Source organism: Pseudomonas sp. WAC2, assembly GCF_030403525.1.
Lineage (GTDB): Bacteria > Pseudomonadota > Gammaproteobacteria > Pseudomonadales > Pseudomonadaceae > Chryseomonas > Chryseomonas luteola.
On sequence record NZ_JAUEPD010000003.1, the window covers coordinates 57518 to 285201 of the forward strand.

Sequence of the window (227684 nt, forward strand, 5' to 3'; positions counted from 1 at the left end):
TACATTGACCTTCAGTTCGCGCTCACCGCCCACCCGGCGAAACGTACCGTCGGACAAAAACCGCAGCAACTTGGCCTGAAGATACGGGGACATCTCCCCAATTTCGTCGAGAAACACCGTGCCCTTGTCGGCCAGCTCGAGAAGACCGGGCTTGCCGCCGCGCTGGGCACCGGTGAACGCGCCCGGCGCATAGCCAAACAGCTCGCTTTCCGCGAGGCTTTCCGGCAGAGCCGCACAGTTGAGTGCTAGAAATGGCGCATTGCGACGAGGGCTGACCGTATGACAGGCCCGCGCTACCAGCTCCTTACCAGTCCCTGTCTCACCCTGAATCAGCAGCGGTGCATCCAGCGCCGCGACTCGCTGGGCGCGGGCCTTGAGCGCACGTATCGGTGCCGAGTCGCCCAGGATCGATTCGAAGCCTTCAGCCGGGTCATGGCGCAGCGCTGAAAGACGGGCTCCGATCCGGCTGGGGGCGTAAAGCGTCAGCAGACCACCGGCCAGCCGCTGGGCGTTGCCTTCGGCAGCCTCGCTGATTGGAGTCGAATCCAGCAGGAGTGCCTGCCCGCGCAAGGTGACCTCGCGCATGGGAATCCGAAAGGCCTGCTCCAGCAGTTCCCGCTGCAGGGCTGGATCATCGAACAGCGTAGCCACCGTCGCGCCTTGGGGCGACGGGTCGTCCACCATGGCGGCAAAGGCCGGGTTGGCCAACAGAATGCTACCTTCGCGGTCCACGGCCAGAACCGGGTCGGCCATGGCGGCAAGCAAGGCATCCAGATGCAGCGTACGGCGCTGCCCTGGCAGGATATCCACCACTCGGACAGCCTGTACCCCACGCACCGTGAGCAGTGCACCACGCAGCTCTTCCAGTACCTCGGCACTCAGAGTCGGCGCATCGATGTAGACATTGGGCGGCACCATCTCGACTGCATCGAGGTTGAGGTTGCGCGCCCCCAGAAGCGCCAGCACTTCCTGGGTAATGCCGACACGGTCGATAAAACTGACGTGGATTCGCATGGGGTAGGCGGGGTCTCGAACAGGTATAGCCAAGGGCAAGCCCGTATCGTACCGGATGCCACTTCCCCATGGGCACCCAACCCCAGAATTCCTTGTATTTATTGTTGCTCCGCCTGGCGAAGCGTCTACGCTAGAATGATGGCTCTTTTTTATTAGCCGGGCCGTCCTGCGAGACCTCCATCCTATGAAAGACGAAGACCGTTTGAAACTTGATCAGCAGCTCTGCTTTGCCCTGTATTCCACCTCCCTCGCCATGACGAAGGTCTACAAGCCGCTCCTGGAAGCCGTCGGCCTGACCTATCCACAATACCTGATGATGCTGGTGCTCTGGGAAAGCGACGGTCTCACGCTCAAGGAGTTGGCCAAACGCCTGCATCAGGACTCCGGCGCGCTGACACCAGTACTCAAGCGGCTCGAAGCGGAAGGCTATGTCACCCGCAAGCGCAGCCTTCAAGACGAACGCAACCTCTCGATCGAGCTGACGGCTGCCGGGAAGACCTTGCGTAAGAAAGCCGAAGAAATCAACGGCTCAGTACAACTGGCCTGTGGCCTGGGTAATGATGACATGGGGCAGCTTCGGTCCAGCCTGATTAAGCTACGCGACAGCCTGAATCAATAGAGGCATGCCTAAGCGGCCGCAGCACTGACGCTCCCTCCAACCCATGGAATAACCGTTCGTCGGACTCATAAATAAATAGTTTGCGCGATAATCAATATCGGAATAACTTAATTCCTGTAGACAACGCGGTAACGAGCAACGACTTCCACGTCGTTTTTTAAAGACCAAATGATTATCGCAATAATCAAATTAATCCGAGGACGATGCACATGAACATTCTGTACAAGACTTCCGCAACCAGCACCGGTGGCCGTGACGGTCGTTCCATCAGCGCCGACGGTATTCTCGATGTAAAACTGGCTACCCCAAAAGCGCTGGGCGGACAAGGCGGCGAAGCAACCAACCCTGAGCAGCTGTTTGCAGCGGGTTACTCGGCCTGCTTTATCGGCGCCATGAAGTTTGTAGCGGCCAAGGAAAAAGTGGCGCTGCCCAGTGATCTCAGCGTGACGGCAGAAGTCGGTATCGGTCCGATCCCCACCGGCTTTGCCCTGGACATCGAACTGCGCGTCAGCGTGCCGGGCCTGGATCGTGCCAAAGCCCAGGACATCATCGAGAAGGCCCATCAGGTCTGCCCATACTCAAATGCCACCCGCGGCAACGTGGATGTACGCCTGACCCTCGTCTAAGCCTGACGCGGGACGCCCCAGCGCGGCGTCCTTGGAGAACCGGATCATGAAAATGCTTGCTCAGCTGTTCACTGTTTCTGCCCTTTCCCTGGTCGTTGGTCATGCCCTGGCCGCAGATGACGCCGGCCTTGAACGTACCACCCAAGGTTTTCTGAACACCTTGAACCAGAGCGGGGGTAAGCCTCTCGAGCAACTTTCGCCCAAGGATGCCCGTGCTGTCCTGACGGGTGCCCAATCAGGCGTGAAGGTCGATCTGTCCAACGTAGAGGTGAGCGAGAAGACTATTACCGCTGATGGGCAGAGGATTTCGCTGACCATCGTCCGACCTGCCGGTGTCACCAAGGCACTGCCGGCGTTCATGTTCTTCCACGGTGGCGGCTGGGTGCTGGGTGACTTCCCCACTCACCAGCGTCTGGTGCGGGATCTGGTGGTCGATTCGGGAGCAGTGGCCGTCTTTGTGAACTACACGCCTTCGCCTGAGGCGCATTATCCGGTAGCCATCAATCAGGCCTATGCCGCTACCCGCTGGGTCGCCGAGCATGGCAAAGAAATCAACGTAGATGGCTCTCGCCTGGCTGTCGCAGGCAACAGCGTAGGCGGCAACATGGCGGCAGTTGTCAGCTTGATGGCGAAAGAGCAAGGCACGCCCAAGCTCCGCTATCAGGTGCTGCTCTGGCCTGTCACCGATGCCAACTTCGACACCGGCTCGTATGACACCTATGCCGAAGGGCACTTCCTGACCCGCAACATGATGAGGTGGTTCTGGGATAACTACACCACCGATCCCAAGCAGCGCCAGGAAATTCACGCCTCGCCGCTGCAGGCCACGACTGAGCAGCTCAAAGGCTTGCCGCCCGCACTGGTCCAAACTGCAGAGTACGATGTACTGCGCGATGAGGGTGAGGCATACGCCCGCAAGCTTAATGCAGCCGGTGTGGATGTGGTGCAGGTCCGCTACAACGGCCTTATCCATGACTACGGCTTACTCAACGTCTTCCACGACGTTCCTGCGGTACAAAGCGCCATCACCCAGGCGGGTGATGAATTGCGCAAGCATCTGAAGTAACAGACAGGCCCCTGGTTCGGAATGACTCCAGGGGCTCTGCTCTTTTTTATTATTGCCAACAAGATGCTCAGGAAAAGCAGTATTCACCAATTTCCGCTGAGAACCTATGCTTAGGTGTCGCAAATACCCTTTCCAACCTTATCTTTAGCAACCTAACATCAGCACTACTCTCCTAGGATAAGCGTATCGCCCTTCTGTGGATGTTCGCGCATGTCCTCTTCTTCGCTCACGACAGGTTCATCGGTTGCCGACACCGAAGCGTCCGCTTTCTCCAACCGGCGTGCCGCCGAAATTTCGGCACGCATCGACCGGCTACCCGCCACGGCAACGCTCTGGCGACTAATCGCCCTGCTTTCCATCGGCGGTTTCTTCGAACTGTACGACCTGTTCCAGACCGCCTATATCAGCCCTGGCTTGATACGCGCCGGGCTGTTTGCCACTGGCAGCGCCGGTGTATTCGGTATCGCTGACCAGGCCGCGTTCGCTTCGGCAACCTTTCTGGGCCTGTTCGTAGGGGCAAGTCTGCTGAGTCCCATCGCAGACCGTTTCGGCCGCCGGCGCATCTTTACCTTTGCGCTTATCTGGTACACCGCGGCTACGGTGCTCATGGGTCTGCAAAGCACAGCACTAGGCATTATCGTGATGCGGTTCTTCGTCGGTATCGGGCTGGGAATCGAGCTGGTCACTATTGACGCCTATCTATCCGAACTGGTGCCCAAGCGCATCCGTACGTCAGCCTTCGCCTTTGCCTTTTTCGTCCAGTTCCTGTCCGTACCCGCGGTCGCCCTGATGTCGGCCTGGCTGGTACCGCAGGACCCCTTCGGGATTTCCGGCTGGCGCTGGGTTGTACTGGCCAGTGCAGTATTCGCCTTGTTTATCTGGTGGCTGCGCTCACGCTTGCCCGAGTCGCCCCGCTGGCTCGCGCAACGTGGCCGTCTGGACGAGGCGGATCAGGTTTTGTCGACCCTGGAAGCCCGTTGTGCCAGGGACATCAAGGCCCCACTTCCCGAGCCGCACGTCGAAGCGGTTACGTTCGAGACCCAGGGGCGCTTCACCGAAATCTGGCAGCCGCCCTACCGCCGCCGCGCCCTTATGCTGATCGTCTTCAACATCTTCCAGGCCATTGGATTCTTCGGTTTTGGCAACTGGCTTCCAGCCTTGCTGTCTGGCCAGGGCGTCAGCGTTACCCACAGTCTGACCTATGCCTTCGTGATCAGTCTGGCCTACCCGTTGGGGCCTTTGTTGTTCGTAAAGATCGCCAACCGTTTCGAGAACAAATGGCAGATCGTGGGTTCATCAATCGGCACCATGCTGTTCGGCACCCTGTTCGCGTTTCAAAGCTCAGCCACTGGTCTGATCGCATGTGGGGCGATGATCACCCTGTGCAACGCCTGGCTGACCTTTAGCTTCCACTCCTACCAGAGCGAGCTGTTTCCCACGCCCATTCGTGCCCGAGCTGTCGGGTTCTGCTATTCCTTCAGTCGCCTTTCCACGGTCTTCAGCAGTGTACTGATCGGCCTCTTTCTCCAACACTTCGGTACGCCGGGCGTGATCACGTTTATCGTAACCAGCATGCTGATCGTGATGATCACCATTGGCGGCTTCGGACCCAAGACTCGCAACCTGGCACTGGAAGATATCGCGCACTAACAAAAACGCCGTACAGGATCGCTGTACGGCGTTTTCAAGAGCGCAGGCCTGATCAGGACTGCATGGCGTCGCGGATATCCCGAGCCAGCTCACGTACGCGGGACTCCTGAGTGTCCCAGGAACACATGAAACGGGCACCACCGCTGCCGATAAAGGTATAGAAGCGCCAGCCACGGGCACGCAACAGCTCCAGTGCCGGCTCGGAAAGCTGCAGGAACACCGAGTTGGCCTGCACCGGAAACATCAGGCTCAGCCCGGGCACGTCTTTCACCAGATCAGCCAGGAGCTGGGCGCAGTGGTTGGCGTGTTCGGCATAACGCAGCCAGGCATTGTTTTCGAGGATGCCCACCCACGGCGCGGAGAGAAAACGCATCTTCGAGGCCAGCTGGCCAGCTTGCTTGCAGCGGTACTCAAAGTCTTCGGCCAAGTCACGGTTGAAGAACAGGATTGCCTCGCCCACCGCCATGCCGTTTTTGGTTCCACCAAAGCAGAGTACGTCAACGCCGGCCTTCCACGTCACCTCGGCCGGTGTGCAGCCAAGGCTTGCCACCGCGTTGGAAAAGCGCGAGCCGTCCATATGCAGACGCAAGCCGAGGTCGCGGCAGGTATCGGCTACTGCATTCAGCTCGTCGAGGCTATACAGCGTGCCGACTTCTGTGACCTGGGTAATGCTGACCGCTCGGGGCTTGGGAAAATGAATATCCTTGCGCTTGGTGGCAATCTGGCGAATGGCATCAGGCGTCAGCTTGCCTTGGGTGGTCGGGGCCAACAGGAGTTTGGAGCCGTTGGAAAAGAACTCCGGGGCACCGCATTCGTCCGTCTCTACGTGGGCCGTCTCGGCGCAGATCACGCTGTGATAGGACTGGCACAGGGCCGCCAGGGCCAGGGAGTTTGCAGCAGTACCGTTGAAGGCAAAGAAGACTTCGCAATCGGTTTCGAACAATTCGCGGAAATGATCTGCGGCGCGGGCCGTCCAGGCATCATTACCATAGGCGGTATCGTGCCCGTGATTGGCTTCGGCCATGGCCGCCCAAGCTTCCGGGCAGATCCCTGAATAGTTGTCGCTGGCGAATTGCTGACTATGGTCGTTCATGGGTATTCCTTGAGAACCACCCGAGGAAGCCCGCTTGTGGCCGACTTCCATGGCGGTAAATAAACGGACGCTTATAGCGGCCGGGTTCGAGTGTCCAACCAATCGCGCGCCGCACCGCTGACCAGCGGACGGACACGCTCACGCACCTCGGCGTGGTAGGCGTTCAGCCAGGCGATCTCATCTTCACGCATGAGCGTACGGTCGATACAACGGGTATCGATCGGGCACAGCGTCAAGGTTTCGAAACGCATGAACTGGCCGAACTCGGTTTCAGGCTCGGCCACGTTGAGCAGCAGGTTCTCAATGCGCACGCCCCATTGCCCGGGCCGGTAGATACCGGGTTCGTTGGACGTGATCATACCTTCCCGCATGGCACTGTTGGGGGATGGTTGACCATAGAACGTGATGGATTGCGGCCCCTCGTGTACGTTCAGGAAGTATCCTACCCCATGCCCGGTTCCATGACCGTAATCGATGCCCGCTTCCCAGATGGGCGCACGGGCAATCGCATCGAGCATCTGCGACGCGATGCCTGCCGGAAAACGCGCTCTGGACAACGCGATCATGCCCTTGAGTACACGAGTAAAGTCACGCTTCTGCTCGTCGTTGGGCGTGCCAATGGGCACAACGCGGGTGATATCCGTCGTGCCTCCCAGGTACTGACCGCCGGAGTCGATCAGCAGGAGGCCGTCGCCCTCGATAACAGAATGTGCCTCTTCTGTTGCATGGTAATGGGGCAGCGCGCCCCCTGCGTTATAGCCTGCAATAGTAGAGAAACTCAGGGAGACAAAATTGGGACGGCGTGCACGGGCAGCGGTCAGCCATTCATCCACCGTCAGCTCGGTCACCCGCTCTCCCGCCTCAAGTGCCGCCTCGAACTGGGCGAAGAATTCGCACAAAGCCGCGCCATCCTGTTCCATGGCCTCACGCACATGCTGTGCTTCGGCTGCCGTCTTGCGGGACTTGAGCAGAGTGGATGGATTAATCGCTTCGATGCGCTTGACGCTGGAGGGCACGCCTTCCACCAGGCCGTAGGTGACGCGCGCCGGATCGACCAGCAGACTTGACCCGGCAGGCAGCGTCGCCAGAGCATCATGGGCCGCGTCATAGGCGGCCAGCTGGATACCGGCTTCGTTCAGTGTGCGCTCAAGAGCCGTCGGAATTTTCCCGGCACCGACGAACAGCTGCACCTGACCCGGCCCGATCAACGCATGGGCCAGAAAGACCGGGTTGTAAGACACATCGGCACCCCGCAGGTTGAACAGCCAGGCAATATCATCCAGGCTGGAAATGAAATGCCAGTCAGCCCCTTGCCCGGCCATCGCCTTGCGTACCTGCTCCAGCTTTTCAGTGCGGGATACCGGTGCGTATGGCGCCTCGTGAGCGTATACCGGCGCCGCAGGCAATGCGGGCCGCTCGGGCCAGATACGGTCGATCAGGTCGATAGTGGTGCGTAGCGAAATGTTCTTATCGGCAAAAGCCTTGCGCAGCGCCTCGGCGGCACCCAGCGACAGCACAGCCCCATCCACCGCTACGGTACCACCCGTTGGTACATGCTCGGCCATCCAGTCGATGTGGGCCTGCATGCCGCCAGCCACCAGCTTCATCAGTTCCACGCCCGAACCTGCCAGCTCAGCCTGGGCCTGTTCCCAGTAGCGGCTGTCCGTCCAGACGCCAGCAAAATCCTTTGCCACGATCAGCGTACCGGCCGAGCCCGTGAAACCCGATAGCCATGACCGCCCTTGCCAACGCTCGGGCAGGTACTCCGACAAATGCGGATCGGCGGACGGAATCAGGCAGGCATCGACGCCCTCTTCATGCATAACCTGACGCAAGGCGGCCAGACGATCAGGAATGGAAACGAGGTCTTGATGGGACATGTACTCTCCGGTAGGCAAGGGATGCAGTTGAAGCAGTCCTGCAATAAATACCGCAGATATAAAAAAGCCGCATCAAGGGATGCGGCTAAAACATGAAAAACCAAAGGAGCAGAATGGTTTTTCCTTGAGAACCTGCGCTATCGACAAGCAGTTGCGTCACGCCTGAAGGCAATGGAGATGCACATCCTCACACCGTGAGCATGGTCCATAAGGGGGGAAACTTCTGGCAGTGGCGGAAACGCTCCGAAAACGAGCAGGTCCTGAAGACGACGTTTGGCGCGGCGGGCGCCTGGGCCAAACGGGATTAACGCTGGGAAACCTGCTGGTCTTGCTGGGCTTTCTGAGTCTGTTGCGCCTGCTGGAAGCGCTCCATGACAGCGTGGTTCTGGTTGACGAGCTTGTAGTTCTGCTCGTAGGAATCACGGGCAAAGCTCACCTGGGTAAAAGCAACAGCAGATACAGCAAGAATCGAGGCAGTAAACAAACGTAACATGATGAACTCCTGACACCCTTGGATTGGGTTCATCACTAGGATAACGCGTAACAATTATTGAAAAATATCGCCTGGGTACATAGAGATTTACCAATTGCGCAAGTATTCCAGGCGAGGCAGGCTCAGATGGCCCAGTAGGAATGCATGGCTACGATGTCATCGTCGTTGCTAAACCGTCTGGGTAGCTCTTCCTTGAGGATATCCACCCACGCCTTGATCTTGGCATCCAGGAAGCGTCGGGACGGATACAGCGCATAGACACTGCGCTCACGCAGGCGATACTCGGGCAATACCCGCACGAGTCCGCCTTCCCGCAAGGCCGGTGCAGCAATAAAGCTGGGCAACAGGCACAGGCCGAGTCCGGCCTTGGCCGTATTGGCCAGTGCATCCGCAACGTTTACCTGATAGATCGAGCGGGGCTTAATCGACGTTTCTTCGTCCGGCTTGGTAAATACCCACTCCTCGGGAAATGTCGGGTCCTGAAGCAACAGGCACGTGTGCTGGTCCAGATCGCGCGGATGATGGGGCGTGCCCCATTTGGCCAAGTAATCGGGCGAGGCACAGACGACGCTATAGACCTCACCAAGCCGTTGGGCGACCAGTTCGGAGTCAGGCAGATGCCGATCCATGGTAATCGCAACGTCGTAGCCTTCTTCGATCAGGTCAGGACGATTCTGGGACAGGGTGAAATCCAGCGTGACATCTGGATAGCGCTCGGCATAGAGCGCCGCCAGAGGCGCCAGGTGTTCGGTTCCCAGGCCAGTCAGGGAGTGCACGCGCAACCGGCCGGAAGGCTTAAGGTGTGCACCACTGGCCTCAGCCTCAGCTTCGGCTACCGAATCGAGAATGCCCCGGCAGCGCTCCAGATAGCGCTCCCCAGCCTCCGTTAGCGCCAGCCGGCGGGTAGTACGGTGTAACAACCGTGTTTGTAGATGCGTCTCCAGGTCAGAAATCACCCGGGAAACCTGCGCCGTCGATAAGTCCAGCAAGGCCGCAGCGGCCGTAAAACTGCCCGCGTCGACCACCCGGGTAAAAATCCGCATGCCTTGTAACGTATCCATTATTGTTGCCTGCTCCGTAACGCTGTTTCGCTTAGCAGCCTATTTATTTCCAGATGTTACGCTTTTATTCTTGTCCATGTGAGCTGCAGTACTGCCGGTGCTCTTCTCGTTAGCCCTGACGAGAATCTTTTAGCACTGGGTTTCTCCCTCCCGTACCCTGCTGCAGCTCCGGAGATAGCTCCTTGTGGCATGCTGGAACCGCCCGACCCCTCCGGGGCGGTTCAGCTGCCGTTTTTTCCTTCTTTTCTCATTGCGCTTTGCTTGGTTCGCGGATGCGATACCAGGTCACGTATAGCGCTGGCAGGAACAGCAGCGTGAGCAGGGTTGCTGCCACAATGCCACCGATCATCGCATAGGCCATCGGCCCCCAGAAGACCTCCCGGGCGATGGGAATCATGCCCAGGCTGGCGGCAGCGGCTGTCAGCAGAATCGGCCGACGTCGATGATTGGTCGCCTCGATGACCGCATCCCAGGGATGACGACCATCCTGCTCGAACTCATCGATCTGGGTTACCAGGATGACCGAGTTGCGGATGATGATCCCAATCAACGCCAGCACCCCCAGAATGGCCACGAAGCCCAGCGGCGTTCCCGTGGGCACCAGCGCCAGTACGACCCCGATCAGCCCCAGCGGCGCCACACTGGCAACCAAGAACATCTTCTGAACGCTTTGGAGCTGGATCATCAGGAACGTGGCCATCAGGAACAGCATGAGCGGGATCACGCTTGCAATAGGCTTTTGCGCCTTGCCGCTTTCCTCTACGGTACCGCCTACGTTGACCTGATAGTTGAGTGGCAGGTTACCTTTGAACTCATCGATCTTGGGCTGAAGAGCCTTGATCAGATCCGGCGCCTGGATGGAGCCTTCAATCGTGGCTTTCAGCGTAATGGTCGGCTGCCGGTTACGCCGCCATACCAGCGGCTGCTCCATCTCGTACCCCACCGTGGCAAAGGATTTGAGCGGAATCGAGGTGCCCGAGGGCGTCACGATCTGCAGGTTTTCCACGGTCTCGATAGAGCTGCGCTCGGCATCTTCAGAGCGCCCTACCACGTTGACGAGGTAGATGCTGTCACGCACCTGGGTAATAGGCGTACCACTCACCACGCCGTTCATGATCTGGGCCACGTCCTGGGACGATAGCCCCAACTGGCGGGCACGGTCCTGGTTCACATCGATTTTCAGCATCCGCCCCGGCTCGTTCCAGTCGAAAAGGATATCGCTGATATGCGGGTTGGCACTGATGGCGCTGGCCAATGCCAGTGCCTGCTTACGCACCTCGGAAATGCTTGGACCACTGACGCGATACTGGATCGGCCGTCCTACTGGCGGCCCCATCTCCAGAGGCTGAACATACCCATCAAGCCCCACGAATTCGTTCTTGAGCCGCTCCTTGAGCTTAGGAATGAGTCGATTACGGGCCTCCAGGTCCTTGCTGACAATAACGACCTGTCCATAAAACGGGTTATTGAGCTGCTGATCCAACGGCAGGTAGAAGCGCACCGCACCCTGTCCTACATACGAACTCCACCGGGCAATGTCTGGGTCTCCCTTGAGGGATGCCTCGAAACGATCCATTTGCGCACGGGTTTCCAGCACGGAGCTGTTCTGCGGCAGGTTCAAGTCCACCAGAATTTCCGGCCGATCCGAGGACGGGAAGAACTGGTTCTGCACGAAACGCATGCAGAACAGCGCGGCCGCAAAGAGCAACACCGTCATGATGATGGTCAGCCAGCGGTGCCGCATGGACCAGACCAGCGAACTCTGGGACCAGCGCGCCAGCCGTCCCGGGCCTTTTTCCTTTTTATGCTTGAGCGACTTGGGTAGCAGATGCACCCCCATCACCGGCGAGAACAGCACTGCCACGATCCACGACAGGATCAGCGCTACGGCAATCACGGCAAACAACGTAAAGGTGTATTGCCCCGCGGTACTCTTGTTGAGGCCGATAGGCACGAATCCCGCCACGGTGACCAGCGTGCCGGTCAGCATCGGAAAGGCCGTGTGGTCATAGGCGTAGGTGGCCGCCTTGTGGAGCGAGTCGCCCTCTTCCAGCCGGGTCACCATCATCTCGACGGTGATCATGGCGTCATCCACCAGAAGGCCCAGGGCAATGATCAAGGCGCCCAGGGAGATCCGCTGCATGGTGATACCGCTGTATTCCATGAACAGAAACACCATGGCGAGCACGAGAGGGATTGAGCAGGCTACCACCAGCCCGGCACGCAGACCCAGGCTGATAAAGCTCACCACCAACACGATGATGACCGCCTCGAACAGCGCATGGGTAAAGCTACTGGACGCCTTCTCCACCACCTCGGCCTGGTTGGACACCTGATGCACGCCCACCCCGACCGGTAGCTCACCGGTAATCGCCTTCATCCGTTCGGACAGCGCCGCACCAAAGGTCTGCACGTTGCCGCCCTTGCGCATGGCAATTGCCAGGCCCAGGGCCGGCTCGCCGTTGAAGCGGAACAGGGATGTAGGCGGATCGGCGTAATCACGGTGGATGGTGGCCAGATCAGCCAGACGGTAGAAGCGGTCATTGATCCGAAGGTTGACAGCCTCCAGGTCTTTCTCTGACTTGAATTCACCGGAGGTACGTACCGAAACGCGCTCCGGACCGGCCTCGATTACGCCGGAGGGCGTCACGGCATTCTGTGCCTGCAGGCTCTGCATGATCTGTCGCTGATCGAGCCCCAGTGCGGCCAGTTTTCGCGTCGAGAAATCCAGGTAGATGACCTCGTTCTGCGCACCCATGAGTTCAACCTTGCCCAGGTCCGGCACTGCGCGGATGTCCAGGCGCACCCGCTCTACGTAATCGCGCAGCTGCCGGTACGAGATACCGTCGCCAGTAAAGGCATAAATGCTGCCGAATACATCGCCGAACTCGTCATTGAAGGCCGGTCCCTGTATCCCTTGCGGAAACTGCCCCTGGATATCAGAAATCTTCTTACGGACCTGATACCAGATATTGGGAATTTCCTTGTCGCTGGTGGTATCGCGCAGGTACACAAACACCGTGCTCAAGCCCGGCCGGGTAAAGCTCTTGGTGTAATCCAGCGAATCCAGCTCTTCGAGTTTCTTTTCGATCCGGTCGGTGACCTGCTCCAGGGTTTCCTGGGTGGTCGCGCCCGGCCACTGGGTCTGGATCACCATGGTCTTGATGGTAAACGAGGGGTCCTCTTCGCGGCCAAGGTTGAAGTAGGAATAGGTTCCCATCAACAGCGCGACAAACATGATGTACCAGATAAAGGACTGGTGACGCAGCGCCCAGTCAGAAAGGTTGAAGGATTTCATCAGCGCTGTTCCACATCCATTTTTACGTCTTGTCCAGGTTTGAGGCTGTGTACGCCGGCCGTCACGACCCGCTCGCCCGCGTTCAGGCCGTTATCGACCGTAATGCTCCGCTCATCTCGGGTCAGCACATGGACCTCGCGCAGTGAAACGGTTTTGGTGTCAGGGTCGACGATCCAGACGCACGTTTTGCCATCCCGCTCGAGCAATGCACTGGCCGGCAGCTCGGTAAGCTCACGGGGCGCATCATTGGTCAGCGTTACCGTTACCAGCGAGCCCAGGCGGAACGTTGGGGGCAGTTCGGCCAGCGTGAGTCGTACCCTCCGGGTTCGCGTCATGGCGTCGGCCTGAGGCGCCAGCTCACGGATGCGGCCGGTGGTAGAGACCGAAGGCTCCAACTGCGAGGTGATGGTAAACGTCGTGTCGGCCGGCAGTGTCTCTGCCAGCGCTGCCGGCAGGTCTACAACCGCCTCCTTTACTTCGGGACGCGCCAGGGTGACTACCTGCTGACCAGGGGATACCACCTGCCCGGTTTCGGCATGCCAGGCCGTGATCACACCATCGAAATCGGTATACAGCTCACTGTATGAGAGCTGGTTGCGGGCCTGATCCCGGGCGGCCTGGGCACGATCACGTGCAGCGCGAGCCGTATGCAACTGGGCCATGACCTGATCCAGCTGCGCCTTGGACCCGACACCCTTGGCATACAAGGCCTGCTGCCGCTTGGCATCGGCCTCGGCGTCCATCCACTGTGCCTGAGCCTGGGCCAGATCACCCTCGCTGCTGCGGTAAGCATTCTGCTGATCGGTCGGGTCCAGCGCAGCCAGCAAGGTGCCTTTCTTCACCACATCGCCCACATCAGCCTTGCGCTGGGCAATGCGCCCGCCTACGCGAAAGCTCAAGGTTGATTCATACCGTGCCTGAATATTCCCAGTAAAGGCACCGAGCGCGCGTGCCTGCTGGGGTTTGGCCTCAACGAACAGTACCGGGCGGACCGGAGGCGGTGGCTCCTGCTTGTCGGAGCACGCGGCCAGCAGCGCCACGAGGCCCAGTAGAAGAACACGTACCCTGCTCATGACGACGCTCCCTGTTGAGCCTTAGCGTTATCACCAGGGTGGATGGCAGCAGGCTGAACAGGGGGTACATGATCCGTGACCTCGACGACTTCGACCTTGAGTCCGTCATAAAGCAGCTGACCACCAGCCGTCACGACGCGGTCATCAGGTGCCAATCCATCATCGATCATGACCTGCCCGGTGATGTACCGGGCAACTGTCACCGGTTTGAGGTGGGCGCGGTTGTCAGCGTCCAGTACCCACACGGCGGGCTTTTCCACGGTGCCATTGAGCGCTGTCCAGGGCAGCACAACGCGCTGCTTGCCTGGCGTACCCAACGACGCCGTAACGGTTGTCCCCAGCGCCATTTGCGGCGGGACCTTGTCGAGCAGCACCTTCACACGCACGGTGCCGCTCTGCTGGGAAATGACCGGCGAAACCTCGCGTACCTGGCCGGTAGTACGCACCGTCGGATCATTCAACAGGGCGACCTCGATAGGCTGGTTGCCCGGATCGCGGGCAAGTAACGATTCCTGCACATTGAAGACGGCATCGCGGTCGCCCTCCTGCGCCAGGGTAAAGATCGGCATGGATGCCTGAACGACCTGCCCGACCTCGGCCTGCCGCTCGGTGATTACGCCGCTGGCGGCCGATACCAGATTGGCATAACTGAGCTGCTTGCGTGCATCGTCCAGCTGAGCACGCGCAGCACTCAAGGCACTTTCTGCGCCCTTCAGGGCAGCCAGGGCCTCGTCATATTGGCTTTGGGTGGTGTAGCCCTTGGGCATCAACGCCTTTTGCCGTTCGAACTGCACGCGGGCAAGATTCGCCCTGGACTGCTGGGAAAACACCTGCGCTTCGGCGGCGGCTACGTTGTTGCGCTGATCCTGCGGATCGAGACGGGCAAGGACCTGCCCCTGCTTGACGTGATCACCCACATCGACCAGACGCTCATTGATCTTGCCGTTGATACGAAATGACAGTGTGGTCTGGATACGCGCCTGCACATCGCCTGTCAGGGTGGTGGTAGTCGCTACCTCTTCCAGGGCTACACGCTGGACTCTTACGTGAGGAGGATTGGGGGCCGGTTGTGAATCGTCCGAGCAGCCTGCCATACCGGTCAGGGCCGTCCCTAGCAGAAACAACGCGGAAGTGCGCTGAAACAGGGGTCTAGCGCGCCGCGAAAAGAAAAGCATTGCCAATTAACCTCCCTCACAGTCCATATGCATGCCAGCAGTCGACGTGGCGATTTACCCGCGAGTCGTCCATCAAGGTCTGCTGCGCAGGGGTTGTTCTGGTTATAGGCGACTGACTTTAAGCCTCAGGCAAGGTTCCGGCAATTCAATAGAAGCCCGGGCACGGTGCTGAAAAACGCGCACGCAGGAAAATCCGGCAAGGCAAGAGGCCGGCTAAATAGAGAGGAAAGAGAAGAAAAACGCGGGAGGGATGTCATGGGAGCCGCTATCGATGACGGCTCCCGACAGGTCTTGCCGGTTATGGTGTGCGTAACCGTAACACTTAACGCCAGAACGGCTTGTGCAGTTCTTCGTAACGCTGGGCTTCAGTGATACCGGCGTCGGCCAGCATACGGGCATCCAGGCGGGCCAGCTCGTTGCGGCTGACGATACGACGATGCCAGACCGACAGCGTTGTCAGAACGCGCAGCACCAGCGAAGTATCGGATTTAGAAGCGTTTGAAGCGGTAAATGAGTTGGAACGTAGGGTGTGTTCCATGATGCTTTCCTTCCTGCTTATGACAGGTAGCTAACTATTTAAGATGCGCACATTGTCGTGCCGCGGAAGTGTTACCGCCATAAACAGTCAGGAAGAATTGTGCAGGAGCAGAAGCAAAAAAATGGAAACTGTTATGGTCCAAATTGGGTCAATCTGTAACGCAACGCACCATAAATGGGCATTTTTGCGTTACCGATGGAAACAAGACTTGCGTTTTCATAACAGCATGGCGCGTTTGGCGCCGAGAGATAATCCTTTTTTACCCAAGCGCCGCAGAAATGTCTACCTTTTTGCCGCTTCGTCTCAGAAAAAAGCCCTGAAACGGTGCGTAGCTCTTTCTGACAGGACTTGCCACTATGCCGAGAGCAACAGAACAGATCAGGCAGTCTCGCACGGTATAAATCAGACGTGCCGGCGTTACAAAAAGGGAGTAGCTATTAATGAAGAAATCCAGAAGGAAAGACCGGTAACGAGCCCTCGTTACCGGTCCTGGAGGATTAACGGCTTTGCGAGGCCGTCATCAGGGTAGCGTTGCTACGATCCCTGGCGCCTAGCCAGGAACCGATGGCAACCACAACCAAGGCCAGCAGGCCGGTGGCCAGGATTTCCATGCGGTGCGCTTCTGTCATTAGCATGATACCCAGCGCCATGATGATGAAGCCGATCACCAGCCAGGTCAGCCAAGGGAACAACCACATGCGGCACTCGATGGGCTGACCACTTGCGTTCAGCTTGCGACGCATGCGCAGCTGCGACACGGCAATCACCAGATAAACCAGCAGGGCCACTGCACCAGAGGTTGCCAACAGGAAGCTGAACACGGCCTCCGGCATGGTGAAGTTGGCGATCGTCGTTGCAAAGCCCACAGCAGTGCTCGCCAGAACGGCGGCACGCGGCACGCCGCCGGCAGCCGTCCGACCAAAGGCAGCCGGTGCATCACCCCGGCGGCTCAGGGAGAACAGCATGCGCGATGCCGTATAAAGCGCCGAGTTCAGGCAGCTCGCCACTGCGACCAGCACCACCAGATCAACGATCAGCTTGGCGTGGGGAATAGACAGAAACTCCAGCGCACGCTGGTAGGAGCCTACTACCGGAAGCTGTGGGTCCTGCCAGGGCACGATGGAGATGACCAGGAAGATCGAGACGATATAGAACAGACCGATACGCCAGATGACCGAGTTGGTCGCCTTGCCGATCTGCTTGGAAGGGTTTTTCGACTCGGCCGCAGCAATGGTTACGATCTCGGTCCCCATGAAGCTGAACATGGTGGTCAACAGTGCCCCGATGACGGCATTGAAGCCGTTGGGCATGAAGCCGCCATGGGCAGCCATCAGCGTACCCAGACCGCTGACTTCGCGCCCTGGCAGTGCTCCGACCATGGCCACTGCGCCCAGTACGATGAACGCGATGATCGCGAGTACCTTGAGCAGCGCGAACCAGAATTCAAACTCACCATACTTGGCGACGCTGAAGAGGTTGGTCACCGTCAGAAAGGCTGTAATCGCCAGCGCGAACTGCCAGGTGGCAATTGCCGGAAACCAGGCATTGAGGATGGCCGCAGCCGCCACTGCTTCGAGCGGAATCACCAATACCCAGAACCACCAGTACAACCAGCCGATGGTAAAGCCGGCCCAGCGTCCGATGGCCTGATGGGCATAGGACGAAAAGGAGCCGGTATCTGGCGAGGCCACGGCCATTTCACCGAGCATTCGCATCACCAGCACCACAAGGGTTCCAGCCAAGGCATAGGCCAGCAGCACGGCAGGCCCTGCCGCGGCAATGGCATGACCTGAGCCCACAAAGAGCCCGGCACCGATAACACCGGCAATGGAAAGCATGGTGACGTGGCGCGGTTTCAGCGCCGGGGAAAGGGAGGTTCCATCCGAAGAAGACTGTTTCGTTATTGTCATAATAATGCCTGTCACTTGCTGAAATGATTTAGCGCAAGGCTAAGTAACCCTGCCATATCAGCGATACTTGGACGGCTTTTCAACTCTATAAACGACGTTTCCCTGGCTCTGGCGAGGAATCAGTCACAAAAATGTCGCATATATGACTTATTCAACAGGCCTGCGACACCATGAAGCATTGTCTTCAGGTGCAACCCGAGCCACGTGGCAGGTTCTAATGAAGCACCGTCCATGAAACATCGCCATGAGTCCGCTTCCTGCCCATACGGCTACTGATCATCGCCTGCAGGCCATGCACGAACAGGGTTTCGTCTTGCTGCATGGTGTGCTGAGTCCCGCTCTGGTCGACGAAGTCCGCGCGGCCATCAATCAGCTGGAGCCCATCCACTGGGACTACACCGGTCTCGTTGACCATTACAAATGCGTTTTCAATCGCGATCCCGTATGGCTGCCTTACCTGGATCTACCCGGCGTGATCGAACTGGCCGAAGCGTCCCTAGGCGAAGATTGCCATATCATTGGGCAGACAGCCTGGCGCTGCCATCCTGGCTTTATCGGCGCAGACCTGCACGTGGACTACCTGGCGATGACACTGCCCCGGTCCCTGCTGGCAGACCCGACATTTGAACTGCCCATGCAGATCTGTACCGCCCAGGTCTATCTGGATGAGATCACCGAGGACCTGTGCCCGACGCTGGTCATTCCAGGCAGCCACCGCGCAGGTCGTAAACCATTGGAAGGCGAGACAAACTGGCAAGGCCGGGAGGCGCAGCCGGTGCTCTGCCAGCCGGGCGACGTGCTGTTTCTGCGCAGCGAGCTGTGGCATGCCGGCAGCCGCAACCGCACCCGTGACCGGACCCGCTATCTTCTCCAGATTCATTATGGTCGGCGCATGGTGGTTCAGAAGTTCTCACCTTACCTCGCCTGGCAGTTCAATCCGGCGGTGCTGGATGCCTGTACGCCCCGACAGCGACGTCTGCTCGGCGAGCATGAACCGGCAGAATACGACTGAGTTGACATCGAAATATTCTGTTACACGAATCGTTGATGTGCTTTTGACCGATTTTTGACCTGCTCCCCTGCACCTTAGGGCCAGTGAAGTGCCATCCATGCGCTCAGCTTTCTCTCCCCCATCGAGCCCTTGAGCAGGGAACAACAATGAACAAACTTCCACAGATTACCCTTGCATTCTGGGTCATGAAAATCTGCGCCACGACATTGGGCGAGACGGCCGGTGACCTGCTGTCAATGACCCTGGATGTAGGCTATGCCTTGAGCTCGCTGATTCTGATCAGTGCGTTTGTGGTCACCTTAGTTGCTCAGCTATCAGTCAAACGCTATATCCCCCCGCTGTACTGGGCGGTGATCCTGTCGACCAGCACGGCGGGCACAACCATGTCCGACTTCATGGATCGAACCCTGGAGCTGGGCTACGCCACCGGTTCGGCCGTGCTGATCATGATCCTAATCGCAATTTTCGTGCTGTGGCGCCTGAGCGGTACATCGTTCTCGGTCGACAAGATCCATACCTTCAAGGCCGAGCTGTTCTACTGGGTTACGATTCTGTTCTCTAACACGCTGGGTACCGCCCTGGGTGATTACCTGGCCGACGACTCGGGCCTGGGTTTTGCGGGCGGCGCGCTGCTGATCGGCAGCATTATCGGTGTGATCGTACTGGCCCACTTTTTCACTCGCCTCTCGACTGTTCTACTGTTCTGGATGGCGTTTATCCTCACCCGTCCGTTTGGCGCCACGCTGGGCGACTTCCTGACCAAGGCGCATGACAAGGGTGGTCTGGATTTGGGTACGGTCGGCTCCTCCGCCATCCTGGGTGCCATTCTGGTCATACTCGTAATCGGTGCTTGCGTGGCGCAAAACCTTCGTGCCCGTCAGAGCGCTTTACCGACTGCCCTTTAGCGCAGCGCGCCTTGAGTCTGCACAAAGGCTCGAGGCTTGCTGGTTCACGCTTTTGCGATATCGCCCCGTGGACGAGGAGTAGAAGAGACCAATGACCGGTCCCACCTGTATCGTGATATATCGCCGACCGGAGCCTTTTCATGTTGTTATCTGCCTACCGCACTTGCGCTCGCCTGTTGATCGGCGCCTTGTTTCTACTGGGTCTTGCAGCCTGTAGCACCCTGGGCCAGCGTGATCCGCTGCGAATTGCCGTGGCAGGCATCGAGCCGCTGCCAGGGCAAGGGTTGGAAATGCGTTTCAATGTGAAACTGCGTGTACAGAACCCGAACGATACAGCTATCGACTACAACGGCCTGGCGCTGGACATGGACATCAATGGCCAGCCGCTGGCCAGCGGTGTCAGCAGCCAGAGCGGCAGCGTACCCCGGTATGGCGAGACGGTACTGACCATTCCGGTTACCGTCTCGGCTTTCTCGGCCGTACGCCAGTTCTGGGGCTTTGCCGAGCATACTCCTACCAAGAGCGTGCCCTATACCATCCACGGCAAGCTGGCAGGGGGCCTTTTGGGAACGGTACGGTTCAAAGACAAGGGCGAGTTGACGCTGCCTGAATCGACAGGGGCCGGCACCTGGTAGGTATAGATAACTCCACCGGAGGGTTTGCTGGGAAACGGGTCGGTCAAGACCAGACCGGCCTCGCCACAAACGAAACGGAACCAGGTTCCGTCGCTGAACACCTGGAGTTGTCGTTCTGCCAGACCGCGGCTAGGCTCAGGCTCTCCTTCAAGGCGAGCCGTACCGATGAACATCGATACAGAGTCTGGCGCTGCAGTCTATTCTCCCTTGACCCTGGCCCTGTATGACGTCTGGGTGCTGGGGATTTCCAACCGCTTTGCCTGGCAATGCAGCACACGGAGCGTCTTATTACCGTTTTTCAATCGCCATGTCGGTACGCAGCATCTGGACGTTGGCGTGGGGACCGGCTTTTATCTGGCAAAGGCAGATCTGCCAAACACCGCTGATATCACGCTGATGGACCTCAATACCAGCAGCCTTACCGCTGCCAAGCGCAGGGTGGACCGCGCGGCGACACAAATCGTGCGGCACGACGTCATGCAGCCCTGGCCTAATCCGGCTCGGTTCGATTCCATTTCGCTTTTCTATTTATTGCATTGCCTTCCAGGCACCCTGACTGACAAGGCGCGCGTTTTCGCCAACCTGAAGCCACACCTGAAGCCTGAGGGCGTCTTGTTTGGAGCAACCATCCTGGGCGACCGAGCCGGGCATAACGGGTTCGGACGCACACTGATGGATATCTATAACCGCAAGGGCATCTTTTCCAACCGTCATGACGACGTGCCAGGATTGAAAAGCGCTTTAAGCGCTCATTTCGAGCAGGTGGATATCACTGTAGAAGGCAAGGTGGCGTTGTTTACCGCTCGCCGCCCCGTCAGCTGACAGGCCTTACGAGGCGGCCTAGGCAGATGGATGCTCATGGCGCTCGGCCGCCGGACTGTGGTCAAAGTAACGTTTGTACTCGCGGCTGAACTGGGATGCGCTCTGATAGCCAACCTGAAGTGCTACTTGGGCCACATTAAGCCGCTGGGCCACGAGCAGTTGCTGTGCCTTGATAAGCCGCAGCCGCTTCAAGTACTGCACAGGTGACACCAGGGTGCTGCGTTTGAAGTGCTCATGAAACGCCGACGTGCTCATGTTGGCGCAGCGGGCCAGCTGATCGACGTTCAGCGGCTCGGCGTAGTGGTGATGCAGATACGTCAACGAGGCCGCGATCCGGGCAAACTGCCCCCGCTGCTCGACCAGTGCTTTCAGTGCCCCGCCCTGCGGCCCTCGCAGCGCCACGAACAAGACCTCGCGCAGGCGCATCGCGCCCAAGATCCGGCATTCCAGCGGATCGTGAAGGCACCGCAGCAGCCGCTCCACCGCCTCCCGCATGGCGGTGTCGAGTGGGGAAGACACCATGGACTCTGGCGTCTGCACACGGGCCGGCTGAACCTCTTCCGGTCCCATCGCCAGCACCAGCTCCCCCAATACGCTTCGGTCAATGCCAATGGACACTCCCAATAAGGGAGCCTCAGGTGTTGCGAACGTCTCACACTCGAACGGCACGGGCAGCGCCTGGACGAGGTAATGGCCTGCACCGTACTCCAGGGTTCGCTCGCCGAGATAGGCCAGCTTGCTGCCTTGCGCCACCACCATCAGGCTGGGCTCGTAGATCTGAGGCGATCGCGACACATTGCTGCACGCCGTCACGATTCGGACCTGCTCCATGGACGTTGGTAAAAACCCTTCGCGCGTGGCAAGTGGCTGAATCAGGGAAACCAAGGTGGCATTGGCATCAAGATGGCGGGTCAACTGCATGGAAACGGCACCAGTAGGAGAAACAGGCACAGCCATAATCGCAAAAACAAGGAAATAATAAGCCTATAACTATCAAATGCTGGAGGAATAGGCATAACGTCAGGAGGAATCGTCATGACCTGTTCTCCACACTTCCTCACAATAGGCTTATCCCTTTTTCGATGAGTCTGCTGCGGCTCCGTCATCGCCCTACGGCAGTGTGCTCTTGCATTGGCGAAGCGGCAGCCGGACTCCAAACGTTGTCCTTTGTATTGTGAGGTTTTGCATGACTAACGCATTCGGCTATGCCGCCCTGTCGCCCACGACGCCTCTCGTTCCCCATTCCTTTGTGCGCCGCTCGCCACGTAAAGACGATGTGGCTATCGAAATCCTGTACTGCGGCGTGTGCCACTCAGATATTCACCAGGCCCGTAACGAGTGGGGTATTGCTGTTTATCCGCTGATGCCTGGCCACGAAATCGTAGGCAGAGTGACCGCGGTAGGTGCCGATGTCAGCCGCTACAAGGTGGGCGATCTGGTTGGCGTAGGCTGTATGGTGGACTCCTGCCGTCATTGCGAAGCGTGCCAGAAGGATCTTGAGCAGTACTGCCTGGAAGGCCCCACCATGACCTACGCCTCCCCGGATCGCGTGGATGGCAGCAACACCATGGGTGGCTACTCCGACAGCATCGTGGTCAGCGATCGCTTCGTTGTCAGCATTCCTGAAAAGCTGGATCTGGCTTCCGCAGCACCCATCCTGTGCGCCGGTATCACCACCTATTCGCCGCTCAAGCACTACGGTGTAAAGGCAGGCGACAAGGTAGGCGTGCTGGGCATGGGTGGCCTGGGCCACATGGGCATCAAGTTCGCCAAGGCCATGGGCGCGGAAGTCACCGTGTTTACCCGTTCGCTATCCAAGGTGGATGAGGCCAAGCGTCAGGGTGCGGACCATGTAATCGTTTCTACCGACGAGGCCCAGATGAAGGCCGCAGCCGGTCGTTTCGACTTCCTGCTCGACACCATTCCGGTGCAGCATGACCTGAACCCCTACCTCGAAACCCTGCGCTTTGACGGTGTGCATATCCTGGTCGGCCTGATCGAGCCCATCGAGCCCGCCGTTCATGCAGGCAACCTTGTCATGAAGCGTCGTATCATTGCCGGCTCGCTCATCGGCGGAATGGCGGAAACCCAGGAAGTGCTGGATTTCTGCGCCGAGCATGGCATTACTTGCGATATCGAGATACTGGATATCCGCAACATCAACGACGCCTACGAACGCATGATCAAGGGCGACGTGAAATACCGCTTCGTCATCGACATGGCGACACTGAAGGCGACACAGGCCTGATGCTGAGGCGGGGCAGCCCAGGCTGCTCCGCTACTGCTCAAACCTTAATCGCACAATCCGCTTTCACACCTGCCAATTCAGCCTACACTCTGGGCACGTCTTCTGATGCAGAACACGCATGCCTACAACAATACGCACACTGTCTTTCACCGCGCTGGCCATGCTGGCCTTTGCGGGCAACTCCCTGCTTTGCCGTCTGGCGCTCAAGCACGCTGAAATCGACCCGACCAGTTTTACAACGCTACGCATTTTTTCAGGCGCACTCGTGCTGTGGCTTCTACTACGCCAGCAGAACGGCAAACCGGCCGGCAACTGGCCTTCGGCAATCTATCTCTTTATCTACGCGGCGGCCTTTTCCTTTGCCTATACGCACCTGGAAGCAGGTACGGGTGCACTGCTGCTCTTTGGGGCAGTGCAGGTCACCATGATCAGCCACGGGCTGCTACGCGGTGAGCGGCTGAACCGTTGGGCGACGGCAGGGCTGCTTCTTGCGTTGGGTGGACTAGTCGTCCTGCTCCTGCCCGGTGCGACCGCGCCTTCGTTGACGGGTGCGCTGTTGATGCTGGCATCCGGCGTAGCCTGGGGGCTCTACTCTCTCAAGGGCCGAGGGGTTACCAGCCCGCTGGCCGCCACTGCAGGCAACTTTCTGCTGGCGTCTGTTCCAGCACTGCTCATCAGCCTGGCCTCGATTGCCTATAGCCATTCGGATCTGATGGGAGTGCTCTACGCCATACTCTCGGGTGCCGTTACCTCGGGACTGGGATATGCGCTCTGGTATACCGCCCTGCGAGGGCTGGGCTCATTGCAAGCCGCTACGGTACAGCTCAGCGTACCGGTACTGACGGCCCTGGCTGGCGCGCTGCTGTTGGGCGAAGCCCTGACGTTACGCCTGTTGCTCACCGCCCTGGCTGTGCTGGGCGGTATCGCGTTGGTGCTTAATACCCGGCAGAAGCCTTGAACCTCTGCCGGAAAGTTTTACGAGCGCTTCATCAGCCTCAGCGCCATCAGTCCCAATCCTGCAATCGCCACTGATGACGCCACCGGGTGTTTAGACATTTTCACGTAATAGCTGCGTGAACGGTAGGAGCAGCCCTGATGCGTACCACGCTCATGCAACCCGTAACCCGGCTCGTACAAGGCATTGTCCTCCCGGCTGCGAGAGGGGCGATCGGCATACTGGGAGTGGTACATGATCTTATTCATCAGCTTATCGGTCAGCCGTGGCGACAGCGCCGACAGCCATGCCAGGACCTTGGCCTCGCTGCCCACGAACATGTCCCGCTTGGGATTTTCCGCAGCGAACAAAATAGCCTCGGCCACCGCCTCCGGGGGATAGATCATGCCCCGGTGTGCCGGCTGGTTGGGCATATAGCTACGGGCGTGCTCGTTATAGGGCGTATCGATTCGCGCCGGATGCACCAGCGTGACCGAGATGGGGTACTGCTTGTGTTCCAGCTCCATGCGCAGGGCATCGGTCCAACCGTGCAGGGCATGCTTGCTGGTCGAATAGGTCGACTGGACCGGCGTTGCCCGGTCACCGAAAAAGCTGCCCACATTGATGATCGCACCCGGGCCGCCGCGCTTGATGAAATAACTGGCCGCCAGACGCGAACCGTAGACGACACCCCAGAAATTAGTGTCGAACATGCGCTTCATGTCTTCGATGGTCACTTCCAGGCAATCGCCAAAAATGGAAACGCCAGCGTTATTGACCCAGGTATCGATATCGCCAAACGTCTCGATAGCCTGCTCAGCAATGCGGGAAACATCCTCTTCCTTGCCAACATCCGCCACCACATAGGCCGCCTGACCGCCCTGCTGCTGAATCTCGGCGCACAATTGCTGGAGCGCCTCTTCATTCCGCGCCGCCACAACGACCTTGGCACCAGCACGCCCAGCCATGCGGGCTGTGACCAGCCCAATGCCGCTGGACGCCCCGGTAATCACTATCACCTGTTGGCTGAGAGGCTTGAGAGGTAGCTTCGCCATGTTCATCTCCTGTCAGAAAGGTATCTATAGTCCTGACAGGAGCCTCGCAGGAGGGTTCGCCTGATTTCAAAATGCCAGACTACCGGAGCGTGTGCAGATTCAAGGTGCGCTCCACTTCACTCAATGCAGAGTCATCATCCATCAAAGGGATGGCCTTTATGGCCTTGCTAGATGAAACGGGTTGAGTTATCTGCTCATTAACGGTCTCGTGCAGAGAGGCATTATCCAGCGACATAGCAGGCTTGGGTTTGCTTGAAACATAGCCTTGAGGAATAAACTTCTGGTCGAGGCATTGCTCCCGTAGCGCTGAATTGGACAGGCTTTTGCAGCCTTTGCCATTGGACAGCCCACCCGCATTGCATGCCAATTTCTTATCTGGGTCCTGCACAGAGAGGCAATCAAGCGAACCGAAAGTCTTGCCTAGTATGGTCACCAGCGTCTCCGCAGACGCCGTAGTGGTAATACCGATTGAAAGGACAAGACCTAGCAACCTAGCAATGCAACAACGCATCGGCACCTCCTTAAGACTTTATGGATAATTTAGCAGTTACAGACCATAGCCGTTTAACGTGACGACAGCTGCTTTCCCATCGAAACCGACCGTATCCCGTAGCCCAGCTCCTCATACAGCCGCTGCGCGTCCTCATTGAAGGCCCACACGGTGAGGCGCATATCCACTGCACCTTTCTCCTGGGCCCATTGCTCGGCTAGAACCATCAACGTACGGCCAACGCCCTCTCCCCGGCGCGTTTCGTCCACACAGATCGAGCCTACGTGGGCATAACGCATCGGATTGAAAAAGGAATGCGTTTCACTGATGAGGTAAACGCTGATGAACCCGATCAGTTCACTGTCCTCTTGCGCCACAAAGGTTGTGGCATTCGCCGCCCCAATCGCGCGCCGCCAATTCGCCTCGTCACGTCGCACGTCTTCGGCCGATGCAAAGATCTGCGGCCAAGCCTGGTGGTGCATGTCATTGAGCAGCTGCCCCAGCCTGGAAATATCAGCGATGTCATCGGGTGTCGCTTCACGGTAGAGGGGCATTGGAGGTCTCGCAATCACATCTGATAAGGAAGCGGCCACCTCTAGAGGAGGCCATGAGGCATTATGTAGCCTCGCCATCAGCCTGCCGTGACGGCATTCTGATCTTGCTGTGTCGTCATAAGGGCAGCATCAATCGGGCCAAATGACCTATGCTGTACGTCATCACTCTTCACAACTGCAAGGAAGAAACATGAAACAGAACGGCTTTCTCCCGGCGCTGGCCTTTTCGACCATGCTGCTGACGGGAGCCGGCCTGTCCACTACGGTACAGGCACAAACCGCGCCTGGCGATGCACAGGGCAAGCCTACCGCGACAGAGACCTACGGTGACTGGTCGGTGATCTGCCGGAACGTTCCTGAAGAAGGCAAGGTTTGCGCCATGTCTCAGGTTATCAACAACAAGGATGGGCAGCGCATGCTGGCCATCGAGCTGCGTCCCGAAAAGGATGGTCTGGGCGGCTTCATGGTGTTGCCCTTTGGCGTTGCCGTAACCAAAGGCGTGCGCTTGCAGGTAGACGACCAGGACACCCGCACGGTGGATTTCCATACCTGTCTGCCAGTAGGCTGCATCGCCCCACTGGACTTTGACAACAACCAGCTCAAGGCCCTGCGCAAGGGCAAGGCGCTTAATGTAACGGCGGCCATCGCCACCGGCGGCGAGGCCCACGGCCCGCTGTCACTCAAAGGCTTTACCAAGGCAGCCGAGCGCACCCGTGCGCTAATGAAATAAGCTGACCGCTCTGGAAGGAAACTGTCAAAGACAGTTTCCTTCATACTCGCGTGCTTGCCTGGCGCACGCTTACCGACCTTAGAGCGACGAGCCATGCACTCAGATAGCGTTACCGCACTCGTCACACAGCTCTTTGGCGCAGACGTACTGGTGCCCGTCGATGCACTGATCATCATGGGCAGCCCGCACCATATCGATGAGATTGCACAGGCAGCGAACATCATCATCCAGATAACCAAACCCAGCGTCATCATTCCGAGTGGTTATCAGGGCGAAGCCGAGGCCTTGGCCCATGCCTGCATCAAGCGCGGTGCCCCTGCTGAGCGTTTCGTACTAGAACAGCAGGCGCGTCACACAGAAGAAAATGTCAGGTACTCATTGGCGCTTGTAAATAACCTCCCTGGCAAACAACGCGTAGGCTATGTTTGCAAGAACTACGCAAGCCTCCGATGTCGACTTACCTTCGAGCGTTACCGCAACGGCCATGAGTGCTACGGTTTTACCGTCAATCTATTCGAAGAAGCGCTGGAAGATTTTCAGCGTAACCCTCTTTTTAAGCAAAAACTGGCTGGCGAGCTGAAAAAGGTACTCAATTATTCAGCGCGAGGCTGGATAGCCCCGATCCCGCCAAATGCACCTTATACACGAGCAGATATCGAACAGCTCTATGTTGCGCTGGCGGCCTCCCAAGAAGCTTTACCTATAGCGCTCCGCTAACGTTCAGCGCCAGCGGAAACCGCTAAAACCCTATATAATGTCAGGTTTTTATCGCCCACCAAGGAAGTCCAGTGAGCACATTGCCGCCCTGCCCTCAATGCAACTCCGAATTCACCTACGAAGACGGCACCCAGCTCGTTTGCCCAGAGTGCGGACACGAGTGGTCTGCCACCGAAACTGCGGCAGCCTCCGAGGGCGGTAAGGTCATCAAGGATTCAGTGGGCAATACGCTGCAGGACGGCGATACCGTTACGGTCATCAAAGACTTGAAAGTGAAAGGCTCATCCCTGGTCGTGAAGGTCGGTACCAAGGTCAAGAATATTCGTCTGGTTGAAGGCGATCACGATATCGACTGCAAGATCGACGGCATTGGCGCGATGAAGCTCAAGTCGGAATTCGTGAGAAAGGTCTGATGCCTCGCTGATCCTGACGCCCTTGGTTAGCGTGCCCTGTAAATAGACAGGGCACATCAGGCCAAGCCACGCTGCATTACTGAACCGGCAGGAAGTTCATGAATAGCAGGCTTTGTGCGTAGCTCACCCCCAAGCGCCGATAACGCTCGTCCAGCACCTCGCTGATAAGATCGAGCCGCGCCACAATCTTGCCAAACTCCACCGCAAAGCTCAGGTTGCGTCCATCCTTGGACAACTGATTGGCCAGCAGTAAACGCTTACCCTGCAAGTCCTTGCGTTGCCCCAGCATCCAGGTTGCCTTTTCGATATTGCGGGCAGCATTGTTGATAAACTCGGCGCTGATCGTATCGGTGATATAGAACTCCATCCGACCGCCGTGGGCGGTAATCAGCATAGTGCCGATGGCATAGATGAACGCACCGGCCCGGTCACCCTGAAACTCGGGACTCAAGGCATAGCTGAGCGCCTGAATATCCCTCAGGCCATTGAGCGAAGGCAGGTCACGGTTCTGCTCGATAGCCGTCTGGATGAACTTTTCTGCCGCCTCGATCGTTGGCTGACCCGTCTTGCGCCACTCGGCCGGATTGCGGCGGTACAGCTTATCCAGCAGTCGATAGAGGCTGTTGAGGTTGTCACGCATCGCCAGAGTGGCCATACGATCTACATTGGTCTGGAAGAACTCGCCGGCATCAGCCGAATCATCCTTATTCATGATGTCGGAATGGCTGAGCTGCCCGCAGCCCCCCAGCGTGAAGAGCAGGGAAACCACCAGCAGCATTGTGTAGCAAGGACGGTACAGCCGTACGCGTCGGATCAGCGCAGCGAGCGGAAAAAAACGGGGAAACACAGAGATCATCGGCTTTCGTCAATTACTGCCCGGACGCTTAGTCCCGCGCAAGGTAGGCCAGTTCAGCCGGACAGTAAAAACGATGCGCTCACCTAATGCTGTGCGATACCCCTAGGAAATAAAGATCGGTCCTTAAAAGTGCTGATTCGCAAATGCTGCGTTTAATCGACGCACGGTTTTCAACTCAAACAATTAGCAAAAAATGTCAATTACGACACAACTGAGCAAAATCTGTCGCAATTAGGCAGTCCAGCAGTAGCGAAAAACCGCCAACCAGCGACATTAGTGGCGGATTACCGCCAACGTTTAGCAAAAGCTCTGCCGCCTCGTTAAGAGGGCTAGACCGATGGTACCCAAGAGACTTCCAGGCGGTGCTCTAGAGCGCCTGTCTTGAAATCATTGTGACATGGTATTGCACACCAGCGATCCCTACCGTTTCTCGGCATATTGCTTGCCCTATGATTTGTAGAGGCGAACTCTGCATGTGCTGTCTAAGGTCGTTAATGATTAACGAATTCTGATATACATGCTGCCCTCACTGCCTCACCAATAATCACAAGAAAGGAACACAGGTATGTTCAAGATGACCCTCAAGGCGTTGGCCTGCGCCCTCGCGCTTGGTGCTGCTGGACTGGCCCACGCGGCAGATCCCATCGTAATCAAGTTCTCCCATGTCGTAGCCGAGCACACACCCAAAGGGCAAGGCGCTATTCTGTTCAAGAAGCTGGCGGAAGAGCGGCTGCCCGGCAAGGTCAAGGTCGAGGTCTACCCGAACTCGTCTCTGTTCGGCGATGGCAAGGAAATGGAAGCGCTGTTGCTGGGTGATGTGCAGATCATTGCGCCGTCACTGGCCAAGTTCGAGCATTACACCAAGCAGATACAGGTATTTGACCTGCCCTTCCTGTTCAATGACATGGCCGCCGTGGACCGCTTCCAGCAGAGCCCCGCGGGGCAGAACCTACTCAAGTCCATGGAAGACAAGAACATCACCGGGCTGGGGTACTGGCATAACGGGCTGAAGCAGCTGTCTGCCAACAAGCCTTTACGCGAACCCAAGGATGCCCGTGGATTGAAGTTCCGTGTCCAGGCGTCTGCCGTGCTTGAAGAGCAGTTCAAGGCAGTGCGCGCTAACCCGCGCAAGATGAGCTTTGCCGAGGTGTATCAGGGCCTGCAGACCGGTGTGGTCAATGGTGCTGAAAACCCTTACTCCAACATCTACAGCCAGAAGATGTATGAAGTGCAGAAGTACATCACCGAGTCCAACCACGGTCTTCTGGACTACATGCTGATCACCAATACCAAGTTCTGGAATGGCCTGCCTGCCGATGTGCGCAGCGAGCTGGACAAGATCGTTGTGGAAGTCACGGCTGAAGTGAACAAGCAGGCTGATGCCCTGAACCAGGGCGACAAGCAGCGCATTCTGGATGCCAAGACCACCGAGATCATCACCCTGACGCCTGAAGAGCGGGCCAAGTGGCGCGATGCCATGAAGCCGGTTTGGCAGAAGTTCGAAGGCGAGATCGGTGCTGACTTGATCAAGGCCGCTGACGCGTCCAACCAGATCTAAGCACACCCCTGTAGCGCAGGCGAGCCCAGTGCCGCCTGCGCAGTGACAGATGGGCGGCCCTCGGCTGGCCCGTCTCACGTCTGCCCTGCTTGGCGGGAGATCAATCGATGAGCGCCCTACGACGTATCTGGGACCACTTCGAGGAAGGTTTCATTGCCTTTCTCCTGGCGGCCATGACGCTTGTGACCTTTACCTACGTAATCCTCAATAACTTCTATACGCCTTTCTATACCCTGGGCGATTACCTGGGCGGCAACGAAACGGTGCTGGCCATTGGTGACAAAATCCTCGACATGGCGCAGTCCATGACCTGGAGCAGCGCCCTGACCAAAGCCCTGTTCGCCTGGCTGATCTTTTTCGGTCTGGCCTATGGCGTGCGCACGGCAGGCCATATTGGTGTCGACGCACTGGTCAAGCTGGCCAGCAAGCCGGTTCAGCGCATCATTGGCCTGATCGCCTGTCTGTGCTGCCTGGGTTATGCGGGCCTCATCGCCGTTGCCAGCTTCGATTGGGTCCAGACTCTGCTAGGCGCCAGCATTGGCGCAGAGGACTTGGGCCATTTCGGGATCAAACAATGGCATATCACCCTGATCGTGCCGTTCGGCTATGCCATGGTATTCATTCGCTTCCTGGAAATTCTGGTCAGGATCATACGCAACCAGCAGACCGGCCTTGGGCTGGCCGACGAGGCCGCCGATGCCTTGAAACTCAAAGAGCATGAGGGAGAGAAACCATGACCGTCATCTTTCTCTTCGTCGTGCTGTTTGCACTGATGTTTATCGGCGTTCCGATTGCCGTGTCGCTGGGTCTGGCCGGCTCGGTCACCATCATGCTGTTCAGCCCTGACTCGGTTCGTTCACTGGCGATCAAGCTGTTCGAGACGTCCGAGCATTACACCCTGCTGGCGATTCCGTTCTTCCTGCTGTCTGGCGCGTTCATGACAACGGGCGGTGTGGCAAAGCGGCTGATCGATTTCGCTAACGCCTGCGTAGGCCACATCCGCGGCGGTCTGGCCATCTCGGCCGTACTGGCGTGCATGCTGTTTGCGGCCCTGTCCGGCTCGTCTCCGGCCACGGTGGCGGCGGTAGGTTCCATTGCCATTGCCGGCATGGTCCGCTCCGGCTACCCACAGGCTTTTGGTGCGGGAATCGTTTGTAATGCGGGCACCCTGGGCATTCTGATTCCACCGTCCATTGTGATGGTGGTCTATGCGGCGGCTACCGAGCAGTCGGTGGGCAAACTGTTCATGGCCGGCGTGATCCCCGGTCTGCTGCTGGGCGTGGTGTTGATGGTGGCGATCTATATCGTCGCCCGAAAGATGAACCTGCCCGCCTTGCCTCGTGCGTCGCTGCGTGAGCTTCTTACCACGGCGCGCAAGGCGATCTGGGGCTTGCTGCTGATGGTGATCATCCTCGGCGGGATCTATTCGGGTATGTTCACCCCGACTGAGGCCGCGGCCGTCGCGGCGGTCTATGCCGGATTCGTGGCCCTGTTCGTGTACAAGGACATGACCTTCCGCGACTGCCCAAAGGTGCTGCTGGAGTCCGGCAAGCTGAGCATCATGCTGATGTTCATCATTGCCAACGCCATGCTGTTCGCCCATGTATTGACCACAGAGCAGATTCCTCAGCAGATCACCGCCTGGGTGGTTGAAATGGGCCTGCAACCCTGGCAGTTCCTGCTGGTGGTCAATATCCTGCTGCTGGTTGCCGGTGCGTTCATGGAGCCGTCGGCCATCATCCTGATCCTGGCGCCGATCTTGTTCCCCATTGCCATGCAGTTGGGGATAGATCCGATCCACTTGGGCATCATCATGGTCGTAAACATGGAGATCGGCCTGATCACACCGCCGGTAGGGTTGAACCTGTTCGTAACATCCGCCGTGACAGGCATGCCGCTGGCCAACGTCATCCGCGCGGCCATGCCGTGGCTGATGCTGCTGATCAGCTTCCTTCTGATCATCACCTACATCCCGGCGATCTCGCTGGCGTTGCCCAACTGGCTGGGCATGAGCTGATCGCTTACTGTGCCCACTCTTGCAGCCCGGCTTTTATGCCGGGCTGTTTCATTTCGTTTAAAAGAAGAGAGGCACGCGGTCAAACAGATGCAAGCGGTGGAAAAATAGCTCATCTGCCCACAACGCCTGATGCAGCAGCACGATGATCCAGAAGACGGCCTGATAGCTCACCTTGCGGGTCTTGTGGCGAAAGACCTGTTGCGCCACAAGACCACCCGGCCAACCGCCGGCCAGCTCAAGCATGTGCAGGGTTTTCTCAGGGATACGCCGCTGCGCCTTCAGTGCGCTCTGCTTGTCATGCCAATAGAACAGGAAGGCCATCAGGCTTGCGCTGCCATACAGGGCCAGCGGGAAGAGGCTGTATCGTGTAGACAGAACATGCAAACTTCCCCAAACAGGCAACACGCAAAGTACCGCGAAGAGGGCGAGCTTGACCGGCAGGTCCTGGACACCGTCATGGCGCTGTTGACGTGGACGTGGTGCCTGAGCAGGCCGGGAAGCCGTTCTGGCAGGCGTGGATCGTTGACGGATGGACGGTTTGTCCAGCGTCATGCCTGCATTCAGACGAATATGCTCCGCCCGCAGACGCCCTTTGCCGTCAGGCCCCGCGACATACAGGACCTCGTCACCGGCTACCGGCCGCCGATCACCCCGTACCGCTGAAATATGAGCGAACACCTCATCCCCGCCCTGCTCCGGCCGGATGAACCCAAAGCCCTTTTCGTCATTCCAGCTCTTCAACGTCCCGCGCTGTTCCATCGTCCGCTCTGCCTGGAAAAAGCAGGCATGCTACCGGAACGACAGAAGTCAGTAACAGGGCGGACAGTGGATGGGTATTGCGTGCCCCTACCCATCCGCTTACCTCTAAGTACTTCGGAAACGCATCCTCCGCTCAACCCTTTCGGCTGTCTTACTTACCCGTTCAGCTCAGGCCTCCGGCGTCAGAAATCCGATCAATGCCTGCGTTGCCTCGGGAATAGACAGGCGCGCTGTGTCGATTTCGCAATCAGCATCATAAGGTGGCTCGTAGGGACTATCGAACCCGGTAAAATTGTGGATTCTTCCCTCCCGCGCGGCGCGGTACAGCCCCTTGGGATCACGCCGTGCACACTCCTCAAATGATGTGCTGACGTACACGCAACGAAACTGGCCCGGCTCGAACAAGGCCCGCGCGGCATCACGATCGGCCTGGAACGGTGAAATCGCCGAGACGATCACCACCAATCCCGCCTCTACCATCAGCTTCGCCACCTCGGCTATTCGCCGGATATTTTCGCTCCGCTCCGCCGCCGACATCCCCAGGTCACGGCATAGCCCATTGCGCAGGTTATCGCCGTCCAGCACGTAGGCATGCAGCCCGCGCTGGTGCAGTGCCAAATCAAGACTGTTCGCCAGGGTAGACTTGCCCGCACCGGAAAGCCCGGTCAGCCACAGGCAACAAGGCTTTTGCCCCAACGCCTGTGCACGCGCCGAGGCGGGCAGGGTCAGATCATAAGGCCGGATACAGCTTCCCATCAGTGTCCTCACGCATAACCTAATAATTCGAAGTCACGTGCATACACCCGGCGAATCAGCCGCCGTGTGCGCGCCGTACAAAAGGCATGTGCAGGCCCCGCCTCCCGCTGCCGCGACGGATTGATATGTGGCAGCGTCGCCGACAGGTCCAAGATATCCGTCAGTCGAGCGAAATCTTCCTCAAGCGACTCCTGGCGCCCAATGAAATCCATTGCCAGTCGCCCCAGGGAATCTGTCAGAAAGTCGGTCTGCGGCGCGAAGTGAATCTGCCGTCGGATGTTGTCCTCATGCAGCCACTGTGCGACGAACGTATTGAAATTGTCATAACGCGACATCAACCGCCATGCAGAAAGATCGCGCGCGATGGGCTCATTTCCCCTTAAAAAGGCAAATGCCGAATACGCCCGCTCCAGCGGATGGCGCACAAAGGTAAATTTGAAACTCTGCTCGAAGGCCTCGGGAAACTGCTGCTCATACCAATACAGCGGCAGATGCCCCGGTCGCCAGCCATCGAACAAGGCCTTGCACAGGCTGCTTCCGGCGCACTTGGGCACATGGATGAACAGGCAGCCTCGGTCGGCAAATGGTTTGGGAAAGACTACCTTCCCCGACATTACCTTGTTCACCACCTGCCGATCGATCACCGAAAGGCGGCCCAATAGAAAGCTTCGCTGAGCCTTGGGAATAAGCTTCCATAGATACCGCTGCAACATACCTGTTTGTACCGCCTGAATTCTGCGCCAAGCCACCCGCAGATACGCATGGCTGATAAGGCTAAAAGGCTAGCAGAGGCCCTCGCCATTTAAGGTTTCGAGTAGGTAAAAGCCATGTAAAGGCGCTGATACAAAAGCGATCTGCCTCACACGGCTACTTTTGTTCTGAATAGGCGTACAAACCGCTCTACAGTGGGCTTTCGGCCATTTCGCCTGCTATACGGCTGTGTATCGCCTGGGTAAAGCCGGCACGACAGCTAAGAGGGCTGTGCTTAGATAGCTCAACAACACGACAAGGACCGGGTATGAAACAAGCACCCCTTCTTTCTACAACTGCACTGGCGTTGGGCCTGTTTGGCAGCGTTGCGCTGGCCGATCAGGAGCCGCCGCCCCTCGGCCAGCATGACCGTATGCCGCCGCCCGCGGCGTTTGAAGTGTGCGAAGGTAAGCCTGTCGGCGCGCCAGTCATGCTCACCCTGCCTGACGGCAAGGCACTCAAAGGCGTCTGCAAGGACTTCCAAGGCCGGCTCGCCGCCATGCCTGAGCATATGCCACCGCCCCCCAAAGACGGCGCCCCGCCCGGCTCTCCGCCAGACGCGCGATAGCCTCTATAAAAAACCGCCTCTAAGGGCGGTTTTTTATAGCTAATCCAGAGTGCGTCTAAGCGCCCCGACCTTTCCGGTACTTCTGAGGCAGGTGCGCCTCCAGCCAACGGCGCAGGGGGCCGATCAGAAAACGTTGAATCAACAGCCCTAGGCCAATAACTACGATCAGGTGAGGAATAAGGCTCCACAGGGGAATGGTGACCACATCGCCCAACACATCGCTGACGGCATCACTGATCGCGTCGCTAGCGGCCTCATGCGCCTGGGTAAAGAAGGCCAACAGATGCCGCGTCCACGGGTCGATCAGGCTGATCATGGGTGTGTGGATGGCAAAGATGCACAGCGATGCCTCACCCAGCCGCCGGGCCAGTTGTTGCAGGGAGGCACTTTCCGGTGCGCGGAAGGTAGCGCAGGCCAGCAGTAGCAAGCCTTGAAAAGGCGTCAGCAGACCATTGTGAACCAGATAGAACCAACGGCGCCCGTCCTGCTGCAAGAGCCATGCGCCAATGAAAAGACCGCTCAAGCCAACGGCAATCAGGCAGTACCGGTAGCGCTCTGCCAGTTGGGCCAGGGAAGGCTCCTGCAAGGCGCGATAAAGAATGATGCCAATCAGAAACTCCGGCAGGCGAATTACCGGGTTGCGATGGATAACGCCTACGGTCACATAGTCATAGGCATGCAGCCAGGTCGCCAGCAAGGGCACCAGCAGATAGGCGCCCCATAACGCGAGCCCTATCAGTATCCACCGGCGCGCCGCCATCAGGCGTGGTGCGAGCAAGGGGAACAGGATATAGAAGAACAGCAGGGCAGAAATGGACCAGGTCGCACCGTTGAGCCAGAGAAAGCGCGGCTCCCAGGACTGAAGCAGCAGGATCTGCATCAGGATGTGAACACCTGCCATGAGCCAGGAGATGGGCAGCAATTCCTCCAGCCCCTCGCCATCCTCCAGCGACGCGTAGGGATGCTGGTTGTAATACACGGGCACACCGTCTGCCGAGGGGGCATTCATCGCCAGTACACCCAGCGCGATGGCCAACGTCATCAGGTGGATGGGATAGAGATTGCACAATCGCCGCGCGATAAAGCCGGCCTGGCTGCCCTTCATTTTGCCCTGATCATCCAGGCAGACATGCGCCAGCAGAAAGCCGGACAACAGGAAGAAAGTGCTAGTCGCGTAAAAGCCCATGCCGACGAGCTTTTGAAAAAGCCACGGTGCGTCACCGTACAGGCCGCCCAGGTGGTAGACCACCATGTAAAGGGCCATCAGAAAACGAAGCCATTCAAGGCCGTAGTAATGCTTGGTCATAGTGAAGGCGAAACGATCAAAGCAGTCATCGAACCGTCATTATGCCAACATTGGACGCCGGCTCGTTGCAGGATGTGTTAGCGCACTGAAACACCTTGGCCACGCATCGACCGCCTTCCCTGAAACATCAATTTCCGCAATGGTCGTTATCTCTGCGCTTCATTTCTAGCATCAAGCGATTGATTCGATAATGAACGTATCGAATCTTCTTGCTGAGGCAACCATGAACACGCTTATCCAACACGGTAAGGCAGCCTTGCTGATCGCGCCCCTGTTACTGGCGGGCTGTGCAATCAGTGCCCCGTTTAACGCAGCCCCCGAAAGCAACACAGCCCAGGCACCGGCTAGAACCCAGGGCGGATCGCTGATCGTCAATCGCATCGAGCCCGCTGCCGGGCAATACGTCCTGAGCCTCGCGACAACAGCGCAGCACCCCTCCTACTCGGATTGCAGCACTGCGCTGATCACTTCCGGCACGGACCAGTTCCAGGCCGATGTCGTGCAACGCCAGCAGTACACCAAATCGGACTACAACGTCACGTACGACGTGACGCTAAGCAACGCTCAGATGCAGCATCTGGCAGGTAACGACACTTTGAACGTTCAGCTCTGCAATGTTCAGTACTCGGTGTCACACGCACAGATCAATGACCTGCAAGCCAAGTTTCTGGCCGTGACCAAACCGAGTCCTCAGGCCTGAACATACCCACCGTTGCCCAGTGTTAACGGAAAAAAAAACCGCCCTTAGAGGCGGTTTTTTGTGTCAGCGGAAAGGGTTATGGCTTTGCCTCTCAGAAGAGGCTGCCAGACGCACGCATGTCTCTGTGGAGGCTGGCTGAAAATCCGACAAACGAGACATAGCACACACTTTAAATTAAGCGTATGTTAGCGAAATCCTGCTCTCACGGATCGAGCCATGCCAAGCAAAGGAAGTGCGTCGCCTCAACAGAACCACCTCGCCGTCCTCATCGATGCCGATAACGCCCCGGCGGCCATTGTCGAAGGGCTGTTCGAAGAGATCGCCAAATACGGCGTCGCCAGTGTGCGGCGTATCTATGGTGACTGGACCGGCCCACAGCTGGGCAAGTGGAAGCAGGTCCTGCTCGACCATTCCATCCAGCCCATGCAGCAGTTCGCCTATACCAAGGGCAAGAATTCGACTGACAGCTCTCTCATCATCGACGCCATGGACCTGCTCTACACACGGCGCTTCGATGGATTCTGCCTAGTCTCCAGCGACAGCGACTTCACGCGTCTGGCCATGCGCCTACGCGAAGAGGGCCTGACGGTTTACGGTTTTGGCGAGGAAAAGACGCCCAAGCCCTTCGTCGCCGCCTGCGACAAGTTCATCTACACCGAAATTCTGCGCGCCGACGCCGAGCCCTCCCCGTCCGACAAGGCGGGTACGCCAGGGCAACCCGCAGGCGAAGAACCCAAACCTGCCGCAAAACCCAAACCGCAGAAAGTCCCGGTGGACTTTATCGCCAAGGTTATTGACGACCTTTCCGACGAAGACGGCTGGGCCAGCCTGGGCGTGCTCGGCCAGAACATCACCAAACTCCGCCCTGCCTTTGACCCGCGCTTGTACGGCTTCAAGAAACTCAGCGAGCTGCTCAAGGCCCAGCAACGCCGTTTCGAGGTACAGGAAGACGGGACCAGCAGCCGCCGGACGTTATATGTGCGGAATCGACAGGGGAAGAAAGGCCAGAAATAGGCGGCAGTGCTCGGCCCTTTCAATGAGTATCGCATGCTCAGCCTACTACTCGACCCGACCCGCCCTACAAAACGCACCGTACCGAAGATTGGCGTTGAGCGAAGCGAACACAAGCAATACTAAAATGGCTTCATACATAATTTTTAGATTATGAATTTTCGCAGAAGAAGTAGAAATGACAGTTAAAATTAAAAAACTAGAGATATATAATTTTAGATCTATTAAAAGCATTTCTTTAAAAGCTAGCGACCTATCAGTACTAGTTGGCAATAACGATGCCGGCAAGTCTAATATACTGAGAGCCTTAAACCTCTTCTTTAATGGCGAAACAAACCCTGACGAGTATCTAAGATTCACTATAGACCACAATATCCATAGTACTCACAACAGAAAAGCCAAAGAAATAAGGATTAAAATAGAGCTAGAGATCCCTGACTCCTATAAGAGTGTTAATGGGGATTATATAATTTGGGAAAAAAGATGGCGAGCATCTGGAGAAATAATTAACGACGCTGGCTATCTTGGCATAAGGGAAACCACAGGCCCTAGAGGTGGAAAAGCATTAGAGCAAGTAGAGATACCAGCACGCTCAAACTTACACACTCTACTAAGGAATATTCAATTTGTATACGTGCCTGCCATTAAAGATAAATATTATTTCTCAAGTCTGCGAGCAAAAATTTATAACGTTATCGCAGAAGTTGCCTCAGACCGTTTCTTAGAATCTAGCGGCGAATTTGAAAGCAGTATCTCAGAGCACTTAGAAGAACTTACAAAAGAAGTCTCTTCTTCAATAGGATTTAACTCTAGGCTAGCTTTACCCAGAGATTTAAGTCATATCTTTGAAAGCTTAGATTTCCTAAGTGTAGGCCATAACATATCTTTAGATGAGCGTGGTGATGGCGTAAAAACAAGACACATCCCAATAATATTAAAGTTTATGGCTGATAAAATGCATACTTTACAAGTAAGGGGAGCTCAGCCATACACGTTCATTTGGGGTTATGAAGAACCTGAAAACAATCTTGAGTTAGCCAGTACTATAAAGATGGCAGATCAGCTATGCGGCTATATTGGAAATGGCATATCGCAAGTAATACTGACAACACACTCGCCTATATTTTACAACCTCCATCGTGACAAAGTCTATGAAGATATAGATATTTCTTGCCACTATATATACAAAGAAAAAGATGAGGACGGCACAAAAGAAGCTTCTAACCCTAATGATCTAGATGACTTTATGGGCACAATGAAACTGTTCGCTCCCCGGATTATAGAGTTGACTGAAAAAATAAGAAAAGAGAGTCAGGCTCTAGCAGAAGCCAAAGAGCAACTAGAGCAGCAAAGCGCTAGATTATACGTGGAAGGAGAAAGCGACAGAATAATAATAAAAAAGGCTTTAGAAATATTCTCTCCTTCAAAAGCAAATAAAATCATTGTTACGACCAAAGAAAGTGGCGCGGGGCATAGTTATGTCCAAGATATGCTTACAGCGTGGAGACATACTCATAAGCATCACCCAGACAGACCTAAGGCTGCTGGCATTGTCGATGCAGATAAACCAGGAAAAGAAGTTAGAGTAGCATGGAACGAATTTTCTGGAAACTGCCAATCGGCCAAATGCTTTCAACTTCCTCAGCCAAAATATATAAACCCAATAAAGGCAGCCGGATTCAACATCCCTGTAGTCCTTGAAACTCTCTATCCAAGGAATATTTGGGAATCAGAATTAGAATCCAATCAATTAGAAGAAACAGACCTACTTGGCATTATAAGCGAAAGTGTAATTAGAGAGTTAATTTATAGCGGCAGCATAGAAGAAAGAATCCAGGCGGAGTGGTCCATCTACATAAAGAAAACCTTTAAAAATTCCAGAAAAATACCTATTGCAAAAAATATAGCATCTAAAGATGACGAGACCGTCAAAGAAACCCTTTCTGAATTTGAACCACTAATCAAAGAAATCGTTGACTACCTATTTAATTAAAAGGGCCAACTTTATTACAGTCGGCCCCTTTAAAAATAGCTATCTACTACTCGGAAACGCAAACTGCGCAGCTTCATGCATAGCACGCTGCGGCCAGCGTTGGGTGATGGTTTTGCGGCGGGTGTAGAAGCGTACGCCGTCCGGGCCGTAGGCGGCGAGGTCGCCGAAGATCGAGCGCTTCCAGCCGCCAAAGCTGTGGTAAGCCACCGGAACGGGTAGCGGGACGTTGATGCCGACCATGCCCACTTCGATCTCGTCGCTGAAGAGCCGTGCGGACTCGCCGTCGCGGGTAAAGATGCAGGTGCCGTTGCCGTATTCATGGGCGTTGATCAGCGCGATGGCGTCTTCCAGGCTGTTGACGCGTACCACGCATAGCACCGGGCCGAAGATCTCTTCTTTATAGATGCGCATCTCCGGCGTGACGTGATCGAACAGGCAGCCGCCGAGGAAGAAACCGTTGTTGTGGTCAGCAACCTTGAGGCTGCGACCATCAACGACCAGCTTGGCGCCCGCCGCTTCGCCGTCCTGCACATAGCCGGTGACTTTTTCCAGCGCGGCCTTGGTGACCAGTGGGCCCATGTCGAGGCCTTTGCAGGTGCCGGGGCCAACCTTGAGGCTCTGGATTTGTGGCGTCAGGCGCTCGATCAGCGCATCGGCAATCTGGTCGCCCACACACACTGCTACGGAGATGGCCATGCAGCGCTCGCCGCAGGAGCCGTAGGCAGCGCCCATCAGTGCGCTGACGGCGTTGTCCAGGTCGGCATCAGGCATCAGTACCGCATGGTTCTTCGCACCGCCCAGGGCCTGGACGCGCTTGCCGCGGGCCGCGCCTTCCTTATAGATGTATTCGGCAATCGGGGTGGAGCCGACAAAGCTCAGCGCCTTGACCTCAGGTGCCTGGATCAGCGCATCCACGGCGTCCTTGTCGCCATGTACCACGTTGAGCACACCCTTGGGCAGACCGGCTTCATATAGGAGTTCGGCAATCAGCAGCGTAGAACTGGGGTCGCGCTCGGAAGGCTTGAGGATAAAGCAGTTGCCGCAGGCAATCGCCAGCGGGTACATCCACAGCGGCACCATGGCCGGGAAGTTGAACGGCGTGATACCGGCAACCACGCCCAGCGGCTGGAAGTCGGACCAGCTGTCGATGGCGGGACCGGCGTTGCGGCTGTACTCGCCCTTGAGCAGTTCGGGCGCGGCGGTGGCGTACTCGACGTTCTCGATACCGCGCTTGAGTTCACCGGAGGCGTCTTCCAGCGTCTTGCCGTGCTCTTCGCTGATCAGCTGCACGATGCGCTGCTCGTTCTGCTCCAGCAGTTGCTTGAAGCGGAACAGGACCTGGGCGCGCTTGGCCGGCGGGGTGTTGCGCCACGCGGGGAAAGCCGCCTTGGCAGCGTCGATGGCCTTTTGCACCGTGTCGCGGCTAGCCAATGGCACCTGATGAATGACGTCGCCAGTCGAAGGGTTGTAGACATCTGCCGTGCGGCCGTTCTCGGCAAAGGCTTCGCCGTTGATGAGGTGGTTCAAGGTGGTCATATGGCTTCCTTGTAAAGGCGGCGCTTCGGGTAACGGTGGCGCGCCGCTGTACGAAAAATAATCAGGCCGTGGCGTTGAGGGCTTCGCCCACGGCATCGAACAGGCGATCCAGTTCTTCCGGCGTACTAATAAAGGGCGGGCCGAATTGCAGGGTATCGCCGCCGAAGCGGACGTAGAAACCGGCCTTCCACAGTTTCAGCGAGGCCTCGTAGGGGCGGACGATGGCATCGCCGTCACGCGGGGCGAGCTGGATCGCACCGGCCAAGCCGTAGTTACGGATATCGACGATGTGCTTGGCACCGCGCACGCCGTGGATACGCTGCTCAAAATGCGGGGCTAGTTCAGCCACACGCTGTACGAGGTTGTCCCGCTCCAGGATTTCCAGCGCAGCCAGACCTGCCGCACAGGCGACTGGATGCGCGGAGTAGGTGTAGCCGTGACCAAACTCGACGGCGTAATCCGGCGTGCCCTGGTTCATAAAGGTGTCGTGGATTTCCTTGGTCGCTACCACTGCGCCCATGGGGATCACGCCGTTGGTGATCTGCTTGGCAAGGTTCATGATGTCGGGCGTGACGCCAAAGCTGTCCGCACCAAACATGGCGCCGGTGCGGCCAAAGCCCGTAATGACCTCATCGAAAATCAGCAGGATATTGTGCTGGGTGCAGATCTCGCGCAGTCGTTGCAGGTAGCCCTCTGGCGGAACGATCACACCGGCCGAGCCGGACATGGGCTCGACAATAACCGCCGCAATATTGGATGCATCGTGCAACTCGATCAGTTTGAGCATTTCGTTGGCCAGCTCAACGCCGGTCTTGGGCATGCCCTTGGTAAATTCATTGCCCGGCAGCAGGGTGTGCGGTAGGTGGTCTGCGTCCATCAGCTGGCCGTACATCTTGCGATTGGCGCCAATGCCACCCAGGCTGGTGCCAGCAATGTTTACGCCGTGATACCCCCGAGCGCGGCCAATCATTTTGGTCTTGGTGGCCTGCCCTTTCAGACGCCAATAGGCACGGGCCATTTTTACGGCCGTGTCGGCGCATTCAGAGCCGGAATTGACAAAGAACACGTGGTTCAGGTCGCCCGGTGTCAGGCTGGCAATCTTTTCAGCCAGCTTGAAGGACAGCGGATGGCCGTACTGGAAGCCCGGCGAATAATCGAGTTGCAGGGCCTGTTTGCCTACCGCCTCGGCAATCTCCTTACGCCCGTGCCCAGCGCCTACACACCACAGCGCGGAAAGGCTGTCGTACAGCTTACGGCCCTGATCATCCGTTAAGTAGGCACCTTCAGCCGCCACAAGGATGCGCGGATCTTTTTTAAAGGCACGGTTGGCGGTATAGGGCATCCAGTGATGGGTCAGGTCGAGTTCGCTGGCAAGCGGTGGCGATACGGTCAGGGGCTGGTTCATGCAGGGCCTCGGGGTACAAGACATGAGCTGGACGGGGCAATAGGAATCGTCCCGACGAAAGCCTCAGCTTGAGCCTGACCTTGGATGAGTTAAAGCGTATTCTTCTTACGTTTACTCAAGAAAAAACTCACCTAATGAGCGCACCTCGCAAAGCCCCGCTTGGCCAAGTCAGCGATTTCGATATCCGCCTCCTGCGTCTGTTCAAGACGGTAGCGGAATGCGGCAGCTTTGCAGCGGCAGAAAGTGCCCTGGGTATCACCCGCTCGGCCATCAGCCTGCACATGGGCGATCTGGAAAAGCGGCTGGGGATGCGCTTGTGCCAGCGCGGCCGCGCCGGGTTTGCACTCACGGATGAAGGTCGGGAAGTGCTGCGAGCCAGCCAGAGCCTGCTGGCTGCACTGGAAGGTTTTCGCAGCGAGGTGAACGCCCTGCATCAGCAACTGCGGGGCGAGTTGAACATCGGCATCATCAACAACCTCGTCACCTTGCCGCAAATGCGCGTGACCCATGCGCTGCGCAAACTGAAGGCATTGGGGCCGGGTGTGCGGGTAAACATTGGCATGATGACGCCGGGCGAAATCGAACGTGGGGTGCTGGACGGACGGCTGCATATTGGCGTGGTCCCGCTGATCAACCCGCTGTCCGGCCTGGAATACACAGCGCTCTATGAAGAACGCTCGCAGCTGTATTGCGGCCATGAGCATCCTCTGTTCCACCGGCCCGATGAAGAGATCCCGGACGAGGCGCTACGCATGGCCGATGCTGTGGCGCCGAACTATCGATTGACGGCCGAGGCATTGGAGCGACACCAGACGCTCAACTGTACGGCCACCGCGTCAGACCGCGAAGGGATCGCCTTTCTGCTGCATACCGGCAGCTATATCGGGTATCTGCCAGATCATTACGCCGCCAGCTGGGTGATGCAGGGCGTCCTGCGGCCGCTCAAGCCGGAGCGTTTCTTCTACTCCATTCCGCTCTGTGCCGCGATGCGCAAGGGCCGCCGCCCCAACCTGATCCTCCAGCGGTTTCTGGAAGCGCTTGAGCATACCCAGGCCTGAAGGGGCATCCAGCTTTATCCATACGTTTTAAAGGGTCATCAGGAACCTGCCTGCGGCGCGCCGGTCGATGGTGAGGCAATCTGTCGCAGATCCGCACAAATTGTTACACTTAAATGCTTAGCTTACTAACATTTAAAGCCTGATGGCTGATGGGAACCCTCATGTCCGTTGATGATACGTCTAACGCCCGCCGCGACTTTCTACGTAAGTCTCTAACCCTGATCCCCGTGGTGACACTTGCCACTACAGGCGGCGCCAGCCTGGCTCTGGCCGAGACGAAGGAGCGACAGCGTGACGAGGACAAGCCGGGCCAGAGCGCCCGCGCAGACGCCTATCAGCCTACCTTTTTCACACCGGAAGAATGGACGTTTATCCACGCTGCCGTCGCCCGGCTGATTCCGGCTGATGATCGTGGCCCTGGTGCGATAGAAGCTGGCGTACCCGAATACATCGACCGGCAGATGAACACCCCCTATGCCCAAGGGGCGAAGTGGTACATGCAGGGGCCTTTCCAACCCGATGCACCTTCAGAGATGGGATACCAGCTCAAGCTCAATCCGCAGCAGGTTTTCCGCCTGGGCATCAAGGCCGCGGATGACTGGTCGCGCCAGCAACACGGCAAGCCGTTTGCCGAACTGGATACCGGCACCCAGGATGCCGTACTTCGTCAGTTTGAAGCCGGTGAGGCCGAGTTCGACCCGCTTCCTGCCAAGACCTTTTTTGCCGCCCTGTTGCAAAGCACCAAAGAAGGCTTTTTCTGCGATCCGATTCATGGTGGCAACAAGGACATGGTGGGCTGGAAGCTGGTGGGCTTTCCCGGCGCCCGTGCCGACTTCATGGATTGGGTGGAGCGCGACGTGGCGTACCCCTTCCCGCCGGTTTCCATCCGCGGCGAGAGGGCTTGATCCATGGCAAAAGTGATGCAGAAAGCCGATGCGGTAATCGTGGGCTTTGGCTGGACCGGGGCCATCATGGCCAAAGAACTGACCGAAGCGGGTCTTTCCGTGGTCGCGCTGGAGCGTGGCCCGATGCGCGACACCTACCCGGACGGCTCCTACCCACAGGTGATCGACGAGCTGACCTACAGCATCCGCAAGAAGCTGTTCGCGGATACATCCAAGGAAACCGTCACCATTCGCCACAACGTGAGTCAGACGGCACTGCCCTATCGTCAGCTTGGCGCCTTTCTGCCCGGCGATGGCGTAGGCGGTGCGGGTCTGCACTGGTCCGGAGTGCATCTGCGGGTCGACCCGGTAGAGCTGCGCCTGCGCAGTCACTATGAGGAGCGGTACGGCAAGAACTTCATCCCGGATGGCATGACCATCCAGGACTTTGGCGTGACCTACGAGGAGCTGGAGCCGTACTTCGATTTTGCCGAAAAAGTCTTCGGCACCTCCGGTCAGGCCTGGACGGTAAAGGGCGAGCTGGTTGGCAAAGGCAAGGGCGGTAACCCCTTTGCACCGGACCGCTCCGATCACTTTCCGCTCACGCCGCAAAAGAACACGGTGTCAGCGCAGCTGTTTCAGAAGGCCGCCTGGGATGTGGGCTACCACCCCTATGACCTGCCCTCGGCTAATACTTCCGGCCCCTACACCAATCCCTACGGCTGCCAGATGGGGCCGTGCAATTTCTGCGGATATTGCAGTGGGTACGTCTGCTACATGTACTCCAAGTCTTCGCCTAACCTGAACATCCTGCCGGCGCTGCGCCAGGAACCCAAGTTCGAACTGCGCGCCGATGCCCACGTGCTGAAGGTCAACCTGACCGACGACAAGAAGCTCGCCACCGGCGTGACCTATGTGGACGCCCAGGGCAACGAGATTGAGCAACCGGCCGATATCGTCATTCTCGGCGCTTTCCAGTTCAACAACGTGCGGCTGATGCTGCTTTCAGGCATCGGCAAGCCCTATGATCCGAAAACCGGCGAAGGCGTGGTCGGCAGAAACTTCGCCTACCAGAACATGGCGACCATCAAGGCCTACTTCAACAAGGACCAGCACTTCACCAACCCCTTTATCGGTGCGGGCGGTAATGGCGTGGCGGTGGATGACTTCAATGCTGATAACTTCGACCACGGCCCTCACGGCTTTGTAGGTGGCTCGCCGTTCTGGGTGAACCAGGCGGGCACACGCCCCATCGCCGGTGTAAGCAATCCTCCGGGCACGCCCAATTGGGGCAGCCAGTGGAAGGCGGCGGCCGCCGATTACTACAACCATCAGCTGTCCATGGATGCCCACGGAGCGCACCAGTCCTACCGCGATAACTACCTGGATCTCGATCCGACCTACAAGGATGCGTATGGAATGCCGCTCCTGCGCATGACCTTCGACTGGAAGGAAAACGACATCAAGATGACGCACTTCATGGTCGACAAGATGAAGCGCATCGCCGAAGCCATGAACCCCAAAGCCATCAACGTACAGGTCAAGGCGCCGGGAACGCATTTCAATACGGTCAGCTATCAGACCACCCACCTGAACGGCGGCGCCATTATGGGCACCGACCCCAAGACGAGCGCCCTCAACCGTTACCTGCAGAGCTGGGATGTGCACAATGTGTTCGTTCCGGGCGCCTCGGCCTTCCCACAGGGGCTGGGCTACAACCCGACAGGCCTTGTGGCAGCCCTCACCTACTGGTCGGCACGCGCCATTCGCGAACAGTACCTTAAAAACCCTGGCCCACTGGTGCAGGCATGAGGACGTCGACCATGAAAGCACTCATCTCTGCACTGGCCCTGGGTCTGATCGCCCTGCCCGCCCTCGCTCAAGAAGCTGGCCCGGATCAGGCCGTGATCAAGAAGGGCGAATACCTGGCTCGCGCCGGTGACTGTGTGGCCTGTCATACAGTAGCCGGTGGCAAGCCCTTCGCTGGCGGTCTACCCATGGGAACACCCATCGGCACCATTTACTCGACCAACATCACGCCGGATAAGGAAACCGGCATTGGCAATTACAGTTTCGAGGATTTCGATAAGGCCGTACGTCACGGCATCGCCAAGGAAGGGCATTCGCTCTATCCGGCCATGCCGTATCCCTCTTATGCACGCGTCACCAAAGAGGACATGCGTGCCCTGTACGCCTACTTCATGCACGGCGTTCAACCGGTGACTCAGCCCAACCAGGACGTGGCGATTCCCTGGCCCCTGTCGATGCGCTGGCCCCTGGCTGTCTGGCGCAAGCTGTTCGCGCCGGAGGTTGCCGACTTCAAACCGGCGCAGGGCATGGACCCGGTGGTTGCCCGTGGCGCCTATCTGGTGGAGGGCCTGGGTCATTGCGGTGCCTGCCACACACCCCGCGGCATTGGTATGCAGGAAAAAGCCCTCAGCGATGCCGACGGCAAGGACTTCCTCGCGGGTAGCGCCCCGCTGGAAGGCTGGGTTGCCAAAAGCCTGCGCAATGACCACAAGGAAGGCATTGCCCGGTGGGACGAGGCGCAGCTGGTGGAATTCCTCAAGACAGGCCGCTCGGATGACATGGCCGTCTTTGGCGGCATGACGCAGGTGGTTGAGCACAGCCTGCAGTACATGAGCGACGAGGATTTGACCGCAATCGTCCGTTACCTGAAGACGCTTTCGCCGGTCCATCCGGACGCCCCGCCCTATCAGCGCAACAATGCCGTTTCGGAAATGCTGGTAAAAGGGGATGAAAGCAAACGCGGCGCAGCGGTCTACATCGATAACTGCAATGCCTGCCACCGCTCGGATGGCCTGGGCTACACCCGGGCTTTCCCGGCACTGGCCGGTAACACCGTGGTGCAGACGGAAGACCCGACGTCCCTTATCCACATTGTGCTGGAAGGGGGCAAGCTGCCGGGTCTCAAGAGTGCTCCCTCGACCATCGTCATGCCTGCCTTCGGCTGGCGTTTGAGTGATCAGCAGGTAGCGGATGTGGTGACCTTTATCCGGACCAGCTGGGGCAACAAGGGCGGCCCGGTGGATGCCGATGCCGTCGCCAAACTGCGCAACAGCGATAATCGCACCACCTCGGGCGATGACATCGGGCAAACGGCGTATAGCAATCAGCCGGAGCAAAATCCAACGCCCCGGTAATCGGTCGCTGACGGAACGCAGGCAGACATGAGAGGCCTGCGGTCCGTCAGTTTTCTTCCTGATGGATCATTCTTCGTTTTGAGCAGGCCTTAACTGTCGGTAACCTTGCAGCCTGCCTTTACGCCGGTGATCACGTGATTCCGCTCCATAATCTGCCTGCCTCTGCGCCGCCCGCCAAGCCCGAACCCAGTGTCACCTGTGACACCTGTGCGGCCAAGTGTTGCCGTCTGGAAGTCATGCTGATTACGGATACCGGCGTTCCCATGCGCTTTATCGAGGAAGACCAATGGGGCTCGATGACCATGGCGCGCCTGGACGACGGCTGGTGCGCCGCGCTGGATCGAGAAACCATGCGATGCAGCATCTATGAGAATCGCCCTTTAATCTGCCGCGAATTCGAAATGGGTGGAGACGACTGTCTGGAAGAGCGCAACGCCTTCTGATAACCAGGGTACGCCCTAATGGATAGGCTACTCAGCGAGCACATTCGCTGTATGTAAGGCTGTATGCAAGGCATTATGTGCGCTCGAGCGTTTTAGTGGTCTTTGTCCACAGAGCAATCGACAGGCACGGCATTTTCAAAAGGCGAATCCGCTTCCAAATTGAACAATAGTTGTACACCGACCGAACCGATGCCCTTTATGCACGTCAATATCGACCAGTTGAAATGATCCTTGCGTTCTGTTCCACGGAGAGGAAGCCCAATGCGTTTTAAGGCCTTTTGGATGGCTTTGTCACTTTTACCCCTGAGCTGTCTGGCAGATATCAAAGTTGACCTGGCCGATTACATCGCGCAGGCATCTGAACCCAAGCGGACCGAGACGTTAGCGCCTATCATTGAGCAATTCGGCAAGTCGCTGGGCTGCTCCTTCTCGATGGACCCACGCAATATCATCCCCTACCAGCTGGAGGGAAAATCGGTTTTCCTGGCGGTGTACGAGCTGGATGTCGGCTGCAGCGGTACGCCTACCGCAACTCGGCCGCTCATGGCCATCCTGCGCCAGAGCCCGGGCGGCGATTATTTCATCGATGCCGACTACTCGATGCCCAAGCAGAGCTCAACAGAGCTTCCCAAGCATATCAGTAGTCTTTTTATCCGAAACGATGACCTCTGGTATCAGGGACTCACCTTCAAGGCTGCCGATGCGTCCTGCTGTCCGACACTGGATGTCACTGGCCGTATTGCCCTGGAAAATGGCGTCTGGAAAGAACATCAGCGCATGCCGCTGGAGCGCATTCCAAGCACTGTAACGCCATGATCTTTAGCCTGGAGCTGTTTATAATTTAACCAGCCCCGGCAAGCCTACCTGACTGTTTTGCAACATGATTCAGCAGGTGGGAAAGTCAGGATCGGCATTTGACGTCACGGCCTGATTTCACCAAGCTACCGGCTCACTTATCGACAAGAACAGTTGACGTGCTTGCCTATCGTTACCCCTGGCGGCTCATGGCCTGTGCCGCCGTATCTCTATTAGCCTTGCTGGCCGGTTGTGACGACGGCTCCAAGTTCAAGCAAAAGCCGCCGCCCAAACCGCCGGAAGCTGCCACCTACACTCCTGTCCGCTGGGAGGATCTTCCTGTCACCAGTGACGCCGACCTTATGGCAGGCTTCAAGGCTTGGCAGGCAGGATGCGAGAAGCTCAAGAACAACGAGGCCTGGAGTGGACCGTGTCAGGCAGCTGCGCAGGTCCCGTATGACCCACGCGCCGTACGGGACTTTCTCAAAAGCCAGCTACAGGTCTACAGCCTGCGCTCTCTGAAGGGCGAGCATGGCCTTATCACGGGCTATTACGAGCCGGTCTATCACGGCAGCCTTATGCAGGATGAAGCCCATCCTGTGCCAGTCTACGGTACACCTATCGACCTGATTACGGTCGATCTGGCCAGCATTTACCCCGAACTCAAGGGCAAGCGCCTGCGAGGCAGGCTCGAAGGTCAGACGCTCAAACCCTACGACGACGCCGCCACCATCATGCAGCAGGGTGTAAATGCCCCTGTACTGGCCTGGCTGCGTGATCCGATGGACCTGCAATTCTTACAGATCCAGGGCTCGGGTCGTGTTGAACTGGAAGATGGTCGCCAGTTGCGTATCGGGTACGCAAATCAGAACGGATATCCCTACAAGCCTATCGGCCGCTGGCTGGTGGAACAGGGGCTGCTGCAAAAGGAAGAGGTCAGCATGAGCAAGATTCGCGAGTGGGCCACGGCCAACCCGGATCGTGTGCCGGAACTCTTGGGCAGTAACCCGAGCTATGTGTTTTTCAGCCAACGCCCGGACAGCAACGAAGCACCCCGCGGCTCGTTGAACGTTCCTTTGACGCCCGGCTACAGCGTAGCCATTGATCGCAAGGTGATTCCGCTGGGCAGCCTGCTCTGGCTGTCCACCACCCGCCCGGATGGCAGCCCCGTGATTCGCCCGGTAGCCGCACAGGATACCGGTGGCGCCATTACAGGAGAGGTCCGTGCCGATCTTTTCTGGGGAACAGGTGATAATGCCGGCGAGCTGGCCGGGCATATGAAGCAGGACGGCCTAATCTGGATGCTTTGGCCAAAAGGCGCTCCCTTGCCGGACGCAGCGCCTAAACCTGCGGTTACGCCTGAAAAGCCGCAGAATCCAACGAACACAGAGAACACCCCATGAGCGACGAACTGACAATTGAAGATATCCAACTGGGCGAAGGCAAGGAAGCCGTTAAAGGTGCCCTGATCACGACCCAGTACCGAGGCACTCTGGAAGATGGCACCGTATTCGACTCTTCATACGAAAAGGGTCGGCCGTTCCAGTGCGTCATCGGCACGGGCCGGGTCATCAAGGGCTGGGATATCGGGTTAATGGGGATGAAGGTGGGCGGCAAACGCAGGCTGTTCGTGCCGGCGCACCTGGCCTATGGTGAGCGCCAGATTGGCGCGCATATCAAACCGAACTCGAACCTGATCTTCGAGATCGAGCTGCTGGAAGTCCTCACCCGGGACGATTGATTCCGTAAAGGGCTGCGAGCAAACACATTTTGCCTCGCAGCCCTTTTCAGCCCTTACACGTCGAACGGCGTGTTGGGCAAGGCACCTACGATCCGCAGGCTCAACCCCTCATATCCTTCCAGATTGATCGTCAGCTCACCGTTGTCGGTGAGATCACCTTCAACCGTCTCGTTGATCATATCCACGACCGGCCCCGGCGTAACGTTGGTCAGGGTGATGGTTTCCTGGATCGAGGTGGCGCCAAAGTTGAGCGCGGTAATCTGAGTGCCACGCCCGGCGGGCAGCTCGTGCACCATGACCAGAAGTCCCGGCGAGGCGACATCCGGCACCGCAATCTGGTGGCTGGACGCAATGCCATAGGCCTGGCGTACCGAGAGGATGCGCTTGAGCTTGTTGGCAAAGGAGTCCGGGTCGGCCAGCTGCTGGGTCAGACTGCCATAAAGGTTGACCGCCTTGGGCAGACCTTCACCGGAATGGGTCGCCTCGTTATTGGCATCTGCCAGATCATAGGCACCGCGCTGAATCCATCGTGTATCGCCATCGCGCATGCGGTCTTCCACCAGACCGAACGGCAAGGGCAACGCCCCTACCAGATCCCACCCCGACAGGGCGAATACACCAGGTTGCAAGGCGTTATACATGGCGAGGAGCAGATGGACCCGCTTGATCCGTTCCTTGTCCTCGTCGGTCATGCTGTCCAGTTCGCGGATGCCTAGGGCTGCGGCAATCACGCTCGCCGTGGTGCAGGCTACGCCGTTGGTGACAAACCGCAGGTTGTAGGGCGCATGCTCACCGCTAAGACGCTCGTACATGACCTCACGAATATGCTCGCGCAAGATGCTGCCGCGCCAGGTCTGGCCCTGGTAGACGAAATTGGTGTCGGCATGCAAGGTCCAGAAGTGCACCAGCTCCAGGGTCAGCTCATCATGGTTCTGCAAGGCATGGATAAGCGACGCTGGGTCGATGTTGAATTGATGCATGGTACGCAGCATCAGGCGCAGGAATTCGGTATCGCCCGTCAGCACGGCGTGGTGGTAGGCCGGACGGGTGATGAAGTCGTAAGAGAGATCTGCGCCGCCCTGCCCCATGGCCGCGATATCGTCCACGGTCAGGTTCAGCTCCTGAAAGCTGAAGCCGCCAGCTTTACGGACCATGCCGCCAATCAGTTGGTTGCCGACGATGGACAAGGGATGCCCTTCAGACCAGGCTTTGTCGTTGGCGCGCCGTTCAACGCCTAGAAAGCCATTGGCATCCAGACGCAGCCCGCGTGCACCAAGCACATCCAGCGAATGCAGTGCATCGCCAATGATCAGCTGCTGTGCAGCGAAACTGGGGTCGAGCCAGTTCAGGGAGGGTTGACCTTCCTTGAAGTAGTGCAGGTATACCCAGCGCCGGTTTTTACCATCCACACCGGTAACGACCGGTGTAGCACTCCAGTCAGTCTCTTTCACACCCGGCTCGAAAAAGATGACGCGCTGGAGCTGGCCGACGATATAGCACTTCTCTTTCAGGGCATCGACGACCTCGGGCGACAGGTTAACTGCATCACGGCCTTCCGGCACCTCCGGCAGTAGCTCCCAGTCCTCCGGCTTGATCTCCACCATATGGTAAAGGCCCGGATAATCTTCATAGCCCAATTCGGCGAGCCGAAAATCGGCGCCCTTGCCAGTGTGAGCCGGGATGATGTCGTCCACGACTACCGCGTTGTGGGCAGAGGCCATTCGGCTCAGGGCGATAAACTCTTCTTCCGTTCCGTAGAGCGGGTCGATGTCGAGGCTGATCCGGTCGAAGTTGCCGTCGATGGTAGGCGTAATCTCCCGTCCCTTGAGCCCGCCGGACAGCTTGGTCGGCCCCGTATGGATCGCCTGCACGCCAATGGAAGACAAGGCATTCCATAGCGGAGCGCTCCCCAGTGTCTTGATGACGGAATCGCCTGATCCGGTGATCACTGAGCTGGGGTAGGCCGTGAACCAGACGGAGGCAATGGCCGTGGCCCGACGCGGACGCGTTTCAGCATAGGGATGCATCCAGAGCCGCGCCTGACCGCCATACGCCTTGGCACGTTGACGAGCCTTGTAGAGCATCGACTGGTTGACTAACCATTGAACGTATTCTGGATCAGGCGCGTTTACCTGCTCTTCTATGTCTGGCGCTGTCATATCGGACCCTGAACAGTGAATTTGTAACTTGGACTGCGCCGGTTCGCGTTTGTATCCCAACCCTTATTGCCCCTCGCCGCTCCGGTACCTGAACGGTCATTGAAGAGCCCTCAGGCGTAAACCCCATCAATATGCAGTCATAAGACAGACGCTTACATAAAAAAGATGGTTCTGCGGCACGAAAAAGCGCCAAAATGACTGGAAGACACGGAAATTTTCGCCTTATCTGCTATGAAGGCAGAACCATGACCATGGAGAGTGCTATGAGTCCCAACGATCGCATAACCAACGGCCCGGATTCCGTATCCTATACGGCAGATTCGTTTGGCTCGAAAAAGCGTCTTGCCGCACGGGAAACCATCCTGAGCGACAGCAACGTTCTGGACTGCACGGTCTACCGCCCGGACGAAAATCCGGAAGTTGATGCCGACGATCTGGGTGACGCCAAGATCCTGTTTACGGGTGAATTCAAGGTGCCCGAGGACTGGGACCAGGAAACACGCGACGATTTTTTTGGCGACATGGACCCCGAATTGTTTTCCACTGCTCGCATCGAGAGCGAAGCCGAGCCGGGCACGGCAGGTTTTTTTACACCTGAGCCGGGTGACCTCGTGGCTGCCATGCCAGGAGCCGGAGTGGTCGAGATGTTCTATGTGTACGACTACTGTGAAGACGAAACCGGTCGCCATTATGTGCTGGTACGTGAAGTAGACCCAACGCTGTAAGCCTCCCTGCACCCTGGCTTGCGCCTCTCAGGCGCGAGGCAGGTTTGCCTGTCCATTTTTCAACCCTCGCGCATGAACGGGCCCTACCTGTAAAGGCCCGGCCTAGCCGCTCTAGCTCAACGCTCTTGCCTGGACAGACCATTCGCCCATTATTGCCTTGGTTGGGGAACGATGCGTACAGTCTGTACGTCTATCCCGGTCACAACGATTCAAGCATCGCATCAGGTGCTTACCCGGCAGATGCCCCGGCGGGCACTGCTGCCTTGCCGTTTCGATCACCGCTTATTCCCATTCTCAGGAGCCAGCCATGAATCCGAACGACCTCTCCACGTCTCGCCGTAAACTCATGCAGGGTGCGGCTGTCACGATTGCCGCCGCCGCAGCGGCCCCCGCCTTTGCTCAGACGGCCAATGGCAAGGTTGCAGCCGACCCGGCCCCGTTGAGCGATCCCAAGAGCGGCCATCCCCGCCCTCCGTTTCAGGAGCAAACCCAACCCTGGCCAGGGCTGGCCAGCAAGATGACGCCTCGGCCAGATCACGGTGAAGAAAGCTACAAAGGCAATAACCGCCTCGCCGGCCGCAAGGCCCTGATCACCGGGGGCGATTCGGGTATCGGCCGTGCCGCAGCCATCGCTTTTGCCCGCGAAGGCGCGGATGTAGCCATCAACTACCTGCCGGATGAGGAGCCTGACGCAAAGGAAGTGGTTCAGCTGATCCAGCAGGCCGGCCGCAAGGCGGTAGCCATTCCCGGTGACATTCGCGACGAAGCATTCTGCCGCGAGCTGGTGGACCGCGCCGTAAAGGAGCTGGGTGGACTGGATATCCTGGTCAACAATGCTGCGCGCCAGCAGAGCCACGATTCGATTCTTGACCTGAGCAATGAGCAGTTCGACTGGACGCTCAAGACCAATCTGTACGCCATGTTCTGGATCACCAAGGCTGCCATTCCGCATCTGCCGGAAGGCGCTTCGATCATCAACACATCATCGGTCAATGCCTACGATCCTTCGGCCAATCTGGTCGATTATGCGTTGACCAAGGCCGGCATTGCCAATTTCAGCAAGGGGCTGGCCAAACAACTGGCGGACAAGGGTATTCGCGTCAACGCCGTAGCGCCCGGCCCGTTCTGGACACCGTTACAGGTCTGCGGAGGCCAGACGATGGAAAAGCTCAAGAGCTTTGGGGGCGACACCCCGCTCAAGCGCCCCGGCCAGCCTGTGGAAATCGCACCGCTTTACGTGCAGTTGGCTTCCACCGAGGCCAGCTATGTCACCGGACAAGTCTTTGGCGCCTCCGGCGGAAATGGTCAGCCTTAACTGAGTCAAGCCAGCCAGGCGGTTTTGCCGCCTGGCTAACCTGCCTAGTCCGATACCGACTCGGTATCAAGTAATTGCCTCTTTTCGACGATGTTTACCCTACCGGCTATTGATTTCCTCAGGCCGTGTTCTGGCAGCCATCACTGACGCCCACCGCCTGGGAACTTGTCAGCCTTTCACCCAGGATTCTGTGATGCAGATACTCCTCAGTAGCTTTTTTTGAAACCACTCTCCAAGCACGCCAGTCTATCCCTATGAGCCCCATACGCTCGATAACGTGAGCTCAGTAAGGCATTAGCAATGTCACATGGGCAGTCAGTTTCTCTGTCTCAGCATGTGTTCTTACCGAGCCCACCCAGTATCAAGGCACCTTGGACTGCCTCGTGATTAACCAAGGATTGGATGAGCGTCACGGCTTAACGTGTAAAGAGAATCCTATGATAAAAGACTCATCCCCCCTCGCCTCGCCTGCAAGTGCAGCGCCTTCCACAACAGACGCACCCACGAACCACAAGCGCAAGATGCAGATCATCACCACGATCTCAACCTTTGGCGGCTTGCTGTTTGGGTATGACACCGGCGTCATCAATGGCGCGCTTCCCTTCATCAAGGAAGACTTTGGCCTTACGCCTTTTTCTGAGAGTCTGGTGGCGTCTTCCCTAGTCTTTGGCGGTGCCATCGGTGCCGCTATCAGCGGTCGCCTCTCCGACGCTCGTGGCCGACGCAAGATCATCCTCTTGCTGTCGATCATTTTCATCCTTGGCACATTGGGCAGCACCCTTGCGCCCAACGCCGAGATCATGGTGCTGGCCCGCTTCATCCTGGGGCTTGCCGTTGGTGGTGCCTCGGTCACCGTTCCGGTCTACCTGGCGGAGATGTCGCCTGCGCACAAGCGCGGGCAGATGGTGACGCGCAATGAATTGATGATCGTGTCGGGCCAGTTACTGGCCTTTACCTGCAACGCTGCGATTGCCCACTTCTTCGAGGGCAGCCATATCTGGCGCTGGATGCTGGTCATTGCCACGCTTCCAGCCGTGGTGCTCTGGCTGGGCATGCTGGTCATGCCGGAGAGTCCCCGTTGGCTCGCGTCCAAAGGCCGCTTCGGCGAGATGCTGCGTACGCTTAAAGAAGTTCGCGCCGAGCATCAGGCCCACAAGGAGGCCAAGGAAGTACGCCAAGCCGCGCAGGAGGACTCCAAGGCCAAAGAAGGTAGCTGGGAGGACCTTAAAACGCCCTGGATTCGCAAGATCTTTCTGATTGGTATAGGTATCGCCGTCGTGCAGCAGATCACCGGCGTCAACTCGATCATGTATTACGGCACCCAGATCCTGAAGGAGTCCGGCTTTGATACGCAGGCGGCGCTCACAGCCAACATCGCCAACGGTGTGATCTCCGTACTGGCTACCTTTCTAGGCATCTGGCTACTGGGTCGGGTCGGTCGTCGGCCGATGCTGATCACCGGCCTGATCGGCACGACTACGTGCCTGCTGTTGATTGGTCTGGTTTCGATGAACATGGCGCCAGGCACGGAGCGCGCGTTTATTATCCTGGGCCTTACGGTCAGCTTTCTGGCCTTCCAGCAAGGGGCCATTTCACCAGTGACCTGGTTGATGCTGTCTGAGATCTTTCCCATGCGTATCCGGGGCCTGGCCCTAGGCTTTACCGGCGGCGTGCTATGGCTGACCACATTCCTGGTAGGCTTTTTCTTCCTGCAGTTGGTGGCGTGGTTCAGTATCTCCACGACGTTCTTCATGTTCTTCGCGTTCGGCCTGCTAGCCATTGCGTTCGTGGTCCGTTATTTACCCGAGACCCGGAACAAGACGCTGGAAGCCATTGAGGAGGAGTTCAAGAAGGCCTGATACGAAAGGCTCGCAGGGGCCTATATGGCCCCTTTTATTGACGGTCGGTCCGGGATATTCCCTTGCCCTCTCCGGCTCCAATAAAAGACGATGTTGACGGGTAGTCACCGGGACAGGCGAATGAGTGCACACGTGTTGCAGGACGAGCTGTTTTCCACTTTCGACCCCAGGGAGCGACTCGATAACCAGCGGAGCCGCCTCGACGAGGCATTGGCCACGCTGGATGAACACCGCCTGCTCAACACGGCGCCAAATTCGCTGATCGACTACTTCATCGCGGCCTATCGGATAGAGCCGCCAGCGCTGCGCCGCCATGAGTGGCAGGCTGAAACCGATGACCATGCGGATTTCGAGGGCAATGCAGCCAGCCATCGACTCGATATCGACATACCCTTCGATGGCGACGCGGAGTGGTTTGGCGCACAGGCCGGTCCCTGGACGGGTACGTCAGGTGCCGTACGGATCAGCGGGCAATCCCTGGTTCTGACCTTCGAGATCAAGCGCGGCGCGGAGCAGGCGGCACGCGCGCTGATCGACCGTGAAGTCAACGAGATCGAAAAAGCGCTCGCCTGGATTCGACAGGAGGTGAATGCCTACAACGACAGCCTGCAGCTAACGGTTGAAACCACTATACAGACACGTCGCCAGCAGATACTGGCGCATCAGGAGCTTATCGCCTCGCTGGGCATACCGCTGCGCAAGCACTCCGACTCGTCTGTAGACAGACTAATAACGCCAGTGCCAAAGACCTTACCTGCATTTCCGCCCATGTCGAACGAGGCTGAGCTGCCTGAACTTACGCTCACGCCTGACCATATCGGGCAGATAATAGATACCCTAAGCGGGGCGATTAGGCTGCTCAGCCATAGCCCCTCGCTGTATGCCTCAATAAATGAGGAGCGGCTGCGGGATTATGTACTCGTACCGCTCAATGGGCAGTTCGAATATGCCGACGGCAACAACCAAGACATCTTTGAAACACTCGGTCACAGCACTATTGGGCTGCGCTCCGGAGTACGGTTTGCTTTGCTTGTTCAACTCCTCTTTTGGACAAATGCCAAGGCATTTACACAGGTAGCGGAACAGGTACTGAACCATCCGCTGTGCCGTGGCGCCAGCATTATGCTGCTGGTTTTCAGCCGTACCCGTACCATTAGCCGCCCCTTGAATGACATTCGCTCAGCGATGAGTGCACATCCGCTGTGCATAAGCGCAGCGAACGAGCAGCCTGAAGACAGCTGCTCGTTCACACTACAACGGCCTGGCGCACCAGATCATTCTGTACATCTCTGTGTAAGGATCTTCAAGGCACCCAAAGCGAAGCCCGGGCCTGCCAGAGCCAAGCGAACTACACACAAAAACACCACAATCAGCCAAACCCAGGCACGGTTTGATTTCTAGGGATTGCGTCCAGGTTGTATAGCGGGATAGCGCAATTGCTGCTCTGTTGTATTGACACTACGGCCTATCGACAGGAGAAAGCGAATTACCCCAACTACAAAGGCGAGAGAGGCCTAGCGGACAGGCTCATCCCAAGTAAAAAACACGCATTAGCGGCTTCTGGTAAAAGGTCTATGTGTAGCAGGCTGTCAGGCAGGTCGCTTTGTAATCAGAAGGTTTCCGTTTCAGCGGTTTCTTGTTGACCCTGCTTAATATCCTGTCAAGCTGCCGCGCCTGTCTTGATCATCCTTGGCTTGATCAAGCGCTTCCTGCGCTTTATCCGAGGCTTACTGCCTAGGGGTGTCCAGGCGCTGATCACAATGATGACTTTAACCACACTTGTAGATTTTCATTGAATTGCTGTCTAGTTAAATAGCGGCTGCTTCAGCACCAGTTACAAAATGCTTTGTACCATTGTAGTGCCGCGGCTCAGGCCCTAGAGACAACAAGACAATAAGGACTCCGTCAGGAATGACAGACTCGATAGCAGATTCCTCCTTATTCTCTCTGGCCTTCCTGGCCGGTGGCGGCGAAATGGGTCGCCAGATGCGTGACCATAACTGGTCCGCCTCGCCTCTTGGACTGCCGCAGCAATGGTCCCAGTCCTTACGGACCGCGGTAAGCATCATGCTAAATTCGGGACATCCCATGTTTCTTACCTGGGGACCCGAGCAGATTTTTTTGTTTAACGATGCCTACCGTCCTGTTTTAGGTGCCAAGGTCACTTGGGCAATGGGAGAGCGATTCGAAAAGGTCTGGGCCGATATCTGGCACATCCTGAGCCCTGCCGCTGAGCGTGCCCTGGCGGGCGAGGCAACCTGGTTCGAGAATCAGAAGCTAGTGATGCAGCGGAATGGTTACGCTGAAGAAACGTATTTCAATTACTCCTATAGTCCCATCCGAGATGAGACCGGCGCGGTCGCAGGCATGTTTTGCGCGTGTACCGAGACCACAGAAACTGTGTTTACGACACAGCAGCTGCGAGAAGCCGAACAGGCGCTCAGAGAGGCAAATAAGGCATTACAGATCGAGAGGGAAGCTGTCAGGGCGGCGAATCGCCGCCTCATGGCCGAGACAGAATTCCTGCGCCAACTATTTGAGCAGGCGCCTGGTTTTATCTTTGTAATGCGCGGGCCCGATCACGTCTTCGAACTGGCTAACGCGGCCTTCCAAAAACTGATCGGACATCGGGATCTTCATCAGAAACCGGCGCGTCAGGTCTTACCCGATATTGAAGGTCAGGGCTTTTTCGAGCTTCTGGATGAGGTTTACCGGACAGGTGAAGCGTTCGTAGGCAAGGAGCGGCCTGTCCAACTGAAACGCAAGCCAGACAGCCCCAGCGAAGAGCGCTTTGTCGACTTCGTTTACCAGCCGCTCATCGATGCCGAAAACAATGTAATCGGCGTGTTTTGTGAGGGCTCCGACGTCACGGAACGCGTACTGGCGGAAAAGGCGTTGCGTCAGCTGACCGAAACGCTTGAGGAACAGGTCCAGACCCGTACGCGAGAGCTTCAGCAGGCAGAGGAAGCCTTGCGTCAGGCGCAGAAAATGGAAGCCGTAGGTCGGCTGACCGGGGGCATCGCCCATGACTTTAACAACTTGCTGATGGGTATCAAGGGAGCACTAGGGCTTATCGAAAAGCGCATCGCTGCCGGCAGGACCGGTGAGGTAGACCGCTTTATTACGCTAGCCATGAGTTCAACTGACCGTGCGGCTGCACTGACACACCGGCTATTGGCTTTTTCGCGTCGCCAGCCGCTGGCGCCTAAAGCCGTACGGGTCAATCATCTAGTGGCCTCTATGGAAGACTTGCTACGCCGCACGCTAGGAGAAAGCGTTTCGCTTGATCTGCGGCTGATGCCGGATCTATGGCCCATCTTGTGTGATACCAATCAACTGGAAAGCGCCATCCTCAACCTGGCAATCAATGCACGTGATGCCATGCCTGATGGTGGTCGTTTAATTTTGGAAACCGATACCGCACAGGTTGAGAGTGATCAGGCACAAGCCCTTAACGTACAACCGGGCGAGTACGTGTACGTGCGGGTCATCGACAGCGGCGTTGGCATGCCTGCCGAGGTGATCACCCATGCCTTCGAGCCCTTCTTTACGACCAAGCCGCTCGGCCAGGGCACCGGGCTGGGCCTGTCGATGGTGTATGGCTTTGTCCGCCAGTCTGGCGGCTATGTAACGATCGACAGCCAGGTCGGTGTAGGCACCCAGATCGCCCTGGCGTTTCCTCGCTGTCAGAAAGAGTTTGATCTCGATGATCACGTACCTGCCAAGCTCTCGAATATTCCTCTCGTTGAGTCAGACAAGGTTGTACTCGTGGTCGAGGATGAAAGTAACGTGCGTCTGCTGGTCGTCGAGACATTACGCGAATTGGGATATCGCACCCTGGAAGCCACCGATGGCGGCGCAGGCCTTATCATCCTGCAATCCAGCACGCCCGTTGACTTGCTAGTTACTGACATCGGCCTGCCTGTCATTAATGGCCGCTTAATGGCCGAAGCTGCTCGGGAAGTCCGTCCTGATCTTCCTGTTCTCTATATGACTGGCTATGCCGAAACGGCTGCAGCCGAAGGCTTACTTCAGCCAGGCATGGAGCTCATCACCAAACCGTTCGATATGGAAGAGTTTGCTACACGCATTCATGAGATGAGCAAAGGAGCCATCAAAGCCTCTAGAACCCTGGGCCAATAGCCATCGGCGTCTAGAAAGATTTAGACGTACTGCCGACAACCCGCTATCCGTCAGGCCGCGGGCTGGGGCTGTCTTCGAAAAGAGGAAACGAACCAGTCCTTTAGCAAGGTGATTTAAAGACTTACTGGAGTGCCTTTGTGACGACGCATCCCGATATGTGGGATGTCATCTTCAAGGTAGATGTCTGTAACCGGCTCGAAGCCGTAGCGGCCGTAGTAATCCTGCAGGTGCGCCTGGGCAGATAAATAGATGGGAAGACCGGCCCAATGCGCCTCGCAAAAGGTCAGGCCCTGCTTCATCAACTCATGCCCCAGCCCGCGACCCCGTGCGGCGGGCGCGGTTACGACGCGGCCAATCACTACCTGCCCGTCATGCAGTACCGGATCCAGTACTCGCAGATAAGCCACCAGCGTATCGCCTTCCCAGCCCATGAGGTGATAGGTATTGCCGGTCAGGTCCTGGCCGTCCACCTCTTGATAAGGACACTTCTGCTCTACCACGAAGACCTCGGTACGTAGCGCAAGAATGGCATACAGGGTCTGAACGGTGAGATCGGTTTGCGGTGTGGCGATCCAGCGGATGGACATGGGCTACTCCCGGACAAGGTAATCGCCGCATTGTCGATCACCTTGTTCTCAGGCACCAGTCCTATGCCGGCAGCATTTCCTGGCTAGCTAAATCTGCCTCCAGTTCGCGTGCCACAGCCTTCAGGTCCAGCAATGTAGCGCGCCAGCGATTGAGGCCGGAGCCGATGCTTACCAGCGTTCGCGCCCGCTGCCCAACGGAGAGGGAATCACCCGTCGGGGTTTGCCAACCCTTTTCGAGCATGCCGGGATCGAAATCGTTGAACGTCTCGATCGCATCGATCTGGCAGACCGCAAAGCCAAAGGTCATTGCCTCGCCAGTCACCAAAAGAATACGTGAGCTTTCGGTTGCCTCGCGCGGCGACGAATTGATCAGGCTGCTCAGGCAGATCAGCGAGACCTGTTGCCCCCGGACGTTGATCATCCCAATCAGATGTCCCTGAGCTTGCTTGAGACGCATGAACTGCGTGGGGATATGAAGAATCTCATCCACCTGATGCAGCGGCGATGCAAACTGGATACCGGCCTCGTATACCAGACAAGCCTGCCGGGATCGCGCCTTGGGCACGATACTGGAGGCCTCGCTGCTGCGGCCCTTGGCGTTTTCAAAGATCTTGGAGAACGCCTGGATATCTTTGCGACGCAGCAGCGCCGTATGGTTGAGCAGCAATGCATCATGGCCATCTTCGCCGCTCATGACCCCGGAAAACATGGCGGGGTGCTGCAGGCCGAAACGCGGCATAGGCACAAGATCGTCCGGGTTGCGCCGCATCATGGCTAGGAGTTCGGTAAAGGCAAAACCAAAAGCATGGCCGTTGGCTGTCATGACCAGCAGCTGTTTTTTGGTCTCGCCGGGGACCTCTTCAAGCCCTAGGATACGGGAAAGATTGAGCACTGGAATCGGGGTGCCCCGCAGCTCCGTGACACCCAGGCAATACTCGCTCTGAAAGAACGTGGTATCGATCCGGGGATGTTCGACCAGCTCACTGACTGCCGTAGCCTCCAGGCAGAACCTACGGCCATCACAGCCCAGCAGTATGTAATGCTTGAGCTTGAAGCGAGCCGTACGGCCGCGCTCACGCAACTCCTGTGCATGATCGAAGGCCATGAACAACTCCGGCAGCGATGCCAGCGCCTCGATATCAAGCAGGTAGATGATGCGCTCGCCCTGGCTGCCGCCCATGAAAAGGCGCGGCAACAAACCCTGTCCACGCTTGTGGGTGCCCAGTTCGCTGAGTTGCCTTTCATCGATGTGGATGACATCCGCCACGGCGTCAATCCCAATCCCGAAACGTCCTTCCTGATAATGCAGGAGTGCCACTTCGCTGGGCATTCCGTCCTCCCCAGCCGGTGTGAGCCCGAGCAGCACGTGTAGGTCCACCAGCGGGACCGCGCGGCCCCGCAGGCTGAACACACCGCACATGTAAGGCGCTACCGGCGGACGTGGCTGTACCTGGTCAGGCCAGCGCACCACTTGTTGCAGGGCCGATGCCGGAATGGCGATCTCGATGCCACCGACACGGACTACTCCGTATGCGCTGCCAGTCATGATGGCGGTCATCCACGCTGTCCAACACCGGACGTGACGTTATTGAGGTCACGAATCAGCTCGTTCACTTCACCTGCCGTCGTCAGCTGGTCGCCCGTCGAGGCGTTGATGGCATCGATGGAGCGCGTGGTACGCACTACACCCTTGGCGATACGCTCGAAGGCTTCGCCTACGCTTCGGGAGATTTCATTACCCACCGTGATGCGCTTGGAGGACTCCTGAATCAGCTTGTTGATCTCCTTGGTCGCCTGGGACGATTTCTCGGCCAGCTTGCGCACCTCGTCCGCCACGACCGAAAAGCCCAGGCCATGTTCGCCCGCCCGCGCCGCCTCGATGGCTGCGTTGAAGGCCAGCATGTTCGTCTGGCTGGCGATGTCGCTGATCACCTGAATGATGTCCTGGATGTCCTCAGCAGACTTGGCAATAACGGCCATGGCTTCAACGGAGCGCTTGAGCGTCTCGGCGCCTTGGGCGGCCTCTTCCTGCGTCATGCGCGCCAGCCCGTTTGCCTCACCAGTGCTCTGGGCAATGTGGTTGATCGATTGCGTCAGGTTTTGCACGGAGCTGCTCATGGCTTGCGTCTTGGCCTTGACCAACTGCTCCATTTCGACCTGCTGGGTAATGTCCGTCGCGAACTTGATGACCTTGTATGGCTGGCCGTCGGCATTAAAGATCGGGTTATAGGTCGCCTGGATCCAGATCTTCTGTCCGAACTTGCCCAGGCGCATATAACGGTCGCTGAAGAACTGCCCCTGCCCCAGACGCTGCCAGAAGTCCCGATACGCGGTTGAAGTGACGTAATGCTCCTCACAGAACATGCGGTGGTGCTTGCCGACGATCTCTTCCAGGCGATAGCCCAGGGTCGACAGGAAGTTCTGGTTGGCATGGAGAATGTTGCCCAGCAGATCGAACTCGATGACCGCCTGGCTACGATCAATAGCTGCAATCTTGCCTTCATACTCGGCACTCTTGATCTGCAAGGCCGTGATATCGGTAGCGAACTTCACGATCTTGTAAGGCTTGCCCTCGGCGTCCAGGATCGGGTTATAGGTCGCTTGAATCCAGATTTCACGCCCTTCCTTACTGATGCGCTTGTAGACACCTGTGTCGAACTTACCACGGCCAAGCTTTTCCCAAAGCAGATGGTACGCAGTGGAGTTGGCATGTTCTTCGTCACAGAACATGCGGTGATGCTTGCCCTTGATCTCTTCCAGGCTATAGCCCAGCACAGACAGGAAATTATCGTTGGCCCGCAGCACATGGCCGGTCAGGTCGAACTCGATAACCGCCTGGGCGCGTTCGATAGCATTGACCTTGCCCTGGTGGTCGGTGCTGCGTAATACAGCCTCGGTCACATCGGACGCGAACTTGACCACCTTGTACGGTTTGCCATCGGCATTGAAAATCGGGTTGTAGGTCGCCTGGATCCAAACCTCCCGGCCGCCCTTGCCCAGGCGCTTGTACTGCCCTGCATCGAACTCGCCGCGGCCAAGCTTTTCCCAGAACTGGCGATAGGACATGCTGCTGGCGTATTCGGCATCGCAGAAGATCCGGTGATGCTGCCCGGCAATCTCCTCAAGCCGATACCCAAGGGCGTCGAGGAAATTCTGGTTGGCGCGCAGGATGGTGCCGTCAAGGTTGAACTCAATGACGGCTTGGGAGCGATCAATCGCTGACCAGAGTGAATTGAACTCCGCCGCCTGGGCGTCAGCGTTGAAGTCTTGGGGGGCATTCATTGGTGTTCTCCGGTAGCGGTTGGTGAGCAAAAACCGCCCTATGGTTTTTGCGATAACAATGCTATCGGCTGAGCAGAAGCCAGCTTGATACAACCGCCCGTTATTTTGTCGCCTTGGCGCGACTCTTCGTCTTGCTGCCCATACGAGCGCTCTGAATAACGCGTGGAAAAAGCCCGTACTTTGTTCAGCCAAGCGGCTAGACAACCCCTTTACTCAAGAGTCCGCTCTGCCTTCACAGGGGATTTTCTTTTGGATTGTTATACGTGTAGCCGATTGCGCATCGGTAACTGATGGCAAGGCCCACGCAGACGTTTTCTGCCAGTGCCCTTGTCATTCGGACAGGTAGTGGCATTGGCGACCACTCAGGCCAGACCCAAGCCCTATGATGGCTATGCCCCGCCCAGCCAGTGGCTTGTGCTCGCCCGTTGAACGCCGGGGCAAAACGCCGTTGGCAGGGCGGTTATATGCGTCTGGAAAACATCAAGCCGCAAGATGTCCGTTTCACGCTATACATTGGCTTTTTAGCGCTATCCCGAAAAGCATAATCGGGTTAAGTTCTAACCTGTGATATTTAATATGCATGCATTAAATATTTATTTGAATATATTATTCAACCAATGCTTAACTTATCCTGAAGCAGAGCAAATCTACCTTAAACACTTATCAAGTCTGCATCCCATTGATTTCGAATAAAAAAGCCCGCCCTTAAAGCGGGCTTTTTTATTTCACACACATATTAAATAGCTTCAAAAAAGTGCCAAGCGCACCAAGTTAGAGCAGCAAATTATACTTATGGATGAACATATCCTTATATTTTAACGCCAACGCCTTAAAACATAAGGAATATATAAAGCTGGCATATCCATTGCTCTCGTATTCATATCGTTATATAGCCCTCGGAAACTTCCATGAATACGAAGATATTGGTAGATAGTCGCGCGCCAGGCAGCGCTCTGGGCACTCGCTGGTTTCAACTGGCCGCAGGCGTTGTCTGCATGATGGCCATTTCAAGCCCGCAATATGTCTGGACATTGTTTACGGCGCCATTGACCCAAAAGCTGGGTGTCTCACTGGCTCAGATCCAGATTACCTTTTCCATTCTGATCGTCCTGCAAACGTTTTTCTCGCCGGTACAAGGTTTTCTGATCGACCGTTTCGGCTTACGCAAACTGATCGCCTTTGGCTGTGCGCTCACAGGGCTGTCCTGGATTCTGGCAAGTCAGGCCAACTCACTCGCCATGATCTACCTGACCTACGGCCTGATGGGGGGCTTGGGAACCGGCATCGTGTATGTGGGCATCGTTGGCTTGATGGTTCGCTGGTTTCCTGATCACCGGGGGCTGGCAGCCGGTGCGGTTGCCGCAGGTTACGGCATGGGGGCGATGATCACGACCTTTCCCATCAGCAATAGCCTCGCAGCGGCTGGCATGGAAAATACCCTGGTCACCTTTGGTCTGATCCTGGGGATTGTCGGCCTGCTCGCCGCACAGTTCCTGCGCCAACCGCCAGCCGAGTTGGCAGAGCGGATTGCCGACACCAGCCCTGCCTCCAGCACCGCACCGGACGTTGCACCCAAGGCTATGCTCAAGACGCCGCTGTTCTGGCTCATGTTTGCCATGTTCGCGATGATGTCGACCTCGGGCCTCATGGTAACGTCGCAGATGGCCAGCTTTGCCAAGGATTTTGGCATGACCGGTGTCATGGTCTTTGGCATGGCTGCACTGCCGCTCGCAATGACCATTGACCGTGTCTGCAATGGCCTGACCCGCCCACTGTTTGGCTGGATCTCGGACCGATATGGCCGTGAGAACACCATGGCTTTCGCCTTTTTCGCAGAAGGCATTGCCATGACCCTGTGGCTACTGACCAGCGATAACCCTGTGCTGTTCGTATTACTGTCCGGTGTAGTCTTCCTGGGCTGGGGCGAAATCTTCTCCCTGTTTCCCTCCACCCTGACCGACACCTTTGGCACCCGCAACGCCACGACCAATTACGGTTTCCTGTACATGGCTCAAGGGATCGGCTCCATCTTTGGTGGCCCGATGGCCGCCCTGCTCCACCAGTCCACAGACAGCTGGATGCCGGTGTTCGCCGTGGCCATCAGCTTTGACCTCATTACAGCGGCTCTGGCCCTGTTCGTGCTCAAACGCATGCGCCGTCAATGGCTCGCCAAGAACTCCAGCGTCGCTTAACTGAAGTGGCTGGGAGGCTCCAGATAAGCGGAGTCTCCCCCTCTGCTCTCCCGGCGGGACCCTTTGTTCGTCAAGGAAAAGAAGAATGCTTAATACCACTGTTGCTGCCCGCGGAATCGCCGTCGCTCCTCACAGTCTTGCTGCTCAATCGGCCCTGGCCGTGCTGCGTGAAGGTGGCAATGCCATCGAGGCCATGGTCGCCGCGGCGGCCAGCATTGCCGTTGTCTATCCCCATATGAACAGCCTGGGTGGGGATGGCTTCTGGCTGATCGTTCCGCCTGAAGGTGATCCGGTTGCCATTGATGCCAGCGGCCCGGCAGGCAGCCACGCCACCCTCGAGCATTACGCGGGTATGGATCGTATTCCAACACGCGGCCCGAAAGCCGCGCTTACCGTTGCGGGCACAGTTGGTGGCTGGCAGGAGGCGTTGGCGGTTTCCGGGGAGCTGGGCGGTAAGATGCCATTACCACGCCTTCTGGCTGATGCCATCCATTACGCCGCAGAAGGTATTCCGGTCACGCTGTCCCAGCATCTTGCCACCTCCAGCAAGCGGCACGAGTTGGAGTCTGTTCCCGGCTTTGCCGAAACCTTTCTGGAAAATGGCGAGGCACCCGTAGCCGGAAGCCTATTCAGACAACCACGACTGGCCGCCACCCTGCATCAGCTGGCGGAAGAAGGGCTGGATACCTTCTACCGTGGCGCCCTGGCAGCCAGTATCGCCCATGATCTGGAGGCGCTGGGCTCTCCTGTTTCACGCAATGATCTGGCCGCCTACTACGCCCGCCGGGTAAAGCCACTGGCGCTTCAGCATAGCGCCGGGATGGTCTACAACCTGACACCTCCATCCCAGGGTCTGGTTTCCCAGCTCATTCTTGGCATTGCCGATCACGCCGGGCTGGACAGCTGCACGGCCGACAGCGCCGAGCACATTCATACGCTGGTCGAGGCGACCAAGCTGGCCTTCCGGGTACGCGATGAGCACATTACCGATCCCGAGCACATGACCATTGACCCACAGGCGTGCCTCACCTCGGATTATCTTGAAGAACTGGCCAGGGCCATCGACCCGGAAAAAGCGGCGCCCTGGGGCGAAGGCAAAGGGCCGGGCGATACCATCTGGATGGGGGTGATCGATGGGAACGGGCTGGCCGTTTCGTTTATCCAAAGCATCTACCATGAGTTCGGTAGCGGTGTGGTCTTGCCAGCCAGTGGCCTCAACTGGCAGAACCGGGGCGCATCGTTCAGTCTGGACCCCAACCATCTGCTGGCCCTCATGCCTGGCAAGAAGCCCTTTCACACCCTCAACCCCGCCGCGGCACGGCTCAAGGATGGAAGGGCCCTGGTGTACGGCACCATGGGTGGCGATGGCCAGCCGCAAACCCAGGCAGCGGTTTTCAGCCGCTACGCCATCTTCAATCAGCCGCTCCAGCAGGCAGTCACTGCGCCCCGCTGGCTGCTGGGTCGGACCTGGGGCGAAAGCACCGATACGCTCAAGCTCGAGTCCCGCTTTACGGCAGACGTGTTTGACGCACTACGTGCGCGCGGTCATGACGTGGAAAGCCTGCCCCCCTTCAGCGAGACCATGGGCCATGCCGGTGCGGCCGTACGCCATCCGAGCGGCGTATTCGAGGGCGCGTTTGATCCCCGTAGCAACGGCGCGGCAGCAGGGTACTGATATCAAAAGACCGGGCCTGGCCCGGTCTTTTTTCGTCTGTGTTACTGGAACTGACTGCGGTTTTCCGGTGTGATCAGCTTGAAAGGCACCCAGTTCACAGGCTCGACCCGCTCACCCCGGATCATGTGCAACGCAACCTCTACGGCACCGTTGGCCTGCCCTGCCGCATCCTGAAGTACGCTGACGGTCAGCTTGCCCTGATCCATCATCTTGAGTGCATCCGGTGTGCCGTCGATACCGCCGATCAGGTAGTCCTTGGGATTCTTGCCTGCCTTCTCCAGCCCCATCACCGCACCGATGGCCATCTCATCGTTATTTGCGGCGATGATGTCAAAGCTGACGCCCTGCTTGAGCCAGTCCATGACAGTGCTCGCCGCCTCGCTACGCTGCCAGTGGGCAATGGTCTTCTGTACGATCTTCATGTTCGGATATTTGGCCACAACGTTTTCTACGTCTTCGGTACGAATTTTCGAAGCCTTGTTGCCTGGATCGCCAACCAGAATAACGACGTTGCCCTTGTAGTTGGCCCGGCGCGCCAGCTCTTCCATCTGCAAGGTGCCTGACTCGATCTCATTCGAACCGACGAACGCAGTCTGCGGCGCCCAGGCGGCTGGCTCGGGATTACGGTTGATGAAAACCAGCGGGATCTTCGCCTCGTTGGCGAGCCGGGTCATTTCCGGTGCGGTCTTCATGTCCACCGCGGTCACGATGATGGCATCCACCTTGGAAGCGATCAGGTTGCGAATCTGGCGCATCTGCAAGGTGCCGTTGTCCTGTGCATCTTCCATGAAGACATCGGCCTCCAGACTGCTGGCGTGGCGCTGTACGTTATTGCGCAGCAGGACCTGGAAGTTGTCGTTGTTCTTGGCGACACCCACGCCGATTAGGGGCGTGGCGGCCTGGGCCAGACTGCTCAGGAGCAGGCCGGCACCGAGTAGAGAGGTCATCCAGTGTTTCATGTTCGCCTCACACGCTGAAATGATGTAGTAGCCGACGCTGCACCTGAGCCATCTCAGACAGGTCCTGGCTGCTTTGTGCGGTACGCTCGGCACCCTCGGCGGCCAGCTGGGCCGCATCGTTGATGTACGTGACCATGCGGCTGGTTTCCTGCACGGTCGCGCTCTGCTCTTCAGTGGCCGCCGCGATCTGGATGTTCATGTCACGGATGCTGTTCACCGCGCTGCTCATGGAGCCCAGCAGCTCATCTGCGCCGGAGGCCAGGCGAACACAGTCGTTGGACTGGGTCTGGCTCTCATTCATGACCTTCACGACCGAGTGGATCTTGCCCTGCATCTGCTCAATCATCTTCTGAATCTCGCTGGTGGAGGTCTGTGTACGACTCGCCAGCGAGCGCACCTCGTCCGCCACCACGGCAAAACCCCGGCCCTGCTCACCGGCCCGCGCCGCCTCAATGGCCGCGTTGAGGGCCAGAAGGTTGGTCTGCTCGGCGATGGTGCGAATCGCATCCACAATGCCATCGATCTGCTTGCCGTAGCCCTGAAGCTCGTCGGTTTCCAGCGAGGCCTTGTTGATCTGATTGGCCTGCAGGCGAATGCTGCTGATGGTTTCGGCGACGCGCTCCTGCACCTTGCTGGTCAGCTCGTGGGTATCGTCCACTGCCTGACGGGTGTCGTTCGCCCGTCTGGCGACTTCATGCACGGTACTTTCCATCTCGGTCATGGCCGAGGCGGCAGAGTTGAGGCGGTCGCGCTGCTCATCCACGGCACGTGTGGTGCGCTCGCTGATCTCGGCATTACTGTCCGCCGTCTGCGCCAGACTATCGGCCGAGCGGGTCAGCTCACGCAGCGTGTCCTGCAGGGAGGCGGTCAGCTCGTTCAGGTAGCCGCCCAGCTCGCCAAACTCATCCTTGCGGGAAACATCGAAGCGCACGCGCATGTCACCGCTCGTGACCTGCTTGAGCACCTCGCGGAAGGTTGCCAGCGGACGCCGAATGCTATGGGATACCCAACCACCGATCAGGACGGCAGCCAGAACAGCCAGGACGCAAGCGACCAGCAACAGGCTGCGGCTGGTGGAAATGGTCGAATCGGCACCGGCCTTGGCACTGTTGGCCACGGCAACGGCCTGACTGCCAAACTCAGCGATCTTGCCCAGCACGGCTTGCAGATTGCCGTCTACAGCCTGACGCTGGGCTGCAACCTGCCCTGCCAGCGCTGCGTCCTGCTGGTAGATGTAGAAAAGGCCATCGTTAGCGGTCAGATCCCTTAACAGATGGTTCACCATCACCGTCACAATCCGGCCAGTCCGACCATCCTGCGCGACAAACGCCTTGAGTCGATCACGGATGACCTCATCCTGAAGCGTCAAGCCGCGCTTGAGCTTGTCGATGTCGGGAACGACGGCATGCCCGGCAAAATGATCGTAGACCTTGCCCACTTCCAACAGCAGGCTCTCAGCCGCCGCTGCGCTGTCAGCAGAGCCATTGGCGCGCTGCCGAGCCATATAGTCCCGCAGCATGTTGGACAGCCGCGTGCCTTCCTGGGTCGCAAAGCCTTGCAGCGTACGCGCCTGAATGTTTTCCGCGACCTGGTGGCCGTGCAACTTCATCAGCGTGGCAGCCTGCTCGGCATAGGCTGTACTCAGCTCACGCTGCTGAGTCAGGTTTTCCTTGAGCTCGGGACGATCACCAATATAACGCGCCGTGGTTCCCAGGAGCTCATTGAAACGTCCCAGGCTCTCATCGAAGGGCTTCTTGCCTTCGGCAATCTGTTGGCCGTCACGGCTGATAAGAACGGCCAGTACAGCCTGATTGGCGCGCAGGATATGCACGTTGAGCTCACTGGCCGCCTGACTGAGCGGCGCCGATTGCCCGGTAATGATGGAAAGCCGGTCACTGATGGAGTGCGTGCTCTGGTAGCTGATGCCCACAATGGAGAGCAGCAGTACTAACAGCAGCGCAAAACCACCAATCACACGTTGGAGGATGGTCATGATAGTAACCCGTACGTTTATCGTTATTCAGGGGTTAACAACACTGCGCGAGACGCCAGAATCGAAGGCATTCCGGCTTTTCACTTCCAGGCTATCGGCTTGGCACTCTGCGGACTGAAGCGGCTGAGGATCATTTTCAGCGCTTTTTGGAGGGATTGGAGATCAATGGCAGCCGTTGGCCAGCAGGCAACCGCAGGCTAGAGCGGATACACTTCCGGTGGACCAGTAAGTTCTGGCGACGAACGGTCATGCCTGTTCTGAACGCCTGTCCCAGCGCACAGTGCGGTCTCCATGCGTCAGGGGCCTGTACCTGATATCCAAGGCACGAGCACAACGCGTGCAGTCCGCCTCGGCAGCCGTTATAAGGAAAGGGATTTGCCTCTACCTCACAGGAGCCACCATGCAACTGATCGGAATGTTCGACTCGCCCTACGTCCGTCGCGTAGCCGTCTCGCTGAACCTGCTGGACCAGCCCTTCGAGCACAACCCCCTTTCGGTCTTCAGCGCCTTCGAGGAGTTCCGGTCAATCAACCCGGTCGTGAAGGCACCGTCACTGGTGTGCGATGACGGCACGGTGCTGATGGACTCGACATTGATCCTGGATTACGTGGAGGCGCTGGCGGCCGAGTCGGGACGCACCCTCATGCCACACGATCTGGCCGAGCGTCAGCATGCGCTGCGCATCATCGGGCTCGCCCTGACCGCCTGTGAGAAAACCGTCCAGATCGTCTACGAGCGCAAGCTGCGCCCGGCTGACAAGGTGCATGAACCCTGGATTGACCGCGTAACCGGGCAGTTGCTGGCTGCCTACGGTACGCTGGAAGCCGAAGTGGCGAACCGCCCGCTCAAGGCAAGCGCAGACGACATCAATCAGGCTGGCATCACCACGGCTGTAGCGTGGCGCTTTACCCAGCACATGACGCCCAACGCCGTTATTGCCGACAGCTTTCCACACCTGCGCGAGCTGTCGGCGCAGGCGGAAACGCTCGACGCGTTCAAGGCAACGGTCTTTGTGTAGGACTACTGAGTGATGGAGGCAGGCGAACCATGGATGGACTTCTGAGTGTCATTGGCAACTTCATTTTGGAGTTCGTTTTCGGCATCCTTTTCGCGGCCATTCTGTTCTGGATCGGCTGGCCCATCGTCAAGGTTCTGACCTTGGGTCGCTATCCTCATGGCCAGAAATGTCTGGACGAGACGATGCAAGCCAACTGCGTTCGAGCCACTGCTATCGCTGCGCTGGCCGTGTCACTTATGGCCGCGTTGGGCCAATTCCACCCCTGAGCCGCATACAAGGTCTACATGAACATCATCCGCAGCAAGCACTTTACCGCCAGCCGAGCCTGGGGAGCGCTCGACATTGCCAACATGGGCGGAATCACTACCCGTCTGCACTGGACGGATCAGCCCTACAAATGGCATGTCAACGATGGCGAGGAGGTCTTTGCTGTTCTCGACGGCGTTGTCGACATGCATTACCGCGAAGCCGGAGAGGAGAAATCCGTACGCCTGGAAACAGGAGATGTGTTCTTTGCCGGAATCGGCTGCGAGCATGTCGCACACCCTCAAGGCGAGGCGCGCATTCTGGTGGTGGAGCGCGAGGGCAGCGTCTGAAAGGACTCGTATGCTGATACGCCAGACGGAGCTTGCCGACCTTGATGGCTTTTACAGCCTCTTCGCCTCCGTCTGCGCGGAGGGGCTGTACGCTCACCGGCAACTGCCGCCTGCCCGGGAGCGTATTCTGAAAAGCCTGATGCAGGCTCTGGCGCATGGCTGGCCCAATCAGGTAATCGAGCATGAGGGCCAGATTATCGGCTCGGGAGAAGTCTTTCCGGCCAGTGTTTGTGGTCAGAAGGACCGGGATGATTCAGTGGGTTTTCTGGGCATGCAGATTCACAAAGCCTTTCGTAACCAGGGGTTTGGCACACGCCTGCTGGGCACACTTATCGAAAGCAGCCGGGCATTCGGCTTTATCGCGCTTGAGCTGGATGTCTACACATCCAATCGGCGGGCCATTCATATATACGCAGCGCACGGGTTCAAGTGGCAACACGACCTGCCCGGTCGCGTCATGCCTGATGGACGGGAAGATCAGCCACAGCGTATGCGACTTGAGCTTGCCTGGTGAGGTTTATCTGCCAAAACGCTACAAAACCGGGTGATGTTCCGGTTATAACGCTCAGGCGCTTATAAGAGATAAAAGTCCATGAGCATCCTGACGTTAGAGGCAGAGCGGGTCCGACTGATCATCCCCACCGAGCGTGATGTCGTGCGGCGACGGCGGTTCGAGCTTGAAAACCGCGAGCACCTGCGCATCTGGGAGCCCTTGCGGGAGGAAACCTTCTACACACCCGAGACGGTTCGCCAGCGAATTCGCCTGAACCTGCAGGATTTCATGGCCGGTGCCTCCTGCTGTTTCAGCATTGTCGACAAGCGCACCGAGGCGATCATCGGCTGCTGCAACTTTTCCAATATCATCCGGGGCTCGTTTTTGGCCTGCCACCTGGGTTATTCCATCGCTGAAAGCCATCAGGGCAAGGGGTTCATGTTCGAAGCGGCCAGGACCGGCATCGATTACATGTTCACCCAGCGCAGACTGCATCGCATCATGGCCAACTACATTCCCCATAACGAGCGCAGCGCGCGGCTGCTCAAGCGTCTGGGTTTCGAGCGTGAGGGGTACGCACGGGCCTATCTCAAGATCAATGGCGTCTGGGAGGATCACGTCCTCAACGCCTTGATCAACCCGGCCAGCAGCGTCTAAACCATTACATACCCCAAGGACTGCGATGACTCCTCCCTTGCTACGCACCATTCCTGAACAGTTTGAAACCGAACGTCTGCTGCTACGGGTTCCCCGTGCCGGTGATGGTGCCATGGTCTACGCAGCCGTGGTGGAGTCGCTTGCCTCGCTGCGCCGCTTTCCGGCCTCGCTGCCGTGGGTGATGACAGAGCCATCAGTCGATACGTCCGAAGCCTACTGCCGCCTTGCGGCATCGAGCTTTATCGTACGCAAGGATCTGCCGTTTCTGTTGATCGACAAAACCACCGGTATGCTGGTGGGCTGCGCCAGCTTTCACCATATCGACTGGAACGTACCCAGCATGGAGATCGGTTATTGGTGCCGGGACAGCCAGTGCCGACAGGGCTACATCACCGAAGCGGTCAGCGCCATGACGCACCTGGCGTTCACTGACCTCAAGGCCGAGCGCATCCAGATCCTGACGGATGAGGAAAACCTTGCCTCCTGCCGGGTCTGCGAACGGGCAGGCTTCAGCCTTGAAGGGACACTGCACCATGAGCGCAAAGCACCGGACGGCACGCTACGCAACACCCGCGTATATGCCCGGATCGCCTGAACTGTGATGCCATGGAGCTGATCGTATTCATAGGCATCCAGGCCGCGGGCAAGTCGACGTTTTACCAACGCTGCTTTTTCGACACGCATGTCCGTATCAACCGGGACATGCTGCGCACCCGCCACCGAGAGCGGCTCCTGCTGACGGCCTGCCTGGAAGGCAAACAGAAGGTGGTTATCGATAACACCAATCCCACTGCTGCAGAGCGGGCACGCTACATCGAGCCCGCTCGGGCGGCCGGCTTTACTGTGATCGGCTATTTTTTCGAGCCGGACCCGCGCGGCTGCGAGGCGCGAAATCGGGCACGCGCCCGCCAGGTGCCGCCAGCGGGACTCTTCGGAACCCTTAAACGGTTGGAGCGCCCACGCTTCGAGGAAGGGTTCGATGAGATCCATCGCGTTGTGTTACAGCCGGATGGCCGCTTTCTGGTTTCACGGTATCAGCCGCCAGACAGGGCTGATCTAGCGCCAACATCCTCTGTGCCGGACGCTTGAGCACTCTGGCCCAGCCTGTCTGTTTTGAAACGGCATAGACACTTTTCTACCCGGCGAACGATCCGCGGCTACGCTGTTCCTTATCTATTCAAGAAACGTATTAGCCAGCCCTACTGTAGAACGAGCTGATGAGAGGAGCAGCGGATGGTCGAGATCGAAATCGAAGGCAATAACGTCGTCTTCACCGTCAAAGGCATTCACAAGCTGTGGGCACTCAAGAGCCAGCTGACGATCCCCCAATCGCATATCCTGGCGGCTCGCCAGGACGATACGGTCCTGCAGGGCTGGAAAGGCTGGAAGGCGCCGGGCACCAAGATTCCGAATATTCTGACGGCCGGGACCTTCTACCTTGAGGGCGAGCAGGTATTTTGGGATGTCAGCCATGCGGAACGGGCGATCATCATCGACCTGGAAGATGAGCAGTACAAACGTCTGATCATCGAAGTCGAGCATCCTGAAGGGGCCATCGAGCTATTGTCTAGCCTGATCGAAGCCAACAAGGGCAACGTCTGAATAGGCGCGATTCAGGTACTGCCGCACGCTGGATCAACCAGAACACTGCCATACTCTGGAGGTGCTTTCATGGATAGGGAGTTGCAATGGCCTGCAAGGACGACGGACACTCACTCGAAACCCGCATTATCAGCCTCCTGGCCGCCCTGCCATTTGCCCTGGTAACAGCGGTGCTGCTATGGCTTGCGCTCAATCAGGGGCTGGCTTTCACGGGCGGATTTCTCGGAACGGGATACTTCTGGGGCTGCCTGGGATTATTTTTGCTGGCAGCATTCATCTGGCCCACCCTGTTTCCCGGTTGGCTGGGTATGATCTGGCGTGGCTTTATCCGCCTGTATCACTATTGGGTCTGAACAAGAAAATATCCAAGGACTGATCATGTTTCCAATCGATATCTGGCTCGCCTATACCGCAGCCTGCGCGTTGTTGATCCTGTCTCCCGGCCCGGACAATCTGCTTGCCATTGGCCGTGGCCTGAGCCAGGGTAGCCGGGCCGCCATCGTTTCCGGACTGTCCTCAGGCGTTGGCATCCTGTTTCACGTCACAGCCGCCACCTTCGGCCTGACGCTACTGATGAAAACATCAGCCGTGGCGTTCTGGGTCGTCAAGCTGGTGGGCGCCGCCTACCTGCTGTGGCTGGGGATCAAGGTATTGCGTTCGCGCAACCTGATCACCTTCACCCCGGCTGCTCACCAGCCGCTGAAAACCATCTTCCTTACCGGGCTGCTGTCGGCTGTGCTCAACCCCAAGCCGGGCCTGTTTGTCCTGGCCTTTCTACCCCAGTTCGTAAGCCCTGCCCGCGGCTCCGTGACGATCCAGATGCTGGTCTACGGCGCCTGGTTTGCCTTGCTGACCTTTATCGGCTTTTCCATCATGGGCTCCTGTGCCTCGCGGCTGGCCCGCTGGCTGAAGCATCGCCCACGCGTCGTAGGGGGTCTCAATTGGGGCGCGGGTATTGCCTTCATCACGTCCGGCCTGACCGTGGCGGCCTTGCAACAAAGGTAGCCATATGCACCCGCCTCTGGAGCCTGCCCTTTACGAAACGGTCCGCCTGCGGCTTCGCCCATGGCGTGACGAAGACCGTCTCCCCTACGCTGCGCTGAACGCCGATCCAGAGGTACGTGAATACTTTCCGGGTATACTGGATTTTGTCGGCAGCGAGGCCGAGCGTGAGCGTATCCAGGCCAAGATTGCAGAACAGGGATGGGGTTTCTGGGCGGTCGAATTGAAAGAGACCGGAGCATTCATCGGCTTTACCGGCCTGAATGCTTCAGAAGGTCTGCCCTGCTCGCCGTGCGTGGAAATTGACTGGCGATTGGCCAGGGCCTACTGGGGAAAGGGATATGCCTCAGAGGCCGCGCGTGAAGCCTTGCGCATCGGGTTCGAGCAACTGGCGTTAGACGAGATCGTCGCCTTTACAGCCTTGAGCAATCACCGCTCTCGAGCCGTGATGGAGCGGCTCGGAATGCGAAATACCCAGGAAGACTTCGATCATCCCCGTGTCCCTGCTGACCATCCCTTGCGCCGGCACTGCCTGTACCGGCTCACCCATACGGACTGGCAACACCGCCTGACCTAAAGCGGTTTACTCGTCCAGCTTCTTGTCGCCCTTTTCTTTGCCCTCGTTGGAGTGGTGCTCGATCACCGCGTTGATTTCCGCGCCAAACAGCAGCACTGCTGATGAGATGTACAGGTATAAGAGCATGACGATAATCGTGCCGATCCCGCCATACATGGCGTTGTAGTTGCCAAAGTTCTGGACGTAAAAGGCAAAGCCCAAGGAAGCGGCAATCCAAACCACTACAGCGAGCACCGAGCCGGGTGTAATGAACCGAAAGTCCTGCTCTACATCGGGCGCTGCGTAATAAATGATCGCCACGGCCAGCATCAGGAGGATCACAGCAACGGGCCAGCGGATCCAGGTCCAGACCGTGATAAAGACCTGTTCAAGGCCAATGTAGCTGGTCAGCCAATTCAGGAACTGCGGGCCAGTAACCATCAGGGCGGCAGCGCTGATGAGCATCAGCGCCAGCCCGATAGTATAAAACACCGACAGTGGTAACCGCTTCCAGACGGGTCGTCCTTCCTCGACATCATAGGCCATGTTCAGGGCCGTCATCAGCGAGCGCACTGCCGCAGAAGCTGACCACAGCGCCACGATGATCCCTACCGATAGCAAGCCGCCCTGCTGATTTTGCTGAAGCTGATCGATCACTGGATTAACTTGCTCCAGTGCCTGCGCCGGCAGGACATAGTTGGCCTGCTCGCGTAGCCAGTTGAAGAAGTCGGGCAGATGCAGAAAGCCCACCAGCGAGATCAGGAACAGAATGAAAGGAAACATCGAAAAGAACATCTGATAGGCCAATGCCGAAGCATAAGTCGCCATATCGTCTTCATTGAATTCCTTGACCGCCCGCTTGAGTACGTCCAGCGGGCCCAACCCACGAAGACTGAATCCCAACATCCCCATCTCCTCTCATACTTTATCTACAGGCAACCGGACTTGGCTGTTTGTAAAGGTGAAGGCATAGCCTTGTAGGGGGTAGACCGGACTGAGCGGCAGATGTCACCGCAGAAGAATCAAACGACTGTTCGCGCCTTCCCGCCATAAGCCGAGCAATCCGATACTGTGACGGCTGTTCGTTCGTGAAAACAGGCAAACAACTCCTGGAGGGATCGTCTGTCCCACAGGGAGACCCTCATTGAAAGGAGACGAGCAATGCGTTACGAACTGCATTACTGGCCCACCATTCAGGGACGAGGCGAGTTCATCCGCCTCGCGCTGGAAGAAGCCGGCGCTGACTACGTGGATGTGGGCAATGGCTCCGAAGAGGATGGCCTGGGCATGCCTGCCATGGAATCCTATCTGAACGGTGAGGCAACGCCCTTCCCCCCCTTCGCCCTGCCGTTTCTCAAGGCGGGCGATCTGATCGTCTCCCATGTTGCCAATATCCTGCAGTTCCTGGGACCCCGCCTCGGGCTGGCTCCGGAAGATGAAGCCTCACGCCTGTGGGCCCATGGTCTGCAGCTGACTATTGCTGACCTTGTAACCGAAGCCCACGACATTCATCATCCCATAGGCTCCTCGTTGTATTACGAAGACCAGAAGGCGGAAGCCAAGCGCCGTGCAGAAGGGTTCATCAAGGAACGTATCCCCAAGTTTCTCGACTATTTCGAGCACGTTCTAGAGGATAATCCCAAGGGAGATCGTTATCTGGTCGGAGACTCGCTCTCCTATGTCGACCTGTCGCTCTTTCAAGTCGTGAGCGGGCTGCGCTATGCCCTGCCCAAGGCCATGCAGCGGATCGAGGCGGATATGCCCAAGGTCGTCGATCTGGTCTCCCGGGTAGCCCAGCGTCCCAATATCAAGGCCTATCTGGCCTCCGATCGACGCCTGCCCTTCAGCGAAAACGGCATCTTTCGCCATTATCCTGAGCTCGACGAGGTGTGATCCAACTGAAGGCTCGACAGATCCGGGCCTTTAGTCCAACCGTTTCCATCGGGTCTGAACAGGCCAGACGTGTGCGATCTTTTTGGCATCAACCACCTGCACGCCTTGATTCTCCCGCCTGAGCAGCGCATCGTACGCGACTCTCGGATTCTGTCTGAAAGCGCCTGTTGCGCTGCCGATCATCAAGGAGAGGCCCATGCGGACATTAGCCAAGACCCGCCTGTCGATACTTGACCTTGCCCCCGTCACGGCTGGCCAGTCGGTAGGCGAGGCCCTGCGCAACACCCTTACCCTGGCCGAGCAGGCCGATCGCTGGGGTTATCACCGTTACTGGTTGTCCGAACACCACAACATGGACGGTGTAGCCGCCTCGGCCACCGCCGTGCTGATCGGGCAGGTAGCGGCTGCTACCCGCCGTATCCGTGTGGGGGCAGGCGGTGTCATGCTGCCGAACCATACCCCCCAGTACGTGGCCGAGCAGTTCGGTACGCTGGAAATCCTGTACCCAGGCCGCATCGATTTGGGTATAGGTCGCTCTCCCGGCGGGGATTACGCCACCATGGAAGCGCTGCGGGTCAACATGATCACGGCGAGCCGGGAGTTTCCTGAGCGCGTCCGTGAACTGCTTGCGCTATTCAACGAGGGCACGGAATCAGCCTTGAATACGCCGCCCTTCACCCGCGCCCCAGGCGAAGGGCTGAGCGTTCCGATCTGGATGCTGGGCTCCAGCCTGATCAGTGCTCGCCTGGCCGCTGAGCTTGGGCTGCCCTATGCGTTTGCCGCGCATTTTTCGCCGGCCCGCCTGCATGAGGCGATAGCGGCCTATCGCGAGCATTTCAAACCTTCTCTGCACCAGCCGCGTCCGCGGGTCATCGTGGCTGTTCCCGTCATGGCGGCGGATACCCGGTCAAGAGCCAAGCGTTTGATGCACTCCCTGTATCAAAAGGCGCTGGATGTCGGGCGCGGCCGCTCCAGCCGGCTGAAGCCTCCGCCCGAAACGATGGAGTGGACGCCTCAAGAGCGGCTGGCCGTGGAAGACCAGTATGCAGCGGCCATCATTGGAGGCCCTGATGAGGTGCGGGCAGGTTTGCAGAAATTGCTGGAAAGCACCCAAGCCGATGAACTCCTGATTCATACCGAGACCTATGACTTTAAGGAGCGCCTGCGGTCCTATGAGATCGTCTGGCAGGCGAAGCAGCAGGCCTTGCTGGAATCGTCCTGAAACCCAACGGCCTTCGTGGCCATTTGCCACAGCCAGGGTCTACTCAGCCTAAACGAGGCGCGAAAGTGGTAAGCTGGCTATCTAAGTAACGTCTGGATTGATCGTCTGGAGAAATACGATGACCTTGAATGAACTGAACAACCTGCCGGGCGTCACGGCCCAGCCTGACGCGGCCACCGCCGAATACGTCTACAACCACACCATGGTCCGGGTAAAGGATATCGAGAAGTCCCTGGACTTCTATACCCGTGTCCTGGGCTTCACCATGCTGGAAAAGAAAGACTTTCCGGCTGCCAAATTCAGCCTGTACTTCCTGGCACTGATTGCCGACAAGTCCCAGATCCCGACGGATCCGGAAGAGCGTCACCGCTGGCGCAAGTCCATTCCAGGCATTCTGGAGCTGACCCACAACCACGGCACCGAAGACGATGCGGACTTCAGCTACCACAGTGGTAACAGCGATCCGCGCGGCTTTGGCCACCTGTGCGTTGCCGTACCGGACATCCACGCTGCTTGCGCGCGCTTCGAAGAGCTGGGCGTTACCTTCCAGAAGCGCCTGACCGACGGCAGCATGAAAGACATCGCGTTTATCAAGGACCCCGATGGCTACTGGATAGAAATCATCCAGTTCACGCCGGTCGTGTAAGACCTTCAGGACGGCGCCCCGCGCCGTCCTGCCTTTTTCCGCCGTACCCTCTGGCTTAATACCTGCTCAAGATATACTGTATATTCAAACAGTGTATCTCTGAGACAAGGTCATGACCCATCAAAAGCCTCCACGCGGTCGGGGGACCGGTAGTAATCCGCACAACCGCTATGCCCCTACCCGGTCGGAAGCCTATGACGATGGCTGGTTTCAGGATATTCCTCCCACCCAGGCAACCGAGATTCGGCTGGAAACGGCCAAGACGGTTATCTCGCGCAATACCTCGCCGGACATTCCCTTCGAACAATCCCTTAATCCCTATCGCGGCTGCGAACATGGCTGCATCTACTGCTATGCCCGTCCAACCCATGCCTATTGGGATCTCTCGCCCGGCCTCGACTTCGAGACCCGGCTGATTGCCAAGACCAATCTGGCCGAAACTCTGGAGAGGGAGCTGTCCAAACCGGGTTATGTCTGCAAGCCCATCGCCATCGGGGGTAATACCGATCCTTATCAGCCTATCGAACGCGAGCAGCGCCTGACGCGCCAGGCGCTTGAGGTACTACTCCGGTATCGGCATCCGGCTACGATCATCACCAAGGGTACGCTTATCCTGCGTGACCTCGACCTGCTGGGCGAGCTGGCGGCCCGTGGCCTGATCAAGGTCGGGATCAGCCTGACCACACTGGACGATGAGCTGAAACGTACCTTGGAGCCCAGGGCAGCGGCCCCGTCCGCGCGGCTCAAGGTTATTCGCACCCTGCGTGAGGCCGAGGTTCCGGTTGGCGTCATGTGCGCCCCGATTATTCCAATGATCAACGACCGCGAACTGGAGCATCTGCTTGAAGCGGCCCATGACGCCGGAGCCCGCTCGGCAGGGTATGTTCTGCTGCGCCTGCCGCGGGAAGTGGCTCCCTTGTTCGAGGAATGGCTTGAAGCTCACTATCCGCAGCGTGCGGCCCATGTCATGAGCCTGATTCGCCAGAGTCGAGGTGGTGAGGTCTACGACAGTCGCTTTACCACGCGCATGCATGGCGAAGGGGTATTTGCCGATCTGCTTGAGCAGCGATTTCGTATCGCCCTGCGCCGCCTGGGCCTGAATCGTCGCGAAGCACGCATCTCACTGGACTGCACTCAGTTCAGCCCTCCCGGTCAGCAGATGCCACTTTTCTGACCCTTGCTGGTAAAGCGTGCGTAATATCGGGAAATATCTGAGATAACCCTGAAAACGCTTTATTCAGACACGCTGAAAAGAGAACGGCAACTTTCAGCCTTTACCGCTTGTCCTTACTACACCCTGCCTGGCCTTATAAGGTTTGGCGCCAGCATTTTTGTAGCTATAACTCCAATACGGTGCGTACTTTATCGCTGCGTGCATGATGCCTTGAATATCTGAGCGCCATGGTGAGGCCAGTCCATAGGCTGGGTCTCCAAGCCTTGCGGGTTCTTTTTGCCCCAGCCCCACATGGAGCCACCGCATGCATGAAATGCCCCTGATTACTACCTTGGCCGCCGGCTTGGTTCTGGCCTTTTTTCTGGGCCTCCTCGCCAACCGCCTGCGCCTGCCTCCTCTGGCGGGCTATCTTCTGGCCGGCGTACTGGCCGGCCCCTTTACGCCAGGCTTTGTAGCCGACAGTGATATTGCCCATGAGCTGTCCGAAATCGGTGTGATTCTGCTGATGTTTGGCGTAGGCCTGCATTTTTCCATCAAGGACCTTATGTCGGTCCGCAAAATCGCGATTCCCGGTGCCATTGGACAAATTGCCGTAGCCACGCTTATGGGGATGGGCCTTGCGCACCTCCTGGGCTGGGGGTTGGGTGCAGGGCTGGTCTTTGGCCTGTCACTCTCGGTCGCCAGTACCGTGGTGCTGCTTAGGGCAATGGAGGAACGACAGATGATGGAAAGTCGCCGCGGTCGCATCGCCGTCGGCTGGCTGATTGTGGAAGACCTGATGATGGTGCTGGCACTGGTTCTGCTGCCAGCGCTCTCCGGCATGCTGGGCGGCAAGGCCGCCGAAAACGACACTAGCCTGAGCATGCAACTTCTGCTGACGCTGGTGAAAGTGAGCGCCTTCGTAGCGCTGATGCTGATCGTGGGTCGGAGAGTCGTCCCGTGGCTACTCAAGCGTGTTGCCCGCACCGGATCACGGGAGTTGTTTACCCTCGCCGTACTGGCACTGGCCATGGGGATTGCCTTTGGCTCATCGGTCCTGTTCGGCGTGTCCTTTGCACTGGGTGCCTTTTTTGCCGGCATGGTCCTGAACGAGTCGGAACTCAGTCACGAGGCAGCCGACAATTCCCTGCCGCTGCGTGAAGCCTTTGCCGTGCTGTTCTTCTTTTCTGTCGGCATGCTGTTCAACCCGGAAGTGCTGCTCTCGCACCCGCTGCACCTGTTGGCCACGGTACTGATCATCATCGTTGGCAAGTCCCTGGCTGCGCTGATCATCGTACTGCTGGCCCGGCGCCCACTTAGCGTAGCCCTGACCATTTCAGCAAGTCTTGCTCAGATTGGTGAGTTTTCATTCATCCTGGCAAGCCTGGGCGTCAGCCTGGAGCTGCTGCCTGAGGAAGGCCGTGACCTGATTCTGGGCGGTGCGATCATTTCCATCATTCTGAACCCTGCCCTGTTCAGCATTATCGACCGTCTCCAGCCATGGCTCGAGCGACGCGAAGGGCAGGCGCTTCCCAATGCCAAGGCGCCCCACGCGCCCGAAGTAGTAGAGCCGCCACCCATTACCGAAACCGATCATGTGGTTCTGGTCGGCCATGGCCGGGTTGGCAGGCTGGTCAGTGCTCGCCTGCGCCGTGAACACATGCCGTTCGTGGTGATCGAGAATGATCGCGATCATATCGAGGAGCTGCGGGCAGATCAGATCAGTGCCGTGCTGGGTAATGCTGCGCAGCCGAACGTGCTTCAAAAGGCTCATATCGAGCAGGCGCATACGCTGCTGATCGCCATCCCGAACGGGATTGAGGCCTGCGAGGTCTCGAGGCGTGCGCGAGAGCTGAATGCGTCCCTCAATATCGTTTCCCGCGCCCATTACGACGAGTTGGTGCAGCACCTGCAAGAAAGTGGCGCTAACGTTGTTATCATGGGCGAGCGCGAGATTGCCCGAGGCATGTTTACCGAGCTGGGCCTGCCCACCCAGGAGCGTGGAGAAGATCTGCATCCGCATCCCGGCTAATGGGCGACAGCGGGAGCCCACCGGCTCCCGCCCTGTCTACTTGAGTGACTTGTATTCGCCCTTGGCAGCCTCACGGTAGTCATAGGTCGGATAGAACTCCGTATGAAAGGAGCCCCAGGCGCCCTTTTCCACCGCCATGTTCACGTCCGGCAGTTTGTCCGGCGGTACGCGCAGGGTCACGATCTGACCAATTCCCATCACCACATACCAGGACACCACCTCCGTGCCCAGGGGCGGAAAATTGTCAAAAAAGCCCTGACGCCTGAGCTCCTGCTTGGTTTCGGTCAGCGGCTTGGACTGGTCGTGCCGCAGGATAATGGTCAGCAGCACGCCTGAAGCCGTGCTCCCCGACGCGCCTGTATCGGCTGGCGAGGCTGGCGAGGCTGGTGACGATGCAGGCATCGGTTGAGTGGTCTTTTCAGGGCTGGACGGTGGCTGTGACGGCTCGGCCGCCAAGGTCAGTGTGGCTAGCAGGCAAGCCGGAAGGGCAAGGGCGATACGTCGGGCAAATCTCACTGCGGGTTCTCCTTGAAGGGCACATCGAGCCCTCTGCACAGCGTAGTTCAGCCTTGAGCATCCTTCCTGTCGGCAAGCCAGGACGTATTCTGTTACAGCTGCCTGGCCAGCAGCCACTGGTAGATTCGCATGTCCCGATAAGCCAGGCGAGCAGCGCCTACATGGCCCTGCCCCTGATCCAGATACAGGCGATCTCCCTCCTGGGCGGTCTCGGCCGAGGTCAGGCCCAAGCGGCTGATGAAGGCGGGCGTTGCCCGGCGCGTCACCTCGCCGACACTGATCCAGACCGGTCGTTGAGGATCGGATTGAGGCACGCGCGTCAGGTCTACCGGCCATAACGCCGCCCAGAAAGCAGGTTGGGAGAGCGCCAGATCGAATACGCCGTTTCCACCAAAGCTGAAGCCGGTGAGATAAGTCCGCCTGCGATCACCGTAATAGGACTTTTGCACGTCCACCACAATACTGCCGACCTCATCAATAAAGCGATGCCAGCGATCACCCTTGGATGGCATCTGTGGCGCCACCACAATAAAGGTCTCCCTTACCTGTTCCGGATTGCCCGGGTTGAGCGGACCATGCACCGTCAATGCCTTATGGATCGGCATGGGTGCGCCCTCATCGTAGCCATGCAGAAAACAGAGTACCGGCCAACCTCCCGTGGGTGGCAGGCCCTCGGGCACGGAAAGCAGATACGGCAAGGCAGCCGACTCGATCAGCTGGATGTCAGGCAACGGCATAGGGCCTCCAGAAAAACCAGGCGTGTAAACGGTTGGACCTTGCGTTCCACCCGACACTCACCCCTGCCCATGCCGCCGGTCTAATGGTGGACTGCCGATCGCTGGAACGAGCCGAAGGCCTCTTTCTGTGGTCAGGAGTTATAGCCACTACCTGAATTACAGGAGGAACCATGCAAAAGCTGAAGGTTGATTGGGATACCACCCGTGACGTACTACGCGCAGGCACCCGTGAGGACAGCGTCTCGGTACGCACTATTGCTGTAGACGTTGCCCGCCGTCAGGACACATCTGCCGATGACCCTCAAGTCATCGAAGCTATTCTCAAGGCAGCAGATGAGCTGGTCCGCAACGGCTTTATCGACGCGCCTTATCCGTTCGAGAAAGATTCGGAGGTCAGAGGTATCAAGCCGCTGGGGCAAGAGCTGTTCGAGTGGATGGAGGATGAGCACAAGTGGAATCGGCTGCGCCCTGCATTGGAAGAGGCCCTGCAGAGTGGTCTGGGCGCCGATCATCAGTACCTGAGTGCTAACGCGCTGGACGCGGCCATGCGCGGAATCGGTGTCCGCTGATCGGATTTCGCTGGGCAGGTTGATGATCTACCTGCCCGGTATCTTGGTACTGCCGTACTGCTTTACCTGATAACCCATTACACCTTTATCTCACCTCAAGCCGTGCAATGTGGCGCAATAGACATTTGCTCACTTCAGCATTGAATAAAAATGTTTTATCTGTGAACTATTCCAGATTTAACCCCTGCCTTAAAAAATCCAATAGCTCCAAAAACCCCTTTTAAGCAATTAGCCACCACATGATGGCTATTTGATCGCAATAAAATTTGGAAATATCTTCAAACTGTTCCTTTGACTACTTTTTCTTCAGGGTGAATTAAGCTTCGCGCTCTAGGCTTGCTTCAAGCCTGGGGCATATGCCCAACGCTACGTGGTCCGGAGGGTTTCGGGATTAAGCTGTAACCAGACGTTGGTGGGCAACGTCTGCTTCAAGCAGTACCCGATCGGACAATGGTTAGTTGTTTCGTCCACGTAAAGAGGTTGGACCATGAACGAGAAAAACATGAACGTCCCTTGTGCGGATGACGCCTTGCAACAAATTGTCGATGGCTTCAAGCGCTTCCGAAAGGAAGTGTTCCCAGAACAGGAGGAGTTATTTAAAAAGCTGGCCAATGCACAATCGCCACGCGCCATGTTTATTACATGTGCCGACTCGCGCATCGTGCCTGAGCTGATCACCCAGAGCTCCCCAGGCGATCTGTTCGTTACCCGTAACGTTGGAAACGTCGTTCCGCCCTATGGGCAAATGAATGGCGGTGTTTCGACAGCCATCGAGTATGCCGTTTCGGCCCTTGGGGTTAAGCACATCATCGTGTGTGGTCACTCCGACTGCGGTGCCATGAAGGCCGTGCTGAACCCGGACTCACTGGAAAAGATGCCTACGGTAAAAGCCTGGCTTCGCCATGCCGAGATCGCCAAGACCGTCGTAGCGGACCACCAGTGCTGCGAACACAGCCACGGCGGTGAGCTGGATTTCCTGACCGAGGAGAACGTTGTCGCTCAGCTGACCCACCTACAGACGCACCCGTCTGTGGCGTCACGCCTGGCGAGCGGCCAGCTGTTCATTCACGGCTGGGTCTATTCGATCGAAACCAGTGAAATCAAGGCATACGACGCTATCGAAGGCCGCTTCCGTCCCCTGGATGGAGAAGGTCCGATGCCAGTCGCCACGCCACGCCCCCGTTTGAACTCAAACTGATCCAAGCCTTCGGCGCGCCTTGCGCGCCGAAGTCGCCAGCACCTCAATAAAAACAACATAGCTGGTCATTTTCAGACGAGGCCCATGGCTGCCTGCAGTTATGGGCGCTGTCCGTCTTCGTGTGGGTAAACGACTTTGCCAGATCCGGTTAGGGAGGGCTCTGGCACAGGTTGCTATGCGTTTTTACGGAGGATAGGACCATGCTCGGAAACACTTCTGCAGCATCATTCAAGCAGACCTTTCCACGCGATGCCTTGGCCTCGCTGGTAGTCTTTCTCGTTGCCCTGCCCTTGTGCATGGGCATCGCCATCGCCTCCGGAATGCCGCCAGCCAAGGGCTTGGTGACCGGCATCATCGGTGGCCTTATCGTCGGCTTTCTGGCCGGCTCCCCCTTGCAGGTCAGCGGCCCGGCCGCAGGGCTTGCCGTACTGGTATTCGAGCTAGTCAACCAGCATGGCATGAAGGCCCTCGGGCCGGTGCTGATCCTGGCCGGGATCATTCAGGTCGCAGCGGGCTTTGCCCGGCTGGGCGCCTGGTTCCGCGTCACCTCGCCTGCCGTGGTGTATGGCATGTTGGCCGGTATCGGTATTCTGATTGTCTTGTCCCAAGTCCATGTGATGCTCGATGCCTCACCGCAAGCGTCGGGCCTTTCCAACCTGGTCGGTTTTCCGAAGGCCGCTGTACAGGCAGCCGGTGAATGGGGCGGACACGAGGGCAGCGGTGCCTATGCGGCCATGCTGGGTATCGCCACCATCGCCATCATGTGGCTTTGGGAGAAGAAACGGCCACATTCGCTACGCTTTTTGCCAGGCGCGCTGATCGCCGTAACGGCAGCTACGATGGCCAGCCTCTGGATGAACCTGGACGTCAACCGGGTCAACGTGCCGGACAACCTGGGCGACGCCATTGACTGGATCACCTTTGCCGACCTGGGCATGCTGACCAACCCGACACTGTTCATGGCAGCGGTTGCCATGGCGTTTATTGCCAGTGCCGAAACGCTGCTGTCCGCCGCAGCGGTTGACCGGATGCACCAGGGGCCCCGCTCCCAGTTCGATCGTGAGCTGTCAGCCCAGGGCGTCGGTAACCTGCTGTGCGGTATTGTCGGCGCGCTACCTATGACCGGGGTGATTGTACGTAGCTCAGCCAATGTTCAGGCTGGCGCTAAAACACGTGCATCGGCCATTATGCATGGTGCCTGGCTGCTGGCGTTCGTCGCTGCGCTGCCCTTCGTGCTCAAGCAGATCCCGATTGCCAGCCTGGCAGGCGTCCTGGTCTATACCGGCGTAAAACTGGCCAGTCCTTCGGCGTTGCAAGGCCTGAAGCAGTATGGACGTACGCCTATCCTGATCTATGCCGTGACGGCGCTGACCATTGTCTTTACCGACCTGCTCACGGGTGTCGTTCTAGGCTTTGCCCTGTCGGTAGCCACCCTGGCGTTCAAGGCCTCACGCCTTAAAGTGGCTCTGGTCTATGACAAGGAAGACGAGACCCAGGCAGAACTGCGCATGAGCGGCTCGGCCACCTTCCTGAAGGTGCCCAAGATCACTCAGGTGCTGGAAGGCGTTAAGCCGGGTACGACCCTGCATGTACCACTGGATCGCGTGAGCTATATCGATCATGCCTGCATGGAGCTGCTGGCAGACTGGGAACGGACCAATGAGTCCAATGGCGTCAAGCTGATCATTGAGCCTCGCGCGCTCAAGCGTCGTCTGGAAGGTCGCTACCATAAAGCGGCTTCGCTGGGCGGATCACCCTCGACAGGCGCCGTGCAGACGGCCGCCTAGCCTGTATGTCCGGCGGGTACAGAGGTGCCCGCCGGATAGTTGAAAGCAAATGCCTTGTAACAGTCAGAACCGGATAAAACTGTCTGAAAGGCGGAAGAAGGCCAGACAGGCATACCTGACACACCGTCATCGGGCAAATGCAGGAGAGATCAGCTGATGCTGTCGCGCAAGGCCTTGCCGGGCTTGAAAGCCACGGTATTGCTGGCGCGAATCTTGACCGGTTCACCGGTTTGCGGGTTCTTGCCTGTACGGGCTCCGCGATGGCGGGGAAGGAAAGTACCGAAGCCTACCAACGTGACGTTATCCTTGCGGTGCAATGCATTGGCAATTTCATCAAGCACGGCATTGAGAACGGTATTGGCCTGTTCCTTGGAAAGACCGACTTTTTCAGCGATGGCGCTGGCGAGTTCCGGTTTGCGCATAAAGATGCCTCTTGTAGGTGTTTATTGTTGTTGTATCCGTACTCTCCACTCCTTGTCTGGAGCGGAGCAGCCGCGTTTAAGCAGGCACTCTGAGCATGGCACGGCCCAAACCCGCGCGCCAGTCGCATTCAGCGCTTTTTCCATACGACTGACGCGTCTTGAATGTAACGTTGTATTTCAGTCATTACGCCAGAACGGGTGGTAATTGCTTGTTTAACGCCAATTTTTCGCTGACGGCTGCTCCGCTCAAGGCATAACCCAGCAATTTACCTTCACTATCAACGCACAACGCCTTGATATCCGCTCCACTTCCTTCAACCCGCCATTTACCCTTGGCCCCTTTGTTGACCAATGCGACAACCAGCGGGCAGGCTGGCGTTTTCACCGTTACCGGCATCGGACCATAGGTAACTGCCGTAGGCTTTCCGGCCAGCGTCTGGGCCAGAGCACGGGCACAGGCCATCAACGGCATCACATACATCAGGCTTTGCCCTTCCACTTCGGCGCAGTCTCCCAGGGCATAGATGTTTTCATGGGAGGTACGCAGCTCGCGATTGACCACAATGCCGCGCTCGACCTCAAGGCCTGCCGCCTGCGCCAGATCAACCCGCGGTTTGAGACCTACAGCCGACACCACTACGTCGCACGGTAGAGTCGCACCATCGGAAAGGTGCGCCAGATACCCATCCCCTTCGCGCTCCAGTCGTGTCACCGTCTGCCCCAGGTGAAACCGCGCGCCAATGCTTTCCAACCCGCTCTGAACGGCTGCTGCCACCTCGGCAGGAACAAGATTGGGCATGACCTGCTCACACGGTGCGACCACATCCACGTCATAGCCGCCGCTTCGCAGGTCATTGGCAAACTCACAGCCAATCAACCCGGCCCCCAGAATCAGCACGCGCTGCTTGCCTTCAGCTGCCTGACGAAAACGGGCGTAGTCCTGCAGGTCGTTGATTGGGAAGAAAGCGTCCTCGCACCCTCCTGCAACGGGCACCTGAATAGGTTCAGCGCCCCAGGCCAGGACAAGATTTTCGTAGCGAACCTCTTCCTCACCTAGCCAGATTCGCTTGTGGCCAGGATCGATAGCCGTGACGCGGGTATTGGTAAAGATTCGGGCATTGAACTGCTCAGCCATTGCACCCGGTTCCGCCATGACCAGCTCATCCGGCTGCTTGTTCTTGGCGTAGCCGTTGGACAGCATGGGTTTAGAATAGGAGCGACCATCATCGGCCGTAATCATGAGTAGAGGCGTCTGGCTATCGAGCTTGCGCCATTCCTTGGCCAGGTTGTAACCCGCCAACCCTGTGCCGATGATGACCAGGGGTAAAGTTTCGCTCATAACGTTCTCTCTGCGTCGGTTCAGGCGTGGCGTCACCAGGCGCCCCGCTCAGATAGGTTCACGCATTATTGAATGTGTCGCCGGGCCTGTCATCAGTACAAACCCGGGACGAAGACAGCAACCGGCCGGCCGCTTGGGAAGGAGCAAATCAGGCGATCTCGATCATTTCAAAATCGGATTTGCCGACGCCGCAATCCGGGCACATCCAGTCTTCTGGAACATCCTCCCAACGGGTCCCAGGCGCAATACCATCATCCGGCCAGCCTGCCGCTTCGTCATAAATGTAACCGCAGACAATACATTGCCACTTACGCATCGTTATCGTGTCCTTAAAAACTCATCAGGGCTGGTGATCCGGTGAGGCTCTGGGCATCACACGTGTCACCGGTTCTTCTCAGCCTATCGGAAACGTATTTTCTCCTCTAGTTCATCTGTCCTGCGTGTCACGCATGACCACTAGCGCACAACAGGCGCGCGCCTGTATACAAACGCTACCGGCGGATATCGTCCAGCCATTACACTGCGCATGCTCGTCAGCTGCCGCGAGCCGCTTAACCTGTGTTGCCCTGTAAACGGTGGGTGCCAAGCGCTAGCCACCGAGACAAGAAAGCCAACAAACAGGCTCTGCCTGTCTGCACTTACCGGTAACGAACATGACCCGTCGCTTCAGTCAAACCAAACGCCGCGCTGTTGCACACGCCATTCTGGCCATGGACAACAGCTGGATTGCTCACTTCGGCGATTTGGGGCTAAGCGATCTCAGCTACTGTGACCTGTTCATCAACATGTGGCAGCGGCAGGATCAATCCCTGCGCAAAACCGATCTCTATGCGTTCATGCCCAGCATCAGCCGGCGCACCGCCGTCAAATATGTCCAGCATCTGATCGACCGGGGCTATCTGACTGAAACCAATGGCGATGTTGACCGTCGGGTACGCTGGGTCAGCCTGACGCCGGATATCGTCGACCGGCTGGAGCGTTTCTGCGATGCCGCCTGCGAGCATTTCGGCAAGCTGAACAAGGCGTAACTCTCGCCGGCACGCGCTGTCCTATTACCCTCTGCACCACAAGGAGCGCTCATGCGCTGGGGGACCTATTTTGCCGTGCTGGGCGCCATCATCAGTGTGGGTCTGGCATTGGGCATCACCATGCCGCTGGTATCATTGAGGCTAGAAAACTGGGGCTACGGCCCGTTCGCCATTGGGTTCATGGCGGCCACGCCGGCCATCGGCATCATCGTGGGGGCCGGTATAACTGGAAGCCTGGCCGCTCGTATCGGTACGCCGCGACTGATGCAGCTCTGCCTTCTGGCGGGTGCGCTGTCCGTACTGCTGCTGTCCCTCCTGCCCTATTACAGCGTCTGGGTACTGCTCCGGTTACTGCTGGGCGTTATTCTGACCATGATCTTCGTGCTCGGTGAAAGCTGGATCAACCAGATCATCGTTGAACAGTGGCGCGGCAAACTGGTGGCGTTGTATGGCAGCGCCTATGCCCTGAGCCAGCTGACCGGCCCCCTGGTTCTGACCCTGATTGGCACTGAAGGCAACGGCGGTTTCTGGATCAGTACCGCCCTGCTCATCATAGGCTCCCTTGCGCTTGTAGGCCGCAGCGGTGCGCCCAAAGCCAGCGATCATGGCTCCATTGGCCGCGGCCTTTTGCGCTTTTGCCAGCAACTCCCTGCCATCGCCTGGGCTGTTGTGCTATTTGCCGCCTTCGAGGCCATGATGCTGACACTGCTGCCGGTGTATGCGTTGAACCAGGGCTTTGACCAGCGTACCGCCCTGCTCATGGCCAGCACGGTCGTGACCGGTGACGCCCTGCTACAACTGCCTCTAGGCGCACTGGCTGACCGCGTTTCGCGCACCGGCCTGTTCAAGGCATGTGGTGTCACACTACTGCTGACCAGCCTCGCCATGCCGCTCCTGCTGCACACCACCTACATCTGGCCATTACTGGTGATCTTTGGTGCCAGCGCTGGTGGTATTTTCACCCTCGCCCTGATCCTGATTGGTGAGCGTTACCGGGACGCCGAGCTGGTCCAGGCCAATGCCCGTATCGCCCAGCTCTGGGGCTTCGGCTGCCTGCTCGGCCCCTTAACCACTGGAGCCGCCAGCCAATGGCTAACCGGCCACGCCATGCCTTTGCTGCTGGCTGCGGGGGCGCTGGTCATGATCATTATCGTGCAGATTCGCGGCGCTTTACCGGTGACCGAAGCTGAGTCCTTCGAAGGTTCAAAATGAGACAGGCTTTACTCAATCTTTACTTACCTGTTCTCAGCCTAGCAGGCTCAACGAGATACCCTTAGGTGACTAGCCATGGATATTTTTGATGTTTTCAAGCGAGCCTATTACCGTCTTACGCCGTTCCGATCACCTCAGACTTGTTGTTCCGTCACTAGCCGAGTCGCTGAATTTTTGGGCGGTTGCCCTTGGCTTCACGCTCACTCGCCAGAGCAAGTCCCCCTGTGATGAAGCGCTTGCGAGCACCCAGGCGACCGCTGTTGCCGAGCTGGAAGCTCATGACTACCGTGTGCTGCTGATCGAGCAGCCTATTCCTGCGTATCAGCTACCGGAGCCTGAAATCCCTGCGGTCGTTCCCCTCCTGTTTCAGGTCCATGACCTTGAGGCGCGACTGGTGCACATTCGCAAGGCAGGATATGAGGCGCCAGCGCCCCGGATTATCAGTCAGGGCCCCCGGGAAGGCTGGCAAGTCGTGACGATCCACGGGCCCGATCGGGTTGTGGTTGAGCTGATGCAGCCCGGCTAATCCGGATCGTACCCATAAAAAAGCCCGCCGGTTCAGGGCGGGCTTTTTGTTATCGAAGCGATCAGAACGCCGGAGCAACCGCACCGTTGTACTTGTCTTCGATGAATTTCTTGGTTTCCGGGCTGGTCAGGGCCTTGGCCAGCTTTTGCATGGCATCGCTGTCATTGTTGTCCGGGCGGGCAACCAGCAGGTTGGCATAAGGCGACTCCTTGCCTTCCAGCAGCAGCGCATCCTTGGTCGGGTTCAGCTTGGCTTCCAGCGCATAGTTGGTGTTGATCAGCGCCAGGTCCACCTGGTTCAGCACACGCGGCAGCGTAGCGGCTTCCAGCTCCTTGAACTTGAGCTTCTTGGGATTGGTAGCGATGTCACGCGGGGTCGCCAGGATATTGGAGTTATCCTTGAGCGTGATCAGACCGGCTTTTTCCAGGAGCAGCAAGGCACGGCCACCATTGGTGGCGTCGCTGGGGATGGCAACGGTTGCGCCTTCCTTGATCTCATCCAGGCTTTTGACCTTCTGGGAGTAGATGCCGAACGGCTCCACATGCACTTGAGCGACCGGCACCAGATCGGTTCCGCGGCTCTTGTTGAATTCGTCCAGGTAAGGCTTGTGCTGATAGAAGTTGGCATCCAGACGCTTCTGGGCTACCTGCAGGTTGGGCTGAACGTAGTCAGTGAAAATCTTGACGTCCAGGTCCACGCCTTCCTTCGCCAGCTGGGGCTTTACGAATTCCAGAATCTCGGCATGCGGAACAGGCGTTGCCGCCACGCTCAGCTTTTCTGCCGCATGGGCAGTGACGGCGGCAGCCAGCAGGGCAGCAGCGGCAATCAGTTTCTTCATGGTCAAACTCCTCGGCAGATTCAAAAGCATGTCAACGACACGCGGATCAGTCCAGGAGATGGGGGTTCAAGGTCTACCCCTCAACCCCTCTCCTTATACCCGATCAGGTCATTACGATCAGAACGCGGGAACAACGCCACCCTGATATTTCTCCTGAATGAATTTCTTCACTTCAGGCGTGGTCAGGGCCTTGGCCAGCTTCTGGATGGCTGGATCGTTGGCTTTTTCCGCACGGGTGTACAGGTAATTGGCGTAGGGCGACTCGGCGCTTTCGATGAACAGCGCATCCTTGGTCGGCACCAGCTTGGCCTGCAGCGCATAGTTGGCGTTGATCAGCGCCAGGTCCACCTGGTTCAGTACGCGTGGCAGCGTAGCGGCCTCAAGCTCCTTGAACTTCAGGTGCTTGGGGTTATCGACGATGTCGCGCTGGGTAGCAGAGATGTTGTTCGGGTCTTTCAGGGTGATCAAACCCTGCTTGGCAATCAGCAGCAGCGCGCGACCGGAGTTGGTCGGATCATTAGGAATGGCAATGGTCGCGCCATCCTTCAGTTCGGAAACCGACTTGATCTTCTGGGAATAGGCGCCAAACGGCTCGACATGCACCGCTACGACCGGCACCTGATTGCTGTCCTTGTTGCTCTTCTGGTAGGACTCGTAATAGGGCTTGCTCTGGAAATAGTTGGCATCGACCTGCTTCTGGTCGGTCTGGCGATCCGGCTGGATATAGTCGTTGAAAACCTTGATCTCCAGATCTACACCTTCCTTTGCCAGCTGGGGTTTGACCAACTCAAGGATCTCCGCGTGGGGAATAGGGCTCGCTGCCACCTTCAGGGTCTCGGCATGAGCCGCTGTCACCAGACCAAAACCAAGCGCAACGGAAAGCAGGGTACGTTTCAGAGACATAGCGGATTCCTTTCGAAAATAAGAGGGAACAGCGTGTAATGCTAGTGTTTTCCGCCGGACCTTGAGGCCCGGCGGACAGCCTGTTAGCGGCGGCTGAACTTTACAACCAGGCGGTCACCGACCATCTGCAGCACCTGTACCAGGATCAGCAGAAGTACGACGGTGACCACCATGACATTGGTCTGGAAGCGCTGGTATCCGAAGCGGATCGCCAGATCACCCAAACCACCGCCACCGATCACGCCCGCCATGGCCGTGTAGGACACCAGCGCAATCGCTGTAACGGTTGCAGCGGCGATCAGGCCAGGCAGGGCCTCGGGCAGCAGGGTACGGGTCACGATCTGCCAGAGGCTTGCGCCCATGGCCTGGGTTGCCTCGATGATGCCACGATCCACTTCGCGCAGCGCCGTCTCGACCAGACGTGCCAGGAAGGGCGCAGCCCCCACCACCAGTGGCGGAATAGCACCCTCGACGCCCAGCGAGGTGCCGATCAGCCATACGGTAATCGGGATCATCAGAATCAACAGGATAATGAAGGGAATCGAACGCAGGACGTTCACCAGGAACGACAGCAGGCCATACACGATGGGCTGTTCCAGCAACTGGCGCTTGCCGGTCAAAAAGAGCAGAACGCCCAGCGGCAAGCCGAGCAGTACGGTAAACAACATCGACCAGCCCAGCATTTGCAGGGTATCGAGGGTAGCCTGCCAGATTTCGGCCCAGTCGATATCGGCAAAAAAGGCGAGAAAAGCGTCCATCATCGAATGACCTCCACGGTTACATCAGCGGCGTCGAAACGAGCCAGAGCGGCGTCCAGATCCCCTCCTACGAGGGCAATGGTCAGCTGGCCGTAGGGTTCTTCGCGAATACGGTCGATTCGACCGCCCAGAATGCTGTAATCCACGCCGGTTTCCCGGGCTACCTGACCCAGGAGGGGCGCATAGGTGGCTTCGCCACGGAAGGTCAGGCGCAAGATACGACCCTCCACATGGCTATAGGACGACATCAGATCGCCCTCGTCCACGTGTTCGGCCTCGAACACAAAGCGCCGAGTGGTGGCATGCTTGGGATGCAGGAAGACATCCGCCACCGTGCCCTGCTCGACAACTGTGCCGGCATCGAGTACCGCCACGCGGTCACAGACGCGACGGATCACATCCATTTCATGGGTGATAAGCACAATGGTCAGACCCAGTTCACGGTTGATCTCCGCCAGCAGTTGCAGCACCTGTCCGGTGGTCTGCGGGTCGAGAGCACTGGTGGCCTCGTCGCACAGCAGGATCTTTGGCCGCGTCGCCAGCGCCCGGGCAATGCCGACCCGCTGTTTCTGGCCGCCGGAGAGCTGTGCCGGGTATTTGCGGGCATGGTCAGTCAAGCCAACACGGGCCAGCAATTCATCCACGCGCGCGTTGATCTCTGCGCGGGAATGTCCGCCTGCCAGCTCAAGCGGCATAGCGATATTGGCCGCCACGGTCTTGGATGACAGCAGATTAAAATGCTGAAAGATCATGCCGACACGACGGCGGAAGGCACGTAGACCGGCGCTGTCCAGCGCGGTGACGTCTTCGCCATCCACAATGATCCGGCCGCCGCTGGGTGCTTCCAGCCGGTTGATCAGGCGCAGCATGGTGCTCTTGCCGGCCCCGGAGTGGCCGATGAGGCCGAAGACTTCGCCCGCCTCGACGCGCAAGTTGGTCGACTGGAGCGCCGGCACCTGGCGACCTGAAACGAGGTAGGTCTTTTGAACGTTCTGAAATTCGATCACTTAACGCGAAACCTTGTGGGTATTGCTGTAGGCGTGGTCAGCCCTGATAAGCGGCTGTGCCTCCTGATTTATCGATATGACGCTGGCAAAGCGCCCACATAAACGCACAGTTTACCGCGGCTGTTTATATCTTCTTAATATTTGTTTTCTAAATGCAGCAGTAAAAATGGCATATGAACGCGGCGGCGGACTATAACGTACCCCTGCCGCGAACACCTTACCTTGTGTCGAGTCACAATCAGTCAGACGCCATGTTCAGCGAAAACGCTCCCGACATGGACCGCTCCGCCTGTCGAGCCAGAGCGTCTACGCCGCCTTCAGGCACTGTGGAGAAGCAAAGCGCTTCTACTGCAGGGTGAACATATCCTCCCTACAGGCGACTAACCCTGTATAGCCCCGACTACCGTCCTGCCGTCTCAGCAGCCGCTGCGGCCTGCATGGCATATGAATGTGAAACTTTTGTTACAGCCTGGCCAGGCAGCCGGGAAGCAGTTGCGCCGGGAGGGCGCCTGAATGCTGACACTACTAAACCTTCTTTCTGCGGTGGCCCTGCTGGTATGGGGAACGCACATCGTCCGGACCGGCATCATGCGGGTCTACGGGGCGAACCTGCGTCGCGTACTCAGCCGCAGCGTACGTCACACCCCGCTAGCCTTTGCCGCTGGCATTGGCGTTACCGCACTCGTGCAAAGCAGCAATGCCACGGCGCTGCTGGCAACGTCCTTCGTAGGCCAGGGGCTTATGACCCTCAGGCCTGCCCTTGCGATCATGTTGGGCGCCGACGTAGGGACGGCACTAATGGCCCGTGTGCTCACCTTTGATCTGTCGTGGCTTTCTCCGCTGCTGATCCTGGTGGGCGTCATTCTTTTCATTGGTCACAAGCAGTCCCGCCCCGGACAATTGGGCCGGGTGGCGATCGGGCTGGGACTGATCATTCTGGCGCTGGAGTTGATCGTAGCGGCCGCAACACCCATGACCCAGGCTGCAGGCGTCAAGGTGCTGTTCTCCTCACTGACCGGAGACGAAATGCTCGACGCCCTGACCGGGGCTCTGTTCGCCATGATTTCCTATTCCAGTCTTGCGGCTGTCCTGCTGACGGCAACGCTGGCCGGTTCAGGCGTCATTTCGCTGAAAGTGGCTCTCTGCCTAGTGGTGGGTGCCAATCTGGGCAGCGGTCTTCTGGCCATGTTGAGTGCGTCTCGCCAGACACCGGCCGGTCGACGGGTAGCCCTGGGCAGCCTGCTGTTCAAGCTGGCCGGCTGCGCGCTGGTACTGCCGTGGGTCGACACCGTGGCCGACTGGATGGACAACTGGGAACTGGCGGCCGCAGAGCTGGTGATCGGCTTCCATGTACTCTACAACCTCGTCCGCTGTGTGGTGTTCCTGCCCCTGACACGTCCGATGGCGCGCTTCTGCACACTCGTCCTGCCGGATCGGCCGCAGGCAGACATCACCATGAACCCACGTCATCTGGATACGTCCGTACTGGATACCCCCGCCCTGGCGCTTGCCAACGCCGCCCGTGAGGCGCTGCGCATGGGCGATGTGGTGGAGCATATGCTCACGGAGCTGATGGCCTTGATAAGCGGTGGCACCAAGGCCCAGGGACGGGAAGTCCGCCGCCTGGATGATGATGTTGATGCGCTCTACACCGCCATCAAGCTCTATCTGGCCCGTATTCCGCGAGAAGATCTGGGGGATCGGGACAGCCGTCGCTGGGCGCAGATCATCGAACTGGCCATCAACCTTGAGCAGGCCGGAGATATCATCGAGCGCATGGCCAGTGATTTGGAAAACAAGAAAATCTCGGCCAATCGCTCCTTTTCCGAGCAAGGCCTTGAAGAACTCGCCGCATTGCACGGCCACCTGATGGCCAACCTGAGGCTATGCCTGTCAGTCTTTCTGTCTGGCGATGTCGACTCGGCCCGTCGCCTGCGGCGTGCCAAGCAGCGCTTTCGCGTCCTGGAGCGGCGGTACGCCCACGCCCATGTGGAGCGCCTGCACCATCAGGTCGTACAAAGCATCGAGACCAGCTCGCTACACCTTGGCCTGCTGTCAGACATGAAGCGTCTCAATTCGCTGTTCTGCAGTATCGCCTATGGCGTCCTGGAGCAGGCGGAATCCGGATATGAGACCGAGCACGCAGCTTCAATGGAAACCCCACCCGACCTTCATGAGTCGTAGCCTTCGAAACGCACACCGTGGCGCAAGATAGCGCTACTCTACTCACCTTATCCGGCAGGTCTTGTCATGTCCTGCCGGAACCGATTGACGCGGCCAAACCGAACAGGCCCAGCGCTCACTGATAATAACGACCAAGGAATTATTGATGACCCAAGCCGCTCCCCTCGTTGAACAGATCCAGAAGGGCGAATTGCCCTGCTGGCGTATCCGTATCGGCCGTGCCGAAGCCGTCATTGCCTGCCAGGGCGCCCATATTCTCAGCTTCGGCCTTGATGGTGAGCCGCCGATCATCTGGGACAATCCGGATGCCGAATTCATTCATGGCCAACCCATTCGTGGCGGCGTACCGGTCTGCTGGCCCTGGTTTGGCGATATCAAGCGTAACCCGCCGGCCGTTCAGCACATGCTGACCGAGGTAGAAGGCGCCCCGCAGCATGGCCTCGTTCGTCAGGCAGGGTGGGCAACCGGTGACATGGATGTGGATGTGGACCGCGTCCGCCTGGACTTCCACTACCAGACCTCTGCCGCCCACATGCCCGGCTGGCCCCACGCCGCCGATTTGACCCTGTCGGTTGAGGTAAGCGATCGTCTCACCATGACGCTTACCACCCGCAACATCGGTGATCAGACGCTGACCCTGAGTCAGGCCCTGCATACCTACTTTGCCGTGAGCGACTCCCGTCAGGTCGGTATCGAGGGCTTTACCCACGCTGACTACTACGATTGCCTCGACGGCTGGCAGCGCAAGCGCCAGAACGGCGAGCCGGTCATCGACCAGGAAGTGGACCGCGTCTATCAGGGTCTGCCCTCCCGCCTAGGGATTCGTGACCCTGAGTGGAATCGCCGTATTTTCATCGAGACCAAGAACACCTCGTCCGCGGTGCTATGGAACCCCTGGATCGAAAAATCCAAGCGTCTGACACCATTCGCCGATGATGCCTGGCAGCGCATGCTGTGCATCGAGACCGCCCGTGTCATGGACGATGTGATGGTGCTAGCTCCCGGCGAGACCGGTCAGATCAGTGCCACGCTCTGGAGCGAACCGCTCTAATCGTTCTGCTCTGCCTGCCGCTCCGCCAGGGCTTTCAACCGAGCCTGGCGGTCGGCGACTGGTAACGCTGCCAACGCCCGGACACGTGCATAAAAGGCTGGCCAGTTTCCAGGATGCTCGGCATACAAGGCAGCAAAGGCCGGAACCCACTGCTCATACAGCCCGAACGGCAAGAGCTTTGCGTTATTTAGCGGACCCGCCATCCAGGCATCAAAGCGGTGATCGCCTCGCCAATGCGTATCCCTCAGCTGTGCATAGTCACGCCGCATCGTCTCAAATACCTTGCCCTTTGCTTGTCGCATCGCCTCGGCTGCAAGCGGCTGAGCATAAAGCGACTCAAGCTGCTTACGTGTATCCAGTATCAGCCCTACGAACTGCCGGTACCGTTGTTCGCGGAGCGGATCAGGTGGCGGTAACCCTTGAGCCGCACGCCATTGGCGAAGCCCTTCCTGCTGGACAAAGTTGGCATAGGACTCATTAAAGGTCGTGTCGTCCTGCACATAGAGGTTCTGATGGGCCAGCTCGTGGAAGATCGTTGCAATCAATTGATCGTCATCCCAACGCAGCATGCTGCTGAGCAGCGGGTCATCGAACCATCCCAGCGTCGAATACGCTGGCACACCTGCCACATAGGTATCCCACCCCTTGGCCTTGAGCGGCTCTGCCGCCTTTTGCGCTGCCTCTTCATGGTAGTAACCGCGATACGCCACGCAACCGGCAATGGGAAAGCAATGCGTCAGGGGCGAGAGTGAGAACTCCGGTGCTGCAAAGACATTCCAGACAACGTAGGGCCGGTCCAGCTTTACGAACAGACGATAGCTGCGGTTATCCGGCAAGCCCAATTGCTGACTGGCGAACTCACGGGCGCGCAGGGCCAGCTCAAGGCGACGCCTCAGGGCCGGATCGGTAGAAGGATCATCAATGACCTGGGTGATGGGTGTGCGCTGCCATAACAAGGCCGCCTGCCCCTTTGCCATCTGCCCGTAATATCCGACAGACGAGCAGCCGCACAGCCAAAGGGCCGCGATAAATGGAACCCATCTCAAGCTTTTAAGGTCGACTTGGGCTAACCAGAGACGGGACATGGTAAATAACCTGGAGCGCCGGTATGAGGAGGCGACACTCTAGTATGAGTATCGGCCCCATGGAAACCGGCACTGAGGAAGGAAGCCGAGAATCCTGCCCCGTTGCATTACCTTTGTCTGGAGCTCACTCATGCGTCGTATTCTCCTGTTGTGCCCTGCCCTGGCACTGACTGCCTGTTCCCTAATGCCGCTGCCCAAGCCGGACCCTTCCCAGGCCTGGATCGACCTCAAGACCGAAAAACCGGATCTGCTCCAAGCCCAGCAAGCCGATCGCCAGACCCTTGAGGACGACCGTTACTTCCAGGTGCAACCCGGTAGCCATGATCTTCAGGTGCGCTACCAGTTCAAGGTCGATCCGGCCAATATCGGCCCCAGTGCCACGCCCCTGGTCCGCACTTGCCTGCTCAATGTCCATTACAAGGATTTCTCGGCGGGCGAACGCTATCGGCTACAGGCTGAGCAGGCCGGATTCCGCGCCTGGGCCAAGCTGTACGATGCCAGTCAGCAGGAAGTCGCACGAGGTGGAGAAAGTCGCTGCGGCGATGTCTAATCGATACTCTCAGACTCGCTCGGGCTAAAGGCCATGAAAAAGCACCTGTTGTTCGCCGCCGTACTGCTGGCAGGCTGCGCCAGTCCCCTTCCGCCCAAAGACCCCAACATGGCCTGGGTGGATCTGCACATGCAGATGGCCTCGGTAGGCAACGTGCTGATGGCGGATCGTCTGGATGGCAAGCGGCTCGACGATGGACGCTATTTCCAGGTCTCGCCCGGCGCGCATGAGCTACAGGTTCGCTATCAGTTCGAGCTGGGTGGCATGGTTCCGGGCGGCGGCATGATGGGCTTTGGCTACGAGCCGGTGGAGATCAACTGCTACATGATCGTCCAGTACGGTGATTTCAAGGCAGGCGAACGCTACCGCATCGAGGCGTCAGCCTACATGGACCAGCCCCGGCTGGAGCTGCACGATAGCCGGGGGCAGCCGGTTGGAACGGTTCGTCAGCGTCAGTGCATCCCGCTCTAGCCGTCGTTACGCTGGTAAATGATCTTCTTGGTGCCGTTTTCACAGCTGCCCACCACCATGTTGGGATCGGTGACGTCTGCGTTCGGTACGATTTCCAGCGTGTACGAGCTGACTCCGGCGGCCTGGATCTTTACCTCGATCTCAGATTTGAGCTGATCGCATGGTAACGGTGCCGCCCAGAGCGGGGCTGTAAACAGGCTGGCTGCAACGAACAATCCAAGCGTTTTCATAGGTTTCACTCCTTGAGCGGGCAATGCCCTTCTTGATTTTGACTAGGGCCGTCACATTGAGTTTCTAGTACCCCGTCACGGAAAGGCACCACGCGGGGAACCAGCCTACCGGGGGCTCTTCCAATAGGGTGCAAATTTTCCCTTAAAGGTAGCCCAATGCTGGATTGGTTACGCGAGTACCGTGACGTCCTGACCCTGTTCATCTCCGGCTGCACTTTGCTGGTATGGATCTTTTATGCACAGCTGCTGCTGAGCGGCTTCAAGCGCCAGCGTCAACCGCGGCTCATTATCAACCGCGGCGCCGGCAAGGGGGTAGGCGCCCTGTGCCTGCTTTCCAACATGAGTGCCGAGCCGATCTTCATTAACCAGCTGATCGTGCACCTGCACACCTCGCGCGGTACGCTCAAGGCGGATGTGACGGATGTTCGCGAAAGCAGCGAGGATGATTTCGATCAGGATGCCGAGCTGTATAAAGCCACCCGCCAGGGACCGCTGAAAACGGGTGACTTTACGCACATTGGCACCTTTCAACGATTGATCTCCCGGGTAGCCGCTGCACACGATCTGGAACTCAATGGCATGCACCCGCCAGAAGGCTGGGTCTTTGATGGTCTGGAAATCCACGTGATCGCATTTTATGGCTCCGACAGGCACCCCATCGGTGTACGCCGCCGCTTCCGCCTGGGTCAGTACAAAGGGCATTACTGTTCACTGATTGCCGAAAGCCGGCAGACAGAACAGTTCACGACCCGTCGCCAGCGCCGCATCGTTCGCAAGCACTGGATGGCGGAATTCGAAAATTGATGACTCAGCCGAAAAACCAATAGCAGACCAGGATGGACGCCAGCACCCCGGCGCCATCGGCCAATAGTGCGCATCCGACAGCATGGCGAGCCCGTTGGATACCTACCGAACCGAAGTAGACGGCCAGCACATAAAAGGTCGTCTCGGTACTGCCTTGGACAGTGGCCGCAATCAGGGCTGGAAAACTGTCCACACCTTTGGCCTGCATCGTCTCGATCAGCATGGCGCGGGCGGCGCTGCCCGAAAACGGCTTGACCAGTGCTGTAGGCAGCGCATCGACAAAGCGGGTGTCCCAACCCAGCCAGGCCACTGCATGGCGAACACCGTCAAGAATGATTTCCAGTGCGCCTGATGCCCGTAACACGCCCACTGCGCACAACATGGCAACCAGATAAGGCAATAGGTTCTTGGCGACCTCGAACCCTTCTTTTGCACCCTCGACAAAGGTTTCGTAAACCGGCACCCGCTTGAGCGCGCCAAAGATCAGAAACATCAGAATCAGGCCGAACAGCACCAGATTACCTAATAGCGACGATAATGCCGCCAGGGCCGTTGCCGACAAGGTGACCAGAATGCTCATGAAGCCGCCCAGAAGCAGTGCGCCGCCACCCAGCCACGCCAGGACCACCGGATCCCACAGCTTGAGCCGTTGCATGAACGAAACGGATAGCAGCCCGGCCAGCGAGGAGACACTGGTCGCCAGCAGGATAGGCAGAAAGACCAGGGTTGGATCAGGCGCACCCTGTTGGGCGCGATACATGAAGATAGTGACGGGCAGTAACGTCAGGGAGGATGCATTCAGCACCAGAAATAGAATCTGTGCATTACTGGCCGTTTCCGGCTTAGGGTTCAAGTCCTGCAAAGCCCGCATGGCCTTGAGGCCAATGGGCGTGGCCGCATTATCGAGCCCCAGGCCGTTAGCTGCAAAGTTGAGCGTAATCAGCCCCAGCGCCGGGTGGCCGGCAGGTACTTCCGGCATCAAACGGCGGAACAGCGGCCCAAGGACATAGGCCAGTTTTTCGACCAGACCGGCCTTCTCGGCAATACGCAGGATACCCAGCCAGAGCGTCAGTGTGCCGAATAACAGGATCATCACCTCTACCGACAGCTTGGCCATGGCAAACAGGCTCTCGACCATAGCTGCAAACACGCCTGCATCGTCTCCGATCAACCATCGTCCTAGCGCACTGATCGCCGCCACGATGAAAAAGCCCAGCCATAACCCGTTCAGCATGATGCATCTCCCCGAAACCAGCCGGGAATGATACGAGGGTTGACTCCCGATGGCGAAGGTCGAGCAACCCTGCGCCTGTAAAAAGTCGAACGCTTCGATAGGTATCAACCAGAATTGAGATGGTTCAGGAAGAGAAACCTGCCGACGATTCCTGACCGCTGTTGTCCTTTCTTAAGCCATCAAAAGGCCGTCACGCGGCCCTCTGTTTTAACCAAGGAGACGACATGAAGAAAGTTCTGGTTCTGTACTACTCCATGTATGGACATATCGAGCGCCTGGCTGAAGCCCTGGCAGAAGGTGCGCGACGTGTACCGGGCGTTGAAGTGACGATCAAGCGCGTCCCCGAAACCATGCCTGAAGACGTGGCCCGAAATGCTGGCGCCAAGCTTGATCAGGCAGCGCCGGTCGCCACGCCTCAAGAGCTGGCTGACTACGATGCAATCATCTTCGGAACACCGACCCGTTTCGGCAACATGGCCGGCCAGATGCGCACCTTCCTCGATCAGACGGGCGGTCTGTGGGTGAAGGGTGCTCTAGTAGGCAAGCTGGGCAGTGTGTTCGTTTCGACGGGAACCGGGGGCGGTAGTGAGACTACCATTACGTCCTTTTGGAACACGCTAGCGCACCACGGCATGCTGATTGTCGGTATGCCTTATACCGATCCCATGCTGGCGGATATTACTGAAGTGAAGGGAGGTTCGCCTTACGGCGCAGCCACGCTGGCAGGAGCCGATGGCTCTCGATTGCCCAGTGCGAAGGAACTACAGCTGGCGAGCCATCAGGGCGAGCATGTCGCCAAGCTGGCGGTAAAAATGCAGTAACCCAAAATTATGTCCCCCAGGCGTTTTAGTCCTCAAGACCCCACGGTCGAGGCCCAAAACGTCTGGGGGATATATCGTCCAGCCTGGCTCGTCTCAACGAAGGTACTCCCTGTACCCTGAGGATGCTCCTCTTACCGCAAAGCACCCAAGCCCCTTGGCCTATAACGCCCCAACAAGTCGGGGCGTGTGTTCGGTCAGGTCATTAAACCGGCCTACGGCTACGATTTGATGACAATCGCAGGCCCTGTGTCAGGGTCGGCGGCGACCGAAGAAGAAGGACACCACAAACAGGATCAGGAACAGAACGAACAGGATCTTGGCAATACCTGCTGCTGTACCGGCGATGCCGCCGAAGCCCAAAACACCTGCGATGATAGCGATGATTAGAAACGTGATAGCCCAGCTCAGCATGATGATTCTCCTCGTCTTACTTTTCTCTGGTTTCTAGTTTGGATTTCTAGTTGATTATCGAGAAACACTTACTTTCTCAGGCCAGGCCGACTGTCTTATCCGAGACTCTCTGGCACCGCTTTCCGAGAAAGATAGGCTCCTCGGTATGGATACTTCTAAATCGCGTGTGTTCCGGCTATCCGTCTGTTTTAACGCACGGCCGATCAAAATCATGCTGGCTACAAGGCCCAATAGAACTATCGCACTGGCGAAAGTCAAAGCGAAGGTTGTGTAGGTCCCGGACATCACAAGCGTCTCCTTAGAAAACCCAGCGAGTCTGACGGGGGAAACGGTCAACAGTAGATTGAGCCGGAATAGCTTTTTGCTGCTCGACGCTTACATGGCTTGCCAGGGGCTTGGCCGCCGGTGCCTTCACTTCAATGTGAGGTACGGCTTGCGGAGCAGCAACGGGAGTGGAGGTATGGCCAGTGGTGAACAGCACTGCTGCTACACCTGCGAAGAATGCCGAACAGATCATATTGTTACGTGCAATCTGGCTGACCATGAGTTTACTCCTTCAACTGTTGTTGGCCGTTTCAGGCTCTATGCAAGAGATATTGCAGACGGCATGCCAAGTTTTTTAATAAAAAAAATCCCTTAAAATCAATAACTTAAAAATTATATCCGCTTTCTGCCGCTTGCATACTGCAAGATGCAGGGTTTCAAGCATTGCGTTTTGCATGATGCCTATAGAGAAAAACTGGCCGTCCTGGCGAACTTCTCAAGCCAAACGGCCTCTACTTGTGTTGCCTTCCTTACAGGAAAAGGCGAAACCTCAGCGTCAGTGCCTCGTTGTCTGTACCGAATTCCTGGCCGGATCGGTAGTAAGGCTGGTGTTTTTCGAGGCTTCCCTGCAATTTGCATGGCCCCTCCTCCATCTGCCCCCTGTCAGCGCGTCATGACATCTCATCAAAAGACTTGCATCGTTCGTCGTGCATATTGCAACTTGCACGATTTACAACTGACTAAGGCACAGACCTCCCGCCCCCTTCTGTTTATATAGGTGCGGGATGTACCTACGGAGAACATTCCATGGATCAACCGAGCGGAAGGATTCTTCTCGTCGATGACGAGGCAGCGATCCTGCGTACTTTCCGTTTCTGCCTTGAAGATGCTGGTTATAGCGTCGCTACGGCCAACTCGGCCGCTCAGGCCGAAGCCCTGCTGCTGCGACAGGTATACGACCTTTGTTTTCTCGACCTACGCCTGGGCGAGGACAACGGTCTGGATGTATTGCAACAGATGCGTATCCAGGCACCCTGGATGCGGGTAGTCATCGTTACCGCCCATTCGGCGGTGGATACAGCGGTCGATGCCATGCAGGCTGGTGCTGCCGATTACCTGGTTAAACCTTGCAGCCCTGATCAGCTGCGCATGGCCGCGGCCAAGCAGCTGGAGTTTCGCCAGCTGTCCGCTCGCCTTGAAGCGCTCGAAGGTGAAGTACGCAAGTCCAGCCTGGGTCTGGAATCCCGTAGTCCGGCCATGATGTCGATACTGGAAACGGCCCGACAGGTCGCTACGACCGACGCCAATATTCTTATTCTGGGCGAATCCGGTTCCGGCAAGGGTGAGCTGGCCCGCTCCATCCATGCCTGGAGCCGCCGCGCCAAGAAAACCTTTGTCACCATCAACTGCCCGTCCCTGTCCGCCGACCTGATGGAAAGCGAGCTGTTCGGCCACACCCGCGGCGCGTTTACCGGAGCCAGTGAAAGCACCCTGGGTCGCGTCAGCCAAGCCGATGGCGGTACTCTGTTTCTCGACGAAATTGGTGATTTCCCGCTTGCCCTGCAACCCAAGCTGCTGCGCTTCATCCAGGATAAGGAATATGAGCGGGTGGGCGATCCGGTCACGCGCCGTGCCGATGTACGCATTCTTGCCGCGACCAACCGCAACCTCGAGCAGATGGTGGCCGAAGGTGAGTTCCGCGAAGACCTGCTCTACCGCCTGAACGTGATCGTGCTGACCCTGCCGCCGCTTCGCGAGCGCAAGGAAGACATCATTGATCTGGCCGAGCGTTTCCTGGCCCGCTTCGTCAAGGACTATGGCCGTCCGGCCCATGGATTCAGTGAGGAAGCCAAGGAAGCGCTGCGCAAGTATGACTGGCCCGGCAACGTCCGCGAGCTGCGCAACGTAATCGAGCGCGCCAGCATTATCTGCAGCAAGGATCTGGTGGACGTTACCAACCTTGGCCTGACCGAACAGCCCAGCTCCGCCAGTAGCGCTCCGCGTGTGGGTGAGACCATGAGCCTGGAAGCGCTCGAGAAGGCGCATATTGCGGCGGTCATGGCGACAAGCGAGACGTTGGATCAGGCCGCCAAAATTCTCGGCATCGACTCGTCGACGCTCTACCGTAAACGCAAGCAGTACGGGCTATGAAGCTTCCGATAAAACTTAGGACACGCCTGTTCCTGAGCATTTCCGCGCTCATTACCGTTGCGCTGCTCGGACTCATTATCGGGTTGGTCAGTGTCCTGCAGTTCTCCAATAGCCAGGAGAGCTACAACAAGCACACGCTGCTGTTCATCAACGCCTCACTGGGCATGCGACAGGAGCTGAGCAACGAGCTGTACTCGCTCATGGATGGGGCGCCGGACGCCAATCAGCTTCGCAATCATGATCAGGAGTTTCGCAACTACCTGGCCACGACCCAGAGCCTGGTCAGCCATCCGGACGATATCCAGCAGCTGAGTCAGCTCGAGAGCAAGTACAACCAGTACTACAAGATGCTGGGCAATCCACCGGATGGATACTCTGCGCTCAGGGAGAACAAGGTTTTTCTGGACCTGGTCAACAGCCTGCGCAATCAGGTGTATGACCTGCAGACCAGCTTTATCAGCGACATGGACAGTACCCAGCAACACGCCCATAACCGGGCCACGCTGATTGCCGTCCTGCTGGGGCTCGTCGGGCTGGCTATCCTGGGGATTGGATTTGCAACGGCCAACACCATTGCACGTCGCTTTGGCGGCCCCATCGACTCGCTGGCCAAGGCAGCCGACCAGATCAGCCAAGGGCATTTCGACATTACCCTGCCGACCTCCAAGGTGACCGAGCTGGCCTTGCTAAGTCGCCGCTTCGGTTCCATGGCCGAGTCCCTGCGTCAGCTGAGCCAGACCAACATTGAGGCCCTGGTGGCCGGGCAACGTCGTCTTCAAGCGGTGCTGGACAGTATCGACTACGGCCTGATCATCCTTGACTACCTCGGACATATCGAACATGCCAACCCGGTGGCGAACCGTCAGCTAGGTTGGGATGACGAGCGTCAGGGTCAGCTCCTGGGCGCGGCCCTGCAACGCCCGGATATCGACGAAGCCGTCCAGCGTGTCCTGTCCGGCAAGACGCTGGAAGCTGTTCCGGAAGATTTGCAGATCGATATTGCGGGTGAGACACGCCTGCTCGCCTGGACAGTCACGCCGGTCAACCATGCCGACGGCCGCAGCGTTGGTGCCTTGATGGTCCTGCGTGATGTGACTGAGCAGCGCGCCTTCGACCGGGTCCGCAACGAGTTCGTCCTGCGAGCCTCCCATGAGCTACGGACGCCGGTAACCGGCATGCACATGGCCTTTGCCCTGTTGCAGGAGCGCCTGAAGTTTCCCGAAGACTCGCGTGAGGCTTACCTGCTGCAGACAGTGGATGAGGAAACCCATCGTCTGGTCCGCCTGATCAACGACCTGCTGGACTTCTCACGCTATCAGAGCGGCCTGCAACGTCCCGAGAAGGTCCCGAGTGAAGTTAGCGAGCTGCTCGATCAGGCCCGCGCACGGCATGCCGATGCCGCTCGGGACAAGTCGGTCGAACTGGTGGTGGAACTGCTGCATACCCCGCTTCCCCGCGTCACGCTGGACCCGGTACAAATGGGCCGGGTGCTGGACAACCTCATTAGCAATGCCCTTCGCCATACGCCTGCGGGCGGCCGCGTCTCGCTTCAGGCCATGCGTCAGAACGATCGCCTGCTCATGGCTGTACAGGACAACGGTGAAGGGATCGCCTATGCCCAACAAGGCCGGGTATTCGAGCCGTTTGTGCAGATTGGCTCCAAGAAAGGCGGTGCCGGTCTTGGCCTTGCGCTCTGCAAGGAGATCATTCAGCTCCACGGCGGGCGCATTGGCGTCGTCTCGCGACCGGGACAGGGAACGCAATTCTTCATGACCCTGCCGACTTGAACGCAAAAGCCGCCCACCGGGCGGCTTTTTTCATGCCTTGTCTTCCTTGGGCACGTGCCAGTTGATCCAGGCCGCCAGCAGACCCAATGCCGAAGCCAGGGCCAATCCCAGACGAGGCGCTCCCTCCGGCCACAGATGCAGCAAGATGGCCAGCGCGGCGGCGCCCAGGGCCATGCCAGTTTGCCGTGCAGTCGCCTGCATGCCTCCTGTCGCTCCGGTCCGGGAAGACGGCGTGGACGTCAGCATGACCCGGTTGTTGGGCACCTGAAAAAAGCCGAAGCCCAGCCCGCCGATGATCATGAAAGCCACCAGTGGGCCTTGCCCTTGTGCCAGCGGCCAGACCGCGGTAATTCCCAATCCCAGGGCGATACCCAATCCACCCAGCATGCACAGTGTCTGGGGGCGGTAACGATCCGCCAGACGCCCGGCGACCTGAGCGGCCACGGCCACCGTCAGCGGCCAGGACAGCATCAGCAAGGCTACGTGTACCGGTGTGAGCCCCAGCTGATGCTGCAGGTAAAACGGAATAGCCAGAAAGCACAGCATTTGTGCAGCGAACGAGCAGATAGACGCCATGATCGCATGGCGGAACGCTGAGTGTTCAAGCAGATCCACCGGCAGCAGCGGCGCCGTCTGACCCCGCTCACGGTGTAGCAACCCCCACAGGCAGCCGACCGCCACGAGCAATAGCGCAGCACCTTGCAGGGGCTCTACTGCCAGTCGCTCAAGCCCACCGATGGCACCGCAGAACAAGCCGACATTGAGCAGTGCGCTGAGTGGATCGATACGGCGCTGCGCCCGTGGGTTATCCGGCAAGGCCTTGAGCAGCATCAGGACAGCCAGTCCTATCGGCAGATTGATCGCAAACAGCCAGGGCCATCCGCCCAGGGCCAGGATCCCGGCGCCCAAGCTGGGTGCCAGGGCTGATCCCAGGGCAACGCAAAGCGCATTGATACCGATGCCCCGTCCCAGCAGATGCCTGGGATAGGTCAGCTTTACGATGCCAGCGCTGACACACATGATGGCAGCAGCCCCAATGCCCTGAAGTGCTCGCGCCAGCACCAGCCAGAAGAGATCCGGCGCCAGGGCACACCCGAGCGACGCCAGGCTGAACAGACAGACCCCGGCGCCGAATACACGCCGCAGACTGATCCGCTCGGACAACGCTGCCAAGGGCAGCAGCAGGGCCACCAGCGCCAGCTGATAGGCACTGACGATCCAGACTGACTGCGCGGCGGAAACATCAAGTGCCTGGGCAATGGTAGGCAGCGCCAGATTGGCAATGCCCGAATCCAGAACCGTCATGCTGATGGCCGCCAGCAGCGCCGCAATGGCCTGATAGCGCCGGGGCGTTGGCAGGCCATCAGTGCCCGCCGGGGCTGAGGAAGAGGTGATTGTGTTCAATCTTCAAGCTTCACGTGCTGATCGCTTTCGCCGCGCTTCCAGTAGCCGGCTGCCTTGACCCATTCGCGAGGCAGTCCGTGCTGTTCAATCATCACCTGCCGAGCGGCGCGTGCAGCACCGGCTTCACTGGCGATCCAGGCGTAGCCTTCACCTGCGGGCAGTTGCAATCGCGCCAGCGAGTCCGCCAGCGAATCACTCGTCGTCTCACGGTAGACCCAGATCAGCGTCACGGCCGCCTGACTCGGCAAGGGGATTTCGCCGCCTGGTCGGGCTACCTCTACCAGCGCAATAGCTGTCTTGTCGGCGGGCAGCTCCTCAAGACGGCGTGCCATGGCCGGCAGGGCCGTTTCGTCACCAGCCAGCAGATACCAGTCAAAGTCGCTGGGCGGAAGCATCGAGCCTCTGGGACCGCCAATCACGATCTCATCGCCCGGCTGGGCCTGGGCAGCCCACGCGGTGACTACACCTGTTTCGTGCAGGTAAAAGTCGATGTCGAGTTCACCGGTAGCAGAGTCATAGCGGCGCGGCGTGTAATGGCGGCCCACAAGCCTATCCAGCGGAACGCTGCGGATAGGCGCCCCATCGGCTGGGAGAAACAGTTTGATATGGTCATCGAAGGCCGGGCTGTTGAAATCCGCGAGATCCGGGCCGCCAAAGGTCAGGCGCAGCATATCGCCACCCAGGCTTTCACGGCGGACGACCTGGGCCCAGCGACGTTTGAGTTCATGGCGGACGCGCTGAAAAACGTGACGTGTACTGGAATCTGCCGTGCGGCTATGAAATGATGCAGTCATTAAAGAGGACCCATTCATTGAGGTTCCTCACTATATTCAAGATAAGTGATGCACCATGTCAACCATTTTTGAAATTGCCGAAGCCCTGCACGACATCAAGCGCAGCATGCGTCAGCATCTGGATAGCGCGCTGCAAGCCTCGGGGCTCTCGTTTGCCCGTTATAAGGTCATGAGCCTTCTGGATAAGCTAGGCCCCTGTCGCCCCGGTGTGCTTGCGGAACATTTGAAGCACGCGCCCCGCACTCTGACAGATGCCATTGATGCGCTGGAACGTGACGGACTGGTTCGCCGTGAGCCCCACCCGGATGACCGCCGGGCGGTCCTGGTGCACCTAACTGATGCGGGCCGGCATGCGCTTACGCTCGCGCAGGCACCCCGTCGGCAGGCGTTGGAGGCTGTCTTTGCACCGCTTGAAGCCGATGAGCAGGCGCAGCTGCTGCGCCTGCTAGGCAAGGTTCGTGACGCGAACCCGAAGGGAGGTTAACGGCCCGTTGGCAGGCTGAGCAGCAAAGCTGCCGTCTGCAGATCCGGCTCACCGTCGAATCGACCTGGGCGGTACTTCATCTGGAAGGCCGCAATCACATCGCGGGTCGCCTTATCCAGCAGGCCGGTCTGCGGTACGGCATAACCAACACGGGCCAACTGCTGCTGGAACCACGCAGGCGGAGGGAGAACGCCACCCAGGCTGGCCTGCCGCTGTGCGACCGTGGCCGGGGTTGGCCAGTTGATGATACCGGCAGCGGCCAGACGCGCCCAAGGGAACATCGGGCCCGGGTCCTGCTTGCGGGACGGTGCGATGTCGCTATGGCCAATCACGGCATTCGGCCCCAGGTGGTGGCGCTGCTGGATATCCTTGAGTAGCGGGATAAGCGCCTTGATCTGCTCTTCCGTGAAGGGATACCACTGACGCCCTGTGGGCGTGTCACGGAAGCCCAGGTTTACCATCTCGATCCCGATTGACGTGGCGTTGAGCCAGGTCCGCCCTTCCCACTCGCTTTCCCCGGCGTGCCAGGCACGGCGATTTTCGTCGACCAATCGGTAGATCGTGCCGTCCCGGTCAATCATGTAGTGGGCGCTTACACCGCCATGGGTCAGCATGGCCAGGGAGCGTTGTGAGTCCGATGCGGTGTAGTGCAGCACGATGTACTGCACACGGCTGTCCTGATCCTTGGCCGTGTGATCCGTATTGATGCGAAGCCCGCCGGCACAACCGGCGAGCAAGGTGCTGAAGAGCAATAACAAGGGCAGTAGCAGACGCATGACGCAAGAACCTCGGACAACTTTTGTAGGGTATGGCAGGCCGTCAGGCCAGCTCGATTCGGTTCCGCCCTCCGCGCTTGGCGCGGTAAAGCGCCTGATCCGCACGTTCGAAAGCCTGCTTGCTGCCTTCGCCTGTCTGGAACGCCGTGAGGCCGGCTGAGCAGGTTATGGTGACGCGCTCGCCCTTGAAATGGAACGGGCAGGCTTCAATGGCCGCACGTAACGCCTGAATCAGGGGCTCGCCCTCCTCCACGGACGTGTTAGGCAACAGGACGACAAATTCCTCTCCACCGAAGCGCGCGATAAAGTCGGTCCGCCGTAACTTCTTGCTTAGCTGGGTACCGATGATCTTGAGCACCTTGTCTCCCGCCAGATGGCCGAAATCGTCGTTGACCCGCTTGAAGTGATCTACGTCGATCACTGCCAGCAGCAGACTGTTATGGTAACGCTGCCAGAGCGAGACTTCGGCATCCAGGCGCTCGGTCCAGGCTGCACGGTTAGGCAGGCCGGTCAGCGGATCGGTCAGGGCTTTCTTGCGCTGCTCTTCGACGTGGGAGCGATAGTTGTTGGCCTCCTGCTCCATGCTGACCACACGCTCCGAAAGCGTTTTCAGCCGCTCGGCCATTTCCAGCTCGCGCGCCTCACGCTGCTGCTGATACTGCTCCATATGAGTCAGCATGCCATCCAGGCGGCTTTCCAGCGCCTTTTTCACATTATCCGGCTCAGCGGCTTCCTGCACATGAGTCTGCAAGTCACTGACCTGCTCACGGAGCTCTTCGCTGAAGGAGCGCTCTTGCTCACGAGCCTCGTCATGGCCTTCGTTGACCTGTTGCAGGTGATTCTGGAAGCTGTCCAGGCGCTGATTGAGCTGCTTGAGATAGCCCTCGAACTCGCGGTGACCCTGGTCGTTGAGCGAAAGCACCAGGCCCGACAGGTCATCCAGCAACGGCACCAGCTCATACCAGTTCAACCGTCCGAACATGCGCTGTCGCAAGGCTTCAGCCTGCGGTTTGTGGCTGTCCGGCAGCTGCAATTCGTCCAGCAGATGAATCAGCGTCGCCTCGATATGCGGAGCGATAGCGCTGTATCCAGGCTCTGGCGGTGGTGGCAGATCAAAATGGGACTCGTCTGACGTAACTTCAGCCGTAGCCATTTTAGACTGCTCGGCCTCAGCACTTTCCATGACTTGAGACGGCTCTTCTACTGTGGCTTCTAGCTCGGCGGGCTTCTCGTCTTCGACAGTAGCGGTTTCAACAACGGTTTCTGCTGGCTCAGCGACCTCAGGCTTATCGCCCTCAGCCTCAATAACTGTGCTGGATGGCGTCTCGCTGGGTACATCCGGTGCGATGGCAGCAATCGGCGCAGCCTGAGCAGTAGGCTCGGCAAGCGGTTTCTGCTCGACCGCAGAGCTGGCTCCCTCGATCGGCGCAGTGATAGGCGAGGGCTGAGGCGTCTCTGCTACGGGCAGTACGACTTGCTCAGGCGTAGCGGGTGCCGCTACAACTGCCAGGTCGGCAGCGCTCGAAGCCGGCTCGTCATCCAGGTCGTCTTCGTCATCCGCCTCGTCATGCCGGGCCGGTACGGGTTTGGCAACAACAGGCGCCTCCTCCTTTCCCTTACCCAGCAGCCGCTCCAGAAAACCAGGCTTATGGGGCTGGGCATTGGCCTGAGCCTCCAGGGCCTGACGCTGCAGTCGGCTCAACTCGATCACCAGCTTGGGAAAATCACCTGGCTGCTCGGCTGAATTGGCCGCCTTCTTGGCAAAGCGCTTCAGCGACTTGCGGATATCCCGAGGCAGCGGTAGCGCCATCAGCATATGAGACAGGTCCGCAAAGGCCTTGGCCGCCTGCTCGGCGCGCTCGCTACGGCGACGCTCCGACTCGAGTACAGTTTTTTCCAGACGCGGGATCATGCGTGAGAGCTCGTCGTCCATGTTCTCGTGGCGCAGGATATTGCGCAGATCATGGAGACACTCATCCACAGCCTTGTCGTTGCCTTCGGCTGCGATACTGGTGCGGGTCAAGCCACGGCGTACCAAGTCAAGACGCGCTTCCCAGCGCGCCTCCACTTCTTCCTGGCGCTCGACGACCTCCAGGTACTTGTTTTTCCAGCGTTCGAGATCGTCCTGGCTCATGTCAGGCCCCGGGAGAAGAGCATGGGTAAATCTAAAGCGTTATGCATGTTTTAGCAGACGCCACAGGTTGTATCGCTTCGATAAGGTTCATGGCAGTAGTAACGGCCGAAATAACCCGGCCTTTAACGTACACAGCAGAAGTGTGATACAGGTTGTAAATAGCGACAGGTTTACGCCGGCTGGTTGGGCAGCATAGAAGATCCAGCCAGCAGCGCCGCCTGGAAGGGCCCGCCAGAATGGCAGGCCCGGCAGGGTATTACTTGGCGGCGCGTTCCTTCTGGATCAGGAAATCAGCCACTTGCAGGGCCTGGTCCGGACCACCTGCGCTACCCAGGTCAAAGCGGTATTTACCGTTGACGACCATGGTCGGAACGCCGCTGATCTGGTAGGCCATTGCCAGTTTCTTGTCCTTCTCGACCTGTCCCTTCACGGCGAAGGAATTGTAGGTGCTCAGGAATTTCTCGCGATCAACACCCTGATTAGCCAGAAAGTCCGCCATCTCCTCAGGAGTGGCCAGCTTCTGTTGGCCGTTATGAATGGTCGCAAAAATCGCCTCATGCACCTTCTGCTCGACGCCCATAGCCTCCAGCGTCACGAACAGCTGGCCATGAACGTTCCAGACACCACCAAACATGGCCGGCACGCGACGGAAACTCACATCGTCAGGCAGCTTTTTGGCCCAGGCATTCAACGTCGGCTCGAAGGCATAGCAGTGCGGGCAGCCATACCAGAACAGTTCGACCACTTCGATCTTGCCCGGTGTAGCCACTGGGACCGGGTTGCTCATTTCCGTGTATTGCTTGCCAGCCTCAATCTCCTGGGCGTTGGCAAACGTACCAAACAGGCCGGAAAAGGCTAATACAGCGGTAAGAATCAGGTTACGCATTAATCTACTCCTGGGCTGAAAGGCCATGCTGCGAAGCCCGCAGCAGGCAGGCCACGCCGGATAAAGCCATGCTTCAATCGAAGCGTGCGACGGGGTCTGCCATTGTAGCGGTCATAACCACCAAAATGACGGCTGGTGCGGCGCTTTTTAACGTGACATTCAGGCTTGATTCAACTTCTCAACGCGTCCACCTAAGGGGACGCACCATAAACAGCTCTAGTGCAATCCTTCAATATAGGTTGCCAAGGCTGAAATATCCTGGTCAGACAGCTTGCTGGCAATGCTGCGCATCATCATGGCTTCGCCATCATTGGTGCGCTGTCCTTCGCGAAAAGCGGTCAGCTGCTTGAGGGTATAAGCGGCGTGCTGGCCTGAAAGTAATGGAAAACCGGCCTGGCGATTGCCGACACCATCCGGCGCGTGACAGCCCGTACAGGCAGGCAGACCCGTTTCCAGACGTCCGCCTCGATAAAGCGCTTCGCCAGCAGCTACAAGCGCAGGGTCAGCGGCACCGATCACCGGCTTCTGCGAGGCAAAATAGGCCGCCAGGTCTTCTATATCCTGATCGCTCAGGCCTGGCATGAACGCCATCATTTCAGGCACGGGCCGGGCGCCGCTCTTGATATCGTGGAGCTGTTTGATCAGATAGCGCTCGCCCTGACCGGCAATCTTGGGAAAATTGGGTATAGGGCTGTTACCATCGGGACCATGGCAGGCGCCACAGACCATCGACTTGCTTTGTCCGGCGGCAACATCGCCTGCGGCCTGGGCCGTCATGCTGATTCCCAGGGTGAGCAAAAGGCTCACCATCAGTGTTTTCATCCGTCGATCCATTACGCCTGTGTACGGGACGCAAGCCAGCCTGCTCGACCCCAGGCATACTATGCGTACAGAATCTGCATCATTCTATAGAGACGGCTCCGCTGAGCGAAAGCGGGAGTCGCAGCGCTGCGGCGCCATCGAGACCTACTATGACGTTCAAAAACCCTATTATCGGCCTTTGCCAACAAGCGACCTACCAGATTAGCGCCACCCGGGTGGACCAGTGCCCGCCGGATATTGGCTACGAAGTCGCCTTTGCCGGCCGCTCTAACGCGGGCAAATCCAGTGCACTCAATACCCTGACCCATGCCAGCCTGGCCCGTACCTCCAAAACCCCTGGCCGTACCCAGATGCTCAACTTCTTCCAGTTGGATGAGGAGCGACGTCTGGTCGACCTGCCTGGCTATGGCTATGCCAAGGTCCCGATTCCGCTCAAACAGCACTGGCAGCAGCACCTAGAAGCCTATCTGGGCAGCCGTGAGAGCCTTGTGGGTATCGTCTTGCTGATGGATATACGCCACCCACTGACCGAGTTCGACCTCCTGATGCTGGACTGGGGCAAGGCAAGCCATATGCCGATCCATGTTCTGTTGACCAAGGCCGACAAGCTGGCTTTTGGCGCAGCCAAGAATGCACTGCTCAAGGTGCAGCGCGACATCAAGAAAGGCTGGGGCGACAACGCCAGCGTACAGCTGTTCTCAGCTCCCAAGCGTCAGGGGATCGAAGAAGCCCACAAGGTATTGGCTCAATGGCTGGGGCTGCTTGAGGACGAAGCGGCCAGCGACGTGGAATAAGCACAGGAACATGGCGCACTGAATTGTGGGTGCGCCATAGGCTGACAGCATATGTCCATCGAAGCGCTACCGCTCTTGTTCAGGCAAAAACCTCTGCCGCACTTTTCCGGACGCAAAAAAAAAACCCCGATCTTCATTGGGGAGGGGAAAAGATCGGGGTTTAAGTTCGGACCGCTAGGGCGGGGTCCGTTAATCTGCCAACACTAAACAGCAAAGGAGCATCGAAGGGCTTCTCCAAGCCATTCACAAAATCAGACAGAACGGCTTCACAAAAGTTCTCCGTTCATCGAAAAAATGTCATAACCGCTTGTTATTTTTTCGAAGGCTCATTCCTGAACCTCAAGATGATGGCCAATTCGCTCCTTTTAGCCACTATTTCGCCATAAAACGCTGCAAAAGGCCCCAGCGGAGCCTTCTGCGTTGCCCTCTTAGTGCGCCTCGTCCCAGTTACAGCCAACGCCTGCTTCCACCAGCAGCGGTACGTCCAGTTCAGCCGCACCACTCATCAATGGGCAGAGTTCTTCACGTACGGTCTCGACGAGATCTTCCCGTACTTCCAGTACCAGTTCATCGTGTACCTGCAAAATGACGCGGGCATCAATACCCGAACGCTGTAGCCAGTCATCCACACGCACCATGGCGCGCTTCATGATGTCTGCCGCCGTGCCCTGCATGGGCGCGTTGATCGCCGCACGTTCGGCACCACGACGGATGTTCTGGTTCTTGGAGTGAATATCCGGCAGGTACAGACGGCGGCCAAACAGCGTTTCCACATAGCCCTGATCCACGACCTGGGCTCGGGTTCGCTCCATGTAGGCCAGCACCCCGGGGTAGCGCAGGAAGTACCGGTCGATATAAGCCTGGGCCTCCTTACGATCCACGCCGATCTGCTTGGCCAGGCCAAACGAACTCATGCCGTAGATCAAGCCGAAGTTGATCGCCTTGGCGCGGCGGCGCTGCTCATGGGTTACCTCGTCCAGGCTTACGCCCATGACTTCGGCAGCCGTGGCACGGTGCACGTCCAAATCGTTCTGGAACGCATGCAGCAGGCCTTCGTCCTGTGCCAGGTGCGCCATGATGCGCAGCTCGATCTGCGAATAGTCCGCCGCCATCAGCTTATAGCCTTTGGGCGCGATAAAGGCCTGACGGATGCGGCGGCCCTCGGCAGTACGGATCGGGATATTCTGCAGGTTCGGATCAGACGAAGACAGCCGTCCCGTCGCCGTCACCGCCTGATGATAGGAGGTGTGGATGCGCCCGGTATGCGGATTGATCTGCTGGGGCAGCTTGTCGGTATAGGTGCTCTTGAGCTTGCTCATCGACCGATGCTGCATGATGACCTTGGGCAGCGGATAATCCTGGTCGGCCAATTCCTGCAACACGGCTTCGGCCGTGGACGGCTGGCCGGACGCGGTCTTGGATACCACCGGCAGGCCTAGCTTCACAAACAGGATCTCGCCGAGCTGCTTGGGCGAGCCCAGGTTGAACTCCTGGCCGGCCAATTCGTAGGCCTCTTTCTCCAACGCGATCATCTTTTCACCCAGCTCGCGGCTCTGCACGCCAAGCAGGTCGCGGTCCACATAGGCCCCGTTCTGCTCGATACGCGCCAGTACCGGAACCAGTGGCATCTCGATCTCTTTCAACACATCTGCCAGCGCCGGAACGGCTTCAAGCTTGGGCCACAGAGCCTGATGCAGGCGCAGAGTTACATCGGCATCTTCAGCGGCATAGGGGCCTGCCTGTTCCAGGGCAATCTGGTCAAAGGTCAACTGCTTGGCCCCTTTGCCAGCGATATCCTCGAAGCGGATGGTGCTGTGGCCCAGATACTTGAGCGCCAGGCTGTCCATGTCATGACGGGTAGCGGTAGCGTCCAGCACATAGGATTCGAGCATGGTGTCGAAGGCAATGCCGCGCAGGGTAATGCCATAGCGGGCAAAGACGTTCTTGTCGTACTTGCCGTGCTGCATGACCTTGAGCTTGGTCTCGTCTTCCAGTAGCGGCTTGAGCGCAGCCAGTACGGCGTCACGGTCAAGCTGGGCGGGCGCCCCCATGTAATTGTGCGCAACAGGCACATAGGCCGCCTCGCCTGCTGTTACCGCGAACGAGATACCAGCCAGATCCGCCTGATGAGCGTCCAGGCTGTTGGTTTCGGTGTCCAGGGCAAACAGGTCGGCCGCCTTCAGCTTTTCCAGCCAGGCGTCGAATTCATCCTGGGTCAGGACCGTCTGGTAATCGAGCTCCAGCGTCGCCTGCTCGCTTTCACCCAGTGGCAGCGGCTCGCCGCTGTCCTTGGCCTCCCGCAACAGGTCGTCCAGCCAGGATTTGAATTCCATTTCCTTGTACAGGGCGATCAGCGCTTCGCGGTGCGGTTCCTCCGGCATCAGTTCATCGAATTTCACGTCGAGCGGAACATCAATCTTGATGGTTGCCAGCTGATACGAAAGATACGCCTGATCGCGGTGCTGCTCGAGTTTGGACGCCAGCGACTTGGCGCCGCGGATCGGTAGCGTAGCCACCTTGTCCAAATTGGCATACAGCGCGTCCAAGCCGCCGCCAATCCCGTTGAGCAGGCCACAGGCCGTCTTCTCGCCAATGCCCGGTACGCCGGGAATGTTGTCGATCTTGTCGCCCATGAGCGCCAGGAAGTCAATGATGTGCTCAGGCCCCACACCGAACTTCTCCTTCACACCCTCGACGTCCAGCACGCTGCCGCTCATGGTGTTGACCAGCGTGACATGCTCGCAGACCAGCTGGGCCATGTCCTTGTCGCCTGTGGAAATCACCACCGGACGAGAAGCAGCTGCGCAGCTCCGGGCCAGAGTGCCGATCACATCGTCCGCCTCGACGCCCTCCACATTGAGCAGCGGCAGGCCCAGGGCACGAATGCAGGCGTGCAGCGGCTCGACCTGACTGCGCAGGTCATCGGGCATGGCCGGGCGATGAGCCTTGTAGTCGGCGAAGAGTTCATCGCGGAACGTTGGGCCCTTGGCATCGAAGACTACGGCAAAGGGGCTGTCCGGGTATTGTCTGCGCAGGGACAGCAGCATGTTGAGGACGCCTTTCACGGCGCCGGTCGGCCGGCCGGTCGATGTCATCAACGGCGGCAGGGCATGGAAGGCACGGTAGAGATAGGAGGAACCGTCCACCAGGACGAGAGGCGCTTGGCTCATGAGCGAGATCAACCTTTTCGCGAGGCCTAGAGGTAGAATTTCCTCTGACCTATTCAAAAGGACAAGGTTACCATGCGAGTGCTCAGCAGACTTTTACTCATCGGTCTTTTAGCTGCCCCCATCGTACCCGTACTGGCCCAGGAGGACCCTTCGCCCGAGCCGGACGTGACCATCCGTCATGATGGCGACAAGACCATCCAGGAATACCGCGTGAACGGTTTTCTGTATGCCATCAAGATCACCCCCAAGCACGGCAAGCCGTATTTTCTGGTGCGCGCCGATGGCGACAGCAATTTCATCCGCTCGGACCAGCCCGACATGCTGATTCCCCAATGGGAAATCTTCCGCTGGTGATTTTATTCGGCCCTGTCGGTACGGGTGGCTGTTCCTCAGGCGGCAGCAGGCGGTAAACTGCCCGCCGTTTTTCGGCTTGCAGGCCGTTCTCGTCCATGACGCTTTGAGGAAAGCTTCACCCCATGTCCGTCTTTACCCCGCTCGACCGCCCGACGCTTGAAGCTTTCCTGGCAGACTACGGCCTTGGCCGCCTGCGCGACTTTCGCGGTATTGCCGAAGGGTCCGAGAACACCAACTACTTCATCAGCCTGGAAGGCGGTGAGTTCGTGCTGACACTGGTCGAGCGCGGTCCGGCAGCCGATCTGCCGTTTTTCATCCAGCTCCTGGATGTGCTGCATGAAGCCGATCTGCCAGTGCCGTATGCGCTGCGCACCGAGGCGGGAGACGGACTACGGACCCTGAAGGGCAAGCCTGCCCTGTTGCAGCCGCGGCTACCGGGCAAGCATGAGCGCGCACCGAACCCTCATCACTGCCAGGAAGTCGGCTCGCTGCTGGCCTGCATCCACTTGGCAACACGCGATCGAATCATCGAGCGCCCAAGCGACCGGGGTCTTGCCTGGATGCTGGAGCAGGGCCCACAACTGGCAAACGAGCTACCCGAATCGGCCCGGGCGATGTTGCATAACACACTGGATGAGATTCGCACGCTGCAGGAGCGAAATCCCAACCTGCCATGCGCCAACCTGCATGCCGACCTGTTCCGCGACAACGTGATGTTCGACGGGCCGCACCTAGCTGGCGTAATCGACTTCTACAATGCCTGCTCAGGCTGGATGCTCTATGACCTCGCCATCACGGTGAATGACTGGTGCTCCCGCGAAGACGGCTCGCTCGACGAGCCGCGCGCCCGCTCATTACTGGCCGCCTATGCCGCCAAGCGCCGCTTCACGCCGCTCGAAGTCGAACTCTGGCCGGTTATGCTGCGGATTGCCTGTGTACGCTTCTGGCTGTCCCGCCTGATTGCCGCCAAGGCCTTTGCCGGTCAGGATGTGCTGATCCACGACCCTGCCGAGTTCGAGCACCGTCTCGCCCAGCGCCAGAGTGTTGCGCTGCGGCTCCCCCTGTCGCTGTAAGCTTTTCGAGGGCTTCGTCCTGTGTACGAAGCCCCTGCCTCAACGACTCAGCTAGTCAAAATCGCCTTGCCTAAATTTTGCCCAGGCAATCCGTCAGTTTGCCCGTCAGGTTGGTCAGCAGCGTCTCATAACCGGAGGCATTGACTGGCGCATCAGCGCCCAGCGGATCCAGTTCGGACAGCGTGACCGGCAGGCCCTGGCTCAGCGTATCGGCCAGACGCGGGCGCAGCGGCGGCTCGGTAAAGACACAGGTGGGCCCGGCGCTCTTGAGCATGGCGCGCATTGCGGCAACATGGCGGGCGCCCGGCTGCACATCCCCACTAATGGCAAATACACCACGGTGTGACAGGCCGTAGGCTTCCTCGAGGTAGTCGAAGGCCTCATGGAAGACGAAATACGGCTTGCCAGTCAAGGGCGTCAGATCCTGCTTGAGCTGGCCATCGAGGCGGTCGAGCCGCTGATTGAAGGCCACCAGATTCGCCTTATAGCGGTCGGCGTTGGCGCTGTCCCGGGCCGAAAGATCAGCCGCCATCCTGGCAGCGATCACGCGTGCGTTGTTCAGCGAGAGCCACAGGTGCGCATCGATGGAGCCGGGACGATGGTCATGGTCGTGCTCGAAAGCTTCGTCATGGCCATGGTCGTGATCGTGCTCTGCTTCGGCGCTGAAATTGACGAAGCGCCGCAGGTGCAGGTCAGGTAGCTCCTGTATGGCGACGCTGGGCTTGTCCCGGCCGGGCAGCACATCCTTGAGAAAGACTTCCATGTCTGGCCCTATCCAATAGAACAGCTGCGCCTCGCGGATGCGCCGTATGTCGGAAGGCCGCAGGGCGTAGTTGTGCGGGGAGGCGCCTGGTGGCAGCAGGACGTCGGGCGTATCGACGCCCTCTTGCACCGCTGCGGCAATCAGCTGCAAGGGTTTGATGCTGGTCAGTACGTTGACCTCGGCATGGGCCGAGGCTGCAAAAGCGGTCAGGCCGAACAGAGCGCCGGCAATCAGGGATCGGATCACGGAAGGGTCTCAAAGCAGTACGTTTGCAATATAATAACGTCCCTATTCATAAACGGCTCATTTCAATGACGAGTATCCCTCTGGCTTCTCGCCCGCATGACCATTCCCATTGCGTCACCCATGCGCTGGGTGAGGCCGAATCGCTGTGCACGAAGTCCGGTGTACGCCTGACCGACCTGCGCCGCCGCGTGCTGGAGCTGGTCTGGCAAAGCCACAAGCCGCTCGGGGCCTATGACATCCTGGCGGTTCTCAGCGAGCAGGACGGCCGCCGTGCTGCACCGCCGACCGTTTATCGTGCGCTGGACTTCCTGCTCGAAAACGGCCTGGTGCACCGCATCGCCTCCCTGAACGCTTTTATTGGCTGCAATCACCCAGGGCATGCCCACCAGGGTCAGTTCCTGATTTGCCGCCATTGCCATGTGGCGATCGAGCTTGAACAGCCAGCCATTCATGAGGCTATTCAGGCAGGTGCTGGTACGGTCGGCTTCAAGGTTGAAGGCCAGACGGTCGAAGTCATCGGCCTCTGCTCTGCCTGCCAGGACGCTCAATGAGCGATGCATTGATCCAACTGTCCGACGTAGGCGTGCGCTTTTCCGGGCAGAACATTCTTGATCAGGTAAACCTGACCCTCACGCGTGGCGAAATCGTCACGCTGATCGGGCCCAACGGGGCCGGCAAGACGACGCTGGTGCGTACCGTGCTGGGTCTGCTCAAGCCGGACACTGGCAGCGTCTGGCGTCAGCCACGCCTGACGATTGGCTACATGCCGCAAAAGCTGCACGTAGATGCAACGCTCCCGCTCTCTGTGCTGCGGTTCCTGCGGCTCGTGCCGGGTGTAGACCGTACAAGTGCCGCCAGCGCCCTGGCCGAGGTAGGTGCAGATCACTTACTCGACAACCCCTTGCAAACCATTTCCGGAGGCGAGTTGCAGCGCGTGCTGCTGGCCCGTGCGCTCTTACGCAAGCCCGAGCTGCTGGTGCTCGACGAGCCGGTCCAGGGTGTGGACGTAAGCGGTCAGGCGGAGCTTTATCGGCTCATTACCCAATTGCGCAACCGCTACGGCTGTGGTGTGCTGATGGTTTCCCATGACCTGCATCTGGTCATGAGCACCACTGATCAGGTCGTCTGCCTGAATCATCACATCTGCTGCTCCGGCCATCCCGAGCAGGTCAGCGGCGATCCAGCCTTTGTCGAACTGTTCGGCCAGGACGCGCGCAGCCTCGCGATCTACCACCATCACCACGACCATGCCCATGAACTGCATGGCGGCGTCGTGATGAAACCCCACGTCCATGGTGAACACTGCAAGCATGGCTGATTTTCTTCTTTACGCCTTGCTCGCCGGGCTTGCATTGGCGGTTGTTGCCGGGCCGCTGGGCTCGTTCGTGGTCTGGCGACGTATGGCCTATTTTGGCGACACCCTTTCCCACGCAGCCCTGCTCGGTGTGGCAATGGGCTTTTTGCTCGATGTCAGCCCGACCCTGGCGGTTACCGTTGGCTGCGTCGTTCTGGCTGTCCTTCTGGTATTGCTCCAGCGCCGCCGGGGCCTGGCCGCCGATACGCTGCTGGGCATCATGTCCCACAGCACCTTGTCGCTAGGCCTGGTGGCTCTGTCCTTCATGAAGGACGTACGGATCGACCTGATGAGCTATCTCTTTGGGGATCTGCTTGCCGTCAGCCAGAGCGATCTGTGGTGGATTCTGATCGGCAGCGTGATCGTACTGGCCGCGCTGGCCGCGCTCTGGCGCCCCCTGCTAGCCATTACCGTCCACGAGGAATTGGCCCAGGTGGAAGGCCTGCCGGTCACGGCCATCCGCATGGCCCTGATGCTGCTCATTGCCATCGTGATTGCGGTCGCGATGAAAATCGTCGGCGTCCTGCTGATCACGTCGCTGCTCATCATTCCCGCCGCTGCCGCGCAGCGCCATGCCCGCAGTCCTGAGCAGATGGCCTTCGGCGCCAGTGTGCTGGGGATCATTGCGGTGTGCCTGGGCCTGTCGCTGTCGTGGTATCAGGACACGCCGGCCGGCCCCTCCATCGTGGTCTCGGCCGCAGCGCTCTTTCTGCTCAGCTTTATGCTGCCCAGACGGGCGTAAGTTACACCGAAACTGAAAAGCCCCGCCTAGGCGGGGCTTTTTTATTGGTCAGAGAACACTCTTTAGAACTGCGCGGCAATGGCCTTGCCAAGCGCCTCGGTCGTTCCCGTCCCGCCAATATCCCGTGTCAGCGGTGCATTATCCGGACCTTTTGCCAGAACGGTCTCGATGGCAGCCAGTACTGCCGCGCCGGCGTCATGGTGGCCCAGGTGCTCCAGCATCATCGCGCCGCACCAGATCTGTCCGATGGGATTGGCAATCCCCTGGCCTGCAATGTCTGGCGCCGAGCCATGGACGGGCTCGAACAGGCTGGGGAAGCGGCGGTCCGGATTGATGTTGGCCGAAGGCGCAATACCGATCGTACCCGTGCAGGCCGGGCCAAGGTCGGAAAGAATGTCCCCGAACAGATTGCTTGCCACGACGACATCGAACCAATCCGGATGCAATACAAAGTTCGCCGTCAGGATATCGATGTGGTACTTGTCGAGCTTGACCTCTGGATAGCCTGCCGCCATGGCTTCCACCCGCTCGTCCCAGTAAGGCATGGTGATGGAAATGCCGTTGGATTTGGTAGCCGAGGTCAGGTGTTTCTTCGGACGCCGCTGCGCCAGCTCGAAGGCGAACTTGAGGATGCGATCGACCCCGATACGGCTCATGACCGTTTCCTGCATGACCACTTCGCGCTCGGTGCCGGCAAACATCTTGCCGCCGATGCTGGAGTATTCGCCTTCGGTATTCTCGCGCACCACATAGAAATCGATATCACCCGGCTTGCGGTTGGCCAGCGGGCTTCTCACGCCCGGCATCAGGCGGCAGGGGCGCAGGTTCACGTACTGATCAAAGTCACGGCGGAATTTCAGCAGCGACTCCCACAAGGAGACATGATCAGGAACCACCTCGGGCCAGCCCACCGCGCCAAAGTAAATCGCGTCGTAGCCCTTGAGCCGTTCGAACCAGTTGTCCGGCATCATCTTGCCGTGCTTCACGTAGTAATCCGCACAGGCAAAATCAAACCAGTCCCATTGCAGCGTCAGGTTGAATGCCTTTGTAGCGGCATCCATGACCCGAATGCCCTCAGGCATGACTTCCTTGCCAATGCCATCGCCGGGAATGACTGCAATCCGGTAACAGGGCGTGCTCATGGGCGAATCCTCTTGTAGTTGATACACAGTCCAGCCAGTGTTATTCACTCCTCCGATCCACACAATTCGCCTTTGAAGAAAGCCATTATTGAATCCAGGAAAAGAATTGCATGTCCGCCATCGATGACCTCAGCTTTTTCCAGCGCGTCGCCACACGGGGCAGCCTTACCGCCGTGGCGCGTGAGCTGGGGCTGTCACTCCCTGCAGTAAGCAAGCGCCTGACGCAGCTGGAACAGCGCCTGGGTGTTCAGCTGGTACAACGCACGACGCGGCGGCTTGACCTGACGGCAGAAGGCGAGCTGTACCTGGAGGGCGCCCGGCCGATTCTCCAGCAGTTGGAGGAACTGGAAAGCGCCTTGGGCAACCAACGCCAGACCTTGCGCGGGCAGCTCAGAATCAACGCAACCTTTGGCTTTGGGCGACGCCATCTCGCCCCTGTCCTGTCCCGCTTCGCCCAGGAGTACCCTGATGTCGAGCTATCCCTTGAGCTGACCAGCCAGCCGCTCAGCCTGCTAGACCAGGGCATGGATATCGGTATTCGCATGGGCGAGCCGCCGGACTCACGCCTGGTCGGCCATCGCCTGCTGGGCAATCCGCGCCTGCTCTGTGCCTCTCCAGCCTATCTGAGCCGCGCCGGTACGCCCCGTGAGGTCTCCGAGCTGAGTGCACATAACTGCATCGTGCTGCGCCAGGATGGCAGCGACTACGCTATCTGGCGCTTCCATAAGGAGGGCCGTGAGTACGCCCACAAGGTCAGCGGCAGCCTGTCGAGCAATGATGGAGAAGTTGCCCTGCAATGGGCGCTGGACGGCCATGGGCTGATCCTGCGCTCCTGGTGGGATGTCCATGAGCACCTCGCCTCGGGCGCCCTGCTGCCGCTGTTGAGCGCGTACGAGGCACCCCGTGCCGACATCTACGCAGTCTACCCATACCGCCGACACGTGCCTCGCCGTATCAAGGTCTTTGTCCGCTATCTGGCCCAGGCGTTGGAGGCGCGTCTGCCCCATGCTCCCGAGCCCGTTCGTAACGCGCCGGGATAGAAACGGCTCCTCCCCGGTCGTATCACCGATACCGCCGGAAATATACGACTCCCTTCATCTCGACACAGGAGTAATCATGTCCTCGATTCCGAGCCTTCAACTCAATGACGGTCACCGTATTCCCCAGTTCGGCCTGGGTACCTGGAAAACCCCAAACGAAGAAGCGCCCCAGCTGATCCGCTCAGCCCTCGAAATGGGCTACCGCCACATCGATACAGCGGCTGCCTATAACAACGAGGAAGGCGTAGGCCAAGGCATCGCTGAATCCGGCATCGACCGCAGCGAACTCTTCGTGACAACCAAGCTGTGGAACGAGCGCCAGGGCTTCGACGAAACCCTCAAGGCCTTTGACGAGAGCCTGTCTAAGCTCAAGCTGGACTACGTAGACCTCTACCTCATTCACTGGCCCTGCCCCAAGGCTGGCAAGTTTCTGGATACCTGGAAAGCGTTCCTGCGCCTGCGTGAAGAGGGTCGCGTTCGCTCGGTAGGCGTCTCCAACTTCCGCCAGGAAGATCTGGAGCAGATCATTCTGGAAACCGGCGTAACCCCAGTGGTGAATCAGATCGAAGTTCATCCGCTGCTGCAGCAAAATGCCCTGCGCGAAGTGAACCGTCAGAAGAATATCCTGACCGAAGCCTGGAGCCCGTTGGCTCAGGGCGGCGAGTTGCTCAAGCATCCGTTGTTCCAGGAACTGGCGAAAAAGCATGGCAAGACGCCTGCTCAGGTCATCCTGCGCTGGCATGTCGAGCTTGGCTCGATCATTTTCCCCAAATCCACCAACCCCGAACGTATCCGCGAAAACGCCGATATTTTCGACTTCAGCCTCGACAACGATGACATGCAGAAGATCGCCGCTCTGGATGAAGGCAAGCGCCTGGGCCCGGACCCGGCAGAATTCTGCTAATCCATCGGGCACAAAAAACCCCGCTTAGGCGGGGTTTTTTATACGCATCGATCAGCGCGTCACTCAATAGACCGGCTGTTGAGACGCGGCCACGCCGGGCGTGGACATTGGCTGCAACTGATGCGAATTGTGCAGCACTTCGATCAGGCAGTCTTCAAGCTCGAAGCGCTCATCGAGCAGTTTGCCCAGTTGCTGCAGCTCAACCAGCAGGCGAGCCGGCTCATGACAGTCGCCACTGTCGCAACGGTCATTGAAATTCAGGGCAGCCTCGGTCAAGGCCTGCAGGCGTGGATAAACGGTATGGGCAAATTCCATGGCACGCTGATCATCAAAGGCCTTTGCCTCGTTCATCAGTTGCTCATAGATTTCGAAGTGCCCTGCCGATACATAGTCCACGAGCAGATCGCACAGCTGCTCAAGGCCCTTGTGGTTTACCATCGGAGCCAACTGAGGCTCTAGCTGCAGGGCTTGATATGCCGTTACCAGTTTTTGACGTTCCTGCAACCAGCGATCGATCATCTGGTGCACCCCACCCCAACGTTCTTGTGCATTTCGGCAACGTTCAAGCATGACGAACTCTTCCTCAGCGGCGAAACAATAGCCCCGACGGTCTTCGTCGTAAGGCGTTCGACCCGGTTAATCCAACCAGAGACTGTTCGGACACCGTCGAAGCAGAGTAGTGCCGTTCAGTGATCAACTGCAACCCCTGCGACCTGCTGAACGGCATTCCGATTATCGGACAATGACACCACGGGAGCGGCGGAAGAACTGATAGATCGAAAGCAGAATAAAGCCGGTAAAGGCCAGCAGGCTCCACTCCGGCACGCTCATGCCAAACAATGTCCAGTTCACTTCGGCGCAATCGGCCGTGCCATGCAGAACCAGGCGCACAACGTCCTGGAATGGCAGGGCCTGCATCATGTAATCCAGGCTGGGCAAGCAGGCAGGCAGCTGGTCGGCCGGTAACGTCTGCAGCCACACTTGCCGACCGGCGGTCGCAGCGCCCAGGGCCGAAGACAGAAAGATCAGGGCCGCATAGACACGCTGGCCGCGGGTAGCCGGATTATGCAGGGCCGCGATGAACGCCAGGATGCCGGCGATGATGAAGAATATCCGCTGGACGATACAGAGCGGGCAGGGTTCAAGGCCGAGGACGTGCTCAAGGTAAAGGCCGGCGGCCATGAGCACGGCGCAAGCAATAGCGATTAGCGAAAAAATAAAACGCGGGCTAGTCACGAGCAGGACGGCTCCAAAAGAAATAGAGGTCGCTACGGTAGTGAAAGCGTTGCGGCCTTTCAAGCGAAGTAAAGCAGCTTATACACGGCAGGGCGGATGAGAGGTGTTCAAGGGGGATAAAGGGTCTGGCGTGGAGAACCGCACCAGACCCTGCCTGAACACCTCTCAGGCCCGCAGCGCCGGAGGAGCCGGACGGCTGCCGGTGCTTTCCAGCAGCAATTGGTTGCTGCGGTCCGTCTCGCCCAGATGGGCCAGAAGACGCGCCAATTCACCGCAGGCCTCGGGTGTGCGCTGGGCGCTCAGGCTGGCCTCGAGATAATCCCGCGCCTTACCCCAGAGCTGGTTGGTCTGACACAGACGGCCCAGCGTCAGCAACAGGACGGGGTCGTTTGGACGGTTGCGTAGCCAGCCCTCGGCCAACTGCAGCTGTTTGGCCGGGTCACGGCTCTTGATGTAGCCATACAGGCGGACCAACCGGTCGTCGTAATTACGCTTGATGGCAGCACGCAGTACGTCCTCGGCATCATCCTCTCGGTTCAGCTCATGCAAACGAGCCGCGTAGGCATGGGCGATTTCCACGTCGCTTTTCAGCGCGCTGGGCACCTGCTGCCACTGACGCGTTATCGCCTGTGTGGGTGCCTCATCCCCAATAGGGGTGACCTCATCTAGCGAGGCCAACCAGGCGCGGCGCTCAAGATCACTTAACTCCGATTCGCCCAGAACCCGCTGTTTGCGCAACTCCGGTAGCAGCCCGATCAGCGCTGGCCAGTCACGCGTGGTCACATACAGGCGCTGCATCAGTGAGAGTACGTAGGGATGCTTGGGATACTTCGCATGCAAAGGCGCCAGGCTTGTCAACGCCTCGGAATACTGCGCCCGATGGATCTGCAATTGAGCCTGGGTCAGGCCAATGGCCACATCGGCATGGGGCTCGCGCTCTCGGGCCTTCTGCAGAAGCGCGTCGCTTTCTTCGTACTGCCCCATCTCGTTGGCAGCCCGAGCAGCGCCCAAATAGTGAGTCAGCGGGTGTGCATCGCTTTCCGCTGCCGTCTTCAGGTGCTTGAGCGCTGACGACCAGTCACCTTCAGCCAGCTCCAGCTGACCACGATGAGCGGCCTGGGCGACACGGCGCTGCTTGTTGTAACGCGACCAGGGATTGACCACTCGGCCCGAAACGCCAAGGGCCGACAAGGCCAGCCGCAACAGGTACAGGACGATCACGGCCGCTACGATCAGGGCGAGGAACCCCCAGAAGCTCGACTCGTAACGGAAGCTGTTATAGGAGAACAGCACATAGCCTGGCTCATCCGCCATGATAACGGCTACCCCGAGGGCAACCAGTACGGCAAATAGAAACAGCAGGGTCAATCGTTTCACAGTTGCTCCTCCTGGGCAGGCGACGCAGCCGGGGGTGCAGGCTGGGCAGAAGTAGTCGATTCAGGTTGCTGGCGGCGGGCGATATACGCCTGAAGAGCCGACAGCGCCGGGCTGAGATCCGGCGGGTTGAGCGTCACAGGCTTCTGAGCCAACTCGCTTAACGCATCACGAATGGCACGACTTTCAGCGTTCTGACTGTTGAAGTGAGCCTCTAGAACACCCTGCGCCTGAGTCAGCGCACGCTGGTAGACCGCCTGGTTGCCATTGAGCGCGCCCCATTGAGCCTGCTCAAGAGCCAGATTCATGGCCAGGCGGACCTGGGCCAGGCTTTCCTCAGCCAGCAGCGGCTTGATGGGTTTGTCCGCTGAAAAATCGATCCGGAAGTAGCCGGAAACACGCTCGCGCAGGCGCTGCCAGGCACGCACGAAGCGGTTCGTGCTTTCCTCGCTGGCCTGGACACCAGGCTGGTCCCCCTCGGAGTGCACAAAGCGCGGCGGCAGCGGCTCAAGCGTCTGTACCTGATCTCGCAAAGCGGACAGCCGAACGAACAGACCGGTGCGGTCCAGATCCGGCAACTGGCGCAGCGCCTGCTGACTGCTCGCCAGCTGCTGGCGCACGGCAAAGGCGCCCGGATCGTTCTGCGACTTGAGAATCTCATCGACCGCCTGGAGCAGGTTTTGCGCGCTGGGCACATCCTGCAGCGCTGTCAGGCGCAGCGTGGCCATGCGCATCAGGTGCTCGGCCTCGGTCAGACGCCAGACTTGCCGGCTCTGCCCAACCACTTCATTGAATTGCTGGGCCAGGTGCTGCTGGTCGGCCTGCAGCTGGCTCATCAACCGGCGGCGGCTTTCGAAATCTTCTGCATTGGGCAGCTTTTCCAGCTGAGCGGCCAGAGCCTGCTCACGCTGCTCGACCTGACGCGTCAGGCTACGGGCATCTTCAAGCTGAGCCAGCTGGGCATGATCCTGCTCATGCAGGGTCCGTGTCTGCCAGAGGCTCCAGCCACCTGCCGCCAGGCCAGCAGAACCTACCAGTAATGCCAGCAGAGCCAGCCCGGCACTGCCACGCCGGGGCTTTTCCGGAGTCGGGGCAGGTGGAGGCGTCGCGTTGACGGTCTCGCCAGATACCGGTACGGCATCGTCAGTGGGAGTGACTGTTTCGCTCACAAGTCCTTCCTTTGATCGGTTATTCAAGGATGATGCTCTTCAAGCGCCGCCAGTACCGCAGCGGTACTGGCGCCATGACAGGTAATGACACGCTGGATACCGGCCGCGCGGGCCTGCTCGGCCACACGCTCGCTGGGTACCAGCAGCGGCACCGAACACACGTCCGGCCATGCGGAGCCGGCCAGGGTACGCAGGTGCGCGAAACTCTGCCCACTGCTGACCATGATGCCATTGAGGCGTTCCGCTGCAAGGCACTCGGTTAGGGCATTTTGTGGATGATCCGGCAATACGCGCCGGTACAACTCAAGGTAGTCGACTTGCACGCCTCGCTCACGCAGCGTGTCGGCCATGGTTTCCCGGCCACCTTCGCCCCGCAGGATCAGCACGCGGGAATCAGCCTCCTGCAAGGCTTGATCAAGCTGCGGCAAGGCCAGGATGCCCTCGCTGTCTTCGCTCTGGTCAGGCGTGATGACCGAAAGACCATAGGCTTCGAGAATATCCGCCGTGGCGACGCCTACGGCGAACCAGGTCTGGTTAATGGGCGGCTGCGGCCAGTACTGGTCAAGCCGCTCCAGACCGAGCCGGGCGGCCGGCTTGCTGACCGCGATGACCGCCTTGTAGCGGTCTAGATCCAGCATGAGGGTGCGCTGCTCCGGTGTCTCAGGCAGCGGCTCGATGGCCAGTAACGGCAGGCTGACACTGTGAATGCCCCGCTCGTCCAATGCAGCCGCCAGGGGTATGCACTCTTCGGCCGGGCGGGTCAGAAGCAGCCGCCAGGCCGTCATGGCTGGGCAGCCTCGTCGTAAACGGCCCGTAGAATGTCACCGGCGCCCTGGGCAAGTAGCTCATCCGCAACCTGGATACCTAATGCAGACGGGTCGATGACCGATCCCCGCGCTTCGGCACGCAGCAGCAGGGTGCCATCCGGCTGACCCACCAGACCACGCAACCAGAGTTCTTCACCCTCGCGGATGGCATAGCAGGCAATGGGCACTTGGCAGCCGCCGTTGAGATGGCGGTTCATGGCGCGCTCGGCAATGACGCGCTGCTCGGTCTCCAGATGATGGAGCGGCTTCAGGAGTTCGTGGACTTCGGCATCGTCCGTGCGGCACTCGATGCCTACCGCGCCCTGTCCACCTGCCGGAAGGCTGTCTTCGACACTGATGGATTCACGGATGCGGTCCTGAAAGCCCAGACGGATCAGCCCGGCCGCTGCCAGAATGATGGCGTGATAGTCGCCTGCATCCAGCTTGGCAAGGCGCGTATTGACGTTGCCCCTTAGGAAACGGATCTCAAGGTCTGGGCGTTGGGCCAGCAGCTGGGCCTGACGGCGCAGACTGGAAGTACCCACAATGCTACCGGCCGGCAGATCCGCCAGACTGGAATAGGTATTGGAAACGAAGGCATCGCGTGCATCTTCCCGCTCGCAGATGGCATAGAGCCCAAGGCCTTCGGGAAACTCCATCGGCACATCCTTCATGGAATGCACAGCAATGTCGGCCTCGCCTTCGAGCAACGCCGTTTCCAATTCCTTAACGAACAAGCCCTTACCACCAATCTTCGCCAGAGGTGCATCGAGCAGCTTGTCGCCCCGACTGGTCATCGGCAACAGACTGACGTGCAACCCCGGATGGGCTGCCTCCAGGCGGGCCTTTACATACTCGGCCTGCCACAGGGCAAGCGCACTTTGACGCGTGGCAATGCGAATCTCGCGGTTCATGAGCCTATTCCGGGATTAAAACATGACCGGAATGATAACAGGCTCTCCTGCCGCAAGCCGCTTTCGGCCTGATAGGCAAGACCAATCGTCCGCGCGCCATGCGCACAGAACGGCAGGTCCTGCCCCTGAATGTCACAGGTTCTGCATCAAGCGCCGCACACCGGCTACGTGTCGTCGGCTGACCGTCAACGCATCGCCATTGAGCCCTTTAAGATACAGCTGGAAATGGCCCAGCGGCGTACGCTGCAAGCGCTCGATCCGCTCCCGCGCCACCAGGGCATTGCGGTGGATACGGACGAACCGGTCACCAAACTCGTCTTCCAGCGCCTTCAGCGGTTCGTCCAGCAGGACTTCACCGTTGCCGTGACGCAGGGTCACGTATTTGTGATCGGCAATGAAATAAACGACATCATCCAGCGGAATCAGCTCGATGCCCTTGCGGGTCCGGGCGCTGATATGGCTGCGCGGCCCCGGACCGCCGCTGGACGGCGGCTTGGTCAGTGCAGCCAGCTGAACGCGGTTAGGGCGTTCGGCTTTTTTCAGGGCCTCCTCAAGATCTTCCTGGCGTACCGGCTTGACCAGATACCCCACGGCACTGACCTTGAAGGCCTCCAGTGCAAATTCATCATGGGCGGTTACGAAAATAACCGCAGGCGGTGCTTCTCGCTCGCATAGTCGGGCAGCTACTTGTAGCCCGTCCAGACCTGGCATACGAATATCGAGCAATACGATATCCGGCTTCAGGCTTTCGACCAGGGCCAACGCTTCTTCGCCATTGCTGGCGGAGGGCTCCAAGACTTTATAGCCGTCTAGTTGCCCAACCAGACGGGCCAGACGCTCGCGCGCCAACGGTTCGTCATCGACGATTAGGACGTTCATAGGCTCAGGCTTCCTGCGTGAGTCGCTCGCATGGATAGCGAAGACAGGTTATATGCCGTTGGTCACGGCGTTCGATTTTGAGACTCGCTCCCGGGCCGAAAAGTGCCGTTAGTCGCGATTCGATATTGGTTAAAGCCTGTTTCGTACCTTTTGGCGGCCGAGGATGTTGCTCGGCCTGCTCATCGAATGGATTGCTCATCGACAATTCGAATATCCCTGCAACATAGGTCGCCTCGACCACCACACATCCACCCTCAATCCGCGGCGCAATCCCGTAAATCAAGGCGTTTTCCAGAAGCGGTTGCAGCGTCAACTGCGGGATCGGCAGATCATCCGGCACACCATCGATGCGCCAGTCGACCTGAAGACGATCTCCCAAGCGTAGCTTCTCGATCTCCAGGTAGCGACGTGACAGCTCCAGTTCTTCCGACCAACGAATCCGTGTTCCAGGCTTGGACAGGCTTGCCCTGAACAGGCTGGACAGGTCTAGCACGGCACGTTCAGCCTTGTCGGCGTCGATGGCGATCAGGCTGGCAATACTGTTGAGGCTGTTGAACAGAAAATGCGGACGGATACGAGCCTGCAGCGACTCGATCCGTGCCTTGAGTTCGGCCTGTTGCTGGCGCCGCCACTGGCTTTGCAGGTAAAAATACCTCAGCATCAGGGCTGACATGATCAGCGCGATAAGGGCATGCCGCTCATACAGCTTGACCTCGCCGGACTGCTGCATGGGACCGGCCAGCTCCAGCCAGTCAGCCACGGCAGTGCAGGCCAGGGTCAGCCCCACCACCAGGGCGCAGCAGATAACTCCAGCCAATGCCGGCTTCAGGCGTGCCAGAAAGGGCCGCAGGCGGCAGAGAACGGCGGCCGAGAGCAGCACGTTCCATTGCACGAACAGCGAGACCAGCGCCAACCGTACCCAGTTGAAGGATGTGGTCAGGGGATCGGCCAAAACGAGCACCAGGACCAGCAGTTCCGCCAGCACAATCAGGACAAGCAGGGCTTCCGACTCGCATAGCTCCGGTACGAAAAACTCATCGACCGGGGCAGGCCGGCGCTTGGTCAGGTATTTGATAGGCATGGTCAAAGTGTTTACTACTATCCGACGAACGGCAAGGTTGTTTTAAAGTTAACGGGATAACTGTGGTGCACGTTGCACCAGCGCAAGGCTGTTATCATCCCGTCACGTCCATTCACGTTCAGTGCCATTTGCGAGCCCACCAATGAGCAACGAAAAAACCAATCAATCCTGGGGCGGTCGCTTCAGCGAACCCGTCGACGCCTTCGTCGCACGTTTTACCGCTTCGGTCGACTTCGATAAGCGCCTGTACCGCCACGACATCATGGGCTCCATCGCTCACGCCACCATGCTGGCCAAAGTGGGTGTACTGACGGATGCCGAACGCGACGCCATCGCAGACGGACTGAACCAGATTCAGCACGAAATCGAGACAGGCCAGTTCGAATGGCGCGTCGATCTCGAAGACGTGCACATGAACATCGAAGCCCGTCTTACTGACCGTATCGGCATCACTGGTAAAAAACTTCACACCGGTCGCAGCCGAAATGATCAAGTCGCGACAGACATTCGGTTGTGGCTACGCGACGAGATCGATGTAATCCTCGCGGAGATCACCCGCTTGCAGCAGGGTCTGCTGGAGCAGGCCGAGCGTGAAGCCGACACCATCATGCCCGGCTTCACCCATTTGCAGACCGCGCAGCCCGTGACGTTCGGGCATCACCTGCTGGCCTGGTTCGAGATGCTGTCACGCGACTATGAGCGTCTGGTGGACTGCCGCAAGCGCGTGAACCGCATGCCGCTGGGCAGCGCCGCCCTGGCCGGAACCACGTACCCGATCCAACGCGAGATCACATGTGAGCTGCTAGGCTTCGAGGCCGTTGGCGGCAATTCGCTGGATGGTGTATCCGATCGCGACTTCGCCATCGAATTCTGCTCGGCTGCCTCGCTGGCCATGATGCACCTGTCGCGCTTCTCTGAAGAGCTAGTACTGTGGACGAGCGCCCAGTTCCAGTTCATCGATCTGCCCGACCGCTTCTGCACGGGCTCCTCGATCATGCCGCAAAAGAAAAACCCGGACGTACCGGAGCTGGTGCGCGGCAAGACAGGCCGTGTATTCGGCGCCCTGACGGGCCTGCTAACGCTGATGAAGGGCCAGCCGCTGGCCTACAACAAGGACAACCAGGAAGACAAGGAGCCGCTGTTCGACGCTGCCGACACGCTGCGTGATTCCCTACGCGCCTTTGCCGATATGATCCCGGCCATCAGGCCCAAGCGCGACGTTATGCGTGAAGCCGCCCGTCGTGGTTTCTCCACGGCTACCGACCTGGCTGATTATCTGGTGCGCAAGGGGCTGCCCTTCCGTGACTGCCACGAGATCGTGGGACATGCCGTAAAATATGGCGTGGATTCCGGCAAGGATCTGGCCGAAATGAATCTGGAAGAGCTGCGCCGTTTCAGCGATCAGATTGAGCAGGACGTGTTTGACGTCCTCACCCTAGAAGGCTCGGTCAACGCCCGTGACCACATCGGCGGCACCGCACCGGCGCAGGTCCGCGCCGCCGTTCAGCGCGGCCGGGAATTACTGGCGAGCCGGTAAATCGGAACAGGGCGCCATACACGTGATGGCGCCCTGCTCTGCCTATGCCTGCCCGGAGCGCTTGAGCGCACGACCGCCCAATGCAGACCAGTCCAGATGCCCCTCGCCCTGGGCAACGGCTTCCAGCAGGTTATCCCGCAGCACACTGCCAAACGGCAGCGGTACGTTCTTCGCCTGACCGGCACTCAGCGCCAGCCCGACATCCTTCAGGCCAAGGGTCAGCTTGAAGGCAGCCGGCTCGAAGCGCTGCTCGGCAATCATCGCTCCGTAATTCTTGTAAGCCGGTGCCGCAAACAGGGTGTTGGTGAGGATATTCAGCAGATCGGCTGGCTCGACGCCATAACTCTTGGTCAAAGCGGACGCTTCGCCCATCGTCTCGATAGCGCTTGCCAGCATGAAATTACCGGCAATCTTGACGATATTCGCCCGTAGAGGGTCCTCGCCCAGCGGCCATGTCGTCTGGCCCATGGTATCCAGCAACGGTTGGACCTTATCCACCGCAGCCTGCGGGCCGGCCACCACAATGTTCAGCTTGCCGGCCACGGCCACATCGGTACGCCCGAAGACCGGTGCGGAGATATAGTCGACGCCTGCCTTGGCATGACGCTCGATCAATTCGGCTACAAAGGCAACCGACAGCGTGGCCATGCTGAGGTGGATCGCCCCCCCGCGGGCACGGTCCAGCGCGCCACTGTCGAGGATGACTGCGCGGGTAGAGGCGTCGTCCGCCAGCATGGACACCACCACCTCGGCATCAAATGCGTCGGCAGGCTCGCTGGCCGCCTTCGCTCCCTGGCCGACCATTTCCTGAACTGCCTCCTGCGAGCGATTCCAGACCAGGACCTCATGGCCGGCCTTGATCAGGTTGCCGGCCATGCCCTTGCCCATTCCACCCAAACCGATGAATCCGATACGCATGACAATGTCCTCGTTACTGATGGCTAAGTGCTGGATTGACCATCATGCCAGACGAGTGTGCCCTGCGACCGACAAAACGCTTGGGTCAGGCGCTTTCCAGACGCTTGCGAACCATGGCCAGGAAACTGCTCATGGATTGGGCCTTTTCTTCATATAGCTGCTGCACATGGGCGTTCTGCTTCAGGCGATCAAGCAGCGCCTGGGCAGCCGGAAAGCCTGCCATCAGGTCGAGGCTGAACAATTGCTCGGCAACCCCACGGGCAAGGTCGATGCTGTAGAGAAAGTAGACATCGGCCAGGGTCAGCGTATCGCCTGCCACATAAGGCGAGAACACCCCCTGCCGCTTGAGCGTAGCGATACCGGATCTTAATTCGTGGCGAGCCTTTTCCTTGATGGCTTCGTCGACCTTGGCGCCAAAGAACACTTCCGGGTAACACTGGCGCGCCGGCAGCTCGATATAGAGTTCGATCTCGCGCATGAGGGTACGCACGCGGGCACGCGCGAACGGATCGGTCGGCAACAGCGGCGTTCCCGGTTGGGTTTCCTCGATGTACTCGAGAATCACGCTGGTTTCGCTGATAAAGCCATGTTCGGTTTCTAGCACCGGCACCTTGCCGCAGGGGCTGATGGCAAGAAACTGTTCATCCTGGCTGGGGAAAACCGTGACGGATTCGAATTCCAGCCCCTTTTCGAGCAACGCAAACTTGACCATGTTGTAGTAGTTGCTGACAGGAAACCCATAGAGCTTGAGCATTCGACATGCCTCCAAGGCATTGGACAGATAAGCCAGATAACCGTAGACGCCCAATGCGTCGGTGAAAAGTTTTTCTTGTACAAGACTTCGCGCGTTGCCTTTGAACCGGAACTCTACACGGTCTTAAAAGCCCTACAAGAGAGCTTTTTTGAGCAGGAGCGATCCACATGATGAGCCCTACGGGAGCCGCGCATCCCCGTACGGACAAGGCGGAAACACTCTTTGGCAGCCTCCGGGAGCAGCTTGATTTCTACCGCGCGGAGATCCAGTTCGAGTCGTCGATGTTGTCCAACCGGACCAACGCCTATCTATCATCGCAGTCCTTTCTGATGATTGCGTTCGCGTCTTCAATGAGCAATACCAACAGCCAATGGGGCACTCAGTTCACCCTATATGTGCCTACTCTGCTGGCATTGTTGGGGTTGGTGACATCGATCCACGCCTGGCCTGGCATCAAGGCTGCCTTTGATGTAATCGAGCATTGGCACCGCAAACAATGCGAGCTGCTGGACACCCTGAACGAGCCCTGTGTAACCCGCGTGACGCCGCTTTACGGCGCAGGAAACGAGCCTCTCAATGGCAGCCGTTACCGAAAATCGCTGCTGTTTTCGCTGCGCTCCCCGCTTATCTTCAGTGTGGTATGGGCGTTTCTGGGTGTGCTGGCGGTCTCGCTGCATCTGCTGTACGGCTAAGTAAAAGGGCTACGGATGTGAGCTGCTGATCATCGGTCAGCCTCTACAAACGTTGCCAACAACGCCGTTACGACCGACGAGTAACGGTTAGCAACCACTCATCACTATTGAATCAACTTCCGCGATAACCAGCCGATGGCATGGCACCCTTTCGAAAAGACAGGATGCCATGTCCACAATAACCGACCGACTCGCCACCTCGCTGAACGTTGCCTTCCAACCGCCATCCACTTCGCCTTCATCTGCCACTTCTGCAGACACTGACACCTCTACGACGTCCGTGGAAAAGAGCGGGAAAACCGATCAAGGGCTGACGCTAAAGGGTGCGCCTGCCGGTGGCGGTCAGGTTCAGAGCGGCAGCGACTCCGATAGCACAATCGAAAAGCTCAAGAAGACCATTAAGGATCTGGAAAAACAGCTGCAGCGTGCACAAAAGGAGTTGCAGCAGGCCCAGGCCAGCAATGCCTCCGAGCAGGAAAAGCAGATACGGGTACAGGCGGCGCAAGCCCAGATCAGCAGCCTCAGTGCCTCGCTGCAACAGGCCTATGCGGCGCTGCTGCAGGCCACCAGCGGCAGCACAGGCTCCGTTGTCAGCACGACGGCCTGACCCTTACAGCCAGCCGCGGAACTTGAACCAGGCGTACGGGATGATGGCTGATACCACCATGCCTACCAGGGCAAGGGGATAACCGAAGTGCCAGCTCAGTTCAGGCATGTTTTCAAAGTTCATCCCGTACACCGTACCGACCAGCGTGGGCGGCAGGAACAAGACCGAGGCAATCGAAAATACTTTGATGATCCCGTTCTGCTCGATATTGATCAGCCCTAGGGTGGCATCGAGCAGAAAGCCAATTTCAGTATTCATGCGGGTCTGGTAGTCGCCTAACGATCGGGAATCGCGCTCGACCGTTTTCATCCAGTCCTTGGCATCCCGGCAGATCCACTCACTGGCAGCCCGGCGGATATAGCTGAGCAGACGATTGATACCTAGTAGGCTGTCGCTCAACTTGGCCAAGAGTAAATTGCTACGGCCAAGCTGCTTGAGGATGGATTGCAAGTCTGTTTTAGGTTCCTTGGGAGCACACTCCTCAGGCGTTGGCTCTCGAAAAATCACGTTGGCCAAGCGATTGTGATGTGCCTGGACAGACTCAAGGATGTCAGCAATCCGGTCGACCAGACTGTCAAGCAGCGAGATGAAGATGGTATCGCTGCGCTTGTGCAGGCCCGGATGCTGTCCGATCTTTGTTCGAAAGGCACTAAAGGCTGATAGCTCAGCGTAACGCACCGTTACCAGCCACTCGGGCGTCAAAACAAAGTTGAGTACCGAGGCCGTCGGCTGGTGTTCACTGAATCCGCTAACGACCGTTGTCGTCATGTGCAGGGCCCGCTCACTCTCGTACAGACGGGACGACTCTTCGATTTCGGCCATCTCTTCCCGGGTCGGAATGTTTACCGCCAGGCTCTTTTCCAAGAACTGCTCTTCCTCATCGGTAGGCGATAAAAGATCGATCCACAAGGCATCCTGAGGGAAAGGCTCGTCGGGCGTGATGGTCTTAGGGGTTAACATACCGTTAACGAGGGTGTAGCAGGTAATCATTGCTGCTTGAACTCCATTATCTGCCAGTGACTGGCATCAACTGTCCTGAGTGAACCAATACCATGTCTGACCATGATGACAACGAAGAATCCTTTGTCGAATCCCATCTGATCTCGGCGATCGAGAACCAGTTAGCGGCCGGCGAACCGCCTTTTACACAGGCCGTCCTCAATAAACTGACCCTGGTAGGGCACGAACGTGAGGAAATCGTCCACCTGATGGCGATCGTGCTAGCCAACGAGATCGAAACCATGATGACCGAAGACCGCCCCTTCGACACGGCCCGCTACGAACAATTGCTGCGGGCGCTGCCGGACCTGCCGGAAACCGGTGCGGACGTGGAGTAGCGCAGAGCGAACCGCCCACCGGTGGTTTTGGACAGGCGGTAGCGTCCAGCGAGACGAACGCACTGTGAACCAGTCGTACTTTATGGGTACGGCTGGTACGCTTGCGGCTTAGCTATGGACCCGTCATGACCCGTTTCCCTGACCTTCAACTGGATGACGACGAGGGCATTGATCGCAAAGCCCTCAAGCAGGTACGCGCGCGCTTTCTGACCATCAACACTGGTCGCCTCGTTCGCGCTCTGGAAGGCCTGCCCAGCCGACAGCAGCCGGTATTGACCCTGCTGCCCCTGTTGCTGCACGTCAATCACCCCATGCTGCCGGGCTATGTCTCGGCCAGTACGCCGGCCGGCCTGACCGGCTTTGAGCCGACGGACGAACAGCTGGCAGAAGCCCGTCGCCTTACCCGCTCGTTTGCCTATAAGCCCGCACGTACACATCGGGACGAGCCGCTGCATGGCCTTTACCTCATGGGCAGCCTGGGCACCCTGACCCAGGCCGACAGCAGCGACCTGGATATCTGGCTCTGCCATGCCCCCGGCATGAGTGCACAGGCGCTCGCCGAGTTGAAGCGCAAGTGCGCCCTGCTTGAAACCTGGGCGGCCTCGCTCAATGCCGAGCTACATATCTTTCTGATTGACGCCGACCAGTTCAGCCAGGGCCAGCGCCCGGGGCTCCTGACGTCGGACGATTGCGGTACGGCGCAGCACTTTCTGCTACTCGACGAGTTCTATCGCACCGCCATCTGGCTAGGCGGCCGTACGCCGTTATGGTGGCAGGTGCCGGTCGCTCAGGAGGAGAGCGACTACGAAGGCTTTACCCAGCGACTATTGCACCATCGCTTCATCAAGGCGCGCGAGGTACTGGATTTTGGCCACATCGACCACATCCCTCCAGGCGAATACATCGGCGCCGGGCTGTGGCAACTATTCAAAGGGATCAGCTCGCCCTACAAATCAGTCCTGAAAGTCATGGTGACCGAGCTGTACGCCTGCGAGCACCCGCACACGGTCACGCTCAGCCGACGCCTCAAGCAGCTGGTCCATTCGGGCGTCACGGATCTCGATCAGGTCGATCCCTATAGGCTGGTGTACCAGCGCCTGGAAGAATACCTGCTCCTGCGCGGCGACCTGGATCGGCTCGAACTGGTCCGTCGTTGCCTGTACCTCAAGGTTGGCAAGCCCCTGAGCCGTCCGCCCCGGCAAGGCCGCAAGAGCTGGCAACGTCTGCTGATGGAAAAGCTGACCCAGTCCTGGGGCTGGGATGAGCACATGCTGCGCAAGCTGGACGAGCGCCAGGGCTGGAAGGTAGATGACGTCAGCGCCGAGCGTCGGATTCTGGTCAATGCCCTGACTCACAGCTACCGCTTCCTGGCGCAGTTCGCCCAGCAACAGCAGGTTGAAAGCCACCTCGCCCCGCGCGACCTGAGTATTCTGGGGCGCCGCCTGTATGCGGCGTTCGAGCGCAAGGCGGGCAAAATCGACTTTATCAACCCGGGCATTGCGCCAGACCTGGCCGAGGAGTTTGTGACCTTGGTACAGGAAGAGCGCCCCTTTGGCGAGCGCCGCCGCCCGTGGTCATTGCACCGTGGCAACCTGACGGCAGAAGAGTGCCATTCGCACTCCCCACTCAAGCGCACCTGGGAACTGGCCGAGCTGCTGGCCTGGTGTCGCTACAACGGCATTATCGACAATGCCACCCGCCTGACCTTACATGCCGGCGAGAGCGACCTTACCCCGTTCGAACTCAACAACCTGATCCAGAGTTTCCAGCAGAGCTTCAACGACCGACCGGACACCGTACCGGAGGCCGTCCTGCTGCGTCCGGCCGCGCCTCGCGAGGTGTTGCTGCTGATCAACGTAGGGATCGATCCGCTCTACCAGCACAGTCAGCGCAATGTCTACCTCACCAGCGATCGTATCGACGCCCTAGGCTACGCCGGGATGCGTGAAAACCTAGTGCTGACGCTGGACCAGATCACCCTCAACAGCTGGAACGAACTGTACGTCAACCGTTTCGAAGGGGCCAATGCCCTGCTCGACTGCTTATGCGCCTACTTCAACAGCCTGCCCTCTGGCGATCAGGAGTCATTGCCTCGCCTGTCGATACGCAGCTTTTGCCGGAACCGGGCACCGCTGATCGTAGAACGCGTGGAAGCAGTGTTCGACGAAGTCCGCACGGCCATGCTGCGTGAGCACAAAACGCGCTATCTGCTCCAGATCCAGCAGCGTTTCCACATGCTCGAGCTGCGCGAGGGCAAGCTGAGCCATACGCCCCTGGCCGACCGGGACTCGCTGTTGCTGCACCTGTCCGCTCCAAAGCAGGAATGGACGCCCCTGAGTCTGGACCCCCATGCATTAGAAGGTGACGAACTCGGCCTTATCCTGCCGCTGGGCCGTACCGGCAGCATTCAGGTATTTTATCGACAGGAAGGTGAAACGGCACGTGTCTACGTACTGGATGAGCACAACGCCCTCTGGTCACAGCGCTTGCCTTTCCATGATGAGCAGACGCTGCTGGCCCCCCTGCAGCGTTTTCTGCATTCCATTCACCGCCGGCAGAGTGCCCAAGTGCCCCTGGAGGCCAGTCGGGTACCGCTGGCTGAGATGCACTATTTCCAGGTCCTGCCCCCAGCACCTCAACGGGCGCGGCATCTGGAGCGGCGGCAGATCGATCTGCCTCTGGAAACGGTGCCGTACTATGCGGTTCAGGCCATTGTGACCGCCACCAAGGCCGGGCGCCGCCTGGTAACCCTATATTGCGATCACCGGGAGTTTTCCGAACTCGACTACGGCCCACGGCTGTACCAGGAGGTGGCACGCCATATCCTGGCGCGCCGCCGTACCGGAGAACGTTACCGCTGTTACCTGACGGATCTGGATCTTCTGCACGTGCCTGGCGAGCCTCGCCCGCACACTCTGGCCTACCTGAGGCTCAAGGCAGAGCTGGAAGAGGCGCTCAACCAGGCATTCATGGCAGTCTGATCAGTAGCCGACTGCCTTGGCCGTCGGCTCCAGCTCCAGTAGCGACAGGTGCAGCGTTTTCCCGCCGGGTGCCGTGCACTCAACGCGCTGGCCTATCGTCTGGCCCAGCAGTGCACTGCCCACGGGCGTCAGCACGGATACGGTGCCTTCTTCCCGGGCTTCGTTGGGATACACCAGACGCAGGTGGTATTCCTTGCCGCTGCCTTCTTCGCGGCAATGCACTTGGGAATGCATGGTCACAACACCTTCCGCCTCATCAGGCGGCACCACCTTGGCGCGCTCCAGCTCCTCTTCGAGCGCCTCGGCGGCAGGGCCGAATTCCTCAAGGCTATCGAGCAGGCGGTCGAGCTGCTGGTAGTCAGTCTGCGTAATGATGGGCTGAGCGATCTGGCGCATGATGCCTCCTTTGGCGGCTGGATGTCGGAAACGCGCTTGCAGCAGCGGCTGCAGGCGGCGCTTCGAGGTACTGAACAGCATGTCTCATGCCGAAACGGATGCCGCACGGGCGGCGTTGGGAGTGCAGCCCTTCGGCTGCGGATGGCCTGACCGTAACACAGGGATCAGGGTAGACGGAACCACCGGTCAGCCAGTGTTGGATCGATGGTCCCTGCGCGCCTGTGCGGCTAGAATAATGGCCCGACGCGCTTCGGCTGACGCTTCGCCCCAGGCCAGAATGTCATTCAGTGTGCGACCGCAGCCCAGGCAGATATCGTGATCGTCCAGGCAACAGCGCCGAACACAGGGCGAGGCCACCGATTCAGCGTCCTCCCCTGATAACGCGAGATCAGAGCTGGCTGAAATCGAGCTCATCGCCCGTCTGCTCGCGGATGACACGGGTCAGCAGGTCGCCCAGCGGCTCCTGGGTGCTGTCGCAGATCCACTGGTTGCCCGCCTCGTCATAATCGAAGTGATAGCCGCCTGAGCGGGCCGCCACCCAGAGCTGCCGTAGCGGAGGCTGACGACTCAGAATGACCTGACTGCCGTTTTCCAGGCGAATCGTGAGGACACCGGCGCCGTTCTCCAGATCCAGGTCCAGATCGCTGTCGTCGAGGATGTCTTCGACCGCCTGCTGGGTAGTATCGACAAGATCATGGAAGCGGGCTTCGCTCAGACTGCTCATGGGATTCCTTGAATCGGTATTGAAAAGACCTCGACGTTACCCCGGCGACCGTCCCTCGTCCAGTCGCAAAGACAGCTGCACCGCCCCGGCCTGTCAGCCACGCGCGGCGTTACATAGGCAAGGGGGCAGGTGCCGGGTATACTCCGGGTCAATCATGCTTTTCAAAGGACTCGCCATGAAGCGCCTTTCCCTTGCTCTAATTGCTTTCGCATGCCTGCTGGCAGGCTGCGGCCAAAAAGGTGACCTGTACCTTCCGGACGATGAAAAAGCGGCTCACGAGCATCGCCACGACACGTTCTGACCAGGGAGCCTTCCATGGAGTCATTTACATCCCGCGCAGGTAGCCTGCATGCGGAAGGTGTGCCGCTGAGCGCTATTGCAGAGCGCTTCGGCACGCCCACTTACGTGTATTCCCGGGCACACATCGAGGGCCAGTACCGCGCCTATACCGATGCGCTGGCCGGGCTGCCTCATCTCGTCTGCTTTGCCGTCAAGGCCAACTCCAACCTGGGCGTTCTTAACGTCCTGGCGCGGATGGGTGCAGGGTTCGACATCGTATCCCGTGGCGAGCTGGAGCGTGTACTGGCCGCTGGCGGCGACGCCGCCAAGGTGGTGTTCTCCGGGGTCGGCAAGACCCGTGACGACATGCGCCGTGCGCTGGAAGTCGGCGTGCACTGCTTCAATGTGGAGTCCCGGGTGGAGCTTGAGCGCCTGCAGGAAGTCGCCGCCGAAATGGGCCGCAAGGCACCCGTCTCGTTGCGTGTGAATCCTGATGTGGATGCCGGCACGCACCCGTACATCTCCACCGGCCTCAAGGAAAACAAGTTTGGTATCGATATCGCCGAGGCCGAGGCCGTATACGCTCGCGCAGCGGAGCTGCCAAACCTTGAGATCATCGGAGTGGACTGCCACATCGGCTCCCAGCTCACCACGCTCGAGCCGTTCATCGATGCGCTGGATCGTTTGCTGGCACTGACTGACCGCTTGGCCGAGCGTGGCATCACAATCCGTCACCTGGACCTCGGAGGCGGCCTGGGCGTGCGCTACCGCAACGAGGAGCCGCCTCTGGCGAGCGATTACATCAAGGCGATCCGCGAGCGCATTGCCGGACGGAATATCGCTCTGGTTTTCGAGCCCGGCCGCTTCATCGTGGCCAATGCCGGCGTGCTGCTTACGCGTGTGGAATACCTCAAGCACACCGAGCACAAGGACTTCGCCATTATCGATGCAGCTATGAACGACCTGATCCGCCCGGCCTTGTATGAAGCCTGGATGGACGTCGTGCCCGTGACGCCTCGCGATGGCGAGACCCGTGCCTATGATCTGGTCGGCCCGATCTGCGAGACCGGCGACTTCCTGGCCAAGGGCCGGGATCTGGCGCTGGCCGAAGGTGATCTACTGGCGGTCTGCTCTGCAGGCGCCTATGGCTTTACCATGAGTTCGAATTACAACAGTCGCGGTCGTGCGGCTGAGGTGCTGGTAGATGGCGAGCAGGCCTTCGAGGTGCGCCGCCGTGAGACGGTCGAGGAACTCTATGCAGGCGAAAGCCGGCTACCGGAGTGACCTCTCATGCTATTGCGGTTTACCAAGATGCACGGGCTTGGCAATGATTTCATGGTCCTTGACCTGATTAGCCAGCACGCGCATATCCAGCCCAAGCACGCCCGCCAGTGGGGCGATCGGCACACGGGGGTCGGCTTCGATCAGCTCCTGATCGTCGAAACGCCAAGCAACCCGGATGTCGATTTCCGCTATCGGATTTTCAACTCCGACGGCTCAGAGGTCGAGCAGTGCGGCAATGGTGCTCGCTGCTTTGCCCGCTTTGTCTTCGACAAGCGTCTGACGGTCAAGAAAGTTATCAAGGTCGAGACCAAAGGCGGCATCATCGAGCTGCGGCTGCGTAACGACAATCAGGTGACGGTCGACATGGGGGCGCCGCGCCTTGAGCCCAGGCAGATTCCATTCGAGGCCGACGCCGAGGCGATCAGCTACCCGGTTCAGGTCGAAGGTCGTACCGTCGAACTCGCTGCGGTGTCCATGGGCAACCCCCACGGCGTCCTGCGGGTCGACAATGTCGATACCGCGCCAGTGCATGAACTCGGCCCCAAACTTGAGCATCATCCCCGTTTTCCGAACCGGGCCAATATCGGTTTTCTCCAGGTCATCGATGAACACCGGGCGCGCCTGCGCGTCTGGGAGCGCGGTGCCGGTGAAACCCAGGCCTGCGGGACCGGCGCCTGTGCAGCCGTGGTTGCGGGTATTCGCCAGGGCTGGCTAAATTCGCCTGTACAGATCGAGCTGCCCGGCGGCCTGCTCGATATCGAATGGGCCGGCCCCGGCAAGCCGGTGCTCATGACAGGACCCGCCGTCCGTGTATACGAAGGCCAGGTACGTTTATGACAGACCAAACGCCCCCGCTCGATGCCGATCAGGTTGCGGCCTGGCTGGAACAGCATCCGGACTTCTTTGCAGACCGCGAGGACCTACTGGCCGAGATGCGCATTCCGCACCAGCGCGGCACGGCGGTCTCCCTCGTGGAGCGCCAGCTGGGTCTGCTGCGCGATCGCAACGTCGAGATGCGTCATCGTCTAGCGCATCTGATGGATGTGGCCCGCGATAACGACCGCCTGTTCGACAAGACTCGCCGTCTCGTGCTTGATCTCATGGATGCCAACACCCTGGAAGATGTGATCAGCACCGTCGAAGACAGCTTGCGCCATGAGTTCAAGGTGCCTTATGTCGGGCTGATTCTGTTCCACGAATCGCCCTTACCGGTAGGCCGCAGCGTGACCAGCGCCGAGGCGCACCAGTGTATTGGTGGACTGCTGTCGGGCGGCAAGGCGGTCAGCGGGGCGTTGCGCTCACATGAACTGAAGTTCCTGTTTGGCGAAGCCGCGCAGGACGAGGTTGGATCGGCCGCGGTTGCACCCTTGATTCACCAAGGCATGCATGGCGTACTTGCCATTGGAAGTCCTGATCCACAGCATTACAAGAGTTCACTAGGCACGGTGTTTCTAACCCATGTTGCCGAAGTGTTGTCTCGCGCCCTGCTGCGCTTTCCCACTCCTCTTCGCTCGGTACGCTGACATGGAAGAACGCCTCGACGCTTACTGCCAACACCTGCGCAGCGAGCGTCAGGTGTCGGTCCATACCCTTGACGGCTACCGTCGTGACCTACTGAAACTCCTGGCCTTCTGCCGCGAAGAACAGCTCACCGACTGGAACAACCTTGACGCCCGTCGGCTGCGCGCGCTCATCGTTCAGCTGCACCGCAAAGGCCAGTCTAGCCGCAGTCTTTCCCGTCTGCTCTCAGCTATCCGGGGCTTTTATCAGTACCTCATTCGCGAGGGGATCTGCCAGCATGATCCCGCCAATGGTGTCAGTGCACCCAAAGGCCAGAAACAGCTGCCCAAGAACCTCGACGTGGACCGCACCACACAGCTCCTGGATGGCGCTGTAGAGGATGACTTCATTGCCCTGCGCGACCAGGCGATGCTTGAACTCTTCTACTCCTCTGGTCTGCGCCTGTCCGAGCTGGTCGGGCTGGATATTGTCGATCTAGACCTTAAAGATGGCCTGATCAGCGTTCGCGGCAAGGGCAACAAGCGGCGTATCGTCCCGGTGGGCAGCAAGGCGCGGGAGGCTATGGAACGCTGGCTACCGCAACGCGCCCTGGCCGCCCAGGATGACGCCGTGTTCATCGGTCAGAGCGGCCGACGCCTCACGCCAAGAGCGATTCAGCTACGTGTCCGTGAAGCGGGCGTACGCGAACTGGGCCAGCACCTGCACCCGCACATGCTGCGCCATAGCTTTGCCAGTCATATGCTGGAAACTTCCCGTGACCTGCGCGCCGTACAGGAGCTGCTGGGCCACGCGGACATCGCCACAACCCAGATCTATACCCATCTGGATTTCCAGCACCTGGCACAGGTCTATGATGATGCCCATCCACGTGCCAAGCGAAAAACAGAATCCACATGACTATCCGCCTGATTACCTTCGATCTCGATGACACCCTCTGGGATATAGCCCCGGTCATCCACAGCGCCGAAGATGCGCTTCGTACCTGGATGGAAACCGAGGCATCACGGCTGGGACCGGTCCCGGTTGAGCACCTGTGGCAGATCAGGGATCGGCTCCTGGAGCGCGACCCCGGCCTCCGGCACCGCGTCAGCGAACTGCGCCGCCGCGTCATTCATGGGGCCTTGCAGGATGCCGGTTACGAAGAACCTGAGGCCGGGCAGCTGGCCGAAGCCGGTTTCGCCATCTACCTGGCTGCTCGTCAGCAGGTCACCCTGTACGAGGACGTGCACGAGACGCTGGAACAGCTATCGCTGCGCTATGACCTGGGCGTACTGACCAATGGCAATGCTGATGTTCACGAGATCGGCCTGGCTGACTATTTCCGTTTTGCCCTGTGCGCAGAAGAGCTGGGTATCGGCAAGCCCGACCCGCATCCCTTCAACGAAGCGCTACGCCGGGCAGGCGTGACGGCCGATGCGGCGGTGCACGTAGGCGATAACCCTGTCGATGACATCCAGGGCGCTCAGCAGGCCGGGCTACGGGCCATCTGGTTCAACCCTACAGGCAAACCTTGGTCCGGTGAAAATGCGCCGGATGCCGAGATCCGCAGCCTCAACGAGCTCCCCGCGGTATTGGAGCGCTGGAACTAACCGACACGGTGGATCAGTCCTGATCGAACGACTGATCCATCACCAGTGCCGGTTGTTCGTGGCGTGGCGTGCCAACCGGTCGGGCCGGGTTGCCGACCACGGTGGTATGCGGTGCGACCGGCTTGAGCACGATGCTACCCGCCCCGACCTTGGCCCCTTCGCCAATTTCGATATTGCCCAGAATCTTCGCGCCGGCGCCGATCATCACGCCACGTCGTACCTTGGGATGCCGGTCACCACACTCCTTGCCCGTCCCGCCGAGGGTGACCGCCTGCAGAATGGACACGTCATCCTCGACCACCGCCGTCTCGCCGATCACGATCCCGGTACCATGATCAAGCATGATGCCCTGCCCGATACGGCTGGCCGGATGGATGTCTACAGCCAGCATCTCGTTACAGCGAGCCTGGATATAAAGCGGCAGCATGCGGTTCCCGTCGAGCCAGAGCCGGTGTCCGAGGCGGTAGGCCTGGATCGCCAGGAAGCCCTTGGAAAATAGGAAAACCTCCAACGGGGTATCGAAGGCAGGATCGCGTGTGACCGTGGCCTCAAGGTCAGCCCAGGCGCTCTCGAGCAGCGCAGGATGCTCCTGCTGCACGCTCACGAAACGCGCGTGCAGCGTCTGCCGCTGCACCGCATCGACGGTAAGCGTTCGGCTCAGGCGAAATGCCAGGGCACTCCCCAGTTCTTTCTGCTCCAGAATGGATTCGGTCAGCCAGGGCTCCAGGGCGCGCTCCTGGACAATGGCACTGGAGGCAAGGTCACGCAGGCTCTGCCAGCGCGCCTGAAGGGTTGGGGTTGAGGTCATCGGTATGAAGTCTTCCTGCAGATGGACTGCACAGGATAATGTCCACGCCAGAATCCGCCACCCATAAAAAACCCGCCATACAGGCGGGTTTTAAAATCATATCGGGCGGCTGCCGTACTTGCTGTCAGGCTTTTTAGGCGGGTCAGCAACAACATTCGCGTCGATCTCCTGCACTTTACCGCCACGGGCCAGAAACTCTTCCATGGCCTTGGCGAGCGCATCACGCTCCTTCTGCTTGGCCTCGATGGAGGGCAACTCCTCGGGCTCGGCTTCTTTTTTCTTCTTCCCTTTGCCTGCAGCAGGTTCTTCCGCCTCGGCACTGTCGTCGACTTCTACATCGGGCTCGTCTGCGGCCGCAGCAAAGTCCTCGGTATCGTCATCGTCAGTGGACTCGATATCGTCCTGTTCCAGCTCTTCATCACTCATAAAAAACCCTCGAAAACCAGGTTAGTTATTGACCAGCCGCGAGTTTGACGTGGCTGCTCAAGAAAAATTCATGCTGGCATACCTTGCAAGGTAGCCATTATCCGACGAGCGCCGCCATGGTCGCGGTGCTCACCCAGGTAAATCCCCTGCCACGTCCCTAGCGCCAGCCTTCCGGCCTGCACGGGTATGGTCAGGCTGCAGCCCAGAAGGCTGCTCTTGAAGTGCGCCGGTAGATCGTCCGGCCCTTCGTAATTGTGTTCGTACCCTGGCACGTTCTGCGGCACGAGCTGATTGAAGAACCGCTCGAAATCGCGACGTACCGCACTGTCGGCATTTTCATTGATCGTCAATGAAGCCGACGTGTGCTGCAGCCACAGGTTGAGCAGCCCGATCTGACAGCTTTCCAGTTCGGGCAGGGCCGATTCCACCTCATCCGTGATGAGATGAAATCCACGGCTTCGGGCGCGCAGCGTGATCTGTCGCTGATGCCACATGGCGGACTCCTAGGCTTGCTGGGCGCGCATTCTAGCGCGGCTTTCGAAAAAACAAAGAGGCTCTTTAAAGCTGACGTTCAGACCGGGGCTGCGAGCAGGTGTTCCGAGCAATAACGCACGAAAAATGACTTTCTTTCGCGCATACGAAAAGAGCGCCCGAAGGCGCCCTTTTTCGACCGACAAACGGTAGCCGGCTCGCTATTACATATTGTAACCACGCTCGTTGTGCAGCGTCAGGTCCAGACCCACGGTCTCTTCCTCATCGCTGACACGCAGGCCCATGACCATGTCGATCACCTTCAGGATGACAAAGGTCAGGATGCCGGTATACACCAGTGTGAACAGCACGCCTTTGAGCTGAATCCACAGCTGGCCGCCAATATCGGCCACGGTGCCGAAGCCGCCTAGAGCCGGTGCTGCGAAGATACCGGTCAGCAGCGCGCCCACGATACCGCCGACGCCATGCACACCAAAGGCGTCCAGGGAATCGTCATACCCAATCTTGCGCTTGAGGCTGGTGGCGCAGAAGAAGCAGATCACACCCGCGACCGCACCGATGATCAGCGCCCCCATCGGGCCGACTGTACCGGCAGCCGGAGTAATGGCCACCAGACCGGCAACCACACCCGAGGCGATCCCCAGGGCGCTGGGCTTACCGTGGGTGATCCATTCAGCAAACATCCAGGCCAGAGCTGCCGAGGCGGTTGCGATCTGGGTAACCAGCATCGCCATGCCGGCAGTGCCGTTTGCCGCAACGGCGGAGCCTGCGTTGAAACCGAACCAGCCCACCCACAGCATGGCAGCGCCGACCAGGGTATACCCCAGGTTGTGCGGTGCCATCGGGGTGGTCGGATAGCCCTTGCGCTTGCCCAGCACCAGGGCAGCCACGAGACCAGCAATACCGGCGTTGATGTGAACCACGGTGCCGCCAGCAAAATCCAGCACGCCCCAATCCCACATCAGGCCACCGTCACCGCTCCACACCATGTGGGCGATCGGTGCATAGACCAGGGTGAACCACACACCGGTAAAGACCAGCATGGCAGAGAACTTCATGCGCTCGGCGAACGCACCCACGATCAGCGCCGGGGTGATGATCGCAAAGGTCATTTGAAAGGTGACGAAAATGCTTTCGGGGAACAGCGCAGCCGGTCCTGTCAGCCCATCATGGGTAATGGAACTCAGGAAGGCCTTGCCGAAACCGCCGATAAAGGAATTGAAATTGGTTACGCCTTTTTCCATGCCTGTGGTATCGAAGGCAAGGCTATAACCGTAGATCATCCAGAGAATACTGATCAGGCCGGTAATGGCGAAACACTGCATCATTACCGACAGGATGTTCTTGGCACGAACCATGCCGCCATAAAACAGCGCCAGGCCCGGAATGGTCATGAAAAGCACGAGTGCTGTAGACACCAGCATCCATGCCGTATCGCCGCTATTCAACGTCGGCTCCGCCGCTGCTTCCTGAGCCATGGCAAGGCTCGGCATAGCGAGGGACAAAAGGGCTCCTAGCCCTGCGTACTTGCGCAGAGTCATGATGTTCTCCTGGGGCTTTGGGGGTATGGAGTACGGTGTTTTTTAAATAGCGTCGGTATCGGTTTCGCCGGTCCGGATACGGATGGCTTGTTCCAGATTTACAACGAAAATCTTGCCGTCACCGATCTTGCCGGTGTTGGCTGCCTTGGTAATGGCCTCGATGACACGGTCGAGCTGGTCATCGGCAATGGCGACGTCGATCTTCACCTTGGGCAGGAAATCGACAACGTACTCGGCGCCACGGTATAGCTCCGTGTGCCCCTTCTGGCGACCGAAACCCTTGACCTCGGTAACGGTGATGCCTTGAACGCCGATCTCGGACAACGACTCGCGGACGTCGTCGAGCTTGAACGGCTTGATGATGGCGGTGACTAGTTTCATGAACTTCTCCCGAAAAGTGGACTTGCCCCAGGAACGAACCCCGTCTCAAGTCTAAGCGCAGTCTGTGGCTTTGTAACGTCGCCCCGCTCTAAAACGGTTCGCCGCCACCCTCGCCCGCCTACGAAGCAATCACCGCTTCGCTTCCGCATCCCTGGTGCGTGATGCCTCTGTCATAACGGCTAAAGCAGAAACCTTGCCATTTCGTGCAAAGCCGCATGGCGCAACGCCTCTATGCGCTTCGGTTGGATGAGATAGCGTCCATTTCACAGCAGATCGCACCATCCTGGCGCACAGTGCTCGGAAGAGGTGCCCAAAAAATGTGCAGATGCCCGGCATCCTGGCGCTGGAAAGGAGCGTGATACACTGGTCCAAACACTTTTTAATGGATGAAGCGTATGTTCCCACCCAAAGCGCTACTCGACTCCCTGACCCAACAAGCCAGCCGCCTGTTCGGAGAAGGCTCGCCCCGTGCCGATATCGAAAACCAGTTCAAGGCACTGATGCAGAGCGGATTCAGCAAGCTCGATCTGGTTAGCCGTGAAGAATTCGACACCCAGATGCTGGTCCTTGAACGCACCCGCGCTCGCCTTGAGGCCTTGGAAGCTCGCCTGGCCGAATTGGAAGGCCAGGGCAAAGAGCCTGTTGCTGCCGCCCAGCCTGCACAGGACGCACCGACATCAGCCAAAATGGCTTTCCAGAACAACAAAACGGAACCCACCCCGCCGACCGCCGAATAACCCGGCCGGCGGGACACTGATCAAGGAGTGATCATGTCCCTCGCCATCGTTTGTAGCCGCGCCCAGGTGGGCGTGGAAGCCCCCTGTGTCACTGTGGAAGCGCATCTGGCCAACGGTCTGCCAGCATTAACCCTGGTCGGCCTGCCGGAAACCGCCGTCAAGGAGAGTAAGGATCGCGTGCGTAGCGCCATCCTCAATTCAGGCTTCGACTTTCCGGCACGCCGCATCACCCTAAACCTTGCCCCTGCCGACCTGCCCAAGGATGGTGGCCGCTTCGATCTGGCCATTGCCCTTGGCATTCTGGCGGCCAGTGCGCAGCTACCCGCGGATGCCCTGGCCGATATCGAATGCCTGGGTGAGCTGGCGCTCTCCGGTGCACTGCGCCCCGTCCAGGGCGTATTACCCGCAGCGCTTGCCGCACGGGAAGCCGGACGCACACTGATCGTACCCCATGAAAACGCCGAGGAAGCCAGCCTGGCTGGCGGGCTTAAAGTCATCGCGGTGGGCCATCTGCTGGAGATCGCGGCGCACTTTACCGGGCAGACGCCCCTTACGCCGTACGAAGCCCAGGGGTTGAGACGGCAGGAGCAACCCTATCCTGACCTTGTTGACGTGCAGGGCCAAGTGGCTGCCAAACGCGCTCTGGTGGTTGCAGCGGCAGGCTCGCACAACCTCTTGCTGGCAGGCCCTCCTGGGACTGGAAAAACCCTGCTGGCCAGCCGGCTGCCCGGTCTGCTACCACCCCTGAATGAATTCGAAGCCCTGGAAGTGGCTGCAATTCATTCGGTTGCCAGCCACACGCCCATGGCTCACTGGCCGCAGCGGCCATTCCGGCAGCCGCATCACTCGGCCTCGGGCCCCGCCCTGGTGGGTGGCGGTAGTCGCCCTCGCCCGGGCGAGATCACTCTGGCGCATCAAGGCGTGTTATTTCTGGACGAGCTGCCCGAATTTGACCGCAAGGTGCTGGAGGTCCTGCGCGAGCCGCTGGAAAGTGGCGAGATTGTGATTTCCCGCGCCCGGGACCGTGTCCGCTTTCCGGCCCGCTTCCAGCTGGTCGCCGCCATGAACCCCTGCCCTTGCGGCTATCTGGGTGATCCGGCCGGCCGCTGCCGTTGCTCGCCCGACCAGGTACAACGTTATCGTGGTAAGCTTTCCGGTCCACTGCTGGACCGGATCGACATGCATATCACTGTCGCCCGGGAAAGTGTGCGTCTGGGCGGCCCTGATACCAAGAGCGATTCCGGCCGCCTTACAACGCAACAGGCTGCCGAGCAGGTCGCCGTCGCCCGTGAGCGGCAACTGGCTCGCCAAGGGGTGGCGAATGCCTTTCTGGATTTGCGTGCCTTGCACCAACACTGTGCATTGACGGCAGACGACCAGCGGTGGATCGAGAGCGCAGGTGAACGGCTGGGGCTGTCCCTGCGCGCCCTGCACCGAGTGATCAAGGTGGCACGTACGTTAGCCGATCTTGCAGCAGAGCCGCAGATTTTGCGGTCCCATCTGGCTGAAGCATTGCAGTACAGACCCGCGAGTGCCTGAGGTGATCTGAGCGATAACCACCTCGTGTTTCAATGCCGACCCTCGGAGCGGGTCGGCTAGGCACTCCTTTGCAGCCACCTTGGCGCCGACAGAAAAGGAGAAAGTGCCTGATGGCCACCGAAAGCCAATCACCACCTACCCGTACCCTCAATCCCCCGGTTTTCTGGGGCTCGACCTTGCTCATTCTTATCCTGGTCATCTATGCCAGTGCCTTTCACGAGAGCGCGCAAAACGTCTTTGGTCTCATTCAGTCCTGGATCATTACGAACGTCAGCTGGTTCTACATTCTGGCGGTGGCGCTGATCCTCTTGACCGTGGTCTTTCTGGGTGTCAGCCGTTATGGCGACATCAAGCTCGGCCCGGACCACAGCGAGCCGGACTACAGCAGCACGACCTGGTTTGCCATGCTGTTTTCGGCGGGCATGGGGATCGGCCTGATGTTCTTTGGCGTGGCCGAGCCGGTCATGCACTTCCTGTCGCCGCCCACCGGCCAGTCTGGCACTGTGGACGCCGCTCGCGAAGCGATGATCATCACCTTCTTCCACTGGGGTCTGCATGCCTGGGCTATTTATGCCATCGTGGCGCTGATCCTGGCGTACTTCAGCTTCCGTCACGGGCTTCCGCTGACCCTGCGCTCGGCCTTATACCCACTCATCGGCGAACGCATCTATGGGCCGATCGGCCATGCGGTGGATATCTTCGCTATCTTGGGTACCGTTCTGGGGGTGGCGACATCCTTGGGCTTTGGGGTCGCGCAGATTAATACCGGCCTCAACTACCTGTTCGGTCTGGAGGTCTCCGTGCCGGTGCAGATCATTCTGATCATCGCGACCACGGCCTTAGCGACCCTGTCGGTAGTTACCGGTCTGGACAAAGGCGTGCGCCGCTTATCAGAGCTTAACCTGGGTTTGGCCGTCCTGCTCCTGCTCATAGTTCTAATAATGGGACCTACGGTATTCATTCTGCAGACCTTTGTGCAGAACACCGGTGGCTACCTGACCGAGATAGTCAGCCGTACCTTTAACCTTTATGCCTATAAGCCCAACGACTGGATCGGCGGCTGGACGCTGTTCTACTGGGGCTGGTGGCTGGCGTGGTCACCGTTTGTGGGCCTGTTCATCGCCCGCATCTCCCGTGGCCGCACGATCCGCGAGTTTGTTTCCGGGGTATTGTTGGTACCGGCCGGCTTTACATTGTTCTGGATGACGGTGTTTGGCGATACCGCCATTCACATGATCTCCTGGCAGGGCATTACGTCACTAGGCGATGCCGTGAACAAAGACAGTTCCTTGGCATTGTTTGCCTTTCTTGAGCATTTCCCCTTCGCATCGGCCATTTCCATGGTAGCCATCATCATGGTCGTGGTGTTTTTTGTCACCTCGGCGGACTCCGGTGCAATGGTAGTAGACATGCTTGCCTCTGGCGGAATTGACAAGACCCCTATTTGGCAACGGGTTTTCTGGTCTTCCTCCATGGGCATCGTGGCGATTGCGCTGCTCCTGGCCGATGGTCTCAAGGCCCTGCAAACGGCCACGATTGCTACGGCGCTGCCCTTTACCATTGCACTGCTCTGTTCGATGTGGGGCCTGCTCAAGGCACTCAAGCTGGATGCCACCAAGCGGGGCATCCGCTACCAGGCGCTGAATATCTCCCGCCCTGCGCCTCGTTCAGCCGGTGGCTGGCAGCGTCGCCTGCGTAATCTGGCCATGTTCCCGCGTCGTACCCACGTGGTGCGCTTCATCGGGGAGGTGGTTAAGCCTGCGTGTGAGTCTGTTGCCGAAGAGCTGCGTAAGCAGAGCTATCTTGTCAGCGTAAAAGATGGCGACGATGGCCGGGTGCGTATCGAGGTCGGTCCTGAGGAGAACCCTGAGTTCGTGTATGAGGTTCGCCCGCGCGCGTATGCCATGCCGAGCTTTGTCATGGGGGACACACAGAGCGACCAGAACGAGCGCGAGGATCGCAAATACTTCCGTGCCGATGTGCACTTGAAGGAAGGCGGCCAGGACTACGATGTGATGGGCTGGAGCCGGGACGACGTGATTGGCGACATCCTGGATCAATACGAGCGTCACATGCACTTCCTGCATATCGTTCGCTGATCGTTACCCATAAAAAAGCCGGTGCCTCTGCACCGGCTTTTTTGTGCCTGCTACCGCATCGATCAGCTGAACCGGTTCACTTCATGGCTCAGCTCTTCAGCCAGACGCTTGAGCTCATAGGCCGTGCTGGCTAGCTCTTCCGCCGCTTCGCGCTGGGAGGCGTTATCGACGGCAATGGTCTGGATGTTGCGGCTCAGGGCAGTCGCTGTGCTGCTCTGCTCCTGGGTGGCCTGGGCAATGCTGGTGAACTGCTCCACGGCCTGATCGATCTGCGCTTCAATACGCTGCAGGGCTTGGGCAACGTCACCGTTAAGCGACAGACCTTGCTGCATCAGGCGGTTGCCTTCATCGATAGAACTCATGGCGCGGTTGGTTTCTTCCTGCACCGAACCGATCATTTCGGAGATTTCACGCGTCGCCTGACTGGTACGACCGGCCAGGCTGCGAACCTCATCAGCCACCACGGCAAAGCCACGGCCCTGCTCACCCGCTCGCGCAGCCTCGATGGCAGCGTTGAGCGCCAACAGGTTGGTCTGCTCGGCGATGCCACTGATCACGCTGATGATCCCGCCAATCTGCTGGGAACGCTCGCCCAGGTTATTGACCACGGTAGCCGTCGTACCCAGCGATTGGGCGATCTGCTCCAGCGCTTTCGAGGCAGCACGCATGGAGGCCGTACCGTTACGGGTTTCGGCGGCGTTTTCGTTGGTCAGCTGCTCGGTCTTGCGCATGCTGTCGGCAATGTTCTGTGCGGTAGCGCTGAACTCTTCTACAGCGCTCGCCATGCTGTCGATCTGGGAAGACTGTTCGGCCGAACGGCGCTGGGTAGCACCGGACAGGGTGCTCAGCTGATCGGAGCGAGTGGTCACATCGTGAGATGAATGACGTACACGATCTACTGTGTTCGACAGGGCTTCGGCCATCTGGTTGAAGCTATGGGAGAGCTGGCCGATTTCATCGTGGCTTTCGACCTTCAGACGAACGCTCAGTTGGCCTTCGCCCAAAGCCTGGGCCTGCTTGACGAGGTGCCCCAGCGGTTTCAGCTTGTGGCGCAGCATCAGTACAGAAGCCAGAATAGCGAGAACCAGTGCCAGTACACTACCAAACGCGAGTTTAAGACCTACGTTCCAGAGCAGTTCCTGTTCTTCAGCGACAGGTACCGTTGCGACCACTTTCCAGTTATCACCCGGTACGGGGACGACAACACTTTGGAATGCTTGCTTGTCATCTTCCCAGTCGATGAAATCATCTTTCTTGGCCATGCCGATGGCAGCCAGCGCCGCATCAGGCGCTGCAGTACCGGCAGGAGCGATCAGCCATTTGTCCTGCTCATCCAGAATGGCCAAAGAACCTTCGCGACCAATCCGGAACGCCGCCAGGCTATCGAATTGCTTTTTCTGAGCCTCGGTGTAATCAAAACCGACATAAAGCACAGCAATAAGCTCACCCGAAGCATCACGCACCGGTGTGTATTGGTTCATATAGTTACGGCCAAACAATACGGCGCGTCCTACATATTGCTGGCCATTGAGCAGCTTTTCATAAGCCGGATGCTTATGGTCTAGCTGCGTACCAATAGCACGTGAGCCATCTTCTTTTTTAACTGACGTAGTTACACGGATGAATTCATTGCCATCGCGAACAAAAACAGTAGCGGCGCCGCCCGTCAGCGTGGTGAATTCATCAACCAGGGTAAAGTCGCCGTTCAAGCGGGCGCCTTGTAGATGAAGCACAGGCGTCGATGCACTGCCAACAGTAACCCGTTCGTTAGTGTCACGTGTAAGACCTGCGCCGAAACGCCGCTCAAACAGTCCAGCCAGACGCTGCGTGCTGATTTTCAGCGTATCGTGAAAGGTATTGAGCTGATTGGCCAGCAGCTTACCTTCACCCGTCAGGTGATGATGGTGACTTTCCTCGGTGGAAACACTCAGGGAGCGCAACGCAAACAATCCACTTCCTGTGATAACCACCACTAAAATAACCGTTAGAGCAAGCGCGAGCTGCCCGGCGATACCGAAACGACGTCCCGACATGGGATTATTCTCCTGAAGAACACCAGTGTTCCCCGACTGGCATTCGCGTTAGGTTGGCTTTTGACGACCTGAGATGCTGTACACGCAAGGCCCTCTTCGGGGCGAATCTTCTAAGTCGGTCGTTTGATTATCGGCGGGATGTAAGACAACTTGATCCATCAGCACGATGGGCGTCGGGATGTTCCTTATGAGTGGTAGGTCACATCTGGTAAGGTCATGGCGTTGACCTCAGCCAGAAGAAAATCCCTCAGCAGGGAGAAACGCTTCGGGTTGCGTCGAGCCTTGGGCCATACCAGGTAATACGCCTCACCACTCGCCACCGCTGTAGGCCAGGGGAGCGCCGTCCGCCCCAGTTGAAGATCCTCCGAGACCATCACCAGATCTCCAATGGATACTCCATACCCACGGGCAGCGGCCGCCATTCCAAGCTCCAACGTATCGAATACCTGTCCGCCTCTGATCGGTATGTCGTCCGACAGCGCCATAGCTTGAAGCCAGCGACGCCAATCGCGACGATCGGGCGTGGGATGCAGCAGCTCGGTCTTCCGCAACCGCTGTATATCCCAGGGTCCCTCCGCTGCGGCTTCGGGTGAGCAAACCGGAATCAGCCATTCCTGAAACAACAGGGTGCTTTCCCACTCTTCCGGGAAACGACCGTGGCTCAGCAGCACCGCACAATCGAAGGGTTCGTGGATGAAGTCGACATGATCACTGTCCATCCAGGCACTGGTCAGCTGCACTTCGATCCCCTCATTCGCCTGCCGAAAGCGGGACAGTCGCGCCAGCAACCAGCGCAGGGACAATGTGGAAGGCGCCTTGAGCCGGAGCGCACCTTCGTCCACCGACAGCACGGAGCACGCCCGGCCCAAGGCCTCAAAACCTTCGCTGATGCCCGGCAGCAACAGCTTGGCCGGTTCCGTAAGGATCAGCTGACGTCCCGAGCGCTCGAACAGTCGACACCCAAAATGGGCCTCCAGGGTGCGGATATGTCGGCTTACGGCGCTCTGGGTCAGTGAAAGCTCCTGCGCGGCACGCGTGAAAGACGAATGCCGGGCCGCCGACTCAAAGGCGCGCAAGGCATAAAGCGGAGGAAGACGAGTCGACTCAGACATGATTAAAACTCATGACAGGCAGGTTTATTTTCGGTTTGTGGGCTAGCCCAAGTGTACCCACAATCACCCTGTCTTTCTGCCTGACCGGCAGACGTCTTCTCTGCCTTTGTGAGTCTGACTCATTCATGATCCTGCTACGTACCGAATTATCCGCGCTGGCTCGTCTGGCCGTTCCACTGATTACCGCCCAGCTGGCCTACGTGGCCATGGTATTTACCGACACGGTCATGATGGGCCGCCTCGGCCCCGAGGCGCTGGCCAGTGGAGGACTAGGGGCCGCTACTTATTCCTTCGTGACGGTGGTTTGCGTGGGGATCATCGCCGCGGTCGGTAATCTGGTGGCAATTCGGCACGGTCAAGACGATATCGAGGGTGTAACGGATGTCGCCTGCGCGGGCGTCTGGATCGCCCTGGGCCTTGCATTGATCGCCGGGCTTATCCTCTGGAGTCTGGAGCCTGCGCTGCTGGCCTTGGGGCAGGCTCCGGCGACAACAGGCGAAGCCATGGGCTTTATCCACGCCGTAAGCTTTGCCCTGCCCGGCTATCTAGTGTTCATGTCCCTGCGCGGCTTTACCAGCGGTATCGGCCGCCCCGGGCCAGTGATGTCGATTGCCATTGGTGGCGCACTGGCCAATCTGGTGCTCAACCTGGCCTTTATCGAAGGCTGGATGGGTCTGCCGTTTCTTGGTTTGAAGGGTATCGGCCTGATCACGGCGCTGGTCATGACAGTCATGGCGCTGGCCATGGCGCTGACCATCCGGGCACGCAGCGCCTATGTAGCCTACCCGATCGCGCGGAAACTGCTCAGCCTCAACCGGGGCGCTATCAGCGAAACCCTGCGCCTGGGCCTGCCCATCGGCGGCACCTATGCTGTCGAGACCGCGCTGTTTGCCGCCGCCGCCCTGTGCATGGGTGCGCTGGGAAGCACTCAGCTCGCCGCGCACCAGATCGCTAATCAGCTGGTGTACGTTGCCTTCATGATCCCGGTAGGGTTGGCTTATGCCTCCAGCCTGCGGGTCGGGTTGCATTTTGGTGCGGGCCGGTTTGCGGAATCACGTCTGGCTGGCCGTATCGGCATTACCGTTGGCGCCACCTGCATGCTGGCCGTCGCCATTGCATTCTGGCTCATGCCGGAGACCCTGGTGGGTCTGTTCATTGATCGGGACGACCCTGCCGGCCGCACCGTTATGGCATTGGCCGTAAGCCTGCTGGCGATCGCCGCCTGGTTTGAGTTCTTCGATGGTATCCAGGGCATCGCCTCGGGCGCGCTGCGGGGTATCCGGCAGGCCCGCCAGGCCATGCTGATCGGCCTGGTTTGCTACTGCTGTGTGGGAATTGTCTCAGCCTGGCTCTTAGGGCTGGTATTAGGCTTTGATGCCCGTGGCGTCTGGTGGGGAATGGCTCTGGGTCTGGCCTGTGCAGCGGTTGCGCTCACCTGGGCCTTCGAGCGGCATATGCGGGGTCTGCTCTGTCATGAGAACGTCGAATCGCCTGCGGAAAAACAATGGGCTACCCAGAGTTAAGCGCGCTTTTTCGAGGATTGCCAGTGATGGCAGCCGCGGTGACACGCGGTCCGCTCAGTACCAGCCAAGGACTAGGGCCGAGACGGCCAGATAACGCGCCGTCTTGGCGAAGCCGACGAGCAGGATAAAGACGGGCAGCGGTTCGCGCATAACGCCTGCTACCAGCGTCAGCGGATCGCCAATGACCGGTACCCAGCTCAGTAGCAGCGACCAGCGTCCATAACGGCGATATCCCCGTTGCGCGCGCTCGAGTTGACGGGGCGAAACAGGGAACCAGCGGCGGTCCCGAAAGTGCTCGATTGAGCGCCCCAGAAACCAGTTCACCACCGAGCCCAGCGTATTGCCGAGAATCGCCGCCAACAGCAACAGGGGTACGGAATAACTGCCCTGTAATAACAACGCGGCCAGCGCTGCCTCGGACTGGGCTGGCAACAAGGTAGCGGCGGCCAGGGCAACCAGAAACAACCCGACATATACCGTCAGCTCAGCCATGCGCTCTGCCTGTTTCCACCATCTCCTGGCTCCGCTACTGTCATCCCCTCAGGCTATCGATACGGCATCGGCCAGAGGGCGGCTAAATATTTCGGGATGTTACGGAGCGCTCAGCCGTATCGGCAGTCTATGCAACGTCCACAGGCAGCGGCGAAGCGGTTTATATGCCTCAGCCGAAACGGATTATGTGAAAAGAACAAGGCCCTCACGGCCCACCGACGGGATAACAACTGCATGGCATCCACTACATCGAGGCGTACGTTCGTAAAAGGCTTGGCAGCAGGCAGTCTGCTGAGCAGCCTAGGCCTCTGGCGAACCCCCGTCTGGGCATTGACCAGCCCCGGACAACCCACCGTGCTGTCCGGCACCGAATTCGATCTGGTCATTGGCGAAACGCCCGTCACCATCACCGGCGCCAAGCGCACCGCCCTGACCATCAACGGCAGCCTGCCCGGCCCGCTTCTGCGCTGGCGCGAAGGGGATACCGTTACGCTGCGCGTTCGCAACCAACTCGATGAGGCCACCTCGATCCACTGGCACGGCATCATCCTGCCGGCCACGATGGATGGCGTACCCGGGCTGAGCTTTAACGGCATCGCACCTGACGGTCTGTACGAGTACCGCTTCAAGGTCCAGCAGCACGGCACGTACTGGTATCACAGCCACTCGGGCTTTCAGGAGCAGCGGGGGGTCTATGGCCCGCTGATCATCGAGCCGCGTGAACCGGAGGCCTTTGCCTATGACCGTGATTATGTAGTGATGCTGACGGACTGGAGCGATGAGAAGCCCGAGCACATCCTCTCGACGCTCAAGAAGCAGGCCGATTACTACAACAACAACCAGCGCACCGTGGTCGACTTCGTCAACGATGTGAGCGAGAAAGGCTGGTCCGCCACGGTAAAGGACCGCGCAATGTGGGCCAGGATGCGGATGACGCCTACCGATCTGGCTGATGTGACAGGCGCTACCTACACCTATCTCATGAACGGGGCAGCGCCTGACGGCAACTGGACCGGTATTTTCAAGCCTGGGGAAAAGATTCGGCTGCGCTTCATCAATGGGTCGGCCATGTCCTATTTCGATGTGCGCATTCCCGGTCTGAAGATGACAGTCGTGGCGGCAGATGGCCAACCCATCGAGCCGGTCAGCGTAGACGAATTCCGTATCGCGGTGGCGGAGACCTATGACGTCATCGTCGAGCCGTCCGACCAGCAGGCCTACACGATTTTCGCCCAGTCCCTGGACCGCACCGGTTATGCCCGCGGCACGCTGGCCCTTCGCGAAGGCCTTAACGCACCGGTACCAGACATGGACCCCCGCCCGCTGGTAAGCATGGCGGACATGGGGCACGGCGACCACAGCGCACCGTCGTCTAAGGGCCACGCAGGGATGGATCACGGCAGTCACGGCATGGATCACAGCGCCATGAACCATGGCACACCACACGGCGGGCATGACACCGGAGCCATGCAGACGCACCCGGCCAGCGAAGACGGCAATCCGCTGGTAGACATGCAGACCATGATGCCTGCCCCCAAACTGGACGACCCCGGAATGGGCCTGCGGGACAACGGCCGCCGTGTCCTCACCTATGCCGATCTCAAAAGTACCTTTCCCGACCCGGATGGCCGTGAGCCAACCCGCACCCTGGAGCTGCACCTGACGGGGCATATGGAGCGCTTTGCCTGGTCATTCGACGGGATGAAATTCTCGGATGCCGAGCCTATCAGGCTTACTTACGGCGAGCGGGTTCGTATCGTGTTGGTCAACGACACCATGATGATGCACCCCATCCACCTGCACGGCATGTGGAGTGACCTGGAAGACGAACACGGCCGCTTCATGGTCCGCAAGCACACCATCGACATGCCGCCCGGCTCGAAGCGCAGCTACCGCGTAACCGCCGATGCGCTTGGCCGCTGGGCCTATCATTGCCACATGCTCTTCCACATGGAAACCGGCATGTTCCGCGAAGTTATTGTCGATGTTTAAGGAGAGGCCTGTGAGCACATTATCGACCCGCCTGTCGGCCTGTACGTTTGCGCTGGTACTGGGCAGCATCTCTGTTGCCCAGGCGGCAGATCCGGCCTCTCAGGCTGGCGCCACGGGAAATCCGACTCAGGCGCAACACGCGCATGGTGGCATGGATCATGGGCAGATGGACCATAGCCGGATGTCGCACGGCTCCATGGACCCCCACTCGATGAATCATGACGGCATGGCGTACGGCAGCCCTACTCCAGACAGCACGGCCACATCCCAGAGCCGTACACTCATCCCGCCTGTCACCGCGGCCATGCGCGAGGCGGCCTTTCCTCCTCTCGCCGGCCATGCCGTACATGACAGTGCCATCCACAGCTACTTGCTCTTCGACCAATTGGAGTGGCAGGACGCCAAGGAGGGCAGCACGCTTAACTGGCAGGCCGAAGGTTGGATTGGTGGCGATGTAAACCGATTTAACTTCCGCTCCGAAGGCCAGCGTACCAACGGTCATACCGAAGAGGCTGAAATTCAGGCACTCTGGGGACATGCCATCACGCCCTGGTGGGAAACGGTGGCCGGTGTCCGGCAGGATTTCAAACCCGGTTCGCCTCAAACATGGGCAGCGTTTGGTATCCAGGGCGAAGCCATCAAGGATCTGGATCTGGAAATAACGGCCTTCCTTGGCGAAGGCAGCCAGACCGGTCTGCGCATAGAGGCCGAGTACGACATGATGCTGACCAACAATCTCATCTTGCAGCCGCATACTGAGCTCAACTTCTACGGCAAGAACGATGAGGCTCGTGGCACGGGGTCCGGTATTTCCGAAACCGAGTTCGGTCTGCGCTTGCGCTACGAAATCACCCCGCAGTTTGCGCCCTATGTTGGCGTGTCATGGAACAACACCCATGGTCAGACGGCATCCTATGCCCGAGAAGAAGGCGAAGACACTCACGATGCCCGGCTGGTAGCCGGTGTCCGTATGTGGTTCTAACCCATGACCTTCCTGAAGGCTGCCCTGCTGCTGACGCTTGCCGTTCTGGCGCTCATTGCGGTGGCAGTCTATTCAGGTGTGATCAACATAGGAGCGGATACGCCTCACGTAGAGCCGGTACACCGCTTGATCGTCATGTTGCGTGATCGCTCCATTGAAGTGCGATCCGAACGGATTACGGTCCCCAACCTGGAAAGCAAGGCACTGATTCGCAGCGGCGCGGGTAATTACGATGCGATGTGTGCCGCCTGCCATCTTGCACCCGGAACCAATGAGACGGAGCTGAGCAAAGGTCTTTATCCGCCTCCTCCCAACCTCAGCCAGCAGGGAATCACCGATCCGGCAGAGGCGTTCTGGATTATCAAGCATGGCGTCAAGGCCACCGGTATGCCGGCTTGGGGCAAAAGCATGAGCGACGACTATATCTGGGGACTTGTCGCGTTCCTGCAAAAACTGCCAACCTTGGATGCCCAGCAGTACCATGTATTAGTAGCTTCCAGCGAAGGGCATTCTCACGGAGGTGGACAACTGGATCATCATGCACATGGGACCCTAAGCTATCCACAGGATGGGCGTGAAGCCCAGGAAAATCAGCCTGTGGAAAAGATGACTCCATCCACTCGCCAGCCCAGAGTTATACACAAGCACGCTGATGGCGAAGACCATGTGCATTAAATAAAAGGTATGTGGATAACTCGAAGCGGCTTAAATTCTGTTCAAAACTGCTTGGTAACAGCGCCTTGAAAACGGAGTGGTGTAAGCGAAAACAGGAGGCAGACGGCACGCCATACAGAGCTGCCGTACGGATGCTCATAACTGGCTGTATAAAGTAGAAACTGAATCCGGCCAAGAACAGGACGGATGAAGAAATGGGGCAATGGCTTGACGCCACTGCCCCTGATACTACTTAGCTACGGCCACCGCCGTGGCTGTTCTGACCGCCTTTGCGGCCAGCTTCGGAAGCCTTTTCACGGTCATTGGCAAAGTTACCGCCGCTGTTGTGACCGCCTTTACGACCTGCTTCAGATGCTTTCTCACGATCGTTTGCGAAATTGCCAGGGTTGTTATTTGCCATTGTCTTTCTCCTCATATACGGATTGGGACTGGACTGAAATACAACGTGTCAGTTCAGCTAGGTGAGCGAAGCACAAGACTTCGCCTGTTTGGGGTCACTTAACTACGGCCGCCGCCGTGGCTATTCTGACCGCCTTTCTTACCTGCTTCGGATGCTTTCTCGCGATCATTGGCGAAGTTACCGCCGCTGTTCTGTCCGCCTTTCTTGCCGGCTTCGGACGCTTTTTCACGATCGTTTGCAAAGTTGCCTGGATTGCTATTCTGAGTCATGGTCTTGCTCCTCTTTCGGATTGGGACTGGACTGATAAACATCTCAGTTCAGAGTGGATGGAGCCACATGCTTCATCCTTTAGCGATCAATCAGCTACGGCCACCGCCATGGCTGTTCTGACCACCTTTCTTGCCTGCTTCGGAAGCCTTTTCACGATCATTGGCAAAATTACCGCCACTGTTTTGGCCGCCTTTTTTACCGGCTTCAGACGCTTTCTCGCGATCGTTGGCAAAGTTGCCCGGATTGGAATTCTGAGTCATGGTCTTGCTCCTCTTTCGGACTGGGACGGACTGTAAAAACCTGTTCGGTTCAGGAATTAGCTACGACCACCGCCGTGGCTGTTTTGACCACCTTTGCGGCCCGCTTCGGAAGCCTTTTCGCGGTCATTGGCGAAGTTACCGCCACTGTTCTGACCACCTTTCTTTCCGGCTTCAGATGCTTTTTCACGATCGTTTGCGAAATTGCCTGGATTGCTATTTGCCATTGTCTTTCTCCTAATGGATTGGGACGTCATGCACTGTGTTTTCGCTAACTGTTTTCCGTCAGCGTTCGTAATTTCTGAGGGCCGTTATCAAAGGGAGTTCCTGCTTTTTAACCGTCTCGATCAAGTGCAGACGAGCGGTACAGGAGCTGTTCAGCTACCGACTAGAACAAGCGAAGCGGCTGATTTATAAGTGTTTTTAGGTTTTAGGTGACTGGCACCAAAATGAGGCAATACTCATCAAGGCGGCATTCAGTCTGCTTTATAGCGGAGCGGTAACCGTTTCGTTTATACGCCTATTAATTTGTATTTTTACATGCAAATAAACATATATATAGGCGTTAGGCCGGACTCGTTTGAAGCGGCGGAATATTTCAAAAACTTTCCTGGAATCGATCGAGCACGCATGTCCATTCAAGAGCGAAATCAGTCCAAACGCGTAACCCAAGACATACTCAAACGCAGTCCATCCTGACCGGTCAGAAAACTTTTGAGCATTCCGTTACTGACGCTCAATTTCATGACTCGACGACACTCAGGGCAGCTATTTTTTATCCCCTACGGAATAAAACACGAGCGCTGCCGTCATATCGCTTCACAGGTATCGCCTGCCTTTGAACGGACTCACCCGCGGGAGCGGAGACTTCATGCAAATCACCCTTGTACGCCATGGCAAACCCGATCACTCCGGCACGAAATGGCTTTCACCCCGAGAGATGATGGAGTGGGTCGAGGGCTATCAGAAGGCCGATGTACTCTGCCGTAAGCTTCCAGCTGATCTCGTCGAGCTGGCGAGCAGTGCCGGTGTGCTGGTCTGCAGTTCCTTGTCACGCTGCATGCAATCGCTCAATCATCTGGCCGGTGAACGTCGTTATACGTGCGACAAAACCTTTGCTGAGGCACACCTGCCTGGGTTCGATCTCCCCTGGCCCAAACTCCCCGTAAAAATGTGGCGCTTGATGCTGAGGTCAGCCTGGTTTCTGGGCTTATCCACTCACACTGAGTCCATCTTTGCGTCCAATCGACGGGCCAAGCAGGCCGCCGATAAGCTGATCGCCCTCGCCCAGGAACATGGCTCGGTTCTGTTGATGGGCCATGGGATCATGAACGTGCTGATCGCTCACCACCTGCGTAAACAAGGCTGGGCCGGACCGCTTCACTTGATCCTGAAGGACTTCTGGCACCCTACCGTTTACAGGAAGGCATGAGTCAATCCATGACACTCCAGTGATTGGCTAAACGAAAATCGCTTTTTTCAGATCCCATACAGGCAAATTGACGTATCGTCATGCCTGCGCGGTGATGACTGTTCCAGCCTGGAGCAGCCACTGTTTCTATCGGTTGCCGTTCTGCCAATGACTATCATGCCTACTTCGTCCTGCTCCACGCTTCGTTTATCCACCATGATGGGTGCCGCGCTGCTGGCAAACCTGTCCATGATGCCTTTTGCGCAGGCCAGCGACAGCAGTCAGCTCATCAGCCTGATCAACCAGTACCGTGCTGCGCCACAACGCTGTAACGGGCAGCGTACGGCTCCTGCTGGCCCACTGGCCGCCAACGAAAAACTGGCCCAGGTGCGTCTTTCACAGGGCATGCAGCTGCGTGAGGTCTTGCGCGGGACGGGTTATCAGGCAGCCCAGGTGCAAGCCATGGCTATTTCGGCACCGGCCGGGGCGGAAGCTGCCATGCAGGTGTTGACCCAGAGTTATTGCAAGGCGCTCTTGGACTCACATTACGCCGAGGTTGGCGTCTCGCGTTCGGGTAATCGCTGGCAAATCGTCCTGGCCCAGCCGGTGTTGTCGGGCAATATCGGCGACTGGCAGTCTGCCGGTAAGGAAGTCCTCAGGCTGGTCAACGAGGCGCGCGCCAAGCCGCGCCGCTGCGGGAGTCAGTCCTTCAAGAGTGCCAAGCCGCTCACCTGGGACGCCAAGCTGGCCAACGCCGCCCTCGCTCACAGCCGCGAGATGGCCTCGCTCGATTACTTCAGCCATGCCGGCAAGGATGGCAGTCAGGTGGACAAGCGCGCCCAGCAACAGGGTTATCAATGGCGACGGATCGGCGAGAACATTGCCGGTGGTCCCGGCTCACCCAAGCAGGTCGTCTCCGGCTGGCTGGCCAGCCCCGGCCATTGCAGCAACATCATGAACCCGGACTACACCCAGATGGGTACGGCTTATGCCGTCAATCCCAAGAGCAGCGAGGTTATCTACTGGACGCAGGTGTTTGGGACACCGCGTTGAATAAGGGGCTGGAGCGTTGAGAGTGATGGGTATAGCGTTGCTCAACCCCTCCAACAAACGCTACGCCCTACATTCTTAACCCACAAAAAAGCCGCCTCGAATGGGCGGCTTTTTTTGTATGCAGCGAGGCTTACAACATCATCGCGGCAACCCAGCCGAACACTAGCAGCGGCAGGTTGTAATGCAGAAAGGTGGGCACCACGGTATCCCAGATGTGGTTGTGCTGACCGTCCACGTTGAGGCCGGCGGTTGGGCCAAGGGTGGAATCAGACGCCGGCGAACCCGCGTCACCCAGCGCACCTGCGGTTCCGATCAGGGTCACGATAGCCAGCGGGCTAAAGCCCAGCTGCACGCTGAGCGGCACAAAGATCGCGGCAATAATCGGGACCGTCGAGAACGACGAACCAATCCCCATGGTGACTAGAAGGCCTACCAGCAGCATCAGAAATGCCCCTACCGCCTTGCTATGGCCAATCCAGTCCGCAGACGCATCCACCAGGCTCTTCACCTGTCCTGTTGCGGTCATTACCTCGGCAAAGCCCTGGGCGGTAATCATGATAAAGCCGATAGCCGCCATCATCTTCATGCCTTCGGTAAAGAGGTCATCCGACTCCTTCCACCGCACGACGCCTGAGGCCGAGAACACCAGAAAACCGGCCAGTGCGCCGATAATCATGGAGTCCAGCCACAGCTGTACGCTAAAGGCGACCGCAACCGCCACACCCGCCATCAGCAGACTCTTGGGGTTGTAGCTCGCCTCGACATGCTCGGCCTGCTCCAGCCGCGCCAGATCATAGACACGCTTGCGGCGATAGCTGAAAGAGGCGATTGCCAGCCCGCACACCATCCCCAGCGCCGGAAGGGCCATCGCGTGCGTGATGCTGATACCACTGATATCCACGCCCGCCTTTGCCACATTGGCCAGCAGGATATCGTTCAGGAAGATGGTGCCAAATCCCACCGGCAGGAACATGTAGGGCGTTACCAGACCAAACGTCATCACGCAGGCAATCAGCCGACGGTCGATCTGCAGACGCGTCAGCACATACAGGAGCGGCGGAATCAGCAACGGAATAAACGCAATATGAATCGGCAGGATGTTTTGCGACGAGATGGAAACCGCCAGGATCAGGGCCATCAGGATCCATTTCACCATGCCGCCGCCCTTGTTCTCGCTGCGACCGACCATGACGAGCACCTTGCTCGCCAGCGCATGCGCCAGCCCGGATTTGCTGATGGCGACCGCAAAGGCCCCCAACATGGCGTAGGACAACGCCACGGTGGCACCTGAACCCAGCCCCGTATTGAAGGCCTTGAGCGTGCCATCCATTCCCAACCCGCCCAGCATCCCGCCGACGAGCGCACTGGCGACCATGGCGATCACCACGTTTACGCGGCACAGGCTGAGGACCAACATGAGTCCTACGGCCGCGACTACTGCATTCATTACCATCCTCCAGCGGAGTGCAAGCCTACCCAAAAAGGCGCGTACTCTGCCGTAATGCAGTAGATGGAGTCAAAAACGGATGCCGAAGTGCAGGCGTCAAGGCTGACCCGGTAGGCTGCCGGGCCGGTGAATGCGGGGCTATTCCTGTTTGGGGGACAGCGGCGTTCCCACCACCGAATCGCCAATTACCAGAAAGTGTCCGCCCGCAATATGGTGCAGCGTGCGCAGCTCATCGTGCCCCTCGAATGACCAGTGCCCCTCCTTGAAGACGCGCTCGTCGGCCTGGGCAGCAATCACCTCACCCAGGAACAAATCATACTGCTGTTCATTGTGCGGCTCCGGCAGCAGGCGGCACTCCAGCCACGCCACGCAGCCTTCCAGCAGCGGTGCTTCGACCTGCTCACCGGTGAAGGTCTCCAGCCCATACAGCGCAAACTTGTCTTTTCCACCCCGATCCAGCTCGCGGCCCGACGTGGTTCCTACGGTTTGGGCGATGTCCGCCTGCGTCACCACCGGCACGTTCAGCACAAAGGTGCCGGACTGCTCCAGCAGCTCCCGCGTCCAGGTGGACTTATCCAGGACAACCGCCACCTTGGGCGGCTCGAAATCGATCGCCATCGCCCAGGCCGCTGCCATGATGTTGCGCTTGCCTTCGTGTGCCGCGCTGACCAGCACCGTCGGCCCATGGTTAAGCAGCCGATAGGCCTTGGGAAGAGGAACGGGGCGGCGAGTGGTTGTGGTCATGAAGGGACTCCAGAAAGATGAGGCGCGGCCTTGTTTAGCGGCCGGGCATAGAAGAATGTCATCATAAGGGGTACGCCGGGCTTGATCAGCCCGGCAGCGTAGGCGCGACGTTAGCTGCCGGCTCACGGGCGACGTCATCCTCCGTTGGCTCGATCAGCGCTACCACCGTCCAGCCGGCCTGGGGCTGCCAGCTACTGTCCGGTGTGACAACACGGATCTTGTCCTGCGGGTCGCGGGCGAACAGTACCAGCGCCTTGCCTTCATGCAGCGCCTGATAGTCAGCCCAGCCAAAACCTTCCGTTAGCCGCGTGGTTCGGATCTCGTCTCCTCGTGCCAGTCGCCCGGCCAGCTGTGGATAGGTAAGGGCCGGACTGCCAAGCGCCTGACCACGGTGCTCTTCACTCGCGCGGTGCTTGTCGCTTCGCTGGCTGTCCTTGCCGCTGTACACGGTGTACAGCTCGTTGGCACCGAACTCATGGCGAAACCGCATGCTGGCGAGGGTGTTCAGTTCGCCCGCGGGAGATACGCCAAGCAGACGGCCGATCCCTACCAGATCCATATGCGCCTCGGCGTGCTGCGACGCCGGATTGCCAAAGTAGGTGGGCAGCTCATCCATGCGCGCGCTACTGATGTTGTCCCAGTTCGAATCGGTCAACATGACGCGCACGCCCAGCTGTTGCAGGGCTTTGCCCAAGGCGCGAGCCACTGGGTTGGCACCGATGATGAGAAAGCCGGTCGGCGCGGGTTCGGCCACCTTGAGCAGACGAGCGAGCGGACGGGCCGTTGCGCTTTGCAGCACCACCGTGCCGATGATGACTGCAAAGGTAAGCGGCACCAGTAAGGCGGCATCAGTATTCCCTTGGCTGGTCAGGCGAATCGCAAAGATTGCCGAGACGGCGGCCGCCACGATGCCACGCGGCGCAATCCAGCCCAGCAGCACCCGCTCGCGCCAGGACAGCGTCGACCCCCAGGTCGAGACCAGCACATTCAGCGGTCGCGCCACGAACAGGATTACCAGCAGCAGGACGAGTACCGCAGGTCCTAGCGCCAGCAAGGCATTCAGGTCCAGCCGCGCCGCCAAGAGAATAAACAGCCCGGAAATGAGCAGAACGCTCAGGTTCTCCTTGAAATGCAGGATCTCCCGTACATCGACATCCTTCATGTTCGCCAAGCACATGCCCATCAGCGTAACCGCCAGGAGACCCGACTCATGAACAAAGTGGTTGGACACAATGAAGACGCCCAACACTGCTGCCAGGCTCGCCAGGTTGTACAGGTAATCCGGCAACCACTGCCGTCTCAGTACCTGCCCCAACAGCCAGCCACCGGCCAGGCCGAACACACAGCCGCACACGATTACCGCGGCAAACGTCGTCAGGCTCTGGCTGACCCCGCTACCGGCATCATGGGCGACCACAAAGCTGTACACCACTACCGCCAGCAGCGCGCCAATAGGGTCGATGACGATGCCCTCCCAACGCAGGATATTGGCCACCGACGCCCGGGGGCGCACCACCCTCAGCATCGGCACGATCACCGTCGGGCCGGTTACCAGCGTCATGCTGCCAAACAGCAGCGCCAGATCCCAAGGAAAGTCGAGCAGATAGTGGGTGGCAATGGTAATGACGGCCCACGTCACCAACGCCCCGGCCGTTACTAGCCGGTGTACCACACTGCCGATTTCCCGCCATTCGGACAGATGCAGCGTAAGGCTGCCTTCGAACAGGATCAGCGCCACTGCCATCGAGACGACAGGAAACAGGAGGGGTCCCAGCAGCGCCTGCGGATCGAGCCAGCCCGTGACCGGACCCGCCAGGATGCCGCAGACCAGCAGAAACAGAATCGCCGGCAAGCGCAGCCGCCAGGCCAGCCACTGGCACATCAGGGCAATAACGCCGATACCGGCAAAGGCGAACAAGAGCTGTTGTTCGTGCATAACGGTCCTTGAAATACGAGGGGAAAAACATCAAGCGAGGGACAGCGCAAAAGCTGTCATGACTAGACCGTAGCGCCTTTGCGGCAATTCCTGACCTTACGTCGGCATTCCGCCTGCCACGAATTGCGAGATAAAGGCCGGAAACAACAACGCCCCGAATCATTCGAGGCGTTGCGGGTATGCACATTTAAACAGTCAGCCTGACGAGTGAGCCGACACCCACCCTCCTTTTTATTCATGTCTACAAAAACGCTATCACCTCACCCAATAGCGCTTCCGGCACTTCTTCCGGCAAGTAATGCCCACCGGGTAGCGCCTTGCCCTGCACATCGGTCGCTACCTTTTTCCATTCTGCGAGCGGGTCAAAGCATTTGCCTACGATGCCGTCAGCGCCCCAGAGTGCAAGGGTGGGCATGGTCAGCATTCGATTGGCGGCGCGATCGGCGCGGTCGTGCTCAAGGTCAATCGTGGCGCTAGCCCGGTAGTCTTCGCAGATGCCTCTGGCCGTGCCGGACAATTTGAGGCAGCGCAGATACTCTTCAAACGCGCCATCCATGAACGGCGCAAGGCCTGCGCTGCGAGTGCCCATAACGCTGCGCAGGTAGAGATCCGGGTCGGCATCGATAAGGGTTTCTGGCAACGGCGCCGGGCGGATCAGGAAAAACCAGTGCCAATAGGCGCGAGCAAAGGCTTCGTCGGTCTGGCTGTACATGGCCAGCGTAGGGGCGATGTCAAGCAGGATCATTCGCCGTACCGCGGCGGGGTGATCCATCGCCAGGCGGTGGGCCACTCGGGCGCCGCGGTCATGGGCGAGCAGATCAAATGTGTCGAAGCCCAACGTTTGCATGAGCTCGATATTGTCTTGCGCCAGGGTGCGCTTGGCATACGTCAGGTGCTGCGGGTCAGCAGGCGGCTTGCTGCTATCGCCATAACCACGCAAGTCCGCCGCCACAACGGTAAACCGCTCAGCCAATACAGGCGCTACCTTGCGCCAGATGACATGTGTTTGCGGATGCCCGTGCAGCAGGAGCAACCCCGGCCCACTGCCCCCGATCCGGTAGGCAATATCAATACCGTTAACATGGCACTGCGCTTTTTGAAAACCAGAGAACATGGGTGGGCGCTCCAGGCTGAGGTCGGTTTATCCGGTGTACCGATTAGCGGCCCCGTTGAAAAGAGCCGGTGCCCAAAAGATGGCCGACACCTTGGTTTACCCATCGTTGGCAAACGGCCATTATTTTTTTGCCAAGAGCGATTTATTTCACATTTTTGCACTCAAAGGGGCTCCGTCACTCATACCCTAAAACAATATGAGACTACCTACTCTCCTTTCCCGCCCCTTACTGAACGCGCTGGCCTTCACGACCTTAGGCTTGGGGAGCCATGCGGCGCTGGCTGCCGAGCCGTCTACCGCTACGCCGATAACCCTCAGCCAGGTAAATACCTCTGTTACCAGCTCCATCAATGACTTCACCAATGAGGACTGGCAGAACGGGGTCTATCGCAAGGCCGCCGGCTTTTCGATTCCGGCCACGCAGACCAACCAGAATGCGTTCAAGCCTGGAGCAAAGGTGCTCCTGGCAACGGGCGCGGTTGTGTCGGTCAAGCAGGTGCAGGTCGGCGACAAGAACATGGCCGTATGGGTAGAGGGTCCGCTGCTGGATGGCAGCGCTGTAGGTTATCCGCGTCGGCTGACGGTTGGGCTCAATGGCGGCGATCCCGTCCCGCCCAAGGTCGTGCCGCAGGAAGAGTTCAGCACGCGTATCAATAACCTTACGAACGAGGACTGGCTCAAGGGCGTGTATCGAAAGGCAGCTGGTTTTTCCATTCCCGTTACTACCATGAACCGCAAGGGCTTCAAGCCCGGCGCAACCGTACGCCTGGGAGATGGGCAAGAGCTGCTGGTGAAATCCGCCCAGGTAGTGGGGACAAGCATGGCGGTGTTTCTGGACAGTCCCGTATTGAATCCAGACTTGGTGGGATATCCGAAAAGGCTGAGGTTCATAGCACCCGCACCTTGATAGAGTGCAGGCGTGATTGGAGGGAGGCGTTTGGTACGGCCGTGCCGGATGCCTCTCCCCTTGATGGGTATCGCCTTGATGGGTATCGCCTTGCCTACGGGTCAGGTGCTCCGATCCAGGCTGCGGCGCTATATGACTACCGTCAGCCAACCGGTGCCCTATCGTGCCATCACCGCTGGTAGAATGCGCCGCCTGTTCCACCAGCCCTCGATGTCTCCATGTCCCGATTGAATCCTCGTCAACAGGAAGCCGTAAATTACATCAGCGGGCCGCTCCTGGTGCTGGCCGGTGCCGGTTCCGGCAAGACCAGCGTGATCACCCGCAAGATCGCTTACCTGATCCAGCAGTGCGGTATCCGCGCCCAGTACATTTGTGCCGTGACCTTTACCAACAAGGCCGCACGCGAGATGAAGGAGCGGGTCAGCAGCCTGTTGCGTGGAGGGGAAGGCAAGGGTCTGACCGTGTCGACCTTCCACAACCTGGGCCTGAACATTATCCGCAAGGAATACGCCAAGCTGGGTTACAAGCCGGGCTTCTCCATCTTCGATGAGGGCGACATCAAGGCGCTGCTCACGGACATCATGCAGAAGGAGTATTCCGGAGACGACGGCGCCGATGAGATCAAGAACTACATCGGCAACTGGAAGAATGACCTCGTGCTGCCTGAGGAAGCGCTGGCCAAGGCCCGTACGCCCAAGGAGCAGACGGCCGCCGTGGTGTACCTGCATTATCAGCGCACGCTCAAGGCCTATAACGCTGTAGACTTTGACGACCTGATCCTGCTGCCGGTCAAGCTCTTCCAGGACAACCCAGACGTGCTGGAAAAGTGGCGCAACCGCATCCGTTACATGCTGGTGGACGAATACCAGGACACCAACGCGAGCCAGTACCTGTTGGTCAAGCTCCTGGTGCAGGATCGCGCGCAGTTCACTGTGGTGGGCGATGATGACCAGTCCATTTATGCGTGGCGTGGGGCACGGCCGGAAAACCTCATGCAGCTCAAGGATGACTTTCCTTCGCTCAAGGTCGTGATGCTGGAGCAGAACTATCGCTCCACCAGCCGTATTCTCAAGTGCGCAAATATCCTGATCGCTAACAACCCGCACGTATTCGAAAAGCAGCTGTGGAGCGAGATGGGTCATGGCGATCCGATCCGTGTGATCCGCTGCCGCAACGAGGATGCCGAGGCCGAGCGCATCGCGTTGGAAATCCTTACCCTGCACCTGAAGACGCAACGGCCATACTCGGACTTTGCCATCCTTTACCGGGGCAACCACCAGGCCAAGCTGATGGAACTCAAGCTCCAGCACCATCAAATTCCGTATCGGCTGTCAGGCGGCACGAGTTTCTTCTCCCGTCAGGAGGTAAAGGACCTGATGTCCTATTTCCGCCTGCTGGTAAACCCGGACGATGACAACGCCTTTCTGCGCGTGATCAACGTACCGCGCCGCGAGATCGGCTCGACAACGCTTGAAAAGCTCGGCAACTACGCCACGCAGCGGCAGATTTCCATGTATGCCGCAGCCGACGAGATGGGGCTGTCCGAGCACCTGGACGCGCGCTACACCGAGCGCCTTGCCCGCTTCAAGCGCTTTATCGATGGCGTGCGCCAGCAGTGCGCCCAGAATGACCCGATCATGGCGTTGCGCAGCATGGTTATGGACATCGACTACGAGAACTGGATTCGCCAGAACGCCTCCAGCGACAAGGTGGCCGAATTCCGCATGGGCAACGTCTGGTTCCTGATCGACGCGCTGAAGAACACGCTCGAAAAGGACGAAGACGGCGACATGACCATTGAAGAGGCCATCGCCAAGCTCGTCCTGCGGGACATGCTTGAACGCCAGCAGGAAGAAGAGGAAGGCGCCGATGGTGTGCAGATGATGACGCTGCACGCCTCCAAGGGTCTGGAGTTTCCCTACGTGTTCATCATGGGCATGGAGGAGGAAATTCTTCCGCACCGCTCCAGCATCGAGACGGACAGCGTGGAAGAAGAACGCCGCCTGGCCTATGTAGGCATTACCCGCGCTCGCCAGACGCTGGCCTTTACCTTTGCCGCCAAGCGAAAGCAATACGGCGAGGTAATTGATTGCACCCCGAGCCGTTTCCTTGATGAACTACCACCTGAAGACCTAGAGTGGGAAGGACAGGAAGATGCTCCGGTAGAAGTTAAAGCGGCGCGGGGCAATGACGCACTGGCTGCGATGAGGGCGATGCTCAAGCGATAAAGCATAGTAGTATCTACATCTGCCAATCAGTCAGGTAATGTGAAACTATATCTAAGCCTTGTAGAAAACAGAAACTTTTGAACATATTTATATGGCTTTTAGAGAAACTTTTTTGCGGATTACTTTTAATAAAATTTTACCTAATTTTAAATTAAGGTATAAAAATAAACTGAAAATTAGCAAAACAACGCAAGGTTAAGAGCAATGAACCCGCACACAAGACAGCCTGTCTCGCCTCAATCAATTATTTCTAGTTTATGGAGCAACAAACAATTAATTTTACAAATGACGAAGCGGGAAGTGATCGGACGCTATAGAGGCTCTGCATTAGGCCTAGCATGGTCGTTCTTGAATCCTATTCTCATGTTGAGTGTATATACATTTGTTTTCTCAGTTGTCTTTAAAGCCAAATGGAGCACTAGCAACGTACAGAGCGAGAGTAACCAAGCAATATTTGCAATTATGCTTTTTGTAGGACTGATCATTCACGGCATCTTTGCAGAGGTTCTAAACAAAGCCCCTAGCCTAATAATAAGCAACTCAAATTATGTAAAAAAAGTAATATTTCCTCTTGAAATACTGCCTTTCATATCCATGGGAACAGCATTTTTCCATGCAATTATAAGCACTGTAGTCCTATTAGTCGCTCAGACAATTTTTATAGGCCTTCCGCCAATAACAGCTTTTCTTATACCTATTATTTTTATTCCTTTAATGATCTTGACGATAGGCTTGGCCCTGTTTCTAGCATCCATAGGAACTTACCTTAGAGATGTAGCACAAACTATTGGAATAGTAACAACCATAATGCTGTTTCTATCTCCCGTATTTTTCCCTATCAGTGCATTACCAAAAGAATTTCAGCCATTTATTTTGGCAAACCCGTTAACCTTCATAATAGAGCAGGCCAGACTGGTCTTAGTCGAAGGAATTTTGCCTGACTTTCTAGGATTATTAGTATATTTTATTTCTGCTTTAGCTGTAGCTTGGTTTGGTTATGCTTGGTTTCAAATAACACGTAAAGGATTTTCAGATGTCCTCTGAATTAAATCAGACTAAGCCTTACACAGTGTCATTAAAAGACAGTTTAGCTATTGACGTCACAGCGCTGAGCAAATGCTTCCATATTTATGACCTTCCGCGACACAGGCTCCAACAGTTAATTTTCGCTCCGGTATTTAATAAAAACCTAAAGCTCTATAAGGAATTTTGGGCTCTACGCGATATAAGCTTTAAAATATATAGAGGAGAGACGATTGGAATTATTGGAAAGAATGGATCCGGTAAGTCTACCCTTCTACAAATTATTTGTGGGACATTGACACCCACGTCCGGAAGAGTAGAAACAAATGGAAGAGTAGCTGCACTGCTTGAGCTAGGCTCCGGCTTTAACCCAGAATTTACAGGTCGAGAAAATATTTATTTAAATGGAGCAGTTCTTGGGTTAAGTAAAGAGGAAATTGACCAGCGATTCGAAGCTATTGTCCATTTCGCAGATATTGGAGATTTTATTGAGCAACCGGTGAAATCTTACTCAAGCGGCATGAGTGTGCGCTTAGCTTTCGCAGTAGCTATAAACGCTGATCCGGAGATACTAGTTATTGATGAAGCGCTCTCGGTAGGAGATGAATTATTTCAGAGAAAATGCTTCTCTCGTATAGAGCAGATAAAGAAAAACGGTGCAACCATACTATTTGTATCCCACTCAGGTGGTACAGTAATTGAATTATGTGATAGAGCTATACTTATAGACTCTGGCCAGCTACTAATTGACGCTGCCCCTAAAGAAGTAGTAGGCAAATATCAAAAGTTGCTATATGCATCACCACAGAACCGCGAAGAAATAAGAAACAGTATATTAAATGGATCTATTGATTCATCTAAAAATAAGAATAGTCAAAACAAAAAAACCGAAAAATTAAAATTAGATGAGTTTCATCAAAATGAAACTTTTGATGCGTCGCTTGTACCTTCAAGTACAATAGCTTATGAAGAAAAAGGCGCTTGTATTGAGGCACCAAGAATCGAAACTTTAGACGGCAAAAAAGTCAATAACATAATTCGCGGGAAAAACTATTTTTACAAATATACCGTGTCCTTTAGTGAACCAGCTTTTTTAGTACGTTTCGGCATGCTTATAAAAAGCCTTAGTGGGATTGAGTTAGGCGGAGCAATTTCCGCTAGTAAAACTAGCGAAGGAATACCCTATGTCGCCGCTGGGCAAAAGATAATAGTGCAATTCAAATTTACCTGCGCCCTAAACCCAGGCCTGTATTTCTTAAATGCAGGAGTACAGGGAACAAGAGACGGCGCAGAAACATATCTTCATAGATTGTTGGATGTAGCGACCTTCAGGGTTCAGCCAGAAGAAAATTTACTGGCAACCAGCCTTGTTGATTTTAGCTGTGAACCTAACTTTGAAATTTCTGGCGTTGATAACATATGAATAGCAAAAAAATTATTGTTGTATTAGGCATGCATAGAAGTGGGACCAGCACTATAACCCGCAGCCTTCAAGCGCTAGGAGTATCTTTAGGAGACAAGTTGCATCCGGCTGGCTTTGATAATCCTAAAGGCTTTTGGGAGGACGAAGACGTTATCCAGCTAAACGAGCTTCTATTAAGAGATATTGGCTCAGCCTACGATAGATTAGGACTTACTTCATCAGCTTTTATGAGCGAGCCTATTATCCAAGAGCATCTTAGCCGTGCTGTTGGTATCTTAAAGGAAAAAATTGAAAACACTTCTTTATGGGGGGTTAAGGATCCTCGAATTTCCAGACTACTCCCTTTTTGGAAAAAGGTTTTTGAGACATTAGAAATAGATATAAGATACGTAATCTCTTTAAGAAACCCCCTCAGTGTCGCGGCCTCCCTCGAAAAGAGAAATGGGTTTGAAAGCTCCAAATCTTACTATTTGTGGCTAGAGCATGTACTGCCCGCATTAAACATAGTAAAGAATGAAAACCATGTCATTGTTAGTTATGACCAAGTTCTCAGTGCGCCTAGAGATCAGCTTACCCGTATAGCAGAAGCCTTAGATTTAAAAGTATCGAATGATGAGCTTCAAGAATTTGAAAAAAGCTTTATAGATAATTCCTTAAGGCATACGGCGCATACTCAAGACGACCTAGAGACCGCCCAGGATGTCCCAGAACTCGTGAAGAGAACTTATAATTTTTTACACACAGCGGCATTAGATCATATCGATATAAGCTCTCCCCAATATATCAACTCTATTAATGAGCTTCTTCAAAATTTAAATGAAATCGAGCCAGCCCTTAAACTTATAGCCAAAAGGGAGAGTAGTCTAATTTCCGCAAATGAGCAAATAGTAAGCAGAGATAGCTCTATTAAGCACATAACAGAAAACTATCTAAGCCTGGAAACGAAACTACAGTTAGCTAATAAAAATATTGAAGAGCTAAATGACCATATAATTTCTTTAGAACAAAAACTCGCAAGCGCTGCTGATAGAAATATAGAGTTAGAAAATTTAATAGATGATCGTGCAAAGGAAATCATCAACCAAAGCAGCCTTATAGAAAGCACTATTGATCAACTTAAAAAAACACAAGAAATTATTACAGAGCAAAATAATAATCTAGCGCTACAAAGCAGTAGAATAAAAGCCATGTCCCAAGAAATTGAAGCATTAAAAAATTCACTTACTAAAAAAGAAAAAGAAATAGCTTCTTTCCTTTCAGAGATCGAAGCTGAGAAAGAAAAAGAAAAATCATATCTCTCTTTAATAGAGCAGAAGACCAGATCAGAGCTTAAACTCTCAGAGCATATAAATTATCTTGAAAAATATTCAAAATTTTCCTCCAGCACTTTAGAGGCAATATTAAAGTCTAAGGTTTGGCGCCTTTCAACATCTATAAAAAACCTAAGCAAAGTTAAATCTAAAGCTCACCCTTTAAATCATTTACTTACGAAATTTTATGATTTCGATAAGAGTTTTTACTTAAGTCAATACAAGGACGTAGCGGCCTCTAAAATCTCCGCAGAGGACCACTTTATTTTATACGGAGCATTAGAAAGGAGGACGCCTAACAAAAATACAGAATATGGCGGAGGCATGGTCCGAACGATAGAGCATGGAGATCACTCGGTTAAAGAAGCGCAAAAAGATGATAATTCAATCGAAGAACATGATGTCTTAAATAATATAAATCTAAATCCATTAATGGAAAAAATATCTAACAACGAAAGCATTGAAATTAACGGTGTAGAATCAGCACAACTGAATAATGTAGAAAGTGAACTTCATAGACAACACTACTTACATGATAACGAACTTGATCCTGAGTTCTATCTTGCCTTATATCCTGATTTAAAGAACGCTGGGATAGATCCGTATCAGCATTATATAAACCATGGCCGAAGTGAAAAACGCTTAGGCCGAATGCCCGATCTGATTTATAAGGGAAACCTTGAAAAACTCTCTCAAAATAAGAAAACAATTCTTGTCGTTAGTCATGAAGCATCAAGAACAGGCGCGCCTGTATTAAGTCTAAACATCGTCCAGGAGTTGATTAAGGAAAATAATGTAGTAGCCTTATTACTTGGGCCAGGTCCTCTAGTAAATGAATTTTACAAAGCTGGTGCTATTTGTATAGGACCTTTGGAGTTAAGAGGGCATCCTATACTTGCTGAGCTCATGATGAATCAGCTAGTAAATATGTGTAAATTTGATTTTGCAATAATCAATAGCATTGAATCTCGTGTTGTTCTTTCTAGCTTAGCTAAGAATTTCGTACCTACTTTAAGTCTAATCCATGAATTCGCTTCATATACCAGACCTAAACATGCTTTCTATGAAGCGCTATTTTGGTCAGGAGAAGCGATTTTCTCTACATCCCTTACATTAGAAAGTGCACAGAAAGAATATCCTGAGATGAGGAATCGTAATTTTCATGTGCTTCCGCAAGGGCGTAGCCTGGTACCAAATGATGAAGTTGATGAGAAACTAGTTGAAGACGAGATCAAGCGCATTCGACATGCTATGCGACCTAATAATAATGGCAATACAGATTCTTTCATAATATTAGGCGCAGGTTATGTGCAGCTTCGTAAAGGCGTTGACCTTTTTATAGATTGTGCTTCAAAAATTGCGCAATCGGCCATTGGAAGCAAATGTAGATTTGTCTGGGTTGGTAAAGGCTTCGACTCAGAAAATGACGCCTCTTATTCAGTATATTTAGCTGATCAAATTCACCGTGCAGGCTTGGAAAAAAACCTGACGTTTATTGAAGAGACCTCTGCTATAGATGCTGTATATGAGCAAGCAGATTTACTTCTACTGACTTCGCGTTTAGATCCTTTACCTAATGTAGCTATTGACGCAATGGCACATGGTCTGCCTGTTGTCTGCTTCGATAAGACAACAGGAATAGTAGACTTTTTAAAATCTGCTAAATTAGAAGATTCATGTGTGGCAAAATATTTAGATACGTCAGACATGGCTAGTAAAATTTTGAAGCTAGTTAACAACAAGGAACTATATAATACCGTTAGTGATGCGTCGAAAAATAAATCTTTAGAATATTTCAATATGAAGAAGTATATTAAAGAGATTAAAAATATTGCTCACCATGTTATTAATCTATCAAATCAAGAACAGCTGGATCTTGAAGAAATTGCTAAATCTAATTTAACTGACTTTGGCTTCCTTACTGCACCTGATGAAAAAGACAAAACTCACGCTGAAATATTACGAAAGTATGTCCGTTCGTGGGCTACCGGTATAAATAAAAGAAAACCCTTTCCTGGTTTCAACCCCGAAATTTACTTAGAGCATAAAGGAGGTTCTGAGTTACGAGCGGATCCTTTTGCAGAATTTTTACGCGATGGTCAACCTAAAGGGCCTTGGCTGAGCCCTACCCTTTCGCTTTCAAACAATAAATCAGAGCTCCCTCAAAATAGTGAAGTGGCTTTGCATATTCATGCATATTATCCGGAGCTTTTATCAGAAATTTTATCTCGACTTGAGAAAAACCAGTTATTACCCGACCTTTTCATTAGCACTAAAGATAATTCTGCAGTAAATCATATTTCTGCTCTACTAGAGTCTTACCAAGGAAAGGTTGTAGTTATTCAAGCTGTAAAAAACTGCGGCAGGGATATTGGCCCTTTCTTAACAGCCTTCGGTGAAAAACTACTAAATTATGAGTTTGTAGGACATTTGCATACTAAAAAAACTGCTGATGTCGCAGACCAAGCAATGGGGCAGACATGGTATCGCTTCCTACTCGACAATTTAATAGGCAGTGACGACTTAACAGCGGCTGATACAATATTAGCCACTATGAGATCTAGGAAGAATATAGGCATAGTATTTCCTGATGATCCACATGTCGTATCTTGGGGCCTAAATAAATCCTATGCAGAAAACCTAGCCCACCGTCTGCATCTCAACGAACTCCCTAAAAGCTTTAGCTTTCCTGTTGGAACTATGTTTTGGGCTCGCTCTCAAGCTTTAAAAATTATGTTTAATGAATTCAAAAGCTGGGACCTTTACCCAGCAGAGCCACTACCTTATGACGGTAGCATGCTGCACGCGCTAGAGCGTCTCTTTCCTCTTGTATGCAAAGAGGCCGGCTTTGAAGTCTTACTTACTTATGTAAAAGATGTATCTCGCTAATATGTCTTAGCCAGATAGTACAGGGATAGGCTAATGTTATTAATAGTGAGCATATTAAAAAGACTTGTTGCTACAACCCTTCTACATATAGCAGGAAAAGCAAAAAATTTTGATAGATTATTTTATTTAGAGCAGTATCCAGACGTAAGAAATGCAGGCATTGACCCTGCCGAACACTATCTTCGGTATGGTTTAAGGGAGGGCCGTTTAGCCAAGCCTGAAAAGCTTATTTGGTCCGGTAGTTTTGAAAATTTATCACCTGAGCGAGAAACTATTCTAATAGTAAGTCATGAAGCCTCGCTCACTGGCGCGCCAGTTCTAAGTCTTAACTTGGTAAAAGGCTTTGCTAATACTTATAATATAATAACTATAATTTTAGGCGACGGCCCTTTAAAAGAATCTTTCTCAAAACTTAGCAACATACTAATTGGCCCAATAGACTTACGTAGGAACCCGTGGGCGCTCAATGGTTTTTTTGAGAAAAATCTAGATAAATTAGAAATAAAATATGCATTTGTAAACAGTATAGAGTCCCGCTTTGTACTTCCTTCATTAGCGAACAGATTAATCCCTACGATAAGCTTACTACATGAGTTCTCTGCATATACTAGACCTCTAGGAGCCTTTAAGGATGCAATATTTTGGTCTAACTCAACCGTATTCTCAACGAAACTAACTCTACAAAGTGCAATTAAGGACCACCCTGAATTAAAAATTGAAAACTCTCCTATTATCCCTCAGGGAAAATGTACCCTTGCTCAGAAAAACTCAATCCATAAAAGAGACACTTATGAATTAGAATTAATCAAAGACAAAGTGCTTGGAAAAATTATCAGGGAAGAAAAAATACTGATCCTTGGTGCAGGCTCAGTACAACTTCGCAAAGGGGTGGATTTATTTATTGATTGTGCGGCCCATATGGTAAGCAAACGTCCAAACTCTAATTTTCATTTTGTTTGGATCGGTAAGGGATATGATCCAATACATGACGCCAACTATTCTGTTTACCTAAAAGATCAAATTCAAAGATCAAACTTAGAAAGCACAGTAACCTTTTTAAGAGAAACAGAAGAAATAGAAAGCATATATAGCTTAGCAAAAATTCTTTTATTAACATCCCGCTTAGATCCCCTACCAAACGTAGCTATTGACGCCTTAACAGCAGGTTTACCTATAGTCTGCTTTGAAAAAACGACTGGTATATCTGAGTTCTTAGAACAAGCAACTATTTCCAACAGCTGTGTAGCTAGCTACCTTGATACAAAAGACATGGCTGAAAAGGCTATTAATCTTATTTTTTCTGAAGACCACTATAAGCACACTTCACAAGTTTCAAAGAGCACTGCTACAAAATACTTTAACATGGAAAAATACATTAAAGAGCTAGACCAGCTAGCTAGAAATGTAGCCATGAAAAACATACAGGAGAAAGCTGATTTAGAAACTGTTAGAGAATACGGAGACCTTAATATCGAATTCTGCTATCCCCGTACAAACGACCTTGATAGTTCATTACGAGTTTACATTAGGTCATGGGCTAGCGGTATTGGTAAGCGTAAGCCTTTTCCAGGTTTTCATCCAGATGTATACACTGAACGACACGGCACAAGTATAAGGGGCGGTGACCCCTATGCAGATTATTTGAGAGCAGGATGCCCTAAAGGTCCTTGGCTCCAAAAAGTAATTACACCAAAAAGCCGAACAATTTCATTATCGAATAAATTCCAAGGCAAAGTAGCCTTACATATACACGCTTATTACCTAGAATTATTTCCCGAGCTTTTAAATAGAATTAACAAGAACAGCTTCCATCCTGATCTCTTTATAAGTGTAAAAGATAGCGCGGCTCTAGATCTCATTGAAAAATATCTATCCAACTACCAAGGGCGTGTCAATAAAATTGAAATTGTACCTAACATTGGTAGAGACATAGGACCGTTCCTGACCACATTCAGAAATGACATCTGTTCCTATGACTTAATAGGACACATGCATACTAAAGAAAGTGCCGATATTGCAGATAAAGAGATAGGAAAAACCTGGTATGAGTTCTTGCAAGATAATTTATTAGGTAATAACTGTAATAAAATGATTGATATAATAATTAGTCATTTTGCAAATGATTCAAGTTTAGGTTTAGTTTTTCCTGATGATCCTAATGTTATCGGCTGGGGGGCCAATAAGCTATTCGCTGAAAAGTTAAAGGCACGACTGAAACTGAAGGAGCTACCAGAGCACTTCAATTTTCCCGTTGGTACAATGTTTTGGGCTAGAGTAGCGGCCCTAAAGCCACTATGGGATTTGAATCTCAGCTGGCAGGACTATCCTAAAGAACCGCTGCCCTATGATGGCTCGTTGCTTCATGCACTGGAAAGAATATTTCCGTTGGTCTTAGAAAAGTCAAACAGTTATAGTGCAGTGACTTATATTCCAGGTGTATCAAGATGAAGATTGTGATTTTTGGCGGCGGTGGTTTTATTGGTTCAGCTATCGCTGATCGCTTGCTTATGGATAACCATGAGCTAAGGATTTTTGAAAGGCCTCGCATAGAACCTTATCGAAAGTTCAGACCAACTGAACATGTTGAATGGGTAACAGGCGACCTCATGAGCACTCATGACGTAAGCCAAGCGGTTTCAGGCGCGGATGTCGTATTACACCTTGTCTCAACTACTTTGCCTAAAAGTTCAAATGACGATCCTCTTTATGATGTGCAGACTAATTTAGTCGCTACCTTACAAATGTTAAATGCCATGGATGCTCAGGGCGTACGACGAATCGTATTTATATCTTCAGGAGGAACAGTATACGGCCCTCCAAGCTACCTTCCTATTGATGAAAGACATCCTACTGAACCCCTAGTGTCTTATGGAATAACAAAACTAGCCATAGAAAAATATTTATTAATGTATGAGCATTTGCATGGGATTAAAGCCCATATTTTACGCGTAACAAATCCATTTGGAGAGAGGCAAAGGATAGAAACAGCGCAAGGGGCGGTAGGAGTTTTCCTTAGTAGAGCTCTGCAGAATAAAGCTATTGATATCTGGGGGGACGGTACTGTTACGCGTGATTATCTATATGTTGGCGACGTAGCAGATGCCTTTGCAAAAATTGTCCACTACGATGGATCTAAATCGGTTTTTAATATTAGCTCCGGTAGAGGAACTAGTTTAAATCAATTGGTAAGCACAATTGAGGATGTATTAGGGAAACCTATACATTGTAATTACCTACCTGGAAGGCCATTCGATGTTCCGGTTAGCGTATTAGGAAACAGCTTAGCCCAGCATGAGTTAGGATGGTCACCTACTGTGCATCTGAAAGATGGTATAGCTAGAACTGCTGAATGGATGGCAAACCAGTTGCACAAGAATAATAAATTAGATTAGAAGTTACAGCATGGTAGTGTTTGCAACTATACCACCGCGTTCAACGCAGGCTTACAGAAACCCATTTATACAACTTTATTTTAAATTTTGGTTTTATGATAAAAGATAAAAATATTGTCTGGCAAAACAGTTTAGTCCTACCTCGCATTAGGTCTAACATTCTACGTCAAGAGCCTGTCACCATTTGGCTCACAGGCCTTAGCGGATCAGGAAAATCTACTATCGCCTTTGCTTTAGAAAAAGCCTTGTTGAATATAAATAAACTAGCCTTTGTATTAGATGGAGACAACCTTAGGCATGGGCTTTGTAAAGATCTAGGATTTAGTGAAGAAGATCGCTCTGAGAACATAAGACGCGTAGCAGAAGTATCCAACTTAATGAACAATGCAGGCCTAATAACTATAAGTGCCTTTATTTCACCTTTAGCTAAAGACAGATTACTAGCAAGAGAAATTATTGGGAAATCACGCTTTTATGAGGTATATGTAAATACTAGTTTAGATACGTGCGAAAAAAGAGACTGCAAAGGTCTTTATAAAAAAGCTAGAATGGGGCTTATCAAAGATTTTACAGGCATCGGCTCACCTTATGAACCACCTATAGAGCCTGACCTGTTGCTTAACACCGAGATACTGACTATTGATCAATGCGTTAATTTACTAATCGAACATATCAACTTAATATCTAAAGATTTTTGGCCTGCTCATCTCTAGCTTTAATAAATTTAAATTATCTGCAAGTTTCCTAAAGCATGGAGAAGTATATAGCTTCTACCTACCAACTAAGCTAAAGCTCCTCTATTTATAATAAATAATTTAAGCGTAATTAGAGAAGCACGAACCACTGACTTCAGAAGTAAAAAATAATTTACAAAGAATAGCGCTAAAGCAACCGCAGCCTTTAGCCAAGAAATTGAGCTAAAAAATTATAACTATAATGAACTATCCTAGCCTTTAGAGTTCACATATATACAAGCTATGTACGGCCTTAATGATGGCCTTTGTATCGTTCTCAACAGAGAGGTCTAGATATGGCTACTGCAAATGCCAAGCAAGAACTGAAATCCGTTGAAACCATTAATGCCCGCGCGTCCACTGGTCAGGACGCTACCTTGACTCAACAGGGTGAAATTGGTAAGGCGCTAAGTGTCCTGCTGTCGGATGTCTTCGCCCTGTATATCAAGACCAAGAATTACCACTGGCACATGCACGGCACCCACTTCCGCGACTATCACCTGTTGCTGGAAGAGCAGGCAACCCAGTTGTTCGCCATGACTGACCCCATGGCCGAGCGTGCACGCAAGATTGGTCAGCCTACCATTCGCTCTCTGGAGCAGATGGTGCAGCAAAAGCGTCTGGCCAGCAGCGAAGCTGAAGACCTAACCGCTGAGCAGATGCTGGAAGAGCTGCATGCCGATAACCAGGCGCTGGCTGCGTTCATGCGCACTACCCACACCCTGACCAGCGATGGTAATGACGTGGCGACCACCAGCCTGCTGGAAGAATGGATCGACCAAGCCGAAGAGCGCGCCTGGTTCCTAGGCAAGACTGTCGGTAAGTAAGCATCATTGGCAGGCTTTGGCTCTCTTTTGTAGAGACGCCTGAACACTGCTGAATTCGATCAATCCGGAATCCTGCGGGGTTCCGGATTTTTTATGCCTGTCGCTTATGTTCGCTCTGCCAGCTGCCATAACTCCCTCTGCCTCGGCGCATACATAACATCTCCTGTACAACGGGTCGATCTGAGCGAAAATAACGGTTTGTTGTTTTAAGACCCGAACGTGAATGTAACCCTGTTCAGGCCGCGTCTTCCCAGCCCTTACACAGACCGCACGTATGTACGATAACCAGCTCATCCTTGTTCCATCCATTTCCACCCTGCCGGGCCATGAGGCCAAGGCATTGAGCGCGCTGCGCTGGCTGATACGCAGGGGCATCGTGCAGGAACAGGTAACGACCTGCGGCCGCGGCTCGCAGGGCATGGCCTATGGCATTGCTCCAGGTGCCGAACGGGTGGTCAAATACCCCGAACGTCTGCCGTTCGGTCATCCTGTCAACGGACTGGAAATCATCACTCGCCGCTGCATCTTTACGCCGGACAAGGGATTCAAGGAGGAGGCCGGCTGCCCGGAGTGCCGCCAGGAGATCGGTGAGGCGCTGTTCGATAGCCTGGAAGACTGGATGCCCGGCCATACCGATAATTTTCGCTGCCCCGAATGTGGACACGAAGATGACATCAACGGGTTCCTGTTCCTGCAGCCCTGCGGCTTTTCCAATCTAGGCTTTATTTTCAACGGCTGGGCAAAAGCCGTCTTTCAGCCCACCTTTCTTGAAGAGTTTGCAGAACGGCTTGGCTATGGCATTACACAGGTAGCGGTTGAGCTCTGAACGGGGGCCCGGTAATAGAAGGCGAGAACACAAAAATAATTAAACAGGCAGAGCGTTGATAAATAAGAGAATTGTGCCTACTGCCGCTGCTTGCCGGAAAATAAAGGTATACAACGGCTCAAAAGCGCGTATGGTGACGTCACTGCTCTGCAATTGTCACTTCGATACCCTGGCTTGATGTACTGCTTCACGTTTCATCTCCTTGGCTCGTTTTACTTTCGCATCTCAGTCTCGGCCTGAACGGTTCAGCGCCGCAGTCTTACTTTTACCTTGGAGATACATCATGTCTACTCGCCAAACGGGTACCGTCAAGTGGTTCAACGATGAGAAAGGTTTCGGCTTCATCACGCCTGAGAGCGGTCCTGACCTGTTCGTTCATTACCGTTCGATCGAAAGCGCCGGCTTCAAGAGCCTAAGCGAAGGTCAGCGCGTTTCTTTCGTGGCCGTCAAGGGCCAGAAAGGCATGCAGGCTGATCAGGTTCAAGTCGTCTAAGACGCCTGATCCAAAAAGCCCCGCCTAGCGGGGCTTTTTTATTGCCTGCGTTTTTTAAAGTCGGCTGTTTGCCGCTATCGCCTCAATGGCAAGCCCTTCGTCCTGTACTGCTGCTCTTTCAGAGTGGTGCCTGTTCGATCAAGCCCTGTCTTGACGCCAACATCATCCAACCTAATGGATCAGCATGTCCGGTTATCGAATCAAATATCAAACCGTCACCGTTGGTGATGTGGATTTTCACATCCAATCCCTAAAAGACCATCAGCAATACTATGATCCCAACGGCGAAGCGGAGCTGCTGGGCATCTCGCCCGAAAGCTGGCCGCTGTTTGGTCAGGTCTGGCCCTCAAGCTATGTACTGGCTACGGCCATGCAGACCATTGATCTCAAGGGCAAACGTATCCTGGAGTTGGGGGCAGGTCTCGCGCTGGCCAGCCTCGTGGTGCATAGCCGGGGCGGCAACATGACGGTGAGTGATTACCATCCGTTGATCCCAACCTTTCTGAACGAGAATCTGCGGCTCAACAACCTGGGGCCGATCAAATACCAGGCGGCAGATTGGGGCAGAACCGACCTGGACCTGGGCCAGTTCGATCTCATCATCGGCAGTGACCTGATCTACGAGCGCGACCAGCCTGCCATCCTGGCCGACTTCATTGACCGGCACTCGGCGGATGAAGTGGACATCATCATTGTCGACCCGGACCGCCGCCAGCGTTCCAGCTTCTGCCGTGAGATGGAGGAGCTGGAATACTCGTATCGGAGTACGCGAGCAGACTGTGTACTGAGTACCGGCGAAGCCTATAAAGGGTCATTCCTGCATTTTCATCGGGACGAGGCCACACTGAGCCTCGCCGTCGGTTAGGTTTTCCTACAGCGGGCCGGGGTCCGGAATCGGGCCAGGAATCTTGGCTGGCTCTTCCAGGTTTTCGCGCGCTTCCTCAGGCAGGTCTTCCGGGCGGGTCTCGGGATCAAGCTCGCTTTCCAGCTCACTATCGGCTTCGTCGAGGTCGTTCAAAGGCGCCTGATCAGCACAATAGAGGCCTATAACGGCCGGATCAGGCGTGAACGCTGAAGGGCTTGGGTGCGTCAGCATCGGCATATCCTCATGGCTGGGCTCTTTTGTTTAGTCCAGCCACTCGGGGATAGGTTGCAACCACTTACCGGTGGCGCATCCGTGCCGCTACGAGTAAAGACACGAGGCAGCCGCCAGCCAGATACGCCGCGACCAGATGCCAGGACCCGTTATTGGCACTGACCAGCGAGGCGGCAATGAACGGTGTAAAGCCGCCGCCAACCACGCTGGCAACCTGATAACCGACACCGGCCCCGCTGTAGCGATACTCGGTACCAAAGGCTTCCGTGAACAGCGGCTGTTGCACGCTGACGATCATGTCATGGGCCATGTTGGCAAGCATGACGGCAAAGAACACAATCCAGCCAATCGAGCGCGCTTCCAGGGCCAGGAAGAAGGGCACAGCCGAGAGCACACCAATCGTGGCGCCGATCAGGTAGATACGGCGCAGCCCATAGCGGTCCGCCAGCCAGGCGAAGCAGGGAATGGTTACGCAGCTGATGGCACCCACCAGCAGGCCGATATTCAGGAACAGCTCGCGGGAAAGGCCCAGGTTGGCAGTCGAATAACTGAGCGCAAAGGTCGTCACGATGTACATGGTAAACAATTCAGCCATACGCAGTGCGATGATCAGGAGGAACGCGCGTGGATGGCGACGTAGCGCTTCCACGATGGGCAGCTTGACGGCCTTGTGAGCCTGTCTGACCTCACGCACGAACTCGCGGGATTCTTCCATGCTGGAGCGCACCCATAAGGCAATCAGCACAAGCACGATGCTAAACAGGAACGGCAGGCGCCAGCCCCAGCTGTGAAAGGCTTCATCGCTCAAAAAATGATTAAGTAGCGATACGCTGCCCGTAGCCAGGATCAACCCTACGCCAAAGCCTACCTGCACGCCGCTACTGTAGAAGGCACGCCGGAGCGGAGGTGCACTCTCCACGGCCATCAGGGCCGCGCCGCCCCACTCGCCGCCTACGGCAAACCCCTGGATTGCACGCAAAATAACCAACAGCACAGGTGCCCACCAGCCAATGCTCGCATAAGTCGGCAACAGGCCAATCAGGGCGGTCGAAATGCCCATGAGCATGACCGTCAACACTAGCATGCGTTTGCGGCCAAGCTTGTCGCCGTAGTGACCGAATATAAAACCACCCAGGGGACGGAACAGAAAGCCCACGCCAAACGTGGCAAAAGCAGCCAATGTCCCCATGGCCGGGCTTACGTTGGGAAAGAATTCCTTGTTGAAAATCAGCGCCGCCACGATGCCGTAGAGCAGAAAGTCATACCAGTCCACAACCGCCCCGACAAAACTGCCAAGGGCGGCCTTGCGGGCCTGTGAATCGGAGCGCCCCGGGGGCGATGCGTCGGTTGCATGGGTCATTGCGGTCATGGCTTGGGTACTGATAACAGGAGGCGAGCCGTCAGAAGTAGCTCAAAAATCCGCCCGTCGGCATGTTCATACTGCAGGTACAGGAGGGAAAGCAGACGGGAAGGTGTGAAACAGGCGCAGGGGTGGCCGATTACTCGTACGTCATACAGGACGGAGCAAACAGGCAAGGCGCAGAGAGATACATAGGGACGTCCTTATAGTTTTAATGGGCTATACGAAGAGAAGGCTTCGCACCAGAGGACGGGATAGTGTGTTGCGAGGGGTTATGAGGTCAACTGTAGGGTCACGTACAGCTCATGAAGAACGTGACCGTTAGTCGATTGACACCCGTGGCAGGACGCCAAAGGGGCGGCAAATCATTCGTCCATTAACTTCTTGCGATCTTCCACCGGCAGGCTGCGAGTCTCGGGATCGAGATCCTCCAGTTCGCCGTCGGCTTCGTCCAAGTCATTAAGAGGAGCCTGATCAGCGCACCAGAGCTCATTGGCCGCAAGCAGGGTGCTGTAGTTGGCCAGGCGGCAGGTGTGTGCAGGAATACCGGTAATCATCTTGAGTCCCTCCCAGGAAATACCGATGAATGCTGTTTTAGCTTAGTCCGGTAATCGCAGCGGGAGGTTGCAACCGATCATCGGTTGGTGTGGCGAAGGTGTCTTGCTGAAGAGGCGGATGGCTATCCAACTTTCATACACAGGATGGTTGAACGCAGCGGTCCCCATCACAGGCGCCTGATCACGAAGAACAGGCACCTGATAACGGACGGCTTAGAAGCGGTCGCGAATGACCACTTCGTCATAGGGCAGCTTGCCAGTGCGCGCATGCGCCGGCTCGGCGGCCTTGCCGACGGAAATCATCAGGCTGACGACATGGTCGCCCGGCAGATTGATCAGCTGGCCAACGGCCTCGAAATCAAAGCCGACCATAGGGCAGCTGTCATAGCCCATGCCCTTGGCAGCGAGCATTAGCGTCTGGGCCACCAGGCCGGTGCTGCGCATGGCCTCGTCACGCTGGGTCTGGGGCTTGTCACGGTAGTACGCGTCGATGGCGGGCACCATGAAATCCTGCACGGCCTGGGGTGCTTCGCTCCAGATACGGGCGGCATTCTTTTCCCAGCTGGCAACATCGGCACACACGATGACGAGCAACGAGGAATCGGTGATCTGGGCCTGATCCCAACCTACCGCACGAATCTGCTGACGCAGCGCCGGATCTGTCACTGCTACCAGACGCACATGCTGCAGGTTGAACGACGTCGGCGCCAGCAGGGCATGGCTCAGCAGTTGGCGCTGCTCGTCCTCGGTCATCCGCTGAGAAGCATCGTAATGACGGATAGCGCGACGTGCATTGATGGTTTCAAGGATATTCATACTGCGTTCCTTTAAATAAAAGTCAGGCCAGCACAAGCGTTTGGAGCCGCAACGGCCGTTTGGAAATCGTGGTGCAGAACGTAAAGGATAGCTGCGCATTTATCCAATCAAGCGTACTGATTCATTCCATCGATATCGCCAATACCGCTTCGCTAGCTGTTTTTGCTGAAACGATTGCGCAAAAAGGTGATCGAATCCCGTTTGATGACAATTTGTTTCTGAACCCTGTGGCGTCAGAGCAGTCTTTTAGCGGTTCGCCTGCTCTGGCAGGCGCGTCTGGATACAATAAAAGCAGGCAGCATCACATGGAATCTCCCACGCTCACCCTCTCGGCCCCTGTCGCTCCGGCGCGTAAAGGCCTCGTCCTTCTCATCGCAATCATTGCCGCCCTGGGTGGCCTTCTCTTCGGTTACGACACTGGGATTATTGGCGTCGCCCTGCTCGGCCTTGGCCGTGAGTTCGCGCTGAATGACACCCTCAAGCAGCTCGTCACGGGCGCCATCATCTTTGGTGCGCTGTTTGGCTGCCTGGGCACCGGCCCGATCTCCGATCGACTCGGCCGACGCCGAACCATCATCCTGGTGGGCATAGTATTCGCGCTCGGGTCGATTCTATCGGCCGTCTCGCCCAACGTGACGCTGCTGATCCTGTCGCGCTTTCTGCTTGGCCTGAGTGCCGGCAGCTCGACGCAGATTATTCCGGTCTACATTGCCGAAGTGGCCCCGCCACAGCATCGCGGAAAGCTGGTGGTACTGTTCCAGTTCATGGTGGTCAGCGGCATTACCGTCGCCTATTTCACCGGCTTTGCGCTGGACGAGCACTGGCGCTGGATGTTTGCGCTGGGCGTGGTTCCGGCCGTGATCCTGCTCGCCGGTATGTCGGTACTGCCTGAAAGTCCACGCTGGCTCCTGTCCCGCGGACGCGAGCAGGACGCACTGGCGGTCCTGGTGCGCGTCCGTGGTGATGAGGCGGCTGCCCGCCGGGAGCTGACCGAAATCAAGACCGTGAGCGATGCACCAGAAGGCACCTGGCGGGACCTGCTCCAGCCCTGGGTTCGCCCGGCGCTGTTGGTGGGCGCTTGTATCTCCATGTTTTCGCAGATCACCGGCAATAACGCACTCGTCTACTACGCACCGACCATTCTGACTCAGGCAGGCTTTTCCGATAAAACAGCGGTTCTAGCCACAGGCTGCAGCACCATCCTGGTGGTGATCATGACCGTGATCGGCAGCCTCCTGGTGGACCGCATCGGCCGCCGTCGCTACCTGCTGATCCTGATCCCCGGCTCGATCATTGCGCTGGCCATCATGGGCTACCTGTTCCAGGGTACAGGCCCCACCACTGACGTGCAGCGCTGGCTGGTCGTGGGTTGTCTGGCGGCCTACCTGATGTTCAACTGCGGCGGCTTCGGTGTGTGCATCTGGCTGATCAACTCGGAAGTCTACCCGCTGTTCGTGCGCGGCAAGGGCGCCAGTGTTGGGGCCTTCAGCCACTGGTTCTTCGATCTGGTCGTCACGCTGACTACCCTAAGTCTGGTGACGTGGCTGGGCGCGGCCCATACGTTCTGGGTTTATGCCGGAATCTCGTTGCTGGCTCTGGTCTTCATCTGGCGCTTCGTGCCTGAAACCCGTGGCAAGAGCCTGGAGAAGATCGAGCACGAGCTGCGCGAGCACCGCTTCTACCCTTACCAGCAGCGCCACGACCACTGACGCTGCTTGGCATGGCCCAACCGCATGAGGTTGGGCCGTCTCCCCTACGCCCTGCCAGTCTCGCGCTGGCGGGACTGCACGATCCACATGATCACCATCGCGAGAAGCGGCACCAGCGTCACCACGGCGGCAAAGAATTCTCCTGTCTGCCGTAGCCCGAATGCCTCCGCCGATACCCCTACGCCAATCACCGGCACCGACATCGCCACGTAATAGGTCACAAAGAGCGTTGAGGTTACAGCTGCCTTGTGCTCCCGCGGGCTGGCACCTGTCACGGCGTTCATACCGGCTCGAAACACGATGCCTTGGCCCGCTCCTGCGATTACCGTTCCCAAGAGCAGAAACCCGACCTGTGCAGTAGCAATGCTGACACCAATAGTGGCCGTGCCCAGTGATAGGGCAATGCAGCCAATCGTCATGTGTAAGTGTGCGGGCAGCTTTTTCAGCAATGCCTGCCCGATGATGGATGAGACAAACAGCAGGCAGATAACCGCGCCAATGGTAACGCCATGGGTATGCCCCATGACTTGGCCCATAATGGCCGGCACGACGGCCGTAAACAGCCCCGCCACGCTAAAACCCGCCATCCCCGAGAGGGCAGCCGGGATAAACAGGGCTCGCACCTCCCGCGGCAGATGAGGCTTCTGTATTCGTAACCTCGGCTTAGCCGGGCGCTGGACCGTCTCGTGTGCCAACAGCACACCCACTGCTGCAACAACCAATAAGATCAGGTACAGGCTGAACACCAGATGCGTTGGATAGGGCAGATACGTCGATAGGATGCCTGCTACCGGAGGGCCCAACCCCAACCCGAGCATGTTGGAAGCCGTAGCCACCAGGGTCGAGACATTGCGCCACGGCTCAGGCGCTAGCTCCAAGACGGCCACAGTGGCCGTACCGGTATAAATACCGGCGGAAAAACCGGAGAACAGCCGTGCCAGCATCAGCCCACCGATACTGTGGCTGAACAAAAACATCACCGTGCTAACGGCCGACAGGGCAATGCCGGCCAAGAGCATCTGCCGCCGCCCCAGCTGATCCGACCAGCTTCCTGCTATCAGCAGCGCTGCAATCACACCTGCGGCATAAATGGAAAAGATCAGCGTCACCCATGTTTCGCCAAAGCCCATCTCCCGTTGATAAAACACATACAGCGGCGTGGGCAGTGTGGTACCCATCATGGTGATCAGAAAGGCACAGGCCACCCAAATAAAGGCGCGACGGGGATGTGAAGCACTCGCAGGCATGCTTGCTCCTAGGCGTATTGATCATTATTTGAACAGCCCGACTGGAGGTGGTCGGGAAAGCGGTAGACCGAACACGATGGCGAAGCGTTCGGTATGAAGGACAGCCCGGAGAGGGTTTAGCCTGGCGGAATGCCTAGCTCGACGGGTGTCTTGTGAGAATGAAATGATGGGTATGGCTCTGCTCAACCCATCCTATGGGCTGCAAGCATATTGAGTTCTAATTATCGCATTGTCTGTAATTTCGACTAAGCGTCCTATGCGTATCGATATGGCCATTAGCGTCTAGATAAATATCTACTGACCGCCAGGATGAGGGAGCTGTAAAGCAGCTCCACTGACCCTCTACATGCCAATCGAAACGGAAGAAGTAATCTTCGCCAGGAAACAAGGGAACAGGGCCCGATATCTCTTCGCCAGGAGGCAAACTCCCTTTAGAAATCGAGTGCTCGATATTCAAAATGTAGCCTAGCGGGGCTTTAGCATTATCACTGTAGTGAATGGTTACGGCAGGCCAGTTTGTTAAAACCAGGAGTGTTAGTAAGCCAGCTAAAATAACTCCATATTTAATAGCAGCACTGATGCGCACGGTACCCTTCTCCCCAACCACTTCCTATTTTTTCTATTTCATCTAGTAGCAATTGCGCTGTAATTCCACCATTAGGCTGCGTTTTATAAAGCTTAATCCCGAGCGCTATAGAGGTCTGATCGTTAACATCATCCCAACCGCGAAGTCCTTCTGCTCCAGTATATCGGTGAGGGCCTGGTGTTTTTTTACCACTGAATATTCCTATTCCCTGACGTAGCGTATCTGAGCCAATCTGCTCAAGGCCTGCGCCATCTAGCAATTCACTTTCAGTAAAGCCAGCGGCCATTCCAATGTATCCATAATGGATATTTGACCAAATGTCGTAGTAGTAGTCATGGTCACTGTATTTTTGCCAGACGCCACCGAACCGCTTTGAGATAATTGGCTTATGATCCCATTGTGCATTTTGCCCGACATTTTTAGCCCACATTGTATAGGCGGCTGCTTTATTACGTAGGGCTAAAGAAGAGAAGTCAGGTGTAGGACCTAGACGGGCATAAATTGGCAACTCACGATACTTACGCTCCGCCTCAAATGGATTATAAGTATTAAGCTCACGCATATCTTTGACAGCTGGGCTGGAAAGGTTCTGATTCATTTCTCCAGCCATATATTCAGCTATCGGTACTGCGGAGTCAGGATCATTGCAGATAGTTTGAGGGCCTTCTTCTGAACGTGTGAGTTGGTTTTTTTGATGAGCGTCTACATTGATAAGCGCATCTGCTGCCTTCGCCTTGCTTTCAAGGTCAGGATCAACAGCTAAAGCCGCTATCAAATTATCATCTACCTGTCCGTTGGTACTGATAGCGCCTAATTTGGCGAAATCAACTACCAGACCACTTCCACCCATTCTAAAGCCGCCCAGCACATCGGCGCTTCCAGTGAAGATAGTTCCCCCATGGTCAGTAGGGCTACCTAGATAAGCGAGGGGCCTGCCGTTGATTATGATGCTAGGAAAGCCGCTCGTAATAATGGCACCACAACCAGCAATATCACCGACTCGTGCAGCACCTAAGCTGTTAATCAGGGTATCGAGTGAGCTGGATGTAATAGGTGAGGTTCCGTGGCCTGGTATTGGGCAGACATGCGTGTCTCCCAAACGTGCAGATGCAGCCATGCTTTTAATCGTCCATGATTGAAATAATAGAAATGTAGTTTACAGACTACATTTCTTGACCCTCACGACAATGGTCACGTCTTTATGGTATCTAAACGACCAAGAAATGAGATACCTCAACCTGTAAGGTTTCGCTCAATCCTGTCGCAAAAAGCTTTCTGATAAGCTCAGGCTCAATGTGGCTACCTCGCTTTCAATGGATAAGGGCTGTGCGGCGAGTTGGTAGCCTATGAAAGATCACTCCCACTGACGACCTCGCTAGAGAAGCAGGCATTGCTCATCGATCTCAATCAGAGTGCCGCCAGGTAGATCGTTCAGAGATGCACACCATATGCGCTTGCTGCCGCTCTTGTTTAAACGAGACGTATGAAGCAGATAGTCCATAGTATCTATGGATGGGTTTGGCTGCTCATAAAGCATGTAATCCAGGTTTCTTAAAGTATTTGTACGCCTTAAGACGGCAACCGGCACAAGGCCAGTGGCTTAGGGCCTGATAGGTATCACTCTGCTCAACCCATCCTACGAAGCGGTTTGTAACGAGGCCGGTGAGTGGCACATACAGAGGATAGGCGAAGCGATACCCCTCTCGCATATGCCAACCTGACCTGCCACATCGGCCACAACCGCGCCCTATTCCTCCGCGCTGAAATACCGCTCGATAGTGGCCATGTCCGCTCCGGTTGCGAGGGCCAGCGACAGGAGAATGCGTGACTTCTGAGGATTGAAAAAGCCGCTGCCAATGCCCTCTTCCTTCTTGCTGACGAATCCAGAGCCGGTACGGGTGGAGCGAATCACGGGAATGCCCTGCTCCATGAGCCGTTTGACCGTCTCCTTGGTACGCGTCGGGATGGAGCCGTTACCTGTACCGGCGATCACAATGCCCTTTGCACCATCCTTGAGCGCGGCGTCAATGAGTGCACTGTCCTGGTCCTGATAGCTGTACAGGATCACTACCTTGGGCAGGCTTTCCTGCTTGGAGACATCGAAATGCCTCTTGCCGGTCGGTGTGGCAGGAGAATAGTAGAACCGGGGCGTAATGCCGACAAAACCGCCCAGGTAGCCCTGCTCGGCCGCGCGGAAGGTGTCGGGCGTGATGGAGTTGGTCTTGGTGGTATAGAAGGCCGAGCCGATGCGGTCGTTCAGAACGACCAGGGTGCCACGGCCGTTGGCCTTGTCATTGGCTGCCAGACTGACCGCCTCGAGCAGGTTCATGGGCCCGTCGGCCCCTACAGCTGTAGCAGGGCGCATCGCTCCCACCACTACCACGGGCTTTTCGCTTTTGACGGTCAGGTCGAGGAAGAAAGCCGTTTCTTCCAGCGTATCGGTACCATGGGTTACGACCACGCCATGGACTGCCGGGTCTTCCAGTTTTTGGCTGATCGTTTTTGACAGCTTCAGCAGTGTCTTCTGGTCCATGTCTTGACTGGGCATGTTGGCGAGTTGCTCGCCTGTTACCGTAGCCACCTGATTCAGCTCCGGCACAGCCTTGATCAGGGTTTCGATACCCAGCTTACCGGCGTCGTAGTCAGTGGTATCGGTGCTGGAGGCCGAGCTGCCGGCAATGGTGCCGCCAGTGGCGTAGATGACGACGCCGGGCTTGGCGTCTGCGGCAAACAGGGAGGCTGTAGAGAGCGCAAGGGCGACGCTCAGGAACGCAGGGGCAAAACGAACAGGCATGCAATGTCCTTACTGTGAACCGGGAAAACGTGACTGTGACCACGTATTTCCTTACGCAAGGACTGTGCCCTGCTAATCAGGCGACGGGTATCGTTCTGCTTTATCCATCTTCCCAATAGATCGGGGCGCTGCATTCGCTACACGCCCCGGTCTATTGGCAGCGCCGAAACGGCGGTCCTACTTGTCCTTGTTCTTGCGTCCGGGCAGCACTGAATTAAGTACCTGCTTGGCCGTTTCCTTGATGATGCCGCCTTCGTTCGGATCGCCATGCAGAAGCGATGAGGCAAAGCTTTTAGCCTGCTCGATAGTGAAATGCGGCGGCAGCGGTGGCACATCCGGATCGGTCTTGAAGGTGATAACGACTGGACGCTCGGAGGCGAGTGCCTCTTCCCAGGCGGAAGCTACCCGGTCGGCGTTGTCGACATAGATACCCTTGAGACCGATGGACTCGGCGAACTGGTGATAGGGCACATCCGGAATGTTCTGCGAGGCTTCGAACTTGGGATCGCCGTTCATGACCCGCTGCTCCCAGGTCACTTGGTTCAGGTCTTCATTGTTGAAGACGGCGCAGATCCACTTGCCGTTGCCCCACTCGCGCCAGTATTTCGCTACCGTGATCAGCTCGGCCATGTTGTTCATCTGCATCGCACCGTCACCCACCAGGGCCACCACCGGGCGGTCCGGGTGGGCAAACTTGGCGGCGATGGCATATGGCACTGCCGCGCCCATGGAGGCAAGGCCACCGGACAACGAGCACATCATGCCGCGGCGCATCTGGACATCGCGGGCAAACCAGTTGGCGCAGGAGCCCGAGTCACTCGTCACGATGGCGCGATCCGGCAGGCGCGGCGACAGCTCGTAGGCCACCCGCTGTGGATTGATCGGTTTGGCATCCGTGAGTGCACGGGCCTTGAGCGTCTCGTCCGAGTCCTTGCGCCAGTTTTCGATGGACGAGCGCCAGGCGCGATCTGTCTTCTCGCGCAGCAGCGGCAACAGGGCGCGCAGGGTCTCGGCCGAGTCACCTTCAAGGTTCACCTCCATGGGATAGCGCAGGCTGAGCATGTCGGCCTTCAGATCGATTTGCACGCCGCGGGCCTTGCCTTCTTCAGGCAGGAATTCGGAATAAGGAAAGCCGGAACCGATCATCAGGAGCGTGTCGCATTCACTCATCAGCTTATAGCTCGCCTCGGTGCCGAGCAGGCCAATGGAGCCTGTCACCCAGGGCAGTGCATCAGGAAGCGCAGCCTTACCTAACAGCGCCTTAGCTACGCCGGCACCCAGTTTTTCGGCTACTGCGATTACCTCATCTGCTGCACCCAGAGCACCGGCGCCCACCAGGATGGCAACCTTCTCGCCCGCATTGAGGACGTCGGCGGCCCGTTGCAGATCAGCCTCGTAGGGTACAACCTTGGGCTTGCTGTAGCCCACACCGGAGTGGATGGTGCCGTGCTTGTGGGGCGGATCGGAGTACTCAAGCTCCTGAATGTCATTGGGCAGGATGATGGCCGTGACACGCCGCTCACCTACCGCCGTACGAATCGCACGATCCACCAGATGACGAACCTGGGACGGCGCCGAAGCCTGTTGTACGAACGCACCCGCTACGTCCTTGAACATGGAGACCAGATCCAGCTCCTGCTGGTAATGGCCGCCTAGGGCAGTGCGGGCCTGCTGTCCGCAGATGGCCAGCACCGGTACGTGGTCCATGCGGGCATCATAAAGGCCGGTCAGCAGGTGCGAGGCACCAGGGCCTGAGGTAGAGATGCAGACGCCCAGTTCCCCGGTGAATTTCGCATCGGCTGCCGCCATGAAGGCGGCCATTTCCTCATGGCGGGCCTGGATGAACTTGATCTTCTCGTTCGAACGGTTCAGTGCGCCAAAGACACCATTGATCCCGTCACCCGGGTAGCCATAGATGCGGCGTACGCCCCACTGGTACAAGCGTTCGACTATGAAATCACCGACGGTCATCGCCATGAGAACCTCCCTAGATCGGCTGTAAGCGGAATGGGTGCTTACTGACCTAGACAGGCTCACTCGGCGAGAAGGTCCTCAATATCTGAAAATAGATGGCCGACTCGTTCGTGAGCCTCTGCGTCTGCAGGAGCCTTATGCCTCCGCACAGGCATTTAGAAGGGCTTCAGGCGACGCAGCTTGGCCAACGCCATTAGTCCGGCACCCGCAGCCACAAGGGCCACCATGCTGACGATATCCGAATCCACCGAAACGGCCTTGTTGCTGGCCTTTTGGTTGAAGCGCCCGTGGGTGCGGTGCAACCCCTCGACCGGCTCGAACAGATAATCTGCCCGCTCGGGGTTTTCCGGCTCGTTGGTCATCTGCCCGCTGTAGGCCTGCTTAGCCATGACCGTATCCAGAAGCCCTGGCGCCACCATATTGCCCAGGATGGCCTGGATTGTGGTCTTGCCCAGCCAGATCTCGCGGGGCGCACGCATGGCGGCATCAAAGATGGCCCGTGCTGCGACTTCGGGCTGATAGATGGGAGGCAGTGGCTGGCCGCGCTTGCCCAACTTGTTGCGGGCCCAGTCGAATTGCGGCGTGTTGAGGGCTGGCAGGTGAACCATGGTAAGCCGGACACGGCTCTTGTCATGGATCAGCTCACTGCGCAGGGAATCAGTAAATCCACGAATGGCCGCCTTGGCACCGCAATAGGCCGATTGCAGTGGAATCGAACGGTACGCCACCGCCGAGCCGACCTGCACGATAGTGCCACGGTCCCGCACCTTCATGCGCTTGAGAGCCGCCATGGTGCCGTAGGTGCAGCCCAGGTAGGTCACATCCGTCACGCGGCGGTACTCTTCCGGCGTCATCGAGCCAAAAGCCCCAAGAACCGTAGTCATGGCGGCATTGACCCAGACGTTGATCGGTCCGAGTTCTGTTTCCACACGCTCCGCGGCCTGCTCGACCTGGGCGGCATCAGCCACATCAGCCTTGCAGCCCAACGCCTTGGCACCCAAGGCCTCCAGCTCGGCAACCGTCTCAGTCAGCCCCTGCTCGCCCCGGGCGATGACTGCGACCTTGTAACCCGCTTGAGCAAAATAGTGAGCGGTTGCGCGACCGATACCGGCCGTGCCGCCCGTGATGACGACTACAGGTGATTCATGCGCCATGTTGATGCCCCGACATTGTTGGAGGTGTCTTCAACGGACTGCCCTGTCAGGAAGCCGGTTCAATCCGCTGCGATGACGCCCATCGGGTTTACGGCTCTGAACCGGACAGACGGGATGCCAGTCTTATGGTCAGGCGTATCGCTTTACAGGAGGCGCAACACCATGATCGAGGTACTCGATGCCCATCAGTGGCGGGCTTATCAAGGTGAAGACTTCCCGCTTGGCAGCTGGAAAGACGACAACGGAATCCTGCGTGCCGATCCTGCTGCCGCGCGAGTCGATCTAATCTCCCGGCAATCGTATCGAAACTTTTCCCTGACGTTTGAATTCAGCCTGGCGGCGGGTGGAAATGCCGGGGTGCTGTACCGGGTTGCCGAATCCTGGCCCGAATCCTGGCAGGGCGGCCCAGAGATGCAGCTCCTGGACAATGCCAGCCACCCGGACGGGCAGAATCCGCTCACCACCCATGGCGCGCTTTATCAGCTATTGGCACCTACCGAGCCCACTCCGATTCAGCCCGGCGAATTCATGAGCGGCCAACTCATCGTTCGCGAAAACCACGTTGAACACTGGCTCGCTGGACGATGTGTATTACGCTACGATCTATACGATACTGCCCTGCGTGAGGCCATCAGCCAGAGTAAGTTCAAACACAATCCTGATTTTGGTCTTACAGAGGGACATATCATCCTTCAGCACCATGGCGATGAAGTGTGTTTTCGTTGCCTGCAAGTCGAAGCCTTGCTCTGATCACTGCTGTAGACGCCATGCCTTAAGCAGTACGCCGTCCTTGCCTGTGACCGGATCGGCCTCAGGCATAGGCACCTGGGCGATACGAGTAACCGAGGCATCATGAGTGGCGGCATTAGCACGCTGGATATCATAGTCCTCCTGCCCGCGCGGATAGGCCCCAACGACCACGAAGTCATCGCTTTCCTCGATGCGGCAGTGCCCGGTTCCGGCGGGCAACACCAGCACATCCCCTGCCTCCACCGTTAGCTCCTGGCCGGACTCGCCTCCCAGAATGATCCGCGCGTGCCCGGATGCCACACCTAGCACCTCGTGAGCAGTCGAGTGGTAATGGTGATAGTCGAAGATGCCGGCCCGCCATTGCGGTGGCCAGCCGTTCGCAGCAAACAACGCTTCGAAGGCCGCGGCGTTGTCCTTACCCTCAAGCGGTACGGCACGATAGACCAACACCGGGAATGGGCTGTTGGGAATACGTCCGTCATCCTTGAAGAACAACCGATCCGGCTCGCCCGCCTGGGCGGGCATACTCAGCGCCGACACCGCGGGCGCAAGACTCAAGGCAAACAGCACCGCATTGTAGGTAGAGCGTGTGGAACCCATAGCTATTCCCCCGATAGGTATAACAGATTCGAAGGGCTATCCGGGTGGGAAGTTTCACAGGCCGTGCAGCCAGCTCCTCAGCAGCTCGGTAGTTCGCTCCGGCCACTCCAACGGCGGCAGATGACCGCACTCGGGCAGTATTTCCAGGCATGAGCCCGGGATGCCGGCGTGCATCTTCTGCGCCTCAGCCACAGGCGTGAGCTTGTCGTTTTCACCCACGACAATCAGGGTCGGCACAGTAATGCTCGCCAGGGTCGGAATCGAATCCGGACGATCGATAATGGCCTGCTGCTGGCGTAGAAACGCATCGCGCCCTACCCGCTTGCCCATGGCGATCACCTCATCGGCAACCGGCGTACCGATCCGGCTTGGATGGATCAGGTTTGGCAACAGCTGAGGGCTGATTCCCAAGAAGCGCCCACGCTCGGCCAGGGCCTTCATGCCGACCCGCTGGCGGGTACGCTCAGGGGCATCGAGGCTGGCCATGGTGTCGACAAGCGCCAGCCGCATGACCCGCTCCGGCGCCTGTCGCATGATCTCGAACGCCACGTATCCCCCCATGGACAACCCCGCCAGCGCAAACCGGGCCGGTGCCTCGGCCAGTACCCGTCTCGCCATGCCTTGAATGCTTCCGTCACGGGTCAGGTCGGCAATGTGCGTATCGGCCACGTCGGCCAGCGCTTCGGCTTGCAAACGCCACAAGGCGGCATCGCACAGAAGTCCGGGAAGAAACACCAGCGGGACGTGGGCCTCAGGTCTGAAGGATGCAGCAGAAGTGATCATTAGAGGGTTATTCAGCAGCAAAAGCTGCGTTCTATACGGCCTTCGTCAGCGATGCAAGTACTGACCCCTTATGGCGGCGCAAAACAGGATGGATCACACCTGAATCAAGCTGCCCTGCACCACAGAGTAATGCCCATAGGCTGCCGGACCGCGTAAGCCGTTGATTCAGGCACACCCTATCGACTCTCACCCCGCTGGAGGGGCGCGACTAGCCTGGCAACGAGCCCTCAAGCCTCATGACAGGACAGCCGTGGCACAGTTGCGTCTGTTATGGGCAGACGCAGTGATCTCATCACGGGCACGTCATCATTTGACGTTAAAGCCGGCCTGGGCCAGCCAGGCTCTTACTTCCGCATAGGGATAAGCCTCCAGCGCAGCAAAACCAGGCAAGCTTCTGGCTTTGAGTCGAGTGAAGGCGGGTGTGTTGAGGCCACATAGGAACCGTGTCATGGACTCAACACTGGGTACGTCTCCCCGGGAGGCCATATAGTGCTCCCGAAAGGCGCCACATAGCGTTTCAGGGTTTTGCCTATCCAAAGGCGGTAAGGCGGCCGGGGCTGGAAGAACTGCCACCGTGCCGCGGCAGACGGAGCAATGCCCGCATTGCTCAGGCGCCTGCGTATCACCAAACCACTCAGCCAGACGGTGGCTCAGGCAACGGTCACTGGCGAATAGATCAAGCATGGCGTGGGTTCGCGCAACCTCGGCCTGCTCTTTTTCCTGGAAGTACCGATGCAACGTAGCGCCTAGTGTCTCGACATCGATTGCAGCCTGTAAGCGACGATACACCTCAGTCATCTGCTTACTTTCCAGCTCAATCCAGCCTTGCTCGTGAAACCACTCCAGCGCAGTGATTACCCGGCTACGTTCAGCGCGATACTCACGGTGCAACTGATCAAAATTGACCGTGCACCAGGTACGCGCCCGAACAGAGGTTTCGACAATAGCCTCAACAAATTGCCGACGCTCACCTTCAAATCGTTCAATCAAGGCTTCAGGCTCACGAAGGTATTTGAAACGATAATCAGCGAAATAACTGTATTGCGGTGCAATCAGGCCCTGAAGCTCCAGTTGTACGAGCAAGGTCTTGAGCGGCAACAGGCGAATGTCACTTTGATCGGACAGGCTGTTGAACTGCAATACCCATTCGCCTTTCGGCGCCGCCTGCAAGTCCTTAAGAACGCTGCGGATACCACTCAGCTCCGGTGTGTCACCATAAACAAAATTTTCCAGCACATTCAAGGCATCGCGGTTAGCCAGTACCAGGCACTCGGAGCGCTCACCGTCACGTCCGGCGCGACCGATTTCCTGGCTATAGCTCTCGATTGATTTGGGCAAGTCGTAATGCACTACGTAACGGATATCGCGCTTGTCGATTCCCATGCCAAAGGCGATGGTGGCCACAATGCAGGTCAGTGTGCCGGCCATGAACTGCTGCTGAATGCTGTCGCGCCGTTCATGAGGCAGACCAGCGTGGTAAGCCCCGGCACGAATCCCGGCACGTACCAACTCATCCGCCAGCTGCTCGGCTGTTTTCTGCTGCGTGACATAAACAATGCCGGATTGACTGGCCCGCGGCGCAATCCAATCCAGCAAATAACGTCGTTTGTCTTCCCCGCTGACAGGTTCGACCTGCAAGTCCAGATTGGAGCGATAGAAGCCGGTCGTCACCACATCGTCATGAGCGATTCCAAAGCGGGCCTGCATGTCTGCAATAACCCGAGGCGTTGCCGTCGCAGTTAGCAGCAAGACCTGAGGGATCCTGAAATCACGTTGATAATCAGGGAGCTTAAGGTAGTCAGGACGAAAATTATGGCCCCACTCGGATAGGCAATGGGCTTCGTCGATTACCAACAGGGAAATAGGTACCTGGGCGATAAACTGGCGAAAGCGTTCATTCTTAAGCCGCTCTACCGAGATCATCAGAATCTTCAGTTCACCGGAGCGGGCTCTGGCCATGGTGGCTTGGATATCTTCACGGCGCTGTGCCGAATCGATACTGGCAGCAGCGATCCCGCGGGCCTTCAGAAACGCAAGTTGGTCCTGCATCAGGGCCAGCAGAGGCGAAATGACCAGGGTGAGGTGTGGCAGAAGCAAGGCGGGCAATTGATAGCACAGCGACTTACCCGAGCCGGTTGGAAAGATAGCAGCAGCCGAACGGCCAGCCATGACGGTACGAACTACCTGACCCTGGCCAGGGCGAAAAGAGGTATAGCCGAACACATCGGCCAGAGTTTGCTCGATCACAGCGCTTCCAGGAAATGGGTGTAATCGCTAAAGAGTGAGCAAGCCGGTGTTGTCATGCAAGAAATCTTTAGGCCATCGAAGCGGTACGCGCCTTTTCGATAAAGCGGTTGTATCACGCTGGCTTTCAACATGGGCGGTGTGCTGTAAACAATCCATGCACAGAGTCAATTCAGAGGTGATCTGCAGGCGTAATAACGCCAAAAAACGATGAGATGAAGCAAAATTACTGCTGTTTTTTATTAGTGGTATGTCGATACGTCTTAATATCCGGCAAAATTGTCTTTTCCCCTTAAACGATTTCGATCAGCAGCGCCTCTTACCAAGGCGTTGACAGTATTTTTTTACCGTCTCTGATCGCCTTTGAAGGACACCTGTGTGGACACCCTTAAAAGCAAGATCCAGGCTGAAGGCCAAGTTCTTTCCGACCAAGTACTGAAAGTCGATGCCTTTCTAAACCATCAGATCGATCCGAGCCTGATGGGTGAAATTGGCGACGAGTTTGCCCGCCGGTTCGCCGATGCAGGCGTGACCAAGATCGTTACGATCGAGGCCTCTGGCATCGCGCCCGCCATCATGACTGGTCTGAAGATGGATGTGCCGGTGATTTTCGCTCGCAAGCATCAGTCCCTGACGCTTACCGACAACCTGCTGACCTCCACGGTCTACTCGTTCACCAAGCGTGTCGAGAGCACCATCGCGATCTCCATGACGCATCTGTCCAGCGACGACCACGTCCTGATCATTGATGACTTCCTGGCCAACGGTAAGGCGGCCCAGGCACTGATCTCCATCATCCAGCAGGCTGGCGCCAGCATCGCCGGACTAGGCATCGTGATCGAGAAGTCCTTCCAGGTCGGCCGTCAGGAGCTTGAGAAACAAGGGTACCGTGTCGAGTCCCTGGCTCGGGTGAAATCGCTGGAAGGCGGACAGGTCACGTTCGTCGAGTAATCCTGGCCTCGACAGCAACGCGCGAAGCCGTTAGCACGAAAACAGCCGTTTTTTGCCATAAACGGTTGCGATCCTTCACGATTGATCGACAGTCGGTTCCCGGAAACAAGGAACCTCGCTGAATGCCTGACCTTCTACTGATGTGAATACCCGACACAGCCAGCGACTGTGCTCGGTTTCTTTTCCTCACAGAAAGGAGGACACATGAACGTCAGGCTTAAACCGCTCAACGAGCAAGTGATCGTTATTACCGGTGCCTCCAGTGGTATCGGTCTTGCGACGGCCCGAATGGCTGCGCAGCAGGGTGCCCGTCTGGTTCTGACGGCACGCAATGAAGAAGCGCTGCAGGAGATCGAGCGCAGCCTTGGAGGCGGCGATACGGTAGTGACGGTTGTTGCCGATGTTGGCCAGCGTGACGAGCTGCAGAAGGTGGCCGATAAGGCACTGGAGCGCTTTGGTGGCTTCGATACATGGATCAACAACGCGGCGACCTCCGTCTGGGGCACGGTTGAGGAAGTCAGCGACGAGGACTGCCGCCAACTGTTCGAGACCAATTTCTGGGGTACCGTATATGGCTCAAAAATCGCGGCGGCCCACCTGCGTGAGCGTGGCGGTTCGATCATTAACATCGGTAGCCTCGAGTCCGCCGCACCGCTTCCCTACCACTCCATGTACAGCGCCAGCAAACACGCTATCAAGGCGATGACGGATGTATTGCGGGTCGAACTGCGCAAGGAGAAGGCACCTGTATCGGTGACGCTGGTCCGTCCAGCCTCCATCGACACGCTGTTCAACGACCACGCCAAGAACTACCTGTCCAGTGCGCCTGTGCTTCCCCCACCCATCTATACCCCGGAAACCGTCGCCAGAGCCATCCTGAAGGCAGCCGTCCACCCGCAACGCGATGTGTTTGTTGGCAGCCCCGCCAAGACCATGACCAAGATCGCTCAAAACTTCCCGCAGCTGTATGACCTCATCAGCGAGAAGCTCCTGGCTAATGCCATTCCCAGCGGACGCCCCGACAATAACCGTGAGGGCGAGATGTATTCGGCCGATTACACCCCAGGCAATTACGGTCAGGTCAGTGGCCGCAATCCCGGTCCCAAGATGCAGCACAGCCTGTACACCCAAGCCTCTCAGCATCCGATTGCCAGCACAGCCCTGGCTGTCCTGGGCGGTCTCGTCATTGGTGCGCTGGTAAAAGGACGCCGACACTGATGCTGCCTACCCTGCCTGCCGCTTAACGCTGCGCAGGCAGGATACGCACCCTGCGATAAAAGCGACGGATCGCCGTATGTGATTGATCAATCGGCGAGCAAACGCTCGTCAGGCCCGGTATGATCCGCGCCCCGCTTCTCCTGCTGATTGATCCATGAAAAAACCGCAACTGGTCGCCGCGGCCGAACTTGACCGTCTTGATACCTGGGCCAAATACTACAAAGGGCTGTGCCGTGATTGCATGGCTACCTGCTGCACGCTTCCCGTAGAGGTCCGCATCAAGGACCTGATCCGGATTGGTGTAGTGGATGAGTTCGAAGCGGGCGAGCCGCCCAAGAATGTCGCCAAGCGCCTCATGAAGGAAGGCATTGTCGAACGCTTCAACCAGAAAAGCGGCGTCTTTACCCTGACCCGCCTGGCCAATAACGACTGCCTTTATCTGGATCGCAAGAGCCGCCTGTGCACCATCTACGACAAGCGCCCCGATACGTGCCGCAACCACCCGCAGATTGGGCCGCGTCCGGGCTATTGCGCCTACAAGCCCAAGGGCTAAGGCTTCAGCACACCATTTTTCGATATCAGAAAGCAAAAAACCCAGCGGTTAGGCTGGGTTTTTTGTGTGCCGTGATTCCGCCGAAGCGGTCACGAAAGACAGGATCAATTACTTGATCTTGGCTTCCTTGTACATCACGTGCTTACGCACAACCGGATCGAACTTTTTGATTTCGATCTTTTCGGGCTTGGTGCGCTTGTTCTTGTCGGTGGTGTAGAAGTGACCGGTACCGGCACTGGACACCAAACGGATCAATTCACGCATGATGAAGCTCCTTAGAATTTTTCGCCGCGAGTGCGCAGCTCGGACAGTACGGTATCAATACCGCGCTTGTCGATGATACGCATGCCCTTGGCAGAAACGCGCAGACGCACGAAACGCTTCTCGGACTCAACCCAGAAACGATGGTAGTGCAGATTCGGCAGGAAACGACGACGGGTTTTGTTGTTAGCGTGGGAAACATTGTTCCCAGTAACCGGACCCTTACCGGTCACTTGACAGACTCTAGACATGCCTCAGCCCTCATAAACCACATGCCAAACCCGGCATGGGTTGGCCGCTTGAATCGTTTGAAAATTCCGTTTAGTCGGGGCGGTGTCGGCTTTTCTGCAACACTCACAGAGCCATGCCCCGAAAAAAGAGCGCTGTTTTATACCAGAAGAGCCTTGATGTATCAAGGACATAACCTATTGGGCCGACCAGGTGAGACCCGCATGGATACTGCGTTGCAGACGGACTTCCCAAAACAATTCGACCATTCGTCGTGAAATTGAATTGAGATGAACGGTGCAGTGGTCTAGCGTAGACCCTTGGCACCATGAGCTCCATGGACGGCCACCTACCTATTCAGAAGGAGCACCCCATGCGCTTTGCCGCTTTGCCACTGCTGTTCGCGCCGCTGCTGGCCCAGGCCGCCACATTGAGCGTCTGTACCGAAGCAAGCCCTGACGGCTTTGATGTGGTGCAGTATAACTCGCTGACCACGACGAATGCTTCAGCAGATGTGTTGATGAACCGACTGGTGGAGTTCAATCCGACGCGCGGAGAGCTGGTCCCGAGCCTTGCTGAGCGGTGGCAGGTCTCCCAGGACGGTCTGACCTATGATTTCACGCTGCGCCCGGATGTGAAATTTCACCAGACCGACTACTTCAAGCCCAGTCGGGACCTCAATGCGGACGATGTGGTGTTCAGCTTCGAGCGTATGCTCGACTCCAAGCATCCCTGGCATGGGGTCGCCAAGGGTGGCTATCCCCACGCGCAATCCATGCAGTGGCCTGACCTGATCAAGTCAGTGGAAAAGGTTGGCGACCATCAGGTGCGTATCGTCCTGAACCGTCCGGATGCGACATTCCTGCCCACGCTGAGCATGGGGTTCGCCTCGATCTATTCCGCCGAGTACGCCGATCAGCTGCTCAAGGCAGGCAAGCCCGAACAGCTCAACAGCGAGCCCATCGGCACCGGCCCGTTTGTGTTTCACCGCTTTCAGAAAGATGCAGCCATCCGTTATGAGGCCAATGCCAATTATTTTGGCGGCAAGCCCAAGGTCGATAACCTGATCTATGCCATCACGCCCGATGCCGCTGTGCGCATGCAGCGTCTCAAGCGTGGCGAGTGTCAGGTTGCACTCTCGCCCAAACCGCAGGATGTCACCGATGCTCAGAAAGATTCGACCCTGAAGGTTGTTCAGACGCCGGCATTCATGACCGCCTTCGTAGGGATCAATACCCAGCATGCTCCCCTTGATAATCCCAAGGTCCGGCAGGCCATCAACCTGGCGTTCGACAAGAAGAACTATGTGAAGGCTGTATTTGAAAACAGCGCAACCCCGGCTGACGGTATCTACCCCCCCACTACCTGGGGCTATGCCAAGGACATCACGCCGTATGCCTACGATCCGGAAAAAGCCAAGTCGCTACTGGCCGATGCAGGGCAGAAAGAGGGTTTCAGCACCACCATCTGGACGCGCCCCAGCGGCAGTCTGTTGAACCCCAATCCCAGCCTGGGCGCCCAGATGCTGCAGGCGGACCTGGCCAAGATTGGCGTCAAAGCAGACATCCGCGTGATTGAATGGGGTGAGCTGATCCGCCGCGCCAAGAATGGCGAGCACGACCTCCTGTTCATGGGTTGGGCAGGCGATAACGGCGACCCGGATAACTATCTGACACCGCAGTTCTCCTGTGCTTCGGTCAAATCCGGCCTTAACTTCGCCCGTTATTGCAATCAGACGCTCGATACAGCCATACGCGAGGGCAAGGCGGTGTCCAATCAGGCGGAACGCATCAAGCGTTATCATACGGCTCAGCAGATCATTCACGATCAGGCCTTGTGGCTACCGCTGGCTCATCCCACCGTCTCGGTTCTGACCCGCCAGGGTGTAGAGGGTTATCAGGCCAACCCCTTCGGTCGCCAGGACTTCTCCAAGGTCAGCGTCAATCGATGAGGCGAGGGCGGCAGGCTTGCGCAATGGCCTGTCGCCCGACTGCTCTTACAGCCAACCATATTCAGCCATGGACAATGGCTCGCCTTCGCCCACGATGAAGTGATCGAGCACCCGCACATCGATCAGCGAAAGCGCTTCCTTGAGCCGCTGGGTGAGAATGCGATCCGACTGGCTGGGCTCTGCGATGCCGGAAGGGTGATTATGGGTGAGGATCAGGGCCGCTGCGTTATGAGCCAGGGCGCGCTTGACGACCTGCCGTGGATAGACGCTAGCACCATCGATGGTGCCGTGAAACAGCGCTTCGAACGCCAGAACACGGTGTTTGGCATCCAGGAACAGGCAGCCGAAGATCTCATGGGGCTCATGACGCAGGCGGGCCTTCAGGTAGTCCTTGACAGCTTGCGGACTTTCTAGCGCGGAATCACGCCGCAGACGCTCTGCCAAGTGGCGGCGGCCCATTTCCAGAACGGCCTGCAGCTGGGTGAACTTGGCCGGCCCAAGCCCTAGATGCGCGCTGAACGAGGCCAGATCAGCCTCCAGAAGCGCCCGCAGGCTGCCGAATTCCTGCAACAGGTGGCGCGCCAGGTCTACCGCGCTCTTTCCGGTCACACCGGTACGCAGAAAGATAGCCAGCAGCTCGGCATCGGTCAGGGCAACCGCGCCCTGTTCCAGCAACTTCTCACGGGGCCGCTCGTTGGCAGGCCAGTCACGAATACTCATCGAACGCTCCTTGTCGATATCGGCCCGCTACTCCATGGCGGGCGCTGTGCTATCTTAGCCGCACTTTTTGCCTGGCGAACGGCTTATCGACCGCCGTTCGTGCAGACGCGATCTCCGTCATAAAAAGCTCCTGTAACCGGCCTCCGGGCCAGTCAGGCTCAACATAAGGCAGGCTCATGCAACGGCTTTATCGTAAACGCATCGTGCTTGGCGTCGGCGGCGGAATCGCCGCATACAAGAGTGCCGAGCTGGTGCGTCGTTTGCGCACCTGTGGCGCGGAAGTCCGGGTCGTCATGACTCAGGGCGGCCGTGAATTCATCACTCCCCTGACCCTTCAGGCCCTATCGGGCCACCCGGTGCATCTTGATCTGCTCGATCCGGCAGCCGAAGCGGCGATGGGGCATATCGAGCTGGCCCGCTGGGCGGACCTCGTCCTGATCGCGCCGGCTACAGCCGATCTGATGGCCCGCCTGAGCCAGGGCATCGCCAATGACCTGTTGACCACAGTCGTGCTGGCGACCGATGCACCCGTGGCGCTGGCTCCAGCCATGAACCAGGCCATGTGGCGGGACCCGGCGACCCTGGCCAACACCGAACTGCTGAAAAGCCGTGGCTTCAAGCTCTTCGGCCCCGCCTCAGGCAGCCAGGCCTGCGGAGATGTGGGCATGGGTCGCATGCTCGAACCGGATGATCTTGCGCAACTTGCCGCTGACTGTTTCGCCCGACAGAGCCTGACGGGTCAGCACATGCTGATCACTGCAGGCCCCACGCAGGAAAACATCGACCCGGTGCGCTACATCACCAATCACAGCTCTGGGAAAATGGGCTTTGCCCTGGCCGAGGCAGCCGTGGAAGCAGGGGCTCGCGTCACCCTGGTGACGGGCCCCGTCCACCTGCCGACGCCTGATCGCGTCAGCCGCGTGGATGTCATCAGTGCCCGCGACATGCTGGCCGCCTGTGAGGCGGCCATGCCATGTGATGTGTTGATCGCCGCAGCCGCCGTGGCTGACTTCCGCCCAGAAGTCGTCGCGCCACACAAGCTCAAGAAAGATCCCGCCAGCGGCGAGGGCATGCTGCTTCAGATGGTGCGCAACCCAGATATCCTGGCCACCCTGGCGCGCCGCCCGGATCGGCCGTTCAGCGTAGGTTTTGCCGCCGAGACGGAGCACCTGCTCGATTACGCCTCGCGCAAGCTGGTGGACAAGAATCTCGACCTTATCGTCGCCAACGACGTAGCCAACCCTGCCATTGGCTTCAACAGCGAAGACAATGCCGTCAGCGTCATTGACCGCGACCTGCACGAAACCCGCTTCGCCCAGACCAGCAAGGGCAAGATCGCCCGTCAGCTGATCGACTTTATCGCCAACCGACTCAGACAAACCCAGACTCATGCATAACCTTCAAGCCAAGATTCTCGATCCCCGCCTCGGTACTGATTTTCCGTTGCCAGCCTACGCAACGTCCGGCTCTGCCGGGCTCGATCTGCGCGCCATGCTCAAGGACGACATAACTCTGGAGCCGGGCCAGACGGTTCTGATTCCAACCGGCCTGTCCATTTACATTGCCGATCCGGGCCTGGCGGCGCTTGTTCTGCCGCGCTCGGGCCTAGGCCATAAGCACGGCATCGTGCTGGGCAATCTGGTTGGTCTGATCGACTCGGACTATCAGGGCGAACTGATGGTCTCATGCTGGAACCGTGGTCAAACCACTTTCACCATTACTGTGGGTGAACGCATCGCCCAGCTCATGCTGGTACCGGTCGTTCAGGCGCATTTCAAACTGGTGGACGAGTTCGAGCAAACCGAGCGAGGCGCAGGTGGTTTCGGACACTCCGGTACCCGCTGACCGCCGAGCCTGCCTCCCAGGGACAGAAACGAGGTGCTGCATTGAAAAACACCAAGCGCAAGGCCACGCCCAAAGGCCCCGCTCAAAAAAAGAACAAGAACGTCTCTCTGCTACCCGGTCTTCTACCCGCCCTCGCGGGCTCCCTCCTGGGACTGGGCCTGCTGTGGGGTCTCGCCATCGAGCCGCTGCAGCGGGACTCCCAGACACAATTGACCCAGGCCTGGGGACAAGGGCAGGCCGCCGCTGTGAGCCAGGCGCTGAGCCAGCTGGAAAATCGCGCCCGCATGACTGCTGCCGAGCCCATGGTGGTCCAGGCACTGACCCAGTCCAACGAGGACTTGCGCTCATCAGCTGAGCAGATTCTTCAGCACGGCGGCCTGATCGATGCCCATCTGGTTCGTCAGAACAGCAGCCAGCCCAACGAGACAAGGCCGGGGCCCTTGAACTTCGCCGCTCTGGATCTGGCACGTCGTGTCAGCTCAGGGCAGCCTGCCGGATCAGAAGCCTACCGGGTCGGCCAGAAATGGCTGGTTTATACCGCAGCCCCCGTTACTGCAAGCGACAGCCGGGTCGTTGGCACCGTCCTGCTGGTACAGGACCTGCGCGTCCTGCTAAGCGGCCTGACAGGCATGCCCATCGAGGCGGGCCACTGGCAGCTGACCCAGCGCTTCAACCAGGCTGCGCCTCAACGGTTGGCAGAGGGCGGCATACCGGTTACTGCCGATACGCATACCTTCAAGACCAATAACCCTCTCTGGACGCTGGAAGTAATACCGGCCACCTCGTTCAGTGCCGGCTGGCCGCTATGGACGCTGCCAGCGGCGCTCATCCTGTCGCTGGCCGGGGCCGGGGCCGGGCTTTTGCTGCTCCGCAGGATCCTGCAACGGCGTCTCGTTGACGATGTGTGCAGTCTCTCCCGTTTTCATCAGGAACTTGTTAGCGGTCTTGTGGCCCAACGGCCTGTTTTGCGGTTCTCACAACTCGAACCCCTGACACAGGCACTGGTCGGGCCACCGCCGAAATCCACCGAAGCAGCCGCTTCGGTCACGGCGCCTGTAGAGGCGACCGTAACGGCATTGGCCAAGCAAGGCAGCGCGTCGTATACAGACCCGATGTTTCCAAGCAGTGACGACATACTTGATATCGATATCCTCGACGAAGACCAGGATCTCCTGGGATTGGAGAAACCCCTAATGAGCAACACCGTTCAAGCCCCGAAACTCAATACCAGCATTTTCCGCGCCTACGACATCCGTGGCGTAGTGGGCGACTCCCTGACGCCGGAAACCGCGTACTGGATCGGTCGCGCCATCGGCTCCGAAAGTCTGGCCCGTAACGAGCCCAACGTGGCCGTAGGCCGTGATGGCCGTCTGTCCGGCCCGGAACTGGTCGAGCAGCTGATCAAGGGGATCGCTGATACCGGCGCAACCGTCAGCGACATCGGCATGGTGCCCACACCCGTTCTGTACTACGCAGCCAACGTTCTGGCTGGCAAGTCCGGTGTGATGCTCACAGGTAGCCACAACCCGCCGGATTACAACGGCTTCAAGATCGTGATCGCCGGCGAGACCCTGGCCAACGAAAGCATTCAGCGCCTGCGCGAGCGCATCGAGACCGGCGACGTTGCAACCGGTCAGGGTACCGTTGAAAAGATCAACGTACTGGATCGCTATTTCGACCAGATCAAGAACGACATCGTCCTGGCCAAGAAGCTGAAAGTCGTGGTCGACTGCGGCAACGGTGTGGCCGGTGTGGTTGCACCCCAGCTGATCGAAGCCCTGGGCTGCACCGTTATTCCGCTGTTCTGCGACGTTGACGGCAACTTCCCGAACCACCATCCGGATCCGGGCAAGCCCGAGAACCTGGAAGACCTGATCGCCAAGGTCAAGGAAACCGGCGCCGACCTGGGTCTGGCCTTTGATGGCGACGGCGACCGCGTAGGCGTCGTGACCAACGAAGGCAACATCATTTATCCCGACCAGCTGCTGATGCTGTTCGCCAAGGATGTGGTATCCCGCAACCCGGGTGCCGATATCATCTTTGACGTCAAGTGCACCCGCCGCCTGAATAACCTCATCGCCGGCTACGGCGGTCGTCCGATCATGTGGAAGACCGGTCACTCCCTCATCAAGAAGAAGATGAAGGAAACCGGCGCGCTGCTGGCGGGCGAGATGAGCGGTCACGTGTTCTTCAAAGAGCGCTGGTATGGCTTTGACGATGGCATCTACAGCGCCGTGCGTCTGCTCGAGATCCTGAGCCAGGAGAAGGGCACCGCCCAGCAAGTATTTGATACATTCCCGGTGGATATCTCTACACCCGAGATCAATATCCAGGTGACCGAAGAAGGCAAGTTCGGCATCATCGATGCCCTGCAGCGCGATGCCAAGTGGGGTGACGCACAGATCACCACATTGGACGGCGTGCGTGTCGACTATCAAGAAGGCTGGGGTCTGGTCCGTGCGTCCAACACCACGCCGGTACTGGTGCTGCGCTTCGAGGCTGAAACCCAAGAAGAGCTGGACCGTATCAAGGATGTCTTCCGCAAGCAGCTGCTTGCCGTTCAGCCTGACCTGAACCTGCCGTTCTAACATTCGAACCGCAGAATAAAGGGCGCCCAGGCGCCCTTTATTTTTATCGACCTGAGGAGTACGCCATGACCCTGAGCCGCGATGATGCCTCGCATGTCGCCCAAGTGCTTTCCGAAGCGCTGCCCTATATTCGCCGTTTCGTCGGCAAGACGCTGGTAATCAAGTACGGCGGCAACGCCATGGAAAGCGATGAGCTCAAGGCCGGCTTCGCCCGAGACATCGTGTTGATGAAGGCCGTGGGGATCAACCCGGTTGTGGTGCATGGTGGCGGCCCCCAGATCGGTGATCTGCTCAAGCGCCTGAGCATCGAAAGTAATTTCATCGACGGCATGCGCGTCACCGACAGCCAGACCATGGACGTCGTGGAAATGGTGCTGGGCGGTCAGGTGAACAAGGACATCGTCAACCTGATCAACCGTCATGGCGGTCGTGCCATTGGCTTGACCGGCAAGGACGCCAACCTGATTCGAGCGACCAAGCTCACTGTTAGCCGTCAGACACCGGAAATGACCAAGCCGGAAATCATCGATATCGGTCAGGTCGGGGAGGTCAGCGGTGTAAATACCGAACTTCTGAACATGCTGGTATCGGGCGATTTCATTCCCGTCATTGCACCCATTGGCGTGGGCGCAAACGGGGAATCCTACAACATCAACGCGGACCTGGTGGCAGGGAAGGTAGCCGAAGCCCTCAAGGCTGAAAAGTTGATGCTTCTCACAAATATCGCCGGTTTGATGGACAAAGAAGGGCAGGTTCTGACCGGATTGACCACTGAGCAGGTAAACGGCCTGATTGCCGACGGCACCATTTACGGGGGCATGCTGCCCAAGATTCGCTGTGCCCTCGAAGCGGTACAGGGTGGAGTACAAAGCGCCCATATTATTGATGGCCGCGTCCCTAATGCTGTACTGCTGGAGATCTTCACCGATATCGGTGTGGGCACATTGATTACCAATCAGCAGCTGTAAGCCTAAAAACGGGGCTCAGGCCCCGTTTTCAGTGGAATCGCTTACTCACCCAGCAACTGTACGATCCGTGCACGATCCGCATTGAAGTTGGCTTCTGCCGTCTGGCGGTCCTTGATATAACGGTCCAGCTCACTCTGCAGGCGATGTTCTTCACCCTTGAGCGCCTCGATCCGCTGAAGCAGATCGTCCGGCACAGCCTGACCACCACGCTGATAACTGGCCGCCTGGCTCATGAGCGTGTCGCGCTGCTGGTTGAGCGCCTGAAGATTCCCGCGCTTGACGGCCGCCAAGCCGTCCAGCTCGTTCAATTTACGCACCTTGGCACGGTCGACATCCGCCACACTGCTGTAGAGCCTGAGGAGATTTGCGTCCGCCTGGGCCTGCTGCTTGGCTGCCGCCCGTCGGAGAATTTCTTCAGCAGGCGGGGCAGGGGGCACGACCTTCATGACGCGCCCCTGCTCATTGAGAATATCGTATCCCTTGCCTGCATATTCGGCCGGCACGCCCTGCCGATCGATCACGGTCACACCGTTGCGATCCACATAGCGATACAGCTGGATGGGGGTGGACTCAGCAGCCAGAACACTACTTGTCAGTAAAATCAGGGCGCTCCCAAGCACCGCCTTTTTTCTTCTCGCCACCGCCATCTCGCCTCATGCGTCAGTTCAGATACCGTAATTCGCGCGGTAGGCTTCAACAGCCGGCAGATGCTGCTTCAGCTCAGTGTCACCGGCCAGATACTCCAGTACCTGATCCAGGGCCACGATACTGACGACCGGCATTCCAAAGTCCCGCTCGACCTCTTGAATGGCCGACAACTCGCCTTTACCACGCTCCTGACGATTCAATGCAATCAATACGCCAGCAGGCGTAGCACCTTGTGCCTGGATGATCTGCATGACCTCGCGGATCGCAGTACCGGCCGTGATGACATCGTCGATAATCAGGACGCGACCCGCCAGCGGAGCCCCCACCAACATGCCGCCTTCACCGTGATCCTTGGCCTCTTTTCGGTTGAAGCACCAAGGCAGGTCACGACCATGTTCTTCGGCCAGCGCAACGGCTGTAGCGGCAGCCAGCGGAATCCCTTTATAGGCCGGACCGAACAATACGTCGAAATTAAGGCCTGAGTCTGTGACCGCAGCGGCGTAGAAACGTCCTAGCTGAGCCAGGGCGTTTCCGCTGTTGAACAAACCGGCATTAAAGAAATACGGACTAACACGTCCGGACTTCAATGTGAATTCACCGAAGCGCAGAACTCCGCGCTCGATAGCAAAACGAATGAAATTGCGTTGATACGCCTGCATTACGAAAATCCCGGGCGGCATGAATTTAGCTAAAGCGTTTGAGCTCGGGTATCATACATCCACGATTTTTTGGGGGCCATTTATGCGGATCATTAGTATGAACGTGAATGGTATTCAGGCTGCCGTTGAGCGAGGGTTGCTCAATTGGCTTCAAGGCCAGAATGCCGACGTGATCTGCTTGCAGGACACCCGCGCCTCCGCCTTCGATCTGGAAGATCCTGCCTACCAACTGGATGGCTACTTCCTCTATGCCTGCGACGCCGAGGTACCCAGCCAGGGCGGTGTTGCGCTGTATAGCAAGCTCCAGCCCAAAGCGGTCATCAGCGGCCTGGGTTTTGAGACTGCAGATCGTTACGGACGCTACCTGCAAGCTGATTTTGACAAGGTGAGTATCGCCACACTGCTTTTGCCTTGCGGCATGGGCGGTGATGATGAACTGAACCACAAGTTCAAGTTCATGGACGACTTCACCAATTACCTGAACAAGCAGCGCCGCAAGCGCCGCGAATACATCTATTGCGGTTCGCTCTACGTCGCACATCAGAAGATCGATGTGAAGAACTGGCGCGAATGCCAGCAGATGCCGGGCTTCCTGGCACCTGAGCGGGCCTGGATGGACGAAGTGATCGGCAATATGGGCTATGTGGATGCCCTGCGCGAGATCAGCCGTGATGGCGACCAGTTCAGCTGGTGGCCGGACAGTGAGCAGGCCGAGCACCTGAACCTTGGCTGGCGCTTCGACTATCAGATCCTGACACCGGGTCTGCGCCGTTTCGTGCGTTCGGCACGTCTGCCTCGGCAGCCACGCTTCTCACAGCATGCTCCGCTGATGATCGATTACGATTGGGCGCTCAGCATCTGAGAGTTGTTGGTAATAAATAAAAAACCGGCCCAGGGCCGGTTTTTTATTGTCTGACGCTCAGTCCACCGGTCGCCAGCAGAAGGGATACCGGTAAGGGCGGCCCTTGTTGGCCTTGAGGCCCGCGATAACGGTCAGCACAAAGGCCCACACGCCTACGAGAACCATCAGGGGAAACCCGATCAGTACCCAGGCGAGCAGCCAGCAGAGCAGGGTGGCCACCGTGATGGTGAGCTGGAAGTTGAGTGCTTCCTTGCCCTGATCATCAATGAATGGATCAGCCTCCCGCTTGAACTGCCAGACGACGAGCGGTCCGATGACATTGCCGATCATGGGCGCCACGAACCACAGAAACGCCGAATAATGGCAGAGCATGGCCCAACGGCGTGCATCTGCACTGGGGACTTGCTGTAGTTCGTTCATACGCCCTCGTCAGGTCATTCGGCCAAGGCGGCCTTTTGTATCTCGAACAGATCCTTGATGCCTTTCTGAGCCAGCGCCAGCATGGCGTTGAACTCTTCAGGCTGGAAGGGTGCACCTTCCGCCGTGCCCTGGACTTCGATGAAGCCGCCAGCATCGGTCATGATCACATTCAGATCGGTCTCGGCAGTGGAATCTTCAAGATAGTCCAGATCCAGTACCGGTGCGCCCTGATAGATACCCACAGAGACGGCTGCAACCATCTGCTTGAGCGGGTTGCCCTTGAGCCCGCTACGCTTCTTGAGCGCCGCCAGCGCATCGACCAGCGCCACACAGGCTCCGGTCACAGAGGCCGTACGGGTACCGCCATCGGCCTGGATCACGTCGCAGTCGATGTACAGGGTGTTCTCGCCCAGCTTGGTCAGATCTACCGCCGCACGCAGCGAGCGACCAATCAGGCGCTGGATTTCCAGGGTACGGCCACCCTGCTTGCCACGGGAGGCTTCACGCTGGGTACGTTCGCCGGTCGCACGTGGCAGCATGCCGTATTCGGCCGTCAGCCAACCTTGACCCTTGCCCTTCAGGAAGCGTGGCACTCCGGCCTCGACGCTGACCGTGCAGATCACTTTGGTGTCACCGAACTCCACCAGAACCGAACCTTCGGCATGCTTGGTGTAGTGACGGGTGATGCGGATCTCGCGTAACTGGTCGGCAGCGCGACCACTCGGACGATTCATGTAGGGATACCTGTTGCAGGAGAAAACTGGTCGTCATTATAGGCCCCATAGAGGATCATGCGACATCACTACGTTGGGCCCACCGTCAGGCTGGGGTAGACTTACCTCTTTTTTGCGGACCGCTCTGCAGCGAAAACGCTTTCGTGATCGTTGCCGGGTATTCCCGCACTGCTTAAGCGAGGACATTCCATGGTGCATAGCATGACGGCCTTCGCCCGCGTTGAACGCGCGGGTGTGTACGGTACGCTGAGCTGGGAGTTGCGCTCGGTCAATCATCGCTATCTGGAGCCGCACCTGCGTTTGCCTGAAGCGTTTCGTGATCTTGAAGGCAGTGTCCGCGAGGCACTGCGCCAGGGCCTGTCACGTGGCAAGGTGGAATGCACCCTGCGTTTCAGCGAAGAGAATGCCGCACCCAGCCTACAGATTGATGAACAGCGCGCCGGTCAGCTGATTGCAGCAGCCGAACGCCTGTCGTCGATGATCCAACAGCCCGCCCTGATCGATCCGATGACCGTCCTGAGCTGGCCGGGTGTGCTGATCTCCCAGAGCGCCGATCCACAGGCCCTGAATGCCGAGGCAAAAGCCCTGTTTGCAGCCGCACTGGATGAACTCAAGGCCGGCCGCAACCGTGAGGGAGCGGAGCTGGCCCGCCTGATCGAGGAGCGCCTGCAGGCCATTCTGGTCGAAGTGGCCGCGCTTCGTGAGCTGATTCCCGAGATGCTCGCCGCCCAGCGCCAGAAGATTCTCGACCGCTTTGCCGAGCTAAGCCTTGAGGCCGATCCACAGCGGCTCGAACAGGAGCTGGTCATGCTGGCCCAGAAAAGCGACGTGGCAGAAGAGCTGGACCGTCTGACGACGCATGTAGGCGAGGTGAGCCGTGTGCTCAAGGCTGGAGGCGCCGCCGGCCGTCGCCTGGACTTCCTCATGCAGGAACTCAACCGCGAAGCCAACACCCTAGGCTCAAAAGCCTTTGACCCGCGCTCCACCCAGGCGGCGGTCAATCTCAAAGTATTGATAGAACAAATGCGCGAACAAGTGCAGAACATCGAATAGGCCATTCACTATGACAGCCCTCCCTGGCACCCTTTACATCGTTTCGGCGCCTTCGGGTGCAGGCAAGACCAGCCTGGTCAAGGCCCTGCTCGATGCCCTGCCTGAAGTCCGTGTATCCGTCTCCCACACCACGCGCGCCATGCGCCCGGGCGAGGTCGACGGGGTCAACTATCACTTCGTGGATGTCTCGACCTTTCAGGGCCTGCTGGAGCATGGTGACTTCCTGGAGCATGCCGAAGTGTTCGGCAACTACTACGGTACGTCCCAGCGCCAGCTGGAGCAGACCCTCGCCGAAGGTCACGACCTGATCCTCGAGATCGATTGGCAGGGTGCCCAACAGGTGCGTCGCAAGATGCCTCATGCCCAGTCCATCTTTATCCTGCCGCCCAGCCAGGAAGCCCTGCGCCAGCGACTGAACAACCGCGGGCAGGATAGCCATGAGGTGATCGAGCGACGCATGCACGAAGCGGTCAGCGAGATGAGCCACTATGTCGAATATGACTACCTGATCATCAATGATGACTTCGCCTCGGCACTGGAAGATCTGAAGTCCGTCTTCCGAGCCAGGCAACTGCGTCTGGACCGCCAGCAACGCCGACACAACGAATTGCTCGAAAAGCTCCTGATCCAGCGGTCATGAGCCAAACGGCACTTCCCTTAGCACTGCCGATTTTTTAGACTACACAGTCCTCCCGCTTCGGGATCACATTACCACCGAGGAACACCATGGCCCGCGTCACCGTTGAAGACTGCCTGGATAACGTCGATAACCGTTTCGAACTGGTCATGCTCGCCACCAAGCGCTCGCGTCAGCTCGCAACCGGCGGCAAAGAGCCCAAAGTACCGTGGGATAATGACAAGCCGACCGTAGTGGCCCTGCGTGAAATCGCTGAAGGCCTGGTCGATGACGAAGTGGTTCGTCAGGA

General features: G+C 57.5%; 217 protein-coding genes and 3 pseudogenes (2 of these 220 running past the window's edge). 120 read left to right on the forward strand and 100 right to left on the reverse strand.

Annotated features, from left to right (window positions below; genetic code table 11):
- A protein-coding gene (locus QWJ10_RS07425; RefSeq protein ID WP_010796671.1) for a sigma-54-dependent transcriptional regulator crosses the window boundary here: on the reverse strand, positions 1-1014 show its 5' portion. Its footprint begins 525 nt before the window's first position; the window shows 1014 of its 1539 coding nt (coding positions 1-1014); its start codon is at positions 1012-1014; its stop codon lies beyond the left edge, outside the window.
- Positions 1015-1198: 184 nt separating this feature from the next.
- On the opposite strand from QWJ10_RS07425, the gene QWJ10_RS07430 reads away from it, so the two are divergent.
- The 4 genes from QWJ10_RS07430 to QWJ10_RS07445 all read left to right on the forward strand — a co-directional run bounded on the left by QWJ10_RS07430 (position 1199) and on the right by QWJ10_RS07445 (position 4975).
- Positions 1199-1633: a MarR family transcriptional regulator gene (locus QWJ10_RS07430; RefSeq protein WP_010796670.1), complete on the forward strand. Its 435-nt coding sequence runs from the start codon at positions 1199-1201 to the stop codon at positions 1631-1633.
- A gap of 209 nt (positions 1634-1842) precedes the next feature.
- Positions 1843-2259, forward strand: a complete 417-nt coding sequence (locus QWJ10_RS07435) for an organic hydroperoxide resistance protein (RefSeq protein ID WP_010796669.1) — start codon at positions 1843-1845, stop codon at positions 2257-2259.
- 46 nt (positions 2260-2305) lie between these two features.
- Positions 2306-3325, forward strand: a complete 1020-nt coding sequence (locus QWJ10_RS07440) for an alpha/beta hydrolase (protein ID WP_289925182.1) — start codon at positions 2306-2308, stop codon at positions 3323-3325.
- A 210-nt stretch (positions 3326-3535) separates the two neighbouring features.
- On the forward strand, positions 3536-4975 hold the full coding sequence (locus tag QWJ10_RS07445; protein ID WP_239382256.1) for an MFS transporter: 1440 nt from the start codon (positions 3536-3538) through the stop codon (positions 4973-4975).
- Positions 4976-5027: 52 nt separating this feature from the next.
- On the opposite strand, the gene QWJ10_RS07450 is transcribed toward QWJ10_RS07445, so the two are convergent.
- The 9 genes from QWJ10_RS07450 to gabP form a co-directional block, all read right to left on the reverse strand.
- Positions 5028-6068: a low specificity L-threonine aldolase gene (locus tag QWJ10_RS07450; protein ID WP_289925186.1), complete on the reverse strand. Its 1041-nt coding sequence runs from the start codon at positions 6066-6068 to the stop codon at positions 5028-5030.
- A 71-nt stretch (positions 6069-6139) separates the two neighbouring features.
- Positions 6140-7948, reverse strand: coding sequence for an aminopeptidase P family protein (locus tag QWJ10_RS07455; RefSeq protein ID WP_289925188.1), 1809 nt, complete (start codon positions 7946-7948; stop codon positions 6140-6142).
- Between the two features lie 304 nt (positions 7949-8252).
- Complete coding sequence (locus QWJ10_RS07460) at positions 8253-8441, reverse strand: hypothetical protein (RefSeq protein ID WP_010796664.1); 189 nt, start codon at positions 8439-8441, stop codon at positions 8253-8255.
- A 122-nt stretch (positions 8442-8563) separates the two neighbouring features.
- Positions 8564-9502 (reverse strand): LysR family transcriptional regulator, encoded by a 939-nt coding sequence (locus tag QWJ10_RS07465; protein WP_074821503.1) that lies wholly within the window; start codon positions 9500-9502, stop codon positions 8564-8566.
- Positions 9503-9749: 247 nt separating this feature from the next.
- Complete coding sequence (locus tag QWJ10_RS07470; RefSeq protein ID WP_289925789.1) at positions 9750-12803, reverse strand: efflux RND transporter permease subunit; 3054 nt, start codon at positions 12801-12803, stop codon at positions 9750-9752.
- Positions 12800-13873 (reverse strand): efflux RND transporter periplasmic adaptor subunit, encoded by a 1074-nt coding sequence (locus QWJ10_RS07475; RefSeq protein WP_289925193.1) that lies wholly within the window; start codon positions 13871-13873, stop codon positions 12800-12802. The genes QWJ10_RS07470 and QWJ10_RS07475 overlap by 4 nt, the downstream gene beginning before the upstream one ends.
- Complete coding sequence (locus QWJ10_RS07480; protein ID WP_289925195.1) at positions 13870-15048, reverse strand: efflux RND transporter periplasmic adaptor subunit; 1179 nt, start codon at positions 15046-15048, stop codon at positions 13870-13872. Before QWJ10_RS07480 ends, QWJ10_RS07475 begins: the two co-directional genes overlap by 4 nt.
- 322 nt (positions 15049-15370) lie before the next feature.
- The gene (locus tag QWJ10_RS07485) at positions 15371-15586 is read right to left on the reverse strand and encodes a DUF1127 domain-containing protein (protein WP_074821494.1); all 216 of its coding nucleotides are present in this window, start codon (positions 15584-15586) and stop codon (positions 15371-15373) included.
- A gap of 497 nt (positions 15587-16083) precedes the next feature.
- Positions 16084-17496, reverse strand: a complete 1413-nt coding sequence (gabP, locus tag QWJ10_RS07490) for a GABA permease (RefSeq protein WP_150348211.1) — start codon at positions 17494-17496, stop codon at positions 16084-16086.
- Positions 17497-17740: 244 nt separating this feature from the next.
- On the opposite strand from gabP, the gene QWJ10_RS07495 reads away from it, so the two are divergent.
- From QWJ10_RS07495 to QWJ10_RS07510, 4 genes are all read left to right on the forward strand, one after another.
- On the forward strand, positions 17741-18508 hold the full coding sequence (locus tag QWJ10_RS07495; RefSeq protein ID WP_289925201.1) for a phytanoyl-CoA dioxygenase family protein: 768 nt from the start codon (positions 17741-17743) through the stop codon (positions 18506-18508).
- Positions 18509-18654: 146 nt separating this feature from the next.
- Complete coding sequence (locus tag QWJ10_RS07500; protein WP_289925203.1) at positions 18655-19413, forward strand: hypothetical protein; 759 nt, start codon at positions 18655-18657, stop codon at positions 19411-19413.
- 140 nt (positions 19414-19553) lie between these two features.
- Positions 19554-20048, forward strand: coding sequence for an LEA type 2 family protein (locus tag QWJ10_RS07505; RefSeq protein ID WP_289925205.1), 495 nt, complete (start codon positions 19554-19556; stop codon positions 20046-20048).
- Between the two features lie 165 nt (positions 20049-20213).
- A complete protein-coding gene (locus QWJ10_RS07510; protein WP_289925207.1) occupies positions 20214-20870 on the forward strand; it encodes a class I SAM-dependent methyltransferase in 657 nt (218 codons plus the stop codon).
- An 18-nt stretch (positions 20871-20888) separates the two neighbouring features.
- Here the strand turns inward: QWJ10_RS07510 and QWJ10_RS07515 are convergent, their stop codons facing one another.
- Positions 20889-21791, reverse strand: coding sequence for an AraC family transcriptional regulator (locus QWJ10_RS07515; protein WP_289925209.1), 903 nt, complete (start codon positions 21789-21791; stop codon positions 20889-20891).
- Positions 21792-22056: 265 nt separating this feature from the next.
- On the opposite strand from QWJ10_RS07515, the gene QWJ10_RS07520 reads away from it, so the two are divergent.
- The gene (locus tag QWJ10_RS07520; protein WP_289925211.1) at positions 22057-23118 is read left to right on the forward strand and encodes an NAD(P)-dependent alcohol dehydrogenase; all 1062 of its coding nucleotides are present in this window, start codon (positions 22057-22059) and stop codon (positions 23116-23118) included.
- Between the two features lie 118 nt (positions 23119-23236).
- The gene (locus tag QWJ10_RS07525) at positions 23237-24076 is read left to right on the forward strand and encodes a DMT family transporter (RefSeq protein ID WP_289925213.1); all 840 of its coding nucleotides are present in this window, start codon (positions 23237-23239) and stop codon (positions 24074-24076) included.
- Positions 24077-24093: 17 nt separating this feature from the next.
- Here QWJ10_RS07525 and QWJ10_RS07530 read toward each other — a convergent pair whose 3' ends face one another.
- The 3 genes from QWJ10_RS07530 to QWJ10_RS07540 form a co-directional block, all read right to left on the reverse strand.
- Positions 24094-25107: an SDR family oxidoreductase gene (locus QWJ10_RS07530; RefSeq protein ID WP_289925215.1), complete on the reverse strand. Its 1014-nt coding sequence runs from the start codon at positions 25105-25107 to the stop codon at positions 24094-24096.
- A 79-nt stretch (positions 25108-25186) separates the two neighbouring features.
- Positions 25187-25618: a hypothetical protein gene (locus QWJ10_RS07535; RefSeq protein WP_197873000.1), complete on the reverse strand. Its 432-nt coding sequence runs from the start codon at positions 25616-25618 to the stop codon at positions 25187-25189.
- A gap of 53 nt (positions 25619-25671) precedes the next feature.
- Entirely contained in the window at positions 25672-26151 is a 480-nt protein-coding gene (locus QWJ10_RS07540; RefSeq protein ID WP_167517258.1) for a GNAT family N-acetyltransferase, read from the reverse strand.
- A gap of 190 nt (positions 26152-26341) precedes the next feature.
- On the opposite strand from QWJ10_RS07540, the gene QWJ10_RS07545 reads away from it, so the two are divergent.
- From QWJ10_RS07545 to QWJ10_RS07555, 3 genes are all read left to right on the forward strand, one after another.
- A complete protein-coding gene (locus QWJ10_RS07545; RefSeq protein WP_185749705.1) occupies positions 26342-26881 on the forward strand; it encodes an invasion associated locus B family protein in 540 nt (179 codons plus the stop codon).
- A 93-nt stretch (positions 26882-26974) separates the two neighbouring features.
- Positions 26975-27598: a YdcF family protein gene (locus tag QWJ10_RS07550; protein WP_289925221.1), complete on the forward strand. Its 624-nt coding sequence runs from the start codon at positions 26975-26977 to the stop codon at positions 27596-27598.
- A 71-nt stretch (positions 27599-27669) separates the two neighbouring features.
- Positions 27670-28011 (forward strand): zinc ribbon domain-containing protein YjdM, encoded by a 342-nt coding sequence (locus QWJ10_RS07555; RefSeq protein WP_289925223.1) that lies wholly within the window; start codon positions 27670-27672, stop codon positions 28009-28011.
- 76 nt (positions 28012-28087) lie between these two features.
- Here the strand turns inward: QWJ10_RS07555 and QWJ10_RS07560 are convergent, their stop codons facing one another.
- On the reverse strand, positions 28088-28723 hold the full coding sequence (locus QWJ10_RS07560; RefSeq protein WP_289925791.1) for a hypothetical protein: 636 nt from the start codon (positions 28721-28723) through the stop codon (positions 28088-28090).
- Positions 28724-29432: 709 nt separating this feature from the next.
- Between QWJ10_RS07560 and dctP the strand changes: the two genes are divergently transcribed.
- The 3 genes from dctP (at position 29433) to dctM (ending at position 32442) form a co-directional block, all read left to right on the forward strand.
- Positions 29433-30425 (forward strand): C4-dicarboxylate TRAP substrate-binding protein DctP, encoded by a 993-nt coding sequence (dctP, locus tag QWJ10_RS07565; protein WP_122041020.1) that lies wholly within the window; start codon positions 29433-29435, stop codon positions 30423-30425.
- Between the two features lie 107 nt (positions 30426-30532).
- Positions 30533-31162 carry a TRAP transporter small permease gene (locus tag QWJ10_RS07570; protein WP_010796642.1) on the forward strand — a complete coding sequence of 210 codons (630 nt, stop codon included), beginning with the start codon at positions 30533-30535 and terminating at the stop codon, positions 31160-31162.
- Positions 31159-32442 (forward strand): C4-dicarboxylate TRAP transporter large permease protein DctM, encoded by a 1284-nt coding sequence (dctM, locus tag QWJ10_RS07575; RefSeq protein WP_122041021.1) that lies wholly within the window; start codon positions 31159-31161, stop codon positions 32440-32442. Before QWJ10_RS07570 ends, dctM begins: the two co-directional genes overlap by 4 nt.
- A 57-nt stretch (positions 32443-32499) precedes the next feature.
- Here the strand turns inward: dctM and QWJ10_RS07580 are convergent, their stop codons facing one another.
- From QWJ10_RS07580 to QWJ10_RS07590, 3 genes are all read right to left on the reverse strand, one after another.
- Complete coding sequence (locus QWJ10_RS07580; protein WP_289925230.1) at positions 32500-33201, reverse strand: DUF1294 domain-containing protein; 702 nt, start codon at positions 33199-33201, stop codon at positions 32500-32502.
- A 168-nt stretch (positions 33202-33369) separates the two neighbouring features.
- Positions 33370-33957, reverse strand: coding sequence for an adenylyl-sulfate kinase (cysC, locus tag QWJ10_RS07585; RefSeq protein WP_289925232.1), 588 nt, complete (start codon positions 33955-33957; stop codon positions 33370-33372).
- A gap of 8 nt (positions 33958-33965) precedes the next feature.
- Positions 33966-34670, reverse strand: coding sequence for a sulfotransferase family 2 domain-containing protein (locus QWJ10_RS07590; RefSeq protein ID WP_122041024.1), 705 nt, complete (start codon positions 34668-34670; stop codon positions 33966-33968).
- Positions 34671-34975: 305 nt separating this feature from the next.
- On the opposite strand from QWJ10_RS07590, the gene QWJ10_RS07595 reads away from it, so the two are divergent.
- The gene (locus QWJ10_RS07595; protein ID WP_197872992.1) at positions 34976-35275 is read left to right on the forward strand and encodes a hypothetical protein; all 300 of its coding nucleotides are present in this window, start codon (positions 34976-34978) and stop codon (positions 35273-35275) included.
- A gap of 55 nt (positions 35276-35330) precedes the next feature.
- Here the strand turns inward: QWJ10_RS07595 and QWJ10_RS07600 are convergent, their stop codons facing one another.
- Positions 35331-36581, reverse strand: coding sequence for an acyltransferase (locus QWJ10_RS07600; protein ID WP_289925236.1), 1251 nt, complete (start codon positions 36579-36581; stop codon positions 35331-35333).
- Between the two features lie 223 nt (positions 36582-36804).
- On the opposite strand from QWJ10_RS07600, the gene QWJ10_RS07605 reads away from it, so the two are divergent.
- The 3 genes from QWJ10_RS07605 to QWJ10_RS07615 all read left to right on the forward strand — a co-directional run bounded on the left by QWJ10_RS07605 (position 36805) and on the right by QWJ10_RS07615 (position 40285).
- Positions 36805-37281 (forward strand): hypothetical protein, encoded by a 477-nt coding sequence (locus QWJ10_RS07605; protein WP_289925240.1) that lies wholly within the window; start codon positions 36805-36807, stop codon positions 37279-37281.
- A gap of 216 nt (positions 37282-37497) precedes the next feature.
- The gene (locus QWJ10_RS07610; RefSeq protein WP_289925241.1) at positions 37498-38295 is read left to right on the forward strand and encodes an NYN domain-containing protein; all 798 of its coding nucleotides are present in this window, start codon (positions 37498-37500) and stop codon (positions 38293-38295) included.
- Between the two features lie 175 nt (positions 38296-38470).
- Entirely contained in the window at positions 38471-40285 is a 1815-nt protein-coding gene (locus QWJ10_RS07615) for an AAA family ATPase (protein ID WP_289925243.1), read from the forward strand.
- A 39-nt stretch (positions 40286-40324) separates the two neighbouring features.
- On the opposite strand, the gene QWJ10_RS07620 is transcribed toward QWJ10_RS07615, so the two are convergent.
- Positions 40325-41821, reverse strand: coding sequence for a CoA-acylating methylmalonate-semialdehyde dehydrogenase (locus QWJ10_RS07620; protein WP_289925246.1), 1497 nt, complete (start codon positions 41819-41821; stop codon positions 40325-40327).
- A 61-nt stretch (positions 41822-41882) separates the two neighbouring features.
- Entirely contained in the window at positions 41883-43226 is a 1344-nt protein-coding gene (locus QWJ10_RS07625) for an aspartate aminotransferase family protein (RefSeq protein WP_289925248.1), read from the reverse strand.
- Positions 43227-43360: 134 nt separating this feature from the next.
- Between QWJ10_RS07625 and QWJ10_RS07630 the strand changes: the two genes are divergently transcribed.
- From QWJ10_RS07630 to QWJ10_RS07665, 8 genes are all read left to right on the forward strand, one after another.
- Complete coding sequence (locus QWJ10_RS07630; RefSeq protein WP_197872987.1) at positions 43361-44284, forward strand: LysR family transcriptional regulator; 924 nt, start codon at positions 43361-43363, stop codon at positions 44282-44284.
- A 161-nt stretch (positions 44285-44445) separates the two neighbouring features.
- A complete protein-coding gene (locus QWJ10_RS07635; RefSeq protein ID WP_197872986.1) occupies positions 44446-45189 on the forward strand; it encodes a gluconate 2-dehydrogenase subunit 3 family protein in 744 nt (247 codons plus the stop codon).
- Between the two features lie 3 nt (positions 45190-45192).
- Entirely contained in the window at positions 45193-46980 is a 1788-nt protein-coding gene (locus tag QWJ10_RS07640) for a GMC family oxidoreductase (RefSeq protein WP_197872985.1), read from the forward strand.
- An 11-nt stretch (positions 46981-46991) separates the two neighbouring features.
- Entirely contained in the window at positions 46992-48332 is a 1341-nt protein-coding gene (locus QWJ10_RS07645) for a cytochrome c (protein ID WP_289925252.1), read from the forward strand.
- A gap of 134 nt (positions 48333-48466) precedes the next feature.
- Entirely contained in the window at positions 48467-48775 is a 309-nt protein-coding gene (locus tag QWJ10_RS07650) for a YkgJ family cysteine cluster protein (protein ID WP_083397806.1), read from the forward strand.
- 282 nt (positions 48776-49057) lie between these two features.
- Positions 49058-49591, forward strand: a complete 534-nt coding sequence (locus QWJ10_RS07655) for a hypothetical protein (RefSeq protein WP_125888179.1) — start codon at positions 49058-49060, stop codon at positions 49589-49591.
- Between the two features lie 188 nt (positions 49592-49779).
- Entirely contained in the window at positions 49780-50973 is a 1194-nt protein-coding gene (locus QWJ10_RS07660; protein WP_289925793.1) for a murein transglycosylase A, read from the forward strand.
- On the forward strand, positions 50970-51311 hold the full coding sequence (locus QWJ10_RS07665; protein WP_125888178.1) for an FKBP-type peptidyl-prolyl cis-trans isomerase: 342 nt from the start codon (positions 50970-50972) through the stop codon (positions 51309-51311). The genes QWJ10_RS07660 and QWJ10_RS07665 overlap by 4 nt, the downstream gene beginning before the upstream one ends.
- A 53-nt stretch (positions 51312-51364) precedes the next feature.
- Here QWJ10_RS07665 and treS read toward each other — a convergent pair whose 3' ends face one another.
- The gene (gene treS, locus QWJ10_RS07670) at positions 51365-53470 is read right to left on the reverse strand and encodes a maltose alpha-D-glucosyltransferase (protein WP_289925259.1); all 2106 of its coding nucleotides are present in this window, start codon (positions 53468-53470) and stop codon (positions 51365-51367) included.
- Positions 53471-53733: 263 nt separating this feature from the next.
- Here treS and QWJ10_RS07675 point away from each other — a divergent pair, with 263 nt between their 5' ends.
- The 5 genes from QWJ10_RS07675 to QWJ10_RS07695 all read left to right on the forward strand — a co-directional run bounded on the left by QWJ10_RS07675 (position 53734) and on the right by QWJ10_RS07695 (position 61512).
- Positions 53734-54195, forward strand: a complete 462-nt coding sequence (locus QWJ10_RS07675; RefSeq protein WP_010796621.1) for a hypothetical protein — start codon at positions 53734-53736, stop codon at positions 54193-54195.
- A 307-nt stretch (positions 54196-54502) separates the two neighbouring features.
- Entirely contained in the window at positions 54503-55510 is a 1008-nt protein-coding gene (locus tag QWJ10_RS07680; RefSeq protein WP_289925260.1) for an SDR family oxidoreductase, read from the forward strand.
- Between the two features lie 437 nt (positions 55511-55947).
- Positions 55948-57369 (forward strand): sugar porter family MFS transporter, encoded by a 1422-nt coding sequence (locus QWJ10_RS07685; protein WP_289925263.1) that lies wholly within the window; start codon positions 55948-55950, stop codon positions 57367-57369.
- Positions 57370-57489: 120 nt separating this feature from the next.
- Positions 57490-58770, forward strand: a complete 1281-nt coding sequence (locus tag QWJ10_RS07690; RefSeq protein ID WP_289925265.1) for a hypothetical protein — start codon at positions 57490-57492, stop codon at positions 58768-58770.
- A 510-nt stretch (positions 58771-59280) separates the two neighbouring features.
- Positions 59281-61512: a PAS domain-containing sensor histidine kinase gene (locus tag QWJ10_RS07695; protein WP_289925267.1), complete on the forward strand. Its 2232-nt coding sequence runs from the start codon at positions 59281-59283 to the stop codon at positions 61510-61512.
- Between the two features lie 113 nt (positions 61513-61625).
- Here QWJ10_RS07695 and QWJ10_RS07700 read toward each other — a convergent pair whose 3' ends face one another.
- The 3 genes from QWJ10_RS07700 to QWJ10_RS07710 all read right to left on the reverse strand — a co-directional run bounded on the left by QWJ10_RS07700 (position 61626) and on the right by QWJ10_RS07710 (position 65381).
- Positions 61626-62099: a GNAT family N-acetyltransferase gene (locus QWJ10_RS07700; protein WP_289925269.1), complete on the reverse strand. Its 474-nt coding sequence runs from the start codon at positions 62097-62099 to the stop codon at positions 61626-61628.
- Positions 62100-62160: 61 nt separating this feature from the next.
- Positions 62161-63645 (reverse strand): chemotaxis protein CheW, encoded by a 1485-nt coding sequence (locus QWJ10_RS07705; RefSeq protein ID WP_289925273.1) that lies wholly within the window; start codon positions 63643-63645, stop codon positions 62161-62163.
- An 8-nt stretch (positions 63646-63653) separates the two neighbouring features.
- On the reverse strand, positions 63654-65381 hold the full coding sequence (locus QWJ10_RS07710; RefSeq protein WP_122041045.1) for a PAS domain-containing protein: 1728 nt from the start codon (positions 65379-65381) through the stop codon (positions 63654-63656).
- Between the two features lie 908 nt (positions 65382-66289).
- On the opposite strand from QWJ10_RS07710, the gene oxlT reads away from it, so the two are divergent.
- Positions 66290-67573 carry an oxalate/formate MFS antiporter gene (gene oxlT, locus QWJ10_RS07715; protein ID WP_074821412.1) on the forward strand — a complete coding sequence of 428 codons (1284 nt, stop codon included), beginning with the start codon at positions 66290-66292 and terminating at the stop codon, positions 67571-67573.
- 85 nt (positions 67574-67658) lie between these two features.
- Entirely contained in the window at positions 67659-69248 is a 1590-nt protein-coding gene (locus tag QWJ10_RS07720; RefSeq protein ID WP_289925278.1) for a gamma-glutamyltransferase family protein, read from the forward strand.
- A gap of 41 nt (positions 69249-69289) precedes the next feature.
- Here the strand turns inward: QWJ10_RS07720 and QWJ10_RS07725 are convergent, their stop codons facing one another.
- Positions 69290-70207, reverse strand: a complete 918-nt coding sequence (locus QWJ10_RS07725) for a substrate-binding domain-containing protein (RefSeq protein ID WP_122041048.1) — start codon at positions 70205-70207, stop codon at positions 69290-69292.
- Positions 70208-70214: 7 nt separating this feature from the next.
- A complete protein-coding gene (locus QWJ10_RS07730) occupies positions 70215-72200 on the reverse strand; it encodes a methyl-accepting chemotaxis protein (RefSeq protein ID WP_289925282.1) in 1986 nt (661 codons plus the stop codon).
- Positions 72201-72600: 400 nt separating this feature from the next.
- On the opposite strand from QWJ10_RS07730, the gene QWJ10_RS07735 reads away from it, so the two are divergent.
- From QWJ10_RS07735 to QWJ10_RS07785, 11 genes are all read left to right on the forward strand, one after another.
- A complete protein-coding gene (locus QWJ10_RS07735; protein WP_125888166.1) occupies positions 72601-73218 on the forward strand; it encodes a glutathione S-transferase in 618 nt (205 codons plus the stop codon).
- A gap of 29 nt (positions 73219-73247) precedes the next feature.
- Positions 73248-73484, forward strand: a complete 237-nt coding sequence (locus QWJ10_RS07740; protein WP_125888165.1) for a hypothetical protein — start codon at positions 73248-73250, stop codon at positions 73482-73484.
- An 18-nt stretch (positions 73485-73502) separates the two neighbouring features.
- Complete coding sequence (locus tag QWJ10_RS07745; RefSeq protein ID WP_197872971.1) at positions 73503-73814, forward strand: cupin; 312 nt, start codon at positions 73503-73505, stop codon at positions 73812-73814.
- Between the two features lie 10 nt (positions 73815-73824).
- Positions 73825-74328, forward strand: coding sequence for a GNAT family N-acetyltransferase (locus QWJ10_RS07750; RefSeq protein ID WP_289925283.1), 504 nt, complete (start codon positions 73825-73827; stop codon positions 74326-74328).
- 78 nt (positions 74329-74406) lie between these two features.
- Positions 74407-74964: a ribosomal protein S5-alanine N-acetyltransferase gene (gene rimJ, locus QWJ10_RS07755; RefSeq protein ID WP_010796603.1), complete on the forward strand. Its 558-nt coding sequence runs from the start codon at positions 74407-74409 to the stop codon at positions 74962-74964.
- A gap of 25 nt (positions 74965-74989) precedes the next feature.
- Positions 74990-75559, forward strand: a complete 570-nt coding sequence (locus QWJ10_RS07760) for a GNAT family N-acetyltransferase (protein ID WP_289925288.1) — start codon at positions 74990-74992, stop codon at positions 75557-75559.
- 11 nt (positions 75560-75570) lie between these two features.
- A complete protein-coding gene (locus QWJ10_RS07765) occupies positions 75571-76053 on the forward strand; it encodes an AAA family ATPase (protein WP_289925291.1) in 483 nt (160 codons plus the stop codon).
- Between the two features lie 144 nt (positions 76054-76197).
- Positions 76198-76566: a hypothetical protein gene (locus QWJ10_RS07770; RefSeq protein ID WP_010796600.1), complete on the forward strand. Its 369-nt coding sequence runs from the start codon at positions 76198-76200 to the stop codon at positions 76564-76566.
- A gap of 86 nt (positions 76567-76652) precedes the next feature.
- Entirely contained in the window at positions 76653-76919 is a 267-nt protein-coding gene (locus QWJ10_RS07775) for a hypothetical protein (RefSeq protein ID WP_289925294.1), read from the forward strand.
- Between the two features lie 25 nt (positions 76920-76944).
- Positions 76945-77571 carry a LysE family translocator gene (locus QWJ10_RS07780; RefSeq protein WP_010796598.1) on the forward strand — a complete coding sequence of 209 codons (627 nt, stop codon included), beginning with the start codon at positions 76945-76947 and terminating at the stop codon, positions 77569-77571.
- Positions 77572-77575: 4 nt separating this feature from the next.
- Positions 77576-78145 (forward strand): GNAT family N-acetyltransferase, encoded by a 570-nt coding sequence (locus QWJ10_RS07785; RefSeq protein ID WP_289925299.1) that lies wholly within the window; start codon positions 77576-77578, stop codon positions 78143-78145.
- 6 nt (positions 78146-78151) lie between these two features.
- On the opposite strand, the gene QWJ10_RS07790 is transcribed toward QWJ10_RS07785, so the two are convergent.
- The gene (locus QWJ10_RS07790; protein WP_122041058.1) at positions 78152-79030 is read right to left on the reverse strand and encodes a YihY/virulence factor BrkB family protein; all 879 of its coding nucleotides are present in this window, start codon (positions 79028-79030) and stop codon (positions 78152-78154) included.
- Between the two features lie 255 nt (positions 79031-79285).
- Between QWJ10_RS07790 and QWJ10_RS07795 the strand changes: the two genes are divergently transcribed.
- The 5 genes from QWJ10_RS07795 to ybaL all read left to right on the forward strand — a co-directional run bounded on the left by QWJ10_RS07795 (position 79286) and on the right by ybaL (position 85070).
- A complete protein-coding gene (locus tag QWJ10_RS07795) occupies positions 79286-80017 on the forward strand; it encodes a glutathione S-transferase (RefSeq protein ID WP_289925303.1) in 732 nt (243 codons plus the stop codon).
- 196 nt (positions 80018-80213) lie between these two features.
- Positions 80214-81239, forward strand: a complete 1026-nt coding sequence (locus QWJ10_RS07800; protein WP_289925305.1) for an LLM class flavin-dependent oxidoreductase — start codon at positions 80214-80216, stop codon at positions 81237-81239.
- A gap of 118 nt (positions 81240-81357) precedes the next feature.
- The gene (gene gloA, locus QWJ10_RS07805) at positions 81358-81885 is read left to right on the forward strand and encodes a lactoylglutathione lyase (RefSeq protein WP_289925306.1); all 528 of its coding nucleotides are present in this window, start codon (positions 81358-81360) and stop codon (positions 81883-81885) included.
- Between the two features lie 112 nt (positions 81886-81997).
- Positions 81998-83059, forward strand: a complete 1062-nt coding sequence (locus tag QWJ10_RS07810; protein WP_289925307.1) for a PA0069 family radical SAM protein — start codon at positions 81998-82000, stop codon at positions 83057-83059.
- A gap of 304 nt (positions 83060-83363) precedes the next feature.
- Entirely contained in the window at positions 83364-85070 is a 1707-nt protein-coding gene (ybaL, locus tag QWJ10_RS07815; RefSeq protein ID WP_289925309.1) for a YbaL family putative K(+) efflux transporter, read from the forward strand.
- Between the two features lie 36 nt (positions 85071-85106).
- Here ybaL and QWJ10_RS07820 read toward each other — a convergent pair whose 3' ends face one another.
- Both QWJ10_RS07820 and QWJ10_RS07825 read right to left on the reverse strand, forming a co-directional pair.
- Positions 85107-85586, reverse strand: a complete 480-nt coding sequence (locus QWJ10_RS07820) for a hypothetical protein (protein WP_289925311.1) — start codon at positions 85584-85586, stop codon at positions 85107-85109.
- Between the two features lie 92 nt (positions 85587-85678).
- A complete protein-coding gene (locus QWJ10_RS07825) occupies positions 85679-86323 on the reverse strand; it encodes a hypothetical protein (RefSeq protein ID WP_289925313.1) in 645 nt (214 codons plus the stop codon).
- A 170-nt stretch (positions 86324-86493) separates the two neighbouring features.
- Between QWJ10_RS07825 and QWJ10_RS07830 the strand changes: the two genes are divergently transcribed.
- The 3 genes from QWJ10_RS07830 (at position 86494) to QWJ10_RS07840 (ending at position 89877) form a co-directional block, all read left to right on the forward strand.
- The gene (locus QWJ10_RS07830) at positions 86494-86892 is read left to right on the forward strand and encodes a hypothetical protein (protein WP_010796588.1); all 399 of its coding nucleotides are present in this window, start codon (positions 86494-86496) and stop codon (positions 86890-86892) included.
- Between the two features lie 487 nt (positions 86893-87379).
- Positions 87380-88090: a carbonic anhydrase gene (locus tag QWJ10_RS07835; protein WP_125888154.1), complete on the forward strand. Its 711-nt coding sequence runs from the start codon at positions 87380-87382 to the stop codon at positions 88088-88090.
- Between the two features lie 200 nt (positions 88091-88290).
- Entirely contained in the window at positions 88291-89877 is a 1587-nt protein-coding gene (locus QWJ10_RS07840; RefSeq protein ID WP_289925317.1) for a SulP family inorganic anion transporter, read from the forward strand.
- Positions 89878-90026: 149 nt separating this feature from the next.
- On the opposite strand, the gene QWJ10_RS07845 is transcribed toward QWJ10_RS07840, so the two are convergent.
- From QWJ10_RS07845 to QWJ10_RS07855, 3 genes are all read right to left on the reverse strand, one after another.
- Positions 90027-90299: an HU family DNA-binding protein gene (locus QWJ10_RS07845; protein ID WP_010796585.1), complete on the reverse strand. Its 273-nt coding sequence runs from the start codon at positions 90297-90299 to the stop codon at positions 90027-90029.
- Between the two features lie 184 nt (positions 90300-90483).
- On the reverse strand, positions 90484-91638 hold the full coding sequence (locus QWJ10_RS07850; RefSeq protein ID WP_289925320.1) for an FAD-dependent oxidoreductase: 1155 nt from the start codon (positions 91636-91638) through the stop codon (positions 90484-90486).
- Positions 91639-91786: 148 nt separating this feature from the next.
- Positions 91787-91954: a rubredoxin gene (locus QWJ10_RS07855; protein ID WP_010796583.1), complete on the reverse strand. Its 168-nt coding sequence runs from the start codon at positions 91952-91954 to the stop codon at positions 91787-91789.
- 337 nt (positions 91955-92291) lie between these two features.
- Between QWJ10_RS07855 and QWJ10_RS07860 the strand changes: the two genes are divergently transcribed.
- The 3 genes from QWJ10_RS07860 (at position 92292) to QWJ10_RS07870 (ending at position 94404) form a co-directional block, all read left to right on the forward strand.
- Entirely contained in the window at positions 92292-92666 is a 375-nt protein-coding gene (locus QWJ10_RS07860; protein WP_125888151.1) for a MarR family winged helix-turn-helix transcriptional regulator, read from the forward strand.
- 51 nt (positions 92667-92717) lie between these two features.
- Entirely contained in the window at positions 92718-93878 is a 1161-nt protein-coding gene (locus tag QWJ10_RS07865; RefSeq protein WP_289925324.1) for an MFS transporter, read from the forward strand.
- Positions 93879-93966: 88 nt separating this feature from the next.
- Positions 93967-94404 carry a VOC family protein gene (locus QWJ10_RS07870; RefSeq protein ID WP_289925325.1) on the forward strand — a complete coding sequence of 146 codons (438 nt, stop codon included), beginning with the start codon at positions 93967-93969 and terminating at the stop codon, positions 94402-94404.
- Between the two features lie 61 nt (positions 94405-94465).
- On the opposite strand, the gene QWJ10_RS07875 is transcribed toward QWJ10_RS07870, so the two are convergent.
- The 4 genes from QWJ10_RS07875 to QWJ10_RS07890 all read right to left on the reverse strand — a co-directional run bounded on the left by QWJ10_RS07875 (position 94466) and on the right by QWJ10_RS07890 (position 97910).
- Positions 94466-95242 carry a MetQ/NlpA family ABC transporter substrate-binding protein gene (locus QWJ10_RS07875; RefSeq protein ID WP_289925327.1) on the reverse strand — a complete coding sequence of 259 codons (777 nt, stop codon included), beginning with the start codon at positions 95240-95242 and terminating at the stop codon, positions 94466-94468.
- Positions 95243-95359: 117 nt separating this feature from the next.
- On the reverse strand, positions 95360-96139 hold the full coding sequence (locus QWJ10_RS07880) for a MetQ/NlpA family ABC transporter substrate-binding protein (RefSeq protein ID WP_122044678.1): 780 nt from the start codon (positions 96137-96139) through the stop codon (positions 95360-95362).
- Between the two features lie 89 nt (positions 96140-96228).
- On the reverse strand, positions 96229-96903 hold the full coding sequence (locus tag QWJ10_RS07885; protein WP_074821341.1) for a methionine ABC transporter permease: 675 nt from the start codon (positions 96901-96903) through the stop codon (positions 96229-96231).
- Complete coding sequence (locus QWJ10_RS07890) at positions 96903-97910, reverse strand: methionine ABC transporter ATP-binding protein (protein ID WP_010796574.1); 1008 nt, start codon at positions 97908-97910, stop codon at positions 96903-96905. Before QWJ10_RS07890 ends, QWJ10_RS07885 begins: the two co-directional genes overlap by 1 nt.
- A gap of 513 nt (positions 97911-98423) precedes the next feature.
- On the opposite strand from QWJ10_RS07890, the gene QWJ10_RS07895 reads away from it, so the two are divergent.
- Entirely contained in the window at positions 98424-100094 is a 1671-nt protein-coding gene (locus QWJ10_RS07895) for a Na/Pi cotransporter family protein (RefSeq protein ID WP_125888147.1), read from the forward strand.
- Between the two features lie 145 nt (positions 100095-100239).
- Positions 100240-101145 (forward strand): D-hexose-6-phosphate mutarotase, encoded by a 906-nt coding sequence (locus QWJ10_RS07900; protein ID WP_289925330.1) that lies wholly within the window; start codon positions 100240-100242, stop codon positions 101143-101145.
- Here QWJ10_RS07900 and QWJ10_RS07905 read toward each other — a convergent pair.
- A complete protein-coding gene (locus QWJ10_RS07905; RefSeq protein ID WP_289925331.1) occupies positions 101142-102230 on the reverse strand; it encodes an aminopeptidase in 1089 nt (362 codons plus the stop codon). The genes QWJ10_RS07900 and QWJ10_RS07905 overlap by 4 nt on opposite strands.
- A gap of 130 nt (positions 102231-102360) precedes the next feature.
- Here QWJ10_RS07905 and QWJ10_RS07910 point away from each other — a divergent pair, with 130 nt between their 5' ends.
- Both QWJ10_RS07910 and QWJ10_RS07915 read left to right on the forward strand, forming a co-directional pair.
- Positions 102361-102780 carry a hypothetical protein gene (locus QWJ10_RS07910; RefSeq protein ID WP_010796570.1) on the forward strand — a complete coding sequence of 140 codons (420 nt, stop codon included), beginning with the start codon at positions 102361-102363 and terminating at the stop codon, positions 102778-102780.
- A 33-nt stretch (positions 102781-102813) separates the two neighbouring features.
- Positions 102814-103251 (forward strand): hypothetical protein, encoded by a 438-nt coding sequence (locus QWJ10_RS07915; protein ID WP_074821335.1) that lies wholly within the window; start codon positions 102814-102816, stop codon positions 103249-103251.
- Here the strand turns inward: QWJ10_RS07915 and QWJ10_RS07920 are convergent.
- A complete protein-coding gene (locus tag QWJ10_RS07920; RefSeq protein WP_010796568.1) occupies positions 103248-103481 on the reverse strand; it encodes a DUF1161 domain-containing protein in 234 nt (77 codons plus the stop codon). The genes QWJ10_RS07915 and QWJ10_RS07920 overlap by 4 nt on opposite strands.
- A gap of 156 nt (positions 103482-103637) precedes the next feature.
- Here QWJ10_RS07920 and QWJ10_RS07925 point away from each other — a divergent pair, with 156 nt between their 5' ends.
- Positions 103638-104285, forward strand: a complete 648-nt coding sequence (locus tag QWJ10_RS07925) for a hypothetical protein (protein WP_073450068.1) — start codon at positions 103638-103640, stop codon at positions 104283-104285.
- A 4-nt stretch (positions 104286-104289) separates the two neighbouring features.
- On the opposite strand, the gene QWJ10_RS07930 is transcribed toward QWJ10_RS07925, so the two are convergent.
- The gene (locus QWJ10_RS07930) at positions 104290-105519 is read right to left on the reverse strand and encodes a spore maturation protein (RefSeq protein WP_289925340.1); all 1230 of its coding nucleotides are present in this window, start codon (positions 105517-105519) and stop codon (positions 104290-104292) included.
- Between the two features lie 224 nt (positions 105520-105743).
- Here QWJ10_RS07930 and wrbA point away from each other — a divergent pair, with 224 nt between their 5' ends.
- The gene (wrbA, locus tag QWJ10_RS07935; protein ID WP_125888142.1) at positions 105744-106340 is read left to right on the forward strand and encodes an NAD(P)H:quinone oxidoreductase; all 597 of its coding nucleotides are present in this window, start codon (positions 105744-105746) and stop codon (positions 106338-106340) included.
- A 249-nt stretch (positions 106341-106589) separates the two neighbouring features.
- Here the strand turns inward: wrbA and QWJ10_RS07940 are convergent, their stop codons facing one another.
- A complete protein-coding gene (locus tag QWJ10_RS07940; RefSeq protein ID WP_010796564.1) occupies positions 106590-106751 on the reverse strand; it encodes a DUF1328 domain-containing protein in 162 nt (53 codons plus the stop codon).
- Between the two features lie 298 nt (positions 106752-107049).
- Positions 107050-107295, reverse strand: a complete 246-nt coding sequence (locus QWJ10_RS07945; RefSeq protein ID WP_010796562.1) for a hypothetical protein — start codon at positions 107293-107295, stop codon at positions 107050-107052.
- A 527-nt stretch (positions 107296-107822) separates the two neighbouring features.
- Between QWJ10_RS07945 and algB the strand changes: the two genes are divergently transcribed.
- Both algB and QWJ10_RS07955 read left to right on the forward strand, forming a co-directional pair.
- Positions 107823-109166 (forward strand): sigma-54-dependent response regulator transcription factor AlgB, encoded by a 1344-nt coding sequence (algB, locus tag QWJ10_RS07950; protein WP_010796561.1) that lies wholly within the window; start codon positions 107823-107825, stop codon positions 109164-109166.
- The gene (locus tag QWJ10_RS07955) at positions 109163-110953 is read left to right on the forward strand and encodes an ATP-binding protein (protein ID WP_289925347.1); all 1791 of its coding nucleotides are present in this window, start codon (positions 109163-109165) and stop codon (positions 110951-110953) included. The genes algB and QWJ10_RS07955 overlap by 4 nt, the downstream gene beginning before the upstream one ends.
- A 30-nt stretch (positions 110954-110983) precedes the next feature.
- Here the strand turns inward: QWJ10_RS07955 and QWJ10_RS07960 are convergent, their stop codons facing one another.
- Both QWJ10_RS07960 and QWJ10_RS07965 read right to left on the reverse strand, forming a co-directional pair.
- Positions 110984-112357, reverse strand: coding sequence for an MFS transporter (locus QWJ10_RS07960; protein WP_289925349.1), 1374 nt, complete (start codon positions 112355-112357; stop codon positions 110984-110986).
- Positions 112354-113151, reverse strand: coding sequence for a siderophore-interacting protein (locus tag QWJ10_RS07965; RefSeq protein ID WP_037029906.1), 798 nt, complete (start codon positions 113149-113151; stop codon positions 112354-112356). The genes QWJ10_RS07960 and QWJ10_RS07965 overlap by 4 nt, the downstream gene beginning before the upstream one ends.
- A 55-nt stretch (positions 113152-113206) precedes the next feature.
- Here QWJ10_RS07965 and QWJ10_RS07970 point away from each other — a divergent pair, with 55 nt between their 5' ends.
- Entirely contained in the window at positions 113207-113635 is a 429-nt protein-coding gene (locus QWJ10_RS07970) for a MarR family transcriptional regulator (protein WP_074821319.1), read from the forward strand.
- On the opposite strand, the gene QWJ10_RS07975 is transcribed toward QWJ10_RS07970, so the two are convergent.
- The 4 genes from QWJ10_RS07975 to QWJ10_RS07990 all read right to left on the reverse strand — a co-directional run bounded on the left by QWJ10_RS07975 (position 113632) and on the right by QWJ10_RS07990 (position 118253).
- On the reverse strand, positions 113632-114411 hold the full coding sequence (locus QWJ10_RS07975; protein WP_074821316.1) for an N-acetylmuramoyl-L-alanine amidase: 780 nt from the start codon (positions 114409-114411) through the stop codon (positions 113632-113634). The genes QWJ10_RS07970 and QWJ10_RS07975 overlap by 4 nt on opposite strands.
- Positions 114412-114454: 43 nt before the next feature.
- Complete coding sequence (locus tag QWJ10_RS07980) at positions 114455-116545, reverse strand: diguanylate cyclase (RefSeq protein ID WP_289925355.1); 2091 nt, start codon at positions 116543-116545, stop codon at positions 114455-114457.
- A 256-nt stretch (positions 116546-116801) separates the two neighbouring features.
- Positions 116802-117431 (reverse strand): thiol:disulfide interchange protein DsbA/DsbL, encoded by a 630-nt coding sequence (locus QWJ10_RS07985; protein ID WP_010796554.1) that lies wholly within the window; start codon positions 117429-117431, stop codon positions 116802-116804.
- Positions 117432-117647: 216 nt separating this feature from the next.
- The gene (locus tag QWJ10_RS07990) at positions 117648-118253 is read right to left on the reverse strand and encodes a c-type cytochrome (protein ID WP_219651471.1); all 606 of its coding nucleotides are present in this window, start codon (positions 118251-118253) and stop codon (positions 117648-117650) included.
- A gap of 149 nt (positions 118254-118402) precedes the next feature.
- Between QWJ10_RS07990 and yihA the strand changes: the two genes are divergently transcribed.
- Positions 118403-119047 (forward strand): ribosome biogenesis GTP-binding protein YihA/YsxC, encoded by a 645-nt coding sequence (gene yihA, locus QWJ10_RS07995; RefSeq protein ID WP_074821308.1) that lies wholly within the window; start codon positions 118403-118405, stop codon positions 119045-119047.
- A gap of 428 nt (positions 119048-119475) precedes the next feature.
- On the opposite strand, the gene polA is transcribed toward yihA, so the two are convergent.
- A complete protein-coding gene (polA, locus tag QWJ10_RS08000) occupies positions 119476-122217 on the reverse strand; it encodes a DNA polymerase I (protein WP_289925365.1) in 2742 nt (913 codons plus the stop codon).
- 72 nt (positions 122218-122289) lie between these two features.
- Between polA and QWJ10_RS08005 the strand changes: the two genes are divergently transcribed.
- Together QWJ10_RS08005 and QWJ10_RS08010 are read left to right on the forward strand one after the other, a co-directional pair.
- Positions 122290-122571 (forward strand): DUF2782 domain-containing protein, encoded by a 282-nt coding sequence (locus tag QWJ10_RS08005; RefSeq protein ID WP_122041085.1) that lies wholly within the window; start codon positions 122290-122292, stop codon positions 122569-122571.
- A 122-nt stretch (positions 122572-122693) separates the two neighbouring features.
- The gene (locus tag QWJ10_RS08010; protein WP_289925370.1) at positions 122694-123644 is read left to right on the forward strand and encodes a homoserine kinase; all 951 of its coding nucleotides are present in this window, start codon (positions 122694-122696) and stop codon (positions 123642-123644) included.
- A 70-nt stretch (positions 123645-123714) separates the two neighbouring features.
- On the opposite strand, the gene QWJ10_RS08015 is transcribed toward QWJ10_RS08010, so the two are convergent.
- Entirely contained in the window at positions 123715-124650 is a 936-nt protein-coding gene (locus tag QWJ10_RS08015) for a zinc ABC transporter substrate-binding protein (protein ID WP_289925796.1), read from the reverse strand.
- Positions 124651-124718: 68 nt separating this feature from the next.
- On the opposite strand from QWJ10_RS08015, the gene QWJ10_RS08020 reads away from it, so the two are divergent.
- From QWJ10_RS08020 to znuB, 3 genes are read left to right on the forward strand one after another with little or no spacing between them, the layout of a single operon-like run.
- The gene (locus QWJ10_RS08020) at positions 124719-125204 is read left to right on the forward strand and encodes a Fur family transcriptional regulator (RefSeq protein WP_010796547.1); all 486 of its coding nucleotides are present in this window, start codon (positions 124719-124721) and stop codon (positions 125202-125204) included.
- A complete protein-coding gene (gene znuC, locus QWJ10_RS08025; protein WP_289925373.1) occupies positions 125201-125971 on the forward strand; it encodes a zinc ABC transporter ATP-binding protein ZnuC in 771 nt (256 codons plus the stop codon). Before QWJ10_RS08020 ends, znuC begins: the two co-directional genes overlap by 4 nt.
- Positions 125964-126749 (forward strand): zinc ABC transporter permease subunit ZnuB, encoded by a 786-nt coding sequence (gene znuB, locus QWJ10_RS08030; RefSeq protein ID WP_122041088.1) that lies wholly within the window; start codon positions 125964-125966, stop codon positions 126747-126749. The genes znuC and znuB overlap by 8 nt, the downstream gene beginning before the upstream one ends.
- 62 nt (positions 126750-126811) lie before the next feature.
- Here znuB and QWJ10_RS08035 read toward each other — a convergent pair whose 3' ends face one another.
- The gene (locus tag QWJ10_RS08035) at positions 126812-127891 is read right to left on the reverse strand and encodes a tartrate dehydrogenase (RefSeq protein WP_289925376.1); all 1080 of its coding nucleotides are present in this window, start codon (positions 127889-127891) and stop codon (positions 126812-126814) included.
- Positions 127892-128001: 110 nt separating this feature from the next.
- Here QWJ10_RS08035 and QWJ10_RS08040 point away from each other — a divergent pair, with 110 nt between their 5' ends.
- Together QWJ10_RS08040 and QWJ10_RS08045 are read left to right on the forward strand one after the other, a co-directional pair.
- Positions 128002-128931, forward strand: a complete 930-nt coding sequence (locus tag QWJ10_RS08040; RefSeq protein ID WP_289925377.1) for a LysR substrate-binding domain-containing protein — start codon at positions 128002-128004, stop codon at positions 128929-128931.
- A 76-nt stretch (positions 128932-129007) separates the two neighbouring features.
- Positions 129008-129835: an aldo/keto reductase gene (locus QWJ10_RS08045; RefSeq protein ID WP_289925379.1), complete on the forward strand. Its 828-nt coding sequence runs from the start codon at positions 129008-129010 to the stop codon at positions 129833-129835.
- Positions 129836-129898: 63 nt separating this feature from the next.
- Here QWJ10_RS08045 and QWJ10_RS08050 read toward each other — a convergent pair whose 3' ends face one another.
- The 8 genes from QWJ10_RS08050 to QWJ10_RS08085 all read right to left on the reverse strand — a co-directional run bounded on the left by QWJ10_RS08050 (position 129899) and on the right by QWJ10_RS08085 (position 137294).
- Entirely contained in the window at positions 129899-130405 is a 507-nt protein-coding gene (locus tag QWJ10_RS08050) for an Rsd/AlgQ family anti-sigma factor (protein WP_010796541.1), read from the reverse strand.
- Between the two features lie 162 nt (positions 130406-130567).
- Positions 130568-131077 (reverse strand): disulfide bond formation protein B, encoded by a 510-nt coding sequence (locus QWJ10_RS08055; RefSeq protein WP_122044681.1) that lies wholly within the window; start codon positions 131075-131077, stop codon positions 130568-130570.
- Between the two features lie 159 nt (positions 131078-131236).
- Positions 131237-132448 (reverse strand): heme biosynthesis HemY N-terminal domain-containing protein, encoded by a 1212-nt coding sequence (locus QWJ10_RS08060; RefSeq protein WP_289925383.1) that lies wholly within the window; start codon positions 132446-132448, stop codon positions 131237-131239.
- Complete coding sequence (locus tag QWJ10_RS08065) at positions 132445-133614, reverse strand: uroporphyrinogen-III C-methyltransferase (protein ID WP_289925384.1); 1170 nt, start codon at positions 133612-133614, stop codon at positions 132445-132447. The genes QWJ10_RS08060 and QWJ10_RS08065 overlap by 4 nt, the downstream gene beginning before the upstream one ends.
- Before the next feature lie 23 nt (positions 133615-133637).
- Positions 133638-134399: a uroporphyrinogen-III synthase gene (locus QWJ10_RS08070; protein ID WP_289925386.1), complete on the reverse strand. Its 762-nt coding sequence runs from the start codon at positions 134397-134399 to the stop codon at positions 133638-133640.
- Positions 134396-135334, reverse strand: a complete 939-nt coding sequence (hemC, locus tag QWJ10_RS08075) for a hydroxymethylbilane synthase (protein ID WP_010796536.1) — start codon at positions 135332-135334, stop codon at positions 134396-134398. Before hemC ends, QWJ10_RS08070 begins: the two co-directional genes overlap by 4 nt.
- A 132-nt stretch (positions 135335-135466) precedes the next feature.
- A complete protein-coding gene (locus tag QWJ10_RS08080; RefSeq protein ID WP_010796535.1) occupies positions 135467-136213 on the reverse strand; it encodes a LytTR family DNA-binding domain-containing protein in 747 nt (248 codons plus the stop codon).
- Between the two features lie 4 nt (positions 136214-136217).
- A complete protein-coding gene (locus tag QWJ10_RS08085; protein ID WP_125888131.1) occupies positions 136218-137294 on the reverse strand; it encodes a sensor histidine kinase in 1077 nt (358 codons plus the stop codon).
- A gap of 142 nt (positions 137295-137436) precedes the next feature.
- Between QWJ10_RS08085 and argH the strand changes: the two genes are divergently transcribed.
- Positions 137437-138831: an argininosuccinate lyase gene (gene argH / locus QWJ10_RS08090; RefSeq protein WP_289925391.1), complete on the forward strand. Its 1395-nt coding sequence runs from the start codon at positions 137437-137439 to the stop codon at positions 138829-138831.
- 42 nt (positions 138832-138873) lie between these two features.
- Here argH and QWJ10_RS08095 read toward each other — a convergent pair whose 3' ends face one another.
- Complete coding sequence (locus QWJ10_RS08095) at positions 138874-139749, reverse strand: NAD(P)-dependent oxidoreductase (protein WP_289925394.1); 876 nt, start codon at positions 139747-139749, stop codon at positions 138874-138876.
- Between the two features lie 85 nt (positions 139750-139834).
- Positions 139835-140503, reverse strand: a complete 669-nt coding sequence (locus QWJ10_RS08100) for a glutathione S-transferase family protein (protein WP_197872382.1) — start codon at positions 140501-140503, stop codon at positions 139835-139837.
- A gap of 167 nt (positions 140504-140670) precedes the next feature.
- Here QWJ10_RS08100 and QWJ10_RS08105 point away from each other — a divergent pair, with 167 nt between their 5' ends.
- On the forward strand, positions 140671-141195 hold the full coding sequence (locus tag QWJ10_RS08105; RefSeq protein WP_125888128.1) for a hypothetical protein: 525 nt from the start codon (positions 140671-140673) through the stop codon (positions 141193-141195).
- Positions 141196-141364: 169 nt separating this feature from the next.
- Positions 141365-141802 carry a hypothetical protein gene (locus QWJ10_RS08110; RefSeq protein ID WP_289925397.1) on the forward strand — a complete coding sequence of 146 codons (438 nt, stop codon included), beginning with the start codon at positions 141365-141367 and terminating at the stop codon, positions 141800-141802.
- 3 nt (positions 141803-141805) lie between these two features.
- On the opposite strand, the gene QWJ10_RS08115 is transcribed toward QWJ10_RS08110, so the two are convergent.
- Positions 141806-142762 carry a magnesium transporter CorA family protein gene (locus QWJ10_RS08115; RefSeq protein ID WP_260466373.1) on the reverse strand — a complete coding sequence of 319 codons (957 nt, stop codon included), beginning with the start codon at positions 142760-142762 and terminating at the stop codon, positions 141806-141808.
- Positions 142763-142854: 92 nt separating this feature from the next.
- Here QWJ10_RS08115 and QWJ10_RS08120 point away from each other — a divergent pair, with 92 nt between their 5' ends.
- Together QWJ10_RS08120 and QWJ10_RS08125 are read left to right on the forward strand one after the other, a co-directional pair.
- A complete protein-coding gene (locus tag QWJ10_RS08120) occupies positions 142855-143139 on the forward strand; it encodes a hypothetical protein (protein WP_289925399.1) in 285 nt (94 codons plus the stop codon).
- Between the two features lie 125 nt (positions 143140-143264).
- Positions 143265-146120: a class I adenylate cyclase gene (locus tag QWJ10_RS08125; protein ID WP_289925401.1), complete on the forward strand. Its 2856-nt coding sequence runs from the start codon at positions 143265-143267 to the stop codon at positions 146118-146120.
- Here QWJ10_RS08125 and rnk read toward each other — a convergent pair whose 3' ends face one another.
- The 3 genes from rnk to cyaY all read right to left on the reverse strand — a co-directional run bounded on the left by rnk (position 146121) and on the right by cyaY (position 147240).
- Entirely contained in the window at positions 146121-146516 is a 396-nt protein-coding gene (gene rnk, locus QWJ10_RS08130; RefSeq protein WP_010796525.1) for a nucleoside diphosphate kinase regulator, read from the reverse strand.
- 186 nt (positions 146517-146702) lie between these two features.
- Positions 146703-146930, reverse strand: a complete 228-nt coding sequence (locus QWJ10_RS08135) for a DUF1289 domain-containing protein (protein WP_289925403.1) — start codon at positions 146928-146930, stop codon at positions 146703-146705.
- Positions 146905-147240 (reverse strand): iron donor protein CyaY, encoded by a 336-nt coding sequence (cyaY, locus tag QWJ10_RS08140; RefSeq protein WP_289925405.1) that lies wholly within the window; start codon positions 147238-147240, stop codon positions 146905-146907. Before cyaY ends, QWJ10_RS08135 begins: the two co-directional genes overlap by 26 nt.
- A 175-nt stretch (positions 147241-147415) precedes the next feature.
- On the opposite strand from cyaY, the gene QWJ10_RS08145 reads away from it, so the two are divergent.
- The 6 genes from QWJ10_RS08145 to QWJ10_RS08170 are packed head-to-tail and all read left to right on the forward strand — an operon-like array spanning position 147416 to position 151913.
- Entirely contained in the window at positions 147416-147541 is a 126-nt protein-coding gene (locus tag QWJ10_RS08145; RefSeq protein WP_010796522.1) for a lipoprotein, read from the forward strand.
- Positions 147542-147555: 14 nt separating this feature from the next.
- Positions 147556-148803 (forward strand): diaminopimelate decarboxylase, encoded by a 1248-nt coding sequence (lysA, locus tag QWJ10_RS08150; protein ID WP_289925410.1) that lies wholly within the window; start codon positions 147556-147558, stop codon positions 148801-148803.
- Between the two features lie 6 nt (positions 148804-148809).
- Positions 148810-149640, forward strand: coding sequence for a diaminopimelate epimerase (gene dapF / locus QWJ10_RS08155; protein ID WP_010796520.1), 831 nt, complete (start codon positions 148810-148812; stop codon positions 149638-149640).
- Entirely contained in the window at positions 149637-150326 is a 690-nt protein-coding gene (locus QWJ10_RS08160) for a DUF484 family protein (protein WP_074821270.1), read from the forward strand. The genes dapF and QWJ10_RS08160 overlap by 4 nt, the downstream gene beginning before the upstream one ends.
- 1 nt (position 150327) lies before the next feature.
- A complete protein-coding gene (gene xerC, locus QWJ10_RS08165; RefSeq protein ID WP_197872388.1) occupies positions 150328-151221 on the forward strand; it encodes a tyrosine recombinase XerC in 894 nt (297 codons plus the stop codon).
- Positions 151218-151913 carry an HAD family hydrolase gene (locus QWJ10_RS08170; RefSeq protein ID WP_125888120.1) on the forward strand — a complete coding sequence of 232 codons (696 nt, stop codon included), beginning with the start codon at positions 151218-151220 and terminating at the stop codon, positions 151911-151913. The genes xerC and QWJ10_RS08170 overlap by 4 nt, the downstream gene beginning before the upstream one ends.
- 13 nt (positions 151914-151926) lie before the next feature.
- On the opposite strand, the gene cysE is transcribed toward QWJ10_RS08170, so the two are convergent.
- From cysE to glnK, 5 genes are all read right to left on the reverse strand, one after another.
- A complete protein-coding gene (cysE, locus tag QWJ10_RS08175) occupies positions 151927-152721 on the reverse strand; it encodes a serine O-acetyltransferase (RefSeq protein ID WP_197872389.1) in 795 nt (264 codons plus the stop codon).
- A gap of 96 nt (positions 152722-152817) precedes the next feature.
- Positions 152818-153147 carry a transcriptional regulator SutA gene (sutA, locus tag QWJ10_RS08180; protein WP_010796514.1) on the reverse strand — a complete coding sequence of 110 codons (330 nt, stop codon included), beginning with the start codon at positions 153145-153147 and terminating at the stop codon, positions 152818-152820.
- Positions 153148-153215: 68 nt separating this feature from the next.
- Positions 153216-153641: a secondary thiamine-phosphate synthase enzyme YjbQ gene (locus tag QWJ10_RS08185; RefSeq protein ID WP_289925419.1), complete on the reverse strand. Its 426-nt coding sequence runs from the start codon at positions 153639-153641 to the stop codon at positions 153216-153218.
- A 201-nt stretch (positions 153642-153842) separates the two neighbouring features.
- Complete coding sequence (locus QWJ10_RS08190) at positions 153843-155180, reverse strand: ammonium transporter (RefSeq protein WP_289925421.1); 1338 nt, start codon at positions 155178-155180, stop codon at positions 153843-153845.
- A gap of 42 nt (positions 155181-155222) precedes the next feature.
- Positions 155223-155561, reverse strand: coding sequence for a P-II family nitrogen regulator (gene glnK / locus QWJ10_RS08195; protein WP_003096476.1), 339 nt, complete (start codon positions 155559-155561; stop codon positions 155223-155225).
- A gap of 395 nt (positions 155562-155956) precedes the next feature.
- Here glnK and QWJ10_RS08200 point away from each other — a divergent pair.
- The 3 genes and pseudogenes from QWJ10_RS08200 to betT form a co-directional block, all read left to right on the forward strand.
- Positions 155957-156184, forward strand: a pseudogene (locus tag QWJ10_RS08200) (accessory factor UbiK family protein); the annotation flags it as partial.
- Positions 156185-156331: 147 nt separating this feature from the next.
- Positions 156332-157837 carry a YifB family Mg chelatase-like AAA ATPase gene (locus tag QWJ10_RS08205; RefSeq protein ID WP_289925423.1) on the forward strand — a complete coding sequence of 502 codons (1506 nt, stop codon included), beginning with the start codon at positions 156332-156334 and terminating at the stop codon, positions 157835-157837.
- A 110-nt stretch (positions 157838-157947) separates the two neighbouring features.
- A complete protein-coding gene (gene betT, locus QWJ10_RS08210; RefSeq protein ID WP_125888115.1) occupies positions 157948-159936 on the forward strand; it encodes a choline BCCT transporter BetT in 1989 nt (662 codons plus the stop codon).
- A 62-nt stretch (positions 159937-159998) separates the two neighbouring features.
- On the opposite strand, the gene QWJ10_RS08215 is transcribed toward betT, so the two are convergent.
- Together QWJ10_RS08215 and QWJ10_RS08220 are read right to left on the reverse strand one after the other, a co-directional pair.
- Positions 159999-161969: a methyl-accepting chemotaxis protein gene (locus tag QWJ10_RS08215; protein ID WP_125888114.1), complete on the reverse strand. Its 1971-nt coding sequence runs from the start codon at positions 161967-161969 to the stop codon at positions 159999-160001.
- A 185-nt stretch (positions 161970-162154) separates the two neighbouring features.
- Entirely contained in the window at positions 162155-163081 is a 927-nt protein-coding gene (locus QWJ10_RS08220) for a LysR substrate-binding domain-containing protein (protein ID WP_125888113.1), read from the reverse strand.
- 125 nt (positions 163082-163206) lie between these two features.
- On the opposite strand from QWJ10_RS08220, the gene QWJ10_RS08225 reads away from it, so the two are divergent.
- Positions 163207-164604, forward strand: a complete 1398-nt coding sequence (locus tag QWJ10_RS08225) for a NorM family multidrug efflux MATE transporter (protein ID WP_289925426.1) — start codon at positions 163207-163209, stop codon at positions 164602-164604.
- A 54-nt stretch (positions 164605-164658) separates the two neighbouring features.
- Here QWJ10_RS08225 and QWJ10_RS08230 read toward each other — a convergent pair whose 3' ends face one another.
- Positions 164659-165096, reverse strand: coding sequence for a YqaA family protein (locus QWJ10_RS08230; protein WP_125888111.1), 438 nt, complete (start codon positions 165094-165096; stop codon positions 164659-164661).
- Positions 165097-165330: 234 nt separating this feature from the next.
- Here QWJ10_RS08230 and QWJ10_RS08235 point away from each other — a divergent pair, with 234 nt between their 5' ends.
- The 3 genes from QWJ10_RS08235 to QWJ10_RS08245 all read left to right on the forward strand — a co-directional run bounded on the left by QWJ10_RS08235 (position 165331) and on the right by QWJ10_RS08245 (position 168745).
- Entirely contained in the window at positions 165331-167088 is a 1758-nt protein-coding gene (locus QWJ10_RS08235) for a copper resistance system multicopper oxidase (protein ID WP_289925429.1), read from the forward strand.
- 151 nt (positions 167089-167239) lie between these two features.
- On the forward strand, positions 167240-168070 hold the full coding sequence (locus QWJ10_RS08240; protein WP_289925799.1) for a copper resistance protein B: 831 nt from the start codon (positions 167240-167242) through the stop codon (positions 168068-168070).
- 3 nt (positions 168071-168073) lie between these two features.
- On the forward strand, positions 168074-168745 hold the full coding sequence (locus tag QWJ10_RS08245; protein ID WP_289925432.1) for a cytochrome c: 672 nt from the start codon (positions 168074-168076) through the stop codon (positions 168743-168745).
- 232 nt (positions 168746-168977) lie between these two features.
- On the opposite strand, the pseudogene QWJ10_RS08250 reads toward QWJ10_RS08245, so the two are convergent.
- From QWJ10_RS08250 to QWJ10_RS08265, 4 genes and pseudogenes are all read right to left on the reverse strand, one after another.
- A pseudogene (locus QWJ10_RS08250) lies at positions 168978-169133 on the reverse strand (general stress protein); the annotation flags it as partial.
- A gap of 110 nt (positions 169134-169243) precedes the next feature.
- The gene (locus tag QWJ10_RS08255) at positions 169244-169414 is read right to left on the reverse strand and encodes a general stress protein (RefSeq protein WP_010796500.1); all 171 of its coding nucleotides are present in this window, start codon (positions 169412-169414) and stop codon (positions 169244-169246) included.
- Between the two features lie 90 nt (positions 169415-169504).
- Positions 169505-169660: pseudogene (locus QWJ10_RS08260) on the reverse strand (general stress protein); the annotation flags it as partial.
- Positions 169661-169731: 71 nt separating this feature from the next.
- A complete protein-coding gene (locus tag QWJ10_RS08265) occupies positions 169732-169899 on the reverse strand; it encodes a general stress protein (protein ID WP_197872398.1) in 168 nt (55 codons plus the stop codon).
- Between the two features lie 644 nt (positions 169900-170543).
- Between QWJ10_RS08265 and QWJ10_RS08270 the strand changes: the two genes are divergently transcribed.
- Both QWJ10_RS08270 and QWJ10_RS08275 read left to right on the forward strand, forming a co-directional pair.
- A complete protein-coding gene (locus QWJ10_RS08270) occupies positions 170544-171104 on the forward strand; it encodes a histidine phosphatase family protein (RefSeq protein ID WP_125888106.1) in 561 nt (186 codons plus the stop codon).
- A gap of 156 nt (positions 171105-171260) precedes the next feature.
- Positions 171261-172136 carry a CAP domain-containing protein gene (locus QWJ10_RS08275; protein WP_260466368.1) on the forward strand — a complete coding sequence of 292 codons (876 nt, stop codon included), beginning with the start codon at positions 171261-171263 and terminating at the stop codon, positions 172134-172136.
- A 130-nt stretch (positions 172137-172266) separates the two neighbouring features.
- Here QWJ10_RS08275 and QWJ10_RS08280 read toward each other — a convergent pair whose 3' ends face one another.
- From QWJ10_RS08280 to QWJ10_RS08295, 4 genes are all read right to left on the reverse strand, one after another.
- Positions 172267-173583: a Na+/H+ antiporter family protein gene (locus QWJ10_RS08280; protein ID WP_289925436.1), complete on the reverse strand. Its 1317-nt coding sequence runs from the start codon at positions 173581-173583 to the stop codon at positions 172267-172269.
- A gap of 138 nt (positions 173584-173721) precedes the next feature.
- Positions 173722-174327: a flavin reductase family protein gene (locus QWJ10_RS08285; RefSeq protein WP_197872495.1), complete on the reverse strand. Its 606-nt coding sequence runs from the start codon at positions 174325-174327 to the stop codon at positions 173722-173724.
- An 85-nt stretch (positions 174328-174412) separates the two neighbouring features.
- Positions 174413-176263 (reverse strand): sodium:proton antiporter, encoded by a 1851-nt coding sequence (locus tag QWJ10_RS08290; RefSeq protein ID WP_289925440.1) that lies wholly within the window; start codon positions 176261-176263, stop codon positions 174413-174415.
- 241 nt (positions 176264-176504) lie between these two features.
- A complete protein-coding gene (locus QWJ10_RS08295; protein ID WP_289925442.1) occupies positions 176505-177377 on the reverse strand; it encodes an alpha/beta hydrolase in 873 nt (290 codons plus the stop codon).
- A gap of 196 nt (positions 177378-177573) precedes the next feature.
- On the opposite strand from QWJ10_RS08295, the gene QWJ10_RS08300 reads away from it, so the two are divergent.
- From QWJ10_RS08300 to QWJ10_RS08355, 12 genes are all read left to right on the forward strand, one after another.
- A complete protein-coding gene (locus QWJ10_RS08300; RefSeq protein WP_289925444.1) occupies positions 177574-178284 on the forward strand; it encodes a hypothetical protein in 711 nt (236 codons plus the stop codon).
- Positions 178285-178502: 218 nt separating this feature from the next.
- Positions 178503-180512 carry a DNA helicase Rep gene (rep, locus tag QWJ10_RS08305; RefSeq protein ID WP_074821216.1) on the forward strand — a complete coding sequence of 670 codons (2010 nt, stop codon included), beginning with the start codon at positions 178503-178505 and terminating at the stop codon, positions 180510-180512.
- A gap of 204 nt (positions 180513-180716) precedes the next feature.
- Positions 180717-181556: an ABC transporter permease gene (locus QWJ10_RS08310; RefSeq protein ID WP_286787266.1), complete on the forward strand. Its 840-nt coding sequence runs from the start codon at positions 180717-180719 to the stop codon at positions 181554-181556.
- Positions 181546-182958 carry an ABC transporter ATP-binding protein gene (locus QWJ10_RS08315; RefSeq protein WP_289925451.1) on the forward strand — a complete coding sequence of 471 codons (1413 nt, stop codon included), beginning with the start codon at positions 181546-181548 and terminating at the stop codon, positions 182956-182958. The genes QWJ10_RS08310 and QWJ10_RS08315 overlap by 11 nt, the downstream gene beginning before the upstream one ends.
- Positions 182955-187157, forward strand: coding sequence for a rhamnan synthesis F family protein (locus tag QWJ10_RS08320; RefSeq protein WP_289925452.1), 4203 nt, complete (start codon positions 182955-182957; stop codon positions 187155-187157). Before QWJ10_RS08315 ends, QWJ10_RS08320 begins: the two co-directional genes overlap by 4 nt.
- Before the next feature lie 33 nt (positions 187158-187190).
- Positions 187191-189605: a rhamnan synthesis F family protein gene (locus QWJ10_RS08325; RefSeq protein ID WP_289925454.1), complete on the forward strand. Its 2415-nt coding sequence runs from the start codon at positions 187191-187193 to the stop codon at positions 189603-189605.
- Positions 189602-190549: an NAD-dependent epimerase/dehydratase family protein gene (locus QWJ10_RS08330; RefSeq protein ID WP_289925457.1), complete on the forward strand. Its 948-nt coding sequence runs from the start codon at positions 189602-189604 to the stop codon at positions 190547-190549. The genes QWJ10_RS08325 and QWJ10_RS08330 overlap by 4 nt, the downstream gene beginning before the upstream one ends.
- Before the next feature lie 95 nt (positions 190550-190644).
- Entirely contained in the window at positions 190645-191262 is a 618-nt protein-coding gene (cysC, locus tag QWJ10_RS08335; protein ID WP_289925801.1) for an adenylyl-sulfate kinase, read from the forward strand.
- A 317-nt stretch (positions 191263-191579) separates the two neighbouring features.
- Positions 191580-192110, forward strand: coding sequence for a DNA starvation/stationary phase protection protein (locus QWJ10_RS08340; RefSeq protein ID WP_010796480.1), 531 nt, complete (start codon positions 191580-191582; stop codon positions 192108-192110).
- A gap of 274 nt (positions 192111-192384) precedes the next feature.
- Positions 192385-192936, forward strand: coding sequence for a sugar ABC transporter ATPase (locus QWJ10_RS08345; protein WP_289925459.1), 552 nt, complete (start codon positions 192385-192387; stop codon positions 192934-192936).
- Between the two features lie 283 nt (positions 192937-193219).
- On the forward strand, positions 193220-193429 hold the full coding sequence (locus QWJ10_RS08350) for a cold-shock protein (RefSeq protein ID WP_010796478.1): 210 nt from the start codon (positions 193220-193222) through the stop codon (positions 193427-193429).
- A 184-nt stretch (positions 193430-193613) separates the two neighbouring features.
- Entirely contained in the window at positions 193614-194294 is a 681-nt protein-coding gene (locus QWJ10_RS08355; protein ID WP_074821209.1) for an SAM-dependent methyltransferase, read from the forward strand.
- Positions 194295-194300: 6 nt separating this feature from the next.
- Here the strand turns inward: QWJ10_RS08355 and QWJ10_RS08360 are convergent, their stop codons facing one another.
- The 4 genes from QWJ10_RS08360 to QWJ10_RS08375 form a co-directional block, all read right to left on the reverse strand.
- Positions 194301-194525, reverse strand: coding sequence for a hypothetical protein (locus QWJ10_RS08360; protein ID WP_010796476.1), 225 nt, complete (start codon positions 194523-194525; stop codon positions 194301-194303).
- A 64-nt stretch (positions 194526-194589) separates the two neighbouring features.
- Positions 194590-195894 carry a shikimate transporter gene (gene shiA / locus QWJ10_RS08365; RefSeq protein ID WP_125888096.1) on the reverse strand — a complete coding sequence of 435 codons (1305 nt, stop codon included), beginning with the start codon at positions 195892-195894 and terminating at the stop codon, positions 194590-194592.
- A gap of 356 nt (positions 195895-196250) precedes the next feature.
- The gene (locus QWJ10_RS08370; protein WP_010796474.1) at positions 196251-196442 is read right to left on the reverse strand and encodes a hypothetical protein; all 192 of its coding nucleotides are present in this window, start codon (positions 196440-196442) and stop codon (positions 196251-196253) included.
- A 213-nt stretch (positions 196443-196655) separates the two neighbouring features.
- On the reverse strand, positions 196656-197258 hold the full coding sequence (locus QWJ10_RS08375; RefSeq protein ID WP_289925462.1) for a nitroreductase family protein: 603 nt from the start codon (positions 197256-197258) through the stop codon (positions 196656-196658).
- Between the two features lie 71 nt (positions 197259-197329).
- On the opposite strand from QWJ10_RS08375, the gene QWJ10_RS08380 reads away from it, so the two are divergent.
- Complete coding sequence (locus QWJ10_RS08380; RefSeq protein WP_289925464.1) at positions 197330-198967, forward strand: sugar porter family MFS transporter; 1638 nt, start codon at positions 197330-197332, stop codon at positions 198965-198967.
- Between the two features lie 44 nt (positions 198968-199011).
- Here QWJ10_RS08380 and QWJ10_RS08385 read toward each other — a convergent pair whose 3' ends face one another.
- From QWJ10_RS08385 to QWJ10_RS08405, 5 genes are all read right to left on the reverse strand, one after another.
- Positions 199012-200214 carry an MFS transporter gene (locus QWJ10_RS08385; protein WP_289925466.1) on the reverse strand — a complete coding sequence of 401 codons (1203 nt, stop codon included), beginning with the start codon at positions 200212-200214 and terminating at the stop codon, positions 199012-199014.
- Between the two features lie 563 nt (positions 200215-200777).
- The gene (locus tag QWJ10_RS08390) at positions 200778-201917 is read right to left on the reverse strand and encodes a polymorphic toxin type 44 domain-containing protein (RefSeq protein ID WP_289925468.1); all 1140 of its coding nucleotides are present in this window, start codon (positions 201915-201917) and stop codon (positions 200778-200780) included.
- Between the two features lie 630 nt (positions 201918-202547).
- A complete protein-coding gene (locus QWJ10_RS08395; RefSeq protein WP_289925470.1) occupies positions 202548-203594 on the reverse strand; it encodes an asparaginase in 1047 nt (348 codons plus the stop codon).
- A gap of 177 nt (positions 203595-203771) precedes the next feature.
- Positions 203772-205571 carry a thiamine pyrophosphate-requiring protein gene (locus QWJ10_RS08400; protein ID WP_289925472.1) on the reverse strand — a complete coding sequence of 600 codons (1800 nt, stop codon included), beginning with the start codon at positions 205569-205571 and terminating at the stop codon, positions 203772-203774.
- Between the two features lie 152 nt (positions 205572-205723).
- On the reverse strand, positions 205724-206722 hold the full coding sequence (locus QWJ10_RS08405) for an SDR family oxidoreductase (RefSeq protein ID WP_010796467.1): 999 nt from the start codon (positions 206720-206722) through the stop codon (positions 205724-205726).
- Positions 206723-206884: 162 nt separating this feature from the next.
- On the opposite strand from QWJ10_RS08405, the gene QWJ10_RS08410 reads away from it, so the two are divergent.
- A complete protein-coding gene (locus QWJ10_RS08410) occupies positions 206885-207472 on the forward strand; it encodes a DUF1080 domain-containing protein (RefSeq protein ID WP_125888090.1) in 588 nt (195 codons plus the stop codon).
- Here the strand turns inward: QWJ10_RS08410 and QWJ10_RS08415 are convergent, their stop codons facing one another.
- The 3 genes from QWJ10_RS08415 to QWJ10_RS08425 all read right to left on the reverse strand — a co-directional run bounded on the left by QWJ10_RS08415 (position 207473) and on the right by QWJ10_RS08425 (position 211099).
- Positions 207473-207997 (reverse strand): cupin domain-containing protein, encoded by a 525-nt coding sequence (locus QWJ10_RS08415; RefSeq protein ID WP_289925803.1) that lies wholly within the window; start codon positions 207995-207997, stop codon positions 207473-207475.
- 129 nt (positions 207998-208126) lie between these two features.
- On the reverse strand, positions 208127-208855 hold the full coding sequence (locus QWJ10_RS08420) for an alpha/beta hydrolase (RefSeq protein ID WP_289925478.1): 729 nt from the start codon (positions 208853-208855) through the stop codon (positions 208127-208129).
- A gap of 306 nt (positions 208856-209161) precedes the next feature.
- On the reverse strand, positions 209162-211099 hold the full coding sequence (locus QWJ10_RS08425; RefSeq protein ID WP_289925805.1) for a RecQ family ATP-dependent DNA helicase: 1938 nt from the start codon (positions 211097-211099) through the stop codon (positions 209162-209164).
- Positions 211100-211477: 378 nt separating this feature from the next.
- Here QWJ10_RS08425 and xpt point away from each other — a divergent pair, with 378 nt between their 5' ends.
- From xpt to QWJ10_RS08440, 3 genes are all read left to right on the forward strand, one after another.
- On the forward strand, positions 211478-212050 hold the full coding sequence (xpt, locus tag QWJ10_RS08430) for a xanthine phosphoribosyltransferase (protein WP_289925479.1): 573 nt from the start codon (positions 211478-211480) through the stop codon (positions 212048-212050).
- Between the two features lie 204 nt (positions 212051-212254).
- The gene (locus QWJ10_RS08435; protein WP_289925481.1) at positions 212255-213268 is read left to right on the forward strand and encodes an SDR family oxidoreductase; all 1014 of its coding nucleotides are present in this window, start codon (positions 212255-212257) and stop codon (positions 213266-213268) included.
- A 154-nt stretch (positions 213269-213422) separates the two neighbouring features.
- Positions 213423-213821: a YkgJ family cysteine cluster protein gene (locus QWJ10_RS08440; protein ID WP_289925482.1), complete on the forward strand. Its 399-nt coding sequence runs from the start codon at positions 213423-213425 to the stop codon at positions 213819-213821.
- 108 nt (positions 213822-213929) lie between these two features.
- Here the strand turns inward: QWJ10_RS08440 and rpmG are convergent, their stop codons facing one another.
- Both rpmG and rpmB read right to left on the reverse strand, forming a co-directional pair.
- A complete protein-coding gene (gene rpmG / locus QWJ10_RS08445; RefSeq protein WP_010796459.1) occupies positions 213930-214085 on the reverse strand; it encodes a 50S ribosomal protein L33 in 156 nt (51 codons plus the stop codon).
- A gap of 11 nt (positions 214086-214096) precedes the next feature.
- A complete protein-coding gene (gene rpmB, locus QWJ10_RS08450) occupies positions 214097-214333 on the reverse strand; it encodes a 50S ribosomal protein L28 (RefSeq protein WP_010796458.1) in 237 nt (78 codons plus the stop codon).
- A gap of 350 nt (positions 214334-214683) precedes the next feature.
- Here rpmB and QWJ10_RS08455 point away from each other — a divergent pair, with 350 nt between their 5' ends.
- Positions 214684-216261, forward strand: a complete 1578-nt coding sequence (locus tag QWJ10_RS08455) for an ABC transporter substrate-binding protein (protein ID WP_289925487.1) — start codon at positions 214684-214686, stop codon at positions 216259-216261.
- A gap of 45 nt (positions 216262-216306) precedes the next feature.
- On the opposite strand, the gene radC is transcribed toward QWJ10_RS08455, so the two are convergent.
- The gene (radC, locus tag QWJ10_RS08460) at positions 216307-216981 is read right to left on the reverse strand and encodes a DNA repair protein RadC (protein ID WP_289925489.1); all 675 of its coding nucleotides are present in this window, start codon (positions 216979-216981) and stop codon (positions 216307-216309) included.
- 176 nt (positions 216982-217157) lie between these two features.
- Between radC and coaBC the strand changes: the two genes are divergently transcribed.
- The 4 genes from coaBC (at position 217158) to argB (ending at position 222382) form a co-directional block, all read left to right on the forward strand.
- Positions 217158-218378: a bifunctional phosphopantothenoylcysteine decarboxylase/phosphopantothenate--cysteine ligase CoaBC gene (coaBC, locus tag QWJ10_RS08465; protein WP_197872414.1), complete on the forward strand. Its 1221-nt coding sequence runs from the start codon at positions 217158-217160 to the stop codon at positions 218376-218378.
- Entirely contained in the window at positions 218371-218826 is a 456-nt protein-coding gene (dut, locus tag QWJ10_RS08470; RefSeq protein ID WP_197872415.1) for a dUTP diphosphatase, read from the forward strand. Before coaBC ends, dut begins: the two co-directional genes overlap by 8 nt.
- 1193 nt (positions 218827-220019) lie before the next feature.
- The gene (gene algC, locus QWJ10_RS08475) at positions 220020-221414 is read left to right on the forward strand and encodes a phosphomannomutase/phosphoglucomutase (RefSeq protein ID WP_196122108.1); all 1395 of its coding nucleotides are present in this window, start codon (positions 220020-220022) and stop codon (positions 221412-221414) included.
- Between the two features lie 65 nt (positions 221415-221479).
- On the forward strand, positions 221480-222382 hold the full coding sequence (gene argB / locus QWJ10_RS08480; protein WP_010796452.1) for an acetylglutamate kinase: 903 nt from the start codon (positions 221480-221482) through the stop codon (positions 222380-222382).
- Positions 222383-222423: 41 nt separating this feature from the next.
- Here argB and QWJ10_RS08485 read toward each other — a convergent pair whose 3' ends face one another.
- Together QWJ10_RS08485 and pyrE are read right to left on the reverse strand one after the other, a co-directional pair.
- A complete protein-coding gene (locus tag QWJ10_RS08485) occupies positions 222424-223029 on the reverse strand; it encodes a DUF4124 domain-containing protein (RefSeq protein ID WP_125888084.1) in 606 nt (201 codons plus the stop codon).
- An 18-nt stretch (positions 223030-223047) separates the two neighbouring features.
- Entirely contained in the window at positions 223048-223689 is a 642-nt protein-coding gene (pyrE, locus tag QWJ10_RS08490) for an orotate phosphoribosyltransferase (RefSeq protein ID WP_122041140.1), read from the reverse strand.
- Positions 223690-223771: 82 nt separating this feature from the next.
- On the opposite strand from pyrE, the gene QWJ10_RS08495 reads away from it, so the two are divergent.
- Complete coding sequence (locus QWJ10_RS08495) at positions 223772-224551, forward strand: exodeoxyribonuclease III (RefSeq protein WP_289925497.1); 780 nt, start codon at positions 223772-223774, stop codon at positions 224549-224551.
- A 57-nt stretch (positions 224552-224608) separates the two neighbouring features.
- Here the strand turns inward: QWJ10_RS08495 and QWJ10_RS08500 are convergent, their stop codons facing one another.
- Together QWJ10_RS08500 and rph are read right to left on the reverse strand one after the other, a co-directional pair.
- Entirely contained in the window at positions 224609-224971 is a 363-nt protein-coding gene (locus QWJ10_RS08500; RefSeq protein WP_010796448.1) for a DUF4870 domain-containing protein, read from the reverse strand.
- 14 nt (positions 224972-224985) lie between these two features.
- A complete protein-coding gene (gene rph, locus QWJ10_RS08505; RefSeq protein ID WP_010796447.1) occupies positions 224986-225705 on the reverse strand; it encodes a ribonuclease PH in 720 nt (239 codons plus the stop codon).
- Positions 225706-225894: 189 nt separating this feature from the next.
- Here rph and QWJ10_RS08510 point away from each other — a divergent pair, with 189 nt between their 5' ends.
- The 3 genes from QWJ10_RS08510 to rpoZ form a co-directional block, all read left to right on the forward strand.
- Entirely contained in the window at positions 225895-226758 is an 864-nt protein-coding gene (locus tag QWJ10_RS08510; RefSeq protein ID WP_125888083.1) for a YicC/YloC family endoribonuclease, read from the forward strand.
- 10 nt (positions 226759-226768) lie between these two features.
- A complete protein-coding gene (gene gmk, locus QWJ10_RS08515; protein WP_010796445.1) occupies positions 226769-227398 on the forward strand; it encodes a guanylate kinase in 630 nt (209 codons plus the stop codon).
- 86 nt (positions 227399-227484) lie between these two features.
- Positions 227485-227684 carry the 5' portion of a DNA-directed RNA polymerase subunit omega gene (gene rpoZ, locus QWJ10_RS08520; RefSeq protein WP_010796444.1) on the forward strand. The gene runs 73 nt beyond the window's last position, so 200 of the gene's 273 nt are visible here — the first part of the coding sequence; it begins with the start codon at positions 227485-227487; its stop codon lies off the right edge, out of view.

Bases quoted from the DNA above. Each gene is read 5' to 3' on its own strand.
- QWJ10_RS08330 (WP_289925457.1), top strand. From the start codon at position 189,602: ATGAAGATTGTGATTTTTGGCGGCGGTGGTTTTATTGGTTCAGCTATC.
- QWJ10_RS07475 (WP_289925193.1), bottom strand. From the start codon at position 13,873: ATGAGCAGGGTACGTGTTCTTCTACTGGGCCTCGTGGCGCTGCTGGCC.
- QWJ10_RS08110 (WP_289925397.1), top strand. From the start codon at position 141,365: ATGTCCACAATAACCGACCGACTCGCCACCTCGCTGAACGTTGCCTTC.
- QWJ10_RS08225 (WP_289925426.1), top strand. From the start codon at position 163,207: ATGATCCTGCTACGTACCGAATTATCCGCGCTGGCTCGTCTGGCCGTT.
- QWJ10_RS07690 (WP_289925265.1), top strand. From the start codon at position 57,490: ATGAGTGCACACGTGTTGCAGGACGAGCTGTTTTCCACTTTCGACCCC.
- QWJ10_RS08315 (WP_289925451.1), top strand. From the start codon at position 181,546: ATGTCCTCTGAATTAAATCAGACTAAGCCTTACACAGTGTCATTAAAA.
- QWJ10_RS08370 (WP_010796474.1), bottom strand. From the start codon at position 196,442: ATGATTACCGGTATTCCTGCACACACCTGCCGCCTGGCCAACTACAGC.
- QWJ10_RS07785 (WP_289925299.1), top strand. From the start codon at position 77,576: ATGCACCCGCCTCTGGAGCCTGCCCTTTACGAAACGGTCCGCCTGCGG.
- QWJ10_RS08310 (WP_286787266.1), top strand. From the start codon at position 180,717: ATGAACCCGCACACAAGACAGCCTGTCTCGCCTCAATCAATTATTTCT.
- treS (WP_289925259.1), bottom strand. From the start codon at position 53,470: ATGACAGCGCCAGACATAGAAGAGCAGGTAAACGCGCCTGATCCAGAA.
- QWJ10_RS07695 (WP_289925267.1), top strand. From the start codon at position 59,281: ATGACAGACTCGATAGCAGATTCCTCCTTATTCTCTCTGGCCTTCCTG.
- QWJ10_RS07790 (WP_122041058.1), bottom strand. From the start codon at position 79,030: ATGTTGGGATTCAGTCTTCGTGGGTTGGGCCCGCTGGACGTACTCAAG.
- QWJ10_RS07730 (WP_289925282.1), bottom strand. From the start codon at position 72,200: ATGACCATCCTCCAACGTGTGATTGGTGGTTTTGCGCTGCTGTTAGTA.
- algC (WP_196122108.1), top strand. From the start codon at position 220,020: ATGAGCAACACCGTTCAAGCCCCGAAACTCAATACCAGCATTTTCCGC.
- QWJ10_RS08205 (WP_289925423.1), top strand. From the start codon at position 156,332: ATGTCCCTCGCCATCGTTTGTAGCCGCGCCCAGGTGGGCGTGGAAGCC.
- QWJ10_RS07725 (WP_122041048.1), bottom strand. From the start codon at position 70,207: ATGAAACACTGGATGACCTCTCTACTCGGTGCCGGCCTGCTCCTGAGC.
- QWJ10_RS07500 (WP_289925203.1), top strand. From the start codon at position 18,655: ATGAACAAACTTCCACAGATTACCCTTGCATTCTGGGTCATGAAAATC.
- rph (WP_010796447.1), bottom strand. From the start codon at position 225,705: ATGAATCGTCCGAGTGGTCGCGCTGCCGACCAGTTACGCGAGATCCGC.
- QWJ10_RS07835 (WP_125888154.1), top strand. From the start codon at position 87,380: ATGAACGAGAAAAACATGAACGTCCCTTGTGCGGATGACGCCTTGCAA.
- gabP (WP_150348211.1), bottom strand. From the start codon at position 17,496: ATGACAATAACGAAACAGTCTTCTTCGGATGGAACCTCCCTTTCCCCG.
- QWJ10_RS08325 (WP_289925454.1), top strand. From the start codon at position 187,191: ATGTTATTAATAGTGAGCATATTAAAAAGACTTGTTGCTACAACCCTT.
- QWJ10_RS08220 (WP_125888113.1), bottom strand. From the start codon at position 163,081: ATGTCTGAGTCGACTCGTCTTCCTCCGCTTTATGCCTTGCGCGCCTTT.
- QWJ10_RS07620 (WP_289925246.1), bottom strand. From the start codon at position 41,821: ATGACCACCTTGAACCACCTCATCAACGGCGAAGCCTTTGCCGAGAAC.
- polA (WP_289925365.1), bottom strand. From the start codon at position 122,217: ATGAGCCAAGCGCCTCTCGTCCTGGTGGACGGTTCCTCCTATCTCTAC.
- QWJ10_RS07850 (WP_289925320.1), bottom strand. From the start codon at position 91,638: ATGAGCGAAACTTTACCCCTGGTCATCATCGGCACAGGGTTGGCGGGT.
- QWJ10_RS07970 (WP_074821319.1), top strand. From the start codon at position 113,207: ATGTCAACCATTTTTGAAATTGCCGAAGCCCTGCACGACATCAAGCGC.
- QWJ10_RS07665 (WP_125888178.1), top strand. From the start codon at position 50,970: ATGAGCGACGAACTGACAATTGAAGATATCCAACTGGGCGAAGGCAAG.
- QWJ10_RS08265 (WP_197872398.1), bottom strand. From the start codon at position 169,899: ATGGCAAATAGCAATCCAGGCAATTTCGCAAACGATCGTGAAAAAGCA.
- QWJ10_RS08020 (WP_010796547.1), top strand. From the start codon at position 124,719: ATGACGAGTATCCCTCTGGCTTCTCGCCCGCATGACCATTCCCATTGC.
- QWJ10_RS07705 (WP_289925273.1), bottom strand. From the start codon at position 63,645: ATGACTGGCAGCGCATACGGAGTAGTCCGTGTCGGTGGCATCGAGATC.
- QWJ10_RS07830 (WP_010796588.1), top strand. From the start codon at position 86,494: ATGCAAAAGCTGAAGGTTGATTGGGATACCACCCGTGACGTACTACGC.
- QWJ10_RS08495 (WP_289925497.1), top strand. From the start codon at position 223,772: ATGCGGATCATTAGTATGAACGTGAATGGTATTCAGGCTGCCGTTGAG.
- QWJ10_RS08185 (WP_289925419.1), bottom strand. From the start codon at position 153,641: ATGTGGCATCAGCGACAGATCACGCTGCGCGCCCGAAGCCGTGGATTT.
- QWJ10_RS07900 (WP_289925330.1), top strand. From the start codon at position 100,240: ATGACCCAAGCCGCTCCCCTCGTTGAACAGATCCAGAAGGGCGAATTG.
- QWJ10_RS08375 (WP_289925462.1), bottom strand. From the start codon at position 197,258: ATGAATATCCTTGAAACCATCAATGCACGTCGCGCTATCCGTCATTAC.
- QWJ10_RS07580 (WP_289925230.1), bottom strand. From the start codon at position 33,201: ATGGAACAGCGCGGGACGTTGAAGAGCTGGAATGACGAAAAGGGCTTT.
- QWJ10_RS08285 (WP_197872495.1), bottom strand. From the start codon at position 174,327: ATGACCACAACCACTCGCCGCCCCGTTCCTCTTCCCAAGGCCTATCGG.
- znuB (WP_122041088.1), top strand. From the start codon at position 125,964: ATGGCTGATTTTCTTCTTTACGCCTTGCTCGCCGGGCTTGCATTGGCG.
- QWJ10_RS08295 (WP_289925442.1), bottom strand. From the start codon at position 177,377: ATGTTCTCTGGTTTTCAAAAAGCGCAGTGCCATGTTAACGGTATTGAT.
- QWJ10_RS07780 (WP_010796598.1), top strand. From the start codon at position 76,945: ATGTTTCCAATCGATATCTGGCTCGCCTATACCGCAGCCTGCGCGTTG.
- QWJ10_RS07590 (WP_122041024.1), bottom strand. From the start codon at position 34,670: ATGTTGCAGCGGTATCTATGGAAGCTTATTCCCAAGGCTCAGCGAAGC.
- QWJ10_RS08255 (WP_010796500.1), bottom strand. From the start codon at position 169,414: ATGACTCAGAATAGCAATCCAGGCAACTTTGCAAACGATCGTGAAAAA.
- QWJ10_RS08385 (WP_289925466.1), bottom strand. From the start codon at position 200,214: ATGCCTGCGAGTGCTTCACATCCCCGTCGCGCCTTTATTTGGGTGGCC.
- QWJ10_RS08070 (WP_289925386.1), bottom strand. From the start codon at position 134,399: ATGACGGCCTGGCGGCTGCTTCTGACCCGCCCGGCCGAAGAGTGCATA.
- QWJ10_RS07595 (WP_197872992.1), top strand. From the start codon at position 34,976: ATGAAACAAGCACCCCTTCTTTCTACAACTGCACTGGCGTTGGGCCTG.
- QWJ10_RS07545 (WP_185749705.1), top strand. From the start codon at position 26,342: ATGAAACAGAACGGCTTTCTCCCGGCGCTGGCCTTTTCGACCATGCTG.
- QWJ10_RS07520 (WP_289925211.1), top strand. From the start codon at position 22,057: ATGACTAACGCATTCGGCTATGCCGCCCTGTCGCCCACGACGCCTCTC.
- xerC (WP_197872388.1), top strand. From the start codon at position 150,328: ATGGAAGAACGCCTCGACGCTTACTGCCAACACCTGCGCAGCGAGCGT.
- QWJ10_RS07825 (WP_289925313.1), bottom strand. From the start codon at position 86,323: ATGCCGTTGCCTGACATCCAGCTGATCGAGTCGGCTGCCTTGCCGTAT.
- dapF (WP_010796520.1), top strand. From the start codon at position 148,810: ATGCTATTGCGGTTTACCAAGATGCACGGGCTTGGCAATGATTTCATG.
- QWJ10_RS07535 (WP_197873000.1), bottom strand. From the start codon at position 25,618: ATGCGTTGTTGCATTGCTAGGTTGCTAGGTCTTGTCCTTTCAATCGGT.
- rpmB (WP_010796458.1), bottom strand. From the start codon at position 214,333: ATGTCTAGAGTCTGTCAAGTGACCGGTAAGGGTCCGGTTACTGGGAAC.
- QWJ10_RS08050 (WP_010796541.1), bottom strand. From the start codon at position 130,405: ATGCTTGAACGTTGCCGAAATGCACAAGAACGTTGGGGTGGGGTGCAC.
- coaBC (WP_197872414.1), top strand. From the start codon at position 217,158: ATGCAACGGCTTTATCGTAAACGCATCGTGCTTGGCGTCGGCGGCGGA.
- QWJ10_RS07530 (WP_289925215.1), bottom strand. From the start codon at position 25,107: ATGGCGAAGCTACCTCTCAAGCCTCTCAGCCAACAGGTGATAGTGATT.
- QWJ10_RS08500 (WP_010796448.1), bottom strand. From the start codon at position 224,971: ATGAACGAACTACAGCAAGTCCCCAGTGCAGATGCACGCCGTTGGGCC.
- QWJ10_RS07865 (WP_289925324.1), top strand. From the start codon at position 92,718: ATGCGCTGGGGGACCTATTTTGCCGTGCTGGGCGCCATCATCAGTGTG.
- QWJ10_RS07800 (WP_289925305.1), top strand. From the start codon at position 80,214: ATGCGGACATTAGCCAAGACCCGCCTGTCGATACTTGACCTTGCCCCC.
- gloA (WP_289925306.1), top strand. From the start codon at position 81,358: ATGACCTTGAATGAACTGAACAACCTGCCGGGCGTCACGGCCCAGCCT.
- QWJ10_RS07440 (WP_289925182.1), top strand. From the start codon at position 2,306: ATGAAAATGCTTGCTCAGCTGTTCACTGTTTCTGCCCTTTCCCTGGTC.
- QWJ10_RS07925 (WP_073450068.1), top strand. From the start codon at position 103,638: ATGCTGGATTGGTTACGCGAGTACCGTGACGTCCTGACCCTGTTCATC.
- QWJ10_RS07855 (WP_010796583.1), bottom strand. From the start codon at position 91,954: ATGCGTAAGTGGCAATGTATTGTCTGCGGTTACATTTATGACGAAGCG.
- QWJ10_RS07770 (WP_010796600.1), top strand. From the start codon at position 76,198: ATGGTCGAGATCGAAATCGAAGGCAATAACGTCGTCTTCACCGTCAAA.
- QWJ10_RS07540 (WP_167517258.1), bottom strand. From the start codon at position 26,151: ATGCCCCTCTACCGTGAAGCGACACCCGATGACATCGCTGATATTTCC.
- QWJ10_RS08485 (WP_125888084.1), bottom strand. From the start codon at position 223,029: ATGGCGGTGGCGAGAAGAAAAAAGGCGGTGCTTGGGAGCGCCCTGATT.
- QWJ10_RS08280 (WP_289925436.1), bottom strand. From the start codon at position 173,583: ATGAATGCAGTAGTCGCGGCCGTAGGACTCATGTTGGTCCTCAGCCTG.
- QWJ10_RS07980 (WP_289925355.1), bottom strand. From the start codon at position 116,545: ATGAGCCAGGACGATCTCGAACGCTGGAAAAACAAGTACCTGGAGGTC.
- QWJ10_RS07455 (WP_289925188.1), bottom strand. From the start codon at position 7,948: ATGTCCCATCAAGACCTCGTTTCCATTCCTGATCGTCTGGCCGCCTTG.
- QWJ10_RS08245 (WP_289925432.1), top strand. From the start codon at position 168,074: ATGACCTTCCTGAAGGCTGCCCTGCTGCTGACGCTTGCCGTTCTGGCG.
- QWJ10_RS08135 (WP_289925403.1), bottom strand. From the start codon at position 146,930: ATGAGCTCGATTTCAGCCAGCTCTGATCTCGCGTTATCAGGGGAGGAC.
- QWJ10_RS07460 (WP_010796664.1), bottom strand. From the start codon at position 8,441: ATGTTACGTTTGTTTACTGCCTCGATTCTTGCTGTATCTGCTGTTGCT.
- QWJ10_RS07915 (WP_074821335.1), top strand. From the start codon at position 102,814: ATGAAAAAGCACCTGTTGTTCGCCGCCGTACTGCTGGCAGGCTGCGCC.
- QWJ10_RS07660 (WP_289925793.1), top strand. From the start codon at position 49,780: ATGGCCTGTGCCGCCGTATCTCTATTAGCCTTGCTGGCCGGTTGTGAC.
- sutA (WP_010796514.1), bottom strand. From the start codon at position 153,147: ATGAGTGATGAAGAGCTGGAACAGGACGATATCGAGTCCACTGACGAT.
- QWJ10_RS08190 (WP_289925421.1), bottom strand. From the start codon at position 155,180: ATGACTCTGCGCAAGTACGCAGGGCTAGGAGCCCTTTTGTCCCTCGCT.
- QWJ10_RS07435 (WP_010796669.1), top strand. From the start codon at position 1,843: ATGAACATTCTGTACAAGACTTCCGCAACCAGCACCGGTGGCCGTGAC.
- QWJ10_RS08275 (WP_260466368.1), top strand. From the start codon at position 171,261: ATGCCTACTTCGTCCTGCTCCACGCTTCGTTTATCCACCATGATGGGT.
- QWJ10_RS07700 (WP_289925269.1), bottom strand. From the start codon at position 62,099: ATGTCCATCCGCTGGATCGCCACACCGCAAACCGATCTCACCGTTCAG.
- QWJ10_RS07615 (WP_289925243.1), top strand. From the start codon at position 38,471: ATGACAGTTAAAATTAAAAAACTAGAGATATATAATTTTAGATCTATT.
- QWJ10_RS07955 (WP_289925347.1), top strand. From the start codon at position 109,163: ATGAAGCTTCCGATAAAACTTAGGACACGCCTGTTCCTGAGCATTTCC.
- QWJ10_RS07750 (WP_289925283.1), top strand. From the start codon at position 73,825: ATGCTGATACGCCAGACGGAGCTTGCCGACCTTGATGGCTTTTACAGC.
- shiA (WP_125888096.1), bottom strand. From the start codon at position 195,894: ATGACCGCAATGACCCATGCAACCGACGCATCGCCCCCGGGGCGCTCC.
- rnk (WP_010796525.1), bottom strand. From the start codon at position 146,516: ATGCGCCAGATCGCTCAGCCCATCATTACGCAGACTGACTACCAGCAG.
- argH (WP_289925391.1), top strand. From the start codon at position 137,437: ATGAGCAACGAAAAAACCAATCAATCCTGGGGCGGTCGCTTCAGCGAA.
- QWJ10_RS08040 (WP_289925377.1), top strand. From the start codon at position 128,002: ATGTCCGCCATCGATGACCTCAGCTTTTTCCAGCGCGTCGCCACACGG.
- yihA (WP_074821308.1), top strand. From the start codon at position 118,403: ATGACGTTCAAAAACCCTATTATCGGCCTTTGCCAACAAGCGACCTAC.
- QWJ10_RS08160 (WP_074821270.1), top strand. From the start codon at position 149,637: ATGACAGACCAAACGCCCCCGCTCGATGCCGATCAGGTTGCGGCCTGG.
- QWJ10_RS07795 (WP_289925303.1), top strand. From the start codon at position 79,286: ATGCGTTACGAACTGCATTACTGGCCCACCATTCAGGGACGAGGCGAG.
- wrbA (WP_125888142.1), top strand. From the start codon at position 105,744: ATGAAGAAAGTTCTGGTTCTGTACTACTCCATGTATGGACATATCGAG.
- QWJ10_RS07775 (WP_289925294.1), top strand. From the start codon at position 76,653: ATGGCCTGCAAGGACGACGGACACTCACTCGAAACCCGCATTATCAGC.
- QWJ10_RS07485 (WP_074821494.1), bottom strand. From the start codon at position 15,586: ATGGAACACACCCTACGTTCCAACTCATTTACCGCTTCAAACGCTTCT.
- QWJ10_RS07570 (WP_010796642.1), top strand. From the start codon at position 30,533: ATGAGCGCCCTACGACGTATCTGGGACCACTTCGAGGAAGGTTTCATT.
- QWJ10_RS07685 (WP_289925263.1), top strand. From the start codon at position 55,948: ATGATAAAAGACTCATCCCCCCTCGCCTCGCCTGCAAGTGCAGCGCCT.
- QWJ10_RS08270 (WP_125888106.1), top strand. From the start codon at position 170,544: ATGCAAATCACCCTTGTACGCCATGGCAAACCCGATCACTCCGGCACG.
- QWJ10_RS07515 (WP_289925209.1), bottom strand. From the start codon at position 21,791: ATGCAGTTGACCCGCCATCTTGATGCCAATGCCACCTTGGTTTCCCTG.
- QWJ10_RS07975 (WP_074821316.1), bottom strand. From the start codon at position 114,411: ATGCGTCTGCTACTGCCCTTGTTATTGCTCTTCAGCACCTTGCTCGCC.
- QWJ10_RS07525 (WP_289925213.1), top strand. From the start codon at position 23,237: ATGCCTACAACAATACGCACACTGTCTTTCACCGCGCTGGCCATGCTG.
- oxlT (WP_074821412.1), top strand. From the start codon at position 66,290: ATGAATACGAAGATATTGGTAGATAGTCGCGCGCCAGGCAGCGCTCTG.
- QWJ10_RS07735 (WP_125888166.1), top strand. From the start codon at position 72,601: ATGCAACTGATCGGAATGTTCGACTCGCCCTACGTCCGTCGCGTAGCC.
- QWJ10_RS07945 (WP_010796562.1), bottom strand. From the start codon at position 107,295: ATGGTCAGCCAGATTGCACGTAACAATATGATCTGTTCGGCATTCTTC.
- QWJ10_RS07965 (WP_037029906.1), bottom strand. From the start codon at position 113,151: ATGACTGCATCATTTCATAGCCGCACGGCAGATTCCAGTACACGTCAC.
- QWJ10_RS07450 (WP_289925186.1), bottom strand. From the start codon at position 6,068: ATGAACGACCATAGTCAGCAATTCGCCAGCGACAACTATTCAGGGATC.
- QWJ10_RS07505 (WP_289925205.1), top strand. From the start codon at position 19,554: ATGTTGTTATCTGCCTACCGCACTTGCGCTCGCCTGTTGATCGGCGCC.
- QWJ10_RS08095 (WP_289925394.1), bottom strand. From the start codon at position 139,749: ATGCGTATCGGATTCATCGGTTTGGGTGGAATGGGCAAGGGCATGGCC.
- QWJ10_RS08010 (WP_289925370.1), top strand. From the start codon at position 122,694: ATGTCCGTCTTTACCCCGCTCGACCGCCCGACGCTTGAAGCTTTCCTG.
- QWJ10_RS07710 (WP_122041045.1), bottom strand. From the start codon at position 65,381: ATGAATGCCCCCCAAGACTTCAACGCTGACGCCCAGGCGGCGGAGTTC.
- QWJ10_RS08235 (WP_289925429.1), top strand. From the start codon at position 165,331: ATGGCATCCACTACATCGAGGCGTACGTTCGTAAAAGGCTTGGCAGCA.
- QWJ10_RS08290 (WP_289925440.1), bottom strand. From the start codon at position 176,263: ATGCACGAACAACAGCTCTTGTTCGCCTTTGCCGGTATCGGCGTTATT.
- QWJ10_RS08115 (WP_260466373.1), bottom strand. From the start codon at position 142,762: ATGTTAACCCCTAAGACCATCACGCCCGACGAGCCTTTCCCTCAGGAT.
- QWJ10_RS08510 (WP_125888083.1), top strand. From the start codon at position 225,895: ATGGTGCATAGCATGACGGCCTTCGCCCGCGTTGAACGCGCGGGTGTG.
- rpmG (WP_010796459.1), bottom strand. From the start codon at position 214,085: ATGCGTGAATTGATCCGTTTGGTGTCCAGTGCCGGTACCGGTCACTTC.
- rep (WP_074821216.1), top strand. From the start codon at position 178,503: ATGTCCCGATTGAATCCTCGTCAACAGGAAGCCGTAAATTACATCAGC.
- cysC (WP_289925232.1), bottom strand. From the start codon at position 33,957: ATGGGAAGCTGTATCCGGCCTTATGATCTGACCCTGCCCGCCTCGGCG.
- QWJ10_RS07610 (WP_289925241.1), top strand. From the start codon at position 37,498: ATGCCAAGCAAAGGAAGTGCGTCGCCTCAACAGAACCACCTCGCCGTC.
- QWJ10_RS07810 (WP_289925307.1), top strand. From the start codon at position 81,998: ATGACCCATCAAAAGCCTCCACGCGGTCGGGGGACCGGTAGTAATCCG.
- QWJ10_RS07680 (WP_289925260.1), top strand. From the start codon at position 54,503: ATGAATCCGAACGACCTCTCCACGTCTCGCCGTAAACTCATGCAGGGT.
- QWJ10_RS08045 (WP_289925379.1), top strand. From the start codon at position 129,008: ATGTCCTCGATTCCGAGCCTTCAACTCAATGACGGTCACCGTATTCCC.
- QWJ10_RS08405 (WP_010796467.1), bottom strand. From the start codon at position 206,722: ATGGCGCATGAATCACCTGTAGTCGTCATCACGGGCGGCACGGCCGGT.
- QWJ10_RS08085 (WP_125888131.1), bottom strand. From the start codon at position 137,294: ATGCCTATCAAATACCTGACCAAGCGCCGGCCTGCCCCGGTCGATGAG.
- QWJ10_RS07885 (WP_074821341.1), bottom strand. From the start codon at position 96,903: ATGGACGCTTTTCTCGCCTTTTTTGCCGATATCGACTGGGCCGAAATC.
- QWJ10_RS08410 (WP_125888090.1), top strand. From the start codon at position 206,885: ATGATCGAGGTACTCGATGCCCATCAGTGGCGGGCTTATCAAGGTGAA.
- QWJ10_RS07910 (WP_010796570.1), top strand. From the start codon at position 102,361: ATGCGTCGTATTCTCCTGTTGTGCCCTGCCCTGGCACTGACTGCCTGT.
- ybaL (WP_289925309.1), top strand. From the start codon at position 83,364: ATGCATGAAATGCCCCTGATTACTACCTTGGCCGCCGGCTTGGTTCTG.
- QWJ10_RS08125 (WP_289925401.1), top strand. From the start codon at position 143,265: ATGACCCGTTTCCCTGACCTTCAACTGGATGACGACGAGGGCATTGAT.
- QWJ10_RS08400 (WP_289925472.1), bottom strand. From the start codon at position 205,571: ATGGCGATGACCGTCGGTGATTTCATAGTCGAACGCTTGTACCAGTGG.
- QWJ10_RS07625 (WP_289925248.1), bottom strand. From the start codon at position 43,226: ATGAACCAGCCCCTGACCGTATCGCCACCGCTTGCCAGCGAACTCGAC.
- QWJ10_RS07905 (WP_289925331.1), bottom strand. From the start codon at position 102,230: ATGTCCCGTCTCTGGTTAGCCCAAGTCGACCTTAAAAGCTTGAGATGG.
- QWJ10_RS07560 (WP_289925791.1), bottom strand. From the start codon at position 28,723: ATGAATAAGGATGATTCGGCTGATGCCGGCGAGTTCTTCCAGACCAAT.
- znuC (WP_289925373.1), top strand. From the start codon at position 125,201: ATGAGCGATGCATTGATCCAACTGTCCGACGTAGGCGTGCGCTTTTCC.
- QWJ10_RS08240 (WP_289925799.1), top strand. From the start codon at position 167,240: ATGGATCATGGGCAGATGGACCATAGCCGGATGTCGCACGGCTCCATG.
- QWJ10_RS08320 (WP_289925452.1), top strand. From the start codon at position 182,955: ATGAATAGCAAAAAAATTATTGTTGTATTAGGCATGCATAGAAGTGGG.
- gmk (WP_010796445.1), top strand. From the start codon at position 226,769: ATGACAGCCCTCCCTGGCACCCTTTACATCGTTTCGGCGCCTTCGGGT.
- QWJ10_RS08145 (WP_010796522.1), top strand. From the start codon at position 147,416: ATGAAGCGCCTTTCCCTTGCTCTAATTGCTTTCGCATGCCTGCTGGCA.
- dut (WP_197872415.1), top strand. From the start codon at position 218,371: ATGCATAACCTTCAAGCCAAGATTCTCGATCCCCGCCTCGGTACTGAT.
- QWJ10_RS07635 (WP_197872986.1), top strand. From the start codon at position 44,446: ATGTCCGTTGATGATACGTCTAACGCCCGCCGCGACTTTCTACGTAAG.
- cysE (WP_197872389.1), bottom strand. From the start codon at position 152,721: ATGACCTCAACCCCAACCCTTCAGGCGCGCTGGCAGAGCCTGCGTGAC.
- QWJ10_RS08100 (WP_197872382.1), bottom strand. From the start codon at position 140,503: ATGCTCAAGCTCTATGGGTTTCCTGTCAGCAACTACTACAACATGGTC.
- QWJ10_RS08345 (WP_289925459.1), top strand. From the start codon at position 192,385: ATGTACGATAACCAGCTCATCCTTGTTCCATCCATTTCCACCCTGCCG.
- QWJ10_RS07645 (WP_289925252.1), top strand. From the start codon at position 46,992: ATGAAAGCACTCATCTCTGCACTGGCCCTGGGTCTGATCGCCCTGCCC.
- QWJ10_RS07920 (WP_010796568.1), bottom strand. From the start codon at position 103,481: ATGAAAACGCTTGGATTGTTCGTTGCAGCCAGCCTGTTTACAGCCCCG.
- cyaY (WP_289925405.1), bottom strand. From the start codon at position 147,240: ATGAGCAGTCTGAGCGAAGCCCGCTTCCATGATCTTGTCGATACTACC.
- QWJ10_RS08360 (WP_010796476.1), bottom strand. From the start codon at position 194,525: ATGCTGACGCACCCAAGCCCTTCAGCGTTCACGCCTGATCCGGCCGTT.
- QWJ10_RS07675 (WP_010796621.1), top strand. From the start codon at position 53,734: ATGAGTCCCAACGATCGCATAACCAACGGCCCGGATTCCGTATCCTAT.
- QWJ10_RS08435 (WP_289925481.1), top strand. From the start codon at position 212,255: ATGAACGTCAGGCTTAAACCGCTCAACGAGCAAGTGATCGTTATTACC.
- glnK (WP_003096476.1), bottom strand. From the start codon at position 155,561: ATGAAACTAGTCACCGCCATCATCAAGCCGTTCAAGCTCGACGACGTC.
- QWJ10_RS07465 (WP_074821503.1), bottom strand. From the start codon at position 9,502: ATGGATACGTTACAAGGCATGCGGATTTTTACCCGGGTGGTCGACGCG.
- QWJ10_RS07720 (WP_289925278.1), top strand. From the start codon at position 67,659: ATGCTTAATACCACTGTTGCTGCCCGCGGAATCGCCGTCGCTCCTCAC.
- QWJ10_RS08350 (WP_010796478.1), top strand. From the start codon at position 193,220: ATGTCTACTCGCCAAACGGGTACCGTCAAGTGGTTCAACGATGAGAAA.
- QWJ10_RS08455 (WP_289925487.1), top strand. From the start codon at position 214,684: ATGCGCTTTGCCGCTTTGCCACTGCTGTTCGCGCCGCTGCTGGCCCAG.
- QWJ10_RS08230 (WP_125888111.1), bottom strand. From the start codon at position 165,096: ATGGCTGAGCTGACGGTATATGTCGGGTTGTTTCTGGTTGCCCTGGCC.
- QWJ10_RS07445 (WP_239382256.1), top strand. From the start codon at position 3,536: ATGTCCTCTTCTTCGCTCACGACAGGTTCATCGGTTGCCGACACCGAA.
- QWJ10_RS08390 (WP_289925468.1), bottom strand. From the start codon at position 201,917: ATGGCTGCATCTGCACGTTTGGGAGACACGCATGTCTGCCCAATACCA.
- QWJ10_RS07510 (WP_289925207.1), top strand. From the start codon at position 20,214: ATGAACATCGATACAGAGTCTGGCGCTGCAGTCTATTCTCCCTTGACC.
- QWJ10_RS07760 (WP_289925288.1), top strand. From the start codon at position 74,990: ATGACTCCTCCCTTGCTACGCACCATTCCTGAACAGTTTGAAACCGAA.
- QWJ10_RS07740 (WP_125888165.1), top strand. From the start codon at position 73,248: ATGGATGGACTTCTGAGTGTCATTGGCAACTTCATTTTGGAGTTCGTT.
- QWJ10_RS07430 (WP_010796670.1), top strand. From the start codon at position 1,199: ATGAAAGACGAAGACCGTTTGAAACTTGATCAGCAGCTCTGCTTTGCC.
- dctP (WP_122041020.1), top strand. From the start codon at position 29,433: ATGTTCAAGATGACCCTCAAGGCGTTGGCCTGCGCCCTCGCGCTTGGT.
- QWJ10_RS07655 (WP_125888179.1), top strand. From the start codon at position 49,058: ATGGCTTTGTCACTTTTACCCCTGAGCTGTCTGGCAGATATCAAAGTT.
- QWJ10_RS07875 (WP_289925327.1), bottom strand. From the start codon at position 95,242: ATGAAGAAACTGATTGCCGCTGCTGCCCTGCTGGCTGCCGCCGTCACT.
- QWJ10_RS08005 (WP_122041085.1), top strand. From the start codon at position 122,290: ATGCGAGTGCTCAGCAGACTTTTACTCATCGGTCTTTTAGCTGCCCCC.
- QWJ10_RS08420 (WP_289925478.1), bottom strand. From the start codon at position 208,855: ATGATCACTTCTGCTGCATCCTTCAGACCTGAGGCCCACGTCCCGCTG.
- cysC (WP_289925801.1), top strand. From the start codon at position 190,645: ATGATAAAAGATAAAAATATTGTCTGGCAAAACAGTTTAGTCCTACCT.
- QWJ10_RS08105 (WP_125888128.1), top strand. From the start codon at position 140,671: ATGATGAGCCCTACGGGAGCCGCGCATCCCCGTACGGACAAGGCGGAA.
- QWJ10_RS08355 (WP_074821209.1), top strand. From the start codon at position 193,614: ATGTCCGGTTATCGAATCAAATATCAAACCGTCACCGTTGGTGATGTG.
- QWJ10_RS07745 (WP_197872971.1), top strand. From the start codon at position 73,503: ATGAACATCATCCGCAGCAAGCACTTTACCGCCAGCCGAGCCTGGGGA.
- QWJ10_RS08035 (WP_289925376.1), bottom strand. From the start codon at position 127,891: ATGAGCACGCCCTGTTACCGGATTGCAGTCATTCCCGGCGATGGCATT.
- algB (WP_010796561.1), top strand. From the start codon at position 107,823: ATGGATCAACCGAGCGGAAGGATTCTTCTCGTCGATGACGAGGCAGCG.
- dctM (WP_122041021.1), top strand. From the start codon at position 31,159: ATGACCGTCATCTTTCTCTTCGTCGTGCTGTTTGCACTGATGTTTATC.
- QWJ10_RS07640 (WP_197872985.1), top strand. From the start codon at position 45,193: ATGGCAAAAGTGATGCAGAAAGCCGATGCGGTAATCGTGGGCTTTGGC.
- pyrE (WP_122041140.1), bottom strand. From the start codon at position 223,689: ATGCAGGCGTATCAACGCAATTTCATTCGTTTTGCTATCGAGCGCGGA.
- QWJ10_RS07630 (WP_197872987.1), top strand. From the start codon at position 43,361: ATGAGCGCACCTCGCAAAGCCCCGCTTGGCCAAGTCAGCGATTTCGAT.
- QWJ10_RS07990 (WP_219651471.1), bottom strand. From the start codon at position 118,253: ATGAAAACACTGATGGTGAGCCTTTTGCTCACCCTGGGAATCAGCATG.
- QWJ10_RS07860 (WP_125888151.1), top strand. From the start codon at position 92,292: ATGACCCGTCGCTTCAGTCAAACCAAACGCCGCGCTGTTGCACACGCC.
- QWJ10_RS07930 (WP_289925340.1), bottom strand. From the start codon at position 105,519: ATGCTGAACGGGTTATGGCTGGGCTTTTTCATCGTGGCGGCGATCAGT.
- QWJ10_RS07550 (WP_289925221.1), top strand. From the start codon at position 26,975: ATGCACTCAGATAGCGTTACCGCACTCGTCACACAGCTCTTTGGCGCA.
- QWJ10_RS08170 (WP_125888120.1), top strand. From the start codon at position 151,218: ATGACTATCCGCCTGATTACCTTCGATCTCGATGACACCCTCTGGGAT.
- lysA (WP_289925410.1), top strand. From the start codon at position 147,556: ATGGAGTCATTTACATCCCGCGCAGGTAGCCTGCATGCGGAAGGTGTG.
- QWJ10_RS08300 (WP_289925444.1), top strand. From the start codon at position 177,574: ATGAGACTACCTACTCTCCTTTCCCGCCCCTTACTGAACGCGCTGGCC.
- QWJ10_RS07765 (WP_289925291.1), top strand. From the start codon at position 75,571: ATGGAGCTGATCGTATTCATAGGCATCCAGGCCGCGGGCAAGTCGACG.
- QWJ10_RS08215 (WP_125888114.1), bottom strand. From the start codon at position 161,969: ATGTCGGGACGTCGTTTCGGTATCGCCGGGCAGCTCGCGCTTGCTCTA.
- QWJ10_RS08415 (WP_289925803.1), bottom strand. From the start codon at position 207,997: ATGCCCGCCCAGGCGGGCGAGCCGGATCGGTTGTTCTTCAAGGATGAC.
- QWJ10_RS07600 (WP_289925236.1), bottom strand. From the start codon at position 36,581: ATGACCAAGCATTACTACGGCCTTGAATGGCTTCGTTTTCTGATGGCC.
- QWJ10_RS07605 (WP_289925240.1), top strand. From the start codon at position 36,805: ATGAACACGCTTATCCAACACGGTAAGGCAGCCTTGCTGATCGCGCCC.
- QWJ10_RS07845 (WP_010796585.1), bottom strand. From the start codon at position 90,299: ATGCGCAAACCGGAACTCGCCAGCGCCATCGCTGAAAAAGTCGGTCTT.
- QWJ10_RS07895 (WP_125888147.1), top strand. From the start codon at position 98,424: ATGCTGACACTACTAAACCTTCTTTCTGCGGTGGCCCTGCTGGTATGG.
- rimJ (WP_010796603.1), top strand. From the start codon at position 74,407: ATGAGCATCCTGACGTTAGAGGCAGAGCGGGTCCGACTGATCATCCCC.
- QWJ10_RS07840 (WP_289925317.1), top strand. From the start codon at position 88,291: ATGCTCGGAAACACTTCTGCAGCATCATTCAAGCAGACCTTTCCACGC.
- betT (WP_125888115.1), top strand. From the start codon at position 157,948: ATGGCCACCGAAAGCCAATCACCACCTACCCGTACCCTCAATCCCCCG.
- QWJ10_RS07495 (WP_289925201.1), top strand. From the start codon at position 17,741: ATGAGTCCGCTTCCTGCCCATACGGCTACTGATCATCGCCTGCAGGCC.
- QWJ10_RS08395 (WP_289925470.1), bottom strand. From the start codon at position 203,594: ATGCCTGTTCGTTTTGCCCCTGCGTTCCTGAGCGTCGCCCTTGCGCTC.
- radC (WP_289925489.1), bottom strand. From the start codon at position 216,981: ATGAGTATTCGTGACTGGCCTGCCAACGAGCGGCCCCGTGAGAAGTTG.
- hemC (WP_010796536.1), bottom strand. From the start codon at position 135,334: ATGAACCGCGAGATTCGCATTGCCACGCGTCAAAGTGCGCTTGCCCTG.
- argB (WP_010796452.1), top strand. From the start codon at position 221,480: ATGACCCTGAGCCGCGATGATGCCTCGCATGTCGCCCAAGTGCTTTCC.
- QWJ10_RS08080 (WP_010796535.1), bottom strand. From the start codon at position 136,213: ATGAACGTCCTAATCGTCGATGACGAACCGTTGGCGCGCGAGCGTCTG.
- QWJ10_RS07985 (WP_010796554.1), bottom strand. From the start codon at position 117,431: ATGCGTAACCTGATTCTTACCGCTGTATTAGCCTTTTCCGGCCTGTTT.
- QWJ10_RS08340 (WP_010796480.1), top strand. From the start codon at position 191,580: ATGGCTACTGCAAATGCCAAGCAAGAACTGAAATCCGTTGAAACCATT.
- QWJ10_RS07870 (WP_289925325.1), top strand. From the start codon at position 93,967: ATGTTTTCAAGCGAGCCTATTACCGTCTTACGCCGTTCCGATCACCTC.
- QWJ10_RS07480 (WP_289925195.1), bottom strand. From the start codon at position 15,048: ATGCTTTTCTTTTCGCGGCGCGCTAGACCCCTGTTTCAGCGCACTTCC.
- QWJ10_RS08120 (WP_289925399.1), top strand. From the start codon at position 142,855: ATGTCTGACCATGATGACAACGAAGAATCCTTTGTCGAATCCCATCTG.
- QWJ10_RS08440 (WP_289925482.1), top strand. From the start codon at position 213,423: ATGAAAAAACCGCAACTGGTCGCCGCGGCCGAACTTGACCGTCTTGAT.
- QWJ10_RS07940 (WP_010796564.1), bottom strand. From the start codon at position 106,751: ATGCTGAGCTGGGCTATCACGTTTCTAATCATCGCTATCATCGCAGGT.